Raw genomic sequence first — 219,603 nt, 5'->3', positions numbered from 1 at the left:
GAAGCTAAGCCTTACAGCGCCGATGGTACTGCAGGGGGGACCCTGTGGGAGAGTAGGACGCCGCCGAACAATTCTTCTAGAGAAGCCCCCGCCGGGTGAACCGGTCGGGGGCTTCTCTGTTGTAGGGTCAACATGCAATTGTCGTCACACGGGACAGGAGGCCCCCCGGGTGGAGGTCCAGGAGACGCGGGTCCAGACCGATCGCGTCCTCACCATCCCCAATATGCTGAGCATGGGCCGGCTGGTCGGTGTTCCGCTCTTCCTCTGGCTCATCCTGTGGCCGGTCTTCGACGGGCCCAACAATGACGGTTGGGCACTGCTGATCCTGATGTTGAGCGGGATCAGCGACTACCTGGACGGGAAGCTCGCCCGCCGGTGGGGGCAGATCAGCCGGGTGGGGCAGCTGCTCGATCCGCTGGCCGACCGGCTGTACGTGCTGTCCACGCTGGTCGGGTTGACGTGGCGTGGGATTCTGCCGTGGTGGCTCACCGCGATCCTGTTGGCCCGTGAGGCATTCATCGCCGGCCTGCTGCCGATTCTGGCCCGGCGCGGTTACGGACCGCTCCAGACGAGTTTTCTGGGGAAGGCCGCGACCTTCAATCTGATGTACGCGTTTCCGCTTCTGCTGCTCGGCAGTGTCGACAGCTGGATCGCCCGGCCGGCCGAGGTGGTGAGCTGGGCGTTCATCTGGTGGGGGACGACCTTGTACTGGTGGGCCGCGATTCTTTACGCGGTCCAGGCGCGGCAGATCGTCCGGGGGAGCACCGCGGGCCCGGCGTCCACAGTCTGAGACGTGATCTGAGAGAAGCCCCACGCCTCCTCGGTGCGTCGGACGATACCTTCCGGGTAGAGAACCTTCTGGAACGCTTTGATGGACCTGCCGGTCCACCACCGCGAAGGAGGACGCACCCGTAATGAAAGCCGTTGTAATGGCAGGGGGCGAGGGCACCCGACTCCGCCCGATGACCTCCAGCATGCCGAAGCCGCTGCTTCCGGTCGCCAATAGGCCGATCATGGAGCACGTGCTTCGGCTGCTGAAGCGGCACGGCCTCTCCGACACCGTCGTCACCGTGCAGTTCCTGGCGTCGCTGGTCAAGAACTATTTCGGTGACGGCGAAGAGCTGGGCATGCATCTGACCTATGCCCACGAGGAGACGCCACTGGGCACTGCGGGGAGTGTCAAGAACGCCGAGGACGCGCTCAAGGACGATTCCTTTCTGGTGATCTCCGGTGACGCGTTGACCGACTTCAATCTCTCGGAATTGATCGACTTTCACCGCAGTAAGAACGCTCTGGTCACCGTCTGTCTCACGAGGGTGCCGAATCCACTGGAGTTCGGCATCACGATCACGGACGAGGAGGGGAGGGTCGAGCGGTTCCTGGAGAAGCCGACCTGGGGGCAGGTCTTCTCCGACACGGTGAACACCGGTATCTATGTGATGGAACCCGAGGTCTTCGACTACGTCGCGGCGGGCGAGTCCGTCGACTGGTCGAGTGACGTCTTCCCCCAGCTCCTGAAGGAGGGCAAGCGGGTCTACGGGTACGTCGCCGAGGGCTACTGGGAGGACGTGGGCACCCACGAGAGCTACGGCAAGGCCCAGGCGGACGTCCTGGAGGGCAAGGTCGACGTCGAGCTCGACGGGTTCGAGATCTCCCCGGGGGTCTGGGTCGCCGAGGGCGCCGAGGTGGACCCGGAGGCGGTGCTGCGCGGGCCGCTGTACATCGGGGACTACGCCAAGGTCGAGGCCGGCGTGGAGATCCGCGAGCACACCGTGCTGGGCAGCAACGTGGTCGTCAAGCGCGGCGCGTTCCTGCACAGGGCGGTGGTGCACGACAACGTGTACGTCGGGCCGCAGAGCAACCTGCGGGGCTGCGTGGTCGGCAAGAACACCGACGTGATGCGGGCCGCGCGGATCGAGGACGGCGCGGTGATCGGGGACGAGTGCCTGGTCGGCGAGGAGTCGATCATCGGGGCGAACGTCCGGGTCTACCCGTTCAAGACCATCGAGGCCGGCGCCGTCGTCAACACCTCGGTGATCTGGGAGTCGCGCGGCCAGGAGCACCTGTTCGGGGTCCGCGGCGTCTCGGGCATCCTGAACGTCGAGATCACCCCGGAGCTGGCCGTCCGGCTGGCGGGGGCGTACGCGACGACGCTGAAGAAGGGTGCCACCGTCACCATCGCGCGTGACCACTCGCGTGGTGCGCGTGCGCTCAAACGGGCGATGATCTCGGCGCTCCAGACCTCCGCGATCGACGTCCGCGACCTCGAGAACGTGCCCATGCCGGTGGCCCGGCAGCACACGGCGCGGGGGAGCGCGGGCGGGATCTTCCTGCGGACCACACCGGGTGTGCCGGACTCGCTGGACATCCTCTTCTTCGACGAGCGCGGGGCGGACCTCTCGCAGGCCGGCCAGCGCAAGCTCGACCGCGTCTACGCGCGCCAGGAGTTCCGGCGGGCCTTCCCCGGTGAAATCGGGGACCTGACCTTCCCCTCCAGCGTCTTCGACTCCTACGCGGGAAACCTGCTGCGGACGGTGGACACGACCGGAGTGCGGGAGGCCGGGCTGAAGGTGGTCGTGGACACCGCGCACGGCAGCGCGGGCCTCGTCCTGCCGAGCATCCTGGGCCGACTCGGGGTCGAGGCGCTCACCGTCTCCAGCGGGCTGGACGAGGCGCGGCCGACCGAGGACGCGGAAACGCGGCGGGCCGGCCTGGCCAGGCTCGGTGAGCTGGTCGCCTCCTCGCGGGCGGCCTTCGGGGTGCGGTTCGACCCGGTGGGCGAGCGCGTCGCGTTCGTGGACGAGCTCGGGCGGGTGATCGACGACGACCGGGCCCTGCTGGTGCTGCTGGACCTGGTCGCCGCCGAGCGGCGCAGCGGGCAGGTGGCACTGCCGGTGACCACCACCCGGATCGCCGAGCAGGTCGCCGCGTACCACGGCACCCAGGTCATCTGGACCACGACGACGCCGGACGACCTCGCGAAGGCGGCCTCCGCCGAGGGCACGGTGTTCGGCGGGGACGGGCGCGGCGGCTTCGTGGTGCCCGAGTTCAGCGGGGTGCTGGACGGCGCCGCGGCGTTCGTCCGGCTGGTCGGCCTGGTGGCGCGGACCCAGCTCACGCTGAGCCAGATCGACGCCCGGATCCCGCAGGCGCACATCCGGCGCCGGGACATCGCGACGCCGTGGGCCGCCAAGGGCATGGTCATGCGCTCGGTGGTGGAGGCGGCCGGCAGCCGTCGGCTGGACACCACCGACGGCGTCCGGGTGGTCGAGGCGGACGGGCGCTGGACGCTGGTGCTCCCGGACCCGGCCGAGGCGGTCACCCACCTCTGGGCGGAGGGCCCTGATGACGAGGCCACCGAGGCGCTGCTGGACGAGTGGGCGGCCGTGGTCGACGGGGCGGGACGGTGACGGACCGGGACTGAGCACGATCAGGAGCTGAGCTCGGAACCGCCTCGGACGGCGGGGCGCGCGGTGTGACCCGCGCGCCCCTCTGTCCGTTTTCACATCATTCGGAATACTCCGTCACATTCCGTCATGTGTGCAGCGTGTGTGCAGCTCAGGGGCCGTGCACGGGCCCCCTCGACGACATGGGACGATGGTCTCCATGCCAGCGACGCCGACGCCGAGTGCCCCGAACGGACGGTACAACCGCCCGGACGCCTCGATGTCCTTGCTGACCAACGTGATGGACCACAGCCTGGACGAGGGCTACGCGGAGGCGGCCGCCGCGCGCGGCGGTGCCCGCGACAGCCGGATACCCAGAACCCTGCCGGGGCTGCTGACGCTCGGGGCGGGGCTGGCGCTGGTCGGCGCGGTGGTGACGGTGGGCGCGGTGAACGCGCACAAGGCCGAGCCCTCGCTGGCCAAGGAACGGGACGCGCTGATCCACCGGATCAACGACAGCAACACCTCGGCCGACCGGCTGCAGAAGCAGGTGCAGGAGCTGCGGCTCAAGGTCGACAGCACGCAGCAGCAGGCGCTCGCCTCGGGCGACGCCGATCCCGGCGGGGTGAGCGGGGCCGTGGGCCTGGGCCAGGTCACCGGGCCGGGCGTGAAGCTGGTCCTGGAGGACGCCGCGGGCACGGGCAGCGGCGGCAACGTCGACCCGAGGGCCGGGCAGGGCTTCTCCAACAGCGGCCGGCTGCGGGACCGCGACCTGCAGCTGGTGGTGAACGGCCTCTGGGGATCCGGGGCCGAGGCGATCGCGATCAACGGCCAGCGGCTGACCGCGCTGTCCGCGATCCGGGCCGCTGGCGAGGCGGTGCTGGTGGACAACCGGCCGCTGGTGCCGCCGTACAACATCCAGGCGATCGGGGATGGCTCGAAGCTCCTCACCGCCTTCGAGAAGGACATGGCCGGGCAGTACCTGCGGCTGCTCCAGGAGCAGTACGGCATCAAGTCGACGCTCTCCGTGCAGAAGAACCTGACGCTGCCGGCGGCGGTGGGGGTGACGCTGCGGACCGCGCAGCCGGTGACGCCCGAGGCCTCGCCCCCGGCGACCGCGGGCGCAACGGCGCCGGCCGGAGCCGGAACCCAGGAGAGCCCCGGTGCGTCCGTCTCACCGTCGGCCTCGCCTTCCGCTTCCGCCTCGTCGGCCCCGACCAGCGGTGCTTCCACCGCCAAGCGGCGTCCGCCGACCGGAACCACCAAGACCACGACAGGGACAGGAGCAGCCAGACCGTGATTGCCGTACTGGGTCTTGTGATCGGGGTGGTCGTCGGCCTCTTCGTCCAACCCGAGGTGCCGGACGCCGTCGTGCCCTACCTGCCGATCGCGGTGGTGGCGGCGCTGGACGCCGTGTTCGGCGGCGTCCGGGCGATGCTCGACGGGATCTTCAACGACAAGGTGTTCATCGTCTCGTTCCTGTCGAACGTGGTGGTCGCGGCACTGATCGTCTTCCTCGGTGACCAGCTGGGCGTCGGCTCGCAGCTCTCCACCGGCGTGGTCGTCGTCCTCGGCATCCGCATCTTCTCCAACGCGGCCGCGATCCGGCGCCATGTCTTCCGTGCCTGAGTCGGGCCGCGAGCCCGCGGCGGAGGACGGGCGGGAGGCAGCGGTGGCCGGGCCGGCCGCCGGGAAGCCGGGTGGAGAGCCGGACGGGGAAGCGGTCGAGAAGGCGGTTTCGAAGCCCGTCCGGGAGGTCGTGGACGCACCTCGGACGGACGGTGCGGCGGACGCGGACGAGGCTGCCGGGACGGCCGGGGAGACCGCCGAGGCCGTGGAGCCCGTCGTCGCCTCGGCGGAGAAGTCTGACGCTAAGGCTGAGCTTGAGGCCGATTCGGTGCCCGAGCCGACGCTGCGGCTCACGAAGGTCACCGAGCCGGCCCCCGGGGCCGAGGCGGAGACCGGGGCGAAGACCGGGGCGAAGCCGGAGTCCACGCCTGCCGCTGAGCCCGTGTCGGGCCCGGAGCCCGCACCAGAAGCGGGGTCCGAGCCGGAACCCGAGCCCGAGCCCGTCGCGGACCGGAGTGCCGGCCGGCGGCGCCTGAAGGCGGCGCTCTGGCCGCCGCGGCTGTCGCGCGGCCAGCTGGTGGTGGCGCTGCTGCTGTTCTCGCTCGGCCTGGGGCTGGCGATCCAGGTGCGGTCGACCAACGACCACCACAGTCAGCTCCGCGGGGCCCGCCAGGAGGACCTGGTGCGGATCCTCGATGAACTGGACAGCCGTCAGCAACGTCTTCAGCAGGAGAAGGCGGAGTTGGAGCAGTCCCTGGCGAAGTTGGAGAACAGCTCCAACCAGGCCAAGGAGGCCCAGGAGCAGACCAGGAAGAAGGCGACGGAGCTCGGCGTGCTCGCCGGCACCGTCAAAGCCACTGGTCCGGGCATCGTACTCACGGTCGATGATCCCCAAGGGCAGGTGAAGGCAGATATGCTGCTGGACACCCTGCAAGAACTTCGAGCGGCGGGGGCGGAGGCGATTCAGATCAACGATGTGCGCGTGGTGGTCAACACCTACTTCACCGACCTGTCGGCCGGTGGGGTGCAGATCGACGGGAAGAAGGTCTCGCAGCCCTACCGCTTCACGGTCGTGGGGAACCCGCAGGATCTGACACCCGCGCTGAACATCCCGGGAGGTGTCGTCCGCACGCTGGAGAGCCACCAGGCGCGGGCGACGATCGCCCAGCAGCAGAAGGTGGTCGTCGACGCCCTCGTGGACCCGAAGTCGCCGCAGTACGCCAAGCCGGCTTCGAAGTGACGGGGCGCCCGGCGAACGGCCCGTCAAGGGCGGGCGGCACCCGCTGCGGGGCGCCGCCGTCACATGGGCGAGACTGGTTCGCACCAGTACGCTCCGGAGCAACAACCGCAGTACCAACCGCCGGAGTACCACTCCAGCGGGCCCGAGCCGCAACGACCGGGCCCGCAGCATGTCCGAGGTTCTCACCCTGCCCCGCGGGCGGGTCTGTCACACGCAAGGGGATTCGCCCGTGAGTTTCTTCTCGAAGTTGTTCGGTCGTAACAAGGGCCGTGACGCCGCCGCCGTCGAGGCGCCCACCGCGCGTCACCGCCGACCGGAGGACGAGCCCGCAGTGCCGGGCATGCGCCCGGCCCCCGAGGCCGCGCCGTACGCAGGTCAGCAGCTGTACCGGGACGGCGGCGCCGCCCAGTACGCGGGGAATCAGGCGGGCTACGGCGCGTCGGTTGACCCCTCCGGCGAGCCGCGCATAGGTTTCCCGTCAGGACCCTCAACCTCTGGTGGAGGGTTTGCCCCGGATCCGTACGCCGGGCACAACCCGTCGGGTGTGCCGCGCCAGGAGGCTGTGAACATGGCTGGCCCCACTCCGTGCCCCAGGTGCGGCAACCGGAACCCGGCCGCGGCCCGGTTCTGTTCCAACTGCGGCACGGCGCTGCGCGGCGGCCTGCTTCCGGAGGGGGCGGCGGAGACCACGTCGACCATCTCCATCTCCGGCCTGGAGTCGTACGACCCCACCACCACGACCGGCACCGGCGCCACGCCGGCCCTGTCGGCCGAGGTGCTGTCGGCGATCGACGCGCTGCCGCCGGGCTCGGCCCTGCTGATCGTGCAGCGCGGTCCGAACTCCGGCAGCCGGTTCCTGCTGGACTCGGACGTCACCACGGCGGGTCGCCACCCGCAGGGTGACATCTTCCTCGACGACGTCACGGTCTCGCGCCGCCACGTGGAGTTCCGCCGCACCCCGGCCGGCTTCAGCGTCGCGGACGTGGGCAGCCTCAACGGCACCTACGTGAACCGGGAGCGGATCGACGAGGTGCCGCTGAACAACGGCGACGAGGTGCAGATCGGGAAGTACCGGCTGGTGTTCTTCGCCGGCCACAACCGGGGGTACTGAAAACGACGTCGGCAGGAGCCCGAGTGAATACGAATACCCCTTCCTCTTCTCTCGGGGCGGCCACCCCAACCCCGTCCGGTCCGCAGGCGGACCGCGGCGGACGCGGGGTGGTCGCGGGCCCGCGGCAGCCGGTCCGGGCTGAGCGGCCCGCCGGCCGCCGGCGCGGCGGTGACGAGCTGCTGAGCATCGGCGCGGTGCTGGCCTTCCTGCGCGACGACTTCCCCGAGGTCACCATCTCCAAGATCCGCTTCCTGGAGGCGGAGGGACTGGTCGAGCCGCAGCGCACGCCCTCGGGGTACCGCAAGTTCAGCCCGGCCGACGTCGAGCGGCTGGCCTACGTCCTGCGCATGCAGCGGGACCACTACCTGCCGCTGCGGGTGATCCGGGAGCACCTGGACGCCATCGAGCGCGGTGAGAACCCGCCCGCGCTGCCCTCCGCCGCCGACACCCGGCCCGGGCCGCTGGAGGAGGCGGACCGGGAGCTGGTGGCCGGCGGAGAGGTGCCCTCCGGCGTCCGGCTGGGGCGCGCCGAACTGCTCGCGGCGGCCGAGGCCGGGGAGCCGGAGCTGGCCGAGTGGGAGTCCTACGGACTGGTCGCCCCGGGACCGGACGGCGGCTACGACGGCGAGGCGCTCCAGGTGGCCCGGCTGGTCGCGGAGCTCGGCCGGTACGGGCTGGAGCCCCGGCACCTGCGCGCCATGAAGGCCGCGGCGGACCGCGAGATCGCGCTGGTGGAACAGGTGGTGGCGCCGTTGCGCCGGCACCGGAACCCGCAGACCAGGGCGCACGCGGAGGCCACCGCTCGGGAGCTCGCGACGCTGTCCGTACGGCTGCACGCGGCCATGGTCCAGGCCGGGATGCGGACGCGCGGATAGCGCGTGCCGCCCGCGGCGCGCCCTGGCCGCACCGCGCTGACCAGCGGCGTCGGCCCTGCGCTTTCATATCCGGGAGCGGAGCCATAGGGTTGCCTGTGTGAATGAGCTCGACGTCGTGGGTGTCCGAGTGGAGATGCCTTCCAACCAGCCGATCGTGCTGCTGCGGGAGGTCGGGGGAGATCGCTATCTGCCGATCTGGATCGGCCCCGGCGAGGCGACCGCGATCGCCTTCGCCCAGCAGGGCATGACGCCGGTGCGGCCGCTGACGCACGACCTCTTCAAGGACGTCCTGGAGGCGCTCGGCCAGCAGCTCACCGAGGTCCGGATCACCGACCTGCGGGAGGGCGTGTTCTACGCCGAGCTGGTGTTCGCCGGCGGGGTCGAGGTGAGCGCGCGGCCGTCCGACGCCATAGCGCTGGCGCTGCGCACCGGCACGCCGATCTACGGGAGCGAGGAGGTGCTCGCCGAGGCGGGCATCGCGATCCCGGACGAGCAGGAGGACGAGGTCGAGAAGTTCCGCGAGTTCCTCGACCAGGTGTCGCCCGAGGACTTCGGCGGCAGCGGCCCGCAGTAGCGGGGCCCGACCGTGCGGCCTTTCGGCCCATCGTTTTGCCAAAATCCGTCCATCTACCCACACTAGGGGCACGAAAAACCACTCTCCTGAGTGATGTGGTTTGTCTGGCCCGGCGTGGCGATCGTTGACGGGTCATAGGGGACTGCCTACCGTCAGGAGTGGCTGTCCGGGTGGCCGATGCCCGCAGTCGGGTTGCCCGCAGCACAAGTGGACGGAGGCAGGCATGAGCAGCACCGGCGATGACGCGGCCGTGGGAGGCCGGTGCGCCGTGCACATGCCGCGCACCGCTCGCACCGTCACGGATTTCCCCCGGGTCGGCAGGTTCCCGGCCGTACAGGCGGGCCAACCGGCCATCGAACGGCTGGCCCCGACGTCCGACCTGCTCGGCTTCCGGGGCCCGACGGCCTGTGCGGCGGCCGGCATCACCTACCGTCAGCTGGACTACTGGGCCCGCACCGGACTGCTGGAGCCCAGCGTCCGCACCGCGTACCCGTCGACCAGCCAGCGGCTCTACAGCTTCCGCGACATCCTGCTGCTGAAGATCGTGAAGCGGCTGCTCGACGCGGGTGTCTCGCTGCAGAACATCCGGGTGGCGGTCGCCCACCTCCAGGCCGCCGACCAGGCCGACCTGGCGGGGATGACGCTGATGTGCGACGGCGCGACGGTGTACGAGTGCACGACGCCGCAGCAGGTGGTGGACCTGCTGAAGGGCGGTCAGGGGGTCTTCGGCATCGCGGTCGGAGCGGTCTGGCAGGAGCTGGAGCTCACCCTCGGGCGGCTGCACGCCGAGCGCACCGACACCGGCGAGACGATGGTCGGGCACGACCCGGCCGACGAGCTGGCCCAGCGGCGCAACCGGGCGGTCTGAGCAGGCGTTCGACGGGGCCGCGGGCCCGGACGGGGAACCGTTCGGACCCGCGGCCCCGTCGTGTTCCCCGGTTGACGTGATCGAGGGAGGGCACGTGGGAGTCGGTACCGGTATATCGGGGCTGCTGCGGCGCAGGGCCGGACTGCTGGGGGCCCGGCTGCGGCAGCGGCGGACGCAGCGCAGGGTGTTCCAGGTCGGAACGGTGCTCTGCTCGCTGGCGCTGGCGCCGAGCGCCTGGGTGTGGTTCGCCGCGGGGGACCGGGTGGGCACCGTGGAGAGCGCGCCCGCCGCGCCGGTCGCGGTGGTCTTCGGGGCCGGCCTGTACCAGGGCAAGCCCTCCCCGTACCTGGAGCACCGGCTGGTCGCGGCGGTGGACCTGTACCGGGAGGGGAAGGTGCAGGCGATCCTGGTGACCGGGGACAACGGGCGGGTCGAGTACTCCGAGCCCGACGCGATGTACGACTACCTGACCCGGAACGGCGTTCCCGAGGACCGGGTGGTGCGGGACTACGCGGGCTTCGACACCTGGGACTCCTGCACCCGGGCGCGCCGGATCTTCGGGGTGGACCACGCGGTGCTGGTCAGCCAGGACTTCCACGTCCGCCGGGCGCTGGCGCTGTGCGAGGCGGCGGGCATCCGCTCGTACGCGGTCGGGGTGCCGGAACTGCACGACGCGACCTGGCTGTACGGCGGGCTGCGGGAGGTCGCCGGGGCGGGCAAGGCGGCGGCCAACGCCTGGCTGCGGCCGGACCCGGTGTTCCTCGGGCCCCGGGAGGACGGCATTCCGAAGGCGCTGGCGGAGGCCGCGAAGCAGTAGCGACGGGGGCCGGGAGCGGGGCCTCCGGCCCGGTTCGTACGCACTGTCGGACCCGTACGCGATGATCGGCGGGTGCGATCTCTGCCGAGCATCATCCACCTCGACATGGACGCCTTCTTCGCGGCGGTGGAGCAGGCGGCCAAGCCCAGCCTGCGCGGCAAGCCGGTGGTCGTCGGCGGGCTCGGCGGACGCGGGGTGGTCTCCACGGCCTCGTACGAGGCGCGCAGGTTCGGGGTGCACTCGGCGATGCCGATGGCGCAGGCGCGCCGGCTCTGCCCCAACGCGGCCTTCCTGGCGGGGCGGTTCGAGGCCTACCGGCAGAACAGCGAGATCGTGATGGGGCTGCTGCGGCAGCTGTCCCCGCTGGTGCAGCCGCTCAGCCTGGACGAGGCCTTCGTGGACCTGGAGGCAGGCCCGTACGGACCGGCACTGCTGGAGGCGGACCACGAGACCGGCGAACGGCTGGTCCTCGCGCTCGCGGAGGACCTGCGGGCGGACATCCAGCGGTTGACCGGGCTGACCGGCTCGGTCGGGGCGGCCGGGTCCAAGCTGATGGCCAAGATCGCCTCCGAGCAGGCCAAGCCGGACGGACTGGTCATGATCGAGCCCGGGCAGGAGCGGGCCGTGCTCGGCCCGATGCCGGTGCGGGCGCTGCCCGGGATCGGGCCGGCCACCGAACAGGTGCTGCGCCGGGCCGGGCTGAGCACGGTGGCCGACCTCGCGGAGGCGGGGGAGGCGGAGCTGGTGCAGCTGGTCGGGCGGGCGCACGGCGCCGGGATCTTCCAGATGTCCATAGGGCTGGACGAGCGGCCGGTGATCGCCGACCAGGACGCCAAGTCCGTGTCGGTGGAGGACACCTACGAGGTGGACCTGGCCGACCGGGAACGGGTTCTGCGCGAGGTGGAGGCCCTGGCCGGCCGGTGCGTACGGCGGCTGCGGGCGGCCGGGCGCTCGGGGCGGACGGTGGTGCTCAAGGTCCGGCGGTTCGACTTCTCGACGCTGACCCGCTCGGAGACGCTCGGCGGGCCCACCGACGACGAGGCGGTGATCACCGCGACCGCGCGCCGGCTGGCCGAGCAGGTGGAGATCACCGGCGGGGTCCGGCTGCTCGGCGTGGGCGTCGCCCAACTCGCCGACTACACCCAGGAGGACCTGTTCGCCCAGGCGCTGCGGGAGGAGGCCGCGGAGCACGCTGAGGCGGCGGCCGAGGCCGAGGAGCCCGAGGCGGAGCCGGAGGCCGTCGTGGTGCGGCGGTGGGTGCCCGGACAGGACGTCCGGCACGAGGAGTTCGGTCCGGGCTGGGTGCAGGGCAGCGGCGTCGGGAGGGTCACCGTACGGTTCGAGACGCCGTGGGACGGGCCGGGGCGGGTACGGACCTTCGCGGTGGACGACCCGGCGCTCGAACCGTCCCGGCCGCTGCCGCTGCGCCGGGACGCGGGTGCGGACGAGGGGCCGGACGGTGCGTCGGAGGGGAACGGCGGGCCGGGGGAAGGAGCCTGAAACGCGAAGCGGCCCCACCCGGTGGGGGAGTACCGGGTGGGGCCGATCACCGTGCCGGACCCCGTGCGTTCGTGATGCCCTCACGATGTACGGGGACCGGGCCCCGCGCCCTGTCCCTGAGCGCGGGGGCCGGACGCCTCGTCAGGCGTCGGTCTTGACCAGCTCGGGGCTGGAGTCCTGCTGGGCCGAGCCGCCGACGACCGTCGCGGTGGCGGCCGACTTGGTGCCGCGGATCAGGAACGGGACGACGCCGGCGACGACGCAGACCACGGCCGCGGTCCAGAACGCGTGCTTGTAGGCGTCCAGGGTGGGCAGCGACAGCGGGATCTGCGGCGGCAGCTTCATGGTGTCGCCGGTCAGGATGGCGGCCATGACGGCGGTGCCGATCGCGCCACCGACCGTGCGCAGCACGGAGTTCATGCCGTTGGCGATACCGCTCTGCTCGACCGGGACGGCGCCGTTGATGTAGGCCGGCATCGCGGCGAAGGCGAGGCCGACGCCGAGACCGAAGATCGCCGAGGCGGTGTAGATGTCGCCCTCGTGCCCGTGGCGCACGGCCAGGTAGGCCATCGCGATGGCGCCGAGGACGCCACCGAGGACCAGCGGCAGGCGCGGGCCGCGACGGGCGATCAGCAGGGCGCCGACCGGGGCGGCGACCATCGAGCCGATCGCGGACGGCAGCAGCAGGAGGCCGGCGTGCAGCACGCTGGCGGTGAAGCCGTAGTGGGTCAGCTTCTCCGGGGTCTGGGCGAAGTTGCTGATGACCATGAAGGAGCCGTACATGCCGAAGCCGATGAGCAGGCCGGCCACGTTGGTGAAGGCAACGGCCGGACGGGCCATCATCTTCATGTCCACCAGCGGGTGCGCGACCTTGGTCTCGATGATCCCCCAGATCAGGGCGACCACGGCGGCGACGGCGAACAGGCCGAGCGTCTTGTTGGAGGTCCAGCCCCAGTGGTTGCCCTGGCTGACCGCGACCAGCAGCGCGGAGAGCCAGCCGGCCAGGGTGAGGGCACCCAGCGGGTCGGCGCCGCCCTCCTTGTCGGTCACCGGGTCGGTCGGGACGCGGAAGGCGACCAGGGCGATCGCGATCAGGCCGAAGACCAGGCCCATCCAGAAGATCGACTTGTAGTTCCAGTGCTCCAGCAGGAGACCGGTCGCGACCAGGCCGAGGCCGGAGCCGACGCCCATCGAGGCGCTGATGGCGGCGACGCCGCCGGTCACCTTCTGCTTGGGCAGCTCGTCACGGACGATGCTGATCGCCAGCGGCAGGACGCCACCGCCGGCGCCCTGGAGGACACGGGCGACGACCAGCCAGGTGAAGGAGTGGGTGCTGACCGCCAGCGCCGAACCGGCGACCAGGCCGGCCAGCGAGATCAGCAGCATCGGCTTGCGGCCCCGGAGGTCGCCGAAGCGGCCCAGGAGGGGAGTCAGCACGGCTGCGGAGAGCAGGTTGGCGGTCATCAGCCAGGTGACGCTGGACGCGGAGACGTGCAGTTCCTTGGCCAGCGAGGGCAGGATCGGGACGACCGCGGTCTGCACCACGCTGAACGACAGCATCGCCAGGATGAGGGCCGGCAGGACCCGGGCGCTGCTCTGCTTCTCGGCCGCGGTGGTGGGCTGTGGTGCCTCACTCACGGTTGCTTCCTCCCGTACATAGTGAATGAACTGAAGTAACCATGCAGGGAGATACTTCAGAGTGTCAAATATCGAGTGGTTAAGTTTTGGCAAAGGTGAACGGTCGGGTACGTGACAAGGGCTGTGGCGGGGGTGGGCGCAGGGAGGGGCGCCTGCGGCGGGCGGGTGGGGGTGTGGCGAGGGGCGCTTTGGCAGGGGTGAACGGTCGGGTACGTGACAAGGGCTGTGGTGGGGGTGGCGGGTGTGGGGAGGGTGCCTGCGGTGGGTGTGCGAGAGGGGCCCCGGACGGTGTCCGGGGCCCCTCTTCGCGGGTGGTGTCAGACGAGCGGGCGCAGTGCGGCCGGGCGGGGTGAGTCGGCGGCGGGGGGTGAGGCGGGGGGCGGGGTCGAGCCGGCCGGGGAGGTGTTCTGGGTGGCGGTGGTGTCGTGGACCTCGACGTGCTCGCGGCGGAGCTCCTCCCGGACCACCTCCTCCGTCGTGTAGCGCTCGACGACCAGGCGGACCCGCTCGACGGGCGCGAGGTACTTGCGGACCACCGCGCGCTCCTCGCGGAGGGTGACCTCCTCGACGGCCTCGGCGATGTCCTTCTCGCTGAGCGTGGCGCGCTCGGCGTCGCTGACCGGCATCCGCTCGACCCGGACGCGCTCGTGGACCACGGGGATGCGGCGTTCGACCTGTTCGGTCGTCACGTACTTGCGCAGCTTCGCGGTGCCGAGGGTGTGCCACTCGGTGGTGACCTCCAGCCGCTCCTCGCGGCAGTTGATCTCGACCGGGCCGCTGGGGGCGGACGGGGCGCCGTCGGCGTGCGCGGCGCCGACGGTCGCCGCCGGGGCGGGCGTAGACGCGGGCGCGGGGGCGGGCTGCGACTGCGGCCTCGGCTCCACGGTGGGTGCGACGGGGGCGGCCGCCGGGGCGGCGGTGGTGGCCTCGGGGGTGCTGAGCATCCGCATGTCGGCCTCCGGGGCGGTTCCGGTGCTGTCGGTGACCGCGGCGGTGACGGCGGCGGTGGGCGGGGCGGTGGCGACGGGGGCTCTGGCCGGGGCGGGCTCGGGAACGGGCTCGGGGGAGCGCTCGGGGGTGTGGAACGTGAGCGACTTCGCCGGGGCCGCCGCGGTCGTCGTGGCGGCGGCGGCCGCCGCCGTGGTGCCGAAGTCGAGGTCGGCCTGCTTGGGCCGGCTCCCGTTCTCGTGGCTCGGGCGGCCGTCCATCGGGGTGTCGAGCCCGTAGTAGCGGTACAGCTGGAGCTCCTGGGCGGGGGACAGGTGCTGGCCGACGCCGAAGTCCGGCGACTCCTTCACCAGCGACTTGTCGTACGGCACCCGGAGCTCGTCGCCGGCGAACTCGCTCGTGGTCAGCGGGACGAAGGCGTCCCGGCCGAAGATGCCGGTCCGGACCGCGGCCCACTCGGGCCGGCCGGTGGCGTCGTCCAGGTAGACCTCGTCGACCGTGCCGATCTTGTCTCCGTTGCGGTCGACGGCCTTGTGACCGATGAGGTCCCGGGGGTCGATGTCGGTCTGCACTCTTTCCTCCCGTGCGCTGAGCTTGCGGAACTCCCGCAGGAAGGCGGCCGGAGCACCCGTTCCGTCCGCCACTTCACACCAAAAGCCATGAATCGGACGGACGCGAGCGGGGTGCGCCGGACGGGCTGCGCGCTGGACCGTCCGGGGGACGCGCGTAGACCCCGAACGACCTGACGCACCCGTGATCGGGGGGCCTCCCGCTGGTACCCTGGGCGACGACCGCAGAGCCCGCTCGGGAGAGTCTCCGACTGCGAAAGCCGCTGGTCGGAGCGCCGAAGGAGCAACTCCTCCCCGGAATCTCTCAGGCATCCGTACCGTGTGGGGTAGGTCACTCTGGAAAGCAGGGCAGGAGCGTCGGCGCGGAAGCCGGCGATCACCACCCTCACCGACGGTGCAAGCCGACGGAGCGCCCACAGCGCCCCGTGCGGGTGAAGCTCTCAGGTCCCGATGACAGAGGGGGAGGCCTGTCGGGTCCGCCCGCCCAGGTTCGTCCGCTGTCCGCAGCGGCGAGGCCGGCCGGCGTGCGTACCCCCGCCGGTCCGTGACCAGGAGGCCTCGACCACCATGAACGCCCAGCCGAACGCGGGACGCCCCACCGGCGCCTCGACCCTCACCGAGCTTGAGCTGGCCAGCCCCTTCGAGAACCGCCACATCGGCCCCGACGCCGCCGCGCAGGAGAAGATGCTGGCGTCCGTCGGCTACGGCTCGCTGGACGAGCTCGCCGCCACCGCGGTGCCCGAGGCGATCCGCTCCATCACCGCCCTGGACCTGCCCGCGGGCCGGACCGAGGCCCAGGTCCTCGCCGAGCTGCGCGAGCTGGCCGGCCGCAACCAGGTGCTCCAGCCGATGATCGGCCTGGGCTACTACGGCACCTTCACCCCGCCGGTGATCCTGCGCAACGTCATGGAGAACCCGGCCTGGTACACCGCCTACACCCCGTACCAGCCGGAGATCTCGCAGGGCCGCCTGGAGGCGCTGCTCAACTTCCAGACCCTGGTCTCCGACCTGACCGGCCTGCCGACCTCCGGCTCCTCGCTGCTGGACGAGGGCACCGCGGCCGCCGAGGCGATGGCGCTGGCCCGCCGCGTCACCAAGGTCAAGGGCGGCGTCTTCCTGGTCGACGCCGAGACCCTGCCGCAGACCGTCGCGGTGATCAACACCCGTGCCGTGCCGACCGGTGTCGAGGTCGTCGTCGCCGACCTGTCCGAGGGCATCCCGGCCGAGATCGTCGAGCGCGGCGTCTTCGGCGTGCTGCTCCAGTACCCGGGCGCCACCGGTGTGGTCCGCGACCTCACCGCGGTGATCGAGCAGGCGCACGGCCTGGGCGCGATCGTCGCCGTCGCCGCCGACCTGCTCGCGCTGACCCTGCTCAAGTCCCCGGGTTCGCTGGGCGCCGACATCGCCTGCGGCACCTCGCAGCGCTTCGGCGTGCCGATGGGCTTCGGCGGTCCGCACGCCGGCTACCTGTCGGTGCGCGCCGAGTTCGCCCGCTCGCTGCCCGGCCGCCTGGTCGGCGTCTCCGTCGACGTCGACGGCAACCGCGCCTACCGCCTGGCGCTGCAGACCCGCGAGCAGCACATCCGCCGCGAGAAGGCCACCAGCAACATCTGCACCGCCCAGGTGCTGCTCGCCGTGATGGCCTCGATGTACGCCGTCTACCACGGCCCCGACGGCCTGGCCGACATCGCCCGCCGCACCCACCGCTACGCCGCCGCCCTCGCCGAGGGCCTGCGGGCCGGCGGCGTCGAGCTGCTGCACGGCGAGTTCTTCGACACCGTCACCGCCGTCGTCCCGGGCCGCGCCGCCGAGATCGCCGCCGCCGCCCGCGCCAACGGCATCAACGTCCACCAGGACGGCGCGGACCGGATCTCCGTCTCCACCGACGAGACCACCACCCGCGAGCACCTGGCCGGCGTCTGGGCCGCGTTCGGCGTCCCCGCCGTCGAGGTCGCCGAGGCCGCCGACGCGCTGCCCGCCGCGCTGCTGCGCGAGGACGAGTACCTGACCCACCCGGTCTTCCACAGCCACCGCTCGGAGACCGCCATGCTGCGCTACCTGCGCCGCCTGTCGGACCGGGACTACGCGCTGGACCGCGGCATGATCCCGCTGGGCTCCTGCACCATGAAGCTCAACGCGACCACCGAGATGGAGGCGGTGACCTGGCCGGAGTTCGGCCAGCTGCACCCCTTCGCGCCGATCGACCAGGCCCAGGGCTTCCTGACCCTGATCCGCCAGCTGGAGCAGCAGCTGGTCGAGGTGACCGGCTACGACGCCGTGTCGATCCAGCCGAACGCGGGCTCGCAGGGCGAGCTGGCCGGTCTGCTGGCCGTGCGCGCCTACCACCACGCCAACGGCGACACCCAGCGCGACGTCTGCCTGATCCCGTCCTCGGCGCACGGCACCAACGCGGCCTCCGCGGTGATGGCCGGCATGCGCGTGGTCGTGGTGAAGACCCTGGTCGACGGCGACGTGGACGTCGAGGACCTGAAGGCGAAGATCGAGCAGCACCGCGACAACCTCGCCGTGCTGATGGTCACCTACCCGTCCACCCACGGCGTGTACGAGACCCAGATCACCGACATCTGCGCCCTGGTGCACGAGGCCGGCGGCCAGGTGTACGTGGACGGCGCCAACCTGAACGCCCTGGTCGGCCTGGCCAAGCCGGGCAAGTTCGGCGCGGACGTCTCGCACCTGAACCTGCACAAGACCTTCTGCATCCCGCACGGCGGTGGCGGCCCGGGCGTCGGCCCGGTCGCGGTGCGCGCCCACCTGGCGCCGTACCTGCCGAACCACCCGCTGCAGCCGGAGGCCGGCCCGGCCACCGGCGTGGGCCCGATCTCGGCCGCGCCGTGGGGCTCGGCGGCCATCCTGCCGATCTCCTGGGCGTACGTCCGGCTGATGGGCGGCGAGGGCCTCAAGCACGCGACCCAGGTCGCGGTGCTGAACGCCAACTACATCGCCAAGCGCTTGGCGCCGCACTTCCCGGTGCTCTACACCGGCCCGGGCGGGCTGGTCGCGCACGAGTGCATCATCGACCTGCGCCCGCTGACCAAGGAGACGGGCGTGACGGTGGACGACATCGCCAAGCGCCTGATCGACTACGGCTTCCACGCGCCGACGATGTCCTTCCCGGTGGCCGGCACGCTGATGATCGAGCCGACCGAGTCCGAGGACCTGCACGAGATCGACCGCTTCTGCGACGCGATGATCACCATCCGGGCCGAGGTCGACAAGGTCGGCTCGGGCGAGTGGGCGGCCGACGACAACCCGCTGCGCAACGCCCCGCACACCGCCGCCACGCTGGCCGGCGACTGGGCGCACGGCTACTCGCGGCAGGAGGCGGTCTTCCCGGCGGGCGTGAACCCGGCGGACAAGTACTGGCCGCCGGTGAGCCGGATCGACGGCGCGTACGGCGACCGCAACCTGGTCTGCTCCTGCCCGCCGCTGGACGAGTACGGCGTCTGACCCGACCGGGCCCAGGTGGTCCGGGTCGGACGGCAGGGCCCCGGCGGAGTTCTCCGCCGGGGCCCTGCCCGTCTGCGCTGGTCGGCGGCTGCCCCCGCCGTACGGTCGGACCGGGTGGTCAGGCCGCGTGGGCGACGGGGCGGCGCGGGGCGATCACCCGGCCGTCGGGCAGCAGTTCGCCGGTGTCCTCGAACAGGACGACGCCGTTGCAGAGCAGGCTCCAGCCCTGCTCCGGGTGACGGGCCACCGATACGGCCGCCTCGCGGTCCTCGGACTCGGCCGTCGGGCACTCAGGACGGTGCTGGCACATGCGTACCCTCGCTTCGCTCTGCGATCCTCCCCGTGGTGCGGTCGCCGGAGGTGGTGCCGTCCGGGGCCGCCGCGGTGGTCGGATCCTGTCCGCGCGCCGGCCAAGTGTGGGCCGGCGCCCAAGTGGGTAGGACAGGGGGTCCTTCCACGCTGGTTCCCAGTGTCGGCATCCCGGGAGCCGCGCGCAGGGATTTCGTGACATGCGCCACAACTCCCGGGTAGAGATCACCCGTTCAGGTGGGGCCGACGGGAAAAGGCGCACCGGTGGGTCAGTCGGGACATGGCCCGTTGGGGCCATGCCGAATGGCCCGGACGGGTGGTCACCGTTCGGGTGAGGGTTTGGGAGCGGGCGCGCGGGCGCGGTCGAGGGCCGCCGGGCGGGTGGGCCCGGCGGCCTGTGGGGCGTCGGCGGGTCAGGAGGTGCCGAGCAGCAGCGGCCCGGCGAGCGGGGCGCGGGCGAGCAGCGGCAGCAGTTCGGCGGCGGGCCGGGCGCGGTGCGCGGCGACGCCGAGCGGGGCCGGGGCCAGAGGGATCAGGAGGTCGCCGTCCGGGTCGGCGTCGGGGTTGTGCAGCCAGAGCGCCGTGGCGTACTGGCCGGGGAAGGTCAGCAGCCGGGGCTGCCGGCGGGTCCGGGAGCCCTGGGCGAGCTGCCAGGCCTCGCGCAGCGCCCGGACCGTCGAGTCGAGGTAGGGGCCGGCGGTGAAGTGGGAGAAGCTGTGGCCCTCGGCGCTCTGCACCACCTCGGCGGCGGCGGCCACCTCGGCGCCGTCCTTGATCAGGAAGCGCCAGCCGGTGCGGCGGGCGGCCGGCAGCTCCGGGCGCGGGCCGTTCAGGACGTGCACCGCGAGCGGGTGGGCGGGGAGCAGTGAGCCGGTCGGATGGCGCAGTGCTGCGGCGGCGGGCTGGCGCAGCGCGGTCTCCGAGTCGAGCGCGCCCAGGACGGCGCGCAGGGCGCTCGGCGGGGGCTGGGGGGTTTGCAGAGTCATGGCGGGGTCCGCCTCTCCAAGCGAGATCGGCGTGCGAGTGCGGCATACCGGCGTGGCGGGGCGACGCGTCGTCGGTGACGGGGCCGGGCCGTGTCCGGTTGTGCAGGATCGCGGTGCCGGCGCGGTCGCCGCCTCGACGAGGGCTTTCGGGGCGAGGCGGACCGGCCGGAGCGCTGTGCGAATTCGAACAGGTGCGCAGGGTGATCTGTTTATCACAGGCTGTGGTGTCGGGCAAGTCCACAGTTCGTCTGATTTTCCGTCAGATGCCTTGCATTGCAAGCCAGTACGCACGTTCGGGTATCGATCTTCGCGGTGGGCATCATGCTTGCACGGTCGGTCGACCGGGTGCTCGACGGGGTGGCTCTGGAGGAGGGGACCGTGGGCGAGAAGGTCGTGGCGACTCGGGCGGAACTGGCGGACCGGCAGCTCTACCGGCGCAAGCTCCACACGTGTCTGGACGTGCTCGGACGGATGATCCGGGAGGACCGCTTCGACCGGCCGCGGGCGGTGATGGGCCTGGAGATCGAGCTCAACCTGGCCGACGAGCAGGGCCTGCCGGCCATGAACAACGCGCAGGTGCTGAGCGCGATCGGCTCCAGCGACTTCCAGACCGAACTGGGCCGCTTCAACATCGAGGTCAACATCACGCCGCACCGGCTCTGCGGCCACGTGTTCGAGGAGCTGCGCGAGGAGATCGACACCGGGCTGCGCTACGCCGACCGGCAGGCGGCCGAGGCGGGCGCCCGGATCGTCATGGTGGGCATCCTGCCGACCCTGGAGCACGCCCACACCGGGCTGGACGCGATGAGCCACAACCAGCGGTACAGCCTGCTCAGCGACCAGATCCTGGCCGCCCGCGGGGAGGACATCGCGCTGGACATCGAGGGCGTCGAGCACCTCCAGCTGGAGTCGATCACCATGGTGGCCGAGGCCGCCGCCACCTCGCTCCAACTGCACCTCCAGGTGACCCCGCAGCGGTTCTCCTCGGTGTGGAACGCGGCCCAGGCGATCTGTGGGCCGCAGCTCGCGCTCGGCGCCAACTCGCCCTTCCTGTTCGGGCGGGAGCTGTGGCGGGAGACCCGTCCGGTGCTCTTCCAACAGGCCTGTGACACCCGTACGGCGGAGCTCAAGGCCCAGGGCGTGCGCCCGATCACCTGGTTCGGCGAGCGCTGGGTGGACTCGGCGTACGACCTGTTCGAGGAGAACCTGCGGTACTTCCCCGCGCTGCTGCCGATCTGCGACGACGAGGACCCGATGAAGGTGCTGGCCTCCGGCGGCGCGCCCAGGCTCGCCGAGATGCGGCTGCACAATGGCACCATCTACCGCTGGAACCGCCCGGTGTACGACATCGCGGGCGGGGTGGCGCACCTGAGGGTGGAGAACCGGGCGCTACCGGCCGGGCCGACGGTGGCCGACACGCTCGCCAACGCCGCCTTCTACTACGGACTGGTGCGGGTGCTGGCCGAGCAGCCCCGGCCGATCTGGACCCGGCTGCCGTTCGAGCGGGCGGACGAGAACTTCCAGCAGGGCGCCCGGTACGGCATCGACGCGGTGTTCCAGTGGCCGCGCTCGGGGCGGGCCGGGCGCGGCGGCGGGCTGCAGACCGTGTCCGCGGTCGACCTGGTGCTCAACGAGCTGCTGCCGATGGCCTACCAGGGGCTGGACGAGTGGGGCGTGGAGCCCGCCGACCGGGACCGCTACCTGGGCATCATCGAGCAGCGCTGCCTGCGCCGCACCAACGGCGCGTCCTGGCAGACCGCCACCTTCCACCGGCTGCGCGAGCAGTACGGGATGGACCGGCCGGCCGCGCTCGCGGCGATGACCAGGCGCTACGCCGAACTCATGCGCGGCGGCGAGCCGGTGCACACCTGGCCGGTGGGCTGAGCCCTCCCCGTCGGGGCGGTCCGGCGGCTGTGTCAGGATGATCGCTCCGGCGGTCGGCCGACGGCCGGAGCGACCGCCCGTCCGCTGGAGCCCCCGTGACCACCGTCCCGACCGCGCCGGAGACCGCGAAGCCCACCCGTCGGCTGTTCGGCGCGGAACTGCTGATCGTCCTCGGCCTCTCGCTCGGGGCCAGCGGGATCAGCGCGCTGATCAGCTTCACCGGCTCGCTCACCGAACCGCTCAAGCTCGGCCAGCAGGTCGCCACGCTGAACGGCTCGCGGGCGCCCGGGCGGCCCTGGCTGGACCTGGTGTGGCAGCTGTACTACATCGGGCGCGGGCTGATGCCGGTGGTGCTGGTCGGGTACCTGCTGGTGCGCGAGGGCGTCGCGCTGCGGGTGCTGGGCTTCGACCTCGGGCAGAAGCTGCGCGACCTGGGGCGGGGCGCCGCCGTCGCGGCCGCGATCGGCGGGTCGGGGCTGGCGCTCTACCTGGCCTCGCAGGCGGCCGGGTACAACCTGACGGTGGCGCCGTCCGGGCTGCCGGACGTGTGGTGGCGGGTGCCGGTGCTGCTGCTGTCGGCCTGGCAGAACGCGATCCTGGAGGAGGTCGTCGTCCTCGGCTACCTGCTGCGCCGGGTGGGGCAGGTCGGGTGGTCCTGGCCGGCGGCGGTGGCCGCGAGTTCGGTGCTGCGCGGCTCCTACCACCTCTACCAGGGGGTCGGCGGGCTGGTCGGCAACATGGTGATGGGCGCGGTGTTCTGCCTGCTGTACCGGCGCTGGGGGCGGGTGATGCCGCTGGTGGTGGCGCACGCGCTGATCGACACGGTGGCCTTTGTCGGGTACGCGCTGCTGGCCGGGCACGTCAGCTGGCTGCCGACCCCTTGAGCGACCGCGCCCGGCCGCGCGGCGGACGGGCGAGCAGCCGGTCGACGTGCCGGCGCTCCAGGCCCTCGCCGGGGTCGACGGGCAGCAGCAGGCGGTCCCGGCGCAACTGGGAGCGGCGGACCAGCCGCGGCGGGATGACGTCGTCCACCCAGGCGAACGGCCGGCCGGCGGCGTAGCGCAGCAGCGGGGCCCACTTGGCGGCGGAGAACAGCTCCATCAGCGGGACGCGCGGGTCGCCGGGCCGCGGGACGTAGCCGGTGAAGGTGACCACCGGGAGCGGGTCCAGGCCGATCGCCGGGGCGATGTGGGTGTTCGCGTTCTCCTCCCACGTCGTCGCCCAGACCAGGTCGTACGTTCCGGAGAGCTCGCGCAGCCAGGTGCCGTGCCGGGCGGACAGCAGGACGGTGTAGCCGAACAGGGTGTGGGTGTCGAACCCGGCGTCCGGGTGGGGGCGGACCGGGTTGAGGACGCCGTCGACGTCCAGGAACAGCAGTGGCTTCGGCACCGGTGGCCCCTCGGAGACGGTGGTGTTTCCTGACACTTCGGACGTCACCCGCGCACCGGCGGTTGCCCACGGGCGGGCGCACGCGGGGCGCACAGGGGGCTCACGGAGCGGGCGCGGGCTCGCTGACGGGCACCGGTGCGTCCGTCGTGCCCCGACGGCTCAGCCGGCGCACCTGCGGGTCCAGCAGGACGACCGCGCTGAGCACCAGACAGGCGGCGGCGCACGCCCACAGCGCGCCCGACAGGCCGAGCGCCACGGCGGCGGGGCCGGCCAGCGCGGTGCCGACCGGGGCCAGCGAGTAGGAGCCGAGCTCGTCGTAAGCGGTGACCCGGGAGAACATCTCCTCGGGTATCTCCTGCTGGAGCGCGACCATCCAGTTGACGCCGAAGACGGTGACGCCGACGCCGGACAGGAACATCGCGACGACCAGCAGCGGCAGCGGCACCTCGGCGGCGAGGGCCAGGGCGGGCACGCCGAACAGGAAGACCCCCCAGTTGCCGACCAGCAGGATCCGGCGCGGCCGCCAGCGCGTCATCAGCACGCCGGTGGCCACCAGGCCGACGCCGTAGGCGGCCATCGCCAGGCCCCAGGCGCCCGCCCCGCCGAGCCGCTCCTTGGCGGCGGTCGGCCCGTACACCGACTCCACCGCGTTGATGCAGGCGACCAGCACCGAGAACTGGAGCACGATCACCCAGAGCCAGCGGCGGGAGGCGAACTCCCGCCAGCCCTCGCGCAGGTCGCGCAGCATGCTGCTGCCGGAGGACGCGGGGGCCTTCTCCGGCTCCAGGAAGAAGCGGAGGGCGGCGGCGACCAGGAAGCACAGGGCGTCCAGCGCGAGCACCCAGCCCGGGCCGACGAGGGCGGTGAGCGCCCCGCCGAGGGCGGCGCCGCCGATCTGGGAGGCGTTGAGGCCCATCCGGAAGACCGCGAAGGCGCGGGCGGCGTGCTCCTGGGGGACGGCCTGCATGATCATGCCGCCGGAGGCGGGGGAGTAGAGGGCGTAGCCGGCCCCGCCGGCCGCGGAGAGCGCCAGCATCTGCCAGAGCCGGACGTCACCGGTCAGCACCAGGGCGGCCAGGACGGCCTGGGAGACCCCGCTGAACACGTTGGCGGCGACCATGATCAGGTGGCGCGGCAGCCGGTCGGCGAGGGTGCCGCCGACCACCATCAGCAGGACGGTGGGCACCAGCCGGGCGGCGGTGACGTAGCCGACCTCGGTCGTGGTGCCGCCGGTGCCGAGCACGGCGAAGGCGGTGGCGATGGGGGCGCCGGCGTTGCCGAGGCCGCTGACCACGGTGGCGGCGGTCTGGATGCGGAAGTTGCGGCTCGCCCAGGCGAAGCGGCGTGAGGGTGGGGTCGGCACCCGGAGACTATGCCGTGGGGGCGTACGGGTGTCCATCCGGTTGTCGTACCGGGGCGTCGGGAGGGTGGGGTTTCAGCCGAGCTTGCCCCGTCGGCCGAGTCCGCTCCGTCGGCCGAGGTGGCCCCGAACGTCGAGGGCTGCCCCGTCGGCTGTGCCGGCCCCGTCAGCCGAGGTGGCCCCAGAGGAAGGTGACGGTGCGGCGCCAGGCGATCCGGGCCTGGAGCGGGTCGTAGGTGCCGATCAGGTTCTCGTCGTTCATGAAGGCGTGCCCGGTCGGGTAGAAGTGGATCTCCGGGCGGACGTCGGTGGCCTCGCCGATCCGGATCGCCGCCTCGTCCACGGCGGCCATCGGGATCGAGCCGTCCAGCTCGCCGAAGTGGCCGAGCACGTGGGCGGTCAGGCCGCGGTAGTCGAAGTCCGGGTCGGGCGGCAGGCCGTAGAACGGGACCACGGCGGCCACCCTGTCGCCGGCCCGGGCGGCCAGCAGCAGGGCGAAGCCGCCGCCCATGCAGAAGCCGACCACGCCGACCGCGTCGCCGACCACGCCGTCCAGCGCGAGCAGGTGGTCGACCGCCCCGGCCAGGTCCTCCACCGCCCGGTCGACCGGCAGCTCGCGCCGGAAGCGGGCCGCCTCGGTGCCGTCGTGGGTGGTGGCGCCGCCGAACAGGTCGGGGGCGAGGACGGTGAAGCCCTCGGCGGCGAAGCGGTCGGCCATGTCGGCGATGTGCGAGGTCAGGCCCCACCACTCCTGCACCACCACCAGGCCCGGTCCGACGCCCTGCGGCGGGCGGGCCAGGTAGCCGTGCGCGGTACGGCCGTTGCTCGGGAAGGTGACGTTCTGCCGGGAGCCGCCCTGGTCAGGCATGGCTTCCTCTCGGTGGGTCGGGCCGCGAGCGGCGGGAGTTCGGCGGGGCGGTCCGGGTCAGCCCATCTCCTCCAGGGCGCGTCCCTTGGTCTCCTTGATGCAGAAGGCCACGAACGGGATGGAGAGCAGCGCGAAGGCCGCGTAGATGACGTACGTCGCGGAGAGGTTCCAGTCGGCGAGGTCCGGGAAGCTGACGGTGATCGCCCAGTTGGCGATCCACTGCGCCGAGGCGGCGACGGACAGCGCCAGCGCGCGGATCCGGTTGGGGAACATCTCGCCGAGCAGGACCCAGACCACCACGCCCCAGGAGAAGGCGAAGCAGAGCACGAAGACGTGCGCGGCGACCAGGGCGACGGTGGCGTGGGTGTTGTCCAGGGTGGCGGTGTCGCCGGTGCCCTCCCGGTAGGAGAACGCCCAGGCGGCGGTGCCCAGCGCGGCCGCCATGCCGATCGAGCCGGCCAGGGCGAGCGGCTTGCGGCCGATCCGGTCCACCAGGGCCATCGCGATCACCGTGCCGATCACGTTGATGATCGAGGTGGAGAGGCTGATCAGCAGCGAGTTGGACTCGTTGATGCCGACCGACTGCCACAGCAGGGACGAGTAGTAGAAGATCACGTTGATGCCGACGAACTGCTGGAACACCGAGGCGCCGATGCCGACCCAGACGATCGGCAGCAGGCCGAAGCGGCCGCCCATCAGGTCCTTCATCCGGGGCTTGTGGCTGGACTCCAGTACCGAGCGGATCTCCGCGACCCGGGCGTCCAGGTCCACGCCCTCGCCCTCGACCTCGACCAGCACCTTGCGGGCCTGCTCCTCGCGGTGGTCGGCGATCAGGAAGCGCGGCGACTCCGGGATGGCGAGCGCCATCAGCCCGTACACCAGGGCCGGGATGGCCTCGACGCCGAGCATCCACTGCCAGGCCTGGATGCCGCCGAGGTGGTTGGTGGACTCGCCGCCGGCGGCCTGGTTGAGGGCCCAGTTGGCGAGCTGGGAGACGGTGATGCCGAGCACGATCGCCATCTGCTGGAAGGAGGCGAGCCGGCCGCGGTACGCGGTCGGGGCGACCTCGGCGATGTAGGTCGGGGCGATCACCGAGGCGATGCCGATCGCGATGCCGCCGACCACGCGCCAGGTGGCGAGGGTCTCGATGTTCGGCGGGAACATCGAGCCGATGCCGCTGGCCGCGAACAGGGCGGCGGCCAGCAGCATCGTGCGGACCCGGCCGAGGCGGTCGGCGAGCCGGCCGGCGATCACCGCGCCCACCGCCGAGCCGAGCAGCGCGATCGCCACCACGAAGGCGGTGGTGCCGTGGCCGACCCCGAAGTGCTTCTGGATGCCCGTCACGGCGCCGTTGATCACCGCGCTGTCGTAGCCGAACAGGAAGCCGCCCATGGCGGCGGCCGCCGAGATGAACACCACGTGGCCGAGGTGGGCCTCGCCGGCCGCCCGTTGGCTGTTGACTGAGGACACGCGCGCTCCCGGGGGTGGACGGGCCCGCTCTGACGCCGAGTGGGCAGGGCTCGTCTCACATTCGAGCAGCGCGGCGGCCGACCTGCCCGAGGGGGCGGCCGACCGGGTGATCCGGGGTCAGTCGGCGGCGCGCGGCCGCTCGGTGCGCCGGTCGACGGTGCGAGGGAGGTCGGCGCGCGGGGCGTCGCCCACGGGGCCGGCGGCGCCCCGCGGCTCGGCGGTGCGCCGCCGGTGACGGCGGAGCAACTGGGCCCGGGCGGCGGCGTACTGGTCGCGGCCGCGCCCCCGGCCGTCGGCGCGTTCGGCGAGCCGGTCGGCGATCGCGTACTGCGCCTCGGCGGGCTTCTTGTCGTCGTACTTGAACTTGGCCCGCACCTCGTCGACGGTCAGCCGGAGCCCGCGCAGGCCGGGCAGCTGCCGGGCCAGCTCGCCCTCGCCGGGCACCACCCGGACCTCCGGCGTCTCGGGCTGGAAGTGCGCCAGCTGGCGGTTGAGGATCTCGGCCTTGCCGGCCGCAGACTCCACCACCTCGGCGGTGCAGTGGAAGTGGACGGAGGCGTAGTAGCTGGTGGGCGTGCCCGGTGCGCCGCGCCAGTGGCCCGGGGCGAAGGCGTAGCCGTCGGTGACCGCGAGGGTGACCTTCGGGTCGGCCCGGACGGCGGCCAGCAGCGGGTTGGGCGCGGCGAGGTGGAGCAGGATCTCGCCGCGGTCGGCGTCCAGCAGGAAGTGCGTCGGGACCAGCACCGGCCCCTCGCCGGGGCCGCCGTTGGCGGCGAGCAGGCCGAAGTCGCGGCCCTCGGCCAGCCAGGCGCGCCACTCGGCCTCGTCGCCGCGGTCCCAGGATCTGATCAGCACGGGTGGGCCTCCCGTCAGCGGGGGTAGCCGCGCAGGTGCGCGGGGAGCGGGACGGCGGTGCCGGGGTGCGGCTCGGGGGTGCCGTGCACGGTGGTGACCGGGATCAGCCCGGACCAGTACGGCAGGCCGGTGTCCTCCGGGTCGTCGGCGGCGCCGTCCTCCCGGGTCTTGGCCGAGACCTCGTCCAGCTCCAGCCGGACGACGGCGGTGGCGGCGAGCTCCTTGGCGTTGGCCGGACGGACCTCGGCGGAGCGCCCCGGTATCGCGTGGTCGACCAGGGCGGCGAGCGCGACGTCCAGCTCCTCGGGGTCGGTGACCTGGTGCGCGGTGCCGTGGGCGACCACCGAGCGGAAGTTCACCGAGTGGTTGAACGCGGACTTGGTCAGCACCAGCGCGTCGACCTGGGTGACGGTGACGCACACCGGCATGCCCTGCTCGCCGGAGGCGTTGCGCATCGGGCGGCTTCCGGTGGAGCCGTGGACGTAGAGCCGGCTGCCGACCCGGGCGAAGATCGTCGGCAGGACCACGGGGGCGCCGTCGACGACGAAGCCGAGGTGGCAGATGTAGGCGCTGTCGAGGATGGCGTGGATCGCCTCCTGCTCCCAGGTGGCCCGGTCCCGGTAGCGGGTGGGGGTGGTCCTGGGGGTGCGGGAGTAGCTGGGCGAGTCTTCCGGGTTGGCCGACATGACATCCTCTATGTACTAGTGCATACTTAGCTTTGTGCTAGGAGACTATCCGCTGAAAGGGCGACGCGCCAGCGAAATCGCGGCCCACGTCGAGCAGGGCGTGAGCAGCGGGCAGCTCGCCCCGGGAACCGCGCTGCCCCCGCTGCGCGACCTCGCCGCCGAACTGGGCGTCAACCCCAACACCGTCGCCGCCGCCTACCGGCTGCTGCGCGACCGCGGCGTGATCGAGACGGCCGGCCGCAAGGGCAGCCGCATCCTGCCCAGACCCGCGCTCACCCCGCGCGACCAGATCCGCATCCCCGTCCCGCCGCACGCCCGCGACCTGTCCACCGGCAACCCCGACCCGGCCCTGCTGCCCGACCTGGCCCAGGCCCTCGCGGCCGCCGCCGAGGCCGCGCGCACCGACCCCGTGCTGTATGGGCACGCCGGCGTCGACCCGCGGCTGCTCGCGCTCGCCCGCGCCTCCTTCGAGGCCGACGGCCTGCCCGGCGGCCCGATCGCCGTCGCCTCCGGCTCGCTGGACACCGTCGAACGGATCCTCGGCGCCCGGCTGCGCCCCGGCGACGCGGTGGCCGTCGAGGACCCGGGCTGGGGCAGCCTGCTCGACCTGCTGCCCGCGCTGGGGCTGAAGCAGGTGCCCGTCCGGCTGGACGACGAGGGCCCGCTGCCGGGGTCGCTGGCCGCCGCGCTGGCCGAGGGCGTCCGGGCCGTGGTGGTCACCAGCCGGGCGCAGAACCCGACCGGTGCGGCGCTCACCGCGCGGCGGGCCGAGGCGCTCAAGGCCGTCCTGGCCGAGCACCCCGGGGTGCTGCTGATCGAGGACGACCACGGGCACGGCATGGTCGACCAGCCGTACCACCCGCTGGTCGGGGCGGGCACCCGGCACTGGGCGGTGGTGCGCTCGGCGGCCAAGGCGTACGGGCCGGACCTGCGGGTCTCGGCGGCGGTCGGGGACGAGGAGACGATCGGACGGGTGACCGGCCGGCTGCGGCTGGGCGCCGGCTGGGTCAGCCACCTGCTGCAGCGCACCGTCGCGGAGCTGTGGAGCGGCGACGCCGCGCCGGCCGACCGGGTGGCCGCCGCGTACCGGGCCCGGCGGGACGCGCTGCTGGACGAGCTGGCGGCGCGCGGGATCGCGGCGCACGGACGGAGCGGACTGAACGTCTGGGTGCCGGTGCCGGACGAGACCTCGGTGCTGGCGGCGCTGGTGCAGCGCGGCTGGGTCGCGGCGCCCGGCGCGCGGTACCGGATCCAGTCGCCGCCCGGGTTGCGGTTCACCACGGCGCGGCTGGACGCGGCCCAGGCGCGGGAGCTGGCGGAGGACCTGGCGGCGGTGTTGGGGGCGGGCGGGGGCGGGTCGCGGCTGGTGTGAGTCGTGGTCGGGCCCTGGAGTGCGGGGCGGGTGGGGCAGGTGTGGCGGGTGTGAACCGCGGGCGGCGTCCGGGCGTCGCCCGCCCGGTTGGTCTGAACCCGGCGGTAACAAAAGCGGAAACCTCCCGCAGACGCCTAGCGGTGGTGGGCGCGCGCATGTCATCTTCATCGCGCCACCGGCCGGCGGCCCACCCTCACCCAGGCGTCCTCCCGTTCCCCGTTTCCCCGGGAGGACCGAGCCGCAGGAGTTCCGCAGTGCCCGAGAACTGTTCGAGCAGCGCCCGCAGCACCCGCAGTGTCCGCAGCACCGGCAGCGCCCCTCGCCCCGGCCGACGGCTGCTCGCCGCGGCCCTGGCCCTCCCGATCGCCGTCGCGGGGCTGGCCGTCGCCTCGCCGGCCTCCGCCGCTCCGTCCGCCCCGGCCGCACCGGCTGTCGTGCCGTCCGGGCCCACCGCCAGCGTCACCCTCGGCGACAGCTACATCTCCGGCGAGGCCGGCCGCTGGAAGGGCAACGCGGCCGGCACCGGCGGCGGCCGCAACGGTACCGACCGGGCCTGGACCGGCAGTTCGTACGACCCCTCGCGGGTCTACGGCGCCACCGCCGCGAGCGGGTGCGACCGCTCGGACGTCGCCGAGGTGCTCAGCGCCTCGACCGGGGCCCAGAACGAGATCGACCTGGCCTGCTCCGGCGCCGTCAGCGCCAACGTCTTCCGTGCCGCCAACGGCGGGCAGTCGCTCAAGGGCGAGGCCCCACAGGCCGACCAACTCGCCACCGTGGCACGGCAGAACAACGTCAAGCTGATCACCCTGTCGATCGGCGGCAACGACCTGGGCTTCTCGGACGTCATCTCCACCTGCGTGCAGGACTACCTGATCTGGTACTCCTACTGCCACGACTCCGCGCAGTCCGGGATCGACGCCAAGATGCCCGCCGCGATGGCCGGGGTCGGCAAGGCGATCGACGAGATCCGCGCGGTGATGACCGGCGCCGGCTACGCGCAGTCGGACTACCGCCTGGTGCTGCAGTCCTACCCGTCGCCGATCCCGCGCGGCGCCGAGATGCGGTACCCGGAGAGCGGCTGGACCCGCTCCAACACCGGCGGCTGCCCGTTCTGGGACGGCGACGCCGACTGGGCCCGCGACTCGATGGTGCCGCAGATCTCCCAGGCGCTGGCGGGCGTCGCCGCCGCCAAGGGCGCGCAGTTCCTGGACCTGTCGGACATGCTGCAGGGCCGCGAGGTCTGCTCGACGGCCACCCGGCAGCCGACCGCGAGCTCCGGCCCGTCCGCGACCACCAGCGAGTGGGCGCGCTTCCTGGACGGCGGCCTCAACTCCACGCAGGGCGTGCTGCAGGAGTCGATGCACCCCAACTACTACGGCCAGCAGGCGGTCGGGCGCTGCCTGACGCTGCTGTGGGCGCGCCCGAGCGGTGACTACGCGTGCCGCAACACGGCCGGGCAGGACGCGAGCGGGATGTACCTCACCGCACGGTGAGCACACGGTTCGGCGCCCCCGCGGCCTCGGCCGTGGGGGCGCCGTTCCGCCGTTCCGCGGTGCTCAGCCCTTGGCGAGCAGGGACTGGGCGTGCGCGATGACCTGATCCTTCGTCAGGTACGCGTCGGTGTACTCGAAGTCCTGCAGCCGGGCGGGCTGGCGGGCGAGGAAGCCGGTCCGGACGAAGTCGTCGCCGGCGGTCGCGTTGAGCAGCCAGTTGGCGCCCACCCGGAACTTGGCCGCGTTGGTGCGCATCGCCATCAGGTGGTAGCCGCGCGCCACCAGCTGGGCGGGCACCCCGCGCAGCTCGATGCCGAGCGGCTTGGAGACCGCGTCCTTGCCGCCGAGGTCGACCACCAGGCCCAAGTCCTTGTGGTAGTATGGCTCCAGGGGCTGGTTGCGGAGCGAGGCGATCACGTTGTTCGCGACCGCGCGGCCCTGACGGGCGGAGTGCTGGGCGGTCGGCGGGCAGACCGCGCCGTCGCCCTTGGCGAGGTCGGGGACGGCGGCGGCGTCGCCGAGCGCGAACACGCCCTCGAACTGCGGCACCCGCATCTCCGCCGTCACGGCGAGCCGGCCGCGGACCGTCTCGGCGTCCAGGGTGCCGATCAGCGGGCTCGCGGCCACCCCGGCCGTCCAGATCAGGGTGCGGCAGGGGAGCACCCGGCCGTCGGTGAACTTGACCGTCTCGGCGCCGACTTCGGCCACCGAGACGCCCAGCGACACCTCGATGCCGCGGTCGCGCAGCACCTCTAGGGCGGCCTCGCCGAGCGGGTCGCCGAGCTCCGGCATCAGCTTCGGGGCGATGTCGATCAGGTGCCACTTGATCTGCCGGGCGTCCAGACGCGGGTAGCGGTGGGCGGCGGCGGTGGTCAGGCGCTGGAGGCAGGCGGCCGTCTCGGTGCCCGCGTAGCCGCCGCCGACCACCACGAACTGGAGCCGGGACTCGCGCTCCTTCTGGTCCAAGGAGGCCGAGGCGAGGTCGAGTTGGGCGATCACGTGGTCGCGGACGTAGGCCGCCTCGGCGAGCGTCTTCATGCCGCGGGCGTAGTCGGTGAGGCCGGGGATGTCGAAGGTACGGGTGACGCTGCCGGGGGCGAGCACCAGGACGTCGTACTTCTGCGCCACCACCTCGTCGGTGATCTTGCGGATGACGCACACCTTGGAGGCCGGGTCCACACCGATGGCGCCGCCGGGGACGATGTGGGTGCGGCGCAGCGTACGGCGCAGCGAGACGGCCACGGACTGCGGGGTGAGGACGCCGGCCGCGACATGGGGGAGGAGGGGGAGGTAGAGCTGGTAGCTGAACGGCGTGACCAGCGAGATCTCGGCCTCCGACGGTGACAGCTTGTGTTCGAGGCGGCGGGCGCACTCCAGGCCGGCGAAGCCACCGCCCACGATCAGGATCCGAGGTCGTTCCATCGCTCATCCCTTTGCCGTGAAGGTCCCCATTACTGTCCGCCACACTCGCACGGAGCAGCGGGGGCTGCCACCGGGGCGGGGCCGTGGGGGTGGGGTGGAGGAGGGCGGGGAGAAAAGGGAGAAGAGGGAGAACGGGGTGGCGGCGGGAGGGGGAGAGAGGAAAGGGCGGCGACACCGATAGGCTGTCGGCCGTGCTACCCGAGGTGACGGCGATCCGGTACGTGACGCCACTGCGAGAAGGCGGCTCGATGCCGGGCCTGGTCGAGGCCGACGATCGGCGGCTGTACGCGCTGAAATGGGTCGGTGCGGCGCAGGGCCGCAAGGCGTTGGTCGCGGAGGTGCTGGCCGGGGAGCTCGGCCGGCGGCTCGGGCTGCCGGTGCCGGAGCTGGTGACGGTCGACCTGGACCCGGTGCTCGCGCGCAGCGAGCCGGACCACCAGATCCAGGACCAGATGAGGGCCAGCGGCGGGACCAACCTCGGGATGGCCTTCGTCAGCGGCGCGCTCAACTTCGACCCGCTCTGCTTCGAGGTGGATCCGGAGCTCGCCGGGCAGGTGCTCTGGTTCGACGCGCTGATCGGCAACGTCGACCGCTCCTGGCGCAACCCCAACCTGCTGGTGGCGACCGGCGGGCTGCGGCTGATCGACCACGGCGCGAGCCTGATCTTCCACCACAACTGGCCGGGTGCCGCCGCCTGGATCCGCCGTCCGTACGACGCCTCCGACCACGCGCTGCTGGGGGCCCGGCCGGACCTGGCGGCGGCCGACAAGGCGCTCGCGCCGCTCGCCGAGGCGGCGATCGAGGGCGCGGTGGCGCAGATCCCCGAGGTCTGGCTGGTGGACGAGTTCGGCTTCGACTCGCCCGACGAGGTGCGCGCCGCGTACCGGACCCAGCTGACCGAGCGACTGGCCGGTCCGCGCGACTGGCTGCCGGAGGTGCCCGCATGACCGAGTTCACGCTGTCCGTGCTGCCGGCCACCGTCGAGCTGCACGACTACGAGTACGCCGTGATCCGCGCGGTGCCGAGGGTCGAGCGCGGCGAGTGCGTCAACGTCGGGGTGCTGCTGTACTGCCGACAGGAATCGCATCTGGCCGCCCGGACCCACCTGGACCAGGCCCGGCTGCTGGCGCTGGACCCGGTGGCGGACGTGCAGGGCGTGCGGCGGGCGCTGCAGGGGATCGAGGCGGTCTGCCACGGCGGCCCGCAGGCCGGTCCGGCGGCGGGGGACAGCGCCGGGCAGCGGTTCCGCTGGCTGACCGCGCCGCGCAGCGCGATCGTCCAGCCGGGGCCGGTGCACACCGGGCTGACCGCGGACCCGGAGGCGGAGCTCCGGCGGCTGTTCGACCAGCTGGTGCTCTGACACCGGAGGGTTCCGGGGCGGCTCGCGGACGGTTGCCGTGGTCAAAGCTTGAGTTGCTGAAGCACCTGGTCGTACTCTGGCCCCATGGGTTCGACAGCGACGACGACCGTACCGACCAACGCCGAGTTGATGGAGGCGCTGGCCTCCGTCGGTGCCGCGTACTTCCAGGACTTCGCGGCCGCCGCGGCCCGGCACGGGCTCTCCTCCTCGCAGGCCAAGGCGCTGGGCGCGGTGCAGGAGCCGGTGCCGATGCGCGCGCTGGCCGGGAGGCTCGGCTGCGACGCCTCGAACGTCACCGGGATCGTGGACCGGCTGGAGTCGCTGGGCCTGGCCAACCGGGAGGCGGCGGCCGGTGACCGCCGGGTGAAGATCGTGGTGATCACGGCCGAGGGCCGGGAGATCCTGAACCGCATCCGCGGCGAGATGGCCCGGACCCACCAGGCCTTCGAGGCGATGACCGACGAGCAGCGGATCGCCCTGCACTCGATCTGCTCCCAGGTGCTGCCGGTGCTGGCCGGTCGTACGGGCGGCGCGCAGTAGGACCCCGCGCCGCCCGTACGCCACCAGTGCTTCGTCCCGGTCAGAGCAGCCCGGCGAGTTCCGGTGGCAGCGGCCGGTGGTGGAGCAGGGTGAGTGAGCGGGTGGTCCGGGTCAGGGCGACGTAGAGGTCGCGCGGGGCGAGCGCGGCCGGCTCGACCACCACGACCGCGTCGAATTCCAGCCCCTTGGCGTCCGCGACGGTGAGTGCGTCCAGCTCCGCGGCCAGGGCGTCCGGTGCGATCACGCCGAGGGTGCCCGGGCCGACGGGCAGCCGGGCGAGCGCGGCGGCGAAGCCGCCCGCCGGGACGCGGACCGCGCGGGGCCGCTCGGTGCCCGGGCGGATGGACTCGGGCGGCCGGTGGCCGGGTACGGCGGTGCGCAGCACGGCGGCGGCGAGGGTCATGACGGGCTCCGGCGTGCGGTAGTTGACGGTGAGCCGTTCCTCGCGCCAGCGGCCGGGCAGGTGCGGGTCGAGCGTCTCGGCCCAGCTGCGGGCGCCGGCGGGCGAGCCGGTCTGGGCGAGGTCGCCGACGATGGTGAGCGAGGTGGTCGGGACGCGCCGCAGGACGGCGCGCCAGGCCATCGCGGACAGCTCCTGCGCCTCGTCCACGACGACGTGGCCGTACGCCCAGGTGCGGTCGGCGGCGGCGCGCTCGGCGGTGGAGCGGTACGGGCCGTCGTCGCGGAAGCGCTCGGCCAGCGCGGCGGAGTCCAGCAGGGCGTCGTCGGTCTGCCCGGTGATGGTCAACACGCCCTGGGCGAAGGCCAGTTCGTCCGGGTCTTGACCGGTGGGGGCCGAGGGCCCCTCGGCGCCCAGGAGTTCGGCGGCCTCGTCGAGCAGCGGGACGTCCTCGGCCGTCCACTCGGAGCCGGGCGGGCGGAGCAGGGCGGTCGCGTGCTCGGGGGCCGCTGAGGCGAGCAACTCCCGGTCGGTGAGCAGGCGTTCGAGCAGCTGCTGCGGGGTGAGCCGGGGCCAGAGCGGGTCGAGCGCGGCGCGGACGTCCGGCCGCTCCCACAGCTCGCGCGGGGCGTAGTGCGCCTCCTCGTCGTCGTACGGGCGGCCGAGGGTGAGCGCCTGGCCGATCGCGAGGGCGTCGAGCAGGGTGCCCAGGTAGAAGGCGCGGGCCCGGTTGTGCGGCAGTCGCAGGCCGCGGGCGGCGTCCCTGGCCTCGGCGCAGGCCCGGGCGGAGACCCGCAGCCCCTCGCCGAGGTCCAGGCCCTCGACGGGGGCCGTCTGGTGGGCGGCCACGGCGGCGCGGAGCACCCCGGCCATCCAGGGGCCGCCCTTGGCGAAGGCGGCGGCGGGGTCGTCGGTGCCGGTGGCGGCGAGGCCGGGGAGGAGTTCGGCGACGGTGCGGAGCACCACCTCGGTCTCGCCGAGGGCGGGCAGCACCTCCTCGATGTACCGCAGGAAGCCGGGGTTGGGGCCGATCACCAGGACGCCCCGGCGCTCCAGTGCGGCGCGGTGGGTGAACAGCAGGTAGGCGGCGCGGTGCAGGGCGGCCAGCGTCTTCCCGGTGCCGGGGCCGCCCTGGACGACCAGGGCGCCGCGCAGCGGGGAGCGGATCACCCGGTCCTGCTCGGCCTGGATGGTGGCGACGGCGGTGCCCATCCGGCCGGTGCGTTCGCGGTCGAGGGCGGCGAGCAGGGCGGCTTCGCCGACCAGGGTGCGGCGGCCGGACTCGTCCAGCCCGGCGAGGTCGAGCGCCTCGTCGTCGAGGCCGGTGACGGTGCGGCCCCGGGTGTGCAGGTGGCGGCGGCGCACCACCGGGCCGGGGTGGACGGGGGTCGCGGTGTAGAAGGGGCGGGCGGCCGGCGCGCGCCAGTCGAGCAGCAGCGGTTCGTACGTCTCGTCGGTCAGGCCGGTACGGCCGATGTAGTGGACGGTGCCGTCGCGCTCGTCGAGCCGGCCGAAGCAGAGGCCGCGCTCGACCGCCTCCAGCCGGGCGGCGTGGCGGGCGGCTTCGCGGGAGCGCACCTCGCGCTCCAGCCGGGCCTGGTGGGTGCCACCGGATCCGGCGCCGTCGTGGGCGCCGTGGGCGGTGCGGCGGGCCCGTTCGCGCTCGGTGTCCAGCCGGGCGTAGAGCCGGGCGAGGTGGGCCTGCTCGGTGCGCAGGGCCGCGGCGAGGGCGCTGGAGTCCCGCGCGGTCACTGGCTGTTCGCTCATCGGTGTGGTATCCTTGCGGTGAGAAGGCTGCGAAGCGTTATCTGAAAGGCGCTCAATTGACCCAGCCTACCCCATCCGCCGACGTCCGGCGTGACCTCGGCTGTTACTCTTGCGAAGCGTGAGCGCGAAGCCCCAGATCCCCAATGTCCTGGCCTCCCGGTACGCCTCGGCGACCCTGGCCCAGCTGTGGTCCCCCGAGCACAAGGTGGTCCTCGAGCGCCACCTGTGGCTCGCCGTCCTGAAGGCCCAGCAGGACCTCGGCGTCGAGGTTCCGGCGACCGCCGTCGCCGACTACGAGCGGGTGATCGACCAGGTCGACCTCGGCTCGATCGCCGCCCGTGAGCGGGTCACCCGCCACGACGTGAAGGCCCGGATCGAGGAGTTCAGCGAGCTCGCCGGGCACGAGCAGATCCACAAGGGAATGACCTCCCGGGACCTGACCGAGAACGTCGAGCAGCTGCAGATCCGCCAGTCCCTGGAGCATGTGCGGGACCGCACGGTGGCCGTGCTGGTGCGCCTGGCCAAGCTGTCCGCCCAGCACGCCGAGCTGGTCATGGCCGGCCGCTCGCACAACGTGGCCGCGCAGGCCACCACCCTGGGCAAGCGGTTCGCGTCGATCACCGACGAGCTGCTGGTCGCCTTCCGCCGCCTGGAGGAGCTGATCGCCCGCTACCCGCTGCGCGGGATCAAGGGCCCGGTCGGCACCGCCCAGGACATGCTCGACCTCCTCGGTGGCGACACCGACAAGCTGGCCGAGCTGGAGCGCCGGGTCGCCGGGCACCTCGGCTTCGAGAACGTGCTGACCAGCGTCGGCCAGGTCTACCCGCGCTCGCTGGACTTCGAGGTGCTCACCGCCCTCGTCCAGCTGGCCGCCGCGCCGTCCAGCCTGGCCAAGACCATCCGCCTGATGGCCGGCCACGAGCTGGTCACGGAGGGCTTCAAGGAGGGCCAGGTCGGCTCCTCCGCGATGCCCCACAAGATGAACACCCGCTCCTGCGAGCGCGTCAACGGCCTGGCCGTCATCCTGCGCGGCTACGCCTCGATGACCGGCGAGCTGGCCGGCGACCAGTGGAACGAGGGCGACGTCTCCTGCTCGGTGGTGCGCCGGGTCGCGCTGCCGGACGCGTTCTTCGCCTTCGACGGCCTGCTGGAGACCTTCCTGACCGTCCTCGACGAGTTCGGCGCCTTCCCCGCCGTGATCGAGGCCGAGCTGGACCGCTACCTGCCGTTCCTCGCCACCACCAAGGTGCTGATGGGCGCGGTGCGCGCGGGCGTCGGCCGGGAGACCGGGCACGAGGTCATCAAGGAGCACGCCGTCGCCTCCGCGCTGGCGATGCGCGCGGGCGCCCGGGAGAACGAGCTGCTGGACCGGCTGGCCGCCGACGAGCGGATCCCGCTGGACCGGGCCGCGCTGGACGCGCTGCTCGCCGACCGGCTGTCCTTCACCGGCGCGGCCGGCGCCCAGGTCGCCGAGGTGGTCCGCCAGGTGGAGGCCGTCGCGGCCGCCTACCCGGAGGCCGCCAAGTACGCGCCCGGCGACATCCTCTGACGTCTCGTCAGCCCTGAGCCGAGGGCCCCGCCGCCGGACCGGTGGCGGGGCCCTCGCGCGTCGTGGGGACGTGGCCCGGGTCCAGCGGCGGGGTGGTGGTGCCGCACGGCCAGTCGCAGTTCGGCTCGGCCACCTGCTGGTCGTCGGCGGCGAGCACGTTGCCCCGTACGGTCGCGAGGGCGATCAGCCCGCCGGCGGCCAGCAGGCCCGCGCAGATCAGCATCGCGGTGTGGAAGGCGGAGTCGACCGAGGAGGGCACCCGGTAGGCGTCGCCGCTCAGCCCGGCCAGCGCCGGCAGGGCGGCGACCGCGAGCAGGCCGGCCGCGCGGGCGGCGGCGTTGTTGACCCCGCTGGCGATGCCCGCGTGCCGGACCTCGACGGCGGCCAGCACGGTCGCCGTCAGCGGTGCGACCAGCAGCGTCATGCCGCAGCCCATCACCGTGACGGAGGGCAGCACGTCCACCCAGTAGGAGGAGTCCGGGCCGACGCGCAGCATCAGCAGCACCCCGGCGGCGCACAGCAGGGGGCCGACGGTCAGCGGGATGCGCGGGCCGATCCGCTTGCCGAGGCGCCCGGCGCGCGCGGACAGCAGCAGCATCAGCACGGTGATCGGCACCAGCGCGAAGCCCGAGAGCAGCGGCGAGAAGCCGGACACGATCTGGAGCTGCACCACCAGCAGGAAGAAGACGCCGCTGAACGCCGCGTACACGCACAGGGTGACCAGGTTCACGGCGGTGAACAGCCGGGAGGAGAACAGCCCGAGCGGCAGCATCGGATCGGGCGCGCGGCGCTCGACCGCCACGAAGGCGACGCCGAGCGCCACTCCGAGCACCCCGCTGACCCAGACGGCGGGGGACAGGCCCTCGCCGGCCGCCGTCAGCGCGTAGGTGATCGCGCCGAGGGCGAGGGCGGCGAGCACGGCGCCGAGGACGTCGAAGCGTCCGGAGGCGCCCTCGTCCCGGCTCTCCGGCACCGACCGGGTGGTGACCGCGATCACGGCGGCGGCGAGCGGCAGGTTCAGCAGGAAGATCCAGCGCCAGCCGGGGCCGTCCACCAGCCAGCCGCCGAGGAAGGGGCCGACCGCCGCCGACACCCCGCCGAGGCCGGACCAGAGCCCGACCGCCGCCGAGCGGTCGTCAGGGTGGAAGACGGCCTGGAGCATGGCGAGCGAGCCGGGGGTGAGCAGCGCCCCGCCGATGCCCTGGACGGCGCGGGCGGCGATCAGCACGTGGATGTTCGGCGCGGCGGCGCAGGCCGCGGAGGCGACGGCGAACCAGACCACGCCGATCAGGAAGACCTTGCGCCGCCCGTAGCGGTCGCCGAGCGCGCCGCCGAGCAGGATCAGGCCCGCCAGGGTGAGCAGATAGGCGTTCAGGGTCCATTGCAGGGACGCGAGGGAGGCGCCGAGGTCGGCGCCGATCCGGGGCAGCGCGACGTTCACCACGGTGCCGTCCAGCATCGCCATGCTGGAGCCGAGCACCGTCGCCATTAGTACCCAGCGACCCTGCGCGGTGCCCAGGCGCAGGGTGCCGGCCTCGGAGGTGGCCACGGGCGAATCCTGCGCTGCCGAGGCGCACGTGACAAGGGTCACCGGTGGGTGTGTTGGCGGCTGGCGGTGCGTGAGCGGACGGGTGCGCGGCGTGGCCGATCTCGGCGCAGGGTCGTGGATCAGTGGCGGGGGGTGAATGGGTTGTGTACGCACCGTGGGTCCGGGCCTGCGGAGGGTCACTGGGACAGGGGGGATCGTTGCCGTTTCAAGAGATCGACATTGCTTCACCCGAACGGATGGGTTTTAGTTCAGCGACCGCCCGGCCAGTCCGGACGGATCCGCCGGGTGGAACGCCGAGTCCTGCCGCTGCCCGGTGGTTCGAAACGAACTCTGTACGGCAGGAGCGGGGGACCCACAGGTAAGTCGCCGGACTGGAGTTCGCGCCTCAGGGCGCGGGCGTCCAGGACCGGCTTGGGGTGAAGCCGCGCAAGCGGCCGGGCAACTCCAGCCCGAACCCGACAGCTCACCTCGCAGGCGTCGGAGAGGAAAATTCCATGCCTGCACAGGCTCGTCGTATCGCCCTGCCCCGCGCCGCCCGCATCGGCATCGCCACCGCCGTCACCGGTGTGTCCTTCGCCCTCCCGCTCGTCACCGCGATGAGCGCCCAGGCCCACACCCCGGCCGCTCCGGCCGCCGCCTCCACCGAGGCCAAGCAGGCCACGCAGGCCGCCGCTCCGGCCGCCCAGGCCGCGCAGGAGAGCTACCGCGTCGTCAGCGGTGACACCCTGTCCAAGATCGCCGACGCCAGGAACGTCGAGGGCGGCTGGCACGCGCTGTACGAGCAGAACCGCTCGGTCGTCGGCGCCAACCCGAACCTGATCTTCCCGGGCCAGCAGCTCGCGCTGTCCGGCCACGCCGCCCCGGCCGCCGACGCCGCCCCGGCGAAGCCCGCCGCCCCGGCCAAGCCCGCCAAGCCGTCCGCTCCGGCGACCCAGGCCGCCAAGCCGCAGGCCCAGGTCCAGGTGCAGACCGAGGCCGCCAAGCCCTCCGCGCAGCTCGAGACCCAGCTCCAGGTCGCCGTTCCGGCCCAGGCCGTGACCGCCACTCCGGTCGCCGCCGCCACCTCCGGCTTCGTCGCCCCGCTGGCCGGCCCGCGGCTCGGCACCGCCTACGGCGTGGCCGGCTCGATGTGGGCCTCCGGCCACCACACCGGCCAGGACTTCGTCGCCTCCACCGGCACCCCGCTGCGCGCCGTCGCCAACGGTGTCGTGGTCAAGGCCGGCAACGGCGGCGCCTACGGCAACGAGGTCGAGATCAGGCTCGCCGACGGCCACTACGCCGAGTACGCGCACCTCTCCTCGATCGGCGTGAGGATCGGTCAGACCGTCACCGCCGGCCAGCAGATCGGCCTCTCCGGCGCCACCGGCAACGTGACCGGCCCGCACCTGCACTTCGAGATCCGCAACGGCTCGGAGTACGGCTCGGACATCAACCCGGTCGCCTACCTGCGCGCGCACGGCGTCGCGCTCTGACCCCGAGGGCTTCGAGCTCCGAGGTACCAGGAACCACCGCCGCTGCGGGCGAACCGATCGCCCGGGATGGTCATGTCGGGTGACCGCTCGACCGGGTGATCGCCGCACGGCGGACATGGGCGCGGGACACGCCCAGGCCGGCCCGGCCGCATGAGGACCTCCTCGTGCGGCCGGGCCGGCCGCTTTCGTTCCCGGGCCCGCCCGGGGTGTTCGATCGATCGAACGAAGCGTCAACTCCGGTGTCCCGCAGGGGGTTCGCCGGGATCTCCGGGCGCCTGCGGGCGCCATGCTGGCGGACGGTCAGCGCCCGGCCGGTCCGGCGGTCGGGCGGGCCGGGAGGCGAGGAGGCCGGATGGCGGTCCGCAGCGGGGGCGTGGCGGGGGAGACGGCCGGGCGGGAGCGGCCCGGGGCGGGCGGGGTCGACCGGCTGAAGGCGGACTCGGTCGGCCTGGTCGGCGTGGTGTTCATGGCGCTCGCCACCGCCGCCCCGATCACCGCGATGACCGGCAACCTGCCGATCATCGTCGGTCAGGGCAACGGCGCGGGCGCGCCCGCCGCGTACATCGTGGCGACCGTGGTGCTGACGGTGTTCTCGGTCGGCTACGTGGCGATGGCCCGGCACATCACCGCGGCCGGCGCGTTCTACGGCTACGTCTCGCACGGGCTGGGGCGGGTGGCGGGGATGGCCTCGGGGCTGCTCGCGGTGCTCGCGTACGTCGTCACCGAGGCCGCGGCCCTCGGCTTCTTCGCGTACTCGCTGCGCGGGCTGGTCCGTTCGCAGCTGGGGGTGGACGTCGGCTGGGGCTGGTACGCGCTGTTCGGGGCGGCGGTGATCGGGGTGATGGGCTGGTTCGACCTGCATCTGACGGCCAGGGTGCTCGGGGTCGCGCTGGTGCTGGAGATCGGCGTCCTGTCGGCGGTCTCACTGGCGGTGCTGCTCTCCGGCGGCGGGCCGGACGGGCTCGCGGCCGGGACCCTGAACCCGCTGAACGCGCTGAAGGGGGTGGGGAGTTCGGGCACCTCGGCGGCCGGGCTCGGACTGTTCTTCGCGTTCTGGTCCTGGGTGGGCTTCGAGTCCACCGCGATGTACGGCGAGGAGTCCCGCGACCCGAAGCGGGTGGTGCCGCGGGCCACGCTGATCTCCGTGATCGGGGTCGGGCTGCTCTACGTCTTCGTGTCCTGGATGATCGTGTCCGGCAACGGGGTCGAGCGGGCGGTCGCGGTGGCGGGCGGCGCGGTGCCGGGCAAGGACGGCAACAGCCTGTTCTTCGACCAGCTCGCCGCGCACCTGGGGGCCTGGGCGGTGAAGGTCTTCCAATGGCTGGTCGTCACCGGCTCGTTCGCCTGCGCGATGGCCTTCCACCAGTGCGCGGCCCGGTACCTGTACGCGATCGGGCGGGAGGGGCTGCTGCACCCGGCGCTCGGCCGCACCCATCCGCGGCACGGCTCGCCGCACGTCGCCTCGGTGACGCAGTCGGTCATCGCGGTGGGGCTGGTGGCGGGGTTCCTGGCGGCCGGCATGGACCCGTACGCGCACCTGTACACGCTGCTGGCGCTGCTCGGGACGATGGCGATCCTGGTCGTGCAGACGCTCTGCTCCTTCGCCGTGGTCGGGTACTTCCACGTGCGCGGACGGCACCCGGAGACGGCGCACTGGTTCCGGACGCTGGCCGCGCCGCTGGCGGGCGGGGTGGCGATGGCCGGGGTGGTGGTGCTGCTGGTGCTCAACCGGGACGCCGCGGCGGGGGAGGCGGCGCACACGCTGCTGTTCCGGCTGATCCCGTACCTGGTGATCGGGGTGTTCGCGGGCGGGATCGGGCTGGCGCTCGCGGTGCGGCGGTGGCGGCCCGGGCTGTACGCGCGGATCGGGCGGGTGGTGCTGGAGGACGCGGTCGAGCGGTGACCGGGCCGGGGCCGCGGTGGCCGGCGGGCCCGGGCGTTCGCGCCGGGCGGGCCCGGGTTCAGCGCCGGTGGACCGGCAGGCCGTACTGGGCGGCGGCCAGCAGCTCGTGCATCCGGTGGCCGAAGTCGTCGGTGTCCCGGGCGGGTTCGGGGAAGACCAGGCGGACGTCGCGGTGGCCGTGCGAGTGGTCCAGGCGCAGCACCAGGCCGTGGCGGTCCAGGGCGAGCGGGCGGACCTCCGGGGCGTGGGCGAGCACGGCCGGGTCGAGCAGCCGGGTGAGGACGTCGAGCGCCTCGGCGTGGTCGTCGGCGAGGTGGGTGAGCAGCATGGCCTCGTACCGGGCCAGCGGGTCGGGGGTGGCCAGGGCGAGGTCGGCGGCGGTGATCGCGCCGGTGGCGTACGGGGTGGCGAGGACGGCGTGGGCGACGTCCACCCGCAGGTGCACGCCGAGGCCGTCGTCGGTGAGGTGGGCCGGCCGCAGCCGGCCGGCCAGGGTGAGGCGGGCGCGGACGCGGTCGCGGACGGCGACGGGGGCGATGTCGGTGACGTCGAGGACGACGGCGAGGCCCTCGGCGGCGCCGACGGCGGCCGTGGTCAGCGGGTCGTCCAGGGCGGCGCGCAGCCGCAGCCGGGAGCCGTGCACGGAGACCGGGGTGTCCAGATGGTGGTGCTCGCCCAGGGCGCGGACGGTGAGCGAGGAGGTCGTGCTGAGCAGGCTGTGGATCCGGTCGGCGGTGCTGGGCTCGGGGACCTCGGTGTCGCCGGTGGGCAGGCTCATGGACGGACCTCCAGTTAGTTAGGTGAGCCTAACCTAATGTGCGGCTGGGGGTGTGGCAAGCAGGCGGTGTGGCAAGCAGGCGGTGGGGCGAGCGGGCGGGCCCGGGCAGGCGGAAGGGCCCGGACGCGCGGGTGGCGTCCGGGCCCTTCCGTCGGGCGGGGCCGGGTCAGCCGATGACGGCCTGGGCGTCGATCTCGACCAGCATCGGCTCCTGCGGCAGCTCGACGAAGACGGTGGTGCGGCACGGCTTCACGCCGCCGGGCTTGATGTTCTCGTCGATGAACTCGGCGTAGACCTCGTTCATCAGCGGGAAGTCGGCGCGCTTGGTGAGGTAGACGCGGAACATCACCACGTCCTCGATGGTGGCGCCGCCGGCCTCGACGATGGCCTTGACGTTCTCCAGGGTGCGGCGGGTCTGCGCCTTCACGTCGCCGTGGTGCAGGTACTCGCCGGTGGCCGGGTCCTGCGGGCCCTGGCCGGAGACCTGGAGGAACGGGCCCTTGCGGACGCCCTGGGAGAACATCCAGGCGGGGGCGGGGGCGCCGTCGGTGCGGATCTCGGTCTTCTCGAAGGTCTGGGGGTGCTCGGCGGACATCGGGTTCCTTACGTTGTGTGACGGTTCGTCAGTTGTGGTCGGGGCGGCCGCAGTCGGCCGAGACGGCGCGGGTGGTGGCGAGCAGCTGCGGGAGCAGGTCCAGCACCTGCTCGTACGGCAGGACGACGTCCGGGACGGAGATCGAGGCGGCGGCGACCACCCGCCCGCTGGCGTCCCGGACGGGCGCGGCCACGCAGTTGATGAAGGACTCGTGCTCGGCGTGGTCCTGCGCCCAGCCCTGGGCGGCGACCCTCTCCAGCTCGGCGAGCAGCGCCTCGGGGGTGGTCAGGGTGCGCTCGGTGTGCCGGACGAAGTCGATCCCGGCCACCACCCGGCGCCGCTCCGGCAGCGGCAGGTCGGCCAGCAGCACCTTGGAGACGGCGGCGCTGTGCAGGGCGGCGCGCAGGCCGATCCGGGAGTACATCCGCACCGGGTGGCGGGAGTCGAACTTGTCGATGTAGACCACCTCGCCGCCCTCGTACGCGGCCAGGTGCACGGTCTGGCCGGTGGCGGCGTTCAGCTCGGCCAGGTGCGGGGCGGCGATCCGGCGCACGCCGCGCTGCTCCAGGGCCAGACCGGAGAGCGCGAAGAGGCCGGCGCCCAGGTGGTAGCGGTAGGCCGCGTCGCGATAGACGAACCGTTCCTCTTCGAGGCTCTGCAGCAGTCGGAGCACGGTCGTCTTGTGGACGCCGAGCACCTCGGCGAGCTGGTCGAGGGAGCGCTCGCCCTCGCCGAGCTCGGCGAGGATGCGCAGGGCGCGGGTGACGGTCTGACTCATCGTGCTCCGCTTCGAGGGCTGGGGTTCCCGCTCATTGTGCCCGGGCCCGGTCGGCGGACAACGACCGGTCGGCGCACGGCGTCCGGTCGGCCGGACGCGCGACGCCGGCGGGCAGGGACGGGCCGGTGATGCCCTCCGGGGTGACCCGGGTGGCGGCCCACTGGGCGGGGGAGGCGTCGAGCAGGGCGGCCACCACGGCGGCGTCCGGCAGCTCGGCCTGGTCGCCGGGGGCGGTCAGCGCGCAGGCGGCGCTCAGGTGGCCGAGCCGCAGCCGGCGCCGCTGGTCCAGGCCCCGGACGGTGCCGGCCAGGTAGCCGGCCGCGAAGGCGTCGCCGGCGCCGGTGGCCTCGACCACCTCGACCGCGAGGGCCGGCTCGGTGACCGCCGTACCGTCCTGCTCCAGGGCGGTGACCTGCCGGGCCGCGTCCTTGACCACGACGGTGGCCGGGGCGGGGAAGCGGCGGCGGAGCTCGGCCGGGTCGCCGGTGCCGAAGGCGGCCTCGGCCTCGTCGGCGCCGAGCAGCAGCAGGTCGGCGGCGTCCAGCAGCGGCGGCAGGACGGCCGGGTCGCGGTCGAGCCAGAGCGAGGGGCGCCAGTTGAGGTCGAAGCTGACCAGGCGGCCCGGACGGCGGTCGGCGAGCAGGGCGCGCAGCAGGGCCAGGCAGTCGTCGGAGAGCGCGGCGGTGATGCCGGACAGGTGCAGCAGCCGGGCGCCGGCCAGCAGCGCGGCGGCGGCCGGGTCGGCGAGCAGGCCGGGGGAGAGTGCGGCGGCCGCGGAGCCGCGCCGGTGGTAGTGCAGCCGGCTGCGGCCGGGCCCGAGGTCGTGGCGGTCGCCGGTGGTGCCGCCGACCTCCTTCAGGTAGAGGCCGGTCGGGCGGTGCGGGTCGACCGCGACCGCCGAGACGTCCACGCCGCGGGCGGCGACCTCGGCGAGCAGCCGGCGGCCGAAGCCGTCGTCGCCGACCCGGCTGATCCAGGCGGTCGGCACGCCGTGCGCGGCCAGCGCGCCCGCCACGTTGGACTCCGCGCCGCCGACCGAGAGCCGGAAGCTCTCCACCGACTCCAGCGGGCCCGGGCGGTCCGGCAGCAGGACGGCCATCGACTCGCCCACGCACACGGCCGTCGGGGGAGCGCCGGGGCGGGTCGGGCCCTGGGTGTCCTGTCGCGGCATGTGCGGGGCTCCTCGTCTGCGGCCGTTCCGTCGAGAGCGGGCCCACCGGGCCGACTCCGTGGCGCGTGAACGCCGCGTTCGTCCGTGAGCACCGCGTTCTCCGCGAGCACCGCACGTGAGCCGACCCCGTCGACCGGGAGCCCGGTCCGTTGACCGTGATCCGGCGCCGATGCTAGAACCGTGTTGCCAGCATGTGCAACCCTCGTTGCGCATGTTGCAACCTGTGCGGATGGAGGAACACGGTGGAGCAGACCTTCGCAAGCGGCGGTACCGGGCCGGGGATCGCCCGGGGAGCGGTGGCGGCCCTGGCCGACGAACCGCTCGACTGGCGGTTCAAAGCCGCTCCGCCGCAGTCGTGGGGCCGCAGCACGCGGGAGTGGCTCGCCACCGGCCCCACCCTCTCCTCGCTCGGCACCCCGCTGCTCACCCTCGACGGCGCCGCCCTCGACCACAACGTCCGCACCATGGCCGACTGGTGCGCCAAGGCGGGCGTCGCGCTCGCCCCGCACGGCAAGACCACCATGGCGCCCGCCCTCTGGCAGGCGCAGCTCGACGCCGGAAGCCACGGCATCACCCTCGCCAACCTGCCGCAGGTGCGGATCGCCCGGGCCTTCGGGGTCCAGCGCATCCTGCTCGCCAACGCCCTGCTCGACCCGGCCGGACTGGCCTGGCTCGCCGACGAGCTCGCCGCCGACCCGGACTTCGCCTTCCTCTCCTGGGTCGACTCCGTCGAGAGCGTGCGGCTGATGGACGAGGCGCTGCGCGCCGCCGGGGCCGAACGGCCGGTCGAGGTGCTGGTCGAGCTCGGCGGCCCCGGCGGGCGGACCGGCGCCCGCGGTACGGACGCCGCCGTCGAGGTCGCCGCCGCGGTGCTGCGCGCCCCCACCCTGCGCCTGGCGGGCATCGGCGGCTACGAGGGCGCGATCGCGCACGACGCCTCGGCCGAGGGACTGGCCGCCGTCCGCGGCTACCTGCGGGAGCTCGGCGAGCTGCACGGCCGGCTGGCGAGCGCCTACCCGGACGGCACCCCGCCGGTGGTCTCGGCCGGCGGCAGCGCCTACTTCGACCTGGTGGTCGAGGAGTTGGCGAACCTGCCGGAGTCGTTCACGGTGCTGCGCTCGGGCGCGTACATCGCCCACGACGACGGCTTCTACCGGGGCATCTCGCCGCTGGCCCGGGACGGCGGGCGGACGCCGTTCCGCGGCGCGCTGCACGGCTGGGCCCGGGTCGTCTCCCGGCCCGAGCCGCAGCTCGCGCTGCTGGACGCCGGCAAGCGCGACCTGCCCTTCGACGAGGGCCTGCCGGAGCCGCAACGGGTGCGCGGCGGCGCCGAGTTGACCGGTACGGCGGCCCGGATCACGGCACTCAACGACCAGCACGCCTTCCTGCGGGACGCGGGCGACCTCGCGCCGATCGGCGCCGTGCTGCGACTGGGCGTCTCGCACCCCTGCACCGCCTTCGACAAGTGGACGGCGATCCCGGTGCTGGACTCCGCGGACGCGGCCGAGCCGAAGGTCACCGGCCTGGTCAGGACGTTCTTCTGATGCCCGGGGAGAGAGCGGCCCGCGGGGGCGCGACGGTCTTCCGGGGCGCCACCGTGGTGGACGGCACCGGTGCGGAGCGCTACCGGGCGGACGTCCGGATCGCCGACGGCCTGATCGTCGAGATCGCGGAGATCGCCGAGTCCGGTGAGGGCGGCGGGACCGGCGGGATCGGCAGGGGCCCCGGCGCGGCCGAGGTGGTGGACGCCGACGGGCTGGTACTGGCCCCCGGCTTCATCGACATGCACGCCCACTCCGACCTCGCCCTGCTGCGCGAACCCGAGCACCCGGCCAAGGTCACCCAGGGCGTCACCTGCGAGGTCCTCGGCCAGGACGGCCTGTCCTACGCCCCGGTGGACGACACCACACTGGCCGCGCTGCGCCGCCAACTCACGGGCTGGAACGGCGATCCGGACGGCTTCGACTGGGACTGGCGGGACGTCGCCGGCTACCTCGACCGGATCGACCGCAGCGGCGTCGCCGTCAACGCCTGCTACCTCGTCCCGCACGGCACGCTCCGGATGCTCGTCATGGGCTGGGCCAACCGTCCGCCCACCCCCGGCGAACTCGACCGGATGCGGCAGGTGCTGGCGAAGAGCCTGCTGGACGGCGCGGTCGGCATGTCCAGCGGCCTCAGCTACACCCCCGGGATGTACGCGGACACCGCCGAGCTGGTCGAGCTGTGCACCGTCGTCGCGGCCTACGGCGGCTTCCACGCTCCGCACCAACGCTCGTACGGCGAAGGGGCGTTGGAGGGCTACGCGGAGATGGTGGAGATCGCCCGGCGGAGCGGCTGCGCGCTGCACCTGACCCACGCCACGATGAACTTCGGGGTCAACCGGGGCCGGGCCGGCGAGCTGCTGGAGCTCCTCGACCGGGCGCTCGCCGACGGCGTCGACCTCACCCTGGACAGCTACCCCTACCTGCCCGGCTCCACCACCCTGGCCGCCCTGCTGCCGAGTTGGGCCACCGAGGGCGGCCCGGCCGCGACGCTGGCGCGGCTCGACGACCCCGCGCAGTGTGCGAGGATCCGGTACGAGGTGGAGGAGAAGGGCAGCGACGGCTGCCACGGCGTGGTCACCGACTGGGCGACGATCCAGATCTCCGGCGTCGGCTCGGCCCCGCTCGCCGGGACGGTCGGCCGCACCGTCGCCGAACTGGCCGTCGAGGAGCGGCGGACCGGCACCGAGGTCTTCCTGGACCTGCTGCGCCGGGACGGGCTGGCCACCACCATCCTCCAGCACGTCGGGCACGAGGAGAACGTCCGGGCGATCATGCGCCACCGCGCGCACACCGTCGGCAGCGACGGACTGCTGGTCGGCGCCCGGCCGCACCCGCGCGCCTGGGGCACCTTCCCGCGCTACCTCGGCCACTACAGCCGGGAGTTGGGAGTTCTCACGCTGGAGGAGACGATCGCCCGGATGACCGGCCGCCCCGCCGCCCGGCTGGGGCTGGACCGGCGGGGCCGGATCGCCCCCGGCCACCACGCCGACCTGGTGCTCCTCGACCCCGGGAAGGTCCGGGACGCCGCCACCTTCGAGGACCCCCGGCTGCCCGCCGAGGGCATCGAGTACGTGTACGTCAACGGCAGCGCCGTCGTCCGGGAGGGCCGCACCACCGGCGCCCGACCCGGGCGTGCCCTGCGCCGAACCGACCGAGGAACCCTGGCCATATGACCGAGCCGTCCGCCCCGACCGACCCCTCCTCCGACCCCTCCGTTTCGACCGGGCTTTCCGTCCTGCGCGACGAACCGGTGATCGCGGTGGTCCGCGCACCCCGGATCCCGGACGCCGCCGCGCTCTGCGCCGCGCTCGCCGAGGGCGGCATCAACCTGACCGAATTCACCTACACCACACCGGATGTGACGGACCATCTGCTCCGGGCCTCGAAGGCCGGCTGGCGGGTCGGCGTCGGAACGGTGCTGACCGCCGAGCAGGCGCGGCGCGGGGTCGAGGCGGGGGCGTCCTTCCTGGTCACCCCCGGCTGCCGCCCCGAGGTCGCCGAGGCGGCGGCCGCCGCCGGGGTGCCGGTGGTACTCGGGGCGCTCACCCCGACCGAGGTGGCGCACGCGGTGGACCTCGGGGCCGCCGCCGTCAAGATCTTCCCGGCCCGGGCGTTCGGCCCCGGCTACTTCAAGGACCTGCGCGGCCCGTACCCCGACGTGCCGCTGGTGGCCTCCGGCGGGGTGAACGCGGGCAACGCCGCCGAGTTCCTGGCGCACGGCGCGCTCGCGGTCTGCGCGGGGACGGACGTGGTGCCGCCGGACGTGGTCGCGGCGGGGGACTGGGCGGAGATCACCCGGCGGGCCCGGGCGTTCACGGCGGCCTGCGCCGGGGCGGCGGGGGCGTAGCGGGTCGTCGGCGTCGGCGGCGGGGGCGCAGTCGGGCCGTCGGTGTTCGCGGCGGGGCATCGGCGTCTGCGGCGGGGCGAGGCGGGCTGTCGGGACGGCCGGGATTGGACGAGAATCGGGGGCACCCGGCTCGGCCCCGGCCGAGCCCGTCCCGGCCCAGCCCCTCCCCGCCCGGCCAGCCCCGGGCCCCGGACCCGGCAGGAGGAACCGCCCATGACCTCGACCCGCCCCGGCCCCGACTGGCTCGCCGACGCCGTGCTGTACCAGATCTACCCCCAGAGCTTCGCCGACTCCGACGGCGACGGCATCGGCGACTTCGCCGGCATCGCCGAGCACCTGGACCACCTCGCCTGGCTCGGCGTCGACACCGTCTGGCTCAACCCCTGCTTCGCCTCGCCGTTCCGCGACGCCGGGTACGACGTCGCCGACTACCTCACCCCGGCCCCGCGCTACGGCAGCACCGAGGACCTGGCCGCCCTGGTGGAGGCCGCCCGCGGCAAGGGCATCCGGGTCCTGCTGGACCTGGTGGCCGGGCACACCTCCGACCGCCACCCCTGGTTCCTGGCCTCCGCCGAGGACCCGTCCGACCACCGGTACATCTGGTCCGACCGCCCGGTGGACGGCTTCGTCGCCTCGCCCGGCAGCCGCCCCGGCTGGTACCTGCCGAACTTCTTCGACTGTCAGCCAGCGCTCAACTTCGGCTACGCGCGCGGCAGTTCCGAGGAGCCCTGGCGGCAGGCGGTGGACGCGGACGGCCCGCGCGCCAACCGGGCGGCGCTGCGCGCGATCATGGCGCACTGGCTCGGCCTCGGGGTGTCCGGCTTCCGGGTGGACATGGCCTACTCGCTGGTCAAGGACGACCCCGGCAAGGTGGAGACCGCCAAGCTCTGGACCGAGCTGCGCGACTGGTTGGACCGCGCCCACCCCGAGGCCGTCCTGCTCGCCGAGTGGGGCGACCCGGCCGCCGCCGTCACGGCCGGCTTCCACGCCGACTTCTTCCTGCACTTCGGCGGCGCGGACCACGGCCTGCCGCTGCGCTCGCTCTGGAACAACAACGGCGGGACGGTCGAGGAGTTCTGGCACCAGGAGGCCTGCTACTTCGAGGCCGAGGGCCGGGGCACCCCGCAGCCCTTCCTGGATGCCTGGCGCTCCGCCGCCGAACTCACCGAGGGCGGCGGGCAGATCGTGCTGCCCACCGCCAACCACGACTTCTCCCGGCTGGCCACCGGTCCGCGCACCGCGGAGCAGCTCGCCCCGGCCTTCGCCTTCCTGCTCACCTGGCCCACCCTCCCGGCGGTCTACTACGGCGACGAGATCGGCATGCGCTACCTGCCGGGCCTGCCCGACACCGAGGGCAGCGTCCTCGGGCCGCGGTTCAACCGGGCCGGCTCGCGCACCCCGATGCAGTGGACGCCCGGCCCCACCGCCGGCTTCTCCAGCGCCCCGCCCGAGCGGCTGTACCTGCCGGTGGACCCGGACCCGCACCGCCCGGACGTGCTCTCCCAGCGTGCCGACCCGACCTCGCTGCTGCACACCGTCCGGCGGCTGATCGCGCTGCGCCGGGCGCACCCGGGGCTGGGCGCGGCCGGCGGGGTGGAGGTCCGGCACACCGGCTACCCGCTGGTGTACACCCGGGCCGGGCGGTACCTGGTGGCGGTCAATCCGCGCCGGGAGCCGGCGTCCGTCCGGCTGCCGGGCCTGCCGGAGGGCGTCCCGTCGGCGCCGGGCGTCCGGCCGCTGGAGGTGCGGGGCGTGCGGGTCGCGGACGGGGAGCTGTGGGCGGACGGGTTCTCGTACGGGGTGTTCGAGCTGGGCTGAGCGCGGTCGGGGTAGTCGGGCTGCGTACGGGTGCGGCGGGGAGCCGGGTCCTGTTCGGAGCCCGGCTTCCGATCGGTGTCTGATAGTTGTAAGCTACATCGATAGATGGTTGCATTTACCACCCTCATTGGTTGCATTTGCCACCTTCATGATCAAGCTGACAGACACGCCACCGGAGGACGGTACGAACGCCATGAGCACACCCCGGAACCCCGCCGCAGCGCCCACCCTGGGGCACTCGCTCAAGCACCTGGCCATCCACCTGATCACCCCGCTGCTGATGTGCCTGGGCATGGCGCTCGCCTACCAGGGCGCCTTCCACCAGCCCGAGCCCCACCACCTCAAGGTGGCGGTGGTCGGCACCACGCCGCAGGCGCAGGGCCTGGCGCAGGCCATCCAGGGCAAGGCCGGGAACGCGCTCGACGTCCGCACCGTGGACGACCGGGCCGCCGCCGAGCAGCAGCTGCGCGACCGGGACCTGGTGGGCGCCTTCGTGCCGGACGCCAAGAGCCCCGAGCTGATCGTCGCCAAGGGGAACTCGGACACCTCGGTGGTGGCCGCCACGGCGGTGTTCACCAACGTCACCGACCAGCAGGGCGTGCCGCTGCACGTCACCGACCTGACCACGCCGGCCGCGGGCGACCCGACCGGACAGGGCCTGTTCTTCCTGCTGGTCGCGCTGAGCATCGGCTCCTACGCCAGCGTCGCGGTGATCGGCGCCGCCGGCGCGGGGCTGAGCATGGCGGTCCGGGCGCTGGTCGGGGTGGCGGTCTCGCTGGCGGTCAGCGTGATCGGCATCGTCACCGCCGGGCCGGTCTTCCACGTGGTCGACCACGACTACGCGGCGATCTGGGCGCTGGGCTGGCTCTACTCGGCGGGCATCGTGCTGATCGGCATCGGCCTGCACAGCTTCCTGAAGAAGTGGACCACGCTGGCCCTGATGGTGCTGTTCGTGATGCTGAACTTCACCTCCTCCGGCGGCATCTACCGGCCCGAGCTGCAGAACGGGTTCTTCGGCGGCCTGCACGGCTTCTGGACCGGCGCCGGCTTCCTGGAGGGCGCGCGCAGCATCATGTACTTCGACGGCGGCGCGGGCCTCGGCGGGCACGTCGTGACCCTGCTGGTCTGGCTGCTGCTCGGCGGTGCGGCGCTGGTGGCCGCGGCGATGTACGAGGGCCGCGGGCGCCGTCCGGTCGAGACGCCGGCGGAGGCCGAGGAGGAGATGGAGGAGGCGGTCGCGGTCTGACCGCGCCCCTCGGAAGGCTTCACCGGGTGCCGCGGGCATCGGCACCGGGTGGGGATCGGCGGCCCGCGCCCGGCCCTGGACAAGCCGGACGCGGGCCTCGGCGTCCCCCCGTACGCGCCTGGCGGTACGCCGCCTGCCCGATGAGGGCCTAGCCGACCACCAGGGTGTGGATCTCGCCGGTGCCCGTCGGGGTCACCCTGGCGTGCGGGTGCGGTGCGGGGTGCTCATGGGCGGTCCTCGGGGTCCTTGTCGTACGGGTCGGTCGGGGCGGTCGGGGCGTCCTGGTCGTGCGGGGCGTGTCGGTCGTGCGGGCGCTCGTCGTGCGGGGCGTCCAGCCAGGCGGTGAGCTCGGCGGTGTGCTCGCCGAGCCGGGGCGGGGGCAGGTGGTAGCGGGGCGGGGTGCGGGAGAGGCCGATCGGGTTGGCGACCAGCTCCAGCGGGCGGCCGTCCGGGCCGGGCAGCGGCGCCCGCGGGTGCAGGCCGAGCGAGTCGGCGAGGGCGAAGGCCCCGGCCAGGTCGTTGACCGGTCCGCAGGGCACGCCGAGCGGGGTGAGGACCGCGAACCACTCGGCGGCGGTGCGGCGTTCGAGCCGGGCGGTGAGCTCGCGGGCCAGCGCGCCCACGTGCGCGACCCGGTCGGCGTTGGTGGCGAAGCGCGGGTCGGCGGCCAGTTCGGGGGCGCCCACGCCCCGGCAGAGCGCGGCGAACTGCCGGTCGTTGCCGACCGCGACGACCAGCGGGCGGTCGGCGGAGGCGAACACCTCGTACGGGGCGATGGAGGGGTGGCGGTTGCCGAGGATGCCGGGCACGGCGCCGGCCAGGGTGTAGCCGGCGGACTGGTTGACCAGGCCGGAGAGCAGGGTGGAGAGCAGGTTCAGCTCCACCAGCTGGCCCCGGCCGGTGGCCTCGCGCTCGCGCAGCGCGGCCAGCACGCCGACCGCCGCGTGCAGTCCGGTCAGCACGTCCACCAGTGCGACGCCGGTCTTCATCGGTTCGCCGGGGGCCGGGCCGGTGACGGACATCAGGCCGCCGACGGCCTGCACCAGCAGGTCGTAGCCGGGCAGTCCGGCGCCCTCGCCGGAGCCGAAGCCGGTGATCGAGCAGTAGACCAGCCGCGGGTTGAGCGCCTCGGCGCGGTCCGGGCCGAGGCCGTGGCGGGCCATCGTGCCGGGGCGGAAGTTCTCCACCAGCACGTCGGCGCGGCGGACGAGTTCGACGGCGCGGGCGTGGTCGGCCGGGTCGCGCAGGTCGAGGGTGAGGGAGCGCTTGTTGCGGTTGACGGAGAGGAAGTAGGTGGCCTCGCCCTGGGCGTGCGGCGGGCCCCAGGCGCGGGTGTCGTCGCCGGTGCCGGGCTGCTCGACCTTGATCACGTCGGCGCCGAGGTCGGCCAGCAGCATGGTCAGGTAGGGCGCGGCGAGGACCCGGCCGAAGTCGGCGACCAGGACGCCGTCCAGCGGGAGCCCGGTCACGACCGCCCCCTGGCCGCCCCGGCCGCGGCCGTCGCGTCGCCGGTCGCCGCGCCACCGGCCGTCGCGTCGCCCGAGGGGGCGTCGCCGCGCAGGTGCGGGCGGGCCAGCAGGAGGTAGAGGCCGCCGGCCGCGAGCACGACCACCGCCGAGAGCAGTACCAGGTAGTTGTCGTACCAGGCGGCGTCCGGGGTGCGGCCCCAGCAGATGTTGACGATCGCGGCGACGCCGTAGACCAGCGCGCCGATGTTCACCGCCAGGCCCCAGCGGCCGAGCCGGAAGTCCCCGCTCGGGCGCCAGCCGCGCAGCCGGGCCCGCAGGGCGGCCAGCACCACCATCTGGAAGGCCAGGTAGATCCCGATGCTGGAGAAGGAGATGATCTTCGTGAGGGCGCCCTCGGAGAGCGCCGAGGCACCGACGATGATCACGCCGGGCAGCGCCGCGGCGAGCAGCAGCGCGTACGGCGGCACCCGCAGCCGGCCCGAGACGGTGGCCAGCAGCCGGCTGCCCGCGATCATCCGGTCCCGGGCGAAGGAGTACGCGAGCCGGCTCGCCGCAGCCTGGAGGCTCAGCACGCAGGACAGGAAGGAGATCAGCACCACGCCGATCACCACCCGGGCGCCGGCCGCGCCGAAGGCGTCGTGCAGCACCTTGGCCACCGGGTCCTTGTCGTCGCCGGAGACCACCGCGCCGATGTCCTGGATCGACATCACCAGGGCCAGGCTGACCCCGATCGCCGCCGCGCCGCCGACGTAGATGGTGCGCCGCATCGACTTGGGGATCTGTCGACCCGGGTCGGCCACCTCCTCGGCGACGTCGCCGCAGGCCTCGAAGCCGAAGAACAGGAAGACCGCGATCAGCCCGGCGGCCAGGAAGGCGTCGGCGTAGTTCCCGTCGCCGCCCGCGCCGAAGCGGTCGAAGACCACGCCGAGGCCGTGGTAGCGGTGCGTCAGCAGCAGCCAGGCGCCGACGGCCAGGGCGCCGAGCAGCTCGGCGGCGAAGCCGAACATGGCCGCCGCCGACAGGACCCGGGTGCCGCCGAGGTTGATCACGGTGGCGAGCGCCAGCAGGCCGAGCGCGCACCAGACGGTCGTCGCGGTGCTCGGCTCGACGCCCAGGAGGGCGGCCACGTACGGACCGGCGCCGTAGGAGACGGCCGCGATGGTGGACATCAGCGCCAGCAGGTAGACCCAGCCGGTCAGCCAGCCCCAGGTGCGGCCCCAGAGCCGGCGCGCCCACGGGTACACCCCGCCGGCCACCGGGAACTGGGCGACCACCTCGCTGAACACCAGGGCCACCAGCAGCTGGCCGAGGCCCGCGATCAGGAAGCTCCAGACCATCGGCGGCCCGGCGGTCTGGAGCGAGGTGGCGAAGAGTGTGTACACGCCGACCACGGGGGAGAGATAGGTGAAGCCGAGCGAGAAGTTCGCCCAGAGGCTCATGTCGCGCTTGAACTCGGAGGTGTAGCCGAGGGCGGCCAGCCGTTCGGCGTCCGGGTCGGGGGAGTGGGCGGTGGCACGGGCACTGGCATCGGTCATGACCTGCTCCTGGGAACGTGTCGTGATGCGTCGTCAGGACGCGTCGTTGTGACGCGTTGTCGTGATGCGTGGGGGAGTGCTGCGGGGTGCTGTTCGGGCCGGGGCTGCGGGAAAACATACGAGATTGAGTTTCTAGCGGCAAGGGTGCGCGCTCGACCGGGAGGTACCCTGCGGGAAACATCCGGTCGGACGGTGATCCGGCGACGGCGGTTCGGAGACGGCGGTTCGGAGACGCTCATCCGGCGGCGGGTGACCCGGCGACGGGCGACCCGGCGACGGTGATCGAGGAGGGGGCGGTGTGACGACCATCGGCAGTGCGACCCCGCTGCTCAGCGCCGTCCTCGCGCCGCTCGCCGACCTCGGTCGCGCCGACGCGGTGGCCCGCCGGATCACCGAGGCGATCGCTCTCGGGCTGGTCGCGGACGGGGACCAACTGCCCAGCGAGAACGACCTCGCCGACCAGCTCGGCGTCGCCAACGGCACCGTCCGCGAGGCCCTCGCCCTGCTCCGCGAGGCCGGGCTGATCGAGACCCGGCGCGGCCGCAACGGCGGCAGCTTCGTCCGCACCCCCGCCGAGGGCTCCCAGCACCTCCAGCTCGCCCGGCTGCGCGACCTCGCCACCGTCGACCTGCGCGACCTCGGCGACGAGGAGCTGGCCGTCTTCGGCACCGCCGCCCGGCTCGCCGCCGAACGCGCCCCGGCCGACCTCGGCCCCAGGCTCACCCGGCTGGTGCACGACCTGCGCGACGCCGCCGGGCCCGCCGAGCGGTGCCGCGCCGACGCCCGCTTCCACATCGAACTCGCCGTCGCCGCCCAGTCGGTGCGGCTCACCCAGCTCGCCGTCCGGCTCCAGGCCGAACTCGGCCCGCTGCTCTGGCTGCCGGCCCCGCACGGGCCGGACCAGGAGCGCTTCGCCGAGCAGCACCGGGAGATCCTGGTCGCGGTGCTGGCCGGCGACGCGGCCGGCGCCCGGGCCGCGGCCGAGGCGCACGCGGTGGCCTGCGTCCACCATCTGGTCCGGCGGCACCTGGAGTTGGCGGACGACGGCTGAGCCGGGGCCGGTTGCTCCCGGAACCCGTTGTTCCCGGAGCCGCCCCTCGCCGGAAGTCCGTTGCCGGAAGTCCGTTGCCGCCGGAACCCTCCCTCGCCGCCGGAGCCGTCATGACCAGCGCGTCCAGCCCCGCCCTGCCCGTTGCCCGAGCACTCGGCGGGCCCGCCGCCGTCGAGCGCTGCGCCCGACGGGTCGCCGCCGCCGTCGACGCGGTGCTCGCCGAACTGGACGCTCTGCGGGCGGCCGCGGCCGACTGTTGGACCCGGGCGGCCGCCGAGGGCCGCCGGCCCGGGGCCGCCGAACTCGCCGCGGTGCGCGGGGCGGTGGGCGAACTGCTGGCGCGGCCCGGCTCGCGCTGGTTCGGCTGTGGAGCGGTCGTGGCACCCGGCGCGCTCGCCGACGCGGACCTGCACGCGGAGTGGTGGTACCGCGGCGCGCGCGGGGCCGGGGAGCGGCGGCTGCGGCTCGTGCTCGACCCGGCGGACGCCGAGTTCTACGACTACCGGGCGCTGCCCTGGTTCGCCCGGCCCCGGGACGAGGGGCGGGCCGTGGTGGCCGGGCCGCAGGTCGACCTGCTCTGTGCCGACCGGTACGTGCTGTGCTGCGCCCGGCCGGTGGTCGTCCCGGGCGCCGGCTTCGTCGGGGTGGCGGCCGGGGACGTCCCGCTGGCCGCGCTGGAACGGCTGCTGGTGCCGCCGCTGCGGGAGCTGGCCGGTGAGGCCGCGCTGCTCGACGGCGAGGGGCGGGTGCTGGCCGCCACCACTCCGGCCCTGCCGGTGGGTTCGCTGGCGCGCGGGCTGCTCGCGGACCCGGCGGCCGGGCGGGCCGGGGTGCCGTCGGCGGCGGTGGACTGGACGGTGGCGCGCGGCTGACGGTTGACCGGACGGTGCCGGCAAGCCGATATGACCTTCATTTGTGAAGGTATTAGTCGTTCCGCTTCCCGCGGCCGGGCGGCGTGCTGAAGCAGCAGTCGCCGCAGAGACCGGCGCCCGGCCCCAGCCGGTAGTAGAGGCAGCAGCTGTTCCGGCGGAACGCCGTACCGCGCGGCCCGGTGCGCAGGGTACCCGACCCGGCCAGCGGCGGACGGTCCAGCAGCTCCGCCACCAACGCCCGTGCGGCGACCGGCGCATGGGCGTCCAGGATCCGCAGCGTCCCGGCCAGCGCGGAGGCGGCGTTGCCGAGCAGCAGGCGGCGGGAGAGCGGGGCGGCCGCCCGTACGGCCATTGCCAGCGGCTCCAACTGGCCCAGCAGGACGGCCTCGTGCAGCTGGTCGGCGAGCGTCCCGGCGGCCGTCCCGGAGGACGGAACGGCGGATGGAACGGCGGGCGGCCGGACGGGCTCCGGCGGGGTCCACAGGTCGAGCGGGCCCTGGTCCGGGATCCGCACCCAGGCGTGCTCCAGGGTCGGGACCGTCCCCAGCAGGACGGCCGAGCCCAGGCCCACCGACCAGAAGCGGGCGGCCAGTCCCAGGTGCAGGATCGAGGCGGCGACCCGGGGCTCGTCGGTGCCGAGCCGCCGCGCCACCACCCGCAGCCGCGCCGCCAACGGCGCGTCCGGCCCGGTGCCGTACAGCTCGGCCAGCGGCAGGAAGCCCTCGGGCGGCCGGTCGGCCGGTGCGGTGTCCAGCGCGAAGTACGGCCCGACGGCGGCGAGTCGGGCGTAGTCCGGCGGCCGAAGGCCGGGTGCGGGGTTCAACGGCCGTCCCCTGTGCGGTCGTTGAACCCCGCACCCGCCCGCGGCGGGGTGGTCGGATGGTCGAGGGGCATCGGGGCCTCCAGGTCTGCGGGTGCTCGGGCGACCATGCGCGTCGCCCCGGTCGGACCCGAGCGGCCCGGGCAGGCCTGGTCGGCCGGGTGTCAGCCGCGCACGGAGAAGTCACCACTGGTCGTGCGGATGAACGGTACCGTGCCCTGGCAGTCCGAGACCGGCTGGCCGAAGACGCCCCAGACCCAGCCCATCCGGTCCCCGCGCCGCCCGTTGTCCTCCACCGAGAGCGCGACCTTCTGACCGGTCAGCTCCAGGCCCGGGAACCACGGCGCCTCGCTCTTGGTGATCACCCCGGTGGCGATCGCCTCCCGGCCGCCGACGGCCAGGCAGGTGATGTCGCCCTCGAAGTCGGCGACCAGCCGGCCGTCGGTGTGCACGTGACGGACGTGGAAGTGGCCCGCGGTGCCGCGCGGATCGGTGTTGGTGGAAGTGCGGGCGTCCACCGAGATCTGCACCGGGTCGCCCTCGAAGCCCTGGAAGGCCGCGGTGAGGACGGTGTTGCCGGTGCCGCGCACGCTCACCGGTCCGAAGCCGCCCGCGGGGTCGGCCGGTTCCGCGGCGGACGCCTGTGCTGCGGACGCCTGTGCGGCGGGGACTGGCGCGACGGTGGTGGTCGGTGCGGCGACGGCGGCCGGTGCGGCGGTGGCGGCCGTCGCGGTCAGCAGGAGGAGCGAGACGGCGGCGGTGGCGAGGCGGCGGTTCATGGGGTGGGTTCTCCTTCGGGCTCGGTCGTTCCGGTGCCACTCAGCATGCTTCCGCCCGGCCGCGCGGGCCTCCCGCTGCGGAGGGGAGTTGACGGTGGGTCGCTCCTCCCCGGGAAGGAACCGGCCTCCCCCGGGAGAGCTGCCCCCTAGGCTCGGTGGGTGCGCACCGAAGCCCGAACCAGCTCCGCCCAACCCAGCTCCGCCCGACCCCGCTCCGCCCGGATCCGCCGGCCGCTCGCCGCCGTCTCCGCGCTCGCCCTGCTGGCGCCCGTCCTGCTGGCGCAACCGGACGCCCGGGCAGCGGCCGCGCTGATCGCCCTGACGGCGGCGTTCGCCGTGGTGGTGGCGCTGCTGCCCTGGCCCGCCGGGCGGATCACGCTCGGTGCGGCGGTCGGTGCGGTGGCCGGGGCCTCGTTGCTGGTCGACCTGGTCTACCCGGGGCCGTACCGGCTGCCCGCGTTCTGGCTGCCGTTCGAGTGGCTCGCCCTGCTCGGGCTGCTCTTCCGGGCCGTCCGCGGGCTGTCCGACCGCCGGGTCGGCCCGGTCGGCGGGCTGCTCGGGCTCGCGGCGGTGCTGCTGCCGCTGCGGTTCTCCCTGCGGACGCCGCAGGGCGGCGCGGCCTGGTCGGTGGTCGGGGTGCTGCTCTCGTTGCTGCCGCTGCTCGGTGTCGCGGGGGCGGCCCTCTACCTGCGGGTCCTGGACGCCCGACGGGAGCGGGCGGTCGCCCGGGCCCGGCGCGAACAGCGGCTGGAGGTGGCGCGGGGGCTGCACGACTTCGTCGCCCACGAGATCACCGGCATCGTGCTGGAGGCCCAGGCCGGTCAACTCCCGGACCAGGAGCCGGGGGAGACCGCCGCACTGCTGCGGCGCCTGGAGGAGGCCGGGCTGCGGGCGCTGGACTCGATGGACGAGATGGTCGGCGCCCTGCGCGAGCCGGGCGGTGAGGGCGGCCGGGACGGCCGGTCCGATCCGCCGGACCGGGAGGAGCAGGCCGACGGGGCGACCACGCGCCGGCTGGGCCTGGCCGACCTCCCCGAACTGGTCACCCGCTTCGGCGCCACCGGCCGACCTGGTGGCACCGGCACCGCCGGTGCCCCGCGCGCCACCGCCGAGCTGGCGCCCGAGACCGCCGGCCGGCTCTCCGCCGAGGCCGAGGCGACCGCGTACGCCGTCGTCCTGGAGGCCCTCACCAACATCCGTCGGCACGCGCCGCAGGCCACCGAGGTCACCGTCCGGGTGGCCCCCGGCACGGACGGCGCGGTCGAGCTGACCGTCACCGACGACGGCGGCCCGTCCCGCAGGCCGCTGCTGCGCCGCCGCCCCGGCGCCGGCGGCACCGGCCTGGCCGGGCTCACCGCCCGGGCCGCCGCCCACGGGGGCTCGCTGACCGCCGGCCCGGGAACGCCCGGGGGCTGGCGGGTCAGCTGCTCCCTGCCGGGTCGCTGAGGCACGCGCCCTGTGGCGTCGGCCGGCGCGGCAGGGCTGCCCCCGCTTCCGGGTGCGTCGCGCTCAGTGGCCCCGGCCGCCGCCCCGGGTGCCGCGCGGGCGGGTCAGGGTGAAGCGGTCGACCGGGACGAGGTCCCCGTACGGCCCGCTGACGGAGTAGTAGGTGACGCCGATCGTGGTCTGCCCGTTGCGCCCGCCCGGGTCGACGTCGAAGGAGGCGAAGCCGTACGGGTTGTCGGCGTCCCGGAAGGCGGACCAGGGGGCGTCCTCGATCACGTACACCGGCGGGCGCTTGCCGGTGGCCGGGTCGACGGCGCCGACGCCGGTGATCACCCGGGCCTTGGCGGGGCTGAAGAAGAGCTGGTTGGACGGGGCCGAGGTGCCGCCGCCGCCGATGACCATGTGGACGGTGCCCTTGGTGGTGTCGATGGTCTCGGTGCCGGTGGAGACCGGGATCGGCGTGCGGGTGTCGGTCGGCTGCTGGCCGCGGATCGGGTGCGAGCGCTCGTAGTGGTGCTCGTGGCCGCAGACCACCAGGTCCACGCCGTACTTGTCGAACAGCGGCACCCAGGCCTCGCGGACGCCGAGGTCGGCGCCGTTGAACTTGTCGGCGGTGGAGATCACCACCTGGTGCATGCAGACCACGATCCAGTCGATCCCCGGGTCCGCGTTGGCCGCGATCAACTCCCGTTCCAGCCAGCGCTGCTGGGCGCCGCCGGAGTAGCCGTGGACGTAGCTGCTGCCGCCGTCCTGGTAGGCCACGTCGTCGTTGTTGAGGCTGATCACCCGCACCGAGCCGGCCGTGAACGAGTACCACAGGCCGCGCGTCTCCGCGTCGGAGCGGGCGTCCGGCAGCTCGAAGTACGCCTGGTAGGCGCCGTAGCCGATCGGGCCGTTGCCCTTCTCGTTCTCGTGGTTGCCGGCCGCGGGCATCCAGGGGCGGTGGCGGGTCGAGCGGGTGTTGTTCTCGAACCAGTCGGACCAGGTGCGGACCCGGTCGGTGGCGATGTTCGCGTAGCAGAGGTCGCCGTTGAGCAGGTGGAACAGCGGGGCGATCCGCTCGACCCCGGCGGTGGTGTCGCCGGCGGCGGGGCTGCCGAGGTTGTCGTTCACGTAGCCGTTGGCGGTCTTCTTGCCGAGGGTCGGGGTGCCCTGGTCGCCGAAGCTGGTGAAGGTGAAGGCGGACCGGCCGCGCGGGGCGGTGCGGACGGTGCCGAGTTCGGGGGTGGTGCCGTCGTGGACGGCGGCGTAGACGTAGTCCGTGTCGGCGCGCAGGCCGGTCAGCCGGGCGTGGTGCGTCTGGACCTCGGTGCCGGACGCGGCGTCCCGGTAGGTGCGGGTCGCGGCCTGGACCGTCCGGCCGAAGCCGCCGTTCGAAGTCCCGTACACCACCCGGGGGTTGCCGACGGACCGGGTGGTGTGCCAGGAGACCACCACCTCGCGGGAGGCGTCCGAGCCGAACTGGAGGTGGAGGCCGGCCACCCGCGGCGCGCCGGAGCGGTCCGGCCGCTGCCAGAGCACCGGGGAGGCGGCGGCGGGGGCGGCCGAGACGCCGGAGAGGGACACGGCACCGCCGAGGCCGACGCCGGTCGCCCCGGCCAGGAGCCCACGCCTGCTGACGGGGAGACGTCCACTGGAATCGTTCATGGCGGCCAGCCCACCGGACGAAGGTGAACCGAGCCGGGTCCGCCGCGTGAACTTTCCCGTCCGTCACCCGTGCGTCACACTGCTGGGCGTGACGAGGACGAACGGCGGCGGCCCGCGGGTGATCCGCACCCTGATCGCGGACGACCAGGAGGCCGTACGGCGCGGTGTGCGGCGGATCCTGACGGCCCAGCCGGATATCGAGGTGGTGGGCGAGGCGGCGGACGGGCTCGCCGCACTGGAGCTGGCGGCCGAACTGCGGCCGGACGTCGCGCTGGTGGACATCCGGATGCCGCGGATGGACGGACTGGAGCTGACCCGGCGGCTGGCCGGGCCGGGGGTGGCGGAGCCGGTGCGGGTCGTGGTGCTGACCACCTTCGACCTGGACGAGTACGTGTACCCGGCCCTGCGGCACGGGGCGTCCGGTTTCCTGCTGAAGCGTTCCGGCCCGTCCCTGCTGGCCGAGGCGGTGCGGGCGGCGGCGGACGGGGAGAGCCTGATCAGCCCGTCGGTCACCGTCCGGCTGCTGCGGCACGTGACGGCTCCGCGCCGCCCGGAGCGGCGGCGGCCCGCGCTTGTGGTGCCGCTGACCGAGCGGGAGGTGGAGATCGCCGGGCACGTCGCGGCGGGCCGCACCAACGCGGACATCGCCGCGGAGCTGTTCATCTCGCCGGGGACGGTGAAGACCCACGTCGCCAGCATCCAGCGCAAGCTCGGGGTGGCGAACCGGGTCGGGATCGCGGTGCACGCCTGGGAGATGGGCTGGGCGGCGCAGGAGCGGTAGCGGCGGTGCCGCGGAGACGGGTGCGCGCCCACGGGGCCGAGGGGATGCTCCGTGGACGCGCGGAACCTACGAGGTGGGGGTGGCCTCCGGACGTGACGTCCTCCGGCCGGTAGTTCGATCGTCGACCGAGGTAGTCATCCAGCGTCGGACCCTGATCCGTCTCGATCCGTCGCCACTGCCTCCTGCGGTCGAACTCCTTCAGCTACCTCGCAGGTCCATCTCCCATCATGCGCCTCCTGCGGGCTGTGCACCAGGGGTGAACGGTATGAATCCAACCAATTTTCGTAACTCGGGCAATCCGGGGTTAATCGGCTGGCGGGACTGCCGGGCGACGAGACCCCCGTCAGGAGCGCGGCCAGCCGTCCACGAAGGTCAGCGTCCGCTGGTACGGCCCGTCGGGCCCGGTGCTGCGGTACTCCTCCGTGCTGCCGCCGGTCCGGACGGTGCGGTCCCCGTCGTGCCGCCGGGCGGTGGGGCGCAGGGTGTGGTCGACGGTGGAGCGCTCGGTGACGTGGCCGCCGGTCGCCGCGGTGGCCTCGCGGTGGTAGCCGAGCTCCATGGCGGTGGTCTGGTCGGTGTTCCCGGCCGCGTCGCGGCTCACCCGGTAGCTGACGTCCAGCGGTTCGCCCTCGTGCACGGTGGTGGTGCGGTGCGGGCCGCCGCCCCAGGTCGCGGTGGTGCGGGTGAGGTCGGTGCCGTTGTGCAGCGTCACGTCGTTGCCGCCGTCGCGCAGCCGCTGGGCGGAGCGGAAGGCGAGCTCGTCGCGGACCTCGGTGGTGATCCGGCCGTGCGAGGTCTGCACCCAGCCCCGGGCGAGGTCGTCGCGGGCGGCGGTGACCGTCCAGTCGCCGCTGCCGCCGCCGTGGTCGGCGAGGTCGGTGGCGACGGTGGCCTCCGGGGCGACCCGGTGGTCGGTGAGCTGTCCGGTGGTGCGGGCGGCGCCGTGGTCGGTCTCGGCGAAGAGGTTGACCTGGCCGGTCCAGACGTCGTTGCTCTGCGCCTCGGCGGTGTTCACGGTGACGCCCACGCTGTGCGGCCGGCCGTCCAGCAGCAGTCCGACGTACGGGGTGAGGTCGAGCCGGTAGGCGGGCAGGTCGAAGGCGAAGACGCCGGGCACGGGCCGCCAGAGCAGCGGGTCCCAGCCGCCGGTGTAGATCACCGGGTACGGCCAGACCGCGCCGGCCACCCGGCCGTCCACGGTGAGCCGCAGTTCGCGGAACGGGCCCTTGCCGCAGATGCCGCTGCCGGGGTTGGCGGCGGCGAAGGCGTCCGGTGCGGAGGCGTAGGCGAACTCCTCGCAGGCGCCGCCGCCCCGGGCGTAGACCTCGGCGGTGAGGCGTTCGAGGTTCTGCGGGAAGACGAGGTCGCGCCCGGCGGCGGGGGCGGCCTGGGTGAGCCCGAACGGGCCGGTGGTGAGCAGCCGGTCGGCGGAGCGGGCGGCCGGCCAGTGCGCGTCCGCGGTGTAGAAGGTCAGCTTCGCGCTGATCGTGAAGACGCCGGTGTAGGTGGCGTCGGTGACGTTGGCGAGGTCGAAGGAGAACTCCTGCGGGCCGCCCGCGAAGAGCGGGGCGTAGCGGGTGACGTCGCGCTCGACGTTCCAGGCGATGCCGTCCTTGGACGGCTCCGGGGTGGAGGAGAGCAGCACCTGGACGCCGCCGACGCGGACGCTGAAGATCCGGTCGAACTGCCGCCCGGCGACCTGCCCGTGGAGGTCCATGACCACCGCGGACCAGGGGCCGGCGCAGTCGGCGGGCGGGGCGAGGGTGGCGTTGTACGGGGTGTCCGGCGGGTTGCCGTACCCGTTGCGGAACTCGCGCTCGTGCATCACCTCGACGGTGCAGGAGCGGGTGTCGGGGCGGGTGAGCGGCTTGGTGGCGGTGACCGGGTCGTGGTAGTCGGTGCCGAAGTCGGCGTGGGCCGGGGCGGCGGCGGTGAGGGTGCCGGCCAGGGTGAGGACGGCGGCGCCGATCAGACCGGCGGTGCGGCGGAGCAACGGGCGCAGGGCCAAGGCGGGTTCCCGGGGTCGGGCGGCCCGCGGGCGGGTGCCGCGGGCCGGTCGGATGATCCGGGAATCCTTCCGGGGGTGGCATGCCAGCGTCAAGGATTCGCGCCGGCCGGATCCGGGCCGGCGGGTGGGTCGGGTCGGGTCGGTCAGGGAGTGGGTCGGGTCGGGTCGCGCCGGTCAGGGAGTGGGTCGGGCCGGGCCGGTCACGGAGTGCGTCGGGTCAGCGGTCCTCCAACTCCGCGGCCTCCTGCCGGATCAGGTCCCGCAGCGAGGCCAGTCGGGGCCGCCGGTCGTCCGTCCGCCACTGCATCTCCAGCGGCAGCGCGGCCCGCCCCTCCAGCCGTACGGTGGCCACGTCCTCGGTGAGGTGGCCGGTCATCGAGCCGGGCACCAGCGAGAAGGCGCGGTTGCGGGCGAGCAGGTAGAGCCGGGAGCCGACGATCCGGGGCGGGCTGACCAGCACCGGCGGGTCCACGCCGTGCTCCGCGCAGAGGCCGAGCACGTGGTCGTAGTAGCGGGGGTGCTGCTCGCGCGGCCACAACAGCAGGGGCAGGTCGCGCAGTTCGGCCAGGCGCAGGCTGCTCCGGCGGGCCAGCGGGTGGTCCCGGCCGAGCGCGACCAGCACCGGTTCGTCGGCGATCCGCTCCAGCCGGTAGCCGTCCACCGCGTCCAGGAAGCGGCCGAGCCCGATGTCGGCCAGCTCGGCGGCCAGGGTGGCGGAGACCTGCCCGGTGTCCACGGCCAGTTCGGCGGTGTCGAGCGCGGGCAGCTCCTGCTCGGCCCGGCTGACCACGGCGGGCAGCAGGCGGTTCACCACGCTCGGCGAGGCGACGATCCGGGCGGTGCCCAGCCGGGACTCCTCGTGCAGCCGGACCCGGGTCAGCAGCGTCTCGGCCTGCCGGAGCAGCAGAGTGCTCTCGGCGGCCATCACCTCGCCGGCCTCGGTGAGCGCGACCGAGCGGCGGCTGCGGTCGAACAGCTCGACGCCGACGGTCCGCTCCAGCCGGGCGACCTCCTGACTGACCGTCGGCTGCGAGATGTGCAGCCGCTCGGCGGCCCGCCCGAAGTGCAGCGTCTCGGCGACGGTCAGGAAGACCTGGAGCTGGCGCAAGGTGAAACCCATGGGTGGCAGGGTAGACGAACCAATAGGTGATGGCCTATCAGAAACCTCAGTACTCATTCTGGATTCCGATGTGAACCGTCCATACGCTGAGCAGCACGTTGCCCCACCGCAGCGGCAGCCTCACAGAGAGTTCGCATCATGACCGGACTTCTTCCCCCCGCCGCTCCCGCCGTCCAGGTCTCCGAGGAGGTCGCCCGGGCGCTCGCCGACGGCCGGCCGGTGGTCGCCCTGGAGTCGACCATCTTCACCCACGGCCTGCCGCGGCCGCGCAACCTGGCCGTCGCGCTGGAGGCGGAGCGGCAGCTGCGGGCGGCGGGCGTCGTGCCCGCCACGATCGGGGTACACGCCGGGGTGCCCACGGTCGGGCTGAGCACCGGACAGATCACCGAACTGTCCGCCGCCGACGGCCTGGACAAGGTGAGCCTGCGCGACCTCCCGGTGGTCGCCGCGCTCGGCCGGCACGGCGGCACCACCGTCGCCGCCACCGCCTTCCTCGCCCACCGCGCCGGCATCCGGGTCTTCTCCACCGGCGGCCTCGGCGGCGTGCACTTCGGCGCCTCGGAGAGCTTCGACGAGTCGGCCGACCTGACCGCCCTGGCCGCCACCCCGGTCACCGTGGTCAGCGCGGGCGTGAAGTCCATCCTCGACATCCGGGCCACCCTGGAACGCTTCGAGACGTACAACATCCCGGTCATCGGCTACCGCACCCGCAGGTACCCCGGCTTCTACGTCACCGACTCCGGCCACGAGATCAACTTCAGCGTGGAGTCGCCCGAGCAGGCCGCCGGGGTGATCGAGGCCCGCGACCGGCTCGGCCTGCCGCAGGCCGTCCTGATCGCCAACCCGGTCGACCCGGCCAAGCAGCTGCCGCCGGAGGAACTGGACGGCATCCTGGCCCGCGCCTGGGCCGAGGCCGAGCGGCAGGGCGTCACCGGGAACGCCGCCACGCCCTTCCTGCTCGACTTCATCCAGCGGGACACCGGCGGGCGCAGCCTGGACGTCAACGTCGAGGTGTACCGGGGCAACGTCCGGCTCGGCGGGGAGATCGCGACGGCGCTGGCCGGTGGTGCCTCCGGTGCCTCCGGTGCTGCTGCGGCGGGTGCTGCGGCCTCGGCGGGCGCCGTCGAGACCGGGGCCTGAGCCGTGCTGGGGGTGCTCGGGGACCTCGTCGAGGACATCGTGGTCTGGGCCGACGGCCCGCTGCGGCACGGCACCGACTCCGGCGCCCGGGTCTTCCGGCGGCGCGGCGGCAGCGCGGCCAACGTCGCCTGCTTCGCCGCCGGGCAGTACCCGGCCCGCTTCCTCGGCTGCGTCGGCGAGGACGCGGTCGGGGACGGCGTCGTCGCCGAACTGACCGGCCACGGCGTCGACGTACGGGTCTCCCGGCGCGGCCGGACCGGCAGCGTCGTGGTGCTGATCGACCAGGGCGGCGAGCGGACCATGCTGCCCGACCGGGGCGCCGCCACGCTGCTGGAGCGGGTCCCGGACGCCTGGCTGGCCGGACTGACCCACCTGCACGTGCCGGCCTACTCCTTCGACGGCGAGCCGGTCGGCGGTACGGCGGTGGACGCGCTCGCCCGGGTCCGGCGGGCGGGCGGCACCACCTCGGTGGACGCCTCCTCGACCGGGATGCTGGAGCGCTTCGGTCGGGAGCGCTTCCTGGTCCTGCTGGCCGGGCTGGCGCCGACCTTCGTGTTCGCCGACCGCTCCGAGTCGGCGTTCCTCGGACTGCTGGTCGGCGGCCTGCCGGGGCCGGAGCGGGCCCGGCTGGCGGCCACCACGGTGGTCACCAAGGCGGGCGCCGAGGCGACCGCCGTCGACGTCCCGGGCGAGCCGCTGGTCATGGTGCCGGTGCCGCCGGTGGCGGAGGTGCGCGACCTCACCGGGGCCGGGGACGCCTTCGCGGCGGGGTTCCTGGCCGGCTTCCTGGACACCGGGGACCTCGGGCGCGCGGCCGGCCTCGGGCACCGCAGCGCGGCCCGGGTGCTGGCCTCGCCCGGGGCCTCCTTCGGCGGGGAGTGACGGTTCGGCGGGTGCCCTTCGGCGGGCCCGTCGGCGGCGGGTCTGCCCGGGGCTACCTGGGCACCGCGTCCTTGCGGAGGAAGTGCTTCAGCTTCTGCCAGGTCCAGGTGTTGACCACGTCCTCGGCGGCGAGCCAGCCGCGCTGCGCCGTGCCGATGCCGTAGCGCGGGTAGCCGAGCTGGCCGGTGGCGTGCGCGTCGCTGTCGATCGCGAACCGCACGCCGTGCCGCCTCGCCCGCAGGACGTCCTCGTCGCGCAGGTCGAGCCGCTGCGGGGAGCTGTTGATCTCGATCGCGGTGCCGGTGCGCGCGGCGGCCTCGAACACGGCGTCCAGGTCGACGTCGATCGGTCCGCGCCGGCCGATCCGGCGGGTGGTGAGGTGTCCGATGACGTGCACGTACGGGTTCTCGCAGGCGCGGATCAGCCGACGGGTCTGGGCGGCCCGGTCCAGGGCGAAGTGCGAGTGCACGGAGGCCACGCAGACGTCGAAGCCGGCCAGGAACTCCGGTGGCCAGTCCACCCCGCCGTCCGGGCCGATGTTCAGCTCGGTGCCGTGCAGCAGGCGCAACTTCTTGTGCCGGTCGGCGAGTTGCCGCAACTGCTCGCGCTGGGCGAGCATCTTCTCGTCCGTCATCCGCTGCATCACCAGGTCCGGGGCGTGGTCGGTGACGGCGAAGTAGGAGTAGCCGCGGGCGGCGGCGGTGTCGACCATCTCCTCCAGGGTGGCGAGCCCGTCGGTCAGGTCGGTGTGGGAGTGCAGGTCGCCGCGCAGGTCGGACTCCTGGACCAGGTCCGGGAGTCCGCCCTCCAGCGCGGCCTCGATCTCGCCCCGGTCCTCGCGCAGCGGCGGCGGGATCCACGGCAGGCCGAGCGCCGCGTACACCTCCTCCTCGGTCTCCGAGACCACCTTGGCGCCGCCGTCCACCTCGAACAGCCCGTACTCGGAGAGCTTCAGCCCGGCCCGGACGGCCATCGTGCGCAGCCGGATGTTGTGCGCCTTCGAGCCGGTGAAGTAGACCAGCGCAGCTCCCCAGTCCTCCTCCGGGAGGACCCGCAGGTCCACCTGTACGCCCTGGGTGGTACGGACCGAGGTCTTGGTGCCGCCGCTGCCGATCACCTCGGCGACGTAGGGGAGTTCGGTGAGCGCGGCCATCAGCGGGGCGGAGTCCGCCGCGGTCGCGAGCACGTCGATGTCGCCCACCGTCTCGCGCATCCGGCGCAGCGAGCCCGCGTACGCGCAGCGGGTGCAGCCGGGGACGGCGGAGAGCGCGGCGACCAGCTGCTCGGCCAGCTCGGTGGCGGTGTCCAGCAGGGTGCGGCCGCCGGACTGCCGCATCAGCTCGATGCCGTGCAGGATCCGCTCGCCGCTGCGCTCGCCGAAGCCGGGCAGGTCGGCGAGCCGCTCGGCCCGGGCGGCCGCGGCGAGTTCGTCCACCGAGGCGATCCCGAGGTCGCGGTAGAGGGCCAGGGCGCGCTTGGGCCCGACCCCGGGGACGGCCGTCATCTCCCGTACGCCGGACGGGACCTCGGCGCGCAGCGCCTCCAGGGCGGGGATGGTCCCGGTGGCGAGGTACCCGGCGATCTTCTCGGCGGTGGACCTGCCGACGCCGGGGATCTGCTGCAGGCCCTTGACGTCCAGGCCGGCCAGGTCCTCGGGGTGGCCGCCGACCGCGCGGGCGGCCTTCTCGTAGGCGCGGGCCCGGAAGGCGTCCCCGCCGGTGATGTTGATCAGGTCGGCGTACTCCTGGAGCAGCTCCCTGACCTGGTCGTTGAGCCGGGGCATGGGGCAAGTCTAGGGTCGGTGGGGAGGGGGCGCCGGGTGTACTTCCTCGTGTACTCCGTCAGTCGTACGCGACGGTCAGCAGCAGGACCATGGTCAGCCCGCCGCCGGGGGTCGGCTCCACCGCGAGCCGGCCGCCCGCGGCCACCACCAGGCGGTGCAGGGCGGGCCCGACCGGGCCGTCCGCCCGCACGCCCGCGATCAGCCGCTCGCGCGCCTCGGGCGGCTCGTAGGCGCCCCGGTCGGAGACCCGGACCTCCACCCGGGCGCGGGTCGCCGCCGTCCGTCCGGGCGCCCGCAGCGCGGACGCGCCGCCCGCCACGTCGGCCCGGACCAGCACCCGGCCGCCCAGCGGGCTGCGCCGGATCGCGTGGTCGACCAGCCCGGCGAGGACGGCCTCCAGCCGGCGGGCGTCCCCGGCCACCACCGGGAGCCCGGGGGCCACCCGGACCGTGACGGCCGCCGCCCGCCCGCCGCCGCGCACCACCCGGCGGACCACGTCGGCCACCTGGACGTGCCGGGCCATCGGTTCGCAGCCGGCCTGCCGGCCGGTCCACCGCAGCCGCTCCAGCTCGGTGCGGTCGAGCGCCCTGGGCGCGGCCATCGCGCCGGGCGAGTACGGGCCGGGGCCCTCCTCGGCCCCGGCCGGCGCCGCCGCGCCCACGCGCCCGGACCCGCCCCGGCGCCCGGTGCCGACCGCGCCGACGGTGCCGCCGAGCGCGCCGAGCGCCTTGGCTCCCGTCGCGACGTAGCCCCAGAGCCTCCCGCGTGCCATCGCCCTGCCCCTCGTGCTCCCCGGCGGCCGTCATCGAATCCGCGGCCGACCGGGGTGGGCCGGCTTCCGGGCCCTTCCTGCCAGCGTGCGCCTCGGCCGCCCGGGTGACAATCCCGCTCCGGGTCGCGGTCCGCTCCGGGGCCCCCGCCGAGCGGCCGGCCGGGCACCCGCCGACCGGCGGGGCCCGGAGGCGTGGCCTACTGCGGATCGAGTAACCGCAAGGACTTCTTCGCAAAAGATCTTTCGCAAAAAACCCTTTGCAAAGAACTCTTTGGGGTTCTAGTCTCCTGCCATGACCGAAGAACGCGGCTGGAAGCACAGCGACGACCCGCACATCGCCATCACCGCCAAGAACATGCGGGCGATGGCGCACCCCGTGCGGATGCAGTTGGTCGGGCTCCTGCGCAAGCACGGCCCGTCCACGGCGACGAGGCTCGCCGAGCAGCTGGGGCTCAACTCCGGAGCCACCAGCTACCACCTGCGCCAGCTCGCCGCCGCGGGCTTCGTCGAGGAGGACGAGGAGCGCGGCAACGCCCGCGAGCGGTGGTGGCGTTCGGCCCACCCGCTCACCGTCTGGACGGTGGACGACATGGCGGACGACGAGCTCGACACGGCCGCCGGCTTCCTGCGCTCCGTCCTGGCCGCGCACACCCAGACGGCCCAGCGCACGCTGGACGCCTTCGAGACCATGCCGCGCGAGTGGCGCCGGGTGACGGACCTCAGCGACCGGGTCCTGCAGCTCACGCCCGCCGAGGCCGAGCGGCTGTCCGGCGAACTGTTCGAGGTGGTCCGGCGCTACCGGCAGATCGACCACGGCGGGCCCGCGCCGGAGGGCACCGAGCAGGTGGCCGTCGTCGTCCACCTCCTGCCGGACGCGACCGCCACCGCCACCGCAAGCGAGGGGGAGACCGCATGACCACCGGCACCACCGGCACCGCCGCCACCGCTGCTACCGCCACCGACGCGCCGGGGCGCAGCTTCCGCCCGCTGGCCGGGGTGCTGACGGCCATGGCCGTCTCCGTGACGGGCACGCGCGTCTCGGCCATCGCCCTGCCCTGGTTCGTCCTGGCCACCACCGGCAGCGCCACCATGACGGGCCTCGTCGCGTTCGCCGAGATGGCGCCGTACGTGGCGGTCAAGGCGCTGACGGGCCCGTTAGTCGACCGGCTCGGGCCGCGCGTGGTGTCCTGGACGACGGACGCGGTCAGCGCCGTCGCGGCCGGGCTGGTCCCGCTGCTGCACGCACAGGGGCTGCTCCCGTTCTGGGTGCTGCTGGTGATGGTCGCGGCGATCGGGGCGATGCGCGGCCCGGGGGACTTGGCCAAGTCCGTCATGGTCCCGGAGGCGGCCGACCACGCCCGGGTGCCGATGGAGCGCGCCACCGGGCTGTCGGGCGTCACCGAGCGGTTGGCCTCCACGATCGGGCCGGCGGTCGGCGGCGGGCTGGTCGCCCTGATGGGCCCGCTGGCCGGGCTGGCGATCAACGCGGTCACCTTCGCGCTCGGGTCGCTGATCATCGCGGTCGCGCTCCCGCGCGGCATGGGGCGCCCGGCGGTGCCCGCCACGGCCGCGGATCCGTCCGCCGATCCGGCCCTCGACCCGGCCGTTGACGCGTCCGGGGAGGAGCAGCCCGCGGGTTACTGGCGGATGTTCCGCGAGGGCTTCACGTTCCTGCGCTCGGAGCCGCTGTTGCTCACCGTGATCGTGATGATCGGCATCACCAACCTGATCGATGCCGGGTTCATCACCGTCCTCGTCCCGGTCTGGGCGCGGGAGTCCGGAAACGGACCGGCCGCCATCGGCCTGCTGGCCGCCTCCATGGGTGCCACCGCGGTCGTCGGCAGCCTGATAGCGGCGGCCGTCGCCTCCCGGCTGCCCCGTCGGACGGTCTTCTTCACCGGCTTCCTGCTGTGCGGCGCACCGCGCTTCCTGGTGCTCGCCCTCGGCGCGCCGATGTGGCTGGTGATCACGGTCTTCGCGATCGGCGGCTTCGGCTCCGGCTTCCTCAACCCGATCCTCGGCGCGGTGCTCTTCGAGCGGGTGCCCCGCCACCTGCTGGGCCGCGTCCACGCCCTCGGCGACTCCCTCGCCTGGGCCGGCATCCCGCTCGGCGGCCTGGTCGCCGGTGCGGCGGTCGCCACGGTCGGCCTCATACCCAGCCTGATCGCGGCCGGCGCCCTGTACTTCGCGACCACCACGCTGGCCGGGCTGCGCCCCGAGTGGCGGGAGATGGACCGCCTCCGTGGCGGCTCGGGCCGAGCGGACAGCGTGGCCGGCGCGAGCGGTGTGGTCGGCGCGGGCGACGCGGCCGTCGAGCCGGAACCGGCGCGCAGCGCGTAAGCCGCCCCCCGGGCGCGGCTAGCGGGCCCGATCGGTGACCGGGCCGGGCTCATCCGCCGGGCGGTGCCCCGCCCAGTGGAGCAGCAACAGGCTGGCCAGGGCGGCGAGGGCGCACCAGGTGGAGACGAAGGCGAGGTGCCAGAGCAGGGCGCAGACGACGGCGCCCGCACCGGTGACGAGACCGAGACGGCGGAGCAGGCGGTCGCCGCTCACCAGGAGGGAGCCGACGGTGGCGAGGAGGTAACCGGCCAGCAGGAGGGCCGGGTACGGGATGCCGACCGCGTAGCCCAGGGTGTGGCCATGCACGGCGGCCGTCACCGGATGGGAGCCGACGGCCACGGCCAGCGGGACGGCGACCGCCGCACCGAGCAGGGTGAGCGCGGCGAGCGCCCGTCGGCGCGGTCCGGCGGCGGCGCACCACACGGCGGCCGGGACCAGGACGGGCAGCAGCGGCAGGGCGACCACCGCCCAGGCGGTGCGGGCCGCTCCGGCGAGGCCGTCCGGCAGCCCGCCGTCCGTACCGAGCCAGACCAGCGCCTCGATCAGCTGGTGCACGCCCAGCACCAGGGGGAGCGCGGCGAGCGGCAAGCGCTCGGGCCGGCCGGCCCGACGGGCACGGACCACACACGCCACGCCCGTGACCGCGACCAGCCCACCGGCCACGGCGTCCGCCTGCGCGCTCCAGCACATCGCGGTTTAGCCGGTGCTCCCGGGGCGGTCGTCCCCCTCGGGCCCCTGCTCCGCTCCGTCCCCGGCCTTGTCCTCCGGTTCGTCCCCGGCTTCGTCCCCGGGTTCTTCCCCGGCTTCGTCCTCCGGTGGCGCCCCGATGCTCTCCAGGGTGTCGCGTGCGGTCCCGGGCATCGCCGGATGGCGGCCGATCACGATCACCCCGATCACGATCGCCAACAGCCCGACCGCCTGCCACGCCAATGCCCCCGGGGTCACCCGCAACCGGTCACCGAGGAAACCCACCGCGCAGGCGATCCCGGCCAGCGGCTGGGCGGCGGTCAGTGCCGGCAGGGACATCCGCAGCGGCGCGGCCTCGAAGGCGCTCTGCACCAGCAGCAGCCCGACCACCCCCGCCACCACCACCGCGTACGGCTGCCAGCTGCGCAGCACCGCGGCCAGGCCCTCGTGGTCGAGGCGCTGGGTGGTGGTCCGGGTCAGCGCGTCCTGGAGGCCGTAGAGCAGCCCGGCGGCGAGCGCCAGCAGGGTCGCCTCCTCGAACAGCGGCAGCCGACGGGCCAGCGAGACCAGCAGCACCACCAGCCCGACCACGGTGCCCACCACCAGCCAGTGCCGCAGCTCCCCGGCGGGCGGCCCCCCGCCGGTCGGCCGCCCGGCCACGATGAAGGCCGTCACCCCGAGGGCCAGCAGCGCCACCCCGGCCCAGCCGGAACGGCCCAGGGTCTGACGGGTCAGCACCCGGGCCAGCGCCATCGCGAAGATCAGATTGGTGGCCAACAGCGGCTCGACCAGCGACACCTCGCCCTGGTTGAGCGCGAACGCCGAGAGGATCAGCCCGCTGACCATGAACCCGGTGCCGAGCAGCCACTGCGGCATCCGCATCAGGTCCAGCAGCAGCCGCCAGCGCAGCAGATCGGAGCGCGGGGCTTGCTGAGCCGCGTGCTGCTGGAGGACGAAGCCGAGCCCCAGACAGCAGGCCGCGCTGAGAGCGAGGAGGAAGACCGCCACGGAGGGACCACCAGGTTGTCGCTGCCCGCGCCGCGCCGACGAGTCCGAGAGGTGGGTCGGGCGTCGCGGCCGCTCCCGTCAGCCTACCGCCGGGCCGGTGCCCGGGCCGATCGCACGACACGCCCGCGACGGGGCGGGCCACCAGGCCCTCCGGCAGCGCTTGCCGCCATCGGCAGGGCAGGCGCACGCTGGTGTGAGCGGCCGCCACGGGTCACCGTCCGTGCCGGTCCGGACAGGCGCGACGGGGGCCGCCGCCAGGAGGTGTGGCATGCACAACCAGTGGGACGTGGAGCTGAGGTTCGAGGAAGACGGCGTGCACACGGCGTGTGACGCCAGGCTGACCGGCGCCAGGGCGCCCGGCCTGAGCGCGCACGGCGAGTCCGTGAAGAGCGCGGACGACCGTCCGCTCGCCAGGATCGGCGAGGAGGTCGCGGCCTCCCGCGCCCTGGAGGAACTGTCCCGCAAGCTGCGGGCCCAGGCGACCGGGGAGATCGACGACGAAGGGCACCGCCCGGGCTACCTGATCTACTGAGCCCACCGGCCGCCCCGCCCCTCCTGGTCCGCAGCGGCTCCGGGCAGCCCGGCGGCCGCGCGCTCGACGTGGACGGCGCCCACGGAGGCGCGTTCCAGCGAAGGTACGCCATGGCCTCGGAGGGAGGAGGGCCATCACCGGACCGGCCTGTCCGGTCGTCGGCCCTACCGGCGCCACCACGGGGCGCGGAGGACGTCGTCCGGGTCGGTGGCGCAGTTGGTGCCGCTGACCACCTCGTGGGCGGGAACGTCCCAGCCGACGACGCCCGGAGCCTGACGGTCCAGCTCGACCAGCCGGGCGCGCTGCGGGCCGGCGCCGGTGTCGACGTCGCACATCAACACGCTCGTCCAGGACCGGCCGTCGAGGGCGGCGACGACCGAGAGCACCGGAAGCACCACCAGGGAGAGCAGCAGCGCCGCGACCCGGACCGCCTCGACGGCCCGGGGCCCGAAGGCCACGGCGGTCCGGCCGGTGCGCCGGCCGGTGTCGGCCGAGCGCGCGCCCGTCCGGTACTCGGCCACCACGCCGAGCCGCAACAGGTAGCCCAGGACGCCCGCCGCCACACCCCACCACAGCCCGTTGAAGGCCCCGACCACCACCCCGAGCGCCCCCGGCAGGATCGCCGCCCGGGCCGCCGTCTCCGCCAGGGCCCGCCCCTGGCGCCGGGCGGCCCCGCCGTGAGCGGCCCGGTAGGCGTAGCCGATGTAGGAGAGCACCGCGGCCAGCACGACCGCCAGCACCGGCTCGGCGAAGAACATCCCGATGACGACGTCCACCCAGTTCGCCGGCCCCATCGCCAGCAGCGCGTCCCGGGCTGCGTCCCCACCCCCGAGCGTCCACGCCAGCTTCAGCACCGGAATGGCGAACACCACCGCCGGCGCCATCACATGAGCCGCACTCACCTGCGCCGCCCCGCCGCCCCGCGTCCCTTCGGTCATCCGGCAACGCTACGCACGCCCCCCGCACCCCCACACCTCCGACACCCACCCCTGCACCTCGTGGCCTAACCCTCCACCAGCGCCGCCGGCCAGCTGTATCCGGTCCCTGCTCCCGGCCCCCTTCCGGAACGGGGCCCACATCCTGCCGCCTGGCCGACTTCCTGCGCCGTTATTCAGGTTGATCCTTGACCAACGGGGTGGGGGCGTGCTCACCGGGGCGCTGATCGCTGTGGCCCGGTTCGGTCGCGTTCGATCAGCGTGGCGGGGAGCTTGACGGTTCTGCCTACGTCGCAGGGGGTGGCCTTCGTCCGGTTCGGGATGCCGGGTGGCCGGCCGGGGCCGGGCGTGCTGGGTTTGGGCGCACGGGCCGGACTGGGGAGGTGGGGGTCGGATGTTCCGGAACCCCCGGCGGACGCGGGTCGGCGTCAGCGCGACGCCGGGGCGGCTGGTCTTCTCCCAAGGGCGGCGCTGGTCGGCGGCGAGTGGGGCGGCGAGGCGGAGCTGGGTGTGGGCGACGATCACGAGCCAGGTCCAGCGGTCCGCGGCCTCCGGGGAGCGGAGCCTGGGGCGGGCCCAGCCGAGGGTCTGCTTGAACAGGCGGCAGGTGTGCTCCGGGTCGAATCTGCGCAGGTAGCTCGACCAGATGAAGTCGACGTCATCGGCGGTGGCGCCCGTCTTGGAGGACCACAGCCAGACCGGTGGCGCGTCGCGGTCGCCGGGCAAGTGGTCGACCTTCAGCCGGATCAGAGTGCCCTCGACCAGCGGGAGTTTGCCGTCGTCGCCGATCCAGGCGGAGCGGTGGGTGAGGTAGGGGTGGACCCGGTCCCACGCCGTCGTCTCGGCCTTGCCGTAGCGCGGGGTGTCGTTCCTGGTGGTCAGCGTGGGTTCGGGCCAGGCGGCGGGGTCGGCGAGTGGGAAGCGGGGCCCGCGCTTCGGGGGCCCCGCCCTTCGGGTCGTAGACGTAGGCGGGCTTCGCCAGTCGCAGGACGCGGTCCGAGCGCAGGCGGCCGACGACCTCGACGGGCAGGTCCCGCAGCACGTACGCGAGGCGCATCGGGTCGTAGCCCGCGTCCATCACGATCACGATGTCCGGGTCGCCGTCGCGCCACTGACCCGCGGCGACCAGGCGCCGGACCACCTGCCGCAGCTGGGCGGCGGTCACCAGCGCAGCATCGTCGGTCGGGCCGAGGCGGACCACGTCCAGGACCTGCGTCCACGAGGTCCGGTCCGGGGTGAGCGCGGTGACGAACGAGTAGGGCCAGCCCGGCACCACGTGGTTGGACGCCTGGCCAGCGCGGCCGTGGACCAGGCAGAACAGCCGCTCGGGCGAGCAGGCGGCGTCGGAGCGCAGCCACGGCGAGACGTCCACGGTGAGCACGATCCGGCCCGCGAAGCGGGGCAGTGGCAGCTCGGCCAGCAGGTCCCGCAGCAGCTCGGTGTCCAGACGGCCGTGGTCGAGCGCGCCGTACAGGGAGCCGTAGTCGCGGCGTTGCTCGGCGGTCAGTGACAGCTCCACCGGCGTACGGGTGGGCGCATCCGAGCACAGCAGCGTGTCGGTCGGCTCAAAGAACGCGTCCGCCCGCGCGGACAGGCTGGCGTAGTAGTCCTCCCGGAAGAGTGACAGTTCCACGAACATGTCTCGCCGGGTGGCAAGTCGGAGCACATTCATCGGCACGGCCCCGTCGTCGATTCCTCGATCTCCTCGCAGAGTCAGGATCACGACCGGGCCGTCCCCATGTCCGCCGATCACCCGAACGAGTGAGCCATCGACGAGCACAATCAGGGCCCGATGCCAAGGAACAAGCTAAGTCAAACCGGGGAGGCCGGCTTGTCGGTGCTCGGACCTAGTATGCGGATCATGACGCGATATATCGACGAGGATCTGCACAGTGCGGAGTTCCGCGAGTGCGATCTGACCGGGGCGCGCCTGATCGGCGTCGTCATGCAGGATGCCGTGATCGACGGGCACGTCACCAACCTCGTAGTGAACGGTGTCGAGGTCACCGAGTACGTCGAGGCAGAGCTCGACCGGCGTCATCCGGTGCGGGTGCTGATCCGCTCCGAGGACCCTGACGATCTGCGCGAGGCATCGCGTCAGCTCCATGCCGTCTGGGCCGCCACGATCGAGCGAATCCGCCGTACGCCCGGCATCGAGCGCCGCAGCGTGAACGACGAGTGGTCGGCGGTGCAGACGCTGCGCCACCTGGTCTTCGTCCACGACTCGTGGTTCCGCCGCTGCTGCCTGGGCTCGACGGAGCTGTTCACACCGATGGGCATTGGGCCGACCGTCGAGCCCTACCGTGGAGCGCACGGGCTTGACCTCTCGCTCGATCCGGCCCTCGACGAGATCGTGAGCGTGCGTGACGCGCAGGCCGCCGAGCTTGAGGCCTGGCTCGATGAGGTCACCGCCGTGCAGCTCGCAGCGCGAGCGCCGGTGCCCGACGACGATGTCTGGCCGCCGTACGCCCGGGGCCGCTTGGTGCGGCAGTGCCTCGGCACGGTGCTCAAGGAGACCTTCGAGCACCACACCTTCTGCGTTCGCGACCTCGACCTGATCGAGGCACAGGACGCTGAGTAGGGCCGACTACAGACAACGTGCACCCAAGCCGACCCGCCCGGGTCCAGGCCGGCCGGCGTCCCGAACCGGACCAAGTCCCCCGCTGCGACGTGGGCAAGACCGTCAAACGCCCCGCCACGCTGATCGAACGCGACCGAACCGGACTGGTCCGCTCACACCCGCCCCGCTAGCGAAACCGAGCCGCACCATAAGGAACAAGCTCAGGTTGAACCCGCCTCGCCGCAGAGGCTGAGAGCCGTCGATCCGCGGGTACGCCCTCGTCGTGCGATACGTGCGCGGTGTCGGTCCACCATCCAGGAGTAAGAACTCCTAACGAAATGATCTTCGATGGTCGGTTCCAGTCGCTGGGGTGCCATCGGGCGGCATGGGGGCGATGAACTCGGATGAGCCGGCGCCTCGGGAGTTGAAGGTCCTCGATACGACCTCGCTGGTCAGGCTGGAGGAGCGGGCATGCGAACTCGGCCTCAACCAGCGGTTGAACCCGGCATGGGTGCAGGCGAATGCGGCGCCCGATGGAACCCAGGCTCAGGAAGGCCTCGTGGATGTCATCGCGGATCTCCCAGCGGATGCGCAGGCGTCGGAACCAGTGCAGGTGGGCGAAGGCGCGTTCCACGACCCAGTGTTGAGCGCCGAGTCCGGAGCCGTGCTCGGTGCCTCGGCAGGCGATGAGCGGCTTCACGCCGAGGTTCCAGACCAGGCGGCGGTACTTGTCGTGGTCGCGGTCGCCGAGCACGGCGTCGGGCCGGCGCCGGGGCCGGCCGCGCTTGCCGCGAACGGACGGCAGTGCCTGAAGCAGTGGAATGAGCTGGGTGACGTCATTGCGGTTCCCGCCGGTCAGGGGGCGGAGAGCGGGATACCGTTGGCGTCGGTGATCAGGTGGTGCTTACCGCTCGGCCGCAGTCGCTCGCTTCCCGGGCTGAGTGAGTGGCAGTTTGCTTAAGTGGAGCGGGAGATGGAGCGAGGTCCGCTCCCGTCGACGGGTCTCGATCGTCACCCTGATCTGCTGCAAACCCGGCGAACAGTCCCGGTGGGACGACGGCCGGGGCAAGCGCAAGGCCTGCAAGAGCTCCGCCCGGACTGATCGCCTCCCTGTCCCGACCGGCCGCTTGTGAAGCGCCTGCTGCCTGGCTAGCGGGTGCGCGAGGGCTTGTCGCGAAAGTGGATCTCGGCGGTGAAACGATCACGCTCCGCGGGACATGTAGATCTGACGAACAGTCAGTTGACGTGGTTTGAACCGTTGCTGCCGCAGGGCATCAAGCCGGGCCGACCGCAGGCGTGGACGCGGCGGAGACTGATAGGCGGCATGCGGTGGCGGATCCGGGCCGTGCCTCCTGGTGTGACTGAGTGGGGGGACGTGAGAAGTCGGCTGGGCCGACTTCTCATGCTGCGGGGGTACGTGGTCAGGGGTGGTGGGGGGAGGGTGAGGAAGGTGGTGAGGCGGGGGTTGAGGTCGTGGGGGGCGGCCATGGGGAGGTTGTGGTGGGAGGTGGCCGGGATGATGGCGACTTCGGCTTGGGGGAGGGTGTGGCGGGCGGTTCGGGCGACGGCGTGGGGGTCGTGGGTGCGGCCGTGGGCGGCGAGGAGGGTGAGGACGGGGGCGGTGAGGGTGCGGAGGCGTTCGGGGGTGGGGCGGGGGCCGGTGACGACGGGGGAGGCGGGGAAGTCGGCATAGCCGAGGGCGTAGAGCTCGCGCCAGGCGGGGTCGGGGCGGGGGGTGGTGCCGGTTTCCCAGTCGAGGTAGGCGCGGGCGCGGGCCGGGGTGCGGTGGGGGAGGAAGAGGGGGAGGGCGCGCAGCAGGTAGCCGGGGCGGAAGCCGGCGAAGCACTGGGTGGGGTCGAGCAGGGCGAGCCGGCCGACCCGGGTGGGGGCGTGCAGGGCGTACTCCAGGGCGATCCAGCCGCCGTACGAGTGGCCGCAGAGGTCGGCCTGTTGGACGCCGAGTCCGTCGAGGACGGCGTCCAGCCAGCCGAGCAGGCCGGGGACGCCGTCGAGGGCGGCGCCGTCGTGGACGCTGCGGCCCGGGTCGCCGATGAGGTCGACGGCGAGGACGCGGTGTCCTGCTTCGGCCAGGGCGCCGGCGTTGGCGAACCACAGGGTGGAGGTGGCGCCGCCGCCGTGGAGCAGGACGAGCGGGCGGCCGTCGGCGGGGCCGCAGGCGTTGATCCGGGTGGTGCCGTGGGCGGTGCGGACGGTGAGCGCTTCGACCGGGACGGGCCAGCGGGCGAGCAGCGCGTCGTAGGCGGCGAGGAAGGGGGCGGTGCGGGCGGACATGAGGGCCTCCGCGGGTGTGGTGTGATGGCGGCCGAGCCGGCTGGACCACTCGCCGGGCAAGTGTCGCGGTGAACGAGTATTACGCTGAGCACGTATCGTGCTGAACAAGTATCTCGCTGAGCGAGAGAATAGTCGCACATGCCCTCCCCGAGGAAGGACGACAGGGTGTCCGAGGTTGCCGACCCGATGCGGCTGGTGCACCTGCTGCGTGGCCTGACGGTCGAACTCGACCTGTTCGGCGCCGAGTTCGCGGCCCGCAACGGTCTGCATCCGACCGATCTGCGGGCGCTGATCCACCTGCTGGACGCGGCCAGGGTCGGGGAGGTGGTCACCCCGGGCCGGCTCGGCGAGGCGCTGGGGCTGAACTCGGCGGGCACCACCGGCCTGGTGGACCGGCTGGAGCGGCTCGGGCTGATCCGGCGCGAGCGGGACCCGCGGGACCGGCGCCGGGTGCGGCTGCTGGTGGAGGAGCGGGCGATGGAGCTGGGGGAGGGTTTCTTCGGCGGGCTGATCGGCGATCTGGTCGCGGCGATGCGGCAGTTCGAGCCGGGGGAGCTGGACACGGCCCGGCGCTTCCTGACGGCGATGACCGGGGTGGTGGCGGCCGCCCGGGAGAACTGAGTGTCCAGGGAGGGCCGGGGCTACGCGGGGCCGAGGGTCCAGCTGATCACCGACAGCGTCGCCATCGACACCAGCGTCGACCAGAGCACCGCGTCCCGCGCGAGGGCGATGCCCTGCCGGTACTCGCGGGCGTAGGTGTACACGTTCTGTGCGGTGGGCAGCGCGGAGAACAGCACCACGGTGAGCAGTTGGTGCGCGGGCAGGTGGAGCAGCGGGCCGGCCACGGCGAGGGCCACCAGCGGCTGGACCAGGGTCTTGAGCGCGACGGTCAGCCCGACCTCGGTGCGGCGCGGACGGCCCTCCGCCGGCGGGCGGTTGTGCAGCGATATGCCGAGGGTGATCAGCGCGGTCGGGACGCCGGCGCCGCCGAGCAGTTCGCAGGAACGGTTCAGCTCGGCGGGCAGGTGCAGTCCGGTCGCCGAGGCGAGGGCGCCCAGGGCGGTGGCCAGCAGGATCGGGTTGCGGACGGGCAGGGTGAGCAGCGCCCGCCGCCCGGCCGCGCCGCCGTCCAGGACGGCCAGGACGGCGGGGGTGACCACCAGGATCTGGAACAGCACCACGGGCGCCACGAAGGAGGCGTCGCCGAGGACCTGCATGGTCACGGGGATGCCGAGGTTGGCCGAGTTGACGTAGCCGGAGGCCATCGCGCCGACGGCCAGTTCGCCGGGTTTGCGGTGGAACAGCAGCCGCCCGACGAGCAGCCCGAGGCCGATCGTGACCACCGTGCCCGCCGTGAAGGCGAGCATCGAGGCGTTGGCGAAGCGGTCCAGCGGGGTGCGGGCGATCATCAGGAACAGCGCGGCCGGCATCGCCACGTGGAAGACGAACCGGTTGAGCACCGTCTCGGCCTGCGGCCCGAGCAGCCCGGTGCGGCCGACGACGTAGCCGACGCCGGTGAGCGCCCAGATCGGCGCGAAGGCGGACAGCAGGGGGTGCAGGGCTGGCATGGTTCCTCGGATCGCTCGGGCGGATCTGCCGGTGCGACGGGGGTCTCCCGTCGGGGGCGCCGACTCCCGAGCGCGGTGACCCCCCGAAGCCCATGAACCCCCGGGGCAGTAAACCAGTGGCCGTCGGCGAGGTGATCAACGGGCCTGTCGCGGGCACGCCAGCCGGGTCGGGCCGTCGGCGGGATCGGCGGGCCAGGAACGAGGCCGACCGCCAGGAACGCGGTTACCGCCCGGAGCGACGCCGACCGCCCGGGCCTACGATGAGCCGATGGAGGACCAGTACCTGAGCCTGTCCGAGGTGGAGGCGATCGCGCGCCGGGCCCACCGGGGGCAGGTGGACAAGAACGGCCACCCGTACGGCGAGCACATCGCGGCGGTCGCCCACGGGACGGCGGCGCGCGGCGGCAGCGCGGCGCAGGTCGCGGCGGGCTGGCTGCACGACACCGTCGAGGACGACCGGCTGAGCCGGGAGTGGCTGGCCGGGGCCGCGCTGCCGGAGGAGACCAAGGCGATCGTGGACGCGCTCACCCGGCGCCGGGACGAGCCGGTCGAGGAGTACACCGCGCGGATCCTGGCCACGCCGGGCGCGCTGCTGGTCAAGCGCGCGGACCTGGCGCACAACTCCGATCCGGCCCGCCTCGCCGTGCTGGACCCGGCGACCGCCGAGCGGCTGGCCGCCAAGTACGCGCGGATGCGCGAGCTGCTCGGGCTCACCGGCGAGCTGTAGTCCCCGAGCTGTAGTCCCCGAGCCGGGGCCCAAGGAGCCGGGGCCCGAGGAGTCGGAGTCCGAGAGCCCGCCGCCCACGGGCGTCGGAGAACCACAAGAGGGCCCGGACCACGCGGATCGCGCGGGTCCGGGCCCTCTCGGGCACCCCGGTGGTCCCTGTCCGACCCCCGGGGTGAGGGGGAGTGGTCAGGTGACGGTCGGAGGCTGGTGGGCCGATGGGGTCGGCTTAGTACCAGTGGTTGGCCTGCCAGAAGTTCCAGGCGGCGTTCGGGCTGCCGTAGCGGGTGTTCATGTAGTCCAGCGCCCACTTGATCTGGGTGGCCGGGTTGGTCTTCCAGTCCGAGCCCGCCGAGGCCATCTTGGAGCCCGGCAGCGCCTGGGCCAGGCCGTACGCGCCGGAGCTCGCGTTGGTCGCGGACACGTTCCAGCTCGACTCGTGGGCGATGATCTGGCTGAAGGAAGCCAGCTGGTTGGCCGGGACGATCTGGGCGGCGATGGCCTGCGGGGAGGCGGTGGCGGCGTTCGCGGTGGCGGGCAGGACACCCGCGCCCAGGGCGGTCAGACCGGCGGCGCCGGCGAGGATCGCGGCGGAGGTGCGCATACGGAGCTTGAAAGCGGGCATAAAGAGCAGGACCTCAATCGGGTTGGGCCGGGTCACTCCCCGCCGCAGACCTCGGCCGGACAGGGGCCGTAACGGTCGCGGGGTCGTGACCCGGCAGCAAGCCGTTCACCGGCGGGACAGGTGCCGGTGCGGCTGACGACTGAGCCATTGTTGGCAGACGGCATCGGCCCCCGCCAAGACCCCCTCGGTACGACCCACGGTCGTACGGAAGGGGCCGCCGTGGATTCGAAGGGGCGGTCGCGCGGAGCGTGCGGAGCGGGGGTGAGCTGCGCGAACGCGGGGGGTGCCGGGGTGGCGCGGGCGTTCCGGGGGTGTCTACTACCGCCCGTCGTGGGTGTTGATCACGTGTGAGCGCACTCACCGTGCGGGGCTCGGCGGGCGTCACTCGCCGGCCCGGTCGAAGCACGGTGGGTACAGACGATCAACCCCGCGCTGAGACCGGCGCCACACCCGAGCGGCGGGATCGGCGCCACACCCGAGCGGCGGGATCGGCGCGACACCCGAGCGGCGGGATCGGCGCCACACCGCCGCGCCGAGCGGCAGGAGGTGGGAGGCGGGTCCTAACGGAGGTCGCCCAGTCGTCGGTGCCGGACGGCCCGGGCCGCGAGCCGGTCCGTTTCGGTGGTCGCCGACAGGGCGCCGAGCGCCGCGCCGACCGCCTGCCCGAGCCGGGCGCAGAAGGCCGCCGGCTCCTCGGCGGCGTCCGGCAGCTCCGGGACCACCTCGTCGACCAGCCCGACCTCGGCCAGCCGGTGCGCCCCGATGCCCTGCGCGCGGGCCAGCTCGGCGGCGTGCGCGCCGTCCCGGTGGACGATCGCCGAGGCGCCCTCCGGCGGCAGCGGCGCCAGCCAGGCGTGCTCGGCGGCGATCACCCGGTCCGCCGGGAGCAGTGCGAGCGCCCCGCCGCCCGAGCCCTGGCCGAGCAGTACGGCCAGGACGGGGGTGCGCAGCGCGAGCAGGGTGGTCAGGCAGTGGGCGATCTCCACCGCGATGCCGTCCAGCTCGGCCTGGGCGGACAGCTCGGCGCCGGCCGTGTCCACCACGGTGACGAGCGGCAGTCCGAGCTGCTCGGCCAGGCGCGCGGTGCGGCGTACGGCCCGCAGGTCGGCGGCGGTGAAGGGGCGCTCGTGCTCGGGGGTCTGCCGCTGCTGGCCGACGACCAGGACGGGCCGGCCGCCGAGCAGGGCCAGCGCCCGGACCAGTGCGCCGCCGCGCCCGCCGGGGGCGTTCAGCAGCACCAGCTCCTCGGCGGTGTGCCGCAGCAGCTCGCGGGTGCCCGGGCGGTCGGGGCGCCGGGTGCGGAGGACGGAGTCCCAGGCGTCGGGGTGCCCGTGAGTGCGGACGGGCGCGGGGCTCGGAGAGGCGGTGGGGTCTGTAGTAGGGGTAGGGGACGGCGGTGCGGCGGCGAGGACGGCGAGGGTGCGGCGGAGCAGCTCGCGCAGCTCCTGCGGGGGTACGACGGCGTCCACCAGTCCCTGGCCGGCGAGGGTCTCGGCCCGCTGGACGTCCGGCGGCAGTTCCACGCCGCGCAGCTCCTCGTACACGCGCGGGCCGAGGAAGCCGAGCCGGGCGCCGGGCTCGGCGAGGACCAGTTGTCCGAGCGTGCCCCAGGAGGCGAAGACCCCGCCCATGGTGGGGTTGCGCAGGTAGGTGAGGTAGGGGAGGCCGGCGGCGCGGTGCGCCTGGACGGCGGCGGTGATCCGCAGCATGCAGAGGAAGGCCGCCGAGCCCTCCTGCATCCGCGTCCCGCCGGAGACCGGCAGGGCGAGCAGCGGCAGCCGCTCGGCGGTGGCGCGCTCGACGGCGCGGGTGATCCGCTCGGCGGTGGCGACGCCGATCGAGCCGCCGAGGAAGCCGAACTCGGAGGCGATGAGGGCGACCGGCCGGCCGTCGATCGAGCCGACGCCGGTGAGGACGGCCTCGTCCAGGCCGGTGCGCTCGCGGGCGCGGTCGAGGGAGGCGCGGTAGCCGGGGTCGGGCCGGTCGACGGCCGGTGGCTCGTCCCAGCCGCGGAAGCCGCCCGGATCCACCAGCAGGCCGATCAGCTGGTGGGCCGTCAGTGCCGTGCCCGAGCCCGTACCCATGCCCACCCCGTCAGAGTCGTTCCGGCGATCGTTCCGGTGATTGCTCCGGCGATCGTTCCGGCGGTCGTCCCGGCCCCGCCGTGATCCGTCCGGCTAGGCGGCACTCTATGCGGCACGGTCCGGTCGGGACAGCTCCGACATGAGTTCGATGGCGGTCGACCCTTGCGCTGGACGGGCGGTTCGTGGGCGTTTCGCGGACGGCTCCGGGAGAGGGGCGCGGGGCTCGGCGTACGGCTCAAGTCCTCGTAGGTAAAGGGTAGTTACTCGCTGGTTAATAGTTTTTCTGAGGGCTTCCGGAGCTGACGGTGTCTCGTCAGACTGGTGGACATGACTCGCACTCTACGCGCGTGGAAGACCCGCGCCGCCGCCGTCACCGCCGTCGCCCTGATGACCCTCGCCCCGGTCGCCGTCGCCACCGAGGCGCACGCCGACGTGAGCGGCTCGGTCTGCCTCTCCGCCCTCCCGTCGCAGGCCACCGACACCCTCAACCTGATCGCCTCCGGCGGACCGTTCCCCTACTCCCAGGACGGGGTGGTCTTCCAGAACCGGGAGGGCGTCCTGCCCAGCGAGTCCTACGGCTACTACCACGAGTACACCGTCATCACCCCGGGCTCCCCGACCCGCGGCGCCCGCCGGATCGTGACCGGGCAGGCCAGCCAGGAGGACTACTACACCGGCGACCACTACGCCACGTTCTCGCTGATCGACCAGACCTGCTGACCGTCCGCTGATCACCCCGGGGTCGTCCCCGGACGCTCCGACACGACGGTGGCCTCGGCTGGCTTCCCCGCCGAGGTCACCGCCGTGCGGCCGTATCCGCAGCGGTAGCCGCTGCCCCCGGGCTCAGAGCTCGGACGGCCCCCAGGCACCCACCGCCAGCTCGTCCCCCACCCGCAGCGTGCCGGGCCGCAGCACCGCGAACTTGCTGCCGAACGCCACCCCGCCCGCCGCCGCCCGGCGGTACCGGGCCAGCGTGCGCAGCGGCTCCGGGCCCGCCTTGGTGCCGTGGAACTGGTCCACCATCGTCACGGCGCAGCGGATCGCGAGCTTGGCGTAGCCCAGTTCGGCCCCGCCCACCTCGATCCGGCGGGCCAGGTCCTCGGTGTGCGGTTCGGACCAGCCGTCCACCACCACGTTCGGGCGGAACCGGTCCATCGGCAGCGGCGGAGTGCCGGCGAGCTCGTTGAAGTACTCCAGCGAGGAGTGCGACACCAGGTGCACGGCGCAGCTGTCCGCGTAGCCCGAGGTGCCCGGGACCAGCCCGTCGGTCACCCGATCGTGCTCCGGCGGCACCCGGACCAGCCGGCTGCGCGCGCCCAGCACCCCGGAGAGCCAGTCGGCGGCCTCCTCGCCCTGGTCGATGCCGAAGAACGGCGCGCCGAACAGCCGCACCTCGCGGCGCGGGCCCCCGGTGTCCACCGGGACCGACACCGGCTCCGTCCCCGGGGCGGCCAGGGTCAGCGAACGGCCGTCCTCCGCCACCGTCGGGCGGACGGTGGCCAGCACCGGGTCCCGGCGCTGGGAGCGGAACACGCCCTCCTCGTCCACCACCATGAACGCCCGGTCGTGGGCCAGCCCGGCCCGGGTGAGCTCCGCCTGCGCGGCCGCCACCCCCGCGCAGCCCTTCACCGGGTAGTACCGCAGTTCCGTCACTGTGGCCATCGTCCTGCTCCCCCTTCGCGCCGGCGTGCCGTGCTACGCCCGCGTACCGTCCATCTCGCGAACCCCACAGGGTAGTTGAGCGGGTCGGTGGGGGCGGAGGCGGGACGGGGTGGATCCGCCCGCCGCTTGCTAGGGTCGGGGGCATGGCACCACCGAGCAGCGCGAACCCCCCGGGGCGGCTCCGGCGTGACGCGCAGCGCAACCGCGACCTCCTGCTCGCCGCCGCCCGCGACATGTTCTCCCGGCACGGCCTGGACGTGCCGCTGGACCAGATCGCCAAGGAGGCGGGCGTCGGCAACGCCACCCTCTACCGGCACTTCCCGACCCGCGAGGCGCTGATCGGCGAGGTGTTCGCGGACGCCGGGGGCGGCCTGGCCGCCGCGGGCGAGGAGGCGCTCGCCGACGCGGACGCCTGGAGCGGCCTCGAGCGGTACTTCGGGCGGATCTTCGAACTGGTCGCCGCCGACCGGGGCATCAACGACCTGGTCACCCAGGCCATCCCGACCATCCCCGGGATGATCGAGATCAGCCGCGGGCACGCCACCACCGTCGGCGCCCTGATCGCCCGCGCCCAGGAGCAGGGCACCATGCGCCGCGACGTCGTCACCATGGACCTGCTCTTCCTGCTCGGCCCGCTCTGCCGCGCCCTGCCGGCCGCCACCGAGCTGCGCCCCGACCTCTGGCGCCGCTACCTGGCCCTGCTGCTCGACGGCTTCCGAGCCCAGGCCACCCATCCGCTGCCGGTCCCGCCGATCGGGGAGGAGCACCTGGACCGGATGTTCGCGGACCTCTGGGAGGCGGAGCAGCCGGAGCCCTCCTGAGCCCGGGCCCTCCTGAGCCCGAGCCCACCGCAAGCCTGAGCCAGCTTCCGCCCGTGCCGCATCAGGGACGCGTACGGAAGGACGGGCCCCGCGTCAGAGCCGCGTCAACGGCCCGTGGCCGTACGGGCGCGGGCCGCTTTGCTGGGGTGGAATCGGCGCGGTCCGGTCCGGCCCGGTGCGAGGGCACCCGGGCGCGCGGGCGGACGGAGAGGCAGGGCGGGCCATGACGGACAGTGGTGCGGACGGGGGCCGGATCGTGGTCGGCATCAGTGGCTCGTTGGGCAGCCTCGCCGCGCTGCACCGCGCGGTGGCCGAGGCCCGTCGCTCGGACGTCGAGGTGCTCGCGGTGCTCTGCTGGACCCCGCCCGGCGACGAACTCGGCTACCGCCGCACCCCGTGCCCGCCGGTGATCGAGGCCGGCCGCGACGCCGCCGTGGCCCGGCTGCGGCAGGCCCTCGACGAGGCCTTCGCCGGACGCCACGCGGGTGTCCGGCTGCGCTGCCAGGCCGTCCGCGGCGACACCGGCCACACGCTGGTGCGGTGCGCGGACCGGCCCGGTGACCTGCTCGTCCTCGGCGCCGGACGGGAGCGCGGCCGCCTCGCCCGACTGGTGCACCCCTCGGTCACCGCCTACTGCGTCCGGCACGCCGCCTGCCCGGTCCTGGCCGTCCCGCGTCCGCCGCTGCAGCGCGAGCTGGAGGCCCTGGAGCGTGGTGGCGGGCTGCGGGAGCCGGCGGCGGGGAACTGAGGTCAGGCCGGCCTGACGTCAGGCCGACCCGGCCGCCTCGGCGAGGACGGCGGCGGTCCGCCGGCCGGCGGCCAGGGTGTCGGCGTCGGTGGCCGGGAGGCAGCGGCCGGCCTCGGGGTGGTAGGCGGTCATCACCACGCCGGCGTGGTCGGTGGGCAGTTCGAGGGTCCGTACCGCCGACATCTGCTTTGTAAGAGCAGCGCTCAACCGCCGGGTGTGCTCGACGTCCACGATCCCGTCCGCCGTGCCGTGGACCAGCCAGAGCGGGACGGGGGACGGGCCGGCGGCCAGGTGGTCGAGCGGGGCCTCGCCGGTGGTGACGGCCGTGGTCGAGTAGTGCGAGGCGATGCCGACGGCGGCGACGGGCCGTAGCTCGGCGGGGGTGTCCGGGTGGGTGGCCACGGCTATCGCCTCGCGGCCGCCCATCGACCAGCCGGCCAGCACGAAGCGGGCCGGGTCCCCGCCGTGCTCGGCGGCGATCCGGCGGGCCTGGGCCAGCGAGGCGAGCAGTTCGGCGCCGCCGCGGTCCGGCTGCTCGGAGCTCCAGTCCGGGACGAGCACCAGCAGCCCCAGCCCGGCGGCCTCCCGGGCCAGCGGCCGCAGCACGTCGCGCTCGTTCGGGCCGTTGCCGTGCCAGAGCAGCACGACGGGAGCCGGTCCGGCGGTGCCGGCGGCCGGGAGGTGGACGTCCATCAGCCGCCCTTCCGCGTACGGAGCGGCAGTCGGGGCGGCAGGCGGACCGGCCTCGGGTCGAGCGCTCGTCATGCGGGGTTCCCCTCCGGTTCGGTGGATGATCACGGAGCTGGTACTGTACTTCTCGTCGCGAGGGAGGGATTCCTCGTCAGGCGTCAGTGGTGCTACCAGAGCACGTCCTACTTTCAGTAGGAAGAGTCCGTGCGACCCGGGCCTGGCGCTCCAGAGTCGGACAGGGTCCGGTGCCGTTCGTTCGGCTCCGGGCCCTGTCCGCGTTTCCGGGAACAGGGTGACCGCCGGACGACCGTTCAGGACGGGGCGTTCTCGGGGCGAGGCGTTCTCAGGACGGCTGGCGGTCGGAGCCCAGCTCGCGGGAGATCCGCAGGCCGACCTGGGCGACCACCGGGCCGAGGGCGCGGACCCGGGCGGCGGTCATCCGTGAGGTGAGGCCGGAGACGGACAGGGCGGCGGTCACCTCGCCGGTGTGGTCGAAGATCGGGGCGGCGACGCAGCGGACCTCGGGCTCGTTCTCGCGGTCGTCGATCGAGTAGCCGCGGGCGCGGATGCGGGCGAGGTCGGCGCGGAGCCGGGGCTCGTCGGCGATGGTCCAGGCGGTCACCGGGCGCAGTCCGGCCGCGACCACCTCGGCGACGGCCTCCTCGGGCAGCCAGGCGAGGATCGCCTTTCCGGTGGCGGTGCAGTAGGCGGGGGCCCGGCTGCCGACCCGGGAGGCCATCCGGACGTTGGTCTCGTCCTCGACCTTGTCCAGGTAGACGATCCCGGGGGCCTGCCAGACGGTCAGGTGGACGGTCTCGCCCGCCTCGCGCTGGAGCCGCCGCAGGTGTTCGGCGGCGACGCTGCGCAGGTCGAGGGTGGTCAGGTAGGCCTGGCCGAGCCGCAGGGAGCCGTGGCCGAGCCGGAACCAGCCGGTCTCGCGGTCCCGGTCGAGGAGGTGCTCGTCCAGCAGGGGGCCGGCCAGTCGCAGCACGGTGCTCTTGTTCAGGCCGAGCCCGTCGGCGAGCTGGGCGAGCGGCACGCCGCGCCCGTCGCCGTGGTCGCGGACGTAGCCGAGGACGGCGAGCGCGCGGCGCAGCGAGGAGGACTGGTTGCGTTCGGTCGCGGGTTTCTTGGGCGCCGTCTCCGTCATGGGTCCGTTCCCTGTGTCGTTCTGCCGGTGTTCCCCCGCAGGTCGGCGGCGGTTGTCAGAACGTACCCGGTCGTGACGGGATCGCCTCATCTTCGATACAACGTTGTGCAGTGCAAAACTTTCCCCAACTCCCTCTTGTTGGCGCCGATCGCCCCCGCCTAACGTCCCTGCCATCGAGCAGGCGACGTCGCCCCACCCGAGCGCTGCGCCCTGCCGTACCCCCACCACTTCACCCACCATCGGCCCCGGTCAGGGCCTGCTTCGACGTGCCCGTCCCCGCGGCGGACGTCTCGGCGGCAGCTGTCGGGAGGGGAGGTCTCCACCATGCGACTCATCGGACGGACCGCCGCAGCCGTCGTGCTCGCCGCCGGCTGCCTGGCCGCCACCGCCTGTGCCCCCGGCACCGCCTCGCCGGCGAGCGACAAGGCCGCCGACGACCGGACCGGCACGCTGCAGGTCTGGCTGTACAACGAGGCGGGCAACGCGGCCAAGGAGGCCGTGATCGCCAAGGCCGTGACCGACTTCCAGGCCTCCCACCAGGGCGTCACCGTCAACGTCAGCTACATCGACACCGACGCCTCGGCCCGCGCGGCCAAGATGAAGGGCGCGTTCAACGACCCGAACAGCGCCCCCGACCTGGTCGAGTTCGGCAACACCGACCTGCCCGGCTACGTCGCCGCCGGCGGCCTCGCCGACATCACCACCGAGCTGGACAAGTGGCAGGACAAGGGCGACCTCGACCCGGCGATCGCCAAGACCGCCGTGGTGGACGGCAAGACCTACGGCCTGCCCTGGTGGGTCGGCGTGCGCGCGCTGTACTACCGCACCGACCTGTTCACCGAGGCCGGCCTCACCCCGCCGACCTCGTACGCCGAACTGGTCGCCGCCAACCAGAAGATCCACGCCGCGCACCCGGACACCTTCGGCATCGCCGTCGGCGGCAAGTACACCTTCGCCGCGCTGCCCTTCGTCTGGGACGCGGGCGGCGACATCGCCACCAAGGACGGCGCCGCGTTCAAGGCGGCGATCAACTCGCCCGCCTCGCAGGCCGGGATCAAGCGCTACACCGACCTCTTCGGCGCGGACGGCTGCCCCGCCCAGCAGTGCGCGGACCTGACCGGCGGCAAGACCGTCGACCTGTTCGCGGCCGGCAAGTCGGCGATGGCGGTGCTGCTCAACTCCAACCGCGGAAAGGTGGACGCGGGCGCGGTCAAGGGCAAGTACGGCGTGGTGCCGCTGCCCGGCGAGAAGCCCGGCTCGATCGCCCCGGCCTTCGCCGGCGGCAACAACCTGGGCGTGATGAAGGCGGCCAAGCACCGCACGCTGGCCGTCGAGTTCGCCGAACTGCTGGCGAGCCCCGCGTACCAGGAGCAGATGTACGACGCGATGGGCAACCTGCCGACGCTCAAGTCCGTCAGCGGCAAGGTCGCGGCGAAGGACGCGTTCCTGAAGCCCTTCACCGACACCATCGCGGCCGGCACCAGGTTCGTCCCGCTCGACCAGGCGTGGGCGCAGATCGACGCCCAGGCGGTGATCCCGACGATGCTCCAGCAGGTCGTCACCGGCAAGGCGGACGTGGCCAAGGCCTCGGGCGACGCGGCCGCGCAGGTCTCCTCGGCCTTCGCCGCGCACTGACGGCCGACCGCCGGCGGCGGGGGCGCGCCACGACCGCCGCCGCCGGCATGTGAGTCACCGCCACCGTCACCGCCGCCGGCAGCGAGTCACCGGCGCTGCCGGTACCGAGTCACCGCCGCCGGCACCGAGCCACCGGCGCCGCACCGCCGGCCCCCGGCCGCGTACGGACGGCCCCCCTCCCGGTTCGTCTCAGAGAGCAGGTCCCGCACGTGTCCGTATCCACCTCGACCGCCCCGGCGCCGCCTTCCCCGCAGAGGCGCCGTGGGGGAAGGGCGCCGGCCGCACCCCCGGGCGGCCGGCGCCGGCGGCCCCCGCTGCTGCTGCTCCTGCCGGCCGCGGTCATCCTGATCCCGCTGGTCGCCTACCCGATCTACCAGCTCGGCCTGCTGTCCGTACTGGACTTCGGCCAGGCCCAGGCCTCGGGCGGCGCCCCGACCTCCTTCGTCGGCTTCGGCAACTACTCGAAGATCCTCGAGGACGAGCAGTTCTGGACGGTGCTGTTCCAGACCATCGGCTTCGCGGCGTTCTGCGTGGTCGCCACCCTGGCCGTCGGCGCCACCCTCGCGGTGCTGCTCACCAAGGTCGGCCGGTGGCCCCGGCTGGTGCTGACCACCGCGGCGATGGCCGCCTGGGCGGCGCCGGCGATGACCGGTTCGACGGTGTGGAGCTTCCTGTTCGACACCAACCTCGGACTGGTCAACCACACCCTGGAGGGGCTCGGACTCTCCGGCTTCCACGAGTTCAACTGGTTCTACGACAAGTGGACGGCGTTCCTGATCGTCGGCGCCGTGGTGGTGTGGCACTCCTACCCGTTCGTGATGGTCACCCTCTACGCGGGCATCCGGGCCATCCCGGAGGAGATCATGGAGGCGGCCGCCCTGGACGGCGCCAACACCTGGACCACCTTCCGCCGGATCACCGCACCGATGCTGCGCCCGATCCTGACCATCGTGGTGATCCAGTCGGTGATCTGGGACTTCAAGGTCTTCACCCAGATCTATGTGATGACCGAGGGCGGCGGCATCGCCGGCCAGAACCTCGTGCTCAACGTGTACGCGTACCAGAAGGCGTTCGCCTCCTCGCAGTACGGGCTGGGCGCGGCGATCGGCGTGATCATGCTGCTGATCCTGGTGATCCCGACGGTCCTGTACATCCGCACCCTGCGACGGACGGGGAACGAACTGTGAGCCCGGCGAACTCCCCGGCGAACTCCCCGGCGAACTCTCCGGCCGTGAAGCCGGCCCGGAACACCGGCGGCCCCCAGGACGCGAGCCGCCCCCGGAACACCCGGGGCCGGAACACCCGCGGCCGGTGGCGGCTGGCCGCCAACAGCGGCGCGATCGTGCTGGCCGTGGTCACCGCCTTCCCGATCTTCTGGATGGTGCTCTCGGCCTTCAAGCCCAAGGGCGAGATCCAGTCGCTCGACCCCAGGCCGTGGACCGCCCACCCCACGCTGGAGAGCTTCCGTCAGGTGCTCAGCGTGGACGGCTTCGCCCGCTACTTCGGGAACAGCCTGGTGGTCGCGCTGTCGGTGGTGGTGCTGTCGGCGATCGTGGTCTTCCTGGCGGCGGTGGCCGTGACCAGGTTCCGGTTCAAGTTCCGCACCACCATCATGGTGATGTTCCTGATCGCCCAGATGATCCCGGTCGAGGCGCTGACCATCCCGCTGTTCTTCATGTTCCGCGACGCCGGACGGTTCGCCCCGGGCATCGGGCTGAACACCCTGGCCTCGCTGGTCCTGGTGCAGCTGGCGTTCTCGCTGCCGTTCGGGATCTGGATGATGCGCGGCTTCGTCGCGGCCGTCCCGGTCTCGATCGAGGAGGCGGCGCAGATCGACGGGGCGGGCCGGACCCGCATCCTGTGGCGGATCCTGCTGCCGCTGGTGGCCCCGGGCCTCGCCGCGACCAGCGTGTTCTCCTTCATCGCGGCGTGGAACGACTTCGTCTTCGCCAAGACCTTCATCATCAGCGCCACCCAGAACCAGACGCTGCCCTCGGCGCTGCTGGTCTTCTTCAAGCCGGACGAGAACGACTGGGGCGGCATCATGGCGGCGTCCACGCTGATGACCGTGCCGGTGCTGATCTTCTTCATCGCGGTGCAGCGCAAGCTGGTCTCCGGGCTGGCCGGTGCGGTGAAGGACTGATCGCCCGCGCGTGCGGAGCGGCCGGGAGTCCCGTCGTTGTACGGGACTCCCGCCGTCGTACAGGGGTTGCCGACCGGCTCAGGAGACGAAGCCGACGATGTCGGTGCCCTGCCGGCTCCGCGCGATCCGGAGCCAGCCGACGACCTCCGCGACGGCCTCGGCCACCTCGCGCTCCGGCACCGGGGCGCGGCCCTCGCGCCCGGCCCGGTCGAACCGGTCCAGCGCCTGCCCGCAGTCCCCGGCCGACCAGGTGCCGCAGGACGGCACCGCGCAGAAGGGGAGTCCGGCAGGAAGGCCGCCGCCGTACTGGAAGTCCGCGACCGAGACGGCGGTGATCCCGTACGCCTTCAGACCGTCGTCGACCACCTCCAGCCAGTTGCCCCGGAACGGGCCGAAGGAGTCGACCTCCAGGGGTTGCCCGACCAGCCAGCACAGCCGCCGGTACGCGTAGCCGTACTGGAAGGCGTGGTCCTCGTTCCCGGAGAAGGGCCCGCCGTGCACCACGGCGCGCAGCGCCTCCAGGGCGGTCGGGGCGCCCTGCGCGATCTCGTCGGCGAAGTGCTCGTCGGACCTGTCCAGGGACGGGCCGAAGTACGCGAGGGCCTCGTCGACCGCTCCGTCGTCGCCGCTGCCGACGCGGGCACGGAGCTCCGCGGGGTCGACCAGGTACGCGCGCAGGAAGGAACTCATATCAGCACGGTAGCGGGCGCAACGGACAGCCGGGTCGGCGGGTCCGGCCGCCCTCGGGCGGTGGGGTCGTACCGAATCTTCTTGCCGTAGAGGCAAGTTGACGGGACGGCAGCGGCCTCGCCGGCTCCCCGGGTGAAGGGCGGGAGCGTCGGCGGCCCGGGCTCAGGCCGCGGCCGCGGAGTCGCTGGCCGGGACGGCGACCAGCACGAACTCCGCGCCGGCGTCGTCCCGGACCAGCGCGGTGCGGCCGAACGGCCCCGGCGCCGGACCGGTGACGACGGCGCCGCCGAGGGCGCGCAGCCGGTCGGCCGCGCGGTCGGTGTCCTCGGTCGCGAAGTGGACCAGCCAGCGTGCGCCTCCCTCCGAACCGGCGCCCGGGCCGGAGGGGCTGGAGGGGTCGGAGGGGCCGATGCTGCACGCGGGCCGACCGGCCACCCGGGCGAGGGTGTGGCCCGCCCGCGGCCGGTCGTAGCTGTAGCCGACGACCCGGCGGTAGAAGGCCCGCGCGGCGTCGGGGTCGGGGGAGAGGTGCTCGTTCCAGGCGAACGCGCCCGGTTCGTCGACCAGTCCGGCGCCGTCGATGGTGCCGGCCCGCCAGAGCCCGAAGCGGGCACCGAGCGGGTCGACGGCGAGCGCGGCGCGGCCCTGCTCGGGCACCTCGTACGGTTCGCGGGCGAGGCGGCCGCCGGCGGCCCGGACGGCGGCGGCGGTGCGCAGCGGGTCGGGGCAGGCGAGGAAGGTGGTCCAGGCGGGCGGGTCGCTCGGCCGGGCCCGTTCGACGGCCGCGACCTGGGCGCCGTACCGGGTGGCCACCGCCTCGGCGGGGCCGGTCGGGACGAACTCCCAGTCGAACAGCGCGCCGTAGAAGGCCTGCGCCCGTGCGGTGTCCGGCGTCGTGAGCACGACCCAGCACGGGACCCCGGCGCGGTAGTTGCCCGGCTTCGGCATGCGGTCCTCCTGGCGGGCCCGGTGTCCGGCGCCCGGCGTCCGGTGCCCGGAGCAACGGCCCCACCCGCCAGCCTCCGCGCCCGGCGGGTGCGCGGCAAGCGGGCGTCCCCGACGACGATGCCTAGGACACCCCGTGCGGCCGGAACTGGACGCTGATCCGCGGGCCCACCGGGCGGGCCGTCTTGGGGACCGCGTGTTCCCAGGTGCGCTGGCAGGAGCCGCCCATCACCACCAGGTCCCCGTGGCCGAGCGGGTGGCGGACGACGGTCGTGCCGCCGGACCGGGGCCGCAGCGCCAGTGTGCGCGGCTCGCCGACGGAGAGGATCGCCACCATGGTGTCCTCGCGGGCGCCGCGCCCGATCCGGTCACCGTGCCAGGCCACGCTGTCCCGGCCGTCCCGGTAGTAGCAGAGTCCGAGGGTGCGGAACGGCTCGCCCAGCTCCCGGGCGTAGTGGTCGCTCAGGGCGGCCCGGGCCAGGCCGAGCACCGGGTGCGGCGGTTCGGCGTGCGCCGGGTAGGAGGCCAGCAGGCGCGGGACGTCGACCGTCCGCTCGTACATCTCGCGGCGTTCGGCGCGCCAGGGCACGGTGGCGGCCAGCTGTTCGAACAGCTCGTCGGCCCCGTGCAGCCAGCCCGGGAGCAGGTCCAGCCAGGCGCCGTCGCCGAGCGGCTGCCGTCGCAGGCCGTCGAGCGGGCCGAGGCGGACGCCGCCGCGGTCGGTGTCGTCGAACAGCGAGGGCTGGAGGTGGACGGTGCCGTGCATGGGGTCAGCGTACGCCCTAGTTCGAACAGGTGCTCGAATATTGCGCCCAGGGCATGGGTATGCCGAGCGATGCACGGTGATATTCAGTTAATGCCTTCGATTTGCAGGCCAAATTGGGAGTATGGCAACCTAATCGCAGACATTGAAGAGTTTTGACATCGGAAAGTGAAGGATCATGTCGGACGGCGCCCGCGTCATCGTCGGAGTCAGCGGCTCCCTGCACAGCCTGACCGCCCTGCACCGGGCGGCCGAGGAGGCCCGGGTCCGGCAGGCGGTGCTGGTGCCGGTGCTCGCCTGGACGCCGGTCGGCGGCGAGCGCAACTACCGGGCCCGGCCGTGCCCGCCGCTGCTGCGCGCCTGGCAGGAGCTCGCCGAGGCGCGGATGGCGAGCGTGCTGGAGCAGGCCTTCGGCGGTCTGCCGATCGGCGTGCCGGTGCGGCCGCTGGTCGTGCGCGGCGATGCCGCCACGGTGCTGACCGGGCTCGCCGACCGTCCGGGCGACCTGCTGGTGGTCAGCACCGGCGAGCAGGGCGGCCTGCGGGTCAGGCTGCGCGGGCTGACGCGCCGCTCGGTCACCCGGCAGTGCCTGGCCCGGGCCCGCTGCGGGGTGCTCGCCGTTCCGCCGTCCACGCTGCACGAGGACCTGCGCGCGCTGCACCGCGGCATCGACCTGCGGGAGCTCGCGGCGGCCTGACGGCCCGTCAACTCCGGTGCGTGGTACGGCCGTCGACCACCGTGCGGGTGGGGCGAAGGTCGCGCAGCGCGTCCACCGGGCAGTCCAGCGGATCGACCGGCCACACCGTGAGGTCGGCGAACGCCCCCGGCCGCAGGCTGCCGCGCACCGCGCTCTCGCCGGTCAGCCGGGCCGCGTTCACGGTGTGCAGGGCGACCGCCTCGGCCCGGCCGATCGCGTGCTCCGGGCCGACCACCCCGGCCGTGGTGCCCCGGGTGGTCATGCCCCAGACCGACACCATCGCGCCGTACGGGCCGACCGGGAAGTCCGAGCCCCCGGTGATCAGCGCGCCCTCGTCCAGCCACTCGCGCAGCGGGAAGAGCGCGGCGGTGCGCTCCTCGCCCCAGGCCCGCTGCTGGGTGAGCGCGCCGTCGTGCAGCAGCGGGTGCTGGACCGTCACCGGGATGCCGAGGGCGATCGCCCGGGCCCGCTGTCCGGGGCGGGCCAGGCCGCCGTGCTCGACCACCAGGGTACCGGGCGGCAGGCCGGGGCGGCGCGCGGCCACCTGCTCGAAGACGTCCAGCAGCACCCGCAGCCCGCGGTCGCCCCAGGCGTGCACGCCGACCCGCCAGCCCCGCCCGACCACCCGGTCCACCGCCGCGAGCAGCTCGGCCGGCTCCCAGAGCAGCCGGCCGTGGTAGCACGGCTGCCCCCGGTAGGGCTCCTCCACGGCGCCCGCCTCGAAACCGCCGTCGATGCCGAACTTGACGCCCCACAGGCTCAGTCGGCCGTCGTCCCGGCCGGCGGAGCGCCAGGCGTCCATCCGCTCCAGCAGCGCGTCCACCTGCTCCGGTGTGCGGGCGGCGAAGCCGGAGACCAGCGCCCGGACCCGGACGGCCAGGGCGCCCCCGGCCCGCGCGGCGTCCAGCACCTCCAGGTCCTCGACCGGCACCAGGCAGTCGCGGACGGTGCCGATGCCGGTGGCGGCGAAGTCGGCGGAGGCGGCGCGCAGGCCCTCGATCCGCTCCGCGAGGGTGGGGCGCGGCAGCACCCGCTCGACCAGCTCGACCGCCCGGTCGACCAGCCGGCCGGTGAGCCGTCCGTGCCGGTCGCGCTCGATCACGCCGCCGGGCGGTGCCTCGGTGGCCTCGGTGATCCCGGCCAGCCGCAGCGCGGCCGAGTTGAGTACCATGTTGTACGCGCCGCGGCGCACCAGCACCGGGTGGTCCGCGGTGGCCGCGTCCAACTCCCCGGTGGTGGGCATCCGTTGCTCGGCCAGCAGTACCTCCTGCCAGTTGACCGTGGTCTGGATCCACTCCCCGGCGGGGGTGCGGGCGGCGCGCTCGCGGATCAGGGCGAGGAACCCGGCCAGATCGTGGGCCCGGTGGACGGGCACGCCGTGGACGCTGTGCCCGGCCATGACCAGATGGGTGTGGGTGTCGTCGAAGGCGGGCAGCACCGTCGAGCCCGGGGCGTCCACCACCTCGGTGGCCGGGCCGACCAGGGCGTCCAGGCCGTCGGGCGCGGGGGACAGGGCGGTGATCCGGCCGCCGGTGACGGCGACCGCCCGGCGGGGCGGCTCGCCGGGCACCAGGGTGTGCACGGCGGCGGCCCGGATCAGCAGGTCGGCGGGGACGGGGGCGGGGTCGGTCATTGCGGCTCCTGGATCGCCGGACACACCGGGGGGCGGGACAGCCCGGTGACCTTCTCGACGTACCGAAGACTGGGCTCGGCGAGCAGTCCGTGCAACTCGGTGAACACCGCGCGGGCCGGCACCGCGTTCCAGCCGGCGGGCAGCAGCTGCGCGGGCAGCCCCGGGTCCAGGTACGGCAGGCGGCGCCACTGGGTGAGCATCGGCACGTAGGCGCGGAACGCCTCGGCCGGGTCGACCGGCGACCGGTCGCGCCGCTCCTCGGCGGCCGGGTGCCAGGCGTCGGCGAAGGCCGCGTACTGCGCCTCGATCGCCGGGAGGTCCCACCAACTCGCCACCGCCGTCCGGAGATCGGCGAAGCCGGCGTACTCGGCGGAGAGGAACAGGTGGACGTAGGCGCTCAGCCCGAGCCGGTCCAGCAGCCGGCGGGCGTCCGGCAGCAGCCGGGCGGGCGCCAGCCAGACCCCGGGGGCGGCGTTGCCGAAGCCGAGCCAGCTCAGCCGGGAGCGCAGCTGGTGGCGGTGGGCGCGGGCGGACTCGGGCACCGAGAAGACCGCCACCACCCAGCCGTCGGCGAGTGCGGCGGGCTCCAGGCTGTGGAAGATCCGCCGGTCGCCCTCCTCGAAGACCGGCTCCACCGCCGGGGCGAGCCGGTAGCCGGTTCCGCCGCGGCGCTCCTGGAGCAGGGTGCCGGCCTTCTTCAGCCGGGACGTCGCCGAGCGGACGGCCGGGCCGTCGACGTCCAGCTCGGCCAGCAGGGCGATCAGGTCGGCGATGGATATCCAGCCGCCGAGGCGGCGGACGAACTCGCCGTAGACGGTGTTGATCAGGGAGCTCGGCCGGGGTGCGTTCTCGGACATGCGCGGGCCCTCCTCCCCGGCGACTGGTGGCGATCATAACGAGGGTGCGGGACATCGGAAGGGTCTTGCCGATCTTTGCCGGATGCGCCGATCCGGCGGGAAGCGCACGGAACACCTGCTACGGGTGACGCCTCCTGCGCGTACCGCTACCGCCCGCTACGCGTAGGCGCCGGAGAGCAGGGTCCCGGCCCCGGGGGCGAAGGCGGGCAGGCCGAGGGCCCGCAGCAGCTGGTGGGTGGTGCAGACGGCGGCCGAGACCACGGGCTTGCCGAGCTGCTGCTCGGCCTCCTCGACGGCGGACAGCGAGGGCAGTTGTACGCAGGCCGAGAGCACCACGGCGTCCGCCCCGGCGTGGGCGAGACCGCGGGCGATCGCGGGCAGCCGGGCCGGGTCGTGGGCGGCCACGTCGAGGTTGTCGGCGATCTCCAGGGCGGCGTGGTCGAGCACCTCGATGCCCTCCGCGGCGAGGTACTCGACCACCGTCCGGGCCAGCGGCCGCAGGTACGGGGTGACCATCGCGACCTTGGCGGCCCCGAGTTCGTGCAGCCCGGCGACCAGGGCGCCGGCGCTGGTGACCACGGGCGCGGGGGCGCCGTTCTGGATGGTGCGCAGGTGCAGCCGCCGCTCGGCCTCGCGGTGGTAGCCGTGGCCGGTGGCCATCACCGCGACCAGGCAGGCGTAGCCGAGCACGTCCACCCGGGCGTCCGAGAGCTCGGCGGCGCAGCGGTCGGACTCGGCGTCCATGGCGCGCAGTTGCTCGGGGGTGACCCTGGTCATCCGCATCCGGCTGGAGTGGAAGGTGAACCGCTCGGGGGCGACCGCCTCGCGGGCCCGCAGCAGGGCGGGGACCTCGGTCTCCATGGTGACGTTGGAACTCGGGACGATCTGGCCGATCCGGTAGGTGGTCATCGGGCGGACGGTCCTTTCCGGTCGGGGCTGGTCAGCGGGCGTCGACCACGGGGTTGGCGAGCGTGCCGATCCGCTCGATGGTGGCCTCGACGAGGTCGCCGGGCTGGAGGAACCGCGGGGGCACCATCCCGGCGCCGACGCCCGAGGGGGAGCCGGTGGCGATCACGTCGCCCGGTTCCAGGGTGACGCCGGAGGAGATGTCGGCGATCAGCCGGGCGACGCCGAACAGCATGTGGCGGGTGTTGGAGTCCTGCCGCGGCTCGCCGTTGACCTTCAGCGAGAGGTCGAGCCGCTGCGGGTCGGGGATCTCGTCGGCGGTCACCACGACCGGGCCGAAGGGGGCGTAGCCGTCCTGGCCCTTGGAGAAGAACCACTGGCCGGAGCGGCGCTGGTCGCGGGCGCTGATGTCGTTGACGATGCTGTAGCCGAACACGTGCCGCAGCGCCTCCGCCTCGGCCACCCGGAAGGCGGGCGCGCCGATCACCACGGCGAGTTCGCACTCCCAGTCGAGCTGCTTGGTGAGGTCGGCGTTGTGCGGGATGGGCCCGCCCGGGCCGGTGACGGCGGTCGAGGGCTTGCCGAACAGCACCGGGCGGTCGGGGAGTTCGCGGTCGGTGTCCAGGGTGCGGTGCGACTCGGCCACGTGCTCCACGTAGTTGAGGCCGACGCCGACGATCTTGCCGGGGCGCAGCGGCGCGCACAGCGAGACCTCGGCGAGCGGCCTGGTGGCCGGGGAGCCGGCGAGCAGCTCGCGGACGACGGCCAGGGCCGGTTCCCCGGCGCGGATCAACCCGAGGAGGTCGGGCGGGAGTTGAGCACCGGCGGCGGAGGCCAGGGAGGTCAGGTCGGCGACCCGGTCGCCGTCGAGCCGGGCGCCGAGGCGCGGGGCGGCTGCGGCTTCGGCGGTGGCAGCGGGGTCGGCGATTCGGAAGGTCAACAGGTGCATGGCGGTGGGGCTCCTGGTCAGGCGGTGGTGGTGGGCTGCTGCCCGTCCGGGTGGGCCTCTTCGCGGTGGAGGCCGAGCGCGTGCATCACCGGGAAGTCGTTGAAGGAGAACAGGCAGGCGTCCTCGCCCTGGTCGAGGTTCGCGTGCTCGTGCCAGGCCCAGGACGGGACGACGAAGACGTCCCCCCGCTGCCACTCGAAGCGGTGGCCGGCGATCACCGAGGCGCCCCGCCCCTTGGCCGCGGTGTACACCACCGAGCCGGTGTGCCGGTGGGCGCGGGTGGCCTGGCCCGGTCGCAGCAGTTGCAGGTGGGCGGACATGGTCGGCATCACCGGGCCGCCGGTGACGGGGTTGGTGTACTCCATGACCACGCCGTCGAAGGGCGATCCCTCGGTGGCGCGGGCGAGTCGGCAGAGCGCGTGGTAGCTGGGCTCCCAGGGCCAGCCGAACAGCGGCGAGTAGGGGCGGGTCCACTTCTCGACGCCGTACGGCAGCAGGTTGCCGCCGTAGCTGAGCAGCGAGGAGTTGGTGACCGGCCCGGGCCGCTGGTACAGCTCCGGGTGGACCTCGTAGAAGTTGGCGTCGAGGGTGTTGACCAGCGGGATGTCCAGGCCGTCCTGCCAGATCACCGGGGCGTCGTCGGCCTCGTTGCCGTGCTCGTGCCAGGTGTTGTTCGGGGTGATCGCGAAGTCGCGCGGGCCGACCTTGAGCTTCTGCCCGTCCACGACGGTCCAGGCGCCGGTGCCCTCGTGGACGAAGCGCAGTGCGGAGGCCTGGTGGCGGTGCGCGGTCATCGCCTCGCCGGGGCCCATGATCTGCAGCCCGGTGTACAACAGGCCTACAGCGGCGCTCAGTTCGCGGCGGCCGGGGTTCACCAGCATCACCACCCGGCGCCCGGCGTCGTCGGCCTTCACCAGCGGCAGGGCCTTGTGCACCAGCGGGCGGAGGTCGGCGTAGCGCCAGAGCACGGGGACGGACCTCGGCTGCGGGTACCAGGGCTCGATCTCGTTGGCGACCGTCCACAGGGCACCGGCCTGGTACTTGGCCAACTCCTCGTAGTAGGCGAGCAGTTCCGGGCTGTCGGTGACCCTGGCCCGGCCGATCCGGTCGTCGTCGTGACCGTTGTGACTACCGTGACCGTCGTGGCCGGGGGTGCGTTCGGGGCTGGTCATGCCTCCTCCTCGGGGAACACCAACGGCCGCAGCGGGCGGTTGTCCACGTGCAGCCGGAAGACGTCGAAGCGGTTGTAGTGGCCGACGATGTCGTGCATCTGCCGGGGCTGGACGCAGCGGCCGAGGTCGATCTCGGCGTAGACGATGCCCTCCTCGTCCACCAGCGGTTCGGTGACGGCACGGCCGTCCGGGCCGAAGATCCCGGACAGGGCGCTGTGCGGGCGGGCGAGCTGCTTGCGGAGCCGCGGGTCGTCGCCGGCGATCAGGTCCACGATCTCGGGGGAGACGGTGGAGCAGGAGACGACCGAGAACACCTTGCCCTCGAAGCAGTGCGCGGCGGTGCGCAGGGCGATGGAGTCCGCCATGTCGTAGTCCTCGGGGCCCACCGGCAGCGCGATGTAGCAGGCGGCGTGGACGAGTTCGCCCTGGGCCAGCAGGGTGAAGCGGGCCAGCGGGTTGGTGTTCTCGCCGCAGGCCAGCGCGCCGAGCGGGCCGACGGCGGTGGGGTGCACCGTGAGGGTGCTGCCGTCGCCCTGCCCCCAGGTCAGCTTCTCGGCCCAGGTCGGCACCAGCTTGCGGTGCACGCCGAGCAGTTCGCCGTCCGCGCCGATGATCAGCAGGGTGTTGTACAGCGGTCCGAGGCCGGGCCGGCCGCGTTCGTTGACCCCGATCACCAGCACCACGCCGGCCTGCCGGGCCGCGGCCCGCAGGGTGTCGACGTACGGGCCGGGGACGTCCACGGCGGCCCGGTACAGCCGGTCGTACCAGGGCGAGCCCTGCACCGGGTTCATCGTCCAGTTCCAGTACGGGTAGCCGGGCACGAAGACCTCGGGGAAGACCACCAGTTCGGCGCCGTGCCCGGCCGCCTCGTGGATCAGCGCGACGGCCTTGTCGACGGTGGCGGCCGGGTCCAGGTAGACCGGGGCGGCCTGGACGGCGGCGGCGGTGAAGCGGGGCAGGTCGGGCATGGTTCCTCGTCCCTCCTCGGGGGCTGCGGTGGGGAACGCGACGGCCTCTCGAGGGGCTCGGGGGCCGCTCACGGAAGGTCCGGTGACCAGCGGCGGTGGACGGGCGGGGGCGGCTCGCGCAGCAGGTGCAGGCGCGGGGCGACCCGGTCGGCGTTCGGCCCGGGCGGCTTCCGGCTGCCGGCCCGCCAGGGTTCGGGCCAGCGGGCGCCCGGCCCGGTGTGGTTCCGCTCGGCGGCGGCGTGCAGCGTCCAGAGCGGGTCGTACAGGTGGGCGCGGCCGACCGCGACCAGGTCGGCCCGGCCGGCCAGCAGGACGGAGTCCGCGTCGTCGAACCCGGAGATGGCGCCGACCGCGATGGTCGGCAGGCCGGTGGCGGCGCGGACCAGTTCGGCGAACGGCGTCTGGTAGCCGCGCCCGTACGGCGGCCGCTGGTGCGCCACCACCTCGCCGGTGGAGACGTCCAGCGCGTCCGCCCCGGCCCCGGCGAGCGCGCGGCCGATCGCCACGGCCTCCTCCTCGGTGGTGCCGCCGGGCGCCCAGTCGCAAGCCGAGATCCGCACCACCAGCGGCCGCCCGGCCGGCCAGACGGCGCGCACCGCCGTCAGCACCTCCAGTGGCAGCCGCAGCCGGTGGGCGAGCGGACCGCCGTAGCGGTCGGTGCGGCGGTTGGTGAGCGGGGAGAGGAAGGAGGAGAGCAGGTGGCCGTGGCCGAACTGGAGCTCCAGCACGTCGAAGCCGGCCCGGGCGGCCCGCTCGGCGGCGGCCGCGAAGTCCGCGGTGACGGCGGTCAGTTGGATGTCGTTCGCCTCGTGCGGCACCGGGCTGCCGGTGTCCCAGGGGAGGGCCGAGGGGGCGATCAGCGGCCAGCCCTCGGCGAGCGGGCGCCCGACGCCGTCCGGTCCGGGGGCGGCGGTCGCGCCCCGGCGGCCGGCGTGGGTGAGCTGGATGCCGAGCGGGGTGTCGCTCACCGCCCGTACGGCGTCGACGAGTCGGCGCCAGGCGGCCTCCTGGTGGTCGGCCCACAGGCCCGGGCAGCGGTCGGTGGCCCGGCCCTCGGGGCTGACCGCGGTCATCCCGGCGATCACCAGCCCCGCGCCGCCGAGCGCGTGGCCGGTCAGCTGGGCGCGGTCGAAGCCGCTGGGCAGCGCGTCGGGGGAGGTGAAGGTGGCGAGCGGGGGCACCACGACGCGGTTGCGCAGTTCCAGCGCGCCCAGTTTCAGCGGCCGGAACATCGGCGGCACCCCGGGCGAGCCGCCGAAGGCGGTGTCCACGGCGTCCACGAAGGCGGGGTCGCGGGCCCGCAGGTTGCCGTAGGTGACCCGCCGGCTGCGGGTGAGCAGGTTGAAGGCGAACCGGTCGATCCCCTGCCCGGTGCGCCGCCCGATGGTCTCGAACCATTCCAGGCTGGCCTGCGCGGCGCGCTGGGTGGACTCCACCACCGGGCGCCGCTCGGCCTCGTACCCGGCCAACGCCGCGTCCAGGGCGGGCTGTTCGCTCAGTGCGGCGGCCAGGGCGAGGGCGTCCTCCAGGGCGAGCTTGGTGCCGGAGCCGATCGAGAAGTGCGCGGAGTGCGCGGCGTCGCCGAGCAGGACCACGTTGCGGTGGCGCCAGCTCGCGTTCCGGACCGTGGTGAAGCGGATCCAGCGGGAGGCGTTGGGGATCAGCCGGTGGCCGTCCAGGTGCCCGGCGAGCAGCTCGGCGCAGCGCCGCACGCTCGCCAGGTCGCTCTCTCCGCGCGCCGACTCCCGTGCGGCCAGGGCCTCGAAGCCGGCGCGGTGCCAGGCGTCCGCGGCCGCCTCGACGATGAAGGTCGAGCGGGTGGCGCTGTACGGGTAGGCGTGCACCTGGAGGACACCGAAGTCGTACCGCTCGATGATGAAGGTGAAGGCCTCGAAGACCTTGTCGGTGGCGAGCCACATGTAGCGGCAGTGGCGTTCGTCCAGGTCGGGGCGGAAGCTCTCGGGGTGGGCGGCCCGGGTGCCGGAGCGGATGCCGTCGGCGGCCACCACCAGGTCGTACTCGGCGGACAGTCGGTCGACGGGCGGGGCCGGGGTGCGGTAGCGCACGTCCACCGCCAGCTCGGCGCAGCGCTGTCGGAGGACGGCGCGCAGCCGGTTGCGGTCCAGGGCGGCGAAGCCGTGGCCGCCGCTGGTGCGGACCTCGCCCGCGTAGCGGATGTCGATGTCGCTCCAGCGGGCGAACTCGGCGCTGATCGCGGCGAAGACGAGCGGGTCGGCCCGGGCGATGCCGTCCAGGGTCTCGTCGGAGAAGACCACGCCGAAGCCGAACTCGTCGTCCCGGCCGTCCCGTTCGAAGACGGTGATGTCCCGGTCGGGTGCCAGCTGCTTGGCCAGGGCGGCGAAGTAGAGCCCGCCGGGGCCGGCGCCGATCACCGCGATCCGGCGCACCGCCCGCGGAGCCGCGTCCGGTCGGCCCGCGCGGTCCGGTGCCGTGCTCATGCGAGCACCTCGGGCCGCTGCGGCCCCGCCTCGGCCAGCGTGCGGCGGACCTGCGCGGGCCACGGCTGGGAGCCCCCGTCCTGCGGCGCGGCGTGCACCACCGACATCCGCCCGCTCGCGGCCAGCCCGTGCGGGCCGTGCACCTCGAAGGCGTAGTGCAGGGAGGAGCCGCCGACCCGGACGACCCGCAGTTCGGTGCGGACGAGGTCGCCGAACCAGAGCCGTTCGCGGTAGTCGGCCTCGAAGTGCACCCGGGGTATCCGCCCGAACAGCTCGGCGAGCCCGAGCCGGCGCAGCAGGGCCGCCTCCGCCGCCTCGGCCCAGCGCTGCACGGCGGAGAAGTGGTAGTGCCCGGCGGCGTCGGTGTCGGACCACTCCACCCGGCGCTCGACGGTGACGCTGGCCGGGGTCAGCGCGGCCCGTCGGCGCAGCTCGGCGCGGTGCAGCTTGCCGGTCGCGGTGCGCGGCAGCTCGGGCACGAACTCGACCGCCCGCGGGTACTTGTAGGGCGCGATGGCGCGCTTGACGTGCTCCTGGAGCGCGTGGGCCGTCTCGGGCCCGGCCGGTACGCCCGCGCGCAGCACCACGTACGCCTTGACCACCGCGCCGCGCCGCTCGTCCGGTGCGCCGACCACCGCGCAGTCGGCCACGTCGGGGTGGGCGGCGAGCGCCTGTTCCACCTCGGGCCCGGCGATGTTGTAGCCGGAGGAGACGATCATGTCGTCGTTGCGGGCCCGGAACCAGAAGTAGCCGTCGCGGTCCCGGACGTAGGTGTCACCGGTGAGGTTCCAGCCGCCGCGGACGTAGTCCAGCTGGCGCTCGTCGTCCAGGTAGCGGCAGCCGGTCGGGCCCTTGACGGCGAGCATCCCGGGCTCGCCGTCCGGCACCGGGCGGCCCTGCCCGTCCAGGACCGCGGCCCGGAAGCCGGGGACGGGCCGGCCGGTGGAGCCGGGGCGGATGTCCCGGCCGGCGGCCGAGACGAACACGTGCAGCAGCTCGGTGGCGCCGATGCCGTCGATCAGCCGCTGTCCGGTGGCCGTGTGGAAGGCCTGCCAGACGGCGGCGGGCAGCGGCTCGCCCGCCGAGACGCAGTGCCGCACCCCGGCCAGCCGGTCGGCCAGCCCGGCGGCCAGGATCGCCCGGTAGGCGGTCGGCGCGGTGAACAGGACGCTCACCCGGTGCCGGCGGACCTGTTCGGCGAGCTGCTCGGGGGTGGCCTGCTCCAGCAGCAGGCCGGCGGCGCCCGCGCGCAGCGGGAAGACCAGCAGGCCGCCGAGGCCGAAGGTGAAGCCGAGCGGCGGGGTGCCGGTGAAGAGGTCCTCGGGGGTGGGGTGGAGCAGGTGGCGGGAGAAGGTGTCGGCGATGGCGAGCACGTCGCGGTGGAAGTGCAGGGTGGCCTTGGGGCGGCCGGTGGTGCCCGAGGTGAAGGCGATCAGCGCGACGTCGTCGGCGGCGGTCGGGACGGCGGGGAAGCCGGCGGGCTTGGCGGCGCAGCGGGCGGTGAGGTCCTCGGGGCCGGGGCCGCCGTAGGGCAGGACGCGCAGCCCGGGGGTCCGGGCCCGGTCCAGCTCGTCCAGGAAGCGGTGGTCGCACAGGGCGAGGGCGGGCCGGGCGATGCCGGTGAGCTCGGTCAGCTCGGCGGCGCGCAGCAGTGGCATGGTGGTGACGGCCACCCCGCCGGCCTTCAGGATGCCGAGCCAACAGGCGGCCAGCCAGGGGGTGTTGGGACCGCGCAGCAGGACCCGGTTGCCGGGGACGAGGCCGAGGTCCTCGGTCAGCAGGCGGGCGATCCGGTCGGTGTGGCCGCGCAGTTCGCCGTAGGTCCAGCTCCCGGTGGGGGTGAGCAGGCAGCGGCGGTCCGGGCCGAGGCGTTCGATGGTGTCGTCGAGTAGGGCGGCGGCGCAGTTCAGGCGGTCGGGGTAGGCCAACTCCGGGAGTTCAAAGAGGAGTTCGGGCCACTGCTCGAAGGGCGGGAGGTGGTCTCGACAGAACGTGTCCACGTGCGCCGAGGGTGAGAGCTCCATGGGCGGGCACCTCGTTGTGCGAGCGGGGAGTGAGGCCCAGTATGGCGCTTCAGTGACGCCAGTCAAGAGAGCGATACACGCATTCGGGCGACGGCCCTGGTGGCGCTCTCCCCGGCGCCTCCGGTGCTCCCTGGCTCCTGGTCCCCGTTGTCGCCCGGCTCCCCGCCGGGCTCCCCGCTCGGGTCCGCGGTCCGGGACGGCCGGCAGCCGGCGGTCCCGGACCGCCTCGACGGGACCGGACCGTCAGCTGCTCGCGCCGTCCGCGGCGGCATCGGGCGTGCGGCCCTCCTGCGCCTGCCGGGCACGCTCGGCGACCAGCTCGGCGAGGCCGGTGAACGCGGGCCCGGTGAGCTGGTCGCCCGACCCCTCCTCGCGCACGACGAGCAGCACGCTGCCGACCCTGGCCAGTGCCACCGCCGACGAGGAGCCCTGGACGCGGACGGCGCTCTGGTCGCCGATCCGCGGGACGGCCGCCGCCGGGTCGGTGCCGGCCGTCCGGTCGAGCGTGTGGTCGAAGGCGCGGGCGGCGGCCTCGGGGGAGGCGAAGGAGGCCACGCCGAACTCCACGGTCTGCGCCGAGGCCGAACCGAAGGTCACGGTGGCGGAGGCGAGTTGAAGGTCGCAGGAGTCCGGGAGCAGGCACGGCAGCCCGCCGCCCCGGGCGGTCCCCGCCGTCGGCTCCCGCCGCACCTGCCAGCCGCCCGGCAGCGCCCGTGCGTCGGGCAGCACCGCCCGGACCAGCGCCGGGTCGCCCAGCGGCGGTGCGGCGTGCGCCAGTCCGGGCCCGCCCGGCTTCAGCAGCGGACGCGAGCCCAGGTGGATGCCGATCGCGACCAGCGCGGCGATCAGCACCAGGGCGAGCGCCACCACGATGCCGGTGCCGCTCCGCCGGGCGGCGAGCGTCCGGGCGCGGGCGGCCCCCGGGTCGAGCCGCAGCTGGACGGTGGCCGGGTTCGCCGGCGGCGGCGTGGACGGCGGTCCGACCCGCAGTTGCACGGTGCCGGGCTCGCTCCGCAGCTGGACGGTCGGCGGGTCGGCCGGCTTCCCGAGCCCGGTGGTGGCGAGGTACCGCGCGAACGCCGGGTCCGCGGCCAGCAGGTGGTCGACGGCGGCGGTCAGCAGCGCCCGTGCCCGCGCGTCCCCCGGGCTCGCCTCCGCCGCCGTCAGCGCCCGGGCCCCCTCCGGCACCGTCCGCAACCGCGCCCGGACGACCTCCGCCACCGCCCGGTGCGGCCCGTCGCCCAGCAGTGCCGCCACCGCATCCGGTGCCAAGCCCCGGCCGTCCCCCATGGCAACTCCCCTTGCCGCACGAGTGGTTGCCCCCACGATCCCGGACCGGGGCCCGGTTCGTACCCATGCCGAACCGAACGGAGACGCGACTGAGACGCGATCCGGACGTAGCCGGGCGCGGCCCGTCGGCCGACCCGCGCCGTGGACGGGGGTGAGTGGGGGTGTCAGCGCAGGTCGAAGACCAGGCGGGCGGAGACCTTGCCGCTCAGGACCTCGTCGAAGCAGGCGTTCACGTCCTCCAGCCGGCGGGTCTCGCGGATCACCCGGGTGCGGCCGAGGGCGTGCAGGCGGAAGACCTCGGCGAGGTCCTCGCGGGTGCCGACGATCGAGCCGATCACCTTGGTGCCGTTCAGCACCGTCTCGAAGACCGGGAGTTCGAGCCTGCCCTCGGCCGGGAGGGCGACCAGGACGAGGGTGCCGCCGCGGCGCAGGGCGCCGTAGGCCGCCTGGAAGGAGGCGTTGCTGACGGCGAGGGCGATCGAGGCGTGGGCGCCGCCCAGGGCCTGGACCTCGGCCGCGACGTCCTGGGTGCGGGCGTCCAGGACGTGGTCGGCGCCGAGCTCGCGGGCCAGGGCGAGCTTGTCGTCGGTGACGTCGACGGCGATGGTCTCGGCGCCGAAGATCCGGGCATACTGGAGGGCCAGGTGGCCGAGTCCGCCGATGCCGGAGACCAGCACCCGGGTGCCGGGCCGGGCGTCAGAGACCTTGAGCGCCTTGTAGGTGGTGACGCCCGCGCAGGACAGCGGGGCGGCGTCCAGCGGGTCGATGCCGTCCGGGACGGGGACGACGTAGTCGCCGTGCGCGAGCGCGTACTCCGCGTAGGCGCCGTCCACCGAGTAGCCGCTGTTGTGCTGCTGGAGGCAGAGCGTCTCCCAGCCGGAGACGCAGTGGTCGCAGCGCCCGCAGGCGTCCGCGAGCCAGGGGATGGCGACCCGTTCGCCCACCCGGACGTGCCGGACCTGGTCGCCGGCCGCCTCGACGATGCCGACGCCCTCGTGCCCGGGGACGAACGGCGGGCTGGGCTTGACCGGCCAGTCGCCGTGGGCGGCGTGGATGTCGGTGTGGCAGAGGCCGGAGGCCTCGATCCGGACCCGGACCTGGTGCGCGGCGGGCTTCGGTAGGGGGCGGTCCTCGACGGCCAGCGGTGCGGTGAAGTCGTGGACGACGGCGGCCTTCATGCGCTTCTCCCTCGGGCGTACGGACGGGTGCTGCCGGCGGCCGCGCGCGCGGGCGCAGCCGCCACCAGCTTCACCCGATGGGGTGATCTTCGCCGTCCGGACTAGGCCAGAAGAGTGGGCATGGGTCCAGGTATCCCCGCAGGTCAGCGCACCGGCATCGACATGTAGACGGCGCGCCGCCCGTAGGACGCGGGGACCGCCACCTCCCGGTGCGCGCGGTAGCCGAGCAGCCGCAGCAGGATGTCCGCCCCGCGCACCGCGACCATCGAGATCCGCTCGAAGCCCAGCTCCTCCGCCCGCTCCCGGAAGTGCCGGATGAACCCCAGCGCGACCTCCCGGCCGCGCAGGTCCTCGGCGATCACCAGGTCGTGCACGTGCAGGTTGCCCGACTCGTGCACCGCGTCCTCCGCCCGGGCGAGGTCCGGGCAGCGCAGCGGCGGGTACGGCAGGCTCAGCAGGTAGCCGCGGACCGTGCCGCCCTGCTCCAGCACGAAGCAGGTCTCCGGCGAGCCGAGGGCGCGGGACTGCAGCGCCTCCCGGCCCTCCGACAGGCCGTCGGCCGCGTAGGCGTCGTACTCCAGCGCGACCACGGCGTCCCAGTCGCCGTCGGCCAGGAGCCGGATCCGGAGGTCCTCGCCCACTAGGCCGGAACCTCCGAGGCGCCGAGCCCCTCCGCGCGGGAGGCGGCCACCAGTGCCGCCCAGGCCTCCACCAGCACCGCCCAGCGCTCGGCGTCCGCCCGCGCCTCGTCCAGCAGCTGCTGCCGCCGCTCGGCCACCACGTCCGCGAGCTCGGCGTACTTGCCGCCCAGCTTGCGGTAGGAGCGGTCCAGGACGTCCAGGCAGTGCTCGTTCCCGGCCCGGTCCCAGTCGACGCTGCCGCGCACCAGGTCGAGGAGCGGCTCGACCTTCAGCCCGTGCCGCTCGTCCAGCAGCCCGCGGCCGAGGTCGATCATGCCGCCGTAGACCGGGTACAGGTACAGCATCGAGAGCAGGAACTTGACGAACCGCAGCTGGTAGTTGACGAAGCCGGAGCCGGTGCGGCGCTCGGGCGTGTAGTAGTTGACGATGTGGCGGTTGTGGACGACGCCGGGCAGCCGGGAGTGGACCATGGCGTGCAGCAGGGCGTAGTCGCTGCCGATCGTCTCGATCGAGGGCAGCAGCGGCAGCACCTCGTAGGCCCGGTGGTCCAGGGCGATGTTGCACATGTAGACGTCCCAGATGTCGGGCACGCCGAGGACGGACTCGTCGGTGGTGAACGGCTCGGAGCCGGCGCCCTTGAAGGAGACGTCCACCATCGCGTCCTGCTCCTCCTGCGACCACACCGGCGGGGTCCACAGGCGCACCACCTCGCGGTAGACGGCCGGGTCCAGCTCGTGGATCTCGCTGATGTCCACGTTGAGTTCGCCGATGAAGGAGCCGCTGACCAGCATCACCGGCTTGTCGGCGTCGGCCGGGTCGAGCTCGGAGCGGGACACGACGGCCGCCGCCTCGCCGGCCGGCCGGCCGATCGAGAGCAGCTCGTGGTGGATCGGGAAGACCTTCCGGCCGTCGACGACCTGGAAGTCGGCGTCGTCGTTGCGCAGGTGCGCCGAGGTGCAGCCCAGGGCGGCCGCGCCGAGGAAGAGCCGGTTGACGCAGGAGCCGTACGCGACGGCCGGCGGCAGCATCATGTCGAGCAGCAGTTCGGGGTCGGCGGCGCCGGAGCGCTCGGCCACCCGGCGCAGGAACTCCCGCTGCCGCGCCTCGCCGAGGTGGTGGACGACCACGCCGGGGGTGGGCTCCAGCGCGGCCACGGCGCCCGCGTTCTCCGCGAAGGCGACGGCGTCGGTGGTGTCGAGGACGAGCAGGTGCACCTCGACCCCGAAGGTCGCGACGGCGTAGGCCGCCTCCTCGGCGAGTTCCGCGATGGTGTCGGGGCAGGACCGCATGGTGGGCAGGGCGAGGCAGACTCTTTGCATGGTGCGGGTTTCTCCATCGGATCGTCAGATTCGGTGCAGTGATTGCCAGTTGAGCGCACAGGGGGATCCCGGACGGCGGCTCGGGCCGGTCTGCCGGACCACCGTGGACTAGACCACTTGTGAAGTCAACGATTGACAGCGGCGCCCCGACGGGGTGGAATGCGCCCCCTTCCGTGCGACCGGCCGTCCCCGCACGGGCGCCCGAATCGCACGTGAGGACGAAGAGCCCTCGCTGAGTCGAACGGCCGGACGGGTACGGGGGGTTCATTGCCGGGGTTTTGCGCCGTCGGGGTCAATCCGTGAGCCCTGCCTGCCGATACCGGAGGTGATGCCCTCACGCCGTTCGGAGGAGCCCACGATGCCCGAACTGTGGCTGCCCGGTGCCGAGATCCACGACCTCGGCGACCACGCGCCGACCGATCAGCAGTACCCGCCGAAGGCCATCGCCCACATCACCTGGGACCGCAACGCGACCGCCGCCGCGCCGCAGGACTGGTGCTCCTACGAGGACCTGGTCGGCTACTTCACCGGCAGCGGCGCCGGCGACGCGCCGCACCTGGTCTGGGACCCGTTCAGCGGCCGCACGGCGCAGCTGTTCCCGGCCGACTCCCGCTCGAAGAGCCTGCTCAGCCCCAGCCAGAGCCCCACCCGCACCAACCGGGCCGGGCGGGTGGTGATCCAGATCGAGGCGGTGTTCTTCCCCTACTGCCGCTACCAGGGCGCCGTCTACCCGCGCCTGGTCGACACCCCGTGCGCGGGCTGGGACCGGATCCACGCCTGGATCTCCTCCTGGGGCGTGCCCGACATCTGGCCGATGGGCCGGCCGACCGACTTCTCCGGCCACCGCGACGAGCGGACCTGGGAGGCCCTCGGCGGCTGGTACGCGCACGCCCACGTGCCGTACAACGACCACACCGACCCCGGCTCCTGGCCCGACCTCACGGCCGGGCCCGGCTCCCCGGGCATCCCGCCCCAGCAGCAGCCGGTGCCCCCGGTCACGACCGCCCGCTACCAGGTCAGCATCAACGGCCTGCCGTACGGCTACGGCGCCCAGGGCTACCAGGTGACGGTGGTCGGGCGGGCGCTGGTCGCGCACGGCTTCGGCGACCACTACCGCTCCGGCCCCGGCCCGAACTGGACGGACGCGGACACCGAGAACTACGCGGACTACCAGGGGAGTCTGGGCTACGCCGGGCAGGCGGCGGACGGCGTCCCGGGGGAGAGCTCGCTGCGCCGGCTGCTCGGCTACCTGCCCGGGCAGCGGACGGTCTCGGTGTCCCACGTGGTCGCGGCCGCCGGGACCGACCCGGGGGCAGCCCAGGGGCACCTGACGTACGGGTCCGAGGTGGCCATCGTGGAGCAGGCGCTCGCGGACGAGGGGCTGCTCGACCAGCGGTGGGTGGACGGCTCGTTCGGCACCCGGACGGTCTCCGCGTACGCGGCCTGGCAGCGGCGCTGCGGGTACCAGGCGGGGGCGGCGGACGGGATCCCCGGCCAGGCCTCGCTGCAGCAGCTGGGCGCGGCGCAGGGGTTCGCGGTGACCGACTGAGGCCGGCTCCGGGGGAACCGCGGTCGGGGCTGTTTCCCGCTGTCTCCGGCTGCTCCCCGCTGTTCCGTGCTGCTCCTCGGGGAGGAGCGCTCCGGCTGTCGCCCGGTGCGTGTACTCGCCGGGGAGTAGGCGAGGTTACTTCCACCGTCAGATGCCCGATGAGGATCTGACGGGAGAGCCTGGGGCCGTCCTCGTGGCCCCGACTCGAAGGAGGTACCCCGTGCGCTCGCCCACCGGCGCCGTCACGGCGTCCGAACCGGCGTCCGGTGTCTGGCGGCGGTCCGCGGGCCGCCGCCTGACACCGGCGGCGCGCAAACGCCTGGTCGTCCTGCACATCACCGCCTCGGTGAGCTGGCTGGCGCTGATGCTCTGCCTGCTCACCCTGGCGGTGACGGCGCTGACGGCCGTGGGTGGCGGCGACGCCGACCGGCTGCGCACCGCCTACCGGGCGATGGGCCTGCTCGGCGACGTGCTGATCCTGCCGCTGAGCCTGCTCACCTTCCTGAGCGGGGTGGCGCTCGGGCTCGGCACCTCCTGGGGGCTGTTCCGGTACTACTGGGTGAGTACCAAGTTCTGGCTGACGCTGGGGGCGATGGCGGCCTCCGTCTTCGCGCTCAGCGACCGGCTGCACGACGCGGTGCGGGTGGTGGACGCGCACCCGACCGGCCCGATCACGGCGGCGGACCTCGGCTTCGTCCGGTACAACACGGTGATCGTCCCGGCGGTGGCGCTGTCGCTCTACCTGTTCACCGTGGTCCTGTCGGTGTACAAGCCCTGGGGCCGCCGGAAGACCAAGGCCGGTGCCGGGGCCGTGGACGCGGACGCCCGCCGGGGCCGAATACCCGGGGCGGGCGCCTGACCGGCCGGCCGACGGCCGCCGGCCCCGGCCCGGGGCCGCCCGGGGAATGCCCGCGCGGAGGGAGGGCGTTGTGCACCGACGTGACCAGCGCCGCGCCCACGACCAGGATCTCCGTGCTCGACCGCTCCCGGACCAGACAGGGTGAGGAGACGGCCCGGGCACTGCGGGACACGGTGGCCTTCGCCCGCGAGGCGGAGCGGCTCGGCTACCACCGGTTCTGGGTCTCCGAGCACCACGGCGTGCCGGGGGTGGCCGGGTCGGCGCCCACCGTGCTCGCCGCGGCGGTGGCGGCGGCCACCTCCCGGATCCGGGTCGGCACCGGCGGGGTGATGCTGCCCAACCATCAGCCGCTGGTGGTGGCCGAGCAGTTCGGGGTGCTGGCCGCGCTGTTCCCAGGGCGGATCGACATGGGGCTCGGGCGCTCGGTGGGCTTCACCGACGGTGTCCGGCGGGCGCTCGGGCGCGAGAAGGGCGCAGCGGACGAGTTCGGTGCCCAGCTGGCCGAACTGCTCGGCTACTTCGACGGCTCGCAGCAGGCGCACCGCGGAGTCCACGCCCGGCCGGCCGAGGGCCTGCACGTCCCGGCCTTCGTCCTGGCTACCGGTGCGGGCGCCGACCTGGCCGCCGACGCCGGGCTGCCGCTGGTGATCGCCGCCCCGCACGGGGAGGACCGGATGCTCGCGGCGATCGACCGCTACCGCGACCGGTTCCGCCCCTCGGCGCACGCCGCCGAGCCGTACGTGGTGGTCTCGGGCACGGTGGCGGTCGCCGAGACGGCCGAGCGGGCGCGCGAGCTGCTCGTCCCGGAGGCCTGGTCCGGCGCGTACTCCCGTACCCACGGCGAGTTCCCGCCCCTGGCCCCGGCGGCGGAGATCCTCGCCCGGGAGATGACCGTCCGGGAGCGGGCCGCGTACGAGCAGTCGCTCAAGGGGCACATCGCGGGCACCCCGGAGCAGGCCGCCGCCGCGCTGCTGGCGCTGGTGGAGCGCAGCGGGGCGGACGAGTTCCTGGTCACCACCAGTACCTACGACCGCGCCGCGCTGCTGGACTCCTACCGGCTCCTCGCCGAGGCCGTCGGCCGGGCCTGAGCGGGCCGGGCCTGAACGGGCCCGGAGGAGGCGGAGCCGTCACCGGGCCGGGCCGCGTCGGCTGTCCGGCGCTCGCTGCTTCCCCCCCGCTGCCCGGCGCTACCGCTCAGCCCGCGTCGACCTCGGTCGTCCCGAGCCGCGCGTACACCTCCGGCCGTCTGGCCCGCAGCCGCAGGGCGATCCCGACGCCGGTCAGGAACACCACCGGCACGATCGCGACCAGCGGCCAGTTGACCTCCGGGCCGGCGCCGGTGAACAGGTCGAGCCGCCACACCACCAGCGCGGTGGCCCCGCACAGCAGCACGGTGGCGGCCAGCGGCGCCACGACCGTACGGAACGCCCCGGCGCTCGCGGCGGCCGCCCGGTTGCGGCGGAAGAAGGCGAACACGGCCAGACCGGCCAGCGCCTGGAGCACCAGGATGCCGACCACCCCGGGGGAGTTCGCCCAGAGGAAGAACTGGTTGTACGGGTCCGCCCCGATCAGCGCGGCCACCCCGACGGCCACCGCCGCCACCACCGACTGCACGATGCCGCCGATCCACGGCGAACCGTGCCGCGGGTGGACCCGGCCCAGCACGGCCGGGGCGGCCTGCTCGGTGGCCAGCGCGTAGCCGTACCGGGTGATGGTGTTGTGGAAGGCGAGCAGCGCCGCGAGCAGGCTGGTGACGATCAGCACCCGCTGCACGTCCGTCGCCCAGCCGCCGACGTAGTCGGTCATCGCGGTGAAGAACATCCCGGCCGGGTCGGCGGTGGCGGTCGCGACGGCCCCGGTGTCGCCGAAGGCCTGCACGATCATCCAGGTGACGAAGGTGTAGAAGAGGCCGAGGAAGACGATCGCGGCGTAGGTCGCGCGCGGCACGGTCCGCTGCGGCTGCCGGGCCTCCTCACGGTAGATCGCGGTCGCCTCGAAGCCGATGAAGGCGGCGAAGGAGAGGCCGAGCACCCCGCCCATCCCGCCGGAGAACACGTGCTCCGGGGCGAACGAGGACAGGCTCAGCCCGTGCGCCCCGCCCTTGACCAGCACCGCCACCGCGAGCACCAGCAGGATGCCGGTCTCGGCGATCAGCAGCGCCCCGAGCACCTTGGCCCCGAGGTCTATCGAGCGGAAGCCGAGGAACCAGACCACCGCGACCCCGAGCAGCGCCCAGACCGGCCAGGGCAGGTCCAGCCCGAGCAGGTCCTCGGCCGTGGTGTGGGCGAAGAACCCGAAGGCGCCGAACATGCCGATCTGGATCGCGTTGTACGAGAGCACCGCGAGCAGTGCCGCGCCCAGCCCGGCCGCCCGGCCGAGGCCGCGGGTGACGTAGGCGTAGAAGGCGCCGGCGTTGCGGATGTGCGCGGTCATGGTGGTGAAGCCGACCGCGAAGAGCGCCAGCACCACGCCGGTGGCCAGGTAGGCGACCGGCGCGCCGATGCCGCCGAAGGAGATGGCGAACGGCGCCACGCCGGCCATCACGGTCAGCGGCGCGGCGGCGGCCACGACGAAGAAGACGATGTCGCCGGTGCCGAGCACCCCGCGCTCCAGCCCGCCGGGGGTGCCGGGGGTGCCGGCGGAGGTGGGAGCGGAAGGGGCGCCGGGGTCGGGGGGACGGAGTGCGGCGGGGGAGGCCGCGTCGGAGGGCAGGGTCATGGGGGAGCTCTCCTGGGGTCGTGGGTACGAGGGTAGGGCGGTCGGCGGCGCGGACGCGTCGGCCGCCGACCGGGGAACGAGACACGGACGCCGTGGGGGACGGCCGGAACCGGTCGGGACATCCGTCCGGGCGGGGCGGCCGGGCGGCCAGGACGTCTCAGCGCGTCGAGCCACAGCCGGACAAGCCGGATAAGCCGGATAAGCCAAACAAGCCGGACCGGCCGCAGCCGGACAGCCGGCCGGGGCGCGCCTCAGCGCGTCGAGCGGTCGCGGCCGGGCGGCCCACCGTGGGTGCGCCGTCCGCCGAGCCAGGTGCCGGCCACCTCGATCGAGGCCAGCTCACCGGCCGGCACCGCGTACGGATCGGTGGCCAGGTGCACCAGGTCGGCCCGCAGGCCCGGCCGCAGCACGCCCCACTCGGCCTCCTCGAAGGCCTGGTGCGCCACGCCCGCCGAGTACGCCGCCAGCGCCTCGGTGAGCCCGATCCGCTCCTCGGGCAGCCAGCCGCCGTCCGGCAGCCCGTCCGGCGTCTGCCGGGTGACGGCGGTGGCCAGCCCGGCGAGCGGCTCGTAGCGGGTGACCGGCCAGTCGCTGCCGAAGGAGACCCGGGTGCCGCCGCGCAGCAGGGCGGCGATCTGGTACTGCCGGGAGCCGCGGTCCGGGCCGAGTCGGGGCAGGGTGAGCTCGGTCATCAGCGGGTCGGTCTGCGCCCACAGCGGTTCGAAGTTGGCGATCACCCCGAGTTCGGCGAACCGCGGCAGGTCGTCCGGGTGGACCAGCTGGACGTGCGCGATCACCGGCCGGCGGGCGCGCTGCCCGTTGCGGCGGGCGGCGGCCTCGACGGCGTCCAGCGCGATCCGTACGCCGTGGTCGCCGATCGCGTGGATGTGCGGCTGGAAGCCCAGCGCGTCCACGGCGGTGACGGCCTCCGCCAGCTCGGCGCCGGTCCAGTTGGCGACGCCGTGGGAGTGCGGGCAGTCGCTGTACGGCTCCAGCAGCGCGGCCGTGCCGGACTCGATGACGCCGTCGGCGAAGAACTTGACCGCCCGCGCGCTGAGCCGCCCGCGCCCGGCGGCCTCGACCCGGTCGCGGTCGGCGGCCAGACGGGGGAGCCGCTCGCGCCAGCCGTCCGGTTCGAGCAGCAGGGCGAGTCCGGCCCGGACGGGCAGGTCCTGCTCGGCGACGGCCGCCAGCCAGGTGTCCACCTGCGCGGGTTCGACCCAGGCGTCCTGGAGCCAGGTGAGTCCGGCGGCGGCGAGCGCGGCGGTGGTCTCCCGCAGCGCGGCGACCTGTTCGGCCAGTGGCCGCGGCGGGACGAGCGCGAGGACGGGGTTGAGCGCGCCGAACTCGCGCAGGGTGCCGAGCGGGCTGCCGTCCGGTCGTCGGACGATCTCGCCGCCGACCGGCTGGGGCGTGTCCGGCCCGTACCCGGCCCGGCGCAGCGCCTCGCTGTTGGCCCAGCCGGTGTGGTGGTCCATGGTGCGCAGCAGTACCGGCCGGTCGGGTACGGCGGCGTCGAGCAGCCGGGCGTCGAACAGCCCGCCCTCGGCCAGTGACGGATCCACGGCGTCGCCGGTGATCCACTCGGCCTCGGGGTGGCGCCGCGCCCAGTCGCGGACGGCCGCCACGACCTGCTCCACGCTGGTGCAGTCGCGGACGGGCACGCCGCGCAGGCCGATGGCGCCGAGCAGCGGGTGGACGTGGCCGTCGCCGAAGGAGGGCAGCAGGGCGCCGCCGTCGAGGTCGACGGTCTCGGTGCCTTCGTCGCGCAGGGCGAGGGCGGCGTCGCCGAGGGCGGCGATCCGCCCCGCGCTGACGGCGAGGGCGTGGGTGCGGGGGAGGGCGGGGTCTCCGGTGTGGATCCGGCCGCCGGTGAAGATCGTTTCGGCACGCATACGGGGGTGTGCGTCCTCTCCGGGGCAGGGCGGGCCGACGGGTGCGCGGCCTGCCTAACCGAATGGGGTTCGGTTACCGTAGGCGCGGCACCGGCGGGTGCGGAAGGGTTTTACTGAAAGCCGTTCAATAACGCTTGGATAACGACGATCTTGGTCTGTCGGGGGCCGACGGGCCGCCCGGCGGCCCCGAAGGTGAGGAACCGGGCATGCCCAGGCCGCGCACACCCCTGCTGGACCGGCAGCGCATCGTGGACACCGCGCTCCGGCTGGTCGACGAGGCGGGGGACCTCACCATCCCCGCGCTGGCCGGTGCGCTCAAGGTCAGCCCCTCCGCGCTCTACCACCACGTGGCCGGCCGGGCCGAGATCGTCGCCCTGATGCGTGCCGAGCTGGTGCGCACGATCGGCGAGCAGTCGATGTGGGACCAGCCCTGGGACGCCGCGCTGCGCACCTGGGCGCACGCCTACCGGGACGCCTTCGCCGAACACCCCGGCATCGTCCGGCTGCTCGCCACCGCGCCGCTTGCCGAATCGTTCATGCACGAGCTGTATGAGCGGGCCGTCGCCACCCTGGAGGACGCGGGCTTCGCCGCGCAGGACGTGATGGGCCTGATCACCGCCCTGGAGAGCTTCATCCTGGGCTCGGCGCTGGACCTGGTCGCCCCGGACGTCATGGTCGACGCCGTCGACCGCGCCGCCACCCCGCGGCTGGCCGACGCCCTGGACGCCGTCCCCGTCGGGCGCGAGCGCGCGGACCGGGCCTTCGAGCTCGGGCTCACCGCCCTGATCGGGGGCTACCGGGCGCTGCTGGGTTGACCGGCACCGGCCGGCCCGGCAGTGCCCGGCGGCTCCCCGGCCGCGATTTCTGACCAGGCGTGATGGCCTGCTAGTGTTCTTCCCGTCGAGAGGAAGTGATCTTCCGGGAAACGAATCTCGAACAGGCGTCAGCGGTGCTACCAGAGCACGCCCTACTTTCAGTAGGGAGAGTCCGTGCGATCCGGGCCTGGCGCTCCCATCGAAGGGGCTCGTTCCGTCCAACGGAACGGGCCCCTTCGGCGTGTTTGCGCTCCATGGGCTCGTCCTCTTATCGCACTTTCGATGACGAAACCCTCCGGCACGGCCCGGTATCGGCCAAGGTCCCGTGCCAGGCGGCCGGTGAACGGCGCTCCAACCGCCCTGGCCCACCAGTGGCGTCACCTCCCCTCCCGGTCTGATGCGTCGTCAATTCTTGGCCGGAACTGGCCGTTGCCGGTGTGAATATGCCATCGGAATGTTCGTCCGATGGAATCCGGCAGTAGCCTTCCGTGTCGAACTAGCCACTGCTGGTGGTGAACCGGTCGGCGCCGCGCTGCGTCCGGCCGCCCAGACCCCGCGAAGGAGCCGGTGTGCCCGGTATCGACGAATGCCTCTCCGGAGCGATGGCGATCCCCGGGGCCCGCGCCGCGAGCCTGGTCGACTGGAGCAGCGGGCTCGCCCTCGGCAGCCTCGGGGACAGCCCGACCGGAGAGCACGAAACCTCCGCCGCCGAGGCAACCGACCTGGTGCGGGCGGCCGTTGAGAGCCAGACCTTCACCGTGGCGGAGGACCGGCGGGCCCCGCTGGAGGACATCATCGTCACCGCCGGCCGCAGCTACCACCTGATCCGCTTCATCGACACCGTCTTCGACAACAGGCTCGTGCTGCACCTCTGGCTGGACCGCGCGGAGGGCAACCTCGCCGCCGCCCGCTTCCGCCTCCAGGCGCTCACCGACGAACTGGTGCTGGGGTGAGCGCGTGACCGCCGCGACCGGCACCGCGCCGCCGCCCTGGGCGGGGGCCGCCACCCCGAGGACCCCGGGCGAGGCGCTCGCCCTGCTCGCCGACCGTCGCGCCACCGGCGCCCTGCACGGACCGCTCGGCAGCCTCCACCTGGTCGACGGGCGGGTGGCCGCCGCCCAGTCCTCCCGGGCCCCCGGCCTGGCCGACCTGCTCATCGGCTGCGGCCGGATCACCCCCGAGGGCTGGGCGGAGCTGCTCCGGATCCACGGACCGCGGCAGAAGGTCGGTGAGGTGCTCGTCGAACGGCGGCTGCTCACCCGGGGAGAGCTCGAACTCGGCCACCTGGGAACGCTGTTCGACGCCTCGTTCTTCGTCCTCGCCGACCCGGGCGGCGGAGTCTGGCGGTTCGAGGCCGAGGCCCGGCACTGGCTCGGACCGGTCGCGGACGTCGATCCGGCCCGGATCCGTCGCGAGGTCGCACGCCGTCGGCAACTGCTCGACGGGATCTGGCCGTGGGGGCAGCTCGACACCGCGCCCGTCCGCCCGGTCGAGCACGTCCGCCGAGCCTCCCACCGCCCGTCCGGCCGTCGGCGCCGCGAGCTGCTGGACCACGCCGACGGCCGCAGGACCCCGGCCGACCTGGCCCGGCTGCTCGGCCGCTCCGGTTTCGGCGTGACGGCCGACGTCCGACGGCTCGCCGCCGCCGGGCTGCTGGACGCGCCGCGTCCGGCTGACGTGCCGCTTGGCGCCCCGAGCCCGCCCGACGTGCCGACGGCGATCCAGGTGCCCGAGGTGTCGCCAACGGCCGTACCGGCAGCCGAAGTTCCCCCACCGGTCACGAGCGGACCGGCCGGAGGGCTGCACCGCAGGGTCCCCGGCGCCAGCCTCCGGGGTGCCGGACTCCCCGGAGCCCCGGTCACGGCCGACCCCGCCGCAGCCCGTACCGGCACCCCCACCGGCGGCACCCCCGCCGGGACCGACGCCGGGGCCGACGCCCCCACGCGATCAGAACGCCCGCCCACCACGGCAGCGGCCCACCCGCTGACCGTCCCCGACCCGGACATCGCGCTGCTGACCCGGGTCCGAGACCTTCTGGAGGCCCGACTTTGACCCATTCCCCGCCCGCGACCCCGTCGTTCCGGCCATGAGGCGGGCACTCAAGCAGCGTGTCGGAAGGAGACAACTGATCGCCTTGGAGACCGAGTTGCTCGCCGAACTGCGCGCCGTCAAACACCGCGTGCCGCACCTCGCGGGTGGTCTGGTCGCCAGCGTGGACGGCCTGTTGATCGCGCACGACACCCACGGCACCGAGCCCTCGGGTCTGGCCGCGATGACGGCGGCCTCGCTCTCGCTGGCCCAGCGGCTCGCCGACACCACCGGCCAGGGCGAGTTCCGCGAGTCGCTGGTGCGCGGCGAGAACGGCTACGTCGCCACCTACGCGGCCGGCGGCAGCTGCGTGCTGACGCTGCTGGCGCACCCCGACGTCAACGTCGGCCGGCTGCACCTGGAGGCCCGCCGCAGCGCGCAGCGCATCGCGGAACTGCTCAACGACGCGCTCGTGCCCAAGGACCCGCGCGACGCGGGCTGACCGCGCCACCAGACCACCGCACCGCCTGAAACCGCACCGCCTGAAACCGAACCACCCACCAAAGAACGGGAGTTACCCAGATGACCGACGCAGCCGGCGCGCTCAAGCAGGCCATGACCAGCATCGAGGGCGCCATCGGCGCGGCCCTGGTGGACTACAACAGCGGCATGGCGCTGGCCACCCTCGACGGCCCCGGCGGCCTGGACCTCAACGTCGCCGCCGCCGGCAACACCGACGTGGTCCGCGCCAAGATGCGCACCATGGACATGCTCGGCCTCCAGGACGGGATCGAGGACATACTGATCACCCTGACCAGCCAGTACCACCTGATCCGCCCGCTCACCGGCCGTACCGGCAAGGGCCTGTTCCTCTACCTCGCGCTGGACAAGGCGCGCGCCAACCTCGCGATGGCCCGCCACCAGCTGGGCCGGATCGAGGCCGAGCTGGAGGTCTGACGCGGCGCCCCGAAGCGCCGCGCCGGCCCACCGCGCCCGACGTGCGAGGAAGCGGACGAGGCCCCGGCGGTGGCTCACGCCCCGCCGGGCTCCGTCCACCCGGCCTCACCCCTGCGTCAGGTCCGGCCCGACGCTCCGCCCGCGCACCAGCTCGACCGGTCCGCCCGCCCGTTCCCGGGCGGCCAGCGCGGCGGCCGTACGGTCCCAGGACGGGCCGGTCAGCAGCGTCCGCGCCTCGGCCGGGTCGCAGAGCCGCCACTCGACCAGCTCGTCCTCCGGCAGCACGAGGGAGCCGAGCATCCGCTCCGTCACCGTGCCCCCGTCGAACACGTACACCAGGACGGCGGTGTCCCGGCCGGTCGCCGGGTCCGCCTCCGGGTCGGCCGCCGCACCAGGCTGCCAGTCCAGCGCCAGCAGTGGCCCCGGTTCCACGTCCCAGCCGAGCTCCTCGCGGATCTCCCGCCGGGCGGCCGCCCGGGGCATCTCCCGGTCCGCCTCGACCCCGCCGCCCGGCAGCGTCCAGTGCGGCACCTGCCCGAGCGGCCCGTCCCACGGCCGCAGCCGCACCAGCAGCACCCGGCCGGCGGCGTCGGTGAACAGTGCCCGCGCCTTGGTCCGGATGCGCGGCCGGGTGGCGTAGTAGGTCGCCCGGTCCATCGGCGGCTGCGAGGGTTCCGGCGGCCCCTCGGCGGACGGCGTCAGCCCCGGTGCGGCGGCCAGTCCGGCGTACTCGGGTACCGGCCCGTCGGCGGGCAACCGCCCGAGCGTGTGGCCGACCGGCCGGCTGTCCTCCAGCTCCAGTGGCCCGGTGTCGCCCGGTGCCCGCAGACAGGCCGTCACCCGGCGGGACAATCGCGGTGGCAGGGCGTGTCCGGCCTGCTCCGCCGTCAGCCAGGTCCAGCCGCCGACCTCCGCCGTGTCCGGCCGGAACGCCGCCACCTGCTCCGCCGTCAGCGGCTCGGCCCAGTAGAGGTACACGACGATCGGCCGGTCGCCCTCGCGCAGCAGCGCCCAGTCCACGCCGGCCAGCGGCCCCAACCGGGGCGTGAACCCCAGCTCCTCCCGGATCTCCCGCAGGGCGGTCTCCCTCGGCGACCGGTCCGTCGGCTCCCACCCGCCGCCCGGGATCGCCACCGGATGCTTCCGGTCGTACGGCAGCCGCACCACCAACAGCCGCCCCGCCCCGTCGGAGAACAGCACCCCCGCCGCCGCCATGACGTCCCGGCCCACCGCGCCCGAGCTCTCCACCCCGACTCCCTCCGTCACGCTCTCCCCGGACACGACAACCCGGGCCACCCCGATGGTTCCCGCTGAACGGCCCCGCCGATCCCGGCCGTGACCGGCACCGTCCCCGGTCGCGGGGGAGCGAAGGTGTCAGCGGTGGCCCAGGACGTTGACCACACGGCCGTTGGGGTCGCGGACGAAGAACCGCCGTACGCCCCACTCCTCGTCCTGCAAGGGGTGGACGATCTCCGCACCGCCGGCCAGCACGGCCGCGTAGGCCGCGTCCACGTCGTCGACCTCGACGCTCAGGTCGGGGGTGACCGGTGCGGTCCTGTCGCCGGTCATGAAGCTGACCTGCGCCGCCGGGCTGGACGGGGAGGCGAGCGTCATGATCCAGCCGTGGTTCATGACCTCCTCGAAGCCCAGCAGGCCGTAGAACTCCCGGCTCTCCTGCGCGGCCTCCGACCGGATGTTGGGCACGACACGGCGAACGGACATCGACGACTCCAGACAAGAACGGGAATGCCTCCGGGACCCTCCACAAGTACTACGCCACTCCCGCCGCCGCGCGCACTTCCGCAACAGTCCCCGGTTCCACCGCCTTCGCCGTCCCCGTCACTCCGGCGCGCTCCTCACCCCAGCGAGGCGAGGGCCTGCGCCGCGGCCCGGGCCATCTGCTCGTCGTGCCGCCGGCTCCCGCCGCGCAGGCGGGCGACGCCCTCCGCGGCGGCCAGTGCGAGCAGGCCCGGCAGGAGGTCGGTGCTGCGGGCGGCGAGCCAGCGGGTGCCCCGGGTGGCCATCCACCAGAGGTCGGCGGCCAGGCCCGGAGGCGGTTCGGCGGGAGCGGCGGTCGGGGGCGGGCCGAGGGGGTGGCCGGCCTCGGTGAGCAGGTCGTGGAAGCGCCGGGCGATCAGGTGGTGGCCCTCGGCGCTGGGGTGCAGGCGGTCGACGCTCAGCAGCCGGCGCTCCGTGAGCCACGGCAGCTCGGCGATGTGCAGGTGCACCGCCCGGTGGCGTTCGGTGAGGGCGTGCACCACGGTGTTGACCGCCCGCATCCGGCGCGCCAGGGGACGGGCGAGCGGCGCCGGGAGCCGGAGCAGGCTGCCCGGGTCGGGCAGGCAGGCGGTCAGCAGCCTGGCGCCGTGGCCGGACAGTTCCCCCATCGTGGCGTCCAGTTCCAGGGTGGTGCGCCGGATGTCGAAGCCCGAGCGCAGGGTGTCGTTGCCGCCGACCACCACCGCCGCGAGCTGCGGCCGCAGAGCCAGCGCGCCCGGCAACTGACGTGTCGTCAATTCCGTGGTGAGCGCCCCGCTGTATGCCAGGTTGGTGAACTCGACGTCCCGACCCTCGGGCGGCAGCGCGTGGGCCAGGACGGCGGCCCAGCCGCGCCAGCCCTCGCCGACCTGGTCCCCGACCCCCTCCGTGAGCGAGTCCCCGAGGGCGACGAAGCGCAGCAGCTCGCCGGCCGTGGGGCGTTTTTCCGCGGCCCGGCCGCGCCCGGCCTCCAGCATGCTCATCCTGACCCCCGACCTCCGTCCACCGCCTCGTCGTCGCGTACACCGTGTGCCGCCAGGAACGCCGCCACCGCCGCCGGCCAGCCGTACCGCTCGGCCTGGGCCCGGGCGGAGGCCCGTCGCAGCTCCTCCGGCCGACCCAGCAACTGCCGTACGGCGGAGGCGAATCCTTCGCCGGTGTCGACGGCCGCCACCCCGGCGAGCCCGACCAGGCCGGGCAGCGCGGAGGAGCGGCTGACCACCACCGGGGTCCCGCACGCCAGTGACTCCATCGCGGCCAGCCCGAAGGTCTCCACCGGGCCGGGGGCGAGCACCACGTCCGCGCAGCCCAGCAGTCGGGCCAGCTCCGCCCGCCCGCCCAGGTGCCCGAGGAAGCGCACCGGCAGCCGCAGCCGCGCGGCCCGCGCCGCCAGCCGGTCCCGCAGCGGGCCGGTGCCGGCCACCACCAGCACCGCGGGCCGCCGCCGGGCCCGCAGGGCGGCCAGCGCCTCGATCGCCCGCTCGGGCCGCTTCTCCGCCGAGAGCCGGGAGCAGAGCACCAGCAGCGTCTCGTCCGGAGCGGCGTACCGGGCCCGCTCGGCCGCCCGTGCGGTCGGCGGCAGCGGGCGCATCGCGTCGAGGTCCACCCCCAGCGGGGCCCGGACCAGGTTCGGGGTGCCGATCCGCCGGAACTCCGCCGCCGCCCAGTCGGTGGTGCAGAGCACCGAGTCGTAGGCGCGGGCGGTGGCCGCGTTGAACCGGTCGGCCGTCGCGCCCGCCAGCGGACCGGGCAGGCCCCAGGTGCGCAGCAGGCCGGCGGCGCTCTCGTGCGAGACCATCACCGAGCGCACGCCGTGCCGCCGCGCCCAGGCGCCGGTCCAGCGCAGCGTGGTGCGGTCGGACACCTCCAGCCGGTCGGGGGAGAACCTGGTCAGCTCGGCGGCGACGGCCCTCCGGTCGGTGAGCAGCCGGTAGCCGCCGCTGGCCGGCAGCACCGGGCCGGGCAGGGTGACCACCACGCCCTGCTCGGTCTCCTCCTCGGAGCGCCGCTCCCCGGGGACGATCAGCACCGGACGGTGCCCGGCCGCCCGGTACCCGGCACCGAGGTGGCGCAGTGCGGTGCGCAGACCGCCGGAGACCGGGGTGACGAAGTTGGCGAGCCGGACGATCGTCAGCGCCTCGCCGGCCATCGGAGCCTCACCGGCGATCGGCGAGGCGCCGGCCGTAGGCGCCCCGCCGTCGGGAACGGAGCTCATGCCGGCAGCTCCTCCGACAGGGCGGGCGCCACCGGCGCGGCCGACGCCGGGGCGGCGGACGGCAGCCGCACTCCGCGGTGCTCCGCCAGCACCTCGGCGTAGTGCCGCAGCAGCAGGTCCCCGACCGCCTCCCAGGTGCGCGCGGTCACCTCGGCGCGCCCGGCCTGCCCGTACCCGGCCCGCCGCGCCGGGTCGGCGGCCAGCTCGGCGACCGCCCGGGCCACCGCCGCGGCGTCCCGGGGCGGCACCAGCAGGCCGGTGCGGTGGTGGGCGACCAGGTCCAGCGGGCCGCCCGCCGCGGGGCCGATCACCGGCACGCCGCTGGCCATCGCCTCCTGGATGGTCTGACAGAAGGTCTCCAGCGGGCCGGTGTGCACGAAGACGTCCAGGGTGGCGAAGCAGCGCGCGAGCTCGTCCCCGGTGCGCCGGCCGAGGAACACGGCGCCCGGCATCGAGGCCTTCAGCCCGGGCGCCGAGGGGCCGTCCCCGACGACCACCACCCGTACCCCGGGCAGCGCCGAGGCCGCCGCCAGCAGGTCGACCCGCTTCTCCGGCGCCAGCCGTCCGACGTACCCGACCAGCACCTCCCCGCCCGGGGCCAGCGCCCGGTGCAGCGCCTCGTCCCGGTGCCGGGGGTGGAACCGCACCGAGTCCACTCCGCGCGGCCACAGCTGCACCCTCGGCACCCCGTGCGCGGTGAGGTCCTGGGCGGCGGGGGTGGAGGGCGCCAGGGTACGGGCGGCCGCGCGGTGCACGGCCCGGATCCGCCGCCAGGCGGCGGCCTCCCCGAGCCCCCGCCCGGCCCGGTAGGCGTGCGCGTACCCGGCCAGATCGGTCTGGTAGACGGCGACGGCGGGCACCCCGAGCCGCGCCGCGACCTGCATCCCGCGCGCGCCGAGCACGAACGGGCTGGCCAGGTGGACGAGGTCCGGCCGGTGTCCGGCGACGGCGGCCGCCAGCTGCCGACTGGGCAGGGCGATCCGTACCTGGGGGTATCCCGGCAGCGGCACCGACGGGATGCGCACCACGGGAATCTCCGGCGCCGCGCCGCCGCCGAAGGTCTCCGGCGGGCACTCGGCGCCCCGCGCCGGCGAGGGGGTGACGACAAGGGGCCGGTGGCCCCGGCGGACCAGGTGCTCGGCCGTCCGCAGCACGCTGTGGGCGACTCCGTTGACCTCGGGCGGGAAGGATTCGGTGACGATGACGACGCGCATGCCAGTGTTCTGTCCGCGTCCGGCGTGCACCCGGCCAAAGGGATCTGTCGTAGAGGCGAACGCGGGTCGGCGATTTGCACCGCCGACCCGCGCTCCGGAGCCGGGCCCGCCACACCGTCCCGTGCGTCGGATCCCGGCCCGTCACACCGTCCCGCGTCCCGGCCCGTCACACCGTCCCGTGCGTCGGGGCCCGGACCGTCACACCGACCCGGCGGTCTCCTTGAGTTCCGCGTACGGCGCGAGCTTGCGGATCGACGCGATGCTCCTCAGGCAGTCGTCCTTGCTCTCCTGCGGGTCGCCGGTCACCACGATCGTCCCGTTGCTCGCCTTGAGCCGGAACCGGTGCATGCCGCCCTCGTCCACGTACAGTTCGAATTTCCCGGCCATGCCAGATACAGCCTTCCGCTCGGATGACCCCCTGGCACCGCAACCTAGGGCCCACCCCACCACGCCGCCCGCCGACCGGACCCGTTCGGGTCACACCGCCGCGCGGCGTCGCCGACCGGCCGCGCTCCCGGGCCCCGCCGGGCGACCGGGCGAGCAGGCGAACGGCCCACGCGCGGACGCGACGGGCCGGTCTCGCCCCACCCGCGCGTGGAGTCTCCGGCCCGGGGTCCGCCGCCCGACCGGAGCCGTCCGCGTCGTCAAGTGTCGTTGACGACACCTCGGTTCTCCGTGTCCGTACCGTCGGGCGCACCGCTCCGCGGGAGCCGCCGACGGCGATGACGGTGATTCGTCAACAAGTCGGGCAGTCGATAAGGTGCGTAGTCAACTGCCGCGCCTCGCACCTGAGGCCCGGTCAGGATGCGCGCCCTGGTGGGGCGGAGCTCCGCCGTGCCCGTCCGTGAACCTGACCGGTCGAGCCGTCGGGCACGGGCGCGGTCTTCGCGGTCGGGCCGACCGGCGCCGCCCGCTCGGGATCAGGAGGAATGCATGGCACAGATCATCGCCGAGGTGTCGCGGACGTTCAACGAGTACCTGCTGCTCCCGAACCGGACTCGGACCGACTGCGGGCCCGCGGCCGTTGATCTCCGGACGCCCCTGGTGCGGCACCGGGTGGGCGAGGCCTCGGCGATCGAGCTGCACGCCCCGTTCGTGTCGGCGATCATGCAGGCGGTCAGCTCCCCGGAGCTCGCGATCGCGCTCGCCCGCAACGGCGGTCTGAGCTTCATCCACCACAACCAGCCGGTCGAGGAACAGGCGGCGGCCGTCCGGAAGGTGAAGAACTTCAAGGCCGGTTTCGTCACCAGCGACACCAACGTCCGGCCCGACGACACCCTCCGCGACCTGGTCGCGGTGATGCGCCGGACCGGCCACAGCACCGCCGCCGTCACCCACGACGGGACCGCGACCGGGCGTCTGCTCGGCCTGGTGACCTCGCGCGACTTCCACCCCCAGCGGCACGACCTCGACGGCCCCGTCAGCGGCCGGATGACCCCCCTCGGCGAGCTGCCCCACGCGGGCGGCGACGTCACCCTCTCCGAGGCGAACGCGAGGCTGTGGGAGGAGCGGCTGGACTGCCTCCCGGTGCTGGACGGCGAAGGGCACCTCCAGCACCTGGTGTTCCGGTCCGACTACGCGGACAACAAGCGCTTTCCGAACCAGGTCGTGGACGGCGGCAAGCGCCTGCGCGTGGGCGCGGGCGTCAACACCCACGACTACCGCGAGCGGGTTCCGGCCCTGTTGGAGGCGGGTGCGGACGTCCTGTGCTTCGACTCGTCCGACGGCTACAGCGACTGGCAGGCGGAGGCGCTGACCTGGACGAAGAAGAACTACCCGGAGATCCCGATCGGCGGCGGCAACGTGGTGGACGGCGAGGCGTTCACGTTCCTCGCCGAGGCCGGCGCCGACTTCGTGAAGATCGGTGTGGGCGGCGGCTCCATCTGCATCACGCGCGACCAGAAGGGCATCGGCCGGGGCCAGGCCAGTGCCGTCCTCGACGTCGCCGCCGCCCGGGACGCCTTCCTGGAGCGCACCGGCGACTACGTGCCGCTCTGCTCCGACGGCGGCCTGGTGGAGGACTACCACGTGGCCCTGGCGCTGGCGATGGGCGCGGACTTCGTCATGATGGGGCGGTACTTCGCCCGCTTCGACCAGGCGCCCGGCGCGAAGGTCCCGACCCGGGACGGCTTCGTCAAGGAGTACTGGGGCGAGGGCTCCAACCGTGCCCGCAACTGGCAGCGTTACGGCCAGGGCGGTCAGGGGCTGGTCTTCGAGGAGGGGGTCGACGGCTACGTTCCCTATGCCGGCGACCTCAACGAGGGCCTGGCCACCACCATGGCGAAGATCAAGTCCACCATGGTCTCCTGCGGTTCCGTGACGCTGCCGGAGTTCCAGTCCACCGCGCGGCTGACCCTGGTGTCCGAGCAGAGCTTCCAGGAGAGCCACGCGAGCGTCACCCTGCGGGACACCTCCGGGACGGTCGCCTGAGCAACGGCGTGAGCGGTCGCGACGCGGAACCCCGCTGAAGGGACCCCGCGGGCGTACCCGCGACGAACGGGCCGACGACGAACGGACCCGCGGGCGACCGGGCCCGTGCATGACCGGACCCGCGGGTGATCGAGAGCCGGAGGCTCGACCACCCGCGGGTCCGGTGCCGTCAGCCGGCGAGGTGGGCGTCGAGCCACCCCGGGAACTCGGTCAGGTCCTTCAGGACGACGTCGGCACCCGCCTCGCGCAGTTGGTCCGCGGTGAACGGCCCGGTGGCCACGGTCACCGCGAGGGCGCCGCCGGCCCGCGCCCCGGTGATGTCGCCGAGGTGGTCGCCGACGTAGACGGAGGCGCCCTGCTCGCGCAGGACGGCGCCCTTGCGGTCGGCGAAGACCGAGCCGAAGACGTCGTCGACCTTGATGCCGAGTGCGGCGAGGTTCAGCCGGGCGTTGGGCTCGAACTTGCCGGTGACGACGATCGTCCGACCGCCGTGCCGGTGGACGGCGGCGATCGCCTCCAGCGCGCCGGGCAGCAACTCGCCCACCGGGGCGCCGTATTGGGGGAACAGCGCCCGGTACCGGTCGGCGGCCGCGTCCACCTCGTCGGCGGGGAACCAGTTGGCCAGCTCCTCCTCGATCGGCGGGCCGACGCGGGTGATCGCCAGGTCGCTGTCGATGGCGACCCCCGTCTCGGCCGCCACCATGTCCAGCACCGCCTTGATGCCCGGCCGGCCGTCGGCCAGCGTCATGTCGAGGTCGAACCCTATGGTCAGTGCGGGTGCGGGGGACGCGTTCTCGGTCGTGTTCATGGCAGCAATGATCCGACCAACCTTGTGGCGAAGCAAGTTTGAGACTTCGTCAGACCTGAGGGACTGATGCTTGGCGACAGGTCGGGTTCCCGCTGGGCGCGTGGGGGAGCCGCAGGCGGCCGACTCCGGCAAACCGCCCGCAATCCGGCAGACCCGATGATTTCGACGCCAATGCCGTTGCGGCCAGGGCATTTTCGGCCTGACTTACCGTCAATTACTGTTTCCCCCTGGATGAAAGACCAGGCGATCTTGCCGAGGGGTCGCCCGCGATGTAGCTTCGTCTGTAGCGTCATGAACACGCCAGCTAGCGGTGCGGAATCAACCGGGGGGCTGTGTTTGCCGATGAAGTTCTGGTGTTGACCAGTGATCCGACTGCCACGGGCTGCGTGAACGTGCCCAGGGGGGCTCCCGGCTCTGGAAGGGCCCGCCGATGAGATTTCCGGCGTAGGAGAACCGTTTCCCCGGGCAGGCGCATCGGCCGCTTCGGCACGATGGCGGATCGTCCCCCTCACTCTGCAAATCCGGAACCACTTTCAGTAGCAGGCCTTTCCTGGCGTGCCCGCGTGCTCACGTACCCGCGTGCTCACGTGCTCACGTGCCCGACTGCTCACGGGCTCGAGCGCCCGCCGGGACCTTTCACTGCCGTACGGCAGCAAGGAGGACTCATGAAGACCGGTCATCAGCGGGACGGCGAATCAACGGTTCCAGTGTTCAAGGACTTCCGGGCCGGCGTGGCGTTTCGCGACGTCATGCCCGTCCTGGCCAGCCGGGAGTCCTTCGGTGCGGCGATCGACGGCCTCACGGAGTGGTCGACTCCACTCGCCCCGGACTACGTCGCCGGCATAGACGCGCGCGGCTTCATCCTCGGTGGGGCCCTGGCGGACCGCCTGGGCTGCGGCTTCCTGGCCATTCGCAAAGAGGGGAAGCTGCCGGGCGAGACGGTGGGGCGGACGTTCTCCGGCGAATACTCGACCGACCGGATCGAGATTCGCAAGGACCTGGTGCCGCCCGGTGCCCGGGTCCTCATCCATGACGACATCGTCGCGACCGGGAACTCGGTGGCGGCCGCCGTGGAAATGCTCGAGGAGCTGGGCGCCACGGTGGTCGGAATCACGTGCTTGATCGAGAAGTCGTTCCTGAAGGGAAGGTCGCGCGTGAGCGTGCCTCTCTTCTCGGTCTATTCCTTCGACGCGTAAGGGAGTTGCTCGTGGCAGTGGAAACAGCACGGCAGACGTCGGTCCAGGAACGCCTCACACAATTATGGGCCGCCCGGCTGGAGATCTCGTCGATCGGCCTGGACGAGGACTTCTTCGAACTCGGCGGCGACTCGCTGACCGCCGCGGAACTGCAGGGGGACATCGACCGGGAATTCGGGGTGGAGGTGTCGGCCACGACCCTCTTCCTGTCGCCCACCATCGCGGAGTTGACCCAGGTGATCGAAGAGGCGGTGGCGGCGGCCCGGCCCGGGACGGCCGAGGCGTACCCGGGAGGCCGGCAGTGAGCACCGGCACGGCGGGAGACCTCACCGATCCCGCGCTCTACTCCCAGGGCGAACCGCACGAGGTCTGGCGCCGCCTCCGCGAACACGACCCGGTCCACTGGCAGCCGAACTCCGGCCGTGGCGGCGGCTACTGGGTCGTCACCCGGTACGCCGACGTCGAGCGGGTGCTGCACGACTACTCCGCCTTCACCTCGGAGCGGGGCACCCTGCTCAACCTGCTCGGCCGAGGCGACCCGGCGGCCGGGAAGCAGCTGGCGGCGACCGACCCGCCGCACCACGACCGGGCGCGGATCCCGCTCAAGCAGGCCCTCGCCGTCAAGCCGCTCGCCTCGTTCTCCGACCGGATCCAGGCCGGTATCCGTGACCTGCTCGCCCCCGGAGCCGACGGACAGCCCTTCGACTTCGCGGTCGCGATGGCCCGGCTGCCCCTGGTCGCCCTCAGCCCCATCCTCGGGCTGCCCGCCGAGGACCACGAGCGCCTCATCCGCCTGGCCATGATGTCGACGGCGGAGGAGGACCCGGAGTTCCAGCTGCCGGGCGGCGTGGAGCCGACCCTCAAGCGCGGCCACCGGGAGATCTTCGCCTACTTCTCGGACCTGGTCCGGGCCAGGCTGCGGGATCCCGGCGACGACCTGATCAGCGTGCTGGCCGAGACCGAGGTGGACGGCGAGCCCATCTCGACCGGCTCGGTGATCTCCAACTGCTACAGCATGCTGCTGGGTTCGGCCGGAACGCTGCCGCACGTCCCGATCGCCGCGATCGTCGAACTGGCCGGCAGCCCGCGGTACGAGGACTGGGCCTCGCACCCGGAGCTGCTGGACTCCGGCATCGAGGAGGCCCTGCGCTGGGCCACGCCGGCCAGCAACTTCATGCGCTACGCGCTCCAGCCGGTCGAACTCTCCGGCGTGCGGATCGCCGAGGGCGACGCCGTGGTCGCCTACCTCGCCTCGGCCAACCGGGACGCCGAGGTCTTCCCCGACCCCGACGTGTTCGACATCCGGCGCCGCCCCAACCGGCACCTCGCCTTCGGCGTCGGCCACCACTACTGCGTCGGCTCGCACCTCGCCCGGCTGGCCCTGCGCCTGCTGTTCACCGAGCTGTTCGCGACGTTCTCCTCGATCGAGGTGGTCGGCGGGATCGAGCGGATGCACTCGACGTTCCTGGCCGGCTTCAAGCGGGTGCCCGTCGCGGGCGTGCCCCGCGGGGCCACCGTGAAGGGCTGAGGCGGATGACCCACTGGGTACCGGACCTGCCGGTCGTGCCGCTCGACGCCCCGCCGCACATCCTCGACCTGGTCGAACCGTTCCGGGGCCGGGGCGCGGCGGTCGTGGACGCCGGGGGATCGCTCGACCACGCCGAGCTGGACGAGCGGTCCGCCGTGGTCGCCACCGCGCTGCGGGCCGCCGGGGTGGAGCCGGACAGCCCGGTCGTCGTGCACGCGCGGCTGTCCCGCTGGGCGGTCGTCGCCATGCTCGGGGTGCTGCGGGCCGGAGCGCGGTACGTCCCCGTGGACGCGGGGTTCCCGGTCGCCAGGCAGCGCTACATCGCGGAGGCCAGCGGCGCGCGGTTCGCGGTGTCGGAGCCCGGGCTGGACGTCCGGCTCGACGGCCTCCGCACGGTGCCGGCCGACACCGACGGCCCCCGGGGCGGGACCGTCCGCGGCACCCTGGCGTACACCTGCTTCACCAGCGGGTCGACCGGCCGGCCGAAGGGCGTCACGATCTCCGCCGCCGCGCTGGCGGCCTCGACCGCGGCCCGGCTCGCGTACTACCCGACGCCGGTCTCCACCTTCCTGCTCTGCTCGTCGATCTCCTTCGACAGCTCGGTCGCCGGCATCTACTGGACCCTGGCCTGCGGCGGCCGACTGGTCATCCCGAGCGACCGCCCGGCGGACCTGCTGGCGGTCGGCCGGGCCGCGCGGGACCACCGGGCGTCGCACCTGCTCATGCTCCCGTCGCTCTACGACATCGCCCTGCGCGGCGGCCTCGCCGAGCGGGCCGGCACGCTCTCCACGGTGATCGTCGCCGGGGAGGCCTGCCCGCCCGACCTGGTCCGGCAGCACTTCGACGCGCTCCCGGGCACCCGGCTCTACAACGAGTACGGCCCGACGGAGTGCACGGTGTGGAGCGCGGTCCACGAGTGCACTCCGGCGGACGCGGACCTCCCGGACGTGCCGATCGGCGGCGCCGTCCCCGGGACCAGCCTCTACGTCCGCTCCGCCGACGGCGCCGCCGTACCGCCCGGGGAGCCAGGGGAACTCCACATCGGCGGCCCGGGCCTCGCCGAGCCGGCCCGCGAGCTCTACCGCACGGGGGACATCGTGTCCGTCACCGCCGGGGCCGAGCTGCGCTTCCACGGCCGGGCCGACCACCAGCTCAAACTCGGCGGGATGCGCGTCGACCGCTCCGAGATCGAACAGGCGCTGCGCACCCACCGGGACGTGGCGGCGGCCGCGGTCGGCGTCTGCACCGTCCAGGGGCGGAAGAAGGTGGTCGGCTTCGTCAGCTCGACCACCGGGGAGGTCGACCGGCGCAGCCTCCGGGCGCACCTCATCGAACGCCTGCCGGCCGTCGCCGTACCGAGCCGCATCGTGGCGCTGCCCCGGCTGCCCGTGCTGCCCAACGGCAAGGTCGACCACGGCGCGATCGACGAGCTGGCCCACGACACTCTGCTGCAGAAGAACTGACCGACGGAAGGAGGTGGGGACGACCGTGGCAGCACCCCGTTGGCTGATGTGCCGTCAGCGTCGCCCCGACGCCGCCCTGCGCCTCTACTGCTTCCCGCACAGCGGCGGTTCGCCCGGCGAGTACCTGCGCTGGGCGGACCGGCTCCCCGCCGAGGTCGAGGTGTGGGGGGTCCAACTCCCGGGCCGCGGGAGCAGGATGCGCGAGCCGGCCATGACCGACCTGCGGGAGCTGGTCGGCGCGTTGACGGAACAGGCCGAGTTCACCGGCCCGTACGCCTTCCTCGGACACAGCCTCGGCGCGATCGTCGCCTACGAGACGGCCGTCGCGCTGCGGGCGCTCGGACGCCCGGAGCCGGAGCGGCTCATCGTGTCCGTGAACGGCCCCCCGCACCTGCACCGCCCCGGACTGCCGCTCCACCTCCTCGACGGCGTCGACTTCGTCCCCCGGGTCGAGGAGCGGTACGGGCCGCTGCCGCCGGAACTCGGGAACGACCCGCGGATGCGCGAGCTGTACCTGGCCAACCTGCACGCGGACCTGACCGTCGTCGCGACCTACCGGCACGTCCCGACCGCCCCGCTGAGCTGCCCCGTCCTCGCGCTCGGTGCCACCGACGACTGGGAGGACGAGAGCAGGCTGCGCGAGTGGGGCCGGCACACCACCGGCCCGTCCGACGTCCGGATCCTTCCGGGCGGCCACTTCTACTTCCGGGACCACCCGGACCTCTTCTTCGACTGCCTGACGGACAGCCTCGGCACCCTCACCGGGGCCCCGGCCGTCCGTTCGGCACCCGACCCCAAGGGAGCGCCGTGACCAGCCAGACCATCGACCTGCGGAGCGACACCGTCACCAGGCCCAGCGCGGCCATGCGAGCCGCCATGGCCGCCGCCGAGGTCGGCGACGACACCCTCGGCGACGACCCCACGGTGATCCGGCTGGAGCGGATGCTCGCCGACGCCTTCGGGTTCACCGGCGCGCTGTTCCTGCCCAGCGGGGTCATGGCCAACCAGCTCGCGCTCCGGCTGCTGGTGCCGCCCGGGCAGGAGCTGCTGGCCGACGCCGGCGCGCACTTCCTGCTCTACGAGGACGGCGGAGTCGCCTGGCACGGCGGGATCCTGACCCGGACGACGGTCTCCGAGGACGGCCTGATCGACCCGGAGGTGCTCGCCCGGATGATCCGTCCCGCCACCGCCTACGGCAGCGGGACCCGGGCGGTGGCGGTGGAGAACACCCACAACGCCGCCGGCGGCGTGGTGTACCCGCTGGCCGTGCTGGAGGAGATCCGGCGGGTCACCCGCGAGGCCGGGGTCACGGTGCACTGCGACGGCGCCCGGATCTGGAACGCCCACGTCGCCAGCGGCGTCCCCTTCGAGGCCTACGGAGCCTGTTTCGACACGCTGTCCCTCTGCTTCTCCAAGGGGCTCGGCGCGCCCGCCGGCACCGTGCTGCTCCTGGACGCCGACCGCGTGGAGGAGGCCCGGGTCATGCGGCACCGGATGGGCGGCTCCATGCGGCAGACCGGGATCCTGGCCGCCGCCGCCATCCACGCCTTCGAGCACAACATCGGTCGGATGGCCGAGGACCACGCGAACGCGGCCCTGATCGCCGGTCTGCTGCGCGACGGCGGACTGGACGTCCGGGAGCCGCAGACCAACCTGGTGTTCGTGGAAGTGCCCGACGCGGCAGGGGTGCAGGAGCTCTGCGCGGCGTCCGGCGTTAGGGTCTCGGTGATGGGACCGCAAACGGTCCGCCTGGTGGCCCACTTGGACGTCGACAAGCAGCAGTGCGAGCGGGCGGCACTGACGGTCGCCGAGGCTGTCGCCCAACTGGCCGCGGGCAACTGAGCACGTGTAGGAGCAGCTTGAGATGTCGTTCCGAGTGTGGCTGTCGGCCAGGTTCTTCCTGTTCTTCCTGACCTGGAGCTCGTACCTCTCCTACTGGGGGGTCTGGCTGCTCGCTTCCGGTTTCGGACCGACGGAGGTCACCGCGGTCATCACCGCCGGTCTGCTGTCGCGCTCGGTCTCCATCGCCGTCGTCTTCCCGGTGCTCTGCCGGACGGTCCCGCTCCGGAGACTGTCGCAGCTGCTCGCCTGGACGGCGACGGCGCTCAGCCCGCTCTACCTGACACACCCTCAGTTCGCTTCGATGATGGTGGTGTCGGTCCTCGTCGGCATCAGCTACCCGCTGCTGATGCCGTTGAGCGAGACCCTCGCGACCATCGGCGCGGCGAACGGGCAGGTCGACTACGGGAGCGTCCGCTACTTCGGTTCGGCGGGGTTCCTCTTCGGCCTGGGCGTGTCCGGCGTGGTCGGGCGGACGGTCGGCAGCGGCGCGCTGGTGGGGGTCTTCGTCGTCGGGTGCCTGCTGCTCGCGCTGGCGGACCTGGCGCACCCCGTCGGGTTCCCGACGGTGGCGACCGTGGCCGGCGGTGGCCGCGGCCGGCTGCTGCGCAACCGCGTCTACGCGCTCGGCCTGGGCAGTTCCGTGCTGCTCCAGGGCGCCCACGCGGCCTACTACGCCTTCGGCGTCGAGTACTTCGGCCGGCTCGGCGTGTCGAGCATCAACGTCAGCCTCATGCTGGCGCTGGCCGTGGGGTGCGAGCTGCTCCTGTTCAAGTACGCGGGGCCGATGCTCGGCCGCTACCCGGTCCCGGTCCTCTTCGCCGCCGCCGCGGTGCTCTCGGTGCTGCGCTGGGGCCTGCTCGCGGTGCCGATGCCGCTGGTGTGCGTCGTGCTCACCCAGACGCTCCACGCGGGCACCTTCGCGCTGACCCACGTCGCGCACGCGCGCTGCGTGCAGGGCCACGTCCCCGAGGACCTCTGGTCGGACGCCCAGGCGCTCTACGCCGGGTTGGCCATCGGCCTCGGTGTCGCCGCCGTCACCGCCGTCACCGGCCCGCTCTATGCGGCCTCCCCGCACTGGGCGTTCCTGGCGATGGCCGCGGTCTGCCTGCCCTGCTTCCTGCTGGTCCGGTGGCAGGTCAGGCTGCTGCGGGACGGGGCGGAGGTTCCCGAGCGGGTCGCGTGAGCGCGCCGTCCGGCTGCCGCCGCGCCGCTGTACCGGCGTACCCGGGCGGGGCGCGTACGGCACCGCGGCCCGGCGCGGGGTGAGCGCCGGGCCGCGGGGGCCGCGGGGTTCAGCAGTTGGCGAGGATGCCGGTGAGCGCGTTCTTCTCGGCGCTGTCCACGCTCAGGCCGTAGTACTGCTTCACCTGCACCCAGGCGCGGGCGTAGGTGCAGCGGTAGGAGGCCTGGGGGAGCCACTCGGCCGGGTCGCGGTCGCCCTTGGAGCGGTTGCTGCTCGCGGAGACCAGCAGCAGCTGGGGGCGGGTGACGTCGTTGGCGAAGGCCTGGCGCTGGGGGGTGGTCCAGGCCCAGGCGCCGGAGGCCCAGGCCTCGGAGAGCGGCACCAGGTGGTCGACGTCGAAGGAGGAGGCGTTGGTGGTGGTCGCGCCGTCGTACGGCGAGGACCAGTTGCCGCTGGTGGCCTTGCAGGAGGTGTCGGTGGCGACGTTGCTGCCGTCCCGCTTGACGACCCACTCGCGGGTGTCGCAGGTGCCGCTGACGGTGATCCAGGTCGGGAACAGCGTGCGGTCGTAGGTGTCGCCGTGGGTCTCCGCGGTGGCGGGCATCGCGGCGAGGTACGTGCGGGCGGTGGCCGCGGAGATCGGGGTCGGCAGGGCGGCCTGGGCGGGGGTGCCGGCCGTGACGACGGTCACGGCGGCGAGGACGGCGGCCACCGGTATGCAGGACAGGAACCGGCGTGCGGGTGCGCTGGGGGCCATGGCGGACGCTCCATCATCAGATCGGATGAACTGCTGAATTGCGTGCGCCAGTGTGGCGATTCGATGACCTACGCGGGTAGACCCGGGAAGTGAAATCCTCGTGCACATCGGACGTGCACCGGACAAGTCCGGCGCACGCCACGGAGGTTCACGAGGATTTCAGGGGATGTGTCGGCTTCTCCGGCTGCCGCCGGGAGTTCAGTCGCGGCGCCGGCCCGCCATCCAGACGTAGACCAGGATGCCCGCGAACAGGAACAGGACGCCCTGGTAGACGGCGGCGTAGCCGGCCCCGGCGAGCAGCCAGATCGAGAAGGCGAAGGCGCCCAGGCCGAGGACGGCGTCGCGCACCAGCCGCCCGCCGTCGACCTTCTCGCCGGCCCCGCGCACCAGCCAGTACAGCTGGGCGGCGGTGGAGAGCAGGTACGGCACCGTCGCGGTGAAGGTGGTGACCAGCACCAGCATGTCGAAGGCGCCCTTCGCGCCGCTGGCGAAGTTGAGCACGGTCAGCGCCGAGGCCAGCGCCACGCTGACCAGCACGCCGAAGGTCGGCACCCCGCGCCGCTCCTTGCCGAAGGCGGCCGGGAACAGGCCGTCCTTGGCGGCCGCGTACGGGGCCTGGGCGGAGAGCAGGGTCCAGCCGTTGAGGGCGCCGGTCATCGAGACCAGCGCGGCGACGGCGATCGCCGTGCCGCCCCAGGTGCCGCCGAACATGGCGTTCACGGCGTCCGAGAACGGCGCGGCGGAGTGGACGAGCTGCTGGTGCGCCACGGTGCCGAACACCGCGAGGGTGCCGAGCAGGTAGACCACCGCCGCGCCGGCCGTCCCGAGCACGCTGGCCCGGCCGACGTTGCGCTCCGGGTCGCGGACCTTGCCGGCGCTCATCGCCGCCGACTCCACACCCAGGTAGCTGAACAGCAGGATCGCCGCGGCGGCGGACATCCCGCCGGCCCAGCCCTGGCCGCTGGCGTCGAAGGGCCCGAGGTTCTTCGGGTCGAAGAAGAACAGCCCGCCCACCGCGACCAGCAGCAGCGGGACGAACTTCAGCACGGTGGAGACGAGTTGGACCGCCCCGACGTAGCGGGTGCCGGCCAGGTTGGCCAGCGCCGGCAGCCACTGGAAGGCCAGCGCGGCGGTGATCTCCAGCGGGATGGAGTGGTGCAGCGGCAGCAGCACGTCCAGGTACCCGACGGCGGCCACGGCGAGCGCGGCGTTGCTGACCCAGGTGGTGATCCAGTACGACCAGGCGGACAGGAAGCCGGCGAAGTCCCCGAAGGCCTCGCGGGCATAGACGTACGGCCCGCCGGTGCGCGGGTTGCGGCGGGCCAGCTGCCCGAAGACCAGCGCCAGCGCGATCGCGCCCACGGTGAGCACCACGAAGGCGACCAGGCTGACCGTGCCGAACGGGGCCACGGCGGCCGGGATCATGAAGATGCCGCCGCCGATGATGTTGCCCATCACCAGGGCGGTGGCGGTCGTCAGCCCGAAGCGGCGGCCGCCCTTCCGCGGCGTCGGGCCGGTCGGTGCGGTGCCGGTGGGCGGGGAGTCGACCGGCCCCGGGGTCTCCGGGCCGCTCGGTCGGGTCGCCTGCCGAGGTGCGGCGGGACTGGTCTGCATGAGGGTGGTGCGCCTTTCGTGGTGCTGCTCCTGCTGCCGCCGGGTTGCGCGGCCGCGCTCGCTGCTGCTCCCGCCCGGTGGAGCGGTGGAGCGCCATGGAGCGACCGTTCATGCTCGGACCGGGCGGCACTGTGCACCAAATCGGCGGGATTTGTTCAGTTCGCCGGGTCCGTCACCGCAAGACTTGCGGTCGCGGGGCGGCCGGACGGGTACTCGTCCGGCGCCCCCCTCGCGGCTGTTCGACCGGATTCACGGACGTACGCCCGGATTCGTCCGGTCGGGGGAGTTGCCTCACCCGATTGCCTCAGCCCGGTTGCGGCGCGCGCCCGAAGCCGTGCGTTCGTGTGCCAACGTGGGCGCGGCGCCTCCCCGGTGGGGCGCGCCCAGCCCGTCGGGCGGCCGAACCGGCCGGTCGGGGGCGCGGGTTGAGGACCAGAGACGAACCAAAGGACAGCAGATGTCGCTTCGTGGGAAGATCCGCAAGCTCGCCGTGATCGTCGCCGTGGCCGGTGCCGTGGTGGCGGTCCCGACCTCGGCCATGGCGGGGGGCTTCGCTCCGACGCAGTCGGAGGGGCAGAGCCTGGAGTCCGGCTCCGCGGGCGTCGGCCTGTTCGGCCCGCACGCTACCTGGTTCAACTTCGCCGAGCACGGCGAGAGCGACTGCGGCTGCTGATCCCCTCCGCACCCCGAGCCCGGAGGCCGTCCGTCGGCCTCCGGGCTCACCGCTGTCCGGCGACGGGAGGCCCCGGGCTCACGAGCGTCCGGCCCCGGGCCCCGGGCTCACGACCGTCAGTCGGCGTCGGCCCCCGGATTCACGGCCGCCCGGCGGCGGCGGGCTCCGGCAGCTTCGCGGCGCGGGCCCCGGTGCCCCGGACCGCCGCCCGCTCCCGCAGCTCCTTCAGCACCGCGATGTCCATCGCGTGCCCGGTGCCGTCCCCGCCGTGCTTGCGGTCCGGGGTCTCCACCACCAGCGGCACCCCGGCCGTCTCCGGGTGCTCGAACAGCTCGCGGAAGGGCTCGGCGCCGATCATCCCGGCGCCGATGTTGGCGTGCCGGTCCTTGCGGGCGCCGACGACGTCCTCGGAGTCGTTGGCGTGGATCAGCCGCAGCCGGCCCGGCCCCGCGGCGGCGGCCAGGGCGTCCAGGGCGGCCGTCACCCCGCCCGGCTCCGCCAGGTCGTGCCCGGCGGCGAAGGCGTGGCAGGTGTCCAGGCAGACCCCCACCTTCGGGTGATGGTCCAGCGCCTCCATGTACGCGGCCAGCTCCTCCAGCCGCGAGCAGAGCGAGCTGCCCTGCCCCGCCGTCGGCTCCAGCAGCAGCCAGGGCGCGTCGTCGCCGAGCCCGTCCAGCTCCTCCAGCAGCGGCCGGACGTCCGACCGGACCTGCGCCATCGCCTCGGCCCGGCGCGAGCCGCCGCCGGGCGCGGTGCCGACCGCCGAGCCGGTGTGCAGGACGACGCCGAGCGCGCCGATGGCGTGGCCGCGGCGCAGCGAGTGCCGCAGCGAGTCGGCCGAGCGCTCCCGGGTGGCCGGGTTGTCCGAGCCGAAGTTGATCAGGTACGGGGCGTGCACCCAGGCCGGGACGCCCCGCTCGGCGCAGGCGGTGCGGAACTCCTCGTCCTGCGCCGGGTTGCCCGGGGGAGTGGCCCAGCCGCGCGGGTTGGCCACGAACACCTGGACCGTCTCCGCACCGACCCGGCCCGCGTACGCCAGGCCGGTGCCGGCCAGCCCGCGACCGGCCACCGGGACGTGCGCGCCGATCGGGTTGCGGAGGGCGGCGACGGACGGTACGGGTGCGGTGGTCATGGCCCCGAGCATGCCACGCGCCCGGCCCCGGTCGTCGGGCGGGCCAGGACGGGAGGTCCGGAGGCCCGGCTCCCGGCGGCCCGAGGAAAAGGTTCTCTGTGCTCGATCGAGTGAATCCCGCCTGGAAACCGGGGGCCGCGCCGCCCGCATCCGTCACGATCCGGGACCAGAGGACCGCACGACCACCGAGGAGGCAGCCGTGACCACCGCCGAGCCGGCCGAGACCGTCGACCTGCGTGCCGACCACCTGATCCGCGACCCCTTCGCCGCCTTCGCCGACCTGCGCGAGCGCGCCCCGCTCGCCCGCGCCACCATCCCCGGCGTGGAGCCGTTCTGGATCGCCGTCCGCTACCAGGACGTCCGCACCGTGCTGTCCGACCCGCGCTTCGTCAACGACGTGAACGCCGTCGACGGCCCCGTTCCCGACCACCTGACCGCAGACCGGCCCGCCGCCGATGGCCCGACTCCCGACGGGACCGCCACACCCGTCCCCGTGCACCGCACCGAGCAGGTCTGGCGCGCTCGGGGTATGCCGCCCGAGTGCGCGCAGTACCTGCGCGCCGGGGTCTTCGCCGCGGACGGCGCCCGGCACCGCCGGATGCGCGGTCTGGTGCACCCGGCCTTCACGGCCGGCGCCGTGGAGCGGCTGCGCCCCCGGATCGAACGGCTCGCCGAGGAGTACGCCCGGGCGCTGCCCGACCACGCCGACCCGGACGGCGTGGTCGACCTGGTCGCGCACTTCGCGTACCCGCTGCCCGTCACGGTGATCTGCGAGCTGCTCGGCATCCCCGAGTCCGACCGCCCGCAGTGGCGCCGCTGGAGCTCCTACCTCGGCCGGGGCGCCGGGCCCGGCCTGGACGAGGCGTTGCGCGCCATGGTCGCCGCCGCCCGCTCGCTGGTCGAGCTCCGCCGGGGCGAACCCGCCGACGACCTGCTCTCCCGACTGGCGGCCGCGGAGGGCGACAGCCTCGCCCCGGTCGAGACCGTCTCGCTGATCCTCAACCTGGTCGTGGCCGGGCACGAGACCACCGCCACCCTGATCGGCAACGGCACGGCCGCGCTGCTCGCCCACCCCGAACAACTGGAGCTGCTCCGGGCCGACCCGGGCCGGCTGCCCGCCGCCGTCGACGAGCTGATGCGCTGGTGCGGCCCGACGATCGGTGGGGTGCCGCGCTACGCGACGGAGGACCTCACGCTGGCCGGCACCCTGGTCCGCAGGGGCGAGGCGGTGATGCCGATCCTGGCCGGAGCCAACCACGACCCGCGGGCCTATGCCGAGCCGGATCGCCTGGACATCTGCCGGGCGAGCACGCCGGACCGCGCCGGGCACCACGAGGCGCACCTGGGCTTCGGGCACGGCACCCACCGCTGCCTGGGCGCGGTGCTGGCGCACCAGGAAGCGGTGGTCGCCTTCGAGACGCTGCTGCGGACGTACCCGGAGTTGGCGCTCGCGGTCGGTCCGGAGGCCGTCGAGCGCGGACCGAACCCGGCCGCCTGGCACCTCGCCGCGCTGCCCGTCCGCCTCGGGCCGCAGGCCCCGGCCCGGGCAGCGGCCGCCGGCTGAGCCGGTCCACCGGGCCGCAGGTACCCGACGTACCCGCCGCCCGGAAACCCCCGAGACACACCCCGACGCGCCCGACCGCCGCCTGCGGTCGGGCGCGTCGCGCTGCCCGCCCCTCCCGACGTCCTCCCGCCGCCCGCGGTCCCCGCGCGCCCCGCCCGACCACCCGCTGCCGCGCCACGCCGGGCCCGTCCCACCCCTGGTCGACGCCCCGTCAGCCCCGCAGCCCAGCCCTGGTGGCGGGCCCACCGGGCCGCCCGTAGCGTCGACACGGCCGCAACCACCGGCCGTCACCGCCCGCGCACAGCGCGTCAGCCCCACCGCTGGACCGAGCGGAAGACCACCGCACCCGTACGAGCGCCGCGCGCGCCGAAAGGAAACAGGTCACCACTCATGCCCACGCGACGGGTCCACCACCTCGCCGCGGCCACCGCCGCCGCCACCGCCCTGACCACCGTCCTCACCTCGCTGGCCGCCGCCCCCGCGGCCCACGCCGCCCCCCGCTTCCCGCTGCACTTCGTCCAGCCCGGCGAATCGATTCAGCAGGCCGTCGACGCCGCCCGGCCCGGCGACACCGTCCAACTGCTCCCCGGCACCTACCAGGGCAGCGTCCGCATCACCACCCCCCGCCTCACCCTGCGCGGCTTCGGCGACGAGAGCGTGATCACCCCCGGGGACGGCGGCGAGAACGCCTGCGCCACCGCCGGGCACGGCATCTGCGTGGTCGGCACCGAGGAGGACCCGCTGTCCGACGTCAGGATCGACAGCCTCGCCGTCACCGGCTTCCGCAAGAACGGCATCGACGCCAGCGGCACCACCCGCCTGACCGTCCGCGGCACCTACGTCCACGACAACGGCCAGCAGGGCATCAGCCAGGAGATGTCCACCCGCGCCGTCATCCGCGGCAACCGCTCGGCCGACAACGGCCAGTCCGGCGTCTTCCTCGCCAACTACGCCTACCGCGAGGGCGGCTCGCCCGACACCGGCGGCACCGTGGTCGAGGGCAACGAGCTGACCGGCAACCGGGTCGGCGTCACCGTCCGCCGGCTGCGCGGGCTGGCCGTCCAGTCCAACGGGATCAGCGGCAACTGCGCCGGCGTCTTCGTGGTCGGCGACGAGGGCGTGCCCCGCGCCGGGGACCTCGACGTCCGGGACAACTCCGTCATCGGCAACAACAAGTTCTGCCCGGCCAACCCGCGCCTGGGCGCCATCCAGGGAGCCGGCATCGTCCTCACCGGTACCGAGGACACCCGGGTGACCGGCAACGAGGTGCGCGACAACACCGGCACCTCGGACTTCTCCGGCGGCATCGTCCTGTTCAAGAGCGTCGTCGGCGTCGCCAACGCCCGCGCCGTGATCGCCGACAACGAGCTGAGCGGCAACGGTCCGGCCGACCTCGCCGACCGCGACTCCGGCACCGACAACACCTTCGCCCGCAACACCTGCGGGCGCTCCGAGCCGGCCGGCCGCTGCTGAGCCCCGGTACCCCCTCGCCGCCCGCCGCCGCACCAGGAACTCCCTAGGACCCGAGGAAACCCAGCCATGACCACCGCACCCGTCCATACCAGCCCCCAGGCCGCGATGCGCCTGCGCGAGCTCGTCTTCGGCGCCGCCTGCGCCGCCGCCGTCCGCGCCGCCGCCCGGCTCGGTGTCGCCGACGTGCTCGGCGACACCCCGGCCACCGTGACCGACCTCGCCGTCGCCCTCGACACCGAGCCCCGCCAACTGCGCCGCCTGCTGCGCGCGCTCGCCTGCTACGGGCTCTTCGCGCCGAGCGGCGACGACCGCTTCGAGCACACCGAGATGTCCCGGCTGCTGCGCGAGGACGCCCCCAACTCGCTGCGCTACATCTCCCTCTGGTGCACCGAGCCGTGGACCTGGGAGGCCTGGCCGAAGCTGGACGAGGCGGTCCGCTCCGGCCGCAACGTCTTCCCCGACCTGTTCGGCAAGGAGTTCTTCGACTACCTGCACAGCGACGCGGGCGACTCGGCGAAGGTCTTCGACAAGGCGATGACCACCTCCAGCCGGCAGTCCGCCGAGGACTTCGCCGACTACCTGGACCTCACCGGCATCGACTCGGTGGCGGACATCGGCGGCGGCCAGGGCCACGTGCTGGCCAGCCTGCTGGAGAAGCACCCGGCGCTGCACGGCACCCTGCTCGACCTGCCCAAGGTGGTGGCCGGCGCCGACCCCCGGCTCCAGGACGGCGGCGCCTTCTCCGCCCGGGCCCGCCTCGTCCCGGGCGACTGCCGGATGGAGATCCCGGTCCGCGCCGACCTCTACATCATCAAGAACATCCTGGAGTGGGACGACGACAGCACCCGCCGCACCCTCGCCAACGTGGTGAAGGCGGCCGGCTCCGGCGCCCGCGTGGTGGTGGTGGAGAACCTGGTCGACAACAGCCCCTCGATGCGCTTCACCACCGCGATGGACCTGATGCTGATGCTCAACGTGGGCGGTGCCAAGCACTCCGAGGAGAGCATGGTCGGGCTGATGGCGGAGGCCGGACTGGTGGTCACCGCGGTCAACCCGGTCAACCCGTACCTGCACGCTTTCGAGGCCGTCGTGAGCGGCTGAGCCGACCCCTGCACGCCCCCGCACACCTCCGTACGACGAGAACGACCGTACGACCAGAACGACCGCCGGCCCCCGGAACATGGGGGCCGGCGGTCGTCGTGCGCGGGCCGGGTCAGGCCGGGTGCGAGGACTCCAGGTGGGCGAAGACCACCACGTTGTCCAGGTAGTCCCGCCGCTTCTTGTCGTACGCGCCGCCGCAGGTGATCAGCCGGAGCTGGGCGTCGGGGGTCCTGCCGTAGACCCTGGCGTCGGGGAAGGCGTTCTTGGCGAAGGTCTCCACCGAGTCCACCGAGAACACCGCGACCGTCCCGTCCGCGCGGCTCACCTCGACCTTGTTGCCCGGCAGCAGGAAGCTCAGCAGCAGGAACACCGCCGGGCCCTTGGTGGTGTCCACGTGCCCGGCCAGCACCGCGCTGCCGCGCTCGCCGGGGGTGACGCCGTCCCGGTACCAGCCGACCAGGTTCTTGTCGTCCGGCGGCGGCGCGTCGAGCTGGCCCGCGGGGTTGAGGGCCAGTTCGGTGAACGGCGCGTCGACGGCGATCTGCGGGATCCGCAGCCGGGTCGGCTTGGCGCGTTTGAGCGCGGGCGTCCCCGGGGCGGCGGCCGGGGCCGCCGGGTCCGGGGCGCCGGCACCCGCCGGCCCGGGGACGGCCGGCGCGGCGGCCGCCGGGGGAGCGGGCCTGCCGTCCTCCGCGCCCGCGTCCGACCGGGTGTCCACCGAGTTGTAGATCAGCAGCAGCCCGACCGCTGCCGTGCCCATCCCCGCGCGCAGCAGCCGGGGCATTCCAGAGGCGGGACCGCCCGTCATTCCTCTCCTCCGCTCAACCGGTTCCGCGACGGCCCGCCGCCCCCGGTGCGCCCGCCCCGTGCGGGCGGGCGCCCGGAGGCGGCGGAAGCAGGGTGCCCGGCGTCAGGCGACCGCGCCGGAGGCACGGCGGCCGCGGCGCAGGGCGTACGCGCCCGCCCCGAGGCCGCCGAGCAGCAGCACCGCGCCGGAGGCGAGCCCGCCACCGGACAGTGCCAGGCCGCCGCCACCGGTGTGCACGCCGCCGTGCGGGGACTTGTGGTCCTCGTCCCCCCTGGCCTCGCCGCCCTTGTGCTCGTCGGAACCCTTGTGCTCGTCGCCGCCCTTGTGTTCGTCGTCGCCCTTCCGATCGTCGGAGCCCTTGTGCTCCTCGGAGGCGCCGCCCTTCCTGTCGTCGTTGCCCTTGGAGTTGTCGGAGGCCCTCTCGGTCTTCTCCTGCTTCTCCTGCCAGGTCAGGTTCTTGCCCTGGTCGGCACCGTCGGCGAAGGCGATGGGGGTACCGACGGTCAGGACGGCGGCGACGGCCGCCCCGGCGAGCAGCGTGCGTGCAGAACGCATGAGGATGATCCTTCCGGCGCGCAGGACCGCGACTGCCGACACGGTGCCGGACAAGGGGACTCGCGGGGGGTGCGCCTGATCCACCGTCATCCACCGTGCGGCCGCCTGCCACCGGAGTGTGGCAGCGCCGGTGCGCGGCGTGCGCCCTTCGGGTGGAGTCCCGGGTGTGTTCACCCGGCTGGCCGGGTGATCCGGGTGAATCCACCCGGGGGGCCGTCCGGCCGGACGCACGTGGGCCCGCCCCCGGCGCACGGCCGGGGACGGGCCCATCGGGGGCCGGATCAGCGGGCCCGTCGGGGAGCCGCGGGGGCAGCGGCCCCGTCGGGGAGCCGCCGGGTCAGCGGTCCCAGCGGTAGAACTCCCGTGCCATGGCGTCCTTCGGCTCCCGCCAGGTGGCCGGGTCGTACGCCTGCACGTAGGCGGTCAGGCGGTCGCTGACGGTCCGGAACTCCGGGTGCCCGACGACCTTGGCGACGGCGGGGCCCGGCGGGCGGTCGGCCTCGATCAGGTGGAGGTAGACGTCGCCGAACTGGAAGAGGCTGCGGCCGGTGACGCCGATCAGGTGCGGCAGTTCGCCCTGGTCGGACTCGGCGAACACCTCGGCGATGTCCGGCGCGGCCTCGGGCTTCATCCGGGCGACGATCAGCGCCCGGTGCAGGCCGGTCACAGCTCCGCCGCCCGCTTCTCGACCTTCTCCCGGATCAGCTGCATCTGGATCTTCGAGTTGCGGTTGATGTGGCCGGTCATGCCCTCGTCGTCGACCGGGGCGGTCGGCTTCATGGCGAAGTCCTGGATCCAGCGCATCCTGGTGCCGGCCGGCGCCTCCGCGTACTCCCAGCGGATCTCCATGAACTCGAACGGGCCGGGCTCGACCCGGCGGGCGCGCACCGCGAGCGCGTCCCGGTCGGTCTCCCGCTCGGAGACCCAGCTCCACACCTGGCCGTTCTCGTCCGGGTGCATGGTGAGCCGGAACCGGACGAGTTCGCCCTGCCGGTCCAGCACCTCCACCGAGGCGTACTCGCTGAACAGCTGCGGCCAGTTCTCCAGGTCGTTGGTCATCTCCCAGACCAGGTCGAGCGGGGCGGCGATGACGATCTCGTTGTCGGTGTGTCCGGGCATCTCAGGCACCAGCCTTCGTGGCGAGGGAGGAGTTGACCAGTTCCAGGAACTCGGCCGGGGTCTTGGCCGACTCGGCGCCCGAGGTGACCTTGAGGCCGTGCCGGTTCTCCAGCTCGCCGACCACGCCGAGCAGGCCGAGCGAGTCGACGCCGAACGTGTCGAACTCCGCGCCCGGCCGCGCCAGGTCGCCCGGGTCGACGGTGACGCCGGCCCGGGACTGGAGCAGGACGGCGAGTTCCGGATAGCTGAGGGTGTTGCTCACGGGTGTCCCTTTCGGAGGTGTGACGGGGTGGTGCGGGGCGGTGGTCCGGGCGGCGGTTCAGGGCCGCCAGCGCCGGACCACCAGCGCGGAGTTGGAGCCCATCAGCCCGCGGCTGACCACCAGGGCGGTGTTCAGTTCGGCCGGGCGGGCGCGGCCGGTCACCAGGGCGAGGTCGTGGCAGACCTCGGTGACGTTGGGGGTGGGCGGCAGCACGCCGTCCTCCATGGCCAGCACGGCGGCGGTCACGTCGAGCATCGGGGCGCCGCAGTAGGCGCGCCCCGTGCCGGTCTTGGGCGCGGTGACCGGGACGCGTTCGGCGGCCGGGCCGAGCGCGTCGGCGAGCGCCAGGGCCTCGGCCCGGTCGGCCTCCGGCACCCCCAGGGCGTCCGCGAAGACCACGTCGATCTCCTCGGGCGCGATGCGGGCCTCGTCCAGCGCGATCCGGATCGCGGCCGCCAGCCCCTCCCGGGACTCCGCCCAGCGGGAGGCCCCGGTGAAGGTGGCGCCGTGGCCGACCAGTCGGGCCCGGATGCGGGCGCCGCGCAGGAGGGCCGCCTGCTCGTCCTCCAGCAGCAGCATCGCGCCGCCCTCGGCGGGGGAGAAGCCGCAGGCCAGCGCGGTGAACGGCAGGTACGCCCGCTCGGCCCGCCCGGCCAGGCTGACCTCGGGGTAGCCGAGCTGGCAGACCATCGAGTACGGCGCCAGCGGGGCCTCGGCGGCGCCGACCACCACCGCGTCGGTGCCGCGCTCGATCGTGCGGGCGGCGTGCGCGAGGGCGTCCAGGCCGCCGGCCTCGTCGCTGGCGACCACCCCGCACGGGCCCTTGTAGCCGCCGCGGATCGAGATCTGGCCGGTGCTGGCCGCGTAGAACCAGGCGATGGACTGGTACGGGCCGACGAACCGGGGCCCCTGGCCCCAGAGCTGCTGGAGCTCGCGCTGGCCGAACTCGCCGCCGCCGGAGCCGGCCGCGGTCACCACGCCGACCGCGAAGGGCTGTTCCGGGTCGGGCCGGAACCCGGCGTCCGCCACCGCCAGGTCGGCGGCGGCCATCGCGTAGTGCGTGAAGCGGTCGGTCTGCACCAGGAAGCGGTTGTCGATCGCCGACTGCGGATCGAAGCCGTTCACCTGGCCCGCGATCCGGAGCGGAAGCCCGGTGCAGCCCTCGCGGGATATCCGGTCGAGGACGCTCACGCCCTGCCTGGTGGCCTTCCAGAAGGCGTCGGCCCCGACCCCGTTCGGAGCCACCACGCCGAGCCCGGTGATCACCGCCCGGCGGCCCTGCTGACGTGACGTCATGGAACTCACCCCGTTCTGTTGAGCACGACGGCGGACTGGAATCCGCCGAATCCGCTGCCGACCGAGAGGATGCGGCTCAGCGGCAGCTCGCGCGCGGTGCGCGGCACGTAGTCGAGGTCGCACTCCGGGTCCGGAGTCTCGTAGTTGGCGGTCGGCGGCACGACCCCGTGGGCGAGCGCCAGGGTGCAGGCGACGACCTCGATGGCGCCGATCGCGCCGAGCGAGTGCCCGACCATCGACTTGATCGAGCTCATCGGGGTCCTGAAGGCGTGCGCGCCCAGCGAGCGCTTGACCGCGGCGGTCTCGTGCCGGTCGTTCTGCTTGGTGCCCGAGCCGTGCGCGTTGACGTAGTCCACCTCGGTGCGGTCCACCCGGGCGTGGGCGAGCGCGTGGTCGATCGCCCGGGACATCTCCAGCCCCTCCTTGGTGAGGCCGGTCATGTGGTAGGCGTTGCCGAAGGTGGCGAAGCCGCCGATCTCGCCGTAGACCCGGGCGCCGCGGCGGCGGGCGTGCTCCAGCTCCTCCAGGACCAGGACGGCGCCGCCCTCGCCGAGCACGAAGCCGTCCCGGTCGGCGTCGAAGGGGCGGGAGGCGTGCCGCGGGTCGTCGTTGCGCTCGCTGGTGGCCTTGATGGCGTCGAAGCAGGCGACGGTGATCGGCGAGATCGGGGAGTCGGAGGCGCCGGCGAGGCAGATGTCGGCGCGTCCCTCCTCGACCGCCTGGAAGCCGTAGCCGATCGCGTCCAGGCCGGAGGTGCAGCCGGTGGAGACGGTCTGCACGGGGCCGTGCGCGCCGGTCCGCTCGGCCACCGCGGAGGCCAGCGTGCTGGGCGCGAAGGCCCGGTGCAGCTGCGGTTCGGCCTGCCGGTGGTCCACGTCCCAGCGGGCGCCGGCCGCGCTCACCAGGGCGTAGTCGTGCTCCAGCCGGGTGGTGCCGCCGACGGCGGTGCCGAGCGAGACGGAGATCCGCCACGGGTCCTCGGCGGCCAGGTCCAGGCCGGCGTCGGCGATCGCCTCGTCGGCCGCGACCATCGCGAACTGCACGTAGCGGTCGGCCCGTTGGACGTCCTGCGGGCCCAGCCCGTGGGCCGCCGGGTCGAAGTCCACCTCGGCGGCGATCCGGGAGCGGAACCCGGTGGGGTCGAACAGCGTGATGCCCCGGGTCGCGGTGCGGCCGGAGGTCAGCAGCTCCCAGAACGCCGGGACGCCGACCCCGCCGGGGGCGACCACGCCGATCCCGGTGACGGCGACGCGCCGGGTCACGAGACCACCTTGGCGTGTTCCGGCGGGCCGGAGGCTGCGGTCCCCTCGGTGCTCACGTGGCCGAGGTCGGGGCGCGGGGCGAGCGGGCCGAGGTGGAAGACCATCCGGGCCTCGGTGTCGCCGACGTTGCGGAAGCGGTGGCGCATGTTGATCGGGATCATCAGGCCCTGGTCCGGCTTGAGCGGATGGGGTTTCCCGTCCAGGTCCACCTCCAGGTCGCCGCAGACGACGAACACGAACTCCTCGGAGTACGGGTGGTAGTGCTCGCCGATCCGCTCGCCGGGCCGGACGATCGCCAGGCCCATGAAGCCGCTGGTCGCGCCGCAGCTGGTCGGGGTGAGCATGGTGCGCAGCTCGGCGCCGTGGCGGCGGTTCTCCGGTGCCTCGTGGACGCTGACGATCCGTGGGGACTGCGTGGTCATGGAGATCTCCCGTGAGATGACGGAACGTCAGTTGTTGATCGGGTCGGCGGAACTGCGGTCGGTGACCGGGTTCATGGCGCGGGCCGCGAGGAAGGCGCCGAGCCCGGCGGCGGTGCGCAGGTCGCCCTGCGGGCCGAGGTCGAGCAGCCCGGCGAGCACGGCGGCCTGCCGGTCGTCGGCCACGCCGAGGGCGGCCGCCGGGTCGGCCTCGGCCGGCACCCGCAGGTCGACCAGGCGCACCACCACGTCCTCGCGGTGGAAGACGGTGGCCGCCGCGACCGGCCCGGTCGGGTCGGCGGTGGCGAGGTTGTCGTGCTCGGCCAGCAGCTCGGCCACCTCCTGCCCGCGGTCCGGGCGCACCGGGTAGAGCACGGCGTGCCGGTGCAGCCGGGCGGAGGCGGGGGAGCTGGCGATCGCCTGGTGCCGGGCGGGCAGCGCGGCCCTGGCGAAGAACGCCCGGGCGGCCTGCGGGTCGCCCAGTTGGCGGCTCTCCTCCAGGTGCGGGTTGAGCGCCTCCTCGACGGCCCGCACCTCGGGCTGCATCGCCACGTGGCGCAGCGCGTCGCCGAGGTTGCCGATCACCTCGACGGCGCGGACCACCCGGTTGCCGAGCATGAACAGCGAGGTGCGGCGCAGCCGGGTGTGCTCGTCCACCTCGGCCCGGGGGGAGGCGTAGCCGGAGAGGATGCGGGCCACCTCGGGCTCGCTGCCGGGCTTGACGGTGAAGGTCAGCGCGTGGCGCACCACCCCGTCCGGGCCGGGGTCGACCCTGGGCGGGCCGACGTGCCCGGCGGGAGTGGTGCGCGGCAGCCCGGGCGGCACCTCCATCGGGGCCCGGGTGCCGGTCGAGCCGGCCGCGGAGGTCTCGCGCAGCACGGCGTAGCGCAGCGAGCGGAAGTTGTCGCTGACGCAGCCGTGCATCGGCTTGACCATCTCCCGGTGCGCCGGGCTGTCCACCCACTCCAGGAAGGTCTCCTGGTCCTTCCACTCGCTGGTGATCAGCCACTGGCGCGGGTCGTTGATCGACTGGCACAGCTGGTCGCTGACGTGTCCGGGGACCGAGGCCACCTGGTGGCGCAGCTGCTCGTACACGTCGAGGAAGCGCTGCTGGGCGCCGTCCTGGATCTCCAGCATCAGCACGACCCGCAGCCGGGTGTCGGCCTCGTCGTGCTGCTTCGGCTGGGGTTCGGACAGAGTTGTCATGATCCACTTTCTGCTCTGGGCCGCACGCTGCGGGCCGTGTCGGCCGTGCCCGGCGGGTGCTCCCCGGCCTGGGAGGGCGGTGCGACGGCGGGTCGGCCGGGCGCGTCGGCGCCAGGCCTGAGGTCGATCGTGGGCGGCGCGGCGGGCGCGGCGCGAGATTTGCGGGCCATCCGGGCGAAGGGGCGCCACGGGCCCCCTCCGGCGGGGGATGGAAGAGCGGGGCCCCCGGTCGAGCGGGCCCGCCGAGGGCGGCGCCGAGCCCAGTCTCCGGGCCGCGGAATCCCCTGACAGGGTGGAGCAATTGATGAATCCGAAGGTTGACGACCGGGTGCCGGTCCTCATCGTGGGCGGCTCGCTGGTCGGGCTGTCGGCCTCGCTCTTCCTCGGGCGGCTCGGGGTCGGGCACCTGCTGGTCGAGAAGCACGCCGACACCTCGCACCACCCGCGGGGGCGCGGCAACAACGTCCGCACCATGGAGCTGTTCCGGGTGGCCGGGATCGAACCCGCGATCCGTGAGGCGGCCTCGATCCTGGCCCCCAACCACGGCATCCTCCAAGCGCCGTCGCTGACCGGCGCCGAGCAGGAGTGGCTGTTCCGGGAGATCGACCCGGGCGGCCGGCTGGCCCGGTTCAGCCCCAGCTCCTGGTGCCTGTGCAGCCAGAACGACCTGGAGCCGGTGCTGCGGCGGGCCGCCCGCGAACTCGGCGGCGACCTGCGGTTCAGCACCGAACTGGTCTCCTTCGAGCAGGACGCGGAGGGCGTCACCTCGGTGCTGCGCAGCCGGGAGAGCGGCGAGCGGCGGGTGGTGCGCTCGGAGTTCCTGATCGCCGCGGACGGCCCGCGCAGCCCGGTCCGCGAGCGGCTGGGCATCGGCCAGTCCGGCAAGGGCGAGCTGTTCCACAACGTCAGCATCACCTTCCGGGCCAAGCGCCTGGCCGAGGTGGTCGGCGACCGGCACTTCATCGCCTGCTACCTGACCAACCCGGAGGCGGACGGCGCGCTGCTGCCGGTGGACAACCAGGAGGAGTGGGTCTTCCACGCGCCCTGGCACCCCGAGCACGGCGAGCCGCTGGAGGCCTTCACCGACGAGCGCTGCGAACGGCACATCCGCACCGCCGTCGGCCTGCCGGAACTGGACGTCGAGGTCACCGGCCGGGCGCCCTGGCACGCCGCCGAGCGGGTGGCCGAGCGGTACGGCGCCGGGCGGGTCCTGCTCGCCGGGGACTCCGCCCACGAGATGTCCCCGACCGGGGCGTTCGGTTCCAACACCGGCATCCAGGACGCCCACAACCTGGCGTGGAAGATCTCCGCCGTGCTCTGCGGCTGGGCCGGGCCGGGGCTGCTGGAGACGTACGGGCAGGAGCGCCGCCCGGTCGCCCGGGTGACCGGCGAGCGGGCCTCGGCGCGGTCCGCCGAGCACAGCCACCCGGGCTACGCGGTGGTGCCCGGCGCGGGCCGGCAGGCCGGGGTGCTGGCGGTGGCGCTCGGCTACCGGTACCCGGTGGGCGCGGTGGTCGGTGCGGACCGGGACGGCCCGGTGGTCCCCGAGCAGTTCGAGTCGGCGGGCGAGCCGGGCAGCCGGGCCCCGCACCAGTGGCTGCTGCGGGCGGGGGTGAGGCTCTCCACGCTGGACCTGTACGAGCAGGCGATGGTGCTGCTCACCGGCCCCGAGGGCGGTGCCTGGCAGGCGGGCGCCCGGCGCGCGGCCGACCGGCTGGCCGTCCCGCTGGACGGCTTCCGGATCGGCGACGGGGCCGAGGACGACCTGGCGCCCGAGCCCGGCGCGGACTTCGCCGCCCTGCACGGCATCGGCCCGCTGGGCGCGGTGCTGGTCCGCCCGGACGGCTTCGTCGCCTGGCGCTCGCCCGGCCCGCCGCGGGACGCGGAGGCCGAGTTCGCCGCGGCGCTGCGGACGGTGCTGAGCCTCTGACGGACGCGGACGGGCCCGCCGGTCGCACGGCCGGCGGGCCCGTCCTGTCGTTCGTCGGCGGTCAGTGGCCGCCCTCGTCGACCACCTCGACGTCGGCGACCTCCTGCTCGATCTCCTCGGCCGGCAGCGCCACCCGGATCGCCCAGTAGTAGATGGCCACCGAGAACACCGACACCAGGGCCATGTCGGTCCACAGCGGGATCCGGCCGATGCCGTCGCCGAAGCCGCCGAGCCAGGAGATCAGGCCGAGGCCGATCAGGTAGGGCGGCAGCCACTGGGCGGCCTTCCAGCTCAGTCGCGGCGCGTTCGGCAGGCCCTTCCTGATCGCGTACGCGGCGTAGCTCCCGAGCAGGACGTAGCCGAGCACGATCGCGATGCCCAGGCGGGAGAGGGTGTGCCAGCCGGACCAGTAGATGATCAGGCTGGAGACCACGAACGCGGCCGGGGAGATCACGCCGCCCGCCGGCAGCCGGTAGGGGCGCTCGCGGTCGGGCAGCCGGCGGCGCATCGCGCCGAAGGCCAGCGGGGCGCCGGCGTACATCAGCACGCTGGCGGAGGTGATGAAGCCGACCAGCTCCTGCCAGCTCGGGAAGGGCAGGAAGCAGATCACGCCGGTGACGAAGGCGATGACCAGGCCGAACCACGGCACGCCGTTCTTGTCCAGCTCCTCGAAGCGCTGCGGGGCGTAGCCGTTGCGGCTCAGGCCGTAGGAGATGCGCGAGGTCGAGGTGGTGTAGATCAGCCCGCTGCCGCCGGGGGAGATCACGGCGTCGGCGTACAGCACCCAGGCCAGCCAGCCGAGGCCGACGGTGGTGGCGAGGCCCGCGAAGGGGCCGTCGATGCCGGGGAAGTCGAGCTTGTCCCAGCCGTTGGCGAAGGAGCTGACCGGCAGCGCGCCGATGAAGACGACCTGGAGCAGGGTGTAGACCACGGCGCCGATGGCGACCGAGCCGAGGACGGCGCGGGGGATGTCGCGCTTGGGGTTGCGGCTCTCGCCGGCCAGCTGGATGGCCTGCTCGAAGCCGAGCAGGGCGAAGATGATGCCGCTGGTGCTGATCGCCGCGAGCACGCCCTGGGCGCCGAACGGGGCGAAGCCGTGCGAGGTGAAGTTGGAGCCGTGGAAGTTGGTCACGGCGAGCACGAAGATCGTGAACAGCGGGACGAAGATCTTCAGCCAGGTGGCGACGTTGTTGGTGCGGGCCAGGACGCGCACGCCCAGGAAGTTCACCGCGACGAACACCGCCATGAGCACGGTGGCGACGGCGAAGCCGCTGGCGGTGAGGGTGTTGTTGTCGTTGAGCAGGCCGCCCGCCCAGGGCCAGTGCCGGGCGTAGCCGATCATCGCCTCGACCTCGATCGGCGCGACGGTGGCCGCCTGGAGCCAGGAGAACCAGCCGAAGGACATTCCGGCGAGGCCGCCGAAGGCGTAGTGCGGGTACCGCGCGGTACCGCCCGAGACCGGGAACATGCTGCCGAGCTCGGCGTGCACGAGCGCGAGCAGCACGATCGCCACCGTGCCGATGCCCCAGGAGACGACGGCGGCCGGGCCGGCCGCCACGACGCCCTCCTTGGCGCCGAACAGCCAGCCGGAGCCGATGATCGAGCCGACCGAGGCCCACATGAGGCCGACGAGGCCGACGTGGCGGCGCAGCGACCGCTGGGCGGTGCCGGTTTCGGAACCGGTGCCCTGGCCGGGCGGCGAGATCTGGTTGAGGGAAGCCATGAACGATCTCTCTGTGTGTGGGGACTCCGGGGTGGGCGGAGCGATGAGAGTTGCCACACACTAGGACTTTTCAGCCCCCTCTGCACAGATTTCATTACTGAATGTTTACATTCTTTTCCGGACATCCTTGCAGGTAGGGGGCGTTATGGCGCCCGGCATATTACGTATCCGATCGATCCGACCGGAATTCGGGCCGCGCCGTGCGGGGTCGCATGATAGGGGAAATTCCCGAGGATGGGAATAGTGGGCTCCGTATAGCGGAGCGGCGCTAGTCCACCAGATCGGACGGGTCGGTGTTGGCGCCGCAGAGCAGCACGGCGACGCGCTCGCCCTCGGCCCGGTCGACGGCGGCGAGCGCCGTGGCGGCCGCGTACTCGACGGCGATCCGGCGGTCCTCCCAGAGCTGCCGGCGGGCGCGCACGATGGCCTCGTCGTCGACCAGCACCGACCGGACGCCCTCGTGCGCGGCGGCGTCCACGGCGAGGGCGGCGGCCCGGCGGGCCCCGAGCGAGTCCTGGGCGACGGAGTCCACCGGGACGTCCACCGGGCGGCCCGCGGCCAGGGCGGCGTTCAGCGCGCGGCTGCCCGTCGGCTCCACGGCGAGCACCCGGATGCCGTGCTCGCGGGCCGCCACCGCCACCCCGGCGAACAGCCCGCCGCCGCCGACCGACACCACCACCGTGTCCAGCCCGGGCACCCCGGCGCGGATCTCCGACAGGACCGTCCCGGCGCCGGCGGCGATCAGCGGGTGGTCGTACGCGTGCGAGGACAGCGCCCCGCTGCCGGCCGCGAACTCCTCGCAGGCGGCCAGCGCCTCCGCGTACTCCCGGCCCGCCAGCCGTACCTCCGCGCCGTACGAGCGCAGCCGCGCCAGCTTCACCGGGGACGCCGTCTCGGGCAGGAACACCGTTGCCCGGACGCCGAGTTCGCGGGCCGCCCAGGCGCAGGCAAGCCCGGCGTTGCCGCCCGAGGCGATGGTCACCCCGGCGTCCGGGAGGGTGCCCGCCTCGGCGTGCGCCAGCAGGAAGTTCTGCGCGCCGCGCGCCTTGAAGCTGCCGGTGTGCTGGAGGAACTCCAGCGCCAGCCAGGTCCGTCCGCCGTCGTCCCCCGGTGCCACCGCCACCGGGCGCACCCGTCCGGCGATCCGCTTCCCGGCGGCCTCGACCTCGTCGTACGTCAGCTGGTCCATCGTGTTCCGCTCCTTCGTCGAGGGGGACGTGCCACCGGGAGTCCCGGCCAGGACGACCGTACGTCCCGTCCGTGGGCGAAGGAAAGATCACGAACGTCGGGGCCGGACCGCGCGTAGGCTGGCCCCGTGCGATTCGTGATCCTCCCCCCGCCGGCCCGCTAGCGGGCGGCCCACTCCACCTCCTCCGGCCCGACGGGACTGCCCGCAGCCGGGGCGATGACTGCCGCCCGCGTACCCAGCGGACCTGAACCGGCAACTCATCGTGGAGTACCGACGCATGACCTCGTACACCGCCGTGCCCTTCCGGCGCGGCCTCCTGTCCATCTCCGCCGCCGCCGTCGCCTGGGGCGTCGGCGGCGCCGTCTCCGCACTGCTGATGAGCACCAGCGGGCTCGGCCCGGCGGGCGTCTCCTGCTGGCGCTTCGGCGTCGCCGCGCTCTGCCTGGCCCTGCTGCCGGGCCGCCGGCCGCGCGCCGGGCGGGGCGCCGCCGGGTGGCGCGCCGCCGCGCTGACCGGGCTCGGTCTGGCGGTCAGCCAGTGCGCCTACTTCGGCTCGGTGCGGTACGCGGGCCTCGGGCTGGGCACCCTGATCACCATCGGTGCCGGCCCGGTGTTCACCAGCCTCGGCGCCCACCTGCTGCTCGGCGAACGCCTGACCCGTCGAACGGCGGCCGCGGTCGCCCTGGCCCTGGCCGGCCTCGCCCTGCTGGTGGCCGCCCCGGCGGCGGGCCCGCGCCCGGCCCTCGGCGTCGCGCTGGCCGTCCTCGCGGGCGCCGGCCAGAGCGGCCTCACCCTCTGGGCCCGGGGCGGCGGCTCGGCCCGGGCCGGCACCGGCGCCTTCACCACCGGGCTGCTCTGCCTGCTTCCGCTCGTCGCCGTCCAGGGCGTCCAGGGCGTCCTGCCGGTCGATGGGGACCCGCTGGTCACCGCGGTGGCGCTGCTCTTCCTCGGCACCGTGCCCACCCTGTTCGCCTACCGCTGGTACTTCACCGGCCTGACCACCGTGCCCAGCACGACGGCCGCGGTGCTGGTCCTGCTGGAGCCCGCGACCGCGGCGGTGATCGGCGTGCTCTGCCTCGGCGAGCCGCTGACGGCGGGCCTGCTGGCGGGCTCGGCGCTGCTGCTCGCGGCCATCGCGGCGCTGGCGCGGGAGTAGCGGCTCCGGCGCGGGAGTCAGCGGTTCCGGCGCGGGAGCGGCGGAGGGCGGGGGCCACCCGGGCGGGCGTCCTGTGGTCGCCCGGGGTCCGGTGGCGTGCTGTCGTGGTCCGCATGAACAGCTCACTGCCGGCCCGGGTGGCCGCCGCGACCGCCTCCGCCCTCCTGCTCCTCCTGCTCACCGCGGCCGGGACCGTGGCCGCCGCCGGACCGGCGGCGGCGACCGGGCGCCGGGACGTCACCGCCGACCAGTGCCGGAGCGCGGGCGGGCACGTCGAGGGCAGCGGCTACTGCGTCGGCGCGGACGGCGAGGACGCCTGGGGCGAGCCCATCGACGGCCAGGCGGTCAACCCGAACCCGCGGCCCGGGGAGGAGTGAGCGCCGTACGGGCCCCGCGCCCCGCTCCCGGGCAGGGGAGCGCGGCGCGAGGCCCGTACGGGGTCGGTCAGGGCACCGGGCGCAGGGTGACCGGGGCCGGGGTGAGGGCGCGCAGGACGAGGTCGACGCGCACCTTGGCGGCGCCCGCGCGGTACAGCGCGGTGGAGATCGTCCGTAACTCCTCGGGGCCGGTGCAGGCGAGGCGCAGTTCGAGGTCGGCCTCGCCGGCCAGGGCCAGGCCGCTCTGGACGGCGGGGAACTCCGCCGCGAGGCGGTCGAAGTCGAGCGGGACGGGGCCGTGGCTGATCCGGGCGATCGCGTGCAGCGCCCGGGCCGGGCGGGCCCGCCCCGCCGGGTCCGGCTCGTCCGGGACGAGCCGGAGCGGGGCGGTCACCGGTGCTGGAACTGGACGGTCGGGGCCGGGGCGGAGGGCGCCGCGACGGGGGCGCGGCCGGGCGGGGCGGTCCTGGACGGGGCGGTGGCGGAGGGAGTGGCGGCGGAGGGGGCCGCGACCGAGGGGGCGACCAGCCGCGGGTCCAGTACCAGGGTGTCGATCCCGAGCGGGGCGGTGAGGTCGCGGAGGGCGGGCTCGCCGAGCTCGGTGCGGGCCTGGTCGGGCCCGAGGAGGGCGGCGAGGGCCTCGGGGCTGGAGAATCCGACCGCACAGCGGCGGCCGTCGCGCAGGCGGAACAGGCGGAGTGCGGTGGTGCTTCCGGTGCCGGAGACGGTGACCGGAACGTGCCAGACGGCGCGGGCCATGCGAATGCTCCCGAGTGGGGTGGTGGTGCCTGCCGGAACTACTGCCTCGACGCTAGGTCGACCCGGCCCGGGAGGCTCCGGTCCTGACGCGCCGTTGACCGAATGCGGTCGTGCGTTGACGCACTCCTGACGTTCGGCTCACCCGAGTGGACCAAACCACTGGTCGGGCGCTCCGCTTGCCGAGCGCCCCGACCCGGACGACCGTGGAACCCGTCCCCCGTCACGACCTCCGTTCCGTCCTCCACGCCGCCTGTCGGAACGCCCCTCCGGGAGGGCCGGGGCGCCCGCCGGCCGGGCCGGTGCGCGCCCGGAAACGGGGGGAGGTGGAGTCGGAGGCCCGTGACGAGATATCTTGACGTCAAGACGTTGGAGACGTGAAGCGGAGTACCGATGACTGACTCGACCATCATCTATACGCACACCGACGAGGCTCCGGCCCTGGCGACCTACTCGTTCCTGCCCGTGGTGCAGGCGTACGCCTCGACCGCGGGTGTGCGCGTGGAGACCCGCGACATCTCCCTGGCCGGGCGGATCATCGCGAGCTTCCCGGAGCGTCTGACCGAGGCGCAGCGGATCGGCGACGCGCTGGCCGAGCTGGGTGAGCTGGCCAAGACCCCGGACGCCAACATCATCAAGCTGCCGAACATCTCGGCCTCGGTGCCGCAGCTCAAGGCCGCCGTCGCCGAGCTCCAGGCCCAGGGCTACGCCCTGCCGGACTACCCGGACGACCCGCAGACCGACGAGGACAAGGACGTCCGCGCCCGCTACGACAAGGTCAAGGGCAGCGCCGTCAACCCGGTCCTGCGCGAGGGCAACTCGGACCGCCGCGCCCCGCAGTCGGTCAAGAACTACGCCAAGACCCACCCGCACCGCATGGGTGCCTGGACGGCCGACTCCAAGACCAACGTCGCCACCATGGGTGAGAACGACTTCCGGTCGACCGAGAAGTCCGCCGTGATCGCCGGTGACGGTGCGCTGCGCATCGAGCTGCTCGGCGAGGACGGCACCACCACCGTGCTGCGCGAGAAGGTGCCGGTGCTGGCGGGCGAGGTCGTCGACGCCTCGGTGCTGCACGTCGCCGCCCTGAACGAGTTCCTGGCCGCGCAGATCGCCCGGGCCAAGGCCGAGGGCGTGCTGTTCTCGGTGCACCTCAAGGCCACCATGATGAAGGTCTCCGACCCGATCATCTTCGGCCACGTGGTCCGCGCCTTCTTCCCGAAGACCTTCGCCAAGTACGGCGAGGTGCTCGTCGCCGCCGGCCTGAACCCGAACAACGGCCTCGGCGGCATCCTGGCCGGCCTCGACAACGTGCCGCACCTGGGCGCCGAGATCAAGGCCTCCTTCGAGGCCGAGCTGGCCGAGGGCCCGGCCCTGGCCATGGTCGACTCCGACAAGGGCATCACCAACCTGCACGTGCCGAGCGACGTCATCGTCGACGCCTCGATGCCGGCCATGATCCGCACCTCCGGCCACATGTGGGGCCCGGACGGCAAGGAGGCCGACACCCTCGCCGTGCTGCCGGACAGCAGCTACTCCGGCGTGTACCAGGCCGTCATCGACGACTGCCGCGCCCACGGCGCCCTGGACCCGGCGACCATCGGCTCGGTGCCGAACGTCGGCCTGATGGCCCAGAAGGCCGAGGAGTACGGCTCGCACGACAAGACCTTCGAGATCGCCGCCGCGGGCACCGTCCGCCTGGTCGACGCCGAGGGCAACGTGGTGCTGGAGCAGGCCGTCCAGCCGGGCGACATCTTCCGCGCCTGCCAGACCAAGGACCTGCCGATCCAGGACTGGGTCAAGCTGGCCGTCACCCGCGCCCGCGCCACCGGCGTCCCGGCGGTGTTCTGGCTGGACGAGAACCGCGCCCACGACGCGGTGCTGATCGAGAAGGTCAAGAAGTACCTGCCGGAGCACGACACCACCGGCCTGCAGATCGAGATCAAGTCCCCGGTCGACGCCACCACGTTCTCGCTGGAGCGCATCCGCCGCGGCGAGGACACCATCTCGGTGACCGGCAACGTGCTGCGTGACTACCTGACCGACCTGTTCCCGATCCTGGAGCTGGGCACCAGCGCCAAGATGCTGTCGGTCGTCCCGCTGATGGCGGGCGGCGGCCTGTTCGAGACCGGCGCCGGCGGCTCCGCCCCGAAGCACGTCCAGCAGCTGGTCAAGGAGAACTACCTGCGCTGGGACAGCCTGGGCGAGTTCTTCGCGCTGGCCGCCAGCTTCGAGCACCTGGCCACCACCACGGACAACGCCCGCGCCCAGGTGCTGGCCGACACCCTGGACCGCGCCACCGGCACCTTCCTCAACGAGGACAAGTCGCCGAGCCGCCGCCTCGGTGGCATCGACAACCGCGGCAGCCACTTCTACCTGGCCACCTACTGGGCCCAGGAGCTGGCCAAGCAGACCGACGACGCCGAGCTGGCCCAGGCCTTCGCCGGCCTGGCCGCGACGCTGACCGAGCAGGAGTCGGCCATCGTGGACGAGCTGATCGCCGTCCAGGGCTCGCCGGTCGACCTCGGCGGCTACTACCAGCCGGACCCGGCCAAGGCCGCCGCCGTGATGCGCCCGTCGAAGACCTTCAACGAGGCGCTCGCCAACCTCGGCTGAATCCAGGCGAGTTGAGGCACCGGAGGCCCCCGGGCGGGGCCGGACGGACCAGCCCGGGGGCCTCCGCCGGGCTCAGGCGCCCGCCGGCCCACGGCGGGCCTGCCCGCCGGTCGCGGGCCGCCGGAGCGCCTGGCCGCCCCACACCAGCACGGTGCCGACCAGACAGGCGAGCGCGACCAGGATGCCCATGCCGATCCTGACCGGCCGGTGCTCGGCCACCTCGCCGGTCGAACCGTCCGCCCACACCTGCTCCCGATGGCCGTCCGGGTGGTCGCCGTCGCGGGAGCGGCGGACCTGCTCCCAGTCCTGCCCGGCCGCCGTCCAGCGGTAGGTGCAGCTGTAGACGTCGATCGAGCCGATCGGGCCGCGGTCGCTCTCCAGGGTCTCCGAACCGGAGACGTGGCAGCCGCTCAGGGTGGCCGTCACCGCCTTGTCGGTGCGCATCCAGCTCTGGATGTCGTCCGTGGCGGACGCCGCCATCAGGACGCCGACCAGCGGCGGCACGAGCAGGAACAAGCCGATGCCCACGACCGCGCCGGGGGAGACCTCGTACCGCAGGAACGGTCCCGAGGCCGCCGCGCCCGCCAGCAGGGCGGCCCCGAACACCCACCCGTGCCAGGACAGCCACCCCGGGTCGTCGAACACCCACTGCCAGGCGGCCAGCCCGCCCACCACCGCCGCGACCAGGGCGGCCGCCAGGGCCACCAGGACGCAGGCCCGCTGCAACGCGCTCCACTTGGACACGCTCGTGCCCCCTCCGCACTCGGCTCCGCCTCCATCCTGGCGGAGGGGTGCGACACGATCCAGAGCCCGGCACCGGGACCGCTGTGCCCCGGGACCGCGCTGCCCCGGGACCGCGCTGCCCCGGGACCGTCCTCAGGACAGTCCGAGCAGCGCCCCGGCCCCGGCCGCCGCCACCACCAGGAGCAGGGCGGCCCCGTGCGGGCGCCACAGGGCGAGGGCGGTGCCGACGGCCTCGCGCAGCAGGAGGTACGGGCCGTGCGCCAGCGGGCCGTCCGCGCCGAGCACGGCGGCGGGGGCGCCGGCCCGGCGGGCGGCGAGGGCGGAGCGGACGGTGTGGAAGCCGTTGGTGACCACCGTGCAGCGGTAGCCGGGGCGCTCGGCGGCCATCAGGGCGGCACTGAAACGCAGGTTCTCGGCGGTGTTCACGGCCCGCTCCTCGCGCCGGATCCGCTCGGCAGGGACGCCCCGGGCGACCAGGTAGCGGGCCATCGCGGCGGCCTCGGTGCAGTCCTCGTGCGGGCCCTTCCCGCCGGTCACCACGACCAGCGGGGCGTACCCGGCGGCCTCCTCGGCGGCGAAACGTTCCAGCGCGGCGTCCAGCCGGGCCGCCAGCGGGGGCCCGGGCTCGCAGCCCTCCAGCGCGGCGCCCAGGACCACCAGATAGTCGGAGCCGGCCGGCACGGGCCGGCGGCGGTGGTACAGCGCCAGGCCGAGGAAGCCGAGCAGCCAGAGCGGGACGGACCCGCAGAGCAGGACGGCGACGAACAGCAGGACGTGCATATACGTTCGAACGCCTGCGGCGGAACGACCGTTCCGGGGCGGTCCCGGAACGGCGGAACCCCCGTTCCGGAGGCGGAGCGGGGGTTCTCGGGAACGATCGTTCCGCGGTGAGTGGTGGGGTGGCCTCAGCCGGCCTCAGCCGGCCTCAGCCGGCCTCGGCCGCCGGGGTGGCGCCCGCCACCGGGGCGACCGGGGCGGCCGGAGCCGAGCCGGGGCGCCGGTCGCGCTTGTGCAGCGAGGCCAGGTAGGCGTTGTACGCCTCCAGCTCGGCGTCGCCGGTGCGCTCCTCGGAGCGGTCGCGGCGGCGGGCCTGCCGCTGTTCGGAGCCCATCCACTGGTAGACCAGCGCGATCAGCACGATCGCGGTCGGGATCTCGCCGAACGCCCAGGTGATGCCGCCGGCCAGCTTCTGGTCCTCCAGGAGGTTCGTCCCCGGTGGTGCGCCCTCCACGGTGAAGGTGGTGACCAGCGGGTGGCCCGCCATCATCACCGCCACGCCGAAGAAGGCGTGGAACGGCATCCCCATGAACAGCTCGATGATCCGCATCACGTGGCCCGGGCGGTGCGGGCCCGGGTCCACGCCCATGATCGGCCAGAAGAAGGCCAGACCGGTGAGCAGGAAGTGCACCATCATGAAGATGTGCCCGAGGCGGTACTGCATCAGGAAGTCGAACAGCGGGGTGAAGTAGACCCCGTACAGGCTCGCGATGAACATCGGGATGGTGAACGCCGCGTGCGAGACGATCCGCATGTACCGGCTGTGCAGCAGCGCCACCAGCAGCTCGCGCGGCCCGCGCGGACGGCCCTTGCCGGCCGGGCGCAGGGCGCGCAGCGCCAGCGTGATCGGGGCGCCCAGCAGCAGCAGGATCGGCGTCAGCATGGAGAGCACCATGTGCTGGATCATGTGCGCGCTGAACAGCACCATGCCGTAGTCGTTCAGCCCGGTGCAGGTGACCAGCAGCATGGTGGCGACACCCGCCGCCCAGCCGACCGCCCGGCCGATCGGCCAGCGGTCGCCGCGCCGGTACAGCCGCACCACGCCCGCCGCGTACAGCCCCAGGAGGACCAGTCCGCCGAGCAGGAACACCCAGTCGGGGGACCAGGTCCAGACGTTGGACAAGCTGAACGGGCCTAGTTGGGTCATCCCGCCGTGGTGGTGCATTCCTGACATTCCGTCGCCCATCGGCGGGTCCTGCTTTCCGTCCTCGTGGTCCAAAACGCGGGTCCGGTTCGCCCGTTTTGCTTGACATACAGCCTAGGTGGGCCTTACCCCGGGCCATCCCCCCACCCCCTCCGTACGGGTGTCTCCCCACCGGAGCGCCTCCTGGCTAGACTGACCGGCCGGTCGGCGGGGAGGCTCGGGGCTCGGAGTCCGAGGGCTCGGGGATTCGACAGGGAGGCTCGGAGATGGCGACGGAACACGGTCCCGCGGCGCCCACCACGGTCGCGCTGACCGGGGCGACCGGCTTCATCGGCTCCGGCGTGCTCGCGGCCCTCGCCGCGCGCGGCGTCCGGGTACGCGCCCTGGCCCGCACACCGCCCCAGGAGGCCGTACCGGGCCCCGTCTGGGTCCCGGGCGACCTGGCCGACCCGGCGGCGCTCACGGAGCTCTGTACGGGCGCCGGGGCACTGGTGCACCTCGCCTCCCGGGTCGACGGCGGAGCCGAGGAGTGCGAGGTGGTCAACGACCGGGGCACCGCCGCCCTGATGGCGGCCGCCACCCGCGCCGGGGTGCGGCGGATCGTCCACCTCTCCACGGCCGCGGTCTACGGCGAGGGCCCGCACCAGGGCATCGAGGTGGACGAGGTGCCGCCCGCCCCGGTGTCCGAGGCCAGCCGCACCCGGCTGCTCGGCGAGCGCCACGCGCTGGCGGCCGGCGGGTGCGTGCTGCGCCCCGGACTGGTGACCGGCACCGGGGACCGCTGGGTGGTGCCCGCGCTGGCGGAGCTGGTCCGCCGGGTGCCGGTCCGCTGGGAGGGAGGCCGCACCCGGCTCTCGATGGTCGACCGCGCCGACCTGGCCCGGCTGATCACCGCGCTCGCCCTGGACGGGCAGGCCGCCCCGCCGGGCGTCCACCACGCCTCGCACCCCGACCCGGTCCGCGGTGGCGACCTGCTCACGGCCCTGGCCGCCCTCGGCCTGCTGCCCGCCCCGGACGGCCCGGACACCCCCTGGGAGGAGTGCCGCCGACTGCTGGCCGCCGCGCCCGGCCGGGTCTCCGAGCGGCAGTTCGGCCTGATCGCCCGCGACCACTGGTACCGCAGCGACCGGATCTGGCACCTCGCCGCCTGCCCGCCCGGCCCCGGCCCCCTGGCCCGCCTCCCCGAGGCCGCCCCCTGGTACCGCCAGGCGCTCGGCCGGCCCTGAGGGGCCGCCGGGAGGCGGGCGTCGCGGCCGGGGTCCTCCCGGTCCCGGTTCAGGAGGCCGCGTCGGCGATCAGCGCGGTGGTCAGCTCGTGGAGGCGCCGCGCCGCCTCGGGGTCGAAGGCGGGGCCGGTGAGCTCCAGCGGCGCGCCCGTCATGGAGGCGGAGAGGATCTCGGCGGGCGGCGCGTCGAGCGCCGCCAGGACCGGCACGATCCCCTCCTCCACCGGCCTGGCGTTCCGCCGCGCGGCCTCTATCTGCTCGGCCATGACCGGGTCGTACTCGCCCGAGAAGCCGGTGCGGACGCTGCCCGGGTTCAGCAGCACGTACCGCACCGGACCGGCCGGCCGCCGCTGGGCGAACCCGACGCCGAGCAGGTCGTTGAGGCGGCTGCCCTGCATCAGGGCGTCGATGCCGCTGTAGTCGCGCTCACGGCCCAGGTCGTCCCAGCGGATCTCGCCGAAGTCGACGCCCGGGCCGCAGACGTTGACCACGACGGGTGACGGTGCGGCGGCCAGCAGGTCGGCCAGTTCGTGGCTGAGGACGAAGCGGCTGAGGTAGTACAGCGCGAAGGTGTGCTCGAAGTCCTCGGCCGTGACCAGGCGCGACGAGCGGAAGTGCTGGGCGCACAGGACCAGTCCGTCGATCCCGGCGAACCGGTCCCGGATCTCACCGACGGCCCTGCGGGTCTCGCTGACCAGGCTGAGGTCGGCGGCGATGAAGTGTGCGCGGCCCCTGGCGCCGATGCGCTCGGCCTCCGCGAGCACCTCGGCGCCCTTCTCGGCGTTGCGGCCGAGGACGACGACCTCGTCGCCGCGCCCCAGGTACGTCAGGGCAACGGCCTTGCCGATGCCGTCCGTACCACCCGAGACAACAATCGTTTTCACGCTGGGACCTCCACGGAACGGTGAACACGGGAGAACTCGCGGCGGGGAACGCCGGTGCGGCGGGAGCCGACCTGTGGGAAGGCGTGCGGATACGCGCGCCGCCAAGTCATCGATTGATGACTCGGTCGAAGCTAATCGCGCCGGGATACCATGTCAACAGCTGATGACTTGATGCCGCAGCACCTGTCGATCCACCGGGAGAATGCCGTGACCGCACCGTCGAGCGGCCGGTCGCCGCGCCACAAGCGCGACCGGGAGGCCACCAGAGCCGCCCTGCTGGCGGCCGCCCGGGTCCACTTCGGCCGCGAGGGCTACGCCGGGGCGAACGTCCGCGGCATCGCCCAGGATGTGGGCGTGGACGCCTCGTTGGTGTTCCGGTACTTCGGTTCGAAGCGGAAGCTGTTCGAGGAGGCGTCGGCCGAGGACGCGCAGGAGGCCGGGGCCGTGCTGGCCAGCCCGCCCGGCCAACTCCCTTACAGGCTACTGGAGATGATCCTCCGCGAGGAACGGCCGGAGTCGGTGGGCGACCACCCGTTCATCGCCATGCTGCGGTCGGCCGGCGACGAGACGATCCGCGGTCAGCTGCACGACCAGGTGTGCGACACCTACATCGCGGGCCTGCGCGCCCTGGTCGATGGGCCGGACGCGGATCTGCGGGCGGAGCTGTTCAGCGCGTGGCTGCTGGGCATCAGCGTGGTGCGGACCGTGGTGCGCAGCGACGTGCTCGCCGCCGCGACCCTGCCCGAGGTGGCACCGTACTTCGACCAGGTGGCCGCCGCCCTGCTGGGCGGGGGCGGCTCCGCCGATGACCGACGAGGCGGGCCCGATCGTTGAGGGGCCGCCGGTGCCGGGGTGTTCCCGTTGCGGCGGCCGGCGGCCCCCATCGGGCGTGGGACCGTCAGGCCGTGGCCTGCCCGGCGCCGGGGCGCTGGTTCTTCGCGTCGACGACGGCCCGGATGACGATGGTCGTGCGCTCCACGACGGTGCCGGGCTTGATGCCGTACTCCTCCCGGACCTGCACGCCACGGCTGCCGAGGTACTGGTGGCTCTCCCGATCGAAGATCCACTCCGATCGCTCGCCGGTCTGGGGGTCGAGCCGCGCCAACGCGATCCCGTCGCGGCCGGAGACGTCCTGCGCGTGCTCGACCACCACCACGCCCGGGATCTTGCCGGCGGCCTCGTAGAGCGCGGCGGCGAGGGCGGAGGGGACGAGCTGCTCGCGGATGATGGAGCCGATCTCGTTGAACGCCTGCTGGTCGTGGTCCCGGTCGCCGCTCACCGTCGAGTAGACGGACTTCAGCAGCGCGTCGGGGTCGGCGGGCTGGGCCGCGAGCCACTGGTAGGTCAGCTGCTCGCGGGGCTCCTTGGTGTCCAGCGTGATGCCGCCCTTCGACTGGTAGCCCGGCTCGTCCAACCAGCCCTTGGTGCCGTCGGGGGACTTCCACACCTCGCGGTCGTGCAGCGGCTGGACCCAGGTGGCGGACTCCCCGGTGTCCACGTTGTGACGGGTGGCCATGAAGGAGACCTGGCTCTTGACGTAGACGAACTGGCCCGGTCCGGGCTGGGGCGTGGTGCGCGCCGTCGCGGCGGCGGCGATCGCGTGGACCGTCGAGGCGAGCTGGACGGTGCTCCCCTCCTCGATCTGCACGACGGGTGCCCTGACCAGCCGTGGGGAGCCGAGGGTGTCGGCCGGGGTGTTCAGGGAGACGACCACGGCGAGGGCCGCGGCCGCGGCGACCGGCGCCGCGAAGAGGACGGTGCGGCGCAGCGGGCGCCGTACCGGGGCGGCCGCGGGGGCGGCCTGGTCGGGCCGGTGGATCTCGCTCATCAGGTGCTCCTCGAGCAGGTCCTGGCGGTCGGCCGCCAGGCGGGGATCGGCCGGCGCCGGCAGTAGACGGGCCAGTTCCGCGTGGTCGAGCGGTTCGGTGTGCCGCCGCGAGTTGCGGATCATCGGTGAGTCTCCTTGTGCGGCCGGGCCGCGGTGCTGCGGCTGCCCTGTACTTGTCCGGGGATCGGGAGCGGTTCCGTGTTCTTCTGCGCGGCGCGCAGTTCCTCGGCCGCGAGTCTGCGCAGTCGGGTGCGGGCGCGGGAGAGGCGCGAGCGTACGGTGCCGACGGGTATGCCGAGGGTGGCCGCCGCTTCCGCGTAGCCGAGCCCGGACCAGACGCAGAGCGCGAAGACCTCGCGTTCCGAGCGCCGCAGGCGCCCCAAGGCCTTGTGGGCGGCGGCGAGTTGCTCGGAGTCGGCGATGCGGCCGACGAGTTCGTCGGCGAAGTCGGGGACCGGGTCGGTCGCGGGCATGCGGGCCAGGGCCGCGCTGTGGCGGCGGGCGGCGCGCGTCGTGTTGCGCAGCACGTTGACGGCGATGCCCATGAGCCAGGGGCGTGGACTGTCGCCCTCGTCGCGGAGTTTCCCGCGCAGGCGCCAGGCCTCGAGGAAGGTCAGCGAGACCACGTCCTCGGCGAGTGCCCAGTTCCCGGTCACGCGCACGGCGTGGCGGTACACCAGGGAGGCGTGGTCCCGGAAGAGGTCGCGGAACGCTTCGGGGTTCCCGGCCCGGAGCCGGGAGTGTGGATGGTTCACGTCATGCCTTGTCCGGGCGGGAGGGCCGGTTCCCGTGACCCGGGTCACCATCCGCGGCGTCAGTTCCTGGGGACCAGGGTGTTCTCGTTGCGGCGGCCGGCGGCGTGGTCGTCGATGTTGCGGGCGGTGGCGTCGATGATCTGGCCGACGGCGGTGCGGGTGAAGTAGGCCTGATGGCTGGTGACGAGGACCTGGGGGAAGGTGACGAGGCGGGCGAGGGTGTCGTCGGTGATGCCCTCGATGGAGCGGTCGGTGAAGAAGACGCCGGTCTCCTCCTCGTAGACGTCGAGGCCGACGCCGGAGAGGCGGCCGGCGCGCAGGGTCTCGACCAGGGCGGCGCTGTCGACGAGGCCGCCGCGGCTGGAGTTGATGAGGATGGCGTCGTCCTTCATGCGGGCGAGGGCGGCGCCGTCGATGAGGTGGTGGGTGGCCGGGAGGAGGGGGACGTGGAGGCTCACCAGGTCGGCGCGGGAGAGGAGTTCGGGCAGTTCGGTGTAGTGCATGCCGAGGTCGAGGCAGGCCGGGTTCCGCGCGATGTCCCAGCCGAGGAGTTCGGTGCCGAAGCCGGCGGCGATGCGGGCGAAGCACTCGCCGATCTTGCCGGTGCCGATGACGCCGACGGTCATGCCGTGGATGTCGCGGCCGAGGAGCCCGTCGAGGCGGAAGTCGAACTCGCGGGAGCGGCTCGCGGCGCGGGTGAGGCGGCGGTTGACGGCCAGCGCGAGGGTCCAGGCGTGTTCGGCCACGGAGTACGGGCTGTAGTGGGAGACCCGGGCGACGGTGAGGCCGAGTTCGGCGGCCGCGTCGAGGTCGATGTTGTTGAAGCCGGTGGAGCGCTGGGCGATCAGCTCGGTGCCGCCGGCGGCGAGGACGGCGAGGGTCTCGGCGTCCAGGACGGCGTTGACGCTGCTGCTGACGGCCGGGTAGCCGGCGGCCAGCGGGGCGGTGTCGCGGTTGAGGAACACGTCGAGGCAGCGCAGCCCGTGGCGGCCGGCGAAGGCCTGCTCCAGCAGCGGCCGCTCGTCGGCCTGCACTCCGTAGGCGAGGATCTCCATGCCGGACACGCTAGCGGCGGGGGCCGCCGGACGCCCGCCGGGTGCGGCAAGCGCCCCCGGGACGTACGGAGGCCCCCGGGCCGCGCGGGGCGGGCCGGGGGCCTCCGGGGAGGGCAGGGGGCGGTCAGAGGACCGTCTCGGCCTCCAGGTAGCGGTCCTGCGGTACGGTCTTCAGCTCGGCGACCGCCTCGGCCAGCGGCACCAGGTTGATGTTGGTGCCCTGCAGCGCGGTGATGTGCCCGAAGGCGCCCTTGTGGACGGCCTCGACGGCGTGCCAGCCGAAGCGGGTGGCGAGCACCCGGTCGTAGGCGGTCGGGGTGCCGCCGCGCTGGGTGTGGCCGAGGATCACCGGGCGGGCCTCCTTGCCGAGGCGGTGCTCCAGTTCGCGGGAGAGCTGGGTGGCGATGCCGGTGAACCGCTCGTGGCCGTAGATGTCCTTGGTGCCCTCCTCCCAGTGCATGGTGCCGGGCTCGGGCTTGGCGCCCTCGGCGCAGACCACGATGGCGAACTTCTTCTGGCGGTCGAAGCGCTCGCGGACGACCTCGGTGAGCTTGTCGATGTGGAACGGGCGCTCCGGGACGACGATGGCGTGCGCGCCGGCGGCCATGCCCGCGTTCAGCGCGATCCAGCCGGTGTGCCGGCCCATGACCTCGACGACCATGACGCGCTGGTGGGACTCGGCGGTGGTCTTCAGCCGGTCCAGCGCCTCGGTGGCGACCGAGACGGCGGTGTCGAAGCCGAAGGTCACGTCGGTGGCGGCGATGTCGTTGTCGATGGTCTTGGGCACGCCGACGATCGGCAGGCCCGCGTCGCTCATCAGCTTGGCGGCCTTCAGGGTGCCCTCGCCGCCGATCGGGATGACCGCGTCCAGGCCGAGGTCGGCGCAGTACTTCTTGGCCCGTTCGACGCCGTCCCGCAGGTGGCTCGGCTGGACCCGGGAGGAACCGAGGATGGTGCCGCCCTGGGCCAGGATGCCGCTCACCGAGTCCAGGGTCAGGGGGCGGTGGTGGCCCTCAAGGAAACCGCGCCACCCGTCCTCGAACCCGATGATCTCGTCGCCGTGGTCGACCACCCCCCGGTGGACCACGGAGCGGATCACCGCGTTCAGGCCGGGGCAGTCACCGCCGCTGGTCAGCACTCCGATACGCATTAGCTTTGCAACTCCCGAGCAGAACCGAGGAACGGCCGGACTACAGGCTGGGACGACGAGCCGTCACCGTAACGGGGCGCTCCCTCGCCGTGGTGGCGGGGAGGTGGCCGCGGGGTGAAGGACCGGCCGATCCGGACAGAACGCCCGAAAACGGCCGCGAAGTCGAGCATACGGCCCCTGGTCCGGCCGGGCAGGAGCCGACGCGGGAGCGGCGCCGTCGGCGCCCCCGCGCGGAATTGCAGCCTGCTGCCGAGGAGGGTGTGCAGTAGGCAGCCCCATTGTGGTACGTCCGGGGCCGCCCGCGGACCGGGTGACCGCATGGCGGGCACCCGGCCGGGGCGTACGGATGTACTACTGGGGACGCGTCGCGGCCGCGATGCGCTCGGCGCGCAGCGCGTCGTACCAGGTGGTGTCGGCCGGCGGCAGCGCGGCGACGTCCAGCGCCAGCTTGAGCAGCATGTCGGCCACGGCGGGATTGCGGGCCAGCACCGGGCCGTGCAGGTAGGTGCCGAACACGGTGTCCCGCCAGGCGCCCTCGGTGCCGTCACCGGTGCCGTTGCCCCGGCCGACGCTGACGGTGGCGAAGGGCTGCACGCCCTGGCCGAGATGGGTGACGCCCTGGTGGTTCTCGAAGCCGGTCAGCTGCGGCAGGCCGAGCCGGGGGTCGACGTCGGCGAGCACGTCGCCGACGCAGCGGGCGCCCTCGCCGCGGGTGGTCCAGACGTCGAGCAGGCCCAGGCCCGGCTCGCGCTCGCCGAGGTCGTTGATGAACTCGTGGCCCATGATCTGGAAACCGGCGCAGACGCCGAAGATGATCGCGCCGTTCTCGGCGGCCCGCACCAGGCCGCTGTCGGCGCGCAGCCGCTCGGCGGCCAGGCGCTGCGGGCGGTCCTCGCCGCCGCCGATCAGGTAGATGTCGCCGCTGGTGGGGATCGCCTGGTCGGAGCGGACGTCGATCCGGGTCACGTTGAGGTGGCGCTGGCGGGCCCGGCGCTCCACGACCAGGGCGTTGCCCCGGTCGCCGTAGGTGCTGAGCAGGTCCGGGTAGACCCAGACCACGCGCAGGCTGCTCTCACTCATCCTCGAAGGCCTTCCGTCACGTAAAGACTGGTGTGCGGGCGCGGCATCAGCCGGCCACGACCTTCCGCAGCTGCTGGAAGGCGGTGTAGTTGGCGATGGCCTCGATCCGGCCGGGCGGGGCCATCCGGACGGCCTGCTCCAGTGTGTCGACCACGTGGAACTGGAGTCCGGCGACCTCCAGGCGGACGGCCAGGTCCAGCTTGCGCTGGCCCATCACGAAGACCGGGTGCCCGGCGAGGCGCTCGTAGTCGACGTCCCACAGCCAGGAGGTGTCGGTGCCGTCGGCGTCGAGGGCGTTGACGGAGAGGATCACCGGGGCGGGCGGGCCGTCGATCAGCGAGAAGGTCTCCAGCCAGCCGGCCGGGTTCTTGGCCAGCAGCAGGCGGATGTCCCGGCCCTGGTACTGGACCACGTCGTAGCGGCCGGCCACGGCGGCCACCGAGCGCATCCGCTCCAGGGCGACCTGCGGGGCGACGCCGAACACGGCGGCGACGGCGGCCGAGCTGGTGGCGTTGGCCAGGTTGGCCCGGCCCGGCAGCTGGAGCTGGATCGGCCAGGCGCCGCGCTGCGGGTCGATCACGTGGGTGCCCTGGAGCGCCCAGTGCGGGTTGGGCCGGCGGAAGCCGCAGTCCTGGCAGAACCAGTCGTCGCCGGGGCGCTGCATCACACCGCCGCAGGCGGGGCAGGACCAGGCGTCCTCCTTCCAGGCCTGTCCGGCGGCCACCCAGACCACCTTCTTGCAGGAGGAGGCGGCCCAGGTCACCAGCGGGTCGTCGGCGTTGGCGATGACCACGGCCTCGGTGTTCTGGAGGCCCTCGCGCCACTTCTCGGCCATCATCCGGGTCTCGGCGGCGCGGTCGAGCTGGTCGCGGGAGAGGTTGAGCAGGGCGATCGCCTTGGGGCGGGTGTCGCGGGCGACCATCGCCAGGTACTTCTCGTCGACCTCGATCACGCCGAAGCGGGCGTCGTTGCCGCCGGCCAGGGCGGAGGTGATGCCGGCGGGCATGTTGGCGCCCAGGGCGTTGGAGACCACCGGACCGGCGGCGCGCAGCGCCTCGGCGATCAGGCGGGTGGTGGTGGTCTTGCCGTTGGTCGCGCTGACCAGGACGACGTCGAGGTTCTCGGCGAGGGTGGCGAGCAGGTCGGGGTCGAGCTTGAGGGCGACCTTGCCGCCGATCACCGAGCCGCTCCCGCGCCCGGCCTTGCGCGACACGGCGGCGGCGACCCGGCCGGCGGTGACCGCGATCTTGGCGCGGGCCGGCAGCGAGGCGTCGCGTGCGCCTGTGGGCTCCGATTCGGTGCCTGCCATGCTCAGTGGTTCCTCCTTGCTGCGGCACCACCCATGGCCGAATAACGGGCCGTCGGGCGGCGGGGACGGGGGTCAGCCTACCGACTCCGTCGCCCGACCGGACGATCCGGACCCCGTGCCGCCTGCTGCGACGCGCTCGCGGGTGCTGCTGACGGCCTGTCGGGGAGAGCGGTGTACGGAGCAGCCCCAAGGGTTCGGCTCCGAACCCCTACTGCTTTGACGACGCTCGACGACCACCGTCGGGTTCCCGACCTGCCCGGGTAAGGATCTGGTGAAGAAATGATCAGCGTCCCGGATGGTGGGCGCAGCCGGCCGGATCCCCGGCGGCCAGCGTGGCGGTGATCACCAGGGTGCCGTCCTCGGCCCGGAAGTCCAGCGGCGCGTCCAGCCGTCGCATCGCGGCGATCAGCCCGGTGTTGCCGCCCTGGGTCACCGCGTACACCGTGCGGACGCCGGCCGCCCGGGCCGTCGCCGACAGCCGCCGCAGCAGCGCCGCGCCCAACCCGTGCCGCTGCCAGTCGTCCTCGACCAGGACGGCCAGCTCGGCCTCGCCGTCGTCCCACATCAGGTGCCCGAGCGCGAGGATCCGCCCGTCCGGGGCGGCCACCGCGTAGCTGCGGCCGTGCCGCGGGTCCAGCAGGTGGTCCAGGTAGCGGCCGACGTCGCGGACCGGGCCGTGGTAGCGCAGCCGCAGCGCGGCGGGGGAGCAGCGCCCGTGCATCGCCAGCGCCGCCGCCCGGTCGGCCGGCCCGGCCGGGCGCAGCAGCAGCCCGGTCCCATCCGGCAGGGACAGCCGGGACGGGGCCTCCGGCGCCGGACCGGCGGCGCGGACGGCGGGCGGGTGCGGCCGCACGGTCCGGTACGGGCCGCCGGTGAGCGCGGGCGGCCGGGTGGCCTGGCCCTCGGGCGCCGCGCACCTGCGGTCGGACCTGCGGAAGGGCCGGTGCCAGAGCCGTTCGGGGCGAGTGCGTGATGCCTTCATGCCGCCGACGCTACCGACGGTGCGCTTCCGTTCGGTTACGTGATCGTGAACGGGCGAATGCCCGGGTGCGCGGCCGGGCGGGGTGGGACAGGGCGGGCCCCCGCCCGGGACGGCGGCACGGGTGGCCGGGACGGCATCGGCGCAGGTCGCGACCGGTGCCTCAGGCGGGTGGGACAGCGGGCGGCCGACGGTGGATGGCGTTCCCCGGTGCTCCTGGTGAGCAGGAGGCCACGCCCCGTACGGCCACACCCGTACGTCCACGCACCGAAGGCCGTTTCCATGCGCGACACCCCGTCCGTCCCCACCACCGACACCACCGACACCGCCGCCACCACCGGCACCCCCGCCGTCCCGCACGCCCGCCGGGCCCCGGTCGGCACCGCGCTCACCGGGCTGCTCGACCGGCAGGCGCGCACCCGGCCCGGCGCGCCGGCCGTCCTCGGCGCGGGCGGCGGCCTCACCTTCCAGGAGCTGGCCGGCGCCGCCCGCCGGCTGGCCGCGCGGCTGCGCCGCCTGGGCGCCGTCCCGGACGGCTGCGTCGGCCTGTACGTCGAGCCCTCCGTCGAGCTGGTCGCCGGGGCCTGGGGCGTGCTGTACGCCGGGGCCGGCTACCTGCCGCTGTCGCCGGAGTACCCCGAGGACCGGATCCGCTACATGGTCGAGGACAGCGGCACCCGGATCGTGCTGACCCAGGCGCACCTGCGCGAGCGGCTGGCCGCGCTGGTCCCGGCCGGGACCGCGGTCGTCACCTTCGAGGCCTGCGAGGACGCCGCTCCGCTGCCGGAGGCGGCGGCGGAGGAGGCACACGAGGAAGCGCCCGAGGCGGCCGCCGAGCCGGAGTCGCTGGCCTATGTGATCTACACCTCGGGCAGCACCGGCCGCCCCAAGGGCGTGATGATCGAGCACCGCTCGGTGGTCTCCCAGCTGCGCTGGATGCACTCCGCCGGGCACCTCGCCCCCGGGACCACCGTGCTGCAGAAGACCCCGATGAGCTTCGACGCCGCGCAGTGGGAGATCCTCGCCCCGGCCGTCGGCGCCCGGGTGGCGGCCGGCACGCCCGGCCTCTACCGGGACCCGGAGGCGCTGGTCGCCGCCGTCCGGCGGCACGGGGTGACCGCGCTCCAGTGCGTGCCCACCCTGCTCCGGGCGCTGCTGGACACCGAGGGCTTCGCCGACTGCACCGGCCTGACCCGGGTGTTCTCCGGCGGCGAGGCGCTCTCCCGGCGGCTCGCCCGCGACCTGGGCCGCGCCCTCCCGCAGGCGGCGCTGGTCAACCTGTACGGCCCGACCGAGTGCACCATCAACGCCACCTGGCACCTGGTCGATCCGGCCGATCCGGCCGACGGCGCCGGCTCGGTGCCGATCGGCCGACCGGTGGCCGACACCCAGTGCCACGTCCTCGACGAGGAGCTGCGGCCGGTCGCCGCCGACGGCGTCGGCGAGCTGTACATCGGCGGCGTCCAGCTGGCCCGCGGCTACCTGAACCGGCCGGAGCTGACCGCGGAGCGGTTCGTCCGCTCCCCGTTCGCCCCCGGCGAGCGGCTGTACCGCACCGGCGACCTCGTGCGGTGGAACCCGGACGGCACCCTCCAGTTCGCCGGCCGGGTGGACAACCAGGTCAAGCTGCGCGGGTACCGGGTCGAGCTGGACGAGATCGCCCGCGCGATCGAGGAGCACACCTGGGTGCGCCGCTCGGCCGCGGTCGTCACCGGGGACGACCGCACCGGGCACCCGAACCTGGTCGCCTGCGTCGAGCTCAACCCGCGCGAGGCCGCCCTGATGGACCAGGGCAGCCACGGCGGCCACCACCAGTCCAAGGCCAGCAAGCTCCAGGTCAAGGCCCAGCTGTCCGACCCGGGCCTGCGCGACCGGGCCCGGCTGGCGGGCCGCGAGCGGGTTGAACTGCCCGGCCGGAAGGAGACCGACGCCCAGCGCCGGGAGGCCTTCGCCCGCAAGAGCTACCGCTTCTACGACGGCGGCGCGGTCACCCGGGACGACCTCACCGCGCTGCTCGCCCCGCGCCCAACCCGCACCTTCGGCCGCGACCTGGAACTGCTGAGCCTGCCCGAACTCGGCCGCGTCCTGCGGTGGTTCGGCCAGTTCCACAGCGAGGAGCGGCTGCTGCCCAAGTACGCCTACGCCTCGCCCGGCGCGCTGTACGCGACCCAGCTGTACCTGGAGACCGGCGGCCTGGACGGGCTCGCGGCCGGGCTGTACTACTACCACCCGGTCGAGCACGTCCTGGTCCGGATCGGCCCCGCCGGGGCGCGGCCGGGCCCGGATGGCGGGGCCTACCTGACGCTGCACTTCTCCGGGAAGCACGGCGCCATCGAGCCGGTCTACAAGAACAACATCCGGGAGGTGCTGGAGTTCGAGACCGGCCACATGCTGGGCGTCCTGGCGGAGGTGCTGCCCGAGTACGGGCTGGACGTGCGCCCGATCGGCCTCGACCCGGCGGCCAAGGACCGGCTGGACGTCGCCGAGGAGGACCACTACCTGGGCGCCTTCGCGGTCGTCCGGGCCGGCGGCCCGGCGCGGGACGAGGGCACCGAGCTGTACGTCCAGGCCCACGAGGGCCGGGTGGACGGCCTGCCGGGCGGCCTCTACCGGTACGCCGACGGCGAGTTGACGCACGTCTCGGAGGAGGTGGTGGAGTCCCGGCACGTGATCGCGATCAACCAGGCCGTCTACGCCCGGGCCTCGTTCGGCATCACGGCCGTCGCCCGCGCCGAGGAGGAGTGGCTGCGGTACATCGTGCTCGGCACGGAGCTGCACCGCCTCCAGCGCAACGGCCTGGGGCTGGGCTTCATGTCCTCCGGCTACAGCTCCAAGTCCGGCCACCCGCTGCCCGCTTCGCGCCGCATCGACGAGATCCTGGCCGGCCGCGGCATCACCCCGGGACCGTCCTACTTCTTCCTCGGCGGCAAGGTGAGCGAGGAGCAGATCCGCAGCGAGGGCATGCACGAGGACGCCGTCCACATGAAGGGACCGGCCGAGCTGATCAAGGACCAACTGGCCACCCTGCTGCCCGACTACATGCTGCCCAACCGGGTGCTGGTGATGGACGCCCTGCCGCTCACCGCCAACGGCAAGGTGGACCTCAAGGCGCTGGCCGCCTCCGAGGCCGTCCGCACGGCCGACGTGCGCGGCGCGTACGTCGCACCCGCCACCGGGTACGAGCGGTGGCTGGCCGAGGCCTGGGGGCGGGCGCTGGGGTACCAGGAGGTGTCGGTGACGGACGAGTTCTTCGCCGTCGGCGGGAACTCGCTGATCGCCGTCGCCCTGGTCCACCGGATCAACCGCGAGTTCGGCGTCGCGCTGCCGCTCCAGGTGCTGTTCGAGTGCCCCCGGCTGGGCGACCTGGCCGCGCGCGTCGAACGGGCCTGCGGCGAGGGCGGCGAGCGCGCGGGCGGGGGCACCGGCGGGAGCGCGGCCTCCCGGCTGGTGCCGCTGCACCCGGGGGCGGCCGACCGGGCCGTGTTCTGCTGGCCCGGACTGGGCGGCTACCCGATGAACCTGCGGCCGCTCGGCCGGGAGGCGAGTGCGGGCCGGGCCTTCTACGGCGTCCAGGCGTATGGCGTCAACCCGGGCGAGACGCCGTACCCGACCATCCGGGAGATGGCCGCCGCCGACGTCGCCGAGCTGCGCCGGGTGCAGCCGCGGGGGCCGTACACGCTGTGGGGCTTCTCCTTCGGCGCCCGGGTCGCCTTCGAGGCGGCCTGGCAGCTGGAGCGCGCCGGGCAGCGGGTGGAGCGGCTGCTGCTGATCTGCCCCGGCAACCCGAAGGTGCGCCGGGACGACGCCCGGTCGTGGGGCCGGGAGGCCTCGTACGCCAACCCGGCGTACCTGACCATCCTGTTCGGGGTGTTCGCCGGCCGGATCAGCGGCCCCGACCTGGAGCGCTGCCTGGCCGAGACGGTGGACGAGGCGACCTTCGTCGCCTCCGTGCACCGGATGCTGCCGGAGCTGGACGAGGAGCTGATCCGGCGGATCACCGGGATCGTCGGCGAGACCTACGAGTTCGAGTACAGCTTCCGCGAGCTCGCCGAGCGGCGGCTGGAGGCGCCGGTGACCGTCTTCAAGGCCGCGGGCGACGACTACTCCTTCATCGAGGGCAGCACCGGCTACTCCGCGGCTCCGCCCACCGTGGTCGACCTGGCGGGCGACCACTACGGGGTGCTGCGGGAGCACGGGGTGGCCGAGCTGGCCGCCGCGATCCGGGAGGTGGAACGGACGGGCCCCGGGGAGCCCCCGGGCCGCTGATCGGATGATGTGGACACGCTCACGGATGGCTCAGGATCCGTGAGCGGGGGAGCCCCTTCGGATAGGGATGGCTCGGCTTTTCCGCCGATCCCGTCTCCTCCGAAGGGGCTTTCCGATGTCCGTGAAGAACTCCGCACTGGCCACCGCCTGTTGCGCCCTGCTGCTCGCCCTGCCGCTCGCCCTCGCCCAGTCGGCCGCCGCCGACAGCAACGGCCCCAAGACGCCCGAGGAGGCCGCCACCTGCCACCAGGTGCTCGGCGCCCTGCTCGGCGGCTTCGGGCCGATGCTCGGCGAGGCCGTGTGCGTCGTGCAGCCGGCCGACAAGGGCTGACGCCTCACGGGAATCCGCCGCCGGCGGTGGCCGCCCTCCTCGGGCCGCCGCCGGCGGAGCCGGATCCCGGGCCCGCGCCGGGTGCGGGGCCGCCGGAGGCCGGCTCCGGATTCGCCCGGCCGGCCCACCGGGCGCGGGCCGGTCGTGGCGGCGGTCGGGTGCCGGGCCGACGATGAGGGGGCGGGGGCGGGGCGGGGGCGAGAAGGGAGCAGGACCGTGCAGGAGTTCCTGGTCGAGATCACCACCAGCGTCCCCGAGGGCACCGCCGAGGAGGAGGTCGACCGGCGGCGCGCCGCCGAGGCCGTCCGCGCCCGCGAGCTGGCCGCCACCGGCCACCTGGCCAGGCTGTGGCGCCCGGTCGGCGAACGGCGCAGCATCGGCGTCTGGCTGGCGGCCGACGAGGCCCGGCTGCGCGCGGAGGTGCTCGGCAGCCTCCCGCTGCGGCCGTGGATGACCGTCGTGGTGACCCCGCTCGAACCGCACCCCAACGACCCGGGCCCGGCCTGAGGCGACGGCTCAGGCGATGCGGGTCGGCGCGTCCTGGAGGGTGTGGCCGGTGGCGGTCAGCAGCGTCGTCAGGACGGCCGGGGTCACCGGGTGCTCGGTGCGGAGGTAGAGCTCGTCGGCGGCGGGGTGGGGGTGCACGGAGAGCAGCGTGATCCGGTGGTCGGCGAGCGTCGTGCCGGTGTGGGCGAGGGCCGTGGTGCGCACCCGCCAGAGCGCGACCGGGGGCGGGGCGTGCGGTGACCACCAGCTGTGGAGCAGGGCGGTGGCGAGCAGGGCGAGCGCGGAGGCGGCCACGACGACCGGGCCGTCCGGGCCGTGGACGACGATCTTGGCGATGAGGTCGGCCGCCGTGACGGAGAGGAAGACGGCGGCGAGTTCGACGGTGTCACGGCGCCAGCGGTGGGTGCGGCGGGCACCGGGGCCGGCGGGGGCACGGAGGGGAGAGGGCTTCGAATGCTCCATGCCACCACCGTGCCCGACCGGTGTTTCCCGGTCGGGCATCCGTCGTGACCGGCCGGTTACGGTCCGCGCCGGGGTGTTACGGGAGGAACGCGCGGGGCCGAGTGGGGAGGCCGGGCCGCCGGTGGTCTAGCCGAGCAGGTCGCGGGCCGCGGCCTTGACCTCGGCGAGCAGGAGGTGGAGGTCGGCCTCCGTCGTGGCGGCGTTGAGGAGGCAGGCGCGGAGCAGCTCGGCGCCGTCCAGGCGGGCGCCGGTGACGAAGACCCGGCCGCGCCGCTGGACGGCGGCGGGGAGGTCGCGGTTGAGGGCGTCGCGGGCGGCCCCGTCCCGGCCGGGGGCGCGGTGGCGGAACGCCACGATCGAGGTCTGCACCTCGGCGAGCAGCTCCAACTCCTCGTCCGCTTCGACGAGTTCGCCGAGCCGGCGGGCCAGTGCGGTGCACCGGGCGATGTCCCGGGCGAGCCCGGCCCGGCCCTTGTGGGCGATGGTGGCCCAGACCTTGAGGGCCCGGAAGGGGCGGGTCTGCTCGGTGCCGTACTCGGAGAACCAGCCGAGCGCGCCGGCCGACTCGTCGCGCAGGTAGGACGGGACGAGGCTGAAGGTGCCGCGCAGTTCCTCGGTGTCGCGGACCAGCGCGCAGCCGCAGTCGACCGGGACGCCGAGCCACTTGTGCGGGTCGAGGGCGAGCGAGTCGGCGCGCTCCAGCCCGGCGTAGCGGTGGGCGATGGCCGGGTCGAGCCGGCCGAAGGCGCCGTACGCGCCGTCCACGTGCATCCAGAGGCCCTGCTCCTCGCAGAGGTCGGCGATCGGGCCGAACCCGTCCACCGCGCCGGCGCCGACGGTGCCGGCCGAGGCGACCACCAGGAAGGGCAGCAGGCCGGCCGCGCGGTCGCGCTCGACGGCCGCTCGCAGGTCGGCGGTGTCCAGCCGGCCGTCGGGGCCGGTGGCCACGGTGCGCAGCTGCCGGCTGCCGAGGCCGAGCAGCTCGGCGGCCTTGCGGACGCAGGAGTGGGTCTCGCCGGTGACGTAGCCGACCAGCGGCGGCAGGCCCGCCAGGCCCTCCTCGCGGACGTCCCGGCCGGCCCGCCGGGCGGCGCGGTTGCGGGCGGCGGCGAGGCAGACGATGGTCGCCATCGAGGTGCCGGAGGTGAGCAGGCCGCCGCCGGCCGGGTGCGGGAAGCCGACCAGTTCGGCTATCCAGCGGACCACGGCGCGCTCCAGGTGGACGTCGGCGTGGTCGCCGCCGGCCGAGCTGGGGTTCATCGCGGAGGCGGCGAGGGTGGCGAGCACCCCGGCGGGGGCGGGGGCGGAGTTGACCCAGCCGAAGAAGCGCGGGTTGCCGTTGCCCATCGGGTACGGCAGGACGTCCCGTCCGATGGCGCCGATCAGCTCGTCGAGCGGGCGGCCCTCGGCGGGCAGCGGGGCGTCGAGCAGGGCCCGGCGGGCGGTCTCGTCCATGGGCTGCCAGACCGGGCGTCCGGGCAGGTCGGCGAGGTAGTCGGAGACGAGGTCGGCGGTGGAGTGGGCGGCACGGCGGAAGTCGGCGTCGGTGACGTCGGTGCCGGTGACGTCGGTGCCGGGGGAGTCCTCGGTGGTCATGGCGTGCTCCAGGGAGGCCGGGGGACGGGCTGGGCGAGGCGCGGCGTCCTTGGCGCACCCGGGTCAGGCGATGATCGGGTGATCCTACGCAAGCAGGCCCGCACCGTGCGGTGCGAGCCTGCTTGCTGAGACCCGGGGGCGTCGGTCCGGGGGACCGGGGGCGTCAGTCCAGCGAGCTGGACAGGCCGCTCGCCGAGCGGCAGTAGCCCTGCATCTCCTTGTTGGTGATCTTGGCGCAGAGTCGTCCGGCCGCGCCCCCGTCGGTGTAGTTGACCGTGTAGTAGCTGACCAGGCCCTCGGCGCAGGCCTTGCGCTGCCAGCCGTCGGCGGCGGTCGCGCACTGCTCGGACGCCCAGTCCTCGCGGTCCAGGTTGTACTTCATGGTGCGCGAGCCGACACCGCGGCTGCAGTCCACCGCCCCGCCGCTGGCCTTGCCGTTGAGGCACCACTTGAGGGCCTCGGCGTAGACCTCGGGGTGGTTCGGGTAGTCGTGCGAGGAGAGGAAGAACGTCGGGGCGTAGAAGAAGCAGGCCGACTGGAACAGCGACGGCTGGTCCTTGCACGGGTAGAGCGGGTCCTGGGCGAGCTTGTCGGCGGGCAGGTTGGCCTTGGCCTGCTCGTCCTCCTCGTCCGGGCCGAAGAGCTGCATGAACAGGCCCTCGGAGCAGCGGATCCGGTTCTGGTCGGAGGGGAACTTGTTGCACAGGTCGCGCGCCTTGGCGACGTCCTGCTTGGCGACGAACATGGTGCCGTGGCCGACGCCGTGGATGCAGGGCCCGGTGTTCTTGGGCGCGCAGAGCTTGAGCAGGTCCGTCTCGGGCTGGGTGGAGGCGTTGAGCATCTCCTCGACCGCGCCGTGCAGGTAGCCGGCCGCGCAGGTCTCGTGCGGGAAGGAGATGACCTTCTGGAAGTCGGCGTTGAAGCGCTTGACCGCCGCGTGGCCGAGCTCGTGCGCGATCGGGTGGCAGAAGCGCACGGTGTACGGCTTCTCCTTGGTGATCTTGTCGAGGTCGGCCAGGGCGACACCGGGGTCGGTGGCGTCCATCTCGGCCATCACCTTGTTGCGCAGCGTGGAGCGGGTCCACACGGCGGGGTCGCCGGTCGGGGTGGCGCTCGCGGGGCCGGCCGCGGCCGGCCGGGCGCCGGCGGCGGGGGCCCCGGGGGCGACGGCGGTCAGGGACGCGGTGGCCGCCGCGGGCGACCAGTCGGTGACGGCCACCGACCCCAGGCCCAGGACGCCCAGGAGCAGGGCGGTGAGAATCGCGAAGACTCGCGGCTGCATGACGGGATCCCCCGGCGGATCGAGGTGAACGTTTCGCTCCCATCCTGACGGCACGTGAGCGGTAAGCCGCGATTTCGCCCGCCAATCGGGAGGTGTCGGCGACGCTATCGCACCGTGGGACCTCCGGGCCCGGCGGGATGGTTCCGCACAATCACCCGGACGGAGTACGGGGGCGCGGGCGTCGCCGGGTGCGCCGTTCGGGTGGCGGCACCCGCGCCCCACACGTGTTCAGGCCCTGGCGGTCAGAGCTCCAGCGTCACCCGGTACTCCGTCAGCCAGGCGTCGAAGTCCAGCGCGAGGTCGACGGCCAGCCGGACGGACTGCGGGTCGGTGTCCGGGGCGAGCGCGTCGGCGAGGCGCCGCCGGTCGAGCAGGTCCAGGGCCGGGGAGGTGCGCTCGACGGCCAGCCGGGCCAGTTCGGCGCGCAGCTTCGCCGGGTAGTGCGGGTCGGTGGTGACCGGGTACGGGCTCTTCGCCCGCTCGGCGACCGCGGCCGGCAGCACGTCCCGGACGGCGGCGCGCAGCAGGCTCTTCTCCCGCCCGTCGAAGGACTTCATCGCCCACGGGGCGTTGAAGACGTACTGGACCAGCCGGTGGTCGCAGAACGGCACCCGCACCTCCAGGCCGTTGGCCATGCTCATCCGGTCCTTGCGGTCGAGCAGGATGCAGACGAAGCGGGTCAGGTTGAGGTACGAGATCTCGCGCATCCGCCGTTCGAGCGGATCCGCCTCCGGCAGGTGCGGGACCTCGGCGACCGCCTCGCGGTAGCGGGCCCTGCGGTAGCCGTCCAGGTCGAGCTTGCGGAGCAGTTCGGCGTCCAGGAGGTGCTCGCGCGGGGTGGCTCCGCCGCCGGCGATGCCGGTGAGGCCGAGCGCCCAGGGGAAGTCGTCGACGGCGATGGTGGCCGGGTCGTGGAACCAGCGGTAGCCGCCGAAGAGCTCGTCCGCCGACTCGCCGGACAGCGCGACGGTGGAGTGGCGGCGCACGCCCCGGAAGAGCAGCAGCAGCGAGGTGTCCATGTCGCCGACGCCGTTGGGCAGGTCACGGGCGCGCAGCACGACGGAGCGCCGGGCCGGGTCCGTCAGGTCGGCCGCGTCCAGCTCGACGACGCTGTGGTTGGCGCCGACGTGGTCGGCGAGCAGCCGGGCGAACGGGCCGTCCTGGGTCTGCCGGACGTCGTTGGCGTTGAAGGTCTCGCTCTGCCCGGCGAAGCCGACGGAGAAGGAGCGCACCGGGCCGGCCCCGGCCGCGCCCAGGGTCCGGGCGGCCAGGGCGGTGACGGCGCTGGAGTCCAGGCCGCCGGAGAGCAGCGAGCAGAGCGGGACGTCCGCCTCCAGCTGACGGTGCACGATGTCGTCCAGCAGGGCCCGGACGGTGGCGACCGTGGCCTCCAGGCTGTCGCGGTGCTCGCGCGCCTCCAGCGCCCAGTAGCGGCGGACCGAGAGGCCCTCGCGGCGCACCCGCACGACGTGCCCGGGCCGGACCTCGTGGATGTCCCGGTACGGGGTGAGCCCCGGGGTGCGGGCGTAGCCGAGCAGTTCGCGCAGCCCGTCCAGGTCCACCACCGGGCGGACGGCGGGGTGGGCGAACAGGGCCTTGACCTCGGAGCCGAAGACCACGCCGTCCGGGGTGCGGTGGTAGTACAGGGGTTTGACGCCCATCCGGTCGCGGACCAGCAGCAGCTCCTCGCGCCGGATGTCCCAGACCGCGAAGGCGAACATGCCGTTGAGCCGTTCGGCCAGGTGCTCGCCCCACTCCAGGTAGGCGCGCAGCACGACCTCGGTGTCGCTGCGGGTGCGGAAGCGGTGCCCGGCCGCCTCCAGTTCCGCGCGCAGTTCGCGGTGGTTGTAGACCTCGCCGCTGTAGGTGAGCACGGCCAGCGTCCGGCCGTCGTGCTCGACCGTCATCGGTTGGACGCCGCCCGCGATGTCGATCACCGCGAGCCGGCGGTGGCCGAGCACGGCGTGCGGCTCCAGGTGGACGCCGCCGGCGTCCGGGCCGCGGCGGGCCTGGGTGGCCGTCATCGCGTCGATGACCCCCCGTTCGGCGGTGAGGTCGCGCTCGAACGCGACCCATCCGGTGATCCCGCACATCAGCAAGCCTCCGGTCTTCCGCTTCGTGTTCAGGGGGTCACGCTACGTGCGGAGTTGGCGCCGCTTCAAGGGGCTTTCGGGAACAGGGGCGAACGGGTGGCCGTTCGACGGCCGAATGTGAAGGAGTCGTGGATGTGGTCTGAAAGTCGTAATGTCTGCCCGATTTCGGGCAGAAACTTTGGCTTCGGCGGCCGGCCCGACCTAGGCTCCACACTCGTGCCGAGCTCACCCCACCCCCACGAAGACCTCCTCGCCCACCTCACCCGGACCAGCCCGCTCGGGCCCCGGGAGGCGGCGCGGGTCGTGGCGGAGGTGCTGGCGTACTTCTCCGAGAGCACCGAGGAGTACGTGCGCCGCCGCCACACCGAGCTCCAGGCACGCGGTCTGACCAACGAGCGGATCTTCGCCCGGCTCACCGAGGAGCTGCCGCAGCGCCGGGTCTCGGCGCCGGAGCTCTCGGCCCGCCAGCTGCGGCGGATCGTCTACGGCTGAGGCGGCCGAGGCGGCTGAGGCGGCCGAGCGCCCGTCGCCCTCACCGCGCTCGCTGCCCACTGCCCTCGCTGCCCTCAGCGGGCTGACCGCTCTCGTTCCCGACCTTCCGAAGACTTCGAAGAGGAGACCACGCATGTGCGGAATCGTGGCCTACATCGGCCCCAAGGACGCGACCCCCTTCCTGCTGGAGGGGCTGGCGCGGCTGGAGTACCGCGGCTACGACTCGGCTGGTGTCGCCGTCACCGGGCGCAGCGGCGGGATCAAGCTCCGCAAGGTGAAGGGCCGGGTCGCCGACCTGGCCGCGGCCGTGCCGGCCCGGTTCAAGGGCACCACCGGCATCGGCCACACCCGCTGGGCCACCCACGGCGTCCCCAGTGACGCCAACGCGCACCCGCACCTGGACAACGCCGAGCGGATCGCCGTCGTCCACAACGGCATCATCGAGAACGCCGACGAGCTGCGCGCCAAGCTCGCCGCCGACGGCGCGGTGTTCCGCTCCGAGACCGACACCGAGGTGCTCGCCCACCTGATCGCCGCGAACGTGGCCGAGGGCGTCGAGCTGGAGGACGCGGTGCGGGCCGCGCTCGGCCGGGTGGTCGGCACCTACGGCATCGCGGTGCTCGACGCCGAGCGGCCGGACCGGATCGTCGTCGCCCGCAACGGCAGCCCGATCGTGCTGGGCATCGGCGAGAAGGAGATGTTCGCCGCCTCGGACGTCTCCGCGCTGGTCCGCTACACCCGCCAGGTCGTCCACCTGGAGGACGGCGAGCTGGCCACCGTCCGGGCCGACGGCTTCCGGACCTTCACCGAGGACGCCCGCACCACGCACCGCCAGCCGTCCACCGTGGACTGGGAGGTCGACTCCTACGACACCGGCGGCTTCGAGCACTTCCTGCTCAAGGAGATCCACGAGCAGCCCGGCTCGGTCGAGCGCACCCTGAGCGGCCGGCTCGACGAGCGCTTCGCCACCGCGCACCTCGGCGGCCTCAACCTGGACGCCCGGGAGCTGCGCGAGATCCGCCGGGTGAAGATCCTCGGCTGCGGATCGGCCTACTACGCGGGCGAGATGGGCGCGCAGCTGATCGAGGAGCTGGCCCGGATCCCCGCGCACAGCGAGCCGGCCTCCGAGTTCCGCTACCGGAACCCGGTGATCGAGGCGGACACCCTGTACGTCGCGGTCAGCCAGTCCGGCGAGACCTACGACACGCTGGCCGCCGTCCAGGAGGTCAAGCGCAAGGGCGGCCGGGTGCTCGGCGTCGTCAACACGGTGGGCAGTGCTATCGCCCGAGAGTGTGACGGCGGTATCTACCTGCACGCCGGTCCGGAGGTCTCGGTCGCCTCCACCAAGGCGTTCACCTCCACCGTGGTCGCCTTCGCGCTGCTCGCCCTGCACTTCGGGCGCATCCACGACCTGTCGCCCGCCGACGGGCGCCGGATCGTTTCCGCGCTCAAGGCGCTGCCCGACCAGATCCGCGAGGTGCTGGAGCAGAGCGAGGCCATCGCCGGACTCGCCGCCGAGTACGCCGACTCCGCGGGCATGATGTTCATCGGCCGGGTGCGCGGCTACCCGGTGGCCCGCGAGGGCGCGCAGAAGCTCAAGGAGATCTCCTACGTGCACGCCGAGGCCTACCCGGCGAGCGAGCTCAAGCACGGCCCGCTGGCGCTGATCAGCCCCGAACTGCCCACCGTGGCACTGGTTCCGGACGACGAGCTGCTGGACAAGAACCTCACCACGCTGGGCGAGATCAAGGCCCGCTCCGGGCGGGTCATCGCCGTCGGCCACCGGCGGCCCGAGGAGAAGCTCGCGGACCACTGCATCCTGGTGCCCAAGAGCGAGCCCGAGCTGGACCCGCTGCTGCTCAACATCCCGCTCCAGCTGCTCGCCTACCACGCCGCCGTCGCCCTGGGGCGGGACGTGGACAAGCCGCGCAACCTCGCGAAGAGCGTGACGGTGGAGTAGTCCCCCGGAGCCTCGGGGGAGGGCGTCCTCGGAGCGGAGGGCGCTCGTCACGGACCCGCGGGTCCCGGTCGCTGTGCGGACGGCCGGGGCCCGCGTTCCGCTGTCCGCGGGTCAGAAGACCGAGCAGCCGGACAGGGTGGTCAGGGTGTCCAGGGCGGCGACCGCGGCGACGGAGTTGCCGGCCTGGTCCAGGCGCGGGCCCCAGGCGCACACGGCGGCGCGACCGGGGAGTATCGCGAGGATGCCGCCGCCGACGCCGCTCTTGCCGGGCAGGCCCACACGGAACGCGAACTCGCCGGCGGCGTCGTAGGTGCCGCAGGTGAGCAGGACGGCGTTGATCCGCTTGGTCTCGCTGCGGGACATCAGCCGGGTGCCGTCGGCGCGCACGCCGTACCGGGCGAGGAAGGAGCCGGCCAGCACCAGGTCGCGGCAGCTGGTCGCGACGGCGCAGTGGGCGTAGTAGTGCTCCAGGACGGTCTCGACCGGGTTCTCCAGGTTGCCGTGGCTGGCGATGAAGTGGGCCAGCGCGGCGTTGCGGTGGCCGTGCTCGGCCTCCGAGGCGGCGACCACCAGGTCGGTGTCCAGCAGCGGGTTGCCGGACTCGCGGCGCAGGAACTCCCGTACCGCGCCCGAGGCGTCGCCGGTCATGGTGTGGAGCCGGTCGGTGACCACCAGGGCGCCCGCGTTGATGAACGGGTTGCGCGGGATGCCGTGCTCGGTCTCCAGCTGCACCAGGGAGTTGAACGGGTTGCCGGACGGCTCGCGGCCGACGCCCTGCCAGAGCGTGTCACCGCCGTAGGCCACCGCGAGGGCGAGCGAGAACAGCTTCGAGACGCTCTGGACGGAGAACGGCCGCTGCCAGTCCCCGACACCGTGCAGCTCCCCCTCGACGGTGGCGACGGCCATGCCGAAGGCCTCCGGGTCGGCGGTGGCGAGGGCCGGGATGTAGTCGGCGACCCGGCCCCGGCCCGTGGTCGCCCGGGCGGCCGCCTCGGCGGCCTCCAGCAGGACCGGCCAGTCCAGGTACTCCCCGCCGGGCACACCGTTCAACGCTTCTCCTCCACCGGCACCGACTGGGAACACGACCGGGACCGGGCGCGCGGTGCGGGTGCGTCCGGTCCGACCAGGATTATCCGTGTTTCGGGCGGGTGGGTCGGGAGGGGGGTGGGTGGTTCGCCCCGCGAGGCGTCGAGGACGGTGGTGCCGCTCGGCGGTGTGCGGCGGCGTGCGGGCCGGCTACGGGGCGTTGGTGGGGGCCTGGACGGGCGGGCCGGTGAGCAGGGTGCCGGTGTCCGAGTACGGCCAGCCGTTGGGGACGCAGCCGTGCAGCCCCTTGATCTGCTGCATCATCACCGGCGCCGGGGCGCCCGGGCCGGGGCAGTCGACGTGGCCGTTGCCGAGGATGTGGCCGACCTCGTGGTTGACGGCCAGCGCGTGGTATTGCTCGGGCCTGCCCTGGTAGAACTCGGACAACTCGGTCCAGCGGGTGAGGTTGACGACCACCTGGTGGGTGACGCCGCAGTTCACCCAGCCGCCGGTGTCCAGCCCGTACTGGCCGCAGATCCGGTCGGTGGACTTCGGGGTGGCCAGGTAGACGGTGAAGTCCACCGGGTCGGCGGGCATCCGCTGGAACGAGGCCGTACCGCCGGCCGCCCAGCCGTGCCGGACGTCGCCGAGGACCGCGTCCACCTCGGCGGCGAACTGCGCCGGGCTCTCCGCGATCCCGTCCTCCACCCGCACCTTGTAGCGGTACAGGTGCTCGCCGGTGCCGAAGCGGGCGGAGCCGCCCGGCGCGGTGGTGAACGCCAGCCGGTCACCGTCCCCGCCGCTCCACGGCTGCCACCAGAGCAGCCCGGCGGTCAGCGCCGCGACCAGCGCGAGGGCGGGCAGAGCGTGCCGGGGCTTCCAGCGGGGCAGCCGCTCGGGCGCCCTCACCGGCCCGCTCCCGCCGCGGCCAGATGGCCGTACACGCCGCGCAGGGCGGCGTGGGCCATCAGGAGGGCGGTGGTGTCCGGTCGGGCGTGGATCGGGGCCAGGGTGGACATGGCGGAAGTGCTCCAGGACGGGATCGGCGGGCCGGGGCGGCCGATCGGCGACCGGGCCGTCGCCCGGTCGTGCGAAAGGGTGGTACCTGGAGGAACGGGGCGGGGTGCGGCGGCGGTTCAGGGCGCCTTCGCGGTACGGGGCGCCTTCGCGGTTCGGGCGGTGGCGTGCGCCACGGTGCCGGCCCCTGTCGGACGGGAGGCCCGGGTGGTTCCCGGAACCGCTCGATGGTGTCACCCCGGCGGCGTGTCCCTGGGCGGCGCCGTCGGATTCGGGTGTCGTAGGGCGGGTCGATCCGTCCGGGTCGGCCCTGTCCCGAGCGAGCTGCCATCGGAGGCGCCGTCATGTCCACCACCGCTGTTTTCACCGTCGACGGCATGAGCTGCGGCCACTGCGAGAAGACGGTCAGCGCCGGGCTCGCCGTCCTGCCGGGCGTCACCGACGTCAGTGCCGACGCGCCGAGCGGCCGGGTCACCGTGGCCTCCGCGCAGCCGCTGGACGAGGCCCTGGTCCGCCGCGTCGTCGACGGGGCCGGGTTCACCTTCGTCGGGCAGGCCTGAGGGCGGTTCCGGGGGTGGGGCGGTCCGGGGGTGCGGTGCCGGGGGCGCGGGGCCCGTCGGCTGTCGTCGACGGGCCCCGCCGCTGTCCCGCAGGCCGGGCTCAGCCCATGCTCTTCGCGCCGTCCAGGGACTCGCGGATGATGTCGGCGTGACCGGCGTGCTGGGCCGTCTCGTTGGCGATGTGCAGCAGCACCCGGCGGGCCGACCACTCGGCGTCCGCCTCGAACCACGGGGCCTTCGGCAGCGGCTGGGTGGCGTCCAGGTCGGGGAGGGTGGCCACCAGCTCGTCGGTGCGCACGGCCACCTCGGCGTACGCCGCGAGGACACCGGCCAGCGTCTCGCCCGGCAGCATGCGGAACTCGTCCGCGCGGCGGGCGAAGTCCTCCTCGGTCCAGGCGGTGAAGTCGGGCATCGCGGACGGGCCCTGCACGATGAACTCCGCCCAGAGCCGCTCGACGCTGGTCACGTGCTTGATCAGGCCGCCCAGGCACAGCTCGCTCGCACACGTCCGCAGGCCGACCTGCTCGTCGGTGAGGTCGCGGGTGGTGAAGCGCAGGAAGTGCCGCTGCTTCTCCAGGGCCGCCAGGAGGTCGGCGCGCTCGCCGGCGAGGTTCTGCGTGGCGGCGGGGGTGGTGGCGGCGGGGGTGGTGGTCGTGGTCATCGTCATGGCCTTTCGCTGGGTTCCTGCTACGGGTTCCTGCTCCCTCGGACAAGAACAACGCTACGGACCATTGCGGTCACTTCCTGTCCTGAATCCCAGGGAGAATCGACGCATGGCGAACACCAGCACGCGGACGCTGCGACTGCTCTCCCTGCTCCAGACCCACCGGTACTGGCCGGGCGACGAACTGGCCGACCGGCTCGGCGTCTCCGTCCGCACCCTGCGCCGCGACATCGACCGGCTGCGCGAACTCGGCTACCCCGTCGAGGCCCAGCGCGGCGTCGACGGCGGCTACCAGCTCGCGGCGGGCGCGGCGCTGCCGCCGCTGGTGATCGACGACGAGGAGGCGGTGGCCCTCGCGGTCGGCCTCCAGGCGGCGGCCGAGAGCCCGGTCGAGGGCGTCGCCGAGGCCTCGGCGCGGGTGCTGGCGAAGGTGGTCCAGGTGATGCCGGCCCGGCTGCGCCGCCGGGTCGAGGCGCTGCGCGCGGTCACCGTCCCGGTGGACTGGGGGACGCGGACGGGCACGGGCGTCGACCCGGACGTCCTGACGGTGGTGGCACTCGCCTGCCGGGACGGCGAGCGGGTGCGGTTCTCGTACACGGCCGCCGACGGGCGCGGTACCGACCGGCACGTCGAACCGCACCGGCTGGTCTGCCTGAACCGCCGCTGGTACCTCGTCGCGTACGACCTCGACCGGGCCGACTGGCGCAGCTTCCGCCTCGACCGCCTCACCGCCCCGACCGGCAGCGGCGCCCGCTTCGCCCCCCGGACCCTCCCGGCGGCCGACGCGGCGGAATTCGTCCGCGCGGGCCTCAACAGGATGCCCCGACCGCACCAGGTGGAGGCCCTGATCGAGGCACCGGCGGAGTTCGTCCGCGCCCGCGTCGGCCGCTGGGGCACCGTGGAACCCGTCACCCCGCACCGCTGCCGCCTACGGATGACCGCCGACTCGCTCGACTGGCCCGCCATGGCCCTCGGCTCCCTGGGCGCCGAATTCCAGGTACTCGCCCCGGACGCCCTCCGGACCCTGCTCACGGACTGGAGCACCCGCTTCGCCCGCGCAGCGGCGGAGGGGGAGTAGGCGTAGGAAGTCGGCCTGGCCGACTTCCGGCGTCGGCAGTCCGCGCACCCCGCTGCCCCTGGCTGTTGCTTGCCCGGCCCCGGTGCTCGCCCCTGTCCCTGGGGCGCGGCCGGGGTGGGTGGTGGCGTGGGAAGTCGGCCCGCCGACTTCTGGTGTCGGCAAGGGGTGTGGTGTGCCGCTCTGACGGCCGCTTCGTCGTGGTCCGCTGCTTCGGTGCTTGCCATGGGCGGACGACGGCCCGTTGCGGCGGAGTAGGAAGTCGGCCCCGCCGACTTCTGGTGTCGGTAGTCCGTGCATCCCGCTGCGCCTGGCTGTTGCTTGCCCGGCTCCGGTGCTCGCCCCTGTCCCTGGGCTGCGGCCGGGGTGGGGGGTGGCGTGGAAAGTCGGCCCGGCCGACTTCTGGTGCTGACGGTCCGCGCATCTTGCTCCGCTTCTGTCCTCACCTTCGGCCTTGCCCTTGCCCTCGGCCTCGGCCTTCGCGTTCGCTCCCTCCCCGGGGCGCGGCCGGGGGCGGTTGGCGGTGTGGAAAGTCGACCGGGCCGATTTCTGGCGGGTGGCCATCGGCACATCACCGCCTCGGCCCGGTGCCGGCGTCGGAAGTCGCCCGGGCCGAGTGCCGGTGTGACCGGCGAGTGTGCCCCGGCCACCGAATGCCGTACTTCCGGTCTGAGCAGCTGTGGCGGCATGGCCGGTGTTGGTGGAGCAGGAAGTCGGGCCCGTCGACTTCTGGTGCCGCCCTGGGCGGGTTCGGGTTTGTGGCGGGCCGGTAGGTGGCGTGGGAAATCGGACCCGTCGACTTTTGGCGCGGGCCCTGGGCGGGTTCAGGCCCAATGGCATTTGGCGTGGGCGTGGGTGCCGCGTGGGCGTGGGGGGCGGTGGCGGGTCGTGGCGTGGGAAGTCGGCATGGCCGACTTCTGGTGCTGACAGTCCGCGCACCTTGCTGCGCCTGGCGGAGTTTGCCCCGCCTCTGCCCCCACCCTCGGCCTTCGCCTTCGCCCCGTCCCTGGATTGCGGCCGAGGGTGGGTGGTGGTGTGGAAAGTCGGCCCGGCCGGCTTCTGGCGTCGGCAAGGGGTGTGGTGCACCGCTCCTGCGGCCGCTTTGTCGTGGCTTGCTCTTCTGGCGCTCGCCCTGGGCAGGTGACGGCCCGTTGTGGCGGAGTAGGAAGTCGACCAGGCCGACTTCTGACGGGTGGCCGTTGGGGCGTTAGCGCCTCGGCCCGGTGCAGGTGCTGGCGTCGGAAGTCGCCGGGGCCGAGTGCTGGTGTGGCCGGTGAGTGTGCCCCTGCCACCGAATGCCGTGCTTCCGGTCTGTGCAGGTGTGGCGGCATGGCCGGTGATGGCGGAGTAGGAAGTCGGGCCCGTCGACTTCTGGCGCCGGTCTGGGTGGGTTCGGGTTCGTGGCGGGCTGGTGGGTGTAGTGGGAAATCGGACCCGTCGACGTACGCGCGGGCGTGGGGGACCAAGTGGGGCTTGTCAGGTGGGGGTGGGGCGGGTCCTTGTGGGCGGGGTGGCGTGGGAAGTCGGCATGGCCGACTTCTGGTGTGGTTGTGGTGAGAGCGGGTCGGGTGGGGCCTGATGTGCTGTCGGCGCTCGGCATGGCCGGGTTGTGGTGGCGGAGTGGGACGTCGGGGCCGTCGGCTTTTGGTGTGGGGGTCAGGGGGCGATGGCTTCGAGGGTGGCGCGGAGGTGGGTGAGGACGGTGGGGAGGGTGGGGAGTGGGGGTGTGGCGAGGGCGAGGCGGAGGGCGTTGGGGTGGTGGGGGGTGGTGGCGAAGGCGTCGGCGGTGGAGATCAGGATGCCTTCGGCGGCCAGGGCGGCGGCTGCGTGGTCGGGGCGCTGGTGGGGTTCGAGGGTGAGCCAGAGGATGTAGGAGGTGGGGTGGGCGGTGGTGGTCAGGCCGGCCAGGGCGGTGCGGGCGATGGACTGGCGGGCGGCGGCGTCGGTGCGGCGTTCCTGTTCCAGCCGGGCGACCGTGCCGTCGGTGAGCCAGCCGGTGGCGAGGGCGGTGATCAGGCCGGGGGCGCCCCAGGCCGCCGCGCGCAGGCTGGTGGTGGCGGCCCGGAGCAGGTGGTCGGGCAGGACGGCGAAGCCGAACCGCAGGCCCGGTGCCACGCTCTTGGAGAGGCCGGCCAGGTAGCAGGTGCGTTCGGGGGCGAGGGCGTGCAGGGGCGGGGGCGGGGCGGCCTCCAGGAAGGCGTAGGTGCCGTCCTCGATGAGGGTGAAGCCGTGGTCGGCGGCGAGCCGGACGAGGCGTTCGCGCTGTGCCGGGGCGAGCACCCAGCCGAGCGGGTTGTGGACGGTCGGCTGGGTGTACACCGCCCGTACCGGCCGGGTGCGGCAGAGCCGGTCGAGTGCGTCGAGGTCCGGGCCGTCGGCGGTGACCGGGACGGGCGCAAGGTCCAGTCCGTGGGCGGCGGCGAGCAGTTTGATGCCCGGGTAGCCGAGCGCGTCCACGGCGAGGACGTCCCCGGGGCGGGTGAGCGCGCGCAGGACGCAGTCGAGGGCCTGTTGCGCCCCGCTGGTGAGCAGGACGTTCTCGGGTGCGGTGTCGATCCCGCGGTCCAGCAGGTGGGTGGCCACCGCGGCCCGGTCGTGCCGGTGGCCGCCCGGCGGGTGCTGGCGCAGCAGGGCCTCGGCGTCGCCCGAGGAGGCGAGCGCGCGCAGGGCCTGCCGCAGCTGGTCGCCCTGCCCGGGGGAGAGCGGCTGGTTGAAGGAGAGGTCGGCCACCCGGGGCACGGGGAGCGCGCGGGAGGGTTCGAGGCCGTCGTAGCCGGAGCGCAGCCGGACGAAGGTGCCGCGGCCCTGCTCGCCCACCACCAGCCCGGCGGCGGCGAGTTCGGCGTACACCCGGGTGGCGGTGGCGAGGGCGATCCGCCGCTCGCGGGCGAGGGTGCGGTGGGTCGGCAGCCGGGTGCCGGCCGGGAGCGCGCCGGAGCGGATGGCGGTCGCGTACTCGTCGACGATGGCCTTGTAGGAGGGCGGTCGCACGGGTTACCTGCCCTTCCGGGGAGTGGACGGTCCGGGCACGGGCGTGCACAGGCGTGGACGGGTGCGTACCGGAGTGTATCCAGGACAATAAGTGGATTGTCCTGGACCGGTGTTCCTAGCCTCGTCACATCCAGCAGCGAGGCCAGGAACGGAGCACGCGCCCATGACCATCCGCAGCGAGCGGGACCGGCACGTCGTCACCCTCACCATCGACCGGGAGAAGAAGCTCAACGCCCTCGACTACCCGACGATCGACGCGCTGCTCGCCGAGCTCGACCGGATCGACGCCGACGACACCGTCCGCGCCGTGATCCTCACCGGCGCCGGCAGGCGGGCGTTCAGCGCGGGTGCCGACATCCCGTCGCTGGCGGCCAGCATCGCGGGCGGGCCCGAGCGGGCGCTGCGCGAGTTCGTCCGGCGCGGGCACACCCTCACCCGGCGGATCGAGGAGTTCCCCAAGCCGGTCATCGTGGCCGTCAACGGCCTTGCCTTCGGCGGTGGTTGCGAGATCACCGAGGCCGCCCCGCTGGCCGTCGCGGCCGAGCACGTGACCTTCGCCAAGCCCGAGATCTCGCTCGGCTTCCCGCCGCCCTTCGGCGGCTCGCAGCGGCTGCCCCGGCACGTGGGCCGCAAGCGCGGCCTGGAGATGATCCTCACCGGTGACCCTGTCCCGGCCGCCCGCGCCGCCGAGATCGGCCTGGTCAACTCGGTCGTTCCGGCGGACGAACTGCTGGACACCGCACGGGATCTGGCCGAGCGGATCATCCGGCACGCGCCGACCGCCGTGGCCGCCTGCCTGCGGGCGGTGACCCGGGGCATCAACCTGCCGATCGACGAGGGGCTCGCGGTGGAGGCGGCGGCCTTCGCGGCGACCGTGCCGACGGACGGTGTACGGGACGGGATCCGGCGCTTCCTGGACCGCTCGTCCTCCGGTGGCAGCTCGTCCTCCGGTGCGGAATCCTGAGGCGGTACCGGAAAGTTGTTGTCGGCGGGCGACTGGGGGCTGATCATGGCGGGATGTCGGATCTACTCGCCCGTGTGACCGCCTTCCGCGCCGCCTTCGCCCGCCGCCAGGCGGCTGAGACCGTCGAACTGCCGGAGTTCCCCGGGGTGTTCGCCGTTCGGGACGCGGCGTTCGGTCAATCGGAGGAGCACAACCGGCTGATCGTCGAGGGCCCGGGCACCGACCCGGCGGTGCTGCCCGAGCTGGCCGCCCGGTGGTTGGGGCGCCGCCACCGGTACCGCGTCACGGTGCTGGACCCGGAGTCGGGCGAGCGGGCCGCCCCGGTGCTGGCGGCGGCGGGGTGGGAGCGGGAGAGCGTGGTGGTCCTGGCCCGGTCGACGCTCGGCTGCCGGCGGCCCGAACCAGCCGCGCTCCCCGTCGAGTTGGCCGAGGTATGGGAGGCGGTGCTGCGCCAGCAGCGGGAGTGGATCGAGGACGAGGAGCTCGCCCGGCAGCTCACCGACCGCCGTTCCGCCCGGCTGCGCGGTGCCGAGCGGGTGCACTTCCTGGCCGCTCGGACGCCGGCCGGCGAGGTCGCGGCCTGGAGCGACCTCTATCTCGAACCGGCCGTCGGACTGGGCCAATTGGAGGATCTGGTGACCGGTTCGCGGTACCGCGGTGCGGGGCACGGCGACACCCTGCTGGCGACCGGCCTGGCGCTGGCGGCCGAGGCCGGTGTCCCGCAGCTGTTCCTGCTCGCGGACGCGGTGGACTGGCCGCGTGAGTGGTACGGCCGCCGGGGTTTCGAGGAGATCGGGCGCGGCCACGCCTTCTACGGTCGGTGACGGTCGGGGTGCGGGGCGGTGGCACGGTCTGCTCCGCCGGCCGGAGCTGCCAAGGCAGTTGCGCTGCGAGGCGGCGCACGCCGTGCGGGCGGGGGACCGCGTGCGCGGCCTGCTGGACGTTCTGCCGGAGGAATTCGCCCCGCTGCGGACGGCGAGCTCCGGGTAACGGGCGGGGGCGGGGCACGACGGGTCAGGCCGTCCCCGGATCGACGGCCGGCGGGGCTTCGCGGCCGCAGTGGGCGGCGACGGTGTCGGCGAAGGCGCGGGCGAGCGGGCCGAGGTTCTCCCAGTCCCGGACGGCCCACCCGGCGGTGAGGGCGGGCAGGTCGGGCAGCGGGAGCAGCCGCAGGCCGGGGTGGCCGGGGCCCTGCCACTGCGGGAGGGCCGGGACGACGGCGTGGCCGAGGCCGAGTTCGGCGAGCAGGATCGCGGTGTCCCAGTCCGCGACGCTGGTGTCGAAGACCGGCCGGATGCCCGACTTCCCCAGCCAGGACTCGACCTGGGAGCGGGAGACGGAGTTCTGCGGGAGTCCGATCAGCCGGGCGTCCTGGAGGTCGGCGGGGGAGATCCTGGCCCGGGCGGCGAGCGGGTCGCCTGCCGTGACGGCGAGCACCCAGGGCAGGTCGACCACCGGCTGCTGGTCGATGCCCCGGGCCGGGGCGCCGAGGGTGATCCAGGCGAGGTCGACCCGGCCGGCGTTGAGCGACTCCAGGCAGCTGCGGCTGGAGACCTCGGTCTGGAACTCCAGGCTGACCCGGGGGAAGCGCCGCCGGAAGTCCACCACGGCCGCGGACATGAAGTGCCGGATGCTGGTGGCCCCGGTGGTGATCCGGACGGATCCGCCCTCGCCGCGCGAGAGTTCGGCGATCCGGTGCAGCGCGTGGTCGATGCCGCCGAGGCCGGTGGCGACCGCCGTGCGCAGCAGGCTGCCCGCCGTGGTGGGGACGACCCCGCGCGGGTGGCGCTCGATCAGGGCGAGGCCGACCTCCCGTTCGAGCCGCTTCACGTGCTGGCTGACGGCGGACTGGGTGCAGTTCAGCTCGCGGGCGACGGCGCTGAGCGAGCCGGCCCGGCAGACCGCGGCGAAGACGCGGAGGTCGTCAATGGTCACGGAGACCCAAGGTATCGCTTGGAGGGGTCCCAGCAAATCGGCGGATTGACTTGGGTGTTGCGGGGGATCGATCATCGGACCAGGGCCCAGGGCGGCAACCCGCCCGCTGACCCCGCCGGCGTTCCGGACGCTGTGGCGGGAGCGGCGGGCGGGTGTCGACCCGCATCTGTTCGAGAGCAGTTCTCTACAAGAGCGGTGATGTACGACGGAGGGGCGGCGCGCCGATGCTCGGGGTGCGTCGTGCCGGGAGCGCTCGCCGTGGCGCGGGTGGAGCGGGTGTCCGTGCCGGGTGGAACGGATGACGGCCGGGTCATCCGATCGGATGACCCGGCCGTCGGCGTTCGGCGGGAGAGTGGAGAGCCGGTCAGTACGGCGCGGCCGTCACCAGGACACGGGGTAGCGGACCGGGTGTCCGCCGATCCGGCCGGGCAGCAGGCCGATCACGACCAGCAGCCCGGTGGCCAGGACGAGCAGCGGGAGGAAGGGCACGGGGTGCGGCGCCTGCAGGACCACGATCACGGCGGTGGCCGCGGCCGGGGAGTGCGAGAGGTGGGTGAGCATCATCGCGCCGAGCGAGAGCCCGGCGGCGACGGCCGCGCCCCAGGTGGTGCTGCCGGTGACGGCGAGGGTGGCGAAGCCGATCAGGGCCGACATCAGGTGCCCGCCGACCAGGTTGCGCGGCTGCGAGATCGGCAGCCCGGGCGCGCCGTGCACCAGTGCGGCGCTGGCGGCCAGGGGCGGGATCAGCAGGGGCTGGTCGAGCAGTACTCCCACCCCGACCAGCAGGAGCAGGGCGCCGATGGCGAAGACGGTGGCCCGCAGGGCGTGCAGCGGGTGCCGTCCGGGCGTGGCGGCGGGCGGTGGTGTGGACATGCGTGAGCTACTCCGGACGAGGGACGGGGACCCGGAGATGATAAACAGACTGTTGAATGAAAGGTAGGACGTTTTGCCTGTCGGGCACATTCCGTCCAGGGGGCAGGACCACCCGGGGATCCAGAGCGAGCCGGGGATTCAGGGCGAGCCGGGGAACCAGAGCGAGCCGGGGAACCAGAGCGAGCCGCGGAACCAGAGCGAGAGAGAGCAGCCCATGACCACGCCTTCCGTCACCGTCTTCCGGGACGTCCGCCCGTACGGTGCCGACCGGGCCGTCGACCTGATCGCCGTGGACGGCCTGCTGGCCGAGCGGGTGCCGGACGGGGCGGTGCCGGAGGTGGTCGAGGGCGGCGGCCGGATCGCGCTGCCCACCCTGGTGGACGCGCATATCCACCCGGACAAGACGGCCTGGGGCGAGCCCTGGTACAGCCGGCGCCCGGCCGGCTCGCTGCCCGAGTACGTCCAGGGCGACGTCGACCTCCACCGGCACCAGCGCACCCCGCTCGCCGAGCGGGCCCACCGGCTGCTGAGCCACGCCGTGACGCGCGGCACCCGCGCCGTGCGGGCCCATGTGGACGTGGCGCCCGCGTACGGGCTGGCCGGGGTGACCGGGCTCGCCGAGGCGCGCGAGCGGCTGGCCGGCGCGCTGGACGTCCAGCTGGTGGCCTTCCCGCAGCACGGGGTCCGGCGGACGCCCGGCGCGGGCGCGCTGCTCGCGGAGGCGGCGGCCAGCGGGCTGGTCGACGCCATCGGCGGCATCGACCCGGCGGGCTTCGACGCCGTCCCGGCCGAGGGCCCGGACGGCGAGGGGCCCGCCCAGCTGGAGCTGCTGTTCGGCCTGGCCGAGCAGCACGGACTGCGCCTCGACATCCACCTGCACGACCGGGGCGAGCGCGGCCTCGGCCCGCTGCGCGAGATCGCCGCGCGGACCAGGGCGGCCGGACTGGCCGGGCGGGTGGTCGTCAGCCACGCCTTCTGCGTCCCGGAGCTGGCGGGCGCCCAGCTCGCCGACCTCGCCGCCGAGCTGGCCGAGTCCGGCGTCGGCCTCACCACCGTGGCGCCCTCGGCCCACCAGGTGCTGCCGTTCCGCGAGCTGCGGGCGCACGGGGTGCGGGTCGGGCTCGGCTCGGACGGCGTGCGCGACTCGTGGAGCCCGTACGGCAACGCCGACCCGCTGCACCGCGCGCACCTGCTCGGCTGGACCACCGACGCCCGCACCGACGAGCAGCTGGCCGACTGCTTCGCCCTGGCGGCCGACGGCGGCGCCGAACTGCTGGACCTGCCGGCCGTGACCCTGGAGTCGGGCTCGCCCGCCGACTTCATGCTGGTGACGGGCGAGTGCCTGCCGCAGGTGGTGATCGACCTGCCGGCGCGTGAGCTGGTGGTCCGCGCGGGCCGGGTGGTGGCGCGGGACGGGCGGTTCACGGGCTGACGGGCGTCCGGCGGCCGGCGAGGCCTCCCCGTCGGCGGCGCGGTCGGCGGGCGCCTCCCCGTCGACCGTGCGGCCGCGCGTTGTGCGGCCCGTGCCGACGGAGAGGCGCTCCGGCGACGATGCTCAGAGGGTGCGGGCCGCGCTGGTCTCGTGGAGGTGGACCAGCGCGTCGTAGGCGGTGCCGATCGCGAGGCGCGGCAGCGGGTCGCTGCGGAACTCCGTCCCGGCGTCGTAGGTCGGGCGGGCGGTGTTCAGCCAGGACCGGGTGGCCGGCGGGGCGGAGCGCAGGTCGACGTAGTAGTCGCGGTAGCGGACCCGGTCGAGGGGGTACTCGTTCATGTCCGCGGTGGCCGGCGGAACGGTGACCGGCTTCCAGGCGGCGGCGAACGGGTCGTCCTTGGTGAGGAAGGATCCGCGGTCGAAGGTGAAGCCGACGGCGAGGTAGTCCGCGCCGAGGGCGTCGCGCAGGTACGAGCCCTGGGTCTTGGGGTAGAGCTCGGGGTCGCTGCTCTGGTACCCGACGTGGCCGTTGTGCGCGGACAGCAGCACCTTCCCGCCGGTGCGGCGCTGCCACCAGAGGGTGTTGTCGGTCATGGCGCGGTCGCGGAGGTTCTGCATCGCGGCCACCTCGCTGTTGTCCTCGAGGTTCATGGCGGTGAAGGTGAAGGTCTGGGCGATGCTCCGGGCGTTCTGCACCGCCCAGTCGTACGCCTCGCCGCCCTCGCCCCTGGCCGCGGTGACCAGCTCCAGGGTCTGCTGCGCCACGGCGGCGTTCTGCCGCCGCTCGGCGAGCGGGCGCGTGGTGATGTAGCCGATGGCGTCGTCGAACGGGCGCAGCCCGGCGTACAGCTGCTCCAGGCGCGGCAGCGACGCGGGGGCGGCCTCGCGGACGTAGGAGGTCACCCGGTCGAAGAGCTGGTCGCCGATGGCGGGGAAGTCCAGGTCGTCGCCGACGAAGTGGACCGGGTGCTGCGGGTGTTCGCGGTTGTGGTCGCGCATCCAGTCGATCAGGTCGGCGAACTCCTGGCGCTCCCACGGGGACTTGCCCATCGTCTCCTTGACCAGCTGCCGGGCGTCGCCGCCGGTGCGGCCCTGCACGTAGTCGTCGATCCGCAGACCGGAGGACCAACTCGTCTCCAGGGCGAAGGCGGTGAAGCCCTTCTCCTCGACCAGGTAGCGCAGGACCCGCTGCTTCATGGTGAAGAACTCGTGGGCGCCGTGCGTGGCCTCGCCGAGCCCCACCACCTTGGCGTCGCCGATCATCGCGCCCAGCGGACGCAGGTCGGTGGTCCGGCCCCCGGGCTCGGTGGACCGCAACGGATGGGCGAGACCGTTCAGTTCGCGGACCACGGTGGATATCTGACTGTTCGTCACATTGTCGGTGCCGGGCTGGTCCGCGTGTGCCGCCGGGGCGAGCAGGGCGGTGGTCGCGACGGCCGCCGTGGCGGCCAGCAGGGCGCGTCGACCGATGGGCTTGCCGTGCTTCTCGCTGCGTACGGTCACTTCGGGGGCTCCTCAAATTCGTCGAACCGTCAACCCGTCGGAACGGCCGCGGTGGTTCGAGTGGTTCGCCGGCGAACGTGCCGGTCAATGAATAGTCGATCACCGGGGGGCTTCGGCGCGCTGAGGAGTGCCGCCGGATCGACCAGGGGGATAACCCCCGGGCGGCGCCGGCACACCCGTGCGCGGGGGTGTGCCGGGGCCGGTACCGGGTGAGGGTTCAGAGCGTGGCGGAGCGGTGGGTCGGTCGGCCGTCCAGGACGGTCAACAGGACGGGGAGGTCCGCCAGTTCGGTGGCCGGGGTGGTGAGCGGGTCGGCGGCGAACACGGTGAGGTCCGCGCGGTGGCCGACGGTGATCCGGCCCGCCAGCTGCTCCTCGCCGGCCGCGTGGGCGGCGTTGGCGGTCATCGCCAGCAGGGCCTCCAGGGCGGTGAGCGCCTGGCCGGGGTTGTGCGGGGCCTGGCTCAGGTCGCGGGTGGGACGGCGGTGGCGGGCGCCCGCCATGACGCCCAGCGGCGGGTAGGGGGCGATCGGCCAGTCCGAACCGAGGACGACCGTGGCGCCCGCCTCCCAGAGGTCCCGGCAGCGCCACGCGCGGTCGGCCCGCTCCTCGCCGAGGCGGCGGGACCAGTTGTCGGTGTGGTCGGCCCGGGTGAAGTCGCAGCAGTGGGTGGGCTGCATGGAGGCGACCACGCCCAGCTCGGCGAAGCGCCGGACCACCGCGTCCGGAACGGTCTCGATGTGCTCGATCCGGTGGCGGACGGGGGACGCCCCGTGCGTCGTCCCCCCGTCCGCCGCCGCCCCGATCGAGTCCAGGGCGTGCCGTACGGCGGCGTCGCCGATCGCGTGGGTGGCGGTCGGCACCCCGGCCTGATGCAGCTCCCGGACGACGCGGGTGTAGTGTGCCGGATCCGGCCAGAAGGCGTGGGTGGACTCGCCGTGGCAGTCCGGGCGCTCCAGCCAGGCCGTGCCGTTGTCGATCGTGCCGTCCATGAACAGCTTCACGCCGTCCACCCGCCAGAGCCGGCCGCCCCGGCCCTGCTGCCCGATCAGCGCCCGCAGCCCGTCCGCGTCCACACCGGGCTGGCACCAGGGGGCCACGCGCAGCCGCAGCGGCAACTCGCCGGCCTCGTCCAGCTCGGTGTAGAGGTCGAGGCTGTCGCCGTTGGCGTCCATCGCGTGGCCGCCGGTGAGGCCGGCGGCGGCCATGGCGCGCAGCGCGGCGGCCAGGCGGTCGCGGCGCTCGGCGCGGGTGGGCTGCGGGGCGGCGCGCTCGACCAGCTCGCAGGCGGCGTCCTCCAGCAGCAGGCCGGTGGGACGGCCCTCGGCGTCGCAGACCACCTCGGCGGCCTGGTCGAAGCGGCGCGGACCGTCCACGCCGGCCAGCTCCAGGGCGCGCGGGCTGGCGAGCATGGAGTGGGCGTCGAAGAGCTGGAGCAGCGCCGGAACGCCGTCCAGGACGGGCGCGAGGGCGGCGGACTCCACCGGGCGGTCGCCGAAGACGTTCGGGTCCAGGCCCCAGGCGTGCAGCCAGGCGCCGGGGGCGAGGCGTCCGGCCTCGGCGGCGAGGGCGGCGCGGACGTCGGCCAGGTCGGTGCAGCCGGAGAGGTCCAGGCCCTGGGTGAGCTCGGCGCCGGTGACCGGGTGCAGGTGGCCGTCCACCAGGCCGGGGGTGACCACGGCGCCCTTGAGGTCGATCACCGTGGTCGCGGGGTCGGCGAGTTCGCGGACGGTGCGGTCGTCGCCGAGGGCGGCGATCCGGCCGTCCACGACGGCGAGGGCGGTCTGCGGGAGGAAGCCGCCGGAGGCGGGGTCGAGCAGACGGGCGGAGAGGAGGACCAGGGAGGTGCGCACTTCGACTCCAGTGGTGCTTCGGGGTGGGGGCGTGGTGTCTGCGGGGCTTGAGGGGGTTGAGGGAGCTGAGGGGGTCGGGGGCTGGGGCGGTGGTCAGGGCTGCTCGGGGGCGGGGGTCTCGGGTGCGTCCGCCGGGTCCGTGGGGTCGGCGGGGGCCGCAGAGGCCAGTGCGCCGTCGGTCAGGCCCAGTTCGCGTTCGGCGGTGGCGGCGGCGAGCCGGGTGGCGGCGTACGGGTCTTTGCGCAGGCCGGTGTTGGCGTGGACGGCCAGGCCGTCGATCACGACGAGGATGTGGACGGCGGTCAACACCGGGTCGGTGGTGCGGAATTCGCCCTGCTCGACCCCGGCGGCGATGACGTCGCCGAGCCGGCCGCGCCAGTCCGCCTCCTGGTCGAGCACGCGGTCGCGCAGGACGGGGCGGTAGCGGCTGAGGTGGCGGGCGTTGAGCCAGAGCCGGCTCACGTCGTCGTAGGACGGGCCGGTGGTGCGGGCGAAGAAGCGGGCCAGGTGCCGCAACGGGGACCCGTCCCGCGGGTCGGCAGGCAGCAGCGCCTCCAGTTCGGCGGTGGCGGCGCTGCCGAAGGCCTCGGCGACGAGGTCCTCCACGGCGGGGAAGTAGTGGCTGATCAGGCCGGGGCGGACGTCCAGTTGGTCGGCGATCCGGCGCAGGGTGATGCACTCCAGGCCCTCGGTGAGGGCGACCTCGGCCGCGGCGCCGACGATCTCCGCCCGGCGGTCCTCGGGGGACTTGCGAACCCTTTTGCGCTGAACGCTTGACGTCATGGGGCGGATGCTATTGAGTGTGCGACCAATAAGCAAGCAGGTGGGCACGACACCCCCACGGAGGGCCCCCGCATGACGTCCACGCTCCCGGACCACCCCCACACCTCGCCGGACCACCCGGACCACCCGGATCACCCGGCGCGCCCCGCCGTCCCGCCCCAGCGGGAACCGGGCGGCCGGGTCGAGGTCCACGGCATCGACCACATCCCCGAGACCGAGCGGCGCGGTCGCGCCCGCGAACTGTTCCCCGTCTGGGCGGCCGCCAGCGTCAACTACCTCAACCTGGTGGTCGGCGGCGCCCTGGTCCTGAGCGGCCTCGGCCTCTGGCAGGCCTTCGCCGTGGTCGTCCTCGGCAACCTGTTCTGGCTGGGCACCGGCCTGCTCGCGGTCTCCGGACCGGCCGCCGGCGCGCCCAGCGAGGTGATCACCCGCGCCATGTACGGCATCCGGGGCAACCGGGTGAACAACGCGGTCACCGGCTGGATGATCTCCGTCTGCTACTTCGCGCTGAACCTCGCCGCGGCCGCCGTCGCCGCCTTCTCGCTCGCCGAGGAGGCGGGGATCACGCCGACCACCCCGATCAAGATCGCCATCGTGATCGTGATCGTCGTACTCACCCTCACCATCAGCGTCTACGGGCACGCCCTGATCGTCCGGCTCTACCTGCCGATCACCCTCGCCCTCACCGCCGCCTTCGCCGTGGTCGGCTACGCGATCGTCACCCACGCCGACCCCGGCTGGACCCAGCCCGAACCCCTCACCGGCGGCCGACTCTGGGCGGCCGTCCTGGCCGGCGTCACCCTGATCGCCTCCGGCCCGCTCTCCTACACCACCAGCGCGGACTTCTCCCGCTACCTGCCCGCGACCACCGCCCCGCGCGCCGTCCTCGGCTGGACCGCCCTCGGCGGCTTCCTGCCCAGCGTGGTGGTCGGCGGCCTCGGCGTGCTCGGCGCCACCGCCGTCGACATGACCGACCCGCAGGCCGCCCTCCGGCAGATCCTGCCCGGCTGGTTCAACCCGGTCTTCCTGCTCTCCCTGGTGGTCGGCACCATCGCGGTCAACGCCCTCACCGCCTACAGCGCGGGCCTCGCCCTCCAAGCCGTCGGCATCCGCATCCGCCGCACCCGCAGCGTGCTGCTCGACGGCGCGGTCGCCGTCTCGCTCACGCTGTACGCCCTCCTGGTCTCCAACTTCCTCGACACCGTCAGCAACGTGCTCCAGCTGACCGTCGTCCTCCTCGGCCCAAGCACCGCCGTCTACGCCACCGACATACTGCTCCGCCGCAACCGCTACGACGGCCGCGCCCTCGGCGACGAACGCCCCGGCAGCCCCTTCTGGTACCGCGCCGGCGTCAACCCGGCCGGCGCCATCGCCCTCACGGGCGGCGTCACAGCCGCAGCCCTCGGCGTGGACACCCTCTACACCGGCCCACTGGCCGCCCTGGCCGGGGCGGACGTCGCGCTGCCGGCCGGCATGGTGGTGGCGGCGGTCCTGTACGCCGTGCTGATGCCTCGCCGGCGGGGGTGACGCCGGTCCGGCCGCGTGCGCGCCGCAGGGCGGGTGGGGGTGCTTCCACCGCCCGGGCGGCCGGGCGCCCGGGCTGGCCGGGTTGGTGGGTGACCTGCCCGTGTCGGCTGGCCCTGGGCCGAGCGGTTGGTCGTGGGCCGGACAGTCGGTTCGGCGCTGTCGCTCGCGGCGAGTGAGGTTCGCGCTGGGGCGTGGGCGGTTCTGCGGCTGGGCCGGGCGGGGGAGACCTCGCGCTTCCAGCAGGCGTGGTGGTGGCGGATCTGTACGCCGGGCCGCCGTTTCCGCGTCGGTTGGCCGACCGGCCAGGGTGGACCTCGCGCTGCGGGTGGGCATGGTGACGGCGGTGGTGGTTCAGCACGCCGTGCTGATGCGTCGTTGGTGGGTGTGACGCCGGTCGGGGCTGCTGGTCGTGGCCCGGCTGCGCTGCCGCGGGGCGGGCTGGGTGGTGATTCCGCCGGCTCGGAGGCCGGGCCTGCCCTGTTTGCGGTCGGCCCTGAGCCGGGCGGTTGGGGGCAGTCGGTTCGGTGCTTGTCGCTGGCGGCGAGTGAGGTCCGCGCTGGGGTGTGGGTGGTTCTGTGGTCGCGCTGGTCGGGGCGGACGTTGCGCTGCCGGTGGGCGAGGTGGTGGCGGTCCTGGATGCGGTGCCGATGCGTCGTTGGCGGGGGTGACGCCAGTCGGGGCTGCTGGCCATGGATCGGCTGTCCCGCCGCCGGGCGGGTGGGAGCGGGGGTGCGGTGGTGTTTCCGCCGGCTCGGTGGCCAGGCTGGCCGGGTTGGTGGGTGACCTGCCCGTGGTGGCTGGCCCTGGGGCCGAGCGGTTGGTCGTGGGTCGGACAGTCGGTTCGTCGCTGGCGGCGAGTGAGGTCTGCGCTGGGGCGTGGGTGGTTCTGTGGCTGGGCCGGGCGGGGTGGACCAGGTGCTGCTGGTGGGCGCGGTGGCGGCGGCGGGTCGTACGCGGGGCCGCTGTTTTGCGCGACGACCGACCGGCCGGGGGTCCGGCGTCTCCGGGACGGGGCCCGGGGCTGGGCGGCCCGGCTGAGGAGCCGCCAGGAACGCAGGCTCGTCCAGGACAGGCGTGTTGGGGTGGGCTGCCCTGGTCAGGAGGTCTGCTGTGGGTACCTCGGCACGCCAGTGGGGAAGAGCTGGGTGTGTGTGGCTGGGGTGAGTTCCGGGGTCTTGGGGGCGGGGTCCTGGGTGGGCGGGTCGAGTATGGGGCCGTCTGGAACAGGCGTGTTGGGATGGGCTGACCGGGCAGGTGGCCCCTGTGCGGACGGCCCGGGCGTGTGAGGTCTGGGGAAGCGGCCGATGGCGGGGGCCCGGAGTGGGTGCTTCGTGACGGTGACTGCGGTGGGTGTTCCGGAGCTGACACCACGGGGGTAGGTGGCCACGGCGGTAGGGGGCGGTGGCTCGCAGCGGGCTGCTCGGTGGTGGTTCGGAGTGAGCGGCGCGTGGTAGGCGGCGGGTTCCGGGTGGGGATTGCTCCGGTGTGGCCGGTTCGGGGGAGTGGGTGGGACCGGGCGGCCAAAGAAAAAGGCGAGGAGAGTGAATCCCCTTGCCACTTTCAAGCTATACCGTGCCCTGGGGCTTGCGGCAAGGCCCCCGGCATGGCGCAGAATCCCGGCCGTAAGGCCATGACCTGCGGAAACGGGAGTCGTGAAATGCGTGTGTTGATGACGACCTGGGGGTCGCGCGGGGATGTCGAGCCGCTGGCGGGGCTGGCGGTGGCGCTGCGGGGGTTCGGTGCGGAGGTGCGGGTGTGCGCGCCGCCGGACGAGGAGTTCGCGGCAGTGCTGGGGCGGGCGGGGGTGCCGCTGGTGCCGCTCGGTCCGTCGGTGCGGTCGGTGGTGGCCGGCCCGAGGCCGCCGACGGCGGAGGACGCGTTCCGGCTCGCCCGTGAGCTGGTCGCCGTGCGGTTCGAGACGCTGACCGCCGCGGCCGAGGGCTGTGACGTGGTGCTGGCGACCGGCCTGATGCCGGCCGGTGCGCGGGACGTCGCCGAGAAGCTCGGCCTGCCCTACGTGTTGGCCTGCTTCCACATCCTCGGACTGCCCTCGCGGCACTCCCGGCCCGGCCGGCGGCCGGGCACGCCGTCCCCGGACGACGAGACCGACTACCGGAAGCTCTGGGAGCAGGACGCCCAGCGGGTGAACGCGCTGTACGGGGAGGCGCTCAACAGCCACCGGGCGGCGATCGGCCTGCCGCCGGTGGAGAACGTCCGCGACCACGTCCTCACCGGACGGCCGTGGCTGGCGGCGGACCCGACGCTGTGCCCGTCGGAGGGCAGGACGGAACTCGACGTGGTGCAGACCGGCGCGTGGATCCTGCCCGACGACCGGCCGCTCCCGGCCGACCTGGAGGCGTTCCTGGCCGCCGGTGAACCGCCCGTGTACGTCGGCTTCGGCAGCATGGCCGCGCACGCCCCGGAGGACATCGCGAGGGTGGCCGTCGAAGCGGGCCGCGCGCACGGACGCCGGGTGCTCCTGGCCCACGGCTGGGCCGGGCTCGCCGCGGTCGACGAGCACGAGGACTGCCACGTCGTCGGCGAGGTGAACCAGCAGGCCCTGTTCCGCCGGGTGGCCGCCGTCGTTCACCACGGTGGTGCGGGCACCACGACGACCGCGGCCATGGCGGGCGCGCCCCAGGTGGTCGTGCCCCGGATCGCCGACCAGCCGTACTGGGCCGGCCGGGTGGCCGAGTTGGGCATCGGCGCGGCCCATCTCGACCGCACGCCGACCGTCGACTCGCTCTCCGCCGCGCTCGCCACGGCCCTGGCGCCCGAGACCCGGGTACGGGCGGAGGCCGTGGCCGGCGGTATCCGCACCGACGGGGCGACGGTGGCCGCGAAGCTGCTGTTCGAGGCGGTGGGCAAGAAGGTACCGGCCGCGTCCCGGTGAGTGGCGGGGGCGGGGCGTGTGCCGCCTCTTCCGGGTGAACGGCGAAGGGTGCCAGGTGAGTTCGGCTTCGGATCGGTCTCCTTCCGATTGATCAGGGGTGGTTGGCGATCCGGGCGCGGCTGGTTCGGGCGGCGATCCGGCGACCGGCGGCCGGGTGTCGGCCGGGTCGGTTAGGGTGCCCACGGGCGCGCCCGGTCACCGCAGGCCGCGCGCGAGGGGAGGGCGGCATGACCGACGGCACGCACGGGGGAGTGGGGCAGGACGGCGACGGTATCCAGTGGCTCCTGGAGATCGGTCGGCCGAGCACCGGCCGACCGGGCACCAGCCGGTCGTCAATGGGTGGGCCCGGCACGGACGGTGAGGTCGGCGGCGTCGTCTTCGCCCGGGGGATCACGCCCGCGGAGCTCGCCCACCGGATGGGTGCCGACCCGGCCACCGCGACCGAGCCGATCAGTGACACCGAGATCCGGGACCTGGACATCGACGTCTACCGCCCCGGTGACGACGGCGACGGCGTGATCCGGGTCGGCGCGTGCGCCGGCTGGTCGTTCGCGATCGAGTACGGCGACTCCACCGGCGGTGAGCTGCTCACCGAGATAGCGCGCGACGGAGCCGAGGTGGTGCACTTCCGCCCGATGCCGGAGCGGCGGCCGGCCCTGCTGGACTACGCCCGGGACGGTGCCGTGCTGTGCGGCTTCGGCCTCGGTGAGGAGCGCTGGCGCTGGGGCCAGGAGCCGGACCTGCTGGTGCCGGACCTCGTCGCCGCCGGAGTCCTGGAGGCCGACGGCGTGACCTCCTGCGACCCCGGGCGGGAGCCCGACGGGGCCGCCCGCCGCCGCACCCTCGGCGCCGTCGAGCGGCGCTTCGGACTGAGCCTGCCCCGGGACGCCTTCGGCGGGCTGCGCCTGCCGGCGTACGCGGTGCGGGGAACCCCGGGCATGGCGTTGTACTGAGGCGGTGCGCCGGCGAAACAGCAGGAAGAGGAAGAGGAAGAGGAAGGGCAGGAACGGGAACAGCGGGAACGGGAACAGCGGGGACAGGGACGACAGAGTCAGGGCGGTCACGGGAGGCTCCTTCCCGGGCCCCATCGGCAGGGCCCCGATGGCCGTCATCTTTGCGTGCCGCCGGTCCGTCGCACATGTGCCGATCGGGAGGTTCCCGCTGCGCCGTTCCTGTCTCGACCCTGCCGATCGGCAGGGTCGAGACAGGAACGGCGGCAGAGCCCGGGGGCGGAGCGAGACGTGCCCCGCCGCCACCGAGAGGCGCCGCAGCCGGGCTGGGCCGGGCCGAGCCCGTCAGTCCGAGCCCGTCGGCCCGTCAGCCGGAGCCCGTCGGCCCACCGGCCCGGCACCCGTTCGGCCGGTGGCAGCCGGTACGGCGCACGCCCCCCGTCCGGGGGTCTCCGCAGGGCATCGGCGGTCCCCGGCCCCTAGGGTCTGTGGTGCGTCGGCGAACCGAGTGCCGCGCGCACGCAGGCCCGTCAGGCGTAGGCCGTCCCGCCGTGAGCCCTCCCGCCGTGCGCCGGGGTGTCCGGCAGGCCCGAGACCGCGCGCCGGGGTGCCCGGCCGACCGAGAGGTGGACCCGCCCCATGCACACCGTCGTCCGCGGCGCCGGAGCGCTCGGCCTGACCGTCCTGCTGCTCACCGCGGCCACCGGCTGCCAGGGCGACGGCTCCTCCGCCGCCGAGCCCGCGCCGACCTCCCCGACCTCCCCGACCACCGGGACGGCGGCAGCCACCGGCACCGCCACCGGACTGGCCGCCCAACAGCTGGACTGGCACGCCTGCCCCGCCCCCACCGGTGCCCAGGGCGACGGCACCGCGCCCGCCGCCGACTGGCAGTGCGCCACCCTCAAGACCCCGCTGGACCACGGCAAACCGGACGGCACGACGATCGGTCTCGCGCTGATCCGCAGCCGGGCCAAGGACGAGCAGCACCGGATCGGCTCGCTGCTGTTCAACTTCGGCGGCCCCGGCGCCTCCGGCGTGGCCACCCTGCCGGCCCTGGCCGCGACCTACTCCTCCCTCAACTCCCGCTACGACCTGGTGAGTTTCGACCCGCGCGGGGTCGGCGCCAGCGACGGGGTGACGTGCCTGGACGACCGGGCGATGGACGCCGCCACCGCCGCCGACAGCACCCCCGACACCCCCGACGCGGTGAAGGCCCTGGACGACGGCAACGCCCGCTTCGTCGCCGCCTGCGAGCACAACTCCGGCGCGGTGCTGCCGTACGTGGACACCGAGAGCGCCGCGCGCGACATGGACCTGATGCGGCAGGTGCTGGGCGACCCGAAGCTCTCCTACTTCGGCATCAGCTACGGCACCCAGCTCGGCGGCGTCTACGCGCACTTGTTCCCGCAGCAGGTCGGCCGGATGGTGCTGGACTCGGTGGTCGACCCCACCAAGGACCCGCAGCAGGCCGCGCTCGGCCAGGCCCAGGGCTTCCAACTCGCCCTCGACGACTTCATGAAGGCCTGCGCCGCCCAGGTCGGGGCCGCCTGCCCGACCGGCGCGGGCGGCGACGAGGGCACCGCGAAGGTCACCGCCCTGGTGCAGAAGCTGGCGCAGTCGCCGCTGCCGACCACCCAGGGGCGGCAGCTCACCGAGAGCCTGGCGATCACCGGCATCGCGGGCGCCCTGTACAGCCAGGAGACCTGGCCCGTGCTGGCCGCCGGGCTCACCCAGGCGATGGACCAGGGGACCGGCGACACGCTGCTCCAGCTCTCCGACGCGCTGAACGGGCGCGACGCGCAGGGGCACTACAGCAACCTGAACGCCGCGAACCGGGCGATCAGTTGCGTGGACGCCCGGCAGCGCTACTCGGACCAGGACGTGCAGCAGCAGCTGCCGCAGTTCCAGGCCGCCTCCCCGGTGTTCGGGTCCTACACCGCCTGGGGACTGACCGCCTGCACCGGTTGGCCCGTCCCCGGCAAGGCCGCCCATCCGGAGGTGTCCGCGCCGGGGGCCGCCCCGATCCTGGTGGTCGGCACCACCGGCGATCCGGCCACCCCGGTGGAGGGCGCCCGTACGATGGCGCAGCAGCTCGGCGCGGGCGTCGGCGTCACCGTCACGCTGCAGGGCGAGGGGCACGGCGGCTACAACACCGGCAACCCGTGCCTGAAGCAGACCGTGGACGCCTACCTGTTGGACGGGACGGTGCCGGCGGACGGGACGACCTGCGGCTGAGCGGTCGGCGGGGTGTGCGGGGCGTGCGGGCCGTGCCGGGCGCGTAGGGCGTGCGGGGACGGACGGCCGGGAGTGAAAGTGGCCCACTGGAACAGCTATCGATTGGCCCTGGAGAGTGGGCCACTCTGTCACTAGTCTTCTCAGCGTGACCAACGACGTGACGAACACCGCGCCCGCCCAGCACCACCTCGACCAGCTCGCCGCCCGGCTTCCCGACCGGCACCCCGGCAACGGCCACCGGGCCGGCGACGACACCGTCAAGGTCGACTTCTACTTCGACCCCGTCTGCCCCTTCGCCTGGATAACCTCCCGGTGGATCCTGGAGGTCGAGAAGCAGCGCGAACTCGACCTGAACTTCCGGGTGATGAGCCTGTCCGTCCTCAACGAGGGCCGCACCGACCTGCCCGAGCGCTACCAGCGCCTGATGACCACCGGCTGGGGCCCCGTGCGGGTCTGCATCGCCGCCGCCGAGCAGCACGGCCCGCAGGTGCTGCGCGAGCTGTACACCGAGCTCGGCACCCGGCTGCACGACCAGGACCGGGCCGCCGACGACGCCGTCATCCGGGAGGCGCTGGCGGCGGCGGGCCTGCCGGAGGAGCTGGCCGAGGCGGCGAACAGCACGGAGTACGACGAGGCCCTGCGCAAGAGCCACCACGAGGGCATGGACCCGGTCGGCGAGGAGGTCGGGACGCCGACCATCCACGTGGACGGCGTCGCCTTCTTCGGCCCGGTGCTGAGCGCCATCCCGCGCGGCGAGGACGCCGTACGGGTCTTCGACGGTGTGCGGCTGCTGGCCGGGTACCCGAAGTTCTTCGAGCTCAAGCGGACCCGGACGGACGCGCTCGACTTTTCCTGACCCGCCCCGGCGGAGGCCGCGCCGAGCCCGCACTGAGCCCTCGCCGAGCCCGCATCGGGCGTGCCCGCACGGAGGACTGCCGCGGGCCCGGACTGCGGCCCGTCAGCCCCGGCGGCGCTGCTTGATCCTGATCGGCCCCGACCGGGGGTGGCCGATCACGGTCAGCACCGGGGCGCCCGGCTCCGCCTGCTCGGCCGCCTTGTTGACGATGTTTCCGGTGTTGGTGCTCGACGGGTCGATCCGTACGCCCCAGCCCCGCGGGACGATCAGCCGGATGTGGCCCATGCCGGTCGAGGCCTCGACCGTGATCTCCCGGTGGGGGCACACGGCCTCGGTGAAGTCGACCGTGAGCAGCGAGATCTTGGTCTCCGCGACGATCCGACGGGGCACGGACCAGCGGCCGCTCTGCACCATGTTGTTCATCCGGGGCCGGAGCGTGAGGACCTCCTCCGCCGCGGACGCCTCCCGGGCCTCCAGCCGGCCGCCGAGGTCGGCCACCAGGACGTCGAGTTCGCCGTACGTCCGCGCGGCGTAGGTGCGGTCGAGCCGCTCCTCCAGTTCCCCGAGGTCGATGCGGCCGTCGCCGGCGGCGATCCGCAACTGCTCGGCCACCGCGTCCCGGTCGCTGTCCCCGGCCCGGGGTTCCACGGCGGCCCCGGGCGTCTTGTGCGGCGCTGGCAGTTCCTCGTTGACCATGCGGCTACTCTAGGTCGCGAATCGTCCTGGCGGGCGGCTCGATCGCCAACTCCGTACGGCCCGATGATCCTTGAGCGCGGCCCGGAGGAGCGGTCGGAGGGGCAGCCGAAGGAGCGGCCGGGCGAAGGCTCCGCCGGGTGCGGTGGAGGCGCCCGGCAGGCTTCCGCAAACCGTTCGCGACGGCGCGACCCCACGTACCGGACCGGCCTTCGGCCTGCCCGCGTCCGCCTCCCGTGTCCGACGCTGTGCCCGCCTCCCGTGTCCGATCCGGCGCCGCGGGCCGTGGCGCCGAGCGGGTCGTTCTCCCCCGAGTGGACCGCTGCCACCCCCTTCAGGCTCCCGTCCGGGCGCGGAGAGTCCGACCATGGAGGGACGGAGGCTGTCCGGCCCCCCGAGAGGCGGTGAGCGTGGATGATCGCACGAATCCGGCTGCGCGTCGCCCGTCACCCCACGACCCCGCCGGGCTCCGGCCCCGACCCCGGCCCGAGGCAGGGCTGGGGCCAACCACGGGGCCCGGGCCAGGGCCCCGGCCCGGGCCGGAACCAGCGCCCCGGCCCCGGCGGCCCGGCCAAGCCCCCGCCGCCCTCGTGGCGTCGCTGGCTGCTGCCCGTCGCCGTACTGGTGACGCTGCTCCTGCTGGTGCTCTTCTCCAACCCCGGCAAGCCCGGCACCCGCTACGGCTACACCGACTTCGTGAACCGGGTCGACGCCGGCCAGGTGCAGACCGTGGACGTCAGCGACACCGGCGCGGTGAGCGGCACGCTCAAGGACGGCACCCACTTCAGCAGCCAGATCCCGACCGCCCTGGACACCTCCCAGCTCAGCAGCGCGCTCTCCGACCACCACGTGACCGTCACCGGCAGCCGGAGCAGCGGCGGCGGCTCGATCTGGTCCTCCCTGCTGCTGTTCCTGCCGCTGCTGATCTTCGGCGGGCTCTTCCTCTGGTCCGGCCGGATGGCCGCCCGTTCGCTGGGCGGCGGTCTGAGTGCCATCGGACGGTCCCGGGCCAAGATCATCGAGGCGGAGCGGCCGGACACCGGGTTCGCCGACGTGGCGGGGTACGAGGGGGTGAAGCAGGAGGTCAGCGAGGTGGTCGACTTCCTGCGCAGCCCGGAGCGGTACGCCGCCGCCGGGGCCAAGGGGCCGCGCGGGGTGATCATGGTCGGGCCGCCCGGCACCGGCAAGACCCTGCTCGCCCGGGCGGTCGCCGGCGAGGCCTCGGTGCCCTTCCTCTCGGTGACCGGCTCCGGCTTCGTGGAGATGTTCGTCGGCGTCGGCGCCTCCCGGGTCCGCGACCTCTTCGACGAGGCCCGCAAGCGCGCGCCGTCGATCATCTTCATCGACGAGATCGACGCCGTCGGCGGCCGCCGGGCGGGCGGCACCCGGCTCGGCGGCAACGACGAGCGCGAGCAGACCCTGAACCAGTTGCTCGCCGAGATGGACGGCTTCGACCAGAGCACCGGCATCGTCGTCATCGCCGCCACCAACCGCCCGGACGCCCTCGACCCGGCCCTGCTGCGCCCCGGCCGCTTCGACCGGCAGGTCACCGTCCCGCTGCCCAACCAGGCCGAGCGGGCCGCCATCCTCGCCGTGCACGCCCGCGGCAAGACCCTGGCCCCGGACGTCGACCTCGGGCGGCTCGCCCGCGGCACCCCCGGCTTCTCCGGCGCCGACCTCGCCAACCTGGTCAACGAGGCCGCCATCAACGCCGTGCGCGCCGACCGTGCCACCCTCACCGCCGACGACCTCGACACCGCCCGCGACCGGGTGCTGCTCGGCCGCCGGGAGTCCTCCAACGCGCTGCTGCCCGACGAGCGGCACGCCGTCGCGGTGCACGAGTCCGGACACGCGCTGGTCGCCGCGCTGTGCGAGCACGCCGACCCGGTCGCCAAGGTGACGATCCTCCCGGCCGGCGTCGCCCTCGGTGCCACCGAGCAGCTGCCCGAGGCCGAACGGCACTTGTACAGCGAGGCCTACCTGGTCGACCTGATCACCGTCCAGCTCGGCGGCCGGGCGGCGGAGCTGGTGGTCTTCGGAGAGGGCTCCACGGGCGCCGCGAACGACCTCGCCAACGCCACCTCGGTCGCCACCCGGATGGTCCGCGAGTTCGGCCTCTCCCCGGAACTCGGCCC

Annotated in this window: 189 protein-coding genes, 3 pseudogenes and 2 riboswitches (1 of these 194 cut by a window edge); of the genes and pseudogenes, 88 read left to right on the top strand and 104 right to left on the bottom strand. The window is 74.0% G+C overall.

Annotated features, from left to right (window positions below; genetic code table 11):
* The first annotated feature begins 169 nt into the window (after nt 1–169).
* The 11 genes from ACLWS4_RS17750 (at nt 170) to ACLWS4_RS17700 (ending at nt 11,940) form a co-directional block, all read left to right on the top strand.
* Complete coding sequence (locus ACLWS4_RS17750) at nt 170–790, top strand: CDP-alcohol phosphatidyltransferase family protein (protein ID WP_049653270.1); 621 nt, start codon at nt 170–172, stop codon at nt 788–790.
* Nucleotides 791–914: 124 nt separating this feature from the next.
* Nucleotides 915–3,410 (top strand): mannose-1-phosphate guanyltransferase, encoded by a 2,496-nt coding sequence (locus tag ACLWS4_RS17745; RefSeq protein WP_049653268.1) that lies wholly within the window; start codon nt 915–917, stop codon nt 3,408–3,410.
* A gap of 196 nt (nt 3,411–3,606) precedes the next feature.
* Nucleotides 3,607–4,686, top strand: a complete 1,080-nt coding sequence (locus ACLWS4_RS17740) for a DUF881 domain-containing protein (protein WP_416874552.1) — start codon at nt 3,607–3,609, stop codon at nt 4,684–4,686.
* Nucleotides 4,683–5,015, top strand: a complete 333-nt coding sequence (locus ACLWS4_RS17735) for a small basic family protein (RefSeq protein ID WP_030062488.1) — start codon at nt 4,683–4,685, stop codon at nt 5,013–5,015. The genes ACLWS4_RS17740 and ACLWS4_RS17735 overlap by 4 nt, the downstream gene beginning before the upstream one ends.
* Before the next feature lie 283 nt (nt 5,016–5,298).
* Entirely contained in the window at nt 5,299–6,195 is an 897-nt protein-coding gene (locus tag ACLWS4_RS17730; RefSeq protein ID WP_416874556.1) for a DUF881 domain-containing protein, read from the top strand.
* A gap of 568 nt (nt 6,196–6,763) precedes the next feature.
* A complete protein-coding gene (locus ACLWS4_RS17725; protein WP_049653265.1) occupies nt 6,764–7,306 on the top strand; it encodes an FHA domain-containing protein in 543 nt (180 codons plus the stop codon).
* A gap of 179 nt (nt 7,307–7,485) precedes the next feature.
* On the top strand, nt 7,486–8,181 hold the full coding sequence (locus ACLWS4_RS17720) for a MerR family transcriptional regulator (protein WP_198959445.1): 696 nt from the start codon (nt 7,486–7,488) through the stop codon (nt 8,179–8,181).
* 97 nt (nt 8,182–8,278) lie between these two features.
* Entirely contained in the window at nt 8,279–8,755 is a 477-nt protein-coding gene (locus ACLWS4_RS17715; RefSeq protein ID WP_030303568.1) for a bifunctional nuclease family protein, read from the top strand.
* A 223-nt stretch (nt 8,756–8,978) separates the two neighbouring features.
* Nucleotides 8,979–9,623 carry a MerR family transcriptional regulator gene (locus tag ACLWS4_RS17710; protein WP_049653260.1) on the top strand — a complete coding sequence of 215 codons (645 nt, stop codon included), beginning with the start codon at nt 8,979–8,981 and terminating at the stop codon, nt 9,621–9,623.
* A 94-nt stretch (nt 9,624–9,717) separates the two neighbouring features.
* Nucleotides 9,718–10,440, top strand: a complete 723-nt coding sequence (locus ACLWS4_RS17705; protein ID WP_388046396.1) for a SanA/YdcF family protein — start codon at nt 9,718–9,720, stop codon at nt 10,438–10,440.
* 72 nt (nt 10,441–10,512) lie between these two features.
* A complete protein-coding gene (locus ACLWS4_RS17700) occupies nt 10,513–11,940 on the top strand; it encodes a DNA polymerase IV (RefSeq protein WP_416874551.1) in 1,428 nt (475 codons plus the stop codon).
* Between the two features lie 141 nt (nt 11,941–12,081).
* On the opposite strand, the gene ACLWS4_RS17695 is transcribed toward ACLWS4_RS17700, so the two are convergent.
* Nucleotides 12,082–13,578: an MFS transporter gene (locus ACLWS4_RS17695; protein WP_063780197.1), complete on the bottom strand. Its 1,497-nt coding sequence runs from the start codon at nt 13,576–13,578 to the stop codon at nt 12,082–12,084.
* 317 nt (nt 13,579–13,895) lie between these two features.
* Nucleotides 13,896–15,170, bottom strand: a complete 1,275-nt coding sequence (locus tag ACLWS4_RS17690; protein ID WP_416874550.1) for a PRC and DUF2382 domain-containing protein — start codon at nt 15,168–15,170, stop codon at nt 13,896–13,898.
* 151 nt (nt 15,171–15,321) lie between these two features.
* Nucleotides 15,322–15,425: riboswitch (glycine riboswitch) on the top strand.
* 237 nt (nt 15,426–15,662) lie between these two features.
* Here ACLWS4_RS17690 and gcvP point away from each other — a divergent pair.
* Nucleotides 15,663–18,563, top strand: coding sequence for an aminomethyl-transferring glycine dehydrogenase (gcvP, locus tag ACLWS4_RS17685; protein ID WP_074004467.1), 2,901 nt, complete (start codon nt 15,663–15,665; stop codon nt 18,561–18,563).
* Between the two features lie 118 nt (nt 18,564–18,681).
* Here gcvP and ACLWS4_RS17680 read toward each other — a convergent pair whose 3' ends face one another.
* A complete protein-coding gene (locus ACLWS4_RS17680; protein WP_049659119.1) occupies nt 18,682–18,873 on the bottom strand; it encodes a DUF5999 family protein in 192 nt (63 codons plus the stop codon).
* 412 nt (nt 18,874–19,285) lie between these two features.
* Complete coding sequence (locus ACLWS4_RS17675; RefSeq protein WP_416874549.1) at nt 19,286–19,858, bottom strand: hypothetical protein; 573 nt, start codon at nt 19,856–19,858, stop codon at nt 19,286–19,288.
* 378 nt (nt 19,859–20,236) lie between these two features.
* Here ACLWS4_RS17675 and ACLWS4_RS17670 point away from each other — a divergent pair, with 378 nt between their 5' ends.
* Together ACLWS4_RS17670 and ACLWS4_RS17665 are read left to right on the top strand one after the other, a co-directional pair.
* Nucleotides 20,237–21,742, top strand: coding sequence for a glutamate--cysteine ligase (locus ACLWS4_RS17670; RefSeq protein WP_049655516.1), 1,506 nt, complete (start codon nt 20,237–20,239; stop codon nt 21,740–21,742).
* 95 nt (nt 21,743–21,837) lie between these two features.
* A complete protein-coding gene (locus ACLWS4_RS17665) occupies nt 21,838–22,626 on the top strand; it encodes a CPBP family intramembrane glutamic endopeptidase (protein ID WP_049655508.1) in 789 nt (262 codons plus the stop codon).
* Here the strand turns inward: ACLWS4_RS17665 and ACLWS4_RS17660 are convergent.
* From ACLWS4_RS17660 to ACLWS4_RS17635, 6 genes are all read right to left on the bottom strand, one after another.
* Nucleotides 22,604–23,131: an HAD domain-containing protein gene (locus ACLWS4_RS17660; protein ID WP_416874548.1), complete on the bottom strand. Its 528-nt coding sequence runs from the start codon at nt 23,129–23,131 to the stop codon at nt 22,604–22,606. The two genes, ACLWS4_RS17665 and ACLWS4_RS17660, sit on opposite strands and share 23 nt — an antisense overlap.
* A gap of 100 nt (nt 23,132–23,231) precedes the next feature.
* Nucleotides 23,232–24,494, bottom strand: coding sequence for an MFS transporter (locus tag ACLWS4_RS17655; protein ID WP_234348529.1), 1,263 nt, complete (start codon nt 24,492–24,494; stop codon nt 23,232–23,234).
* 163 nt (nt 24,495–24,657) lie between these two features.
* Nucleotides 24,658–25,359: a dienelactone hydrolase family protein gene (locus ACLWS4_RS17650; protein ID WP_416874547.1), complete on the bottom strand. Its 702-nt coding sequence runs from the start codon at nt 25,357–25,359 to the stop codon at nt 24,658–24,660.
* Between the two features lie 57 nt (nt 25,360–25,416).
* Nucleotides 25,417–26,829 (bottom strand): sugar porter family MFS transporter, encoded by a 1,413-nt coding sequence (locus tag ACLWS4_RS17645; RefSeq protein WP_074004470.1) that lies wholly within the window; start codon nt 26,827–26,829, stop codon nt 25,417–25,419.
* A 117-nt stretch (nt 26,830–26,946) separates the two neighbouring features.
* Nucleotides 26,947–27,684 (bottom strand): FMN-binding negative transcriptional regulator, encoded by a 738-nt coding sequence (locus ACLWS4_RS17640; protein WP_074004471.1) that lies wholly within the window; start codon nt 27,682–27,684, stop codon nt 26,947–26,949.
* A gap of 14 nt (nt 27,685–27,698) precedes the next feature.
* The gene (locus tag ACLWS4_RS17635; protein ID WP_049655499.1) at nt 27,699–28,370 is read right to left on the bottom strand and encodes a pyridoxamine 5'-phosphate oxidase family protein; all 672 of its coding nucleotides are present in this window, start codon (nt 28,368–28,370) and stop codon (nt 27,699–27,701) included.
* 34 nt (nt 28,371–28,404) lie between these two features.
* Between ACLWS4_RS17635 and ACLWS4_RS17630 the strand changes: the two genes are divergently transcribed.
* Together ACLWS4_RS17630 and ACLWS4_RS17625 are read left to right on the top strand one after the other, a co-directional pair.
* Nucleotides 28,405–29,742 carry an aminotransferase class I/II-fold pyridoxal phosphate-dependent enzyme gene (locus tag ACLWS4_RS17630; protein ID WP_416874546.1) on the top strand — a complete coding sequence of 446 codons (1,338 nt, stop codon included), beginning with the start codon at nt 28,405–28,407 and terminating at the stop codon, nt 29,740–29,742.
* Nucleotides 29,743–29,996: 254 nt separating this feature from the next.
* Nucleotides 29,997–31,235 (top strand): GDSL-type esterase/lipase family protein, encoded by a 1,239-nt coding sequence (locus ACLWS4_RS17625; protein WP_416874545.1) that lies wholly within the window; start codon nt 29,997–29,999, stop codon nt 31,233–31,235.
* A 63-nt stretch (nt 31,236–31,298) separates the two neighbouring features.
* Here ACLWS4_RS17625 and ACLWS4_RS17620 read toward each other — a convergent pair whose 3' ends face one another.
* On the bottom strand, nt 31,299–32,657 hold the full coding sequence (locus tag ACLWS4_RS17620) for an NAD(P)/FAD-dependent oxidoreductase (protein ID WP_416874544.1): 1,359 nt from the start codon (nt 32,655–32,657) through the stop codon (nt 31,299–31,301).
* A gap of 191 nt (nt 32,658–32,848) precedes the next feature.
* On the opposite strand from ACLWS4_RS17620, the gene ACLWS4_RS17615 reads away from it, so the two are divergent.
* The 3 genes from ACLWS4_RS17615 to ACLWS4_RS17605 all read left to right on the top strand — a co-directional run bounded on the left by ACLWS4_RS17615 (nt 32,849) and on the right by ACLWS4_RS17605 (nt 34,557).
* A complete protein-coding gene (locus tag ACLWS4_RS17615; protein WP_049652400.1) occupies nt 32,849–33,604 on the top strand; it encodes a HipA family kinase in 756 nt (251 codons plus the stop codon).
* A complete protein-coding gene (locus tag ACLWS4_RS17610) occupies nt 33,601–34,017 on the top strand; it encodes a DUF3037 domain-containing protein (RefSeq protein WP_049652398.1) in 417 nt (138 codons plus the stop codon). The genes ACLWS4_RS17615 and ACLWS4_RS17610 overlap by 4 nt, the downstream gene beginning before the upstream one ends.
* Nucleotides 34,018–34,101: 84 nt before the next feature.
* Nucleotides 34,102–34,557 carry a MarR family winged helix-turn-helix transcriptional regulator gene (locus tag ACLWS4_RS17605; RefSeq protein ID WP_049652396.1) on the top strand — a complete coding sequence of 152 codons (456 nt, stop codon included), beginning with the start codon at nt 34,102–34,104 and terminating at the stop codon, nt 34,555–34,557.
* 40 nt (nt 34,558–34,597) lie between these two features.
* Here ACLWS4_RS17605 and ACLWS4_RS17600 read toward each other — a convergent pair whose 3' ends face one another.
* Complete coding sequence (locus tag ACLWS4_RS17600; protein WP_416874543.1) at nt 34,598–36,724, bottom strand: HelD family protein; 2,127 nt, start codon at nt 36,722–36,724, stop codon at nt 34,598–34,600.
* Between the two features lie 118 nt (nt 36,725–36,842).
* On the opposite strand from ACLWS4_RS17600, the gene purB reads away from it, so the two are divergent.
* Nucleotides 36,843–38,273, top strand: a complete 1,431-nt coding sequence (gene purB / locus ACLWS4_RS17595; RefSeq protein ID WP_049652391.1) for an adenylosuccinate lyase — start codon at nt 36,843–36,845, stop codon at nt 38,271–38,273.
* Nucleotides 38,274–38,280: 7 nt separating this feature from the next.
* Here the strand turns inward: purB and ACLWS4_RS17590 are convergent, their stop codons facing one another.
* Nucleotides 38,281–39,762 carry an MFS transporter gene (locus ACLWS4_RS17590; protein WP_074004650.1) on the bottom strand — a complete coding sequence of 494 codons (1,482 nt, stop codon included), beginning with the start codon at nt 39,760–39,762 and terminating at the stop codon, nt 38,281–38,283.
* Nucleotides 39,763–40,113: 351 nt separating this feature from the next.
* Nucleotides 40,114–40,314, top strand: a riboswitch (cyclic di-AMP (ydaO/yuaA leader).
* 2 nt (nt 40,315–40,316) lie between these two features.
* Here ACLWS4_RS17590 and ACLWS4_RS17585 point away from each other — a divergent pair.
* Complete coding sequence (locus tag ACLWS4_RS17585) at nt 40,317–41,294, top strand: M23 family metallopeptidase (protein ID WP_416874542.1); 978 nt, start codon at nt 40,317–40,319, stop codon at nt 41,292–41,294.
* 352 nt (nt 41,295–41,646) lie between these two features.
* Nucleotides 41,647–43,197: an APC family permease gene (locus ACLWS4_RS17580; RefSeq protein ID WP_079272506.1), complete on the top strand. Its 1,551-nt coding sequence runs from the start codon at nt 41,647–41,649 to the stop codon at nt 43,195–43,197.
* Nucleotides 43,198–43,255: 58 nt separating this feature from the next.
* Here the strand turns inward: ACLWS4_RS17580 and ACLWS4_RS17575 are convergent, their stop codons facing one another.
* The 4 genes from ACLWS4_RS17575 to ACLWS4_RS17560 form a co-directional block, all read right to left on the bottom strand.
* Complete coding sequence (locus ACLWS4_RS17575) at nt 43,256–43,975, bottom strand: DUF2470 domain-containing protein (RefSeq protein WP_416874541.1); 720 nt, start codon at nt 43,973–43,975, stop codon at nt 43,256–43,258.
* Nucleotides 43,976–44,141: 166 nt separating this feature from the next.
* The gene (locus tag ACLWS4_RS17570; protein WP_049652385.1) at nt 44,142–44,570 is read right to left on the bottom strand and encodes a RidA family protein; all 429 of its coding nucleotides are present in this window, start codon (nt 44,568–44,570) and stop codon (nt 44,142–44,144) included.
* A 28-nt stretch (nt 44,571–44,598) separates the two neighbouring features.
* The gene (locus tag ACLWS4_RS17565) at nt 44,599–45,348 is read right to left on the bottom strand and encodes an IclR family transcriptional regulator (RefSeq protein WP_380741340.1); all 750 of its coding nucleotides are present in this window, start codon (nt 45,346–45,348) and stop codon (nt 44,599–44,601) included.
* 31 nt (nt 45,349–45,379) lie between these two features.
* Nucleotides 45,380–46,519, bottom strand: a complete 1,140-nt coding sequence (locus ACLWS4_RS17560) for a sugar kinase (RefSeq protein WP_416874540.1) — start codon at nt 46,517–46,519, stop codon at nt 45,380–45,382.
* A 242-nt stretch (nt 46,520–46,761) separates the two neighbouring features.
* On the opposite strand from ACLWS4_RS17560, the gene ACLWS4_RS17555 reads away from it, so the two are divergent.
* From ACLWS4_RS17555 to ACLWS4_RS17535, 5 genes are all read left to right on the top strand, one after another.
* Entirely contained in the window at nt 46,762–48,063 is a 1,302-nt protein-coding gene (locus ACLWS4_RS17555; protein ID WP_416874539.1) for an amino acid deaminase, read from the top strand.
* Nucleotides 48,063–49,736: an N-acyl-D-amino-acid deacylase family protein gene (locus ACLWS4_RS17550; protein WP_416874538.1), complete on the top strand. Its 1,674-nt coding sequence runs from the start codon at nt 48,063–48,065 to the stop codon at nt 49,734–49,736. The genes ACLWS4_RS17555 and ACLWS4_RS17550 overlap by 1 nt, the downstream gene beginning before the upstream one ends.
* Nucleotides 49,733–50,410 carry a bifunctional 4-hydroxy-2-oxoglutarate aldolase/2-dehydro-3-deoxy-phosphogluconate aldolase gene (locus ACLWS4_RS17545; RefSeq protein ID WP_416874537.1) on the top strand — a complete coding sequence of 226 codons (678 nt, stop codon included), beginning with the start codon at nt 49,733–49,735 and terminating at the stop codon, nt 50,408–50,410. Before ACLWS4_RS17550 ends, ACLWS4_RS17545 begins: the two co-directional genes overlap by 4 nt.
* Nucleotides 50,411–50,623: 213 nt before the next feature.
* Nucleotides 50,624–52,228, top strand: a complete 1,605-nt coding sequence (locus ACLWS4_RS17540) for an alpha-amylase family glycosyl hydrolase (RefSeq protein WP_416874536.1) — start codon at nt 50,624–50,626, stop codon at nt 52,226–52,228.
* Nucleotides 52,229–52,421: 193 nt separating this feature from the next.
* Entirely contained in the window at nt 52,422–53,474 is a 1,053-nt protein-coding gene (locus tag ACLWS4_RS17535) for a hypothetical protein (protein ID WP_416874535.1), read from the top strand.
* A gap of 224 nt (nt 53,475–53,698) precedes the next feature.
* Here the strand turns inward: ACLWS4_RS17535 and ACLWS4_RS17530 are convergent, their stop codons facing one another.
* Together ACLWS4_RS17530 and ACLWS4_RS17525 are read right to left on the bottom strand one after the other, a co-directional pair.
* The gene (locus tag ACLWS4_RS17530) at nt 53,699–54,871 is read right to left on the bottom strand and encodes a CaiB/BaiF CoA transferase family protein (protein ID WP_416874555.1); all 1,173 of its coding nucleotides are present in this window, start codon (nt 54,869–54,871) and stop codon (nt 53,699–53,701) included.
* A gap of 68 nt (nt 54,872–54,939) precedes the next feature.
* Nucleotides 54,940–56,478, bottom strand: a complete 1,539-nt coding sequence (locus ACLWS4_RS17525) for an APC family permease (RefSeq protein ID WP_416874534.1) — start codon at nt 56,476–56,478, stop codon at nt 54,940–54,942.
* Between the two features lie 298 nt (nt 56,479–56,776).
* Between ACLWS4_RS17525 and ACLWS4_RS17520 the strand changes: the two genes are divergently transcribed.
* Entirely contained in the window at nt 56,777–57,529 is a 753-nt protein-coding gene (locus tag ACLWS4_RS17520; protein WP_234348498.1) for a FadR/GntR family transcriptional regulator, read from the top strand.
* Between the two features lie 110 nt (nt 57,530–57,639).
* Nucleotides 57,640–58,401, top strand: coding sequence for a cache domain-containing protein (locus tag ACLWS4_RS17515; protein WP_416874533.1), 762 nt, complete (start codon nt 57,640–57,642; stop codon nt 58,399–58,401).
* 52 nt (nt 58,402–58,453) lie between these two features.
* Here ACLWS4_RS17515 and ACLWS4_RS17510 read toward each other — a convergent pair whose 3' ends face one another.
* Nucleotides 58,454–59,224, bottom strand: a complete 771-nt coding sequence (locus ACLWS4_RS17510) for a (2Fe-2S)-binding protein (RefSeq protein WP_416874532.1) — start codon at nt 59,222–59,224, stop codon at nt 58,454–58,456.
* Nucleotides 59,225–59,385: 161 nt separating this feature from the next.
* The gene (locus ACLWS4_RS17505; RefSeq protein WP_049659853.1) at nt 59,386–60,000 is read right to left on the bottom strand and encodes a hypothetical protein; all 615 of its coding nucleotides are present in this window, start codon (nt 59,998–60,000) and stop codon (nt 59,386–59,388) included.
* A 159-nt stretch (nt 60,001–60,159) separates the two neighbouring features.
* Here ACLWS4_RS17505 and ACLWS4_RS17500 point away from each other — a divergent pair, with 159 nt between their 5' ends.
* Entirely contained in the window at nt 60,160–61,446 is a 1,287-nt protein-coding gene (locus ACLWS4_RS17500; RefSeq protein ID WP_416874531.1) for a sensor histidine kinase, read from the top strand.
* Nucleotides 61,447–61,509: 63 nt separating this feature from the next.
* Here the strand turns inward: ACLWS4_RS17500 and ACLWS4_RS17495 are convergent, their stop codons facing one another.
* The gene (locus ACLWS4_RS17495; RefSeq protein WP_416874530.1) at nt 61,510–63,093 is read right to left on the bottom strand and encodes a purple acid phosphatase family protein; all 1,584 of its coding nucleotides are present in this window, start codon (nt 63,091–63,093) and stop codon (nt 61,510–61,512) included.
* A gap of 88 nt (nt 63,094–63,181) precedes the next feature.
* On the opposite strand from ACLWS4_RS17495, the gene ACLWS4_RS17490 reads away from it, so the two are divergent.
* Nucleotides 63,182–63,874 carry a response regulator gene (locus ACLWS4_RS17490; protein ID WP_387828752.1) on the top strand — a complete coding sequence of 231 codons (693 nt, stop codon included), beginning with the start codon at nt 63,182–63,184 and terminating at the stop codon, nt 63,872–63,874.
* A gap of 343 nt (nt 63,875–64,217) precedes the next feature.
* Here ACLWS4_RS17490 and ACLWS4_RS17485 read toward each other — a convergent pair whose 3' ends face one another.
* Both ACLWS4_RS17485 and ACLWS4_RS17480 read right to left on the bottom strand, forming a co-directional pair.
* On the bottom strand, nt 64,218–65,882 hold the full coding sequence (locus ACLWS4_RS17485) for a peptide-N4-asparagine amidase (RefSeq protein ID WP_416874529.1): 1,665 nt from the start codon (nt 65,880–65,882) through the stop codon (nt 64,218–64,220).
* A gap of 217 nt (nt 65,883–66,099) precedes the next feature.
* Nucleotides 66,100–67,002: a LysR family transcriptional regulator gene (locus ACLWS4_RS17480; protein ID WP_380775538.1), complete on the bottom strand. Its 903-nt coding sequence runs from the start codon at nt 67,000–67,002 to the stop codon at nt 66,100–66,102.
* Nucleotides 67,003–67,140: 138 nt separating this feature from the next.
* On the opposite strand from ACLWS4_RS17480, the gene ACLWS4_RS17475 reads away from it, so the two are divergent.
* Both ACLWS4_RS17475 and ACLWS4_RS17470 read left to right on the top strand, forming a co-directional pair.
* On the top strand, nt 67,141–68,142 hold the full coding sequence (locus ACLWS4_RS17475) for a pseudouridine-5'-phosphate glycosidase (RefSeq protein ID WP_063780274.1): 1,002 nt from the start codon (nt 67,141–67,143) through the stop codon (nt 68,140–68,142).
* 3 nt (nt 68,143–68,145) lie between these two features.
* A complete protein-coding gene (locus ACLWS4_RS17470; protein WP_074004488.1) occupies nt 68,146–69,024 on the top strand; it encodes a carbohydrate kinase family protein in 879 nt (292 codons plus the stop codon).
* Between the two features lie 52 nt (nt 69,025–69,076).
* Here ACLWS4_RS17470 and polX read toward each other — a convergent pair whose 3' ends face one another.
* Both polX and ACLWS4_RS17460 read right to left on the bottom strand, forming a co-directional pair.
* Entirely contained in the window at nt 69,077–70,807 is a 1,731-nt protein-coding gene (gene polX, locus ACLWS4_RS17465; protein WP_380741318.1) for a DNA polymerase/3'-5' exonuclease PolX, read from the bottom strand.
* 58 nt (nt 70,808–70,865) lie between these two features.
* Nucleotides 70,866–71,579 (bottom strand): sensor histidine kinase, encoded by a 714-nt coding sequence (locus ACLWS4_RS17460; RefSeq protein ID WP_117492352.1) that lies wholly within the window; start codon nt 71,577–71,579, stop codon nt 70,866–70,868.
* A gap of 292 nt (nt 71,580–71,871) precedes the next feature.
* Between ACLWS4_RS17460 and ACLWS4_RS17455 the strand changes: the two genes are divergently transcribed.
* Together ACLWS4_RS17455 and ACLWS4_RS17450 are read left to right on the top strand one after the other, a co-directional pair.
* Complete coding sequence (locus tag ACLWS4_RS17455; protein ID WP_074004491.1) at nt 71,872–72,495, top strand: ArsR/SmtB family transcription factor; 624 nt, start codon at nt 71,872–71,874, stop codon at nt 72,493–72,495.
* A complete protein-coding gene (locus ACLWS4_RS17450) occupies nt 72,492–73,919 on the top strand; it encodes an MFS transporter (RefSeq protein ID WP_416874528.1) in 1,428 nt (475 codons plus the stop codon). The genes ACLWS4_RS17455 and ACLWS4_RS17450 overlap by 4 nt, the downstream gene beginning before the upstream one ends.
* 18 nt (nt 73,920–73,937) lie before the next feature.
* On the opposite strand, the gene ACLWS4_RS17445 is transcribed toward ACLWS4_RS17450, so the two are convergent.
* Complete coding sequence (locus ACLWS4_RS17445) at nt 73,938–74,582, bottom strand: DUF6629 family protein (RefSeq protein WP_416874527.1); 645 nt, start codon at nt 74,580–74,582, stop codon at nt 73,938–73,940.
* A gap of 33 nt (nt 74,583–74,615) precedes the next feature.
* Nucleotides 74,616–75,614, bottom strand: coding sequence for a DMT family transporter (locus ACLWS4_RS17440; protein ID WP_416874526.1), 999 nt, complete (start codon nt 75,612–75,614; stop codon nt 74,616–74,618).
* Nucleotides 75,615–75,882: 268 nt separating this feature from the next.
* On the opposite strand from ACLWS4_RS17440, the gene ACLWS4_RS17435 reads away from it, so the two are divergent.
* Nucleotides 75,883–76,146: a dsRBD fold-containing protein gene (locus ACLWS4_RS17435; protein WP_049655929.1), complete on the top strand. Its 264-nt coding sequence runs from the start codon at nt 75,883–75,885 to the stop codon at nt 76,144–76,146.
* Between the two features lie 164 nt (nt 76,147–76,310).
* Here ACLWS4_RS17435 and ACLWS4_RS17430 read toward each other — a convergent pair whose 3' ends face one another.
* Nucleotides 76,311–77,084, bottom strand: coding sequence for a hypothetical protein (locus tag ACLWS4_RS17430; RefSeq protein ID WP_147409312.1), 774 nt, complete (start codon nt 77,082–77,084; stop codon nt 76,311–76,313).
* Nucleotides 77,085–77,739: 655 nt separating this feature from the next.
* Nucleotides 77,740–78,714 (bottom strand): transposase, encoded by a 975-nt coding sequence (locus ACLWS4_RS17425; RefSeq protein ID WP_416874525.1) that lies wholly within the window; start codon nt 78,712–78,714, stop codon nt 77,740–77,742.
* A 228-nt stretch (nt 78,715–78,942) separates the two neighbouring features.
* Here ACLWS4_RS17425 and ACLWS4_RS17420 point away from each other — a divergent pair, with 228 nt between their 5' ends.
* Nucleotides 78,943–79,662 (top strand): DinB family protein, encoded by a 720-nt coding sequence (locus ACLWS4_RS17420; protein WP_387828773.1) that lies wholly within the window; start codon nt 78,943–78,945, stop codon nt 79,660–79,662.
* Nucleotides 79,663–80,182: 520 nt separating this feature from the next.
* On the opposite strand, the pseudogene ACLWS4_RS17415 reads toward ACLWS4_RS17420, so the two are convergent.
* Together ACLWS4_RS17415 and ACLWS4_RS17410 are read right to left on the bottom strand one after the other, a co-directional pair.
* Nucleotides 80,183–80,568, bottom strand: a pseudogene (locus ACLWS4_RS17415) (transposase); the annotation flags it as partial.
* Between the two features lie 309 nt (nt 80,569–80,877).
* Nucleotides 80,878–81,933, bottom strand: a complete 1,056-nt coding sequence (locus ACLWS4_RS17410; RefSeq protein WP_416874524.1) for an alpha/beta fold hydrolase — start codon at nt 81,931–81,933, stop codon at nt 80,878–80,880.
* 186 nt (nt 81,934–82,119) lie between these two features.
* Between ACLWS4_RS17410 and ACLWS4_RS17405 the strand changes: the two genes are divergently transcribed.
* On the top strand, nt 82,120–82,554 hold the full coding sequence (locus ACLWS4_RS17405) for a MarR family transcriptional regulator (protein WP_387975759.1): 435 nt from the start codon (nt 82,120–82,122) through the stop codon (nt 82,552–82,554).
* A 20-nt stretch (nt 82,555–82,574) separates the two neighbouring features.
* On the opposite strand, the gene ACLWS4_RS17400 is transcribed toward ACLWS4_RS17405, so the two are convergent.
* Nucleotides 82,575–83,501 carry an AEC family transporter gene (locus tag ACLWS4_RS17400; RefSeq protein ID WP_387975734.1) on the bottom strand — a complete coding sequence of 309 codons (927 nt, stop codon included), beginning with the start codon at nt 83,499–83,501 and terminating at the stop codon, nt 82,575–82,577.
* Between the two features lie 268 nt (nt 83,502–83,769).
* Here ACLWS4_RS17400 and ACLWS4_RS17395 point away from each other — a divergent pair, with 268 nt between their 5' ends.
* Nucleotides 83,770–84,228: an HD domain-containing protein gene (locus tag ACLWS4_RS17395; RefSeq protein ID WP_049659345.1), complete on the top strand. Its 459-nt coding sequence runs from the start codon at nt 83,770–83,772 to the stop codon at nt 84,226–84,228.
* Between the two features lie 226 nt (nt 84,229–84,454).
* Here ACLWS4_RS17395 and ACLWS4_RS17390 read toward each other — a convergent pair whose 3' ends face one another.
* Together ACLWS4_RS17390 and ACLWS4_RS17385 are read right to left on the bottom strand one after the other, a co-directional pair.
* Nucleotides 84,455–84,829 carry a transglycosylase SLT domain-containing protein gene (locus ACLWS4_RS17390; protein WP_241853055.1) on the bottom strand — a complete coding sequence of 125 codons (375 nt, stop codon included), beginning with the start codon at nt 84,827–84,829 and terminating at the stop codon, nt 84,455–84,457.
* A 581-nt stretch (nt 84,830–85,410) separates the two neighbouring features.
* Nucleotides 85,411–86,934 (bottom strand): carboxyl transferase domain-containing protein, encoded by a 1,524-nt coding sequence (locus tag ACLWS4_RS17385; protein ID WP_416874523.1) that lies wholly within the window; start codon nt 86,932–86,934, stop codon nt 85,411–85,413.
* 387 nt (nt 86,935–87,321) lie between these two features.
* Between ACLWS4_RS17385 and ACLWS4_RS17380 the strand changes: the two genes are divergently transcribed.
* Nucleotides 87,322–87,654 (top strand): ribonuclease, encoded by a 333-nt coding sequence (locus tag ACLWS4_RS17380; RefSeq protein WP_049650667.1) that lies wholly within the window; start codon nt 87,322–87,324, stop codon nt 87,652–87,654.
* 123 nt (nt 87,655–87,777) lie between these two features.
* Here ACLWS4_RS17380 and ACLWS4_RS17375 read toward each other — a convergent pair whose 3' ends face one another.
* Nucleotides 87,778–88,596, bottom strand: coding sequence for an MOSC domain-containing protein (locus tag ACLWS4_RS17375; RefSeq protein WP_416874522.1), 819 nt, complete (start codon nt 88,594–88,596; stop codon nt 87,778–87,780).
* 143 nt (nt 88,597–88,739) lie between these two features.
* Here ACLWS4_RS17375 and ACLWS4_RS17370 point away from each other — a divergent pair, with 143 nt between their 5' ends.
* Nucleotides 88,740–89,417 (top strand): TetR/AcrR family transcriptional regulator, encoded by a 678-nt coding sequence (locus tag ACLWS4_RS17370; protein WP_117492341.1) that lies wholly within the window; start codon nt 88,740–88,742, stop codon nt 89,415–89,417.
* A 223-nt stretch (nt 89,418–89,640) separates the two neighbouring features.
* The gene (locus ACLWS4_RS17365) at nt 89,641–90,165 is read left to right on the top strand and encodes a universal stress protein (protein ID WP_074004499.1); all 525 of its coding nucleotides are present in this window, start codon (nt 89,641–89,643) and stop codon (nt 90,163–90,165) included.
* Between the two features lie 18 nt (nt 90,166–90,183).
* On the opposite strand, the gene ACLWS4_RS17360 is transcribed toward ACLWS4_RS17365, so the two are convergent.
* Nucleotides 90,184–90,930 carry an alpha/beta hydrolase family protein gene (locus tag ACLWS4_RS17360; RefSeq protein ID WP_416874521.1) on the bottom strand — a complete coding sequence of 249 codons (747 nt, stop codon included), beginning with the start codon at nt 90,928–90,930 and terminating at the stop codon, nt 90,184–90,186.
* A gap of 268 nt (nt 90,931–91,198) precedes the next feature.
* Nucleotides 91,199–92,005, bottom strand: coding sequence for an IclR family transcriptional regulator (locus ACLWS4_RS17355; RefSeq protein ID WP_049650658.1), 807 nt, complete (start codon nt 92,003–92,005; stop codon nt 91,199–91,201).
* A gap of 324 nt (nt 92,006–92,329) precedes the next feature.
* On the opposite strand from ACLWS4_RS17355, the gene ACLWS4_RS17350 reads away from it, so the two are divergent.
* The 3 genes from ACLWS4_RS17350 (at nt 92,330) to ACLWS4_RS17340 (ending at nt 95,783) form a co-directional block, all read left to right on the top strand.
* On the top strand, nt 92,330–93,640 hold the full coding sequence (locus ACLWS4_RS17350) for an extracellular solute-binding protein (RefSeq protein WP_387975723.1): 1,311 nt from the start codon (nt 92,330–92,332) through the stop codon (nt 93,638–93,640).
* A 209-nt stretch (nt 93,641–93,849) separates the two neighbouring features.
* Nucleotides 93,850–94,827 (top strand): carbohydrate ABC transporter permease, encoded by a 978-nt coding sequence (locus tag ACLWS4_RS17345; protein ID WP_049650656.1) that lies wholly within the window; start codon nt 93,850–93,852, stop codon nt 94,825–94,827.
* A gap of 44 nt (nt 94,828–94,871) precedes the next feature.
* The gene (locus tag ACLWS4_RS17340; RefSeq protein ID WP_387975720.1) at nt 94,872–95,783 is read left to right on the top strand and encodes a carbohydrate ABC transporter permease; all 912 of its coding nucleotides are present in this window, start codon (nt 94,872–94,874) and stop codon (nt 95,781–95,783) included.
* Between the two features lie 78 nt (nt 95,784–95,861).
* Here the strand turns inward: ACLWS4_RS17340 and ACLWS4_RS17335 are convergent, their stop codons facing one another.
* From ACLWS4_RS17335 to ACLWS4_RS17325, 3 genes are all read right to left on the bottom strand, one after another.
* Nucleotides 95,862–96,473: a hypothetical protein gene (locus tag ACLWS4_RS17335; RefSeq protein WP_416874520.1), complete on the bottom strand. Its 612-nt coding sequence runs from the start codon at nt 96,471–96,473 to the stop codon at nt 95,862–95,864.
* A 162-nt stretch (nt 96,474–96,635) separates the two neighbouring features.
* Nucleotides 96,636–97,421, bottom strand: a complete 786-nt coding sequence (locus tag ACLWS4_RS17330) for a VOC family protein (protein WP_416874519.1) — start codon at nt 97,419–97,421, stop codon at nt 96,636–96,638.
* Between the two features lie 121 nt (nt 97,422–97,542).
* Nucleotides 97,543–98,184, bottom strand: coding sequence for an alpha-ketoglutarate-dependent dioxygenase AlkB (locus ACLWS4_RS17325; RefSeq protein WP_074004505.1), 642 nt, complete (start codon nt 98,182–98,184; stop codon nt 97,543–97,545).
* A 175-nt stretch (nt 98,185–98,359) separates the two neighbouring features.
* On the opposite strand from ACLWS4_RS17325, the gene ACLWS4_RS17320 reads away from it, so the two are divergent.
* Complete coding sequence (locus tag ACLWS4_RS17320) at nt 98,360–98,878, top strand: universal stress protein (RefSeq protein WP_416874518.1); 519 nt, start codon at nt 98,360–98,362, stop codon at nt 98,876–98,878.
* A gap of 7 nt (nt 98,879–98,885) precedes the next feature.
* Here the strand turns inward: ACLWS4_RS17320 and ACLWS4_RS17315 are convergent, their stop codons facing one another.
* The 13 genes and pseudogenes from ACLWS4_RS17315 to ACLWS4_RS17255 form a co-directional block, all read right to left on the bottom strand.
* On the bottom strand, nt 98,886–100,511 hold the full coding sequence (locus tag ACLWS4_RS17315; RefSeq protein WP_416874517.1) for an amidohydrolase: 1,626 nt from the start codon (nt 100,509–100,511) through the stop codon (nt 98,886–98,888).
* Nucleotides 100,508–101,368, bottom strand: coding sequence for a PaaX family transcriptional regulator C-terminal domain-containing protein (locus ACLWS4_RS17310; RefSeq protein ID WP_416874516.1), 861 nt, complete (start codon nt 101,366–101,368; stop codon nt 100,508–100,510). Before ACLWS4_RS17310 ends, ACLWS4_RS17315 begins: the two co-directional genes overlap by 4 nt.
* 156 nt (nt 101,369–101,524) lie before the next feature.
* The gene (locus ACLWS4_RS17305) at nt 101,525–102,277 is read right to left on the bottom strand and encodes an Asp/Glu racemase (protein WP_049650649.1); all 753 of its coding nucleotides are present in this window, start codon (nt 102,275–102,277) and stop codon (nt 101,525–101,527) included.
* 31 nt (nt 102,278–102,308) lie between these two features.
* Nucleotides 102,309–103,223 (bottom strand): fumarylacetoacetate hydrolase family protein, encoded by a 915-nt coding sequence (locus ACLWS4_RS17300; protein WP_416874515.1) that lies wholly within the window; start codon nt 103,221–103,223, stop codon nt 102,309–102,311.
* Nucleotides 103,224–103,240: 17 nt separating this feature from the next.
* The gene (locus tag ACLWS4_RS17295) at nt 103,241–104,395 is read right to left on the bottom strand and encodes a cupin domain-containing protein (RefSeq protein WP_416874514.1); all 1,155 of its coding nucleotides are present in this window, start codon (nt 104,393–104,395) and stop codon (nt 103,241–103,243) included.
* On the bottom strand, nt 104,392–105,363 hold the full coding sequence (locus tag ACLWS4_RS17290) for a carbon-nitrogen hydrolase family protein (RefSeq protein WP_049650647.1): 972 nt from the start codon (nt 105,361–105,363) through the stop codon (nt 104,392–104,394). The genes ACLWS4_RS17295 and ACLWS4_RS17290 overlap by 4 nt, the downstream gene beginning before the upstream one ends.
* A gap of 68 nt (nt 105,364–105,431) precedes the next feature.
* Entirely contained in the window at nt 105,432–107,822 is a 2,391-nt protein-coding gene (locus ACLWS4_RS17285; RefSeq protein ID WP_416874513.1) for an FAD-dependent monooxygenase, read from the bottom strand.
* A pseudogene (locus ACLWS4_RS17280) lies at nt 107,819–108,163 on the bottom strand (acyl-CoA thioesterase); the annotation flags it as partial. The pseudogene ACLWS4_RS17280 and the gene ACLWS4_RS17285, both read right to left, overlap by 4 nt.
* Nucleotides 108,164–108,238: 75 nt before the next feature.
* A pseudogene (locus tag ACLWS4_RS17275) lies at nt 108,239–109,846 on the bottom strand (AMP-binding protein); the annotation flags it as partial.
* A gap of 243 nt (nt 109,847–110,089) precedes the next feature.
* A complete protein-coding gene (locus tag ACLWS4_RS17270) occupies nt 110,090–111,118 on the bottom strand; it encodes a hypothetical protein (protein ID WP_416874512.1) in 1,029 nt (342 codons plus the stop codon).
* A gap of 182 nt (nt 111,119–111,300) precedes the next feature.
* Nucleotides 111,301–112,314 carry an alcohol dehydrogenase AdhP gene (adhP, locus tag ACLWS4_RS17265; RefSeq protein WP_074004513.1) on the bottom strand — a complete coding sequence of 338 codons (1,014 nt, stop codon included), beginning with the start codon at nt 112,312–112,314 and terminating at the stop codon, nt 111,301–111,303.
* 143 nt (nt 112,315–112,457) lie between these two features.
* Entirely contained in the window at nt 112,458–112,955 is a 498-nt protein-coding gene (locus ACLWS4_RS17260) for a GNAT family N-acetyltransferase (RefSeq protein WP_049652045.1), read from the bottom strand.
* On the bottom strand, nt 112,955–114,274 hold the full coding sequence (locus ACLWS4_RS17255; RefSeq protein WP_387975693.1) for a DUF6271 family protein: 1,320 nt from the start codon (nt 114,272–114,274) through the stop codon (nt 112,955–112,957). Before ACLWS4_RS17255 ends, ACLWS4_RS17260 begins: the two co-directional genes overlap by 1 nt.
* A 358-nt stretch (nt 114,275–114,632) precedes the next feature.
* Between ACLWS4_RS17255 and ACLWS4_RS17250 the strand changes: the two genes are divergently transcribed.
* The 3 genes from ACLWS4_RS17250 to ACLWS4_RS17240 all read left to right on the top strand — a co-directional run bounded on the left by ACLWS4_RS17250 (nt 114,633) and on the right by ACLWS4_RS17240 (nt 117,770).
* Entirely contained in the window at nt 114,633–115,823 is a 1,191-nt protein-coding gene (locus ACLWS4_RS17250; protein ID WP_049652047.1) for a peptidoglycan-binding protein, read from the top strand.
* Nucleotides 115,824–116,043: 220 nt separating this feature from the next.
* A complete protein-coding gene (locus ACLWS4_RS17245; RefSeq protein WP_416874511.1) occupies nt 116,044–116,682 on the top strand; it encodes a DUF2269 domain-containing protein in 639 nt (212 codons plus the stop codon).
* 80 nt (nt 116,683–116,762) lie between these two features.
* Nucleotides 116,763–117,770: an MsnO8 family LLM class oxidoreductase gene (locus ACLWS4_RS17240; RefSeq protein WP_416874554.1), complete on the top strand. Its 1,008-nt coding sequence runs from the start codon at nt 116,763–116,765 to the stop codon at nt 117,768–117,770.
* Nucleotides 117,771–117,876: 106 nt separating this feature from the next.
* Here ACLWS4_RS17240 and ACLWS4_RS17235 read toward each other — a convergent pair whose 3' ends face one another.
* The gene (locus ACLWS4_RS17235) at nt 117,877–119,400 is read right to left on the bottom strand and encodes an APC family permease (RefSeq protein ID WP_416874510.1); all 1,524 of its coding nucleotides are present in this window, start codon (nt 119,398–119,400) and stop codon (nt 117,877–117,879) included.
* A 251-nt stretch (nt 119,401–119,651) separates the two neighbouring features.
* Complete coding sequence (locus tag ACLWS4_RS17230; RefSeq protein ID WP_416874509.1) at nt 119,652–121,295, bottom strand: amidohydrolase; 1,644 nt, start codon at nt 121,293–121,295, stop codon at nt 119,652–119,654.
* A 206-nt stretch (nt 121,296–121,501) separates the two neighbouring features.
* Here ACLWS4_RS17230 and ACLWS4_RS17225 point away from each other — a divergent pair, with 206 nt between their 5' ends.
* The 5 genes from ACLWS4_RS17225 to ACLWS4_RS17205 all read left to right on the top strand — a co-directional run bounded on the left by ACLWS4_RS17225 (nt 121,502) and on the right by ACLWS4_RS17205 (nt 125,095).
* On the top strand, nt 121,502–122,110 hold the full coding sequence (locus ACLWS4_RS17225; protein ID WP_049652049.1) for a TetR/AcrR family transcriptional regulator C-terminal domain-containing protein: 609 nt from the start codon (nt 121,502–121,504) through the stop codon (nt 122,108–122,110).
* Nucleotides 122,111–122,679: 569 nt separating this feature from the next.
* A complete protein-coding gene (locus ACLWS4_RS17220) occupies nt 122,680–123,063 on the top strand; it encodes a hypothetical protein (RefSeq protein ID WP_049652050.1) in 384 nt (127 codons plus the stop codon).
* 4 nt (nt 123,064–123,067) lie between these two features.
* Nucleotides 123,068–124,162: a hypothetical protein gene (locus ACLWS4_RS17215; protein ID WP_416874508.1), complete on the top strand. Its 1,095-nt coding sequence runs from the start codon at nt 123,068–123,070 to the stop codon at nt 124,160–124,162.
* A gap of 82 nt (nt 124,163–124,244) precedes the next feature.
* Entirely contained in the window at nt 124,245–124,640 is a 396-nt protein-coding gene (locus ACLWS4_RS17210) for a roadblock/LC7 domain-containing protein (RefSeq protein ID WP_310593218.1), read from the top strand.
* Nucleotides 124,641–124,720: 80 nt separating this feature from the next.
* Complete coding sequence (locus ACLWS4_RS17205; RefSeq protein ID WP_049652052.1) at nt 124,721–125,095, top strand: hypothetical protein; 375 nt, start codon at nt 124,721–124,723, stop codon at nt 125,093–125,095.
* 105 nt (nt 125,096–125,200) lie between these two features.
* On the opposite strand, the gene ACLWS4_RS17200 is transcribed toward ACLWS4_RS17205, so the two are convergent.
* The 6 genes from ACLWS4_RS17200 to ACLWS4_RS17175 all read right to left on the bottom strand — a co-directional run bounded on the left by ACLWS4_RS17200 (nt 125,201) and on the right by ACLWS4_RS17175 (nt 130,669).
* Nucleotides 125,201–126,361: an NUDIX hydrolase gene (locus ACLWS4_RS17200; RefSeq protein WP_416874507.1), complete on the bottom strand. Its 1,161-nt coding sequence runs from the start codon at nt 126,359–126,361 to the stop codon at nt 125,201–125,203.
* Between the two features lie 108 nt (nt 126,362–126,469).
* Nucleotides 126,470–126,817 carry a VOC family protein gene (locus ACLWS4_RS17195; protein ID WP_049652054.1) on the bottom strand — a complete coding sequence of 116 codons (348 nt, stop codon included), beginning with the start codon at nt 126,815–126,817 and terminating at the stop codon, nt 126,470–126,472.
* Nucleotides 126,818–126,951: 134 nt separating this feature from the next.
* Nucleotides 126,952–127,836 (bottom strand): SGNH/GDSL hydrolase family protein, encoded by an 885-nt coding sequence (locus ACLWS4_RS17190; RefSeq protein ID WP_416874506.1) that lies wholly within the window; start codon nt 127,834–127,836, stop codon nt 126,952–126,954.
* Nucleotides 127,833–129,068, bottom strand: a complete 1,236-nt coding sequence (locus ACLWS4_RS17185; RefSeq protein WP_416874505.1) for a glycosyltransferase — start codon at nt 129,066–129,068, stop codon at nt 127,833–127,835. Before ACLWS4_RS17185 ends, ACLWS4_RS17190 begins: the two co-directional genes overlap by 4 nt.
* On the bottom strand, nt 129,065–130,282 hold the full coding sequence (locus ACLWS4_RS17180; protein ID WP_079272522.1) for a glycosyltransferase family 4 protein: 1,218 nt from the start codon (nt 130,280–130,282) through the stop codon (nt 129,065–129,067). The genes ACLWS4_RS17185 and ACLWS4_RS17180 overlap by 4 nt, the downstream gene beginning before the upstream one ends.
* Nucleotides 130,283–130,480: 198 nt before the next feature.
* Nucleotides 130,481–130,669, bottom strand: coding sequence for a YegP family protein (locus tag ACLWS4_RS17175; protein WP_049652112.1), 189 nt, complete (start codon nt 130,667–130,669; stop codon nt 130,481–130,483).
* 546 nt (nt 130,670–131,215) lie between these two features.
* Here ACLWS4_RS17175 and ACLWS4_RS17170 point away from each other — a divergent pair.
* Nucleotides 131,216–132,712 (top strand): IMP dehydrogenase, encoded by a 1,497-nt coding sequence (locus tag ACLWS4_RS17170; RefSeq protein WP_375875419.1) that lies wholly within the window; start codon nt 131,216–131,218, stop codon nt 132,710–132,712.
* Nucleotides 132,713–132,881: 169 nt separating this feature from the next.
* Here the strand turns inward: ACLWS4_RS17170 and ACLWS4_RS17165 are convergent, their stop codons facing one another.
* Nucleotides 132,882–133,520 (bottom strand): HAD family hydrolase, encoded by a 639-nt coding sequence (locus tag ACLWS4_RS17165; protein ID WP_220450140.1) that lies wholly within the window; start codon nt 133,518–133,520, stop codon nt 132,882–132,884.
* A 665-nt stretch (nt 133,521–134,185) separates the two neighbouring features.
* On the opposite strand from ACLWS4_RS17165, the gene ACLWS4_RS17160 reads away from it, so the two are divergent.
* Genes ACLWS4_RS17160 through ACLWS4_RS17130 form a run of 7 tightly spaced genes read left to right on the top strand, consistent with a single transcriptional unit; the run spans nt 134,186 to nt 140,732 of the window.
* Complete coding sequence (locus tag ACLWS4_RS17160; RefSeq protein WP_049652115.1) at nt 134,186–134,716, top strand: adenine phosphoribosyltransferase; 531 nt, start codon at nt 134,186–134,188, stop codon at nt 134,714–134,716.
* Between the two features lie 11 nt (nt 134,717–134,727).
* Entirely contained in the window at nt 134,728–135,021 is a 294-nt protein-coding gene (locus ACLWS4_RS17155) for an acyl carrier protein (RefSeq protein ID WP_074004520.1), read from the top strand.
* On the top strand, nt 135,018–136,244 hold the full coding sequence (locus ACLWS4_RS17150; RefSeq protein WP_049652117.1) for a cytochrome P450: 1,227 nt from the start codon (nt 135,018–135,020) through the stop codon (nt 136,242–136,244). Before ACLWS4_RS17155 ends, ACLWS4_RS17150 begins: the two co-directional genes overlap by 4 nt.
* A 5-nt stretch (nt 136,245–136,249) precedes the next feature.
* A complete protein-coding gene (locus ACLWS4_RS17145; protein ID WP_416874504.1) occupies nt 136,250–137,707 on the top strand; it encodes an amino acid adenylation domain-containing protein in 1,458 nt (485 codons plus the stop codon).
* Between the two features lie 25 nt (nt 137,708–137,732).
* Nucleotides 137,733–138,518 (top strand): thioesterase II family protein, encoded by a 786-nt coding sequence (locus tag ACLWS4_RS17140; protein WP_416874503.1) that lies wholly within the window; start codon nt 137,733–137,735, stop codon nt 138,516–138,518.
* Complete coding sequence (locus ACLWS4_RS17135) at nt 138,515–139,549, top strand: threonine aldolase family protein (RefSeq protein WP_416874502.1); 1,035 nt, start codon at nt 138,515–138,517, stop codon at nt 139,547–139,549. The genes ACLWS4_RS17140 and ACLWS4_RS17135 overlap by 4 nt, the downstream gene beginning before the upstream one ends.
* A 22-nt stretch (nt 139,550–139,571) precedes the next feature.
* A complete protein-coding gene (locus ACLWS4_RS17130; RefSeq protein WP_380741093.1) occupies nt 139,572–140,732 on the top strand; it encodes an MFS transporter in 1,161 nt (386 codons plus the stop codon).
* Between the two features lie 109 nt (nt 140,733–140,841).
* Here the strand turns inward: ACLWS4_RS17130 and ACLWS4_RS17125 are convergent, their stop codons facing one another.
* Complete coding sequence (locus tag ACLWS4_RS17125; RefSeq protein ID WP_049652121.1) at nt 140,842–141,489, bottom strand: HNH endonuclease family protein; 648 nt, start codon at nt 141,487–141,489, stop codon at nt 140,842–140,844.
* Nucleotides 141,490–141,687: 198 nt separating this feature from the next.
* Nucleotides 141,688–143,103, bottom strand: a complete 1,416-nt coding sequence (locus ACLWS4_RS17120) for an amino acid permease (protein ID WP_387828827.1) — start codon at nt 143,101–143,103, stop codon at nt 141,688–141,690.
* Between the two features lie 457 nt (nt 143,104–143,560).
* Between ACLWS4_RS17120 and ACLWS4_RS17115 the strand changes: the two genes are divergently transcribed.
* Nucleotides 143,561–143,776 (top strand): hypothetical protein, encoded by a 216-nt coding sequence (locus tag ACLWS4_RS17115; RefSeq protein ID WP_049652123.1) that lies wholly within the window; start codon nt 143,561–143,563, stop codon nt 143,774–143,776.
* Between the two features lie 139 nt (nt 143,777–143,915).
* On the opposite strand, the gene ACLWS4_RS17110 is transcribed toward ACLWS4_RS17115, so the two are convergent.
* Nucleotides 143,916–144,908, bottom strand: coding sequence for a deoxyribonuclease IV (locus ACLWS4_RS17110; RefSeq protein ID WP_416874501.1), 993 nt, complete (start codon nt 144,906–144,908; stop codon nt 143,916–143,918).
* A 199-nt stretch (nt 144,909–145,107) separates the two neighbouring features.
* Between ACLWS4_RS17110 and ACLWS4_RS17105 the strand changes: the two genes are divergently transcribed.
* The 3 genes from ACLWS4_RS17105 to ACLWS4_RS17095 all read left to right on the top strand — a co-directional run bounded on the left by ACLWS4_RS17105 (nt 145,108) and on the right by ACLWS4_RS17095 (nt 149,046).
* Nucleotides 145,108–146,472 (top strand): cytochrome P450 family protein, encoded by a 1,365-nt coding sequence (locus ACLWS4_RS17105; protein WP_375875424.1) that lies wholly within the window; start codon nt 145,108–145,110, stop codon nt 146,470–146,472.
* 390 nt (nt 146,473–146,862) lie between these two features.
* Nucleotides 146,863–147,945 carry a right-handed parallel beta-helix repeat-containing protein gene (locus tag ACLWS4_RS17100; protein ID WP_074004526.1) on the top strand — a complete coding sequence of 361 codons (1,083 nt, stop codon included), beginning with the start codon at nt 146,863–146,865 and terminating at the stop codon, nt 147,943–147,945.
* Between the two features lie 66 nt (nt 147,946–148,011).
* Nucleotides 148,012–149,046: a methyltransferase gene (locus tag ACLWS4_RS17095; RefSeq protein WP_416874500.1), complete on the top strand. Its 1,035-nt coding sequence runs from the start codon at nt 148,012–148,014 to the stop codon at nt 149,044–149,046.
* 112 nt (nt 149,047–149,158) lie between these two features.
* Here the strand turns inward: ACLWS4_RS17095 and ACLWS4_RS17090 are convergent, their stop codons facing one another.
* The 9 genes from ACLWS4_RS17090 to ACLWS4_RS17050 form a co-directional block, all read right to left on the bottom strand.
* Complete coding sequence (locus tag ACLWS4_RS17090; RefSeq protein WP_387975657.1) at nt 149,159–149,854, bottom strand: class F sortase; 696 nt, start codon at nt 149,852–149,854, stop codon at nt 149,159–149,161.
* Nucleotides 149,855–149,956: 102 nt separating this feature from the next.
* Nucleotides 149,957–150,409, bottom strand: a complete 453-nt coding sequence (locus ACLWS4_RS17085) for a hypothetical protein (protein WP_117492275.1) — start codon at nt 150,407–150,409, stop codon at nt 149,957–149,959.
* A gap of 337 nt (nt 150,410–150,746) precedes the next feature.
* Entirely contained in the window at nt 150,747–151,067 is a 321-nt protein-coding gene (locus ACLWS4_RS17080; protein WP_049659041.1) for a TcmI family type II polyketide cyclase, read from the bottom strand.
* A 5-nt stretch (nt 151,068–151,072) separates the two neighbouring features.
* Nucleotides 151,073–151,528 carry an SRPBCC family protein gene (locus ACLWS4_RS17075; RefSeq protein ID WP_049659036.1) on the bottom strand — a complete coding sequence of 152 codons (456 nt, stop codon included), beginning with the start codon at nt 151,526–151,528 and terminating at the stop codon, nt 151,073–151,075.
* A gap of 1 nt (nt 151,529) precedes the next feature.
* Complete coding sequence (locus ACLWS4_RS17070; RefSeq protein WP_074004530.1) at nt 151,530–151,790, bottom strand: acyl carrier protein; 261 nt, start codon at nt 151,788–151,790, stop codon at nt 151,530–151,532.
* Nucleotides 151,791–151,847: 57 nt separating this feature from the next.
* Nucleotides 151,848–153,086 (bottom strand): beta-ketoacyl synthase N-terminal-like domain-containing protein, encoded by a 1,239-nt coding sequence (locus ACLWS4_RS17065; RefSeq protein WP_049659038.1) that lies wholly within the window; start codon nt 153,084–153,086, stop codon nt 151,848–151,850.
* A 5-nt stretch (nt 153,087–153,091) separates the two neighbouring features.
* Nucleotides 153,092–154,348, bottom strand: coding sequence for a beta-ketoacyl-[acyl-carrier-protein] synthase family protein (locus ACLWS4_RS17060; protein WP_375877729.1), 1,257 nt, complete (start codon nt 154,346–154,348; stop codon nt 153,092–153,094).
* Nucleotides 154,345–154,770: a cupin domain-containing protein gene (locus ACLWS4_RS17055; RefSeq protein WP_074004532.1), complete on the bottom strand. Its 426-nt coding sequence runs from the start codon at nt 154,768–154,770 to the stop codon at nt 154,345–154,347. Before ACLWS4_RS17055 ends, ACLWS4_RS17060 begins: the two co-directional genes overlap by 4 nt.
* A gap of 27 nt (nt 154,771–154,797) precedes the next feature.
* Nucleotides 154,798–155,973: a SchA/CurD-like domain-containing protein gene (locus tag ACLWS4_RS17050; protein WP_375877730.1), complete on the bottom strand. Its 1,176-nt coding sequence runs from the start codon at nt 155,971–155,973 to the stop codon at nt 154,798–154,800.
* A 208-nt stretch (nt 155,974–156,181) separates the two neighbouring features.
* Between ACLWS4_RS17050 and ACLWS4_RS17045 the strand changes: the two genes are divergently transcribed.
* Nucleotides 156,182–157,903 (top strand): FAD-dependent oxidoreductase, encoded by a 1,722-nt coding sequence (locus ACLWS4_RS17045; RefSeq protein WP_369808348.1) that lies wholly within the window; start codon nt 156,182–156,184, stop codon nt 157,901–157,903.
* A gap of 61 nt (nt 157,904–157,964) precedes the next feature.
* Here the strand turns inward: ACLWS4_RS17045 and ACLWS4_RS17040 are convergent, their stop codons facing one another.
* Nucleotides 157,965–159,626, bottom strand: coding sequence for an APC family permease (locus ACLWS4_RS17040; protein ID WP_049658055.1), 1,662 nt, complete (start codon nt 159,624–159,626; stop codon nt 157,965–157,967).
* 268 nt (nt 159,627–159,894) lie between these two features.
* Nucleotides 159,895–160,815 (bottom strand): serine/threonine dehydratase, encoded by a 921-nt coding sequence (locus ACLWS4_RS17035; RefSeq protein ID WP_416874499.1) that lies wholly within the window; start codon nt 160,813–160,815, stop codon nt 159,895–159,897.
* 277 nt (nt 160,816–161,092) lie between these two features.
* On the opposite strand from ACLWS4_RS17035, the gene ACLWS4_RS17030 reads away from it, so the two are divergent.
* Nucleotides 161,093–161,971 (top strand): DMT family transporter, encoded by an 879-nt coding sequence (locus ACLWS4_RS17030; protein WP_074004535.1) that lies wholly within the window; start codon nt 161,093–161,095, stop codon nt 161,969–161,971.
* Between the two features lie 113 nt (nt 161,972–162,084).
* A complete protein-coding gene (locus tag ACLWS4_RS17025; protein WP_416874498.1) occupies nt 162,085–162,348 on the top strand; it encodes a hypothetical protein in 264 nt (87 codons plus the stop codon).
* A gap of 67 nt (nt 162,349–162,415) precedes the next feature.
* On the opposite strand, the gene ACLWS4_RS17020 is transcribed toward ACLWS4_RS17025, so the two are convergent.
* Nucleotides 162,416–162,742, bottom strand: coding sequence for a hypothetical protein (locus ACLWS4_RS17020; protein ID WP_049657428.1), 327 nt, complete (start codon nt 162,740–162,742; stop codon nt 162,416–162,418).
* Nucleotides 162,739–163,107, bottom strand: coding sequence for an SAV_915 family protein (locus ACLWS4_RS17015; protein ID WP_117492267.1), 369 nt, complete (start codon nt 163,105–163,107; stop codon nt 162,739–162,741). Before ACLWS4_RS17015 ends, ACLWS4_RS17020 begins: the two co-directional genes overlap by 4 nt.
* Before the next feature lie 390 nt (nt 163,108–163,497).
* On the opposite strand from ACLWS4_RS17015, the gene ACLWS4_RS17010 reads away from it, so the two are divergent.
* Nucleotides 163,498–165,720, top strand: coding sequence for an NADP-dependent isocitrate dehydrogenase (locus ACLWS4_RS17010; RefSeq protein WP_049657424.1), 2,223 nt, complete (start codon nt 163,498–163,500; stop codon nt 165,718–165,720).
* Between the two features lie 72 nt (nt 165,721–165,792).
* Here ACLWS4_RS17010 and ACLWS4_RS17005 read toward each other — a convergent pair whose 3' ends face one another.
* The 3 genes from ACLWS4_RS17005 to ACLWS4_RS16995 form a co-directional block, all read right to left on the bottom strand.
* Nucleotides 165,793–166,464 carry a hypothetical protein gene (locus ACLWS4_RS17005; protein WP_416874497.1) on the bottom strand — a complete coding sequence of 224 codons (672 nt, stop codon included), beginning with the start codon at nt 166,462–166,464 and terminating at the stop codon, nt 165,793–165,795.
* A 132-nt stretch (nt 166,465–166,596) separates the two neighbouring features.
* Nucleotides 166,597–167,244, bottom strand: a complete 648-nt coding sequence (locus ACLWS4_RS17000) for a YdcF family protein (protein ID WP_117492263.1) — start codon at nt 167,242–167,244, stop codon at nt 166,597–166,599.
* 145 nt (nt 167,245–167,389) lie between these two features.
* Nucleotides 167,390–168,406: a cytochrome c oxidase assembly protein gene (locus ACLWS4_RS16995; protein ID WP_079272526.1), complete on the bottom strand. Its 1,017-nt coding sequence runs from the start codon at nt 168,404–168,406 to the stop codon at nt 167,390–167,392.
* Nucleotides 168,407–168,651: 245 nt separating this feature from the next.
* On the opposite strand from ACLWS4_RS16995, the gene ACLWS4_RS16990 reads away from it, so the two are divergent.
* Nucleotides 168,652–169,611 (top strand): NAD-dependent epimerase/dehydratase family protein, encoded by a 960-nt coding sequence (locus tag ACLWS4_RS16990; RefSeq protein ID WP_416874496.1) that lies wholly within the window; start codon nt 168,652–168,654, stop codon nt 169,609–169,611.
* A 49-nt stretch (nt 169,612–169,660) separates the two neighbouring features.
* Here the strand turns inward: ACLWS4_RS16990 and ACLWS4_RS16985 are convergent, their stop codons facing one another.
* Entirely contained in the window at nt 169,661–170,494 is an 834-nt protein-coding gene (locus ACLWS4_RS16985) for an SDR family NAD(P)-dependent oxidoreductase (RefSeq protein ID WP_416874495.1), read from the bottom strand.
* 207 nt (nt 170,495–170,701) lie between these two features.
* Between ACLWS4_RS16985 and ACLWS4_RS16980 the strand changes: the two genes are divergently transcribed.
* A complete protein-coding gene (locus ACLWS4_RS16980) occupies nt 170,702–171,328 on the top strand; it encodes a TetR family transcriptional regulator (RefSeq protein WP_416874494.1) in 627 nt (208 codons plus the stop codon).
* A gap of 64 nt (nt 171,329–171,392) precedes the next feature.
* Here ACLWS4_RS16980 and ACLWS4_RS16975 read toward each other — a convergent pair whose 3' ends face one another.
* The 7 genes from ACLWS4_RS16975 to ACLWS4_RS16945 all read right to left on the bottom strand — a co-directional run bounded on the left by ACLWS4_RS16975 (nt 171,393) and on the right by ACLWS4_RS16945 (nt 178,653).
* Nucleotides 171,393–172,445: a CU044_5270 family protein gene (locus ACLWS4_RS16975; protein ID WP_416874493.1), complete on the bottom strand. Its 1,053-nt coding sequence runs from the start codon at nt 172,443–172,445 to the stop codon at nt 171,393–171,395.
* Nucleotides 172,442–173,077: an RNA polymerase sigma factor gene (locus ACLWS4_RS16970; protein WP_416874492.1), complete on the bottom strand. Its 636-nt coding sequence runs from the start codon at nt 173,075–173,077 to the stop codon at nt 172,442–172,444. Before ACLWS4_RS16970 ends, ACLWS4_RS16975 begins: the two co-directional genes overlap by 4 nt.
* Before the next feature lie 59 nt (nt 173,078–173,136).
* Nucleotides 173,137–174,132 (bottom strand): 2-hydroxyacid dehydrogenase, encoded by a 996-nt coding sequence (locus ACLWS4_RS16965; protein ID WP_049656211.1) that lies wholly within the window; start codon nt 174,130–174,132, stop codon nt 173,137–173,139.
* Between the two features lie 124 nt (nt 174,133–174,256).
* Nucleotides 174,257–175,282: a 6-phosphofructokinase gene (locus tag ACLWS4_RS16960; RefSeq protein ID WP_074004545.1), complete on the bottom strand. Its 1,026-nt coding sequence runs from the start codon at nt 175,280–175,282 to the stop codon at nt 174,257–174,259.
* A gap of 351 nt (nt 175,283–175,633) precedes the next feature.
* On the bottom strand, nt 175,634–176,362 hold the full coding sequence (locus ACLWS4_RS16955; RefSeq protein ID WP_074004546.1) for a type 1 glutamine amidotransferase: 729 nt from the start codon (nt 176,360–176,362) through the stop codon (nt 175,634–175,636).
* Between the two features lie 46 nt (nt 176,363–176,408).
* The gene (locus tag ACLWS4_RS16950) at nt 176,409–177,671 is read right to left on the bottom strand and encodes a MurT ligase domain-containing protein (RefSeq protein WP_049656207.1); all 1,263 of its coding nucleotides are present in this window, start codon (nt 177,669–177,671) and stop codon (nt 176,409–176,411) included.
* 283 nt (nt 177,672–177,954) lie between these two features.
* On the bottom strand, nt 177,955–178,653 hold the full coding sequence (locus ACLWS4_RS16945) for a GNAT family N-acetyltransferase (RefSeq protein WP_416874491.1): 699 nt from the start codon (nt 178,651–178,653) through the stop codon (nt 177,955–177,957).
* A 279-nt stretch (nt 178,654–178,932) separates the two neighbouring features.
* Between ACLWS4_RS16945 and ACLWS4_RS16940 the strand changes: the two genes are divergently transcribed.
* From ACLWS4_RS16940 to ACLWS4_RS16930, 3 genes are all read left to right on the top strand, one after another.
* Nucleotides 178,933–182,916, top strand: coding sequence for an amino acid adenylation domain-containing protein (locus ACLWS4_RS16940; RefSeq protein WP_416874490.1), 3,984 nt, complete (start codon nt 178,933–178,935; stop codon nt 182,914–182,916).
* Between the two features lie 115 nt (nt 182,917–183,031).
* Entirely contained in the window at nt 183,032–183,247 is a 216-nt protein-coding gene (locus tag ACLWS4_RS16935) for a hypothetical protein (protein ID WP_049658393.1), read from the top strand.
* Between the two features lie 216 nt (nt 183,248–183,463).
* Nucleotides 183,464–183,754, top strand: coding sequence for a muconolactone Delta-isomerase family protein (locus ACLWS4_RS16930; RefSeq protein WP_388046288.1), 291 nt, complete (start codon nt 183,464–183,466; stop codon nt 183,752–183,754).
* Nucleotides 183,755–183,763: 9 nt separating this feature from the next.
* Here the strand turns inward: ACLWS4_RS16930 and ACLWS4_RS16925 are convergent, their stop codons facing one another.
* The 4 genes from ACLWS4_RS16925 to asnB all read right to left on the bottom strand — a co-directional run bounded on the left by ACLWS4_RS16925 (nt 183,764) and on the right by asnB (nt 189,187).
* Nucleotides 183,764–184,216 (bottom strand): hypothetical protein, encoded by a 453-nt coding sequence (locus ACLWS4_RS16925; RefSeq protein ID WP_049658391.1) that lies wholly within the window; start codon nt 184,214–184,216, stop codon nt 183,764–183,766.
* Nucleotides 184,217–184,342: 126 nt separating this feature from the next.
* Entirely contained in the window at nt 184,343–185,812 is a 1,470-nt protein-coding gene (locus ACLWS4_RS16920; protein ID WP_416874489.1) for a pyridoxal phosphate-dependent decarboxylase family protein, read from the bottom strand.
* Nucleotides 185,813–185,975: 163 nt separating this feature from the next.
* Nucleotides 185,976–187,094: a hypothetical protein gene (locus ACLWS4_RS16915; RefSeq protein WP_074004551.1), complete on the bottom strand. Its 1,119-nt coding sequence runs from the start codon at nt 187,092–187,094 to the stop codon at nt 185,976–185,978.
* A 242-nt stretch (nt 187,095–187,336) separates the two neighbouring features.
* Nucleotides 187,337–189,187, bottom strand: coding sequence for an asparagine synthase (glutamine-hydrolyzing) (gene asnB, locus ACLWS4_RS16910; RefSeq protein WP_074004552.1), 1,851 nt, complete (start codon nt 189,185–189,187; stop codon nt 187,337–187,339).
* 216 nt (nt 189,188–189,403) lie between these two features.
* Between asnB and ACLWS4_RS16905 the strand changes: the two genes are divergently transcribed.
* Nucleotides 189,404–189,679 carry a hypothetical protein gene (locus ACLWS4_RS16905; protein WP_049651654.1) on the top strand — a complete coding sequence of 92 codons (276 nt, stop codon included), beginning with the start codon at nt 189,404–189,406 and terminating at the stop codon, nt 189,677–189,679.
* Nucleotides 189,680–189,812: 133 nt separating this feature from the next.
* Nucleotides 189,813–191,639 carry a glutamine--fructose-6-phosphate transaminase (isomerizing) gene (gene glmS / locus ACLWS4_RS16900; RefSeq protein WP_049651653.1) on the top strand — a complete coding sequence of 609 codons (1,827 nt, stop codon included), beginning with the start codon at nt 189,813–189,815 and terminating at the stop codon, nt 191,637–191,639.
* Between the two features lie 111 nt (nt 191,640–191,750).
* On the opposite strand, the gene ACLWS4_RS16895 is transcribed toward glmS, so the two are convergent.
* Nucleotides 191,751–192,662: a glutaminase gene (locus ACLWS4_RS16895; protein WP_416874553.1), complete on the bottom strand. Its 912-nt coding sequence runs from the start codon at nt 192,660–192,662 to the stop codon at nt 191,751–191,753.
* 213 nt (nt 192,663–192,875) lie between these two features.
* Nucleotides 192,876–193,574: a DUF3152 domain-containing protein gene (locus ACLWS4_RS16890; RefSeq protein WP_416874488.1), complete on the bottom strand. Its 699-nt coding sequence runs from the start codon at nt 193,572–193,574 to the stop codon at nt 192,876–192,878.
* Nucleotides 193,575–194,026: 452 nt separating this feature from the next.
* On the opposite strand from ACLWS4_RS16890, the gene ACLWS4_RS16885 reads away from it, so the two are divergent.
* Nucleotides 194,027–194,242, top strand: a complete 216-nt coding sequence (locus tag ACLWS4_RS16885; RefSeq protein WP_049651651.1) for a heavy-metal-associated domain-containing protein — start codon at nt 194,027–194,029, stop codon at nt 194,240–194,242.
* 100 nt (nt 194,243–194,342) lie between these two features.
* Here ACLWS4_RS16885 and ACLWS4_RS16880 read toward each other — a convergent pair whose 3' ends face one another.
* Nucleotides 194,343–194,903 carry a DinB family protein gene (locus ACLWS4_RS16880; protein ID WP_074004668.1) on the bottom strand — a complete coding sequence of 187 codons (561 nt, stop codon included), beginning with the start codon at nt 194,901–194,903 and terminating at the stop codon, nt 194,343–194,345.
* A 112-nt stretch (nt 194,904–195,015) separates the two neighbouring features.
* On the opposite strand from ACLWS4_RS16880, the gene ACLWS4_RS16875 reads away from it, so the two are divergent.
* The gene (locus tag ACLWS4_RS16875; RefSeq protein ID WP_049651650.1) at nt 195,016–195,984 is read left to right on the top strand and encodes a helix-turn-helix transcriptional regulator; all 969 of its coding nucleotides are present in this window, start codon (nt 195,016–195,018) and stop codon (nt 195,982–195,984) included.
* Between the two features lie 1,653 nt (nt 195,985–197,637).
* Here ACLWS4_RS16875 and ACLWS4_RS16870 read toward each other — a convergent pair.
* Nucleotides 197,638–198,972: a PLP-dependent aminotransferase family protein gene (locus ACLWS4_RS16870; RefSeq protein ID WP_416874487.1), complete on the bottom strand. Its 1,335-nt coding sequence runs from the start codon at nt 198,970–198,972 to the stop codon at nt 197,638–197,640.
* Nucleotides 198,973–199,135: 163 nt separating this feature from the next.
* On the opposite strand from ACLWS4_RS16870, the gene ACLWS4_RS16865 reads away from it, so the two are divergent.
* Together ACLWS4_RS16865 and ACLWS4_RS16860 are read left to right on the top strand one after the other, a co-directional pair.
* Nucleotides 199,136–199,936, top strand: coding sequence for a crotonase/enoyl-CoA hydratase family protein (locus ACLWS4_RS16865; protein ID WP_416874486.1), 801 nt, complete (start codon nt 199,136–199,138; stop codon nt 199,934–199,936).
* Between the two features lie 53 nt (nt 199,937–199,989).
* Nucleotides 199,990–200,760, top strand: a complete 771-nt coding sequence (locus ACLWS4_RS16860; protein WP_416874485.1) for a GNAT family N-acetyltransferase — start codon at nt 199,990–199,992, stop codon at nt 200,758–200,760.
* 190 nt (nt 200,761–200,950) lie between these two features.
* Here the strand turns inward: ACLWS4_RS16860 and ACLWS4_RS16855 are convergent, their stop codons facing one another.
* Nucleotides 200,951–201,871, bottom strand: coding sequence for a LysR family transcriptional regulator (locus ACLWS4_RS16855; RefSeq protein ID WP_416874484.1), 921 nt, complete (start codon nt 201,869–201,871; stop codon nt 200,951–200,953).
* Between the two features lie 381 nt (nt 201,872–202,252).
* Complete coding sequence (locus ACLWS4_RS16850) at nt 202,253–202,744, bottom strand: HPP family protein (RefSeq protein ID WP_375875281.1); 492 nt, start codon at nt 202,742–202,744, stop codon at nt 202,253–202,255.
* 214 nt (nt 202,745–202,958) lie between these two features.
* Between ACLWS4_RS16850 and ACLWS4_RS16845 the strand changes: the two genes are divergently transcribed.
* Complete coding sequence (locus ACLWS4_RS16845) at nt 202,959–204,176, top strand: amidohydrolase (protein ID WP_416874483.1); 1,218 nt, start codon at nt 202,959–202,961, stop codon at nt 204,174–204,176.
* Nucleotides 204,177–204,299: 123 nt separating this feature from the next.
* Here the strand turns inward: ACLWS4_RS16845 and ACLWS4_RS16840 are convergent, their stop codons facing one another.
* The 3 genes from ACLWS4_RS16840 to ACLWS4_RS16830 all read right to left on the bottom strand — a co-directional run bounded on the left by ACLWS4_RS16840 (nt 204,300) and on the right by ACLWS4_RS16830 (nt 208,314).
* A complete protein-coding gene (locus ACLWS4_RS16840) occupies nt 204,300–205,679 on the bottom strand; it encodes an erythromycin esterase family protein (RefSeq protein ID WP_416874482.1) in 1,380 nt (459 codons plus the stop codon).
* Between the two features lie 217 nt (nt 205,680–205,896).
* On the bottom strand, nt 205,897–207,531 hold the full coding sequence (locus ACLWS4_RS16835; RefSeq protein WP_416874481.1) for an amidohydrolase: 1,635 nt from the start codon (nt 207,529–207,531) through the stop codon (nt 205,897–205,899).
* A gap of 93 nt (nt 207,532–207,624) precedes the next feature.
* The gene (locus ACLWS4_RS16830; RefSeq protein WP_416874480.1) at nt 207,625–208,314 is read right to left on the bottom strand and encodes a TetR/AcrR family transcriptional regulator; all 690 of its coding nucleotides are present in this window, start codon (nt 208,312–208,314) and stop codon (nt 207,625–207,627) included.
* A 72-nt stretch (nt 208,315–208,386) separates the two neighbouring features.
* Between ACLWS4_RS16830 and ACLWS4_RS16825 the strand changes: the two genes are divergently transcribed.
* The 5 genes from ACLWS4_RS16825 to ACLWS4_RS16805 all read left to right on the top strand — a co-directional run bounded on the left by ACLWS4_RS16825 (nt 208,387) and on the right by ACLWS4_RS16805 (nt 216,775).
* The gene (locus ACLWS4_RS16825) at nt 208,387–209,841 is read left to right on the top strand and encodes a purine-cytosine permease family protein (RefSeq protein ID WP_416874479.1); all 1,455 of its coding nucleotides are present in this window, start codon (nt 208,387–208,389) and stop codon (nt 209,839–209,841) included.
* Nucleotides 209,842–211,498: 1,657 nt separating this feature from the next.
* Nucleotides 211,499–212,734 carry a glycosyltransferase gene (locus ACLWS4_RS16820; protein ID WP_416874478.1) on the top strand — a complete coding sequence of 412 codons (1,236 nt, stop codon included), beginning with the start codon at nt 211,499–211,501 and terminating at the stop codon, nt 212,732–212,734.
* A gap of 227 nt (nt 212,735–212,961) precedes the next feature.
* Complete coding sequence (locus ACLWS4_RS16815) at nt 212,962–213,687, top strand: DUF6461 domain-containing protein (RefSeq protein ID WP_375875288.1); 726 nt, start codon at nt 212,962–212,964, stop codon at nt 213,685–213,687.
* A gap of 636 nt (nt 213,688–214,323) precedes the next feature.
* On the top strand, nt 214,324–215,919 hold the full coding sequence (locus ACLWS4_RS16810; protein WP_074004564.1) for an alpha/beta hydrolase: 1,596 nt from the start codon (nt 214,324–214,326) through the stop codon (nt 215,917–215,919).
* A gap of 301 nt (nt 215,920–216,220) precedes the next feature.
* On the top strand, nt 216,221–216,775 hold the full coding sequence (locus ACLWS4_RS16805) for a DsbA family protein (RefSeq protein ID WP_074004671.1): 555 nt from the start codon (nt 216,221–216,223) through the stop codon (nt 216,773–216,775).
* 102 nt (nt 216,776–216,877) lie between these two features.
* Here ACLWS4_RS16805 and ACLWS4_RS16800 read toward each other — a convergent pair whose 3' ends face one another.
* Complete coding sequence (locus ACLWS4_RS16800) at nt 216,878–217,471, bottom strand: DUF1707 SHOCT-like domain-containing protein (protein WP_416874477.1); 594 nt, start codon at nt 217,469–217,471, stop codon at nt 216,878–216,880.
* Nucleotides 217,472–217,882: 411 nt separating this feature from the next.
* On the opposite strand from ACLWS4_RS16800, the gene ftsH reads away from it, so the two are divergent.
* Nucleotides 217,883–219,603 carry the 5' portion of an ATP-dependent zinc metalloprotease FtsH gene (gene ftsH, locus ACLWS4_RS16795; protein WP_416874476.1) on the top strand. It continues 379 nt past the right edge of the window, so only the first 1,721 of its 2,100 coding nucleotides appear in the window; the start codon lies at nt 217,883–217,885; the stop codon falls past the right edge of the window.

The organism is Kitasatospora sp. SC0581, from assembly GCF_048159585.1.
Classification (GTDB): domain Bacteria; phylum Actinomycetota; class Actinomycetes; order Streptomycetales; family Streptomycetaceae; genus Kitasatospora.
Note: the sequence above shows the minus strand (reverse complement) of the source record. Positions and strands in the feature narration are given on the sequence as shown.

What these genes read in the sequence shown, in the direction of transcription:
- ACLWS4_RS17305 (WP_049650649.1), bottom strand. Translation starts at nt 102,277, where the DNA reads ATGACCACCTACCGGATCGGCCAGATCGTCCCGAGTTCCAACGTCACC.
- ACLWS4_RS16845 (WP_416874483.1), top strand. Translation starts at nt 202,959, where the DNA reads ATGACCACGCCTTCCGTCACCGTCTTCCGGGACGTCCGCCCGTACGGT.
- ACLWS4_RS17375 (WP_416874522.1), bottom strand. Translation starts at nt 88,596, where the DNA reads ATGGCCACAGTGACGGAACTGCGGTACTACCCGGTGAAGGGCTGCGCG.
- ACLWS4_RS17365 (WP_074004499.1), top strand. Translation starts at nt 89,641, where the DNA reads ATGACGGACAGTGGTGCGGACGGGGGCCGGATCGTGGTCGGCATCAGT.
- gcvP (WP_074004467.1), top strand. Translation starts at nt 15,663, where the DNA reads ATGAACGCCCAGCCGAACGCGGGACGCCCCACCGGCGCCTCGACCCTC.
- ACLWS4_RS17580 (WP_079272506.1), top strand. Translation starts at nt 41,647, where the DNA reads ATGGCGGTCCGCAGCGGGGGCGTGGCGGGGGAGACGGCCGGGCGGGAG.
- ACLWS4_RS17285 (WP_416874513.1), bottom strand. Translation starts at nt 107,822, where the DNA reads ATGAGCACGGCACCGGACCGCGCGGGCCGACCGGACGCGGCTCCGCGG.
- ACLWS4_RS17390 (WP_241853055.1), bottom strand. Translation starts at nt 84,829, where the DNA reads ATGCGCACCTCCGCCGCGATCCTCGCCGGCGCCGCCGGTCTGACCGCC.
- ACLWS4_RS16815 (WP_375875288.1), top strand. Translation starts at nt 212,962, where the DNA reads ATGACCGACGGCACGCACGGGGGAGTGGGGCAGGACGGCGACGGTATC.
- ACLWS4_RS17225 (WP_049652049.1), top strand. Translation starts at nt 121,502, where the DNA reads ATGCCCAGGCCGCGCACACCCCTGCTGGACCGGCAGCGCATCGTGGAC.
- ACLWS4_RS17475 (WP_063780274.1), top strand. Translation starts at nt 67,141, where the DNA reads ATGACCGGACTTCTTCCCCCCGCCGCTCCCGCCGTCCAGGTCTCCGAG.
- ACLWS4_RS17045 (WP_369808348.1), top strand. Translation starts at nt 156,182, where the DNA reads ATGGAAGAGCGGGGCCCCCGGTCGAGCGGGCCCGCCGAGGGCGGCGCC.
- ACLWS4_RS17295 (WP_416874514.1), bottom strand. Translation starts at nt 104,395, where the DNA reads ATGACCAGCCCCGAACGCACCCCCGGCCACGACGGTCACGGTAGTCAC.
- ACLWS4_RS16820 (WP_416874478.1), top strand. Translation starts at nt 211,499, where the DNA reads ATGCGTGTGTTGATGACGACCTGGGGGTCGCGCGGGGATGTCGAGCCG.
- ACLWS4_RS17065 (WP_049659038.1), bottom strand. Translation starts at nt 153,086, where the DNA reads ATGACGTCACGTCAGCAGGGCCGCCGGGCGGTGATCACCGGGCTCGGC.
- ACLWS4_RS17255 (WP_387975693.1), bottom strand. Translation starts at nt 114,274, where the DNA reads ATGCAAAGAGTCTGCCTCGCCCTGCCCACCATGCGGTCCTGCCCCGAC.
- ACLWS4_RS16875 (WP_049651650.1), top strand. Translation starts at nt 195,016, where the DNA reads ATGGCGAACACCAGCACGCGGACGCTGCGACTGCTCTCCCTGCTCCAG.
- ACLWS4_RS17560 (WP_416874540.1), bottom strand. Translation starts at nt 46,519, where the DNA reads ATGCCGCGACAGGACACCCAGGGCCCGACCCGCCCCGGCGCTCCCCCG.
- ACLWS4_RS17460 (WP_117492352.1), bottom strand. Translation starts at nt 71,579, where the DNA reads ATGGCACGCGGGAGGCTCTGGGGCTACGTCGCGACGGGAGCCAAGGCG.
- ACLWS4_RS17145 (WP_416874504.1), top strand. Translation starts at nt 136,250, where the DNA reads ATGACCCACTGGGTACCGGACCTGCCGGTCGTGCCGCTCGACGCCCCG.
- ACLWS4_RS17360 (WP_416874521.1), bottom strand. Translation starts at nt 90,930, where the DNA reads ATGACGAGCGCTCGACCCGAGGCCGGTCCGCCTGCCGCCCCGACTGCC.
- ACLWS4_RS17565 (WP_380741340.1), bottom strand. Translation starts at nt 45,348, where the DNA reads ATGAGTCAGACCGTCACCCGCGCCCTGCGCATCCTCGCCGAGCTCGGC.
- ACLWS4_RS17680 (WP_049659119.1), bottom strand. Translation starts at nt 18,873, where the DNA reads ATGTGCCAGCACCGTCCTGAGTGCCCGACGGCCGAGTCCGAGGACCGC.
- ACLWS4_RS17290 (WP_049650647.1), bottom strand. Translation starts at nt 105,363, where the DNA reads ATGCCCGACCTGCCCCGCTTCACCGCCGCCGCCGTCCAGGCCGCCCCG.
- ACLWS4_RS17435 (WP_049655929.1), top strand. Translation starts at nt 75,883, where the DNA reads ATGCACAACCAGTGGGACGTGGAGCTGAGGTTCGAGGAAGACGGCGTG.
- ACLWS4_RS16960 (WP_074004545.1), bottom strand. Translation starts at nt 175,282, where the DNA reads ATGCGTATCGGAGTGCTGACCAGCGGCGGTGACTGCCCCGGCCTGAAC.
- ACLWS4_RS17620 (WP_416874544.1), bottom strand. Translation starts at nt 32,657, where the DNA reads ATGGAACGACCTCGGATCCTGATCGTGGGCGGTGGCTTCGCCGGCCTG.
- ACLWS4_RS16830 (WP_416874480.1), bottom strand. Translation starts at nt 208,314, where the DNA reads ATGACGTCAAGCGTTCAGCGCAAAAGGGTTCGCAAGTCCCCCGAGGAC.
- ACLWS4_RS17170 (WP_375875419.1), top strand. Translation starts at nt 131,216, where the DNA reads ATGGCACAGATCATCGCCGAGGTGTCGCGGACGTTCAACGAGTACCTG.
- ACLWS4_RS17585 (WP_416874542.1), top strand. Translation starts at nt 40,317, where the DNA reads ATGCCTGCACAGGCTCGTCGTATCGCCCTGCCCCGCGCCGCCCGCATC.
- ACLWS4_RS17610 (WP_049652398.1), top strand. Translation starts at nt 33,601, where the DNA reads ATGACCGAGTTCACGCTGTCCGTGCTGCCGGCCACCGTCGAGCTGCAC.
- ACLWS4_RS17550 (WP_416874538.1), top strand. Translation starts at nt 48,063, where the DNA reads ATGCCCGGGGAGAGAGCGGCCCGCGGGGGCGCGACGGTCTTCCGGGGC.
- ACLWS4_RS17090 (WP_387975657.1), bottom strand. Translation starts at nt 149,854, where the DNA reads ATGACGGGCGGTCCCGCCTCTGGAATGCCCCGGCTGCTGCGCGCGGGG.
- ACLWS4_RS17635 (WP_049655499.1), bottom strand. Translation starts at nt 28,370, where the DNA reads ATGTCGGCCAACCCGGAAGACTCGCCCAGCTACTCCCGCACCCCCAGG.
- ACLWS4_RS17395 (WP_049659345.1), top strand. Translation starts at nt 83,770, where the DNA reads ATGGAGGACCAGTACCTGAGCCTGTCCGAGGTGGAGGCGATCGCGCGC.
- ACLWS4_RS17325 (WP_074004505.1), bottom strand. Translation starts at nt 98,184, where the DNA reads ATGCACGGCACCGTCCACCTCCAGCCCTCGCTGTTCGACGACACCGAC.
- ACLWS4_RS17115 (WP_049652123.1), top strand. Translation starts at nt 143,561, where the DNA reads ATGTCGCTTCGTGGGAAGATCCGCAAGCTCGCCGTGATCGTCGCCGTG.
- ACLWS4_RS16885 (WP_049651651.1), top strand. Translation starts at nt 194,027, where the DNA reads ATGTCCACCACCGCTGTTTTCACCGTCGACGGCATGAGCTGCGGCCAC.
- ACLWS4_RS17515 (WP_416874533.1), top strand. Translation starts at nt 57,640, where the DNA reads ATGACCAGCGCGTCCAGCCCCGCCCTGCCCGTTGCCCGAGCACTCGGC.
- ACLWS4_RS17190 (WP_416874506.1), bottom strand. Translation starts at nt 127,836, where the DNA reads ATGAGCATGCTGGAGGCCGGGCGCGGCCGGGCCGCGGAAAAACGCCCC.
- ACLWS4_RS17335 (WP_416874520.1), bottom strand. Translation starts at nt 96,473, where the DNA reads ATGAGTTCCTTCCTGCGCGCGTACCTGGTCGACCCCGCGGAGCTCCGT.
- ACLWS4_RS17370 (WP_117492341.1), top strand. Translation starts at nt 88,740, where the DNA reads ATGGCACCACCGAGCAGCGCGAACCCCCCGGGGCGGCTCCGGCGTGAC.
- ACLWS4_RS17010 (WP_049657424.1), top strand. Translation starts at nt 163,498, where the DNA reads ATGACTGACTCGACCATCATCTATACGCACACCGACGAGGCTCCGGCC.
- ACLWS4_RS17110 (WP_416874501.1), bottom strand. Translation starts at nt 144,908, where the DNA reads ATGACCACCGCACCCGTACCGTCCGTCGCCGCCCTCCGCAACCCGATC.
- ACLWS4_RS17745 (WP_049653268.1), top strand. Translation starts at nt 915, where the DNA reads ATGAAAGCCGTTGTAATGGCAGGGGGCGAGGGCACCCGACTCCGCCCG.
- ACLWS4_RS17385 (WP_416874523.1), bottom strand. Translation starts at nt 86,934, where the DNA reads ATGGGTACGGGCTCGGGCACGGCACTGACGGCCCACCAGCTGATCGGC.
- ACLWS4_RS17330 (WP_416874519.1), bottom strand. Translation starts at nt 97,421, where the DNA reads ATGCCGAAGCCGGGCAACTACCGCGCCGGGGTCCCGTGCTGGGTCGTG.
- ACLWS4_RS17250 (WP_049652047.1), top strand. Translation starts at nt 114,633, where the DNA reads ATGCCCGAACTGTGGCTGCCCGGTGCCGAGATCCACGACCTCGGCGAC.
- ACLWS4_RS16975 (WP_416874493.1), bottom strand. Translation starts at nt 172,445, where the DNA reads ATGATCCGCAACTCGCGGCGGCACACCGAACCGCTCGACCACGCGGAA.
- ACLWS4_RS17480 (WP_380775538.1), bottom strand. Translation starts at nt 67,002, where the DNA reads ATGGGTTTCACCTTGCGCCAGCTCCAGGTCTTCCTGACCGTCGCCGAG.
- ACLWS4_RS17120 (WP_387828827.1), bottom strand. Translation starts at nt 143,103, where the DNA reads ATGCAGACCAGTCCCGCCGCACCTCGGCAGGCGACCCGACCGAGCGGC.
- ACLWS4_RS17495 (WP_416874530.1), bottom strand. Translation starts at nt 63,093, where the DNA reads ATGAACGATTCCAGTGGACGTCTCCCCGTCAGCAGGCGTGGGCTCCTG.
- ACLWS4_RS16965 (WP_049656211.1), bottom strand. Translation starts at nt 174,132, where the DNA reads ATGGAGATCCTCGCCTACGGAGTGCAGGCCGACGAGCGGCCGCTGCTG.
- ACLWS4_RS17160 (WP_049652115.1), top strand. Translation starts at nt 134,186, where the DNA reads ATGAAGACCGGTCATCAGCGGGACGGCGAATCAACGGTTCCAGTGTTC.
- ACLWS4_RS17000 (WP_117492263.1), bottom strand. Translation starts at nt 167,244, where the DNA reads ATGCACGTCCTGCTGTTCGTCGCCGTCCTGCTCTGCGGGTCCGTCCCG.
- ACLWS4_RS16825 (WP_416874479.1), top strand. Translation starts at nt 208,387, where the DNA reads ATGACGTCCACGCTCCCGGACCACCCCCACACCTCGCCGGACCACCCG.
- ACLWS4_RS17405 (WP_387975759.1), top strand. Translation starts at nt 82,120, where the DNA reads ATGCGGCTGGTGCACCTGCTGCGTGGCCTGACGGTCGAACTCGACCTG.
- ACLWS4_RS17505 (WP_049659853.1), bottom strand. Translation starts at nt 60,000, where the DNA reads ATGAACCGCCGCCTCGCCACCGCCGCCGTCTCGCTCCTCCTGCTGACC.
- ACLWS4_RS17600 (WP_416874543.1), bottom strand. Translation starts at nt 36,724, where the DNA reads ATGAGCGAACAGCCAGTGACCGCGCGGGACTCCAGCGCCCTCGCCGCG.
- ACLWS4_RS17085 (WP_117492275.1), bottom strand. Translation starts at nt 150,409, where the DNA reads ATGCGTTCTGCACGCACGCTGCTCGCCGGGGCGGCCGTCGCCGCCGTC.
- ACLWS4_RS17015 (WP_117492267.1), bottom strand. Translation starts at nt 163,107, where the DNA reads ATGGCCCGCGCCGTCTGGCACGTTCCGGTCACCGTCTCCGGCACCGGA.
- ACLWS4_RS17130 (WP_380741093.1), top strand. Translation starts at nt 139,572, where the DNA reads ATGTCGTTCCGAGTGTGGCTGTCGGCCAGGTTCTTCCTGTTCTTCCTG.
- ACLWS4_RS17165 (WP_220450140.1), bottom strand. Translation starts at nt 133,520, where the DNA reads ATGAACACGACCGAGAACGCGTCCCCCGCACCCGCACTGACCATAGGG.
- ACLWS4_RS17320 (WP_416874518.1), top strand. Translation starts at nt 98,360, where the DNA reads ATGTCGGACGGCGCCCGCGTCATCGTCGGAGTCAGCGGCTCCCTGCAC.
- ACLWS4_RS16935 (WP_049658393.1), top strand. Translation starts at nt 183,032, where the DNA reads ATGTCCGTGAAGAACTCCGCACTGGCCACCGCCTGTTGCGCCCTGCTG.
- ACLWS4_RS17040 (WP_049658055.1), bottom strand. Translation starts at nt 159,626, where the DNA reads ATGGCTTCCCTCAACCAGATCTCGCCGCCCGGCCAGGGCACCGGTTCC.
- ACLWS4_RS17100 (WP_074004526.1), top strand. Translation starts at nt 146,863, where the DNA reads ATGCCCACGCGACGGGTCCACCACCTCGCCGCGGCCACCGCCGCCGCC.
- ACLWS4_RS16950 (WP_049656207.1), bottom strand. Translation starts at nt 177,671, where the DNA reads ATGGCAGGCACCGAATCGGAGCCCACAGGCGCACGCGACGCCTCGCTG.
- ACLWS4_RS17180 (WP_079272522.1), bottom strand. Translation starts at nt 130,282, where the DNA reads ATGCGCGTCGTCATCGTCACCGAATCCTTCCCGCCCGAGGTCAACGGA.
- ACLWS4_RS17355 (WP_049650658.1), bottom strand. Translation starts at nt 92,005, where the DNA reads ATGACGGAGACGGCGCCCAAGAAACCCGCGACCGAACGCAACCAGTCC.
- ACLWS4_RS17650 (WP_416874547.1), bottom strand. Translation starts at nt 25,359, where the DNA reads ATGCCTGACCAGGGCGGCTCCCGGCAGAACGTCACCTTCCCGAGCAAC.
- polX (WP_380741318.1), bottom strand. Translation starts at nt 70,807, where the DNA reads ATGCCCCGGCTCAACGACCAGGTCAGGGAGCTGCTCCAGGAGTACGCC.
- ACLWS4_RS16865 (WP_416874486.1), top strand. Translation starts at nt 199,136, where the DNA reads ATGACCATCCGCAGCGAGCGGGACCGGCACGTCGTCACCCTCACCATC.
- ACLWS4_RS16990 (WP_416874496.1), top strand. Translation starts at nt 168,652, where the DNA reads ATGGCGACGGAACACGGTCCCGCGGCGCCCACCACGGTCGCGCTGACC.
- ACLWS4_RS16850 (WP_375875281.1), bottom strand. Translation starts at nt 202,744, where the DNA reads ATGTCCACACCACCGCCCGCCGCCACGCCCGGACGGCACCCGCTGCAC.
- ACLWS4_RS17535 (WP_416874535.1), top strand. Translation starts at nt 52,422, where the DNA reads ATGAGCACACCCCGGAACCCCGCCGCAGCGCCCACCCTGGGGCACTCG.
- ACLWS4_RS17675 (WP_416874549.1), bottom strand. Translation starts at nt 19,858, where the DNA reads ATGACTCTGCAAACCCCCCAGCCCCCGCCGAGCGCCCTGCGCGCCGTC.
- ACLWS4_RS17420 (WP_387828773.1), top strand. Translation starts at nt 78,943, where the DNA reads ATGACGCGATATATCGACGAGGATCTGCACAGTGCGGAGTTCCGCGAG.
- ACLWS4_RS17455 (WP_074004491.1), top strand. Translation starts at nt 71,872, where the DNA reads ATGACCGAAGAACGCGGCTGGAAGCACAGCGACGACCCGCACATCGCC.
- ACLWS4_RS17605 (WP_049652396.1), top strand. Translation starts at nt 34,102, where the DNA reads ATGGGTTCGACAGCGACGACGACCGTACCGACCAACGCCGAGTTGATG.
- ACLWS4_RS16940 (WP_416874490.1), top strand. Translation starts at nt 178,933, where the DNA reads ATGCGCGACACCCCGTCCGTCCCCACCACCGACACCACCGACACCGCC.
- ACLWS4_RS17075 (WP_049659036.1), bottom strand. Translation starts at nt 151,528, where the DNA reads ATGCCCGGACACACCGACAACGAGATCGTCATCGCCGCCCCGCTCGAC.
- ACLWS4_RS16920 (WP_416874489.1), bottom strand. Translation starts at nt 185,812, where the DNA reads ATGACCACCGAGGACTCCCCCGGCACCGACGTCACCGGCACCGACGTC.
- ACLWS4_RS17350 (WP_387975723.1), top strand. Translation starts at nt 92,330, where the DNA reads ATGCGACTCATCGGACGGACCGCCGCAGCCGTCGTGCTCGCCGCCGGC.
- ACLWS4_RS16945 (WP_416874491.1), bottom strand. Translation starts at nt 178,653, where the DNA reads ATGAAGGCATCACGCACTCGCCCCGAACGGCTCTGGCACCGGCCCTTC.
- ACLWS4_RS17230 (WP_416874509.1), bottom strand. Translation starts at nt 121,295, where the DNA reads ATGCGTGCCGAAACGATCTTCACCGGCGGCCGGATCCACACCGGAGAC.
- ACLWS4_RS17315 (WP_416874517.1), bottom strand. Translation starts at nt 100,511, where the DNA reads ATGACCGACCCCGCCCCCGTCCCCGCCGACCTGCTGATCCGGGCCGCC.
- ACLWS4_RS17050 (WP_375877730.1), bottom strand. Translation starts at nt 155,973, where the DNA reads ATGACAACTCTGTCCGAACCCCAGCCGAAGCAGCACGACGAGGCCGAC.
- ACLWS4_RS16955 (WP_074004546.1), bottom strand. Translation starts at nt 176,362, where the DNA reads ATGAGTGAGAGCAGCCTGCGCGTGGTCTGGGTCTACCCGGACCTGCTC.
- ACLWS4_RS17205 (WP_049652052.1), top strand. Translation starts at nt 124,721, where the DNA reads ATGACCGACGCAGCCGGCGCGCTCAAGCAGGCCATGACCAGCATCGAG.
- ACLWS4_RS17310 (WP_416874516.1), bottom strand. Translation starts at nt 101,368, where the DNA reads ATGTCCGAGAACGCACCCCGGCCGAGCTCCCTGATCAACACCGTCTAC.
- ACLWS4_RS17575 (WP_416874541.1), bottom strand. Translation starts at nt 43,975, where the DNA reads ATGAGCCTGCCCACCGGCGACACCGAGGTCCCCGAGCCCAGCACCGCC.
- ACLWS4_RS17025 (WP_416874498.1), top strand. Translation starts at nt 162,085, where the DNA reads ATGAACAGCTCACTGCCGGCCCGGGTGGCCGCCGCGACCGCCTCCGCC.
- ACLWS4_RS16800 (WP_416874477.1), bottom strand. Translation starts at nt 217,471, where the DNA reads ATGGTCAACGAGGAACTGCCAGCGCCGCACAAGACGCCCGGGGCCGCC.
- ACLWS4_RS16915 (WP_074004551.1), bottom strand. Translation starts at nt 187,094, where the DNA reads ATGCAGCCGCGAGTCTTCGCGATTCTCACCGCCCTGCTCCTGGGCGTC.
- ACLWS4_RS17055 (WP_074004532.1), bottom strand. Translation starts at nt 154,770, where the DNA reads ATGACCACGCAGTCCCCACGGATCGTCAGCGTCCACGAGGCACCGGAG.
- asnB (WP_074004552.1), bottom strand. Translation starts at nt 189,187, where the DNA reads ATGTGCGGGATCACCGGATGGGTCGCGTTCGAGCGCGACCTCACCGCC.
- ACLWS4_RS17540 (WP_416874536.1), top strand. Translation starts at nt 50,624, where the DNA reads ATGACCTCGACCCGCCCCGGCCCCGACTGGCTCGCCGACGCCGTGCTG.
- ACLWS4_RS17525 (WP_416874534.1), bottom strand. Translation starts at nt 56,478, where the DNA reads ATGACCGATGCCAGTGCCCGTGCCACCGCCCACTCCCCCGACCCGGAC.
- ACLWS4_RS17710 (WP_049653260.1), top strand. Translation starts at nt 8,979, where the DNA reads ATGAGCAGCACCGGCGATGACGCGGCCGTGGGAGGCCGGTGCGCCGTG.
- ACLWS4_RS17095 (WP_416874500.1), top strand. Translation starts at nt 148,012, where the DNA reads ATGACCACCGCACCCGTCCATACCAGCCCCCAGGCCGCGATGCGCCTG.
- ACLWS4_RS17235 (WP_416874510.1), bottom strand. Translation starts at nt 119,400, where the DNA reads ATGACCCTGCCCTCCGACGCGGCCTCCCCCGCCGCACTCCGTCCCCCC.
- ACLWS4_RS17380 (WP_049650667.1), top strand. Translation starts at nt 87,322, where the DNA reads ATGACCCTCGCCCCGGTCGCCGTCGCCACCGAGGCGCACGCCGACGTG.
- ACLWS4_RS17035 (WP_416874499.1), bottom strand. Translation starts at nt 160,815, where the DNA reads ATGGACCAGCTGACGTACGACGAGGTCGAGGCCGCCGGGAAGCGGATC.
- ACLWS4_RS16880 (WP_074004668.1), bottom strand. Translation starts at nt 194,903, where the DNA reads ATGACCACGACCACCACCCCCGCCGCCACCACCCCCGCCGCCACGCAG.
- ACLWS4_RS17740 (WP_416874552.1), top strand. Translation starts at nt 3,607, where the DNA reads ATGCCAGCGACGCCGACGCCGAGTGCCCCGAACGGACGGTACAACCGC.
- ACLWS4_RS17570 (WP_049652385.1), bottom strand. Translation starts at nt 44,570, where the DNA reads ATGTCCGCCGAGCACCCCCAGACCTTCGAGAAGACCGAGATCCGCACC.
- ACLWS4_RS16995 (WP_079272526.1), bottom strand. Translation starts at nt 168,406, where the DNA reads ATGCACCACCACGGCGGGATGACCCAACTAGGCCCGTTCAGCTTGTCC.
- ACLWS4_RS17590 (WP_074004650.1), bottom strand. Translation starts at nt 39,762, where the DNA reads ATGGCGACGGTGCTCGGCTCCAGCATGGCGATGCTGGACGGCACCGTG.
- ACLWS4_RS16860 (WP_416874485.1), top strand. Translation starts at nt 199,990, where the DNA reads ATGTCGGATCTACTCGCCCGTGTGACCGCCTTCCGCGCCGCCTTCGCC.
- ACLWS4_RS17410 (WP_416874524.1), bottom strand. Translation starts at nt 81,933, where the DNA reads ATGTCCGCCCGCACCGCCCCCTTCCTCGCCGCCTACGACGCGCTGCTC.
- ACLWS4_RS17195 (WP_049652054.1), bottom strand. Translation starts at nt 126,817, where the DNA reads ATGTCCGTTCGCCGTGTCGTGCCCAACATCCGGTCGGAGGCCGCGCAG.
- ACLWS4_RS17175 (WP_049652112.1), bottom strand. Translation starts at nt 130,669, where the DNA reads ATGGCCGGGAAATTCGAACTGTACGTGGACGAGGGCGGCATGCACCGG.
- ACLWS4_RS17430 (WP_147409312.1), bottom strand. Translation starts at nt 77,084, where the DNA reads ATGACCGAAGGGACGCGGGGCGGCGGGGCGGCGCAGGTGAGTGCGGCT.
- ACLWS4_RS17450 (WP_416874528.1), top strand. Translation starts at nt 72,492, where the DNA reads ATGACCACCGGCACCACCGGCACCGCCGCCACCGCTGCTACCGCCACC.
- ACLWS4_RS17400 (WP_387975734.1), bottom strand. Translation starts at nt 83,501, where the DNA reads ATGCCAGCCCTGCACCCCCTGCTGTCCGCCTTCGCGCCGATCTGGGCG.
- ACLWS4_RS16925 (WP_049658391.1), bottom strand. Translation starts at nt 184,216, where the DNA reads ATGGAGCATTCGAAGCCCTCTCCCCTCCGTGCCCCCGCCGGCCCCGGT.
- glmS (WP_049651653.1), top strand. Translation starts at nt 189,813, where the DNA reads ATGTGCGGAATCGTGGCCTACATCGGCCCCAAGGACGCGACCCCCTTC.
- ACLWS4_RS17125 (WP_049652121.1), bottom strand. Translation starts at nt 141,489, where the DNA reads ATGGCCCCCAGCGCACCCGCACGCCGGTTCCTGTCCTGCATACCGGTG.
- ACLWS4_RS17530 (WP_416874555.1), bottom strand. Translation starts at nt 54,871, where the DNA reads ATGCTGCTGGCCGACCTCGGCGCCGACGTGATCAAGGTCGAGCAGCCC.
- ACLWS4_RS17185 (WP_416874505.1), bottom strand. Translation starts at nt 129,068, where the DNA reads ATGAGCTCCGTTCCCGACGGCGGGGCGCCTACGGCCGGCGCCTCGCCG.
- ACLWS4_RS17725 (WP_049653265.1), top strand. Translation starts at nt 6,764, where the DNA reads ATGGCTGGCCCCACTCCGTGCCCCAGGTGCGGCAACCGGAACCCGGCC.
- ACLWS4_RS17030 (WP_074004535.1), top strand. Translation starts at nt 161,093, where the DNA reads ATGACCTCGTACACCGCCGTGCCCTTCCGGCGCGGCCTCCTGTCCATC.
- ACLWS4_RS17545 (WP_416874537.1), top strand. Translation starts at nt 49,733, where the DNA reads ATGACCGAGCCGTCCGCCCCGACCGACCCCTCCTCCGACCCCTCCGTT.
- ACLWS4_RS17300 (WP_416874515.1), bottom strand. Translation starts at nt 103,223, where the DNA reads ATGCACCTGTTGACCTTCCGAATCGCCGACCCCGCTGCCACCGCCGAA.
- adhP (WP_074004513.1), bottom strand. Translation starts at nt 112,314, where the DNA reads ATGAAGGCCGCCGTCGTCCACGACTTCACCGCACCGCTGGCCGTCGAG.
- ACLWS4_RS16810 (WP_074004564.1), top strand. Translation starts at nt 214,324, where the DNA reads ATGCACACCGTCGTCCGCGGCGCCGGAGCGCTCGGCCTGACCGTCCTG.